Annotated in this window: 190 protein-coding genes and 10 pseudogenes (2 of these 200 only partly in view); 99 read left to right on the top strand and 101 right to left on the bottom strand. The window is 55.2% G+C overall.

Going from position 1 to position 230686, the window contains the following annotated elements:
- The 4 genes from V5N13_RS16175 to V5N13_RS16160 form a co-directional block, all read right to left on the bottom strand.
- Nucleotides 1-636: the 5' portion of an ABC transporter ATP-binding protein gene (locus V5N13_RS16175; protein WP_332900177.1), read on the bottom strand. The gene continues 405 nt to the left of window position 1, outside the view; only the first 636 of its 1041 coding nucleotides appear in the window; it begins with the start codon at nucleotides 634-636; its stop codon lies beyond the left edge, outside the window.
- Nucleotides 626-1624, bottom strand: a complete 999-nt coding sequence (locus V5N13_RS16170) for an ABC transporter permease (RefSeq protein ID WP_442904988.1) — start codon at nucleotides 1622-1624, stop codon at nucleotides 626-628. Before V5N13_RS16170 ends, V5N13_RS16175 begins: the two co-directional genes overlap by 11 nt.
- Nucleotide 1625: 1 nt before the next feature.
- Nucleotides 1626-2588, bottom strand: coding sequence for an ABC transporter permease (locus V5N13_RS16165; protein WP_442904989.1), 963 nt, complete (start codon nucleotides 2586-2588; stop codon nucleotides 1626-1628).
- A gap of 111 nt (nucleotides 2589-2699) precedes the next feature.
- Nucleotides 2700-4421, bottom strand: coding sequence for an ABC transporter substrate-binding protein (locus V5N13_RS16160; protein ID WP_336361652.1), 1722 nt, complete (start codon nucleotides 4419-4421; stop codon nucleotides 2700-2702).
- Nucleotides 4422-4806: 385 nt separating this feature from the next.
- Here V5N13_RS16160 and V5N13_RS16155 point away from each other — a divergent pair, with 385 nt between their 5' ends.
- Both V5N13_RS16155 and V5N13_RS16150 read left to right on the top strand, forming a co-directional pair.
- On the top strand, nucleotides 4807-5592 hold the full coding sequence (locus V5N13_RS16155; RefSeq protein ID WP_332900181.1) for a creatininase family protein: 786 nt from the start codon (nucleotides 4807-4809) through the stop codon (nucleotides 5590-5592).
- Nucleotides 5593-5912: 320 nt separating this feature from the next.
- Nucleotides 5913-6674 carry an IclR family transcriptional regulator gene (locus V5N13_RS16150; protein ID WP_336361651.1) on the top strand — a complete coding sequence of 254 codons (762 nt, stop codon included), beginning with the start codon at nucleotides 5913-5915 and terminating at the stop codon, nucleotides 6672-6674.
- A gap of 780 nt (nucleotides 6675-7454) precedes the next feature.
- Here V5N13_RS16150 and V5N13_RS16145 read toward each other — a convergent pair.
- Nucleotides 7455-8222 (bottom strand): IclR family transcriptional regulator, encoded by a 768-nt coding sequence (locus V5N13_RS16145; RefSeq protein WP_336361650.1) that lies wholly within the window; start codon nucleotides 8220-8222, stop codon nucleotides 7455-7457.
- A gap of 418 nt (nucleotides 8223-8640) precedes the next feature.
- Entirely contained in the window at nucleotides 8641-9489 is an 849-nt protein-coding gene (locus tag V5N13_RS16140) for a 3-keto-5-aminohexanoate cleavage protein (RefSeq protein WP_336361649.1), read from the bottom strand.
- Between the two features lie 103 nt (nucleotides 9490-9592).
- On the opposite strand from V5N13_RS16140, the gene V5N13_RS16135 reads away from it, so the two are divergent.
- The 8 genes from V5N13_RS16135 to V5N13_RS16100 all read left to right on the top strand — a co-directional run bounded on the left by V5N13_RS16135 (nucleotide 9593) and on the right by V5N13_RS16100 (nucleotide 18898).
- A complete protein-coding gene (locus V5N13_RS16135) occupies nucleotides 9593-10369 on the top strand; it encodes an SDR family NAD(P)-dependent oxidoreductase (RefSeq protein ID WP_336361648.1) in 777 nt (258 codons plus the stop codon).
- 153 nt (nucleotides 10370-10522) lie between these two features.
- Entirely contained in the window at nucleotides 10523-11641 is a 1119-nt protein-coding gene (locus V5N13_RS16130) for an ABC transporter ATP-binding protein (RefSeq protein ID WP_336361647.1), read from the top strand.
- Between the two features lie 470 nt (nucleotides 11642-12111).
- Nucleotides 12112-13533 carry an ABC transporter substrate-binding protein gene (locus V5N13_RS16125; RefSeq protein WP_336361646.1) on the top strand — a complete coding sequence of 474 codons (1422 nt, stop codon included), beginning with the start codon at nucleotides 12112-12114 and terminating at the stop codon, nucleotides 13531-13533.
- Between the two features lie 66 nt (nucleotides 13534-13599).
- Nucleotides 13600-14553, top strand: a complete 954-nt coding sequence (locus V5N13_RS16120; protein WP_336361645.1) for a carbohydrate ABC transporter permease — start codon at nucleotides 13600-13602, stop codon at nucleotides 14551-14553.
- The gene (locus V5N13_RS16115) at nucleotides 14543-15442 is read left to right on the top strand and encodes a carbohydrate ABC transporter permease (RefSeq protein ID WP_336361644.1); all 900 of its coding nucleotides are present in this window, start codon (nucleotides 14543-14545) and stop codon (nucleotides 15440-15442) included. Before V5N13_RS16120 ends, V5N13_RS16115 begins: the two co-directional genes overlap by 11 nt.
- Nucleotides 15443-15597: 155 nt before the next feature.
- Nucleotides 15598-16122: a gamma carbonic anhydrase family protein gene (locus tag V5N13_RS16110; RefSeq protein ID WP_336361643.1), complete on the top strand. Its 525-nt coding sequence runs from the start codon at nucleotides 15598-15600 to the stop codon at nucleotides 16120-16122.
- A gap of 53 nt (nucleotides 16123-16175) precedes the next feature.
- Nucleotides 16176-17156, top strand: coding sequence for a 3-hydroxyacyl-CoA dehydrogenase family protein (locus tag V5N13_RS16105; RefSeq protein WP_336361642.1), 981 nt, complete (start codon nucleotides 16176-16178; stop codon nucleotides 17154-17156).
- Nucleotides 17157-17323: 167 nt separating this feature from the next.
- Nucleotides 17324-18898 carry a TCP-1/cpn60 chaperonin family protein gene (locus V5N13_RS16100; RefSeq protein WP_336361641.1) on the top strand — a complete coding sequence of 525 codons (1575 nt, stop codon included), beginning with the start codon at nucleotides 17324-17326 and terminating at the stop codon, nucleotides 18896-18898.
- Nucleotides 18899-18974: 76 nt separating this feature from the next.
- On the opposite strand, the gene V5N13_RS16095 is transcribed toward V5N13_RS16100, so the two are convergent.
- The 5 genes and pseudogenes from V5N13_RS16095 to proC all read right to left on the bottom strand — a co-directional run bounded on the left by V5N13_RS16095 (nucleotide 18975) and on the right by proC (nucleotide 24314).
- Nucleotides 18975-19814: an ABC transporter permease gene (locus V5N13_RS16095; RefSeq protein WP_336361640.1), complete on the bottom strand. Its 840-nt coding sequence runs from the start codon at nucleotides 19812-19814 to the stop codon at nucleotides 18975-18977.
- A 431-nt stretch (nucleotides 19815-20245) separates the two neighbouring features.
- Nucleotides 20246-20662: pseudogene (locus tag V5N13_RS16090) on the bottom strand (helix-turn-helix domain-containing protein); the annotation flags it as partial.
- Nucleotides 20663-21369: 707 nt separating this feature from the next.
- Nucleotides 21370-22701, bottom strand: coding sequence for a glutamate-5-semialdehyde dehydrogenase (locus V5N13_RS16085; protein ID WP_336361639.1), 1332 nt, complete (start codon nucleotides 22699-22701; stop codon nucleotides 21370-21372).
- A complete protein-coding gene (gene proB, locus V5N13_RS16080) occupies nucleotides 22694-23545 on the bottom strand; it encodes a glutamate 5-kinase (protein ID WP_336361638.1) in 852 nt (283 codons plus the stop codon). Before proB ends, V5N13_RS16085 begins: the two co-directional genes overlap by 8 nt.
- Entirely contained in the window at nucleotides 23538-24314 is a 777-nt protein-coding gene (proC, locus tag V5N13_RS16075) for a pyrroline-5-carboxylate reductase (protein WP_336361637.1), read from the bottom strand. Before proC ends, proB begins: the two co-directional genes overlap by 8 nt.
- 385 nt (nucleotides 24315-24699) lie before the next feature.
- Here proC and V5N13_RS16070 point away from each other — a divergent pair, with 385 nt between their 5' ends.
- On the top strand, nucleotides 24700-24855 hold the full coding sequence (locus tag V5N13_RS16070) for a hypothetical protein (protein ID WP_336361636.1): 156 nt from the start codon (nucleotides 24700-24702) through the stop codon (nucleotides 24853-24855).
- Nucleotides 24856-24952: 97 nt separating this feature from the next.
- Nucleotides 24953-26995 carry a PA domain-containing protein gene (locus tag V5N13_RS16065; protein WP_336361635.1) on the top strand — a complete coding sequence of 681 codons (2043 nt, stop codon included), beginning with the start codon at nucleotides 24953-24955 and terminating at the stop codon, nucleotides 26993-26995.
- Between the two features lie 53 nt (nucleotides 26996-27048).
- On the opposite strand, the gene V5N13_RS16060 is transcribed toward V5N13_RS16065, so the two are convergent.
- Together V5N13_RS16060 and V5N13_RS16055 are read right to left on the bottom strand one after the other, a co-directional pair.
- Entirely contained in the window at nucleotides 27049-27261 is a 213-nt protein-coding gene (locus V5N13_RS16060) for a hypothetical protein (protein ID WP_336361634.1), read from the bottom strand.
- Between the two features lie 621 nt (nucleotides 27262-27882).
- A complete protein-coding gene (locus V5N13_RS16055; RefSeq protein ID WP_336361633.1) occupies nucleotides 27883-29691 on the bottom strand; it encodes a flavin-containing monooxygenase in 1809 nt (602 codons plus the stop codon).
- Here V5N13_RS16055 and V5N13_RS16050 point away from each other — a divergent pair.
- Complete coding sequence (locus V5N13_RS16050; protein ID WP_336361632.1) at nucleotides 29668-30267, top strand: hypothetical protein; 600 nt, start codon at nucleotides 29668-29670, stop codon at nucleotides 30265-30267. The genes V5N13_RS16055 and V5N13_RS16050 overlap by 24 nt on opposite strands.
- Nucleotides 30268-30615: 348 nt before the next feature.
- Nucleotides 30616-30735, top strand: a pseudogene (locus V5N13_RS16045) (Tfx family DNA-binding protein); the annotation flags it as partial.
- Between the two features lie 178 nt (nucleotides 30736-30913).
- Here the strand turns inward: V5N13_RS16045 and V5N13_RS16040 are convergent.
- Entirely contained in the window at nucleotides 30914-31519 is a 606-nt protein-coding gene (locus V5N13_RS16040; RefSeq protein ID WP_336361631.1) for an MBL fold metallo-hydrolase, read from the bottom strand.
- A 58-nt stretch (nucleotides 31520-31577) separates the two neighbouring features.
- Here V5N13_RS16040 and V5N13_RS16035 point away from each other — a divergent pair, with 58 nt between their 5' ends.
- From V5N13_RS16035 to V5N13_RS16025, 3 genes are all read left to right on the top strand, one after another.
- Nucleotides 31578-32036, top strand: a complete 459-nt coding sequence (locus tag V5N13_RS16035) for a hypothetical protein (RefSeq protein WP_336361630.1) — start codon at nucleotides 31578-31580, stop codon at nucleotides 32034-32036.
- A 210-nt stretch (nucleotides 32037-32246) separates the two neighbouring features.
- Nucleotides 32247-33059 carry a helix-turn-helix transcriptional regulator gene (locus tag V5N13_RS16030; protein WP_336361629.1) on the top strand — a complete coding sequence of 271 codons (813 nt, stop codon included), beginning with the start codon at nucleotides 32247-32249 and terminating at the stop codon, nucleotides 33057-33059.
- 155 nt (nucleotides 33060-33214) lie between these two features.
- The gene (locus V5N13_RS16025) at nucleotides 33215-34384 is read left to right on the top strand and encodes a flavin-containing monooxygenase (protein WP_336361628.1); all 1170 of its coding nucleotides are present in this window, start codon (nucleotides 33215-33217) and stop codon (nucleotides 34382-34384) included.
- A gap of 84 nt (nucleotides 34385-34468) precedes the next feature.
- Here the strand turns inward: V5N13_RS16025 and V5N13_RS16020 are convergent, their stop codons facing one another.
- A complete protein-coding gene (locus V5N13_RS16020; protein WP_336361627.1) occupies nucleotides 34469-34879 on the bottom strand; it encodes a DUF5518 domain-containing protein in 411 nt (136 codons plus the stop codon).
- 673 nt (nucleotides 34880-35552) lie between these two features.
- Entirely contained in the window at nucleotides 35553-35936 is a 384-nt protein-coding gene (locus V5N13_RS16015; protein ID WP_336361626.1) for a DUF7522 family protein, read from the bottom strand.
- A gap of 162 nt (nucleotides 35937-36098) precedes the next feature.
- On the opposite strand from V5N13_RS16015, the gene V5N13_RS16010 reads away from it, so the two are divergent.
- From V5N13_RS16010 to V5N13_RS15995, 4 genes are all read left to right on the top strand, one after another.
- Complete coding sequence (locus V5N13_RS16010) at nucleotides 36099-36608, top strand: DoxX family protein (RefSeq protein WP_336361625.1); 510 nt, start codon at nucleotides 36099-36101, stop codon at nucleotides 36606-36608.
- 1131 nt (nucleotides 36609-37739) lie between these two features.
- A complete protein-coding gene (locus V5N13_RS16005) occupies nucleotides 37740-38993 on the top strand; it encodes an RNA-guided endonuclease InsQ/TnpB family protein (RefSeq protein WP_336361624.1) in 1254 nt (417 codons plus the stop codon).
- Between the two features lie 99 nt (nucleotides 38994-39092).
- Nucleotides 39093-40253 (top strand): hypothetical protein, encoded by a 1161-nt coding sequence (locus V5N13_RS16000; RefSeq protein WP_336361623.1) that lies wholly within the window; start codon nucleotides 39093-39095, stop codon nucleotides 40251-40253.
- A 556-nt stretch (nucleotides 40254-40809) separates the two neighbouring features.
- A complete protein-coding gene (locus V5N13_RS15995; protein WP_276275295.1) occupies nucleotides 40810-42111 on the top strand; it encodes a hypothetical protein in 1302 nt (433 codons plus the stop codon).
- Between the two features lie 473 nt (nucleotides 42112-42584).
- Here V5N13_RS15995 and V5N13_RS15990 read toward each other — a convergent pair whose 3' ends face one another.
- Entirely contained in the window at nucleotides 42585-43151 is a 567-nt protein-coding gene (locus V5N13_RS15990) for a hypothetical protein (RefSeq protein WP_336361622.1), read from the bottom strand.
- Between the two features lie 286 nt (nucleotides 43152-43437).
- Between V5N13_RS15990 and V5N13_RS15985 the strand changes: the two genes are divergently transcribed.
- A complete protein-coding gene (locus V5N13_RS15985) occupies nucleotides 43438-44424 on the top strand; it encodes a winged helix-turn-helix domain-containing protein (RefSeq protein ID WP_336361621.1) in 987 nt (328 codons plus the stop codon).
- A 341-nt stretch (nucleotides 44425-44765) separates the two neighbouring features.
- On the opposite strand, the gene V5N13_RS15980 is transcribed toward V5N13_RS15985, so the two are convergent.
- The 6 genes from V5N13_RS15980 to V5N13_RS15955 form a co-directional block, all read right to left on the bottom strand.
- The gene (locus tag V5N13_RS15980) at nucleotides 44766-46772 is read right to left on the bottom strand and encodes a VirB4 family type IV secretion system protein (RefSeq protein WP_336361620.1); all 2007 of its coding nucleotides are present in this window, start codon (nucleotides 46770-46772) and stop codon (nucleotides 44766-44768) included.
- Nucleotides 46769-47785 (bottom strand): hypothetical protein, encoded by a 1017-nt coding sequence (locus tag V5N13_RS15975; protein ID WP_336361619.1) that lies wholly within the window; start codon nucleotides 47783-47785, stop codon nucleotides 46769-46771. Before V5N13_RS15975 ends, V5N13_RS15980 begins: the two co-directional genes overlap by 4 nt.
- On the bottom strand, nucleotides 47782-49089 hold the full coding sequence (locus V5N13_RS15970) for a hypothetical protein (RefSeq protein ID WP_336361618.1): 1308 nt from the start codon (nucleotides 49087-49089) through the stop codon (nucleotides 47782-47784). The genes V5N13_RS15975 and V5N13_RS15970 overlap by 4 nt, the downstream gene beginning before the upstream one ends.
- Nucleotides 49082-49810, bottom strand: a complete 729-nt coding sequence (locus V5N13_RS15965; RefSeq protein WP_336361617.1) for a hypothetical protein — start codon at nucleotides 49808-49810, stop codon at nucleotides 49082-49084. The genes V5N13_RS15970 and V5N13_RS15965 overlap by 8 nt, the downstream gene beginning before the upstream one ends.
- Nucleotides 49811-49938: 128 nt before the next feature.
- Nucleotides 49939-51618, bottom strand: coding sequence for a hypothetical protein (locus tag V5N13_RS15960; protein WP_336361616.1), 1680 nt, complete (start codon nucleotides 51616-51618; stop codon nucleotides 49939-49941).
- Complete coding sequence (locus V5N13_RS15955) at nucleotides 51606-52028, bottom strand: hypothetical protein (RefSeq protein ID WP_336361615.1); 423 nt, start codon at nucleotides 52026-52028, stop codon at nucleotides 51606-51608. Before V5N13_RS15955 ends, V5N13_RS15960 begins: the two co-directional genes overlap by 13 nt.
- A 499-nt stretch (nucleotides 52029-52527) precedes the next feature.
- Between V5N13_RS15955 and V5N13_RS15950 the strand changes: the two genes are divergently transcribed.
- The gene (locus V5N13_RS15950) at nucleotides 52528-52920 is read left to right on the top strand and encodes a winged helix-turn-helix domain-containing protein (RefSeq protein ID WP_336361614.1); all 393 of its coding nucleotides are present in this window, start codon (nucleotides 52528-52530) and stop codon (nucleotides 52918-52920) included.
- Between the two features lie 468 nt (nucleotides 52921-53388).
- Here V5N13_RS15950 and V5N13_RS15945 read toward each other — a convergent pair whose 3' ends face one another.
- The 6 genes from V5N13_RS15945 to V5N13_RS15920 form a co-directional block, all read right to left on the bottom strand.
- A complete protein-coding gene (locus tag V5N13_RS15945) occupies nucleotides 53389-53937 on the bottom strand; it encodes a DUF7342 family protein (protein ID WP_336361613.1) in 549 nt (182 codons plus the stop codon).
- Nucleotides 53938-54214: 277 nt separating this feature from the next.
- Nucleotides 54215-55150, bottom strand: coding sequence for an ArdC-like ssDNA-binding domain-containing protein (locus V5N13_RS15940; RefSeq protein ID WP_336361612.1), 936 nt, complete (start codon nucleotides 55148-55150; stop codon nucleotides 54215-54217).
- A 62-nt stretch (nucleotides 55151-55212) separates the two neighbouring features.
- The gene (locus V5N13_RS15935) at nucleotides 55213-55707 is read right to left on the bottom strand and encodes a hypothetical protein (protein WP_336361611.1); all 495 of its coding nucleotides are present in this window, start codon (nucleotides 55705-55707) and stop codon (nucleotides 55213-55215) included.
- Nucleotides 55704-56210: a DUF7342 family protein gene (locus V5N13_RS15930; protein WP_336361610.1), complete on the bottom strand. Its 507-nt coding sequence runs from the start codon at nucleotides 56208-56210 to the stop codon at nucleotides 55704-55706. The genes V5N13_RS15935 and V5N13_RS15930 overlap by 4 nt, the downstream gene beginning before the upstream one ends.
- A 128-nt stretch (nucleotides 56211-56338) precedes the next feature.
- On the bottom strand, nucleotides 56339-57244 hold the full coding sequence (locus V5N13_RS15925) for an isocitrate lyase/PEP mutase family protein (protein ID WP_336361609.1): 906 nt from the start codon (nucleotides 57242-57244) through the stop codon (nucleotides 56339-56341).
- A gap of 47 nt (nucleotides 57245-57291) precedes the next feature.
- Nucleotides 57292-57696 (bottom strand): SWIM zinc finger family protein, encoded by a 405-nt coding sequence (locus V5N13_RS15920; protein ID WP_336361608.1) that lies wholly within the window; start codon nucleotides 57694-57696, stop codon nucleotides 57292-57294.
- A gap of 480 nt (nucleotides 57697-58176) precedes the next feature.
- Between V5N13_RS15920 and V5N13_RS15915 the strand changes: the two genes are divergently transcribed.
- Nucleotides 58177-60825 (top strand): lamin tail domain-containing protein, encoded by a 2649-nt coding sequence (locus V5N13_RS15915; protein WP_336361607.1) that lies wholly within the window; start codon nucleotides 58177-58179, stop codon nucleotides 60823-60825.
- A gap of 209 nt (nucleotides 60826-61034) precedes the next feature.
- Here V5N13_RS15915 and V5N13_RS15910 read toward each other — a convergent pair whose 3' ends face one another.
- Nucleotides 61035-61955: a transcription initiation factor IIB gene (locus V5N13_RS15910; RefSeq protein ID WP_336361606.1), complete on the bottom strand. Its 921-nt coding sequence runs from the start codon at nucleotides 61953-61955 to the stop codon at nucleotides 61035-61037.
- Between the two features lie 441 nt (nucleotides 61956-62396).
- On the opposite strand from V5N13_RS15910, the gene V5N13_RS15905 reads away from it, so the two are divergent.
- The 5 genes from V5N13_RS15905 to V5N13_RS15885 all read left to right on the top strand — a co-directional run bounded on the left by V5N13_RS15905 (nucleotide 62397) and on the right by V5N13_RS15885 (nucleotide 69033).
- Nucleotides 62397-65411, top strand: a complete 3015-nt coding sequence (locus V5N13_RS15905) for a queuine tRNA-ribosyltransferase tRNA-guanine transglycosylase (RefSeq protein ID WP_336361605.1) — start codon at nucleotides 62397-62399, stop codon at nucleotides 65409-65411.
- An 88-nt stretch (nucleotides 65412-65499) separates the two neighbouring features.
- Nucleotides 65500-66534: a tRNA-guanine transglycosylase gene (locus tag V5N13_RS15900; protein WP_336361604.1), complete on the top strand. Its 1035-nt coding sequence runs from the start codon at nucleotides 65500-65502 to the stop codon at nucleotides 66532-66534.
- Nucleotides 66531-67424: a hypothetical protein gene (locus tag V5N13_RS15895; RefSeq protein ID WP_336361603.1), complete on the top strand. Its 894-nt coding sequence runs from the start codon at nucleotides 66531-66533 to the stop codon at nucleotides 67422-67424. Before V5N13_RS15900 ends, V5N13_RS15895 begins: the two co-directional genes overlap by 4 nt.
- On the top strand, nucleotides 67417-68571 hold the full coding sequence (locus V5N13_RS15890; protein ID WP_336361602.1) for a BREX system ATP-binding domain-containing protein: 1155 nt from the start codon (nucleotides 67417-67419) through the stop codon (nucleotides 68569-68571). Before V5N13_RS15895 ends, V5N13_RS15890 begins: the two co-directional genes overlap by 8 nt.
- A 198-nt stretch (nucleotides 68572-68769) precedes the next feature.
- Nucleotides 68770-69033 (top strand): cold shock domain-containing protein, encoded by a 264-nt coding sequence (locus V5N13_RS15885; RefSeq protein ID WP_336361601.1) that lies wholly within the window; start codon nucleotides 68770-68772, stop codon nucleotides 69031-69033.
- Nucleotides 69034-69094: 61 nt separating this feature from the next.
- Here the strand turns inward: V5N13_RS15885 and V5N13_RS15880 are convergent, their stop codons facing one another.
- The gene (locus V5N13_RS15880; RefSeq protein WP_336361600.1) at nucleotides 69095-70285 is read right to left on the bottom strand and encodes a hypothetical protein; all 1191 of its coding nucleotides are present in this window, start codon (nucleotides 70283-70285) and stop codon (nucleotides 69095-69097) included.
- Nucleotides 70286-70393: 108 nt separating this feature from the next.
- Between V5N13_RS15880 and V5N13_RS15875 the strand changes: the two genes are divergently transcribed.
- Nucleotides 70394-71305: an ADP-ribosylglycohydrolase family protein gene (locus V5N13_RS15875; RefSeq protein ID WP_336361599.1), complete on the top strand. Its 912-nt coding sequence runs from the start codon at nucleotides 70394-70396 to the stop codon at nucleotides 71303-71305.
- Nucleotides 71306-71398: 93 nt separating this feature from the next.
- On the opposite strand, the gene V5N13_RS15870 is transcribed toward V5N13_RS15875, so the two are convergent.
- Both V5N13_RS15870 and V5N13_RS15865 read right to left on the bottom strand, forming a co-directional pair.
- Complete coding sequence (locus tag V5N13_RS15870) at nucleotides 71399-73183, bottom strand: phospholipase D-like domain-containing protein (protein ID WP_336361598.1); 1785 nt, start codon at nucleotides 73181-73183, stop codon at nucleotides 71399-71401.
- Nucleotides 73184-73370: 187 nt separating this feature from the next.
- Entirely contained in the window at nucleotides 73371-76502 is a 3132-nt protein-coding gene (locus V5N13_RS15865; RefSeq protein WP_336361737.1) for a helicase-related protein, read from the bottom strand.
- Between the two features lie 1032 nt (nucleotides 76503-77534).
- Between V5N13_RS15865 and V5N13_RS15860 the strand changes: the two genes are divergently transcribed.
- Complete coding sequence (locus tag V5N13_RS15860; protein WP_336361740.1) at nucleotides 77535-78020, top strand: hypothetical protein; 486 nt, start codon at nucleotides 77535-77537, stop codon at nucleotides 78018-78020.
- 285 nt (nucleotides 78021-78305) lie between these two features.
- Here V5N13_RS15860 and V5N13_RS15855 read toward each other — a convergent pair.
- The 6 genes and pseudogenes from V5N13_RS15855 to V5N13_RS15830 all read right to left on the bottom strand — a co-directional run.
- Nucleotides 78306-78791: pseudogene (locus V5N13_RS15855) on the bottom strand (DEAD/DEAH box helicase); the annotation flags it as partial.
- Between the two features lie 52 nt (nucleotides 78792-78843).
- Nucleotides 78844-84360, bottom strand: coding sequence for a DEAD/DEAH box helicase (locus V5N13_RS15850; protein ID WP_336361597.1), 5517 nt, complete (start codon nucleotides 84358-84360; stop codon nucleotides 78844-78846).
- Between the two features lie 2 nt (nucleotides 84361-84362).
- Nucleotides 84363-85184: a hypothetical protein gene (locus V5N13_RS15845; protein WP_336361596.1), complete on the bottom strand. Its 822-nt coding sequence runs from the start codon at nucleotides 85182-85184 to the stop codon at nucleotides 84363-84365.
- The gene (locus V5N13_RS15840) at nucleotides 85185-88235 is read right to left on the bottom strand and encodes a hypothetical protein (RefSeq protein WP_336361595.1); all 3051 of its coding nucleotides are present in this window, start codon (nucleotides 88233-88235) and stop codon (nucleotides 85185-85187) included. It abuts the gene before it with no gap.
- A complete protein-coding gene (locus V5N13_RS15835; protein ID WP_336361594.1) occupies nucleotides 88232-89152 on the bottom strand; it encodes a hypothetical protein in 921 nt (306 codons plus the stop codon). Before V5N13_RS15835 ends, V5N13_RS15840 begins: the two co-directional genes overlap by 4 nt.
- Nucleotides 89149-90018 (bottom strand): hypothetical protein, encoded by an 870-nt coding sequence (locus V5N13_RS15830; RefSeq protein ID WP_336361593.1) that lies wholly within the window; start codon nucleotides 90016-90018, stop codon nucleotides 89149-89151. Before V5N13_RS15830 ends, V5N13_RS15835 begins: the two co-directional genes overlap by 4 nt.
- Nucleotides 90019-90457: 439 nt before the next feature.
- Between V5N13_RS15830 and csa3 the strand changes: the two genes are divergently transcribed.
- The 3 genes from csa3 (at nucleotide 90458) to V5N13_RS15815 (ending at nucleotide 92676) form a co-directional block, all read left to right on the top strand.
- Complete coding sequence (gene csa3 / locus V5N13_RS15825) at nucleotides 90458-91117, top strand: CRISPR-associated CARF protein Csa3 (RefSeq protein WP_336361592.1); 660 nt, start codon at nucleotides 90458-90460, stop codon at nucleotides 91115-91117.
- A gap of 111 nt (nucleotides 91118-91228) precedes the next feature.
- Nucleotides 91229-92269 carry a HEAT repeat domain-containing protein gene (locus tag V5N13_RS15820; protein WP_336361591.1) on the top strand — a complete coding sequence of 347 codons (1041 nt, stop codon included), beginning with the start codon at nucleotides 91229-91231 and terminating at the stop codon, nucleotides 92267-92269.
- Nucleotides 92270-92340: 71 nt separating this feature from the next.
- Entirely contained in the window at nucleotides 92341-92676 is a 336-nt protein-coding gene (locus tag V5N13_RS15815) for a hypothetical protein (RefSeq protein WP_336361590.1), read from the top strand.
- A gap of 262 nt (nucleotides 92677-92938) precedes the next feature.
- Here V5N13_RS15815 and V5N13_RS15810 read toward each other — a convergent pair whose 3' ends face one another.
- From V5N13_RS15810 to V5N13_RS15800, 3 genes are all read right to left on the bottom strand, one after another.
- On the bottom strand, nucleotides 92939-93442 hold the full coding sequence (locus tag V5N13_RS15810; RefSeq protein WP_336361589.1) for a hypothetical protein: 504 nt from the start codon (nucleotides 93440-93442) through the stop codon (nucleotides 92939-92941).
- 82 nt (nucleotides 93443-93524) lie between these two features.
- Nucleotides 93525-93857 carry a hypothetical protein gene (locus V5N13_RS15805; RefSeq protein WP_336361588.1) on the bottom strand — a complete coding sequence of 111 codons (333 nt, stop codon included), beginning with the start codon at nucleotides 93855-93857 and terminating at the stop codon, nucleotides 93525-93527.
- Nucleotides 93858-93993: 136 nt separating this feature from the next.
- Complete coding sequence (locus V5N13_RS15800) at nucleotides 93994-94488, bottom strand: hypothetical protein (protein WP_336361587.1); 495 nt, start codon at nucleotides 94486-94488, stop codon at nucleotides 93994-93996.
- Between the two features lie 382 nt (nucleotides 94489-94870).
- Between V5N13_RS15800 and V5N13_RS15795 the strand changes: the two genes are divergently transcribed.
- On the top strand, nucleotides 94871-96058 hold the full coding sequence (locus V5N13_RS15795; RefSeq protein ID WP_336361586.1) for a DUF7226 domain-containing protein: 1188 nt from the start codon (nucleotides 94871-94873) through the stop codon (nucleotides 96056-96058).
- A 79-nt stretch (nucleotides 96059-96137) separates the two neighbouring features.
- Here the strand turns inward: V5N13_RS15795 and V5N13_RS15790 are convergent, their stop codons facing one another.
- Nucleotides 96138-96566 (bottom strand): SNF2-related protein, encoded by a 429-nt coding sequence (locus tag V5N13_RS15790; RefSeq protein WP_336361585.1) that lies wholly within the window; start codon nucleotides 96564-96566, stop codon nucleotides 96138-96140.
- A 454-nt stretch (nucleotides 96567-97020) separates the two neighbouring features.
- Between V5N13_RS15790 and V5N13_RS15785 the strand changes: the two genes are divergently transcribed.
- The 3 genes from V5N13_RS15785 to V5N13_RS15775 all read left to right on the top strand — a co-directional run bounded on the left by V5N13_RS15785 (nucleotide 97021) and on the right by V5N13_RS15775 (nucleotide 103492).
- Entirely contained in the window at nucleotides 97021-97935 is a 915-nt protein-coding gene (locus V5N13_RS15785; protein ID WP_336361584.1) for a hypothetical protein, read from the top strand.
- A 147-nt stretch (nucleotides 97936-98082) separates the two neighbouring features.
- The gene (locus V5N13_RS15780; RefSeq protein ID WP_336361583.1) at nucleotides 98083-100656 is read left to right on the top strand and encodes a PD-(D/E)XK nuclease family protein; all 2574 of its coding nucleotides are present in this window, start codon (nucleotides 98083-98085) and stop codon (nucleotides 100654-100656) included.
- Nucleotides 100649-103492, top strand: coding sequence for a UvrD-helicase domain-containing protein (locus V5N13_RS15775; RefSeq protein ID WP_336361582.1), 2844 nt, complete (start codon nucleotides 100649-100651; stop codon nucleotides 103490-103492). Before V5N13_RS15780 ends, V5N13_RS15775 begins: the two co-directional genes overlap by 8 nt.
- Before the next feature lie 25 nt (nucleotides 103493-103517).
- On the opposite strand, the gene V5N13_RS15770 is transcribed toward V5N13_RS15775, so the two are convergent.
- Entirely contained in the window at nucleotides 103518-104441 is a 924-nt protein-coding gene (locus tag V5N13_RS15770) for a DNA adenine methylase (protein WP_336361581.1), read from the bottom strand.
- A 128-nt stretch (nucleotides 104442-104569) separates the two neighbouring features.
- On the opposite strand from V5N13_RS15770, the gene V5N13_RS15765 reads away from it, so the two are divergent.
- From V5N13_RS15765 to V5N13_RS15685, 16 genes and pseudogenes are all read left to right on the top strand, one after another.
- Entirely contained in the window at nucleotides 104570-105502 is a 933-nt protein-coding gene (locus tag V5N13_RS15765; protein ID WP_336361580.1) for a DNA adenine methylase, read from the top strand.
- Between the two features lie 483 nt (nucleotides 105503-105985).
- Complete coding sequence (locus V5N13_RS15760; RefSeq protein WP_336361579.1) at nucleotides 105986-106348, top strand: hypothetical protein; 363 nt, start codon at nucleotides 105986-105988, stop codon at nucleotides 106346-106348.
- A 398-nt stretch (nucleotides 106349-106746) separates the two neighbouring features.
- Entirely contained in the window at nucleotides 106747-109851 is a 3105-nt protein-coding gene (locus V5N13_RS15755; RefSeq protein ID WP_336361578.1) for a hypothetical protein, read from the top strand.
- Nucleotides 109848-111260, top strand: a complete 1413-nt coding sequence (locus tag V5N13_RS15750) for a hypothetical protein (protein ID WP_336361577.1) — start codon at nucleotides 109848-109850, stop codon at nucleotides 111258-111260. Before V5N13_RS15755 ends, V5N13_RS15750 begins: the two co-directional genes overlap by 4 nt.
- Nucleotides 111253-111981: a hypothetical protein gene (locus tag V5N13_RS15745; protein ID WP_336361576.1), complete on the top strand. Its 729-nt coding sequence runs from the start codon at nucleotides 111253-111255 to the stop codon at nucleotides 111979-111981. Before V5N13_RS15750 ends, V5N13_RS15745 begins: the two co-directional genes overlap by 8 nt.
- A gap of 304 nt (nucleotides 111982-112285) precedes the next feature.
- Nucleotides 112286-113707, top strand: a complete 1422-nt coding sequence (locus tag V5N13_RS15740; protein WP_336361575.1) for a DEAD/DEAH box helicase family protein — start codon at nucleotides 112286-112288, stop codon at nucleotides 113705-113707.
- A 63-nt stretch (nucleotides 113708-113770) separates the two neighbouring features.
- Entirely contained in the window at nucleotides 113771-113950 is a 180-nt protein-coding gene (locus V5N13_RS15735) for a hypothetical protein (protein ID WP_336361574.1), read from the top strand.
- The gene (locus tag V5N13_RS15730) at nucleotides 113950-115989 is read left to right on the top strand and encodes an AAA family ATPase (RefSeq protein ID WP_336361573.1); all 2040 of its coding nucleotides are present in this window, start codon (nucleotides 113950-113952) and stop codon (nucleotides 115987-115989) included. The genes V5N13_RS15735 and V5N13_RS15730 overlap by 1 nt, the downstream gene beginning before the upstream one ends.
- A gap of 2 nt (nucleotides 115990-115991) precedes the next feature.
- A complete protein-coding gene (locus V5N13_RS15725) occupies nucleotides 115992-116462 on the top strand; it encodes a hypothetical protein (RefSeq protein WP_336361572.1) in 471 nt (156 codons plus the stop codon).
- Between the two features lie 190 nt (nucleotides 116463-116652).
- Nucleotides 116653-117612 (top strand): hypothetical protein, encoded by a 960-nt coding sequence (locus V5N13_RS15720; protein ID WP_336361571.1) that lies wholly within the window; start codon nucleotides 116653-116655, stop codon nucleotides 117610-117612.
- 196 nt (nucleotides 117613-117808) lie between these two features.
- Nucleotides 117809-118504: a hypothetical protein gene (locus V5N13_RS15715; protein ID WP_336361570.1), complete on the top strand. Its 696-nt coding sequence runs from the start codon at nucleotides 117809-117811 to the stop codon at nucleotides 118502-118504.
- A gap of 207 nt (nucleotides 118505-118711) precedes the next feature.
- Nucleotides 118712-121456 (top strand): DEAD/DEAH box helicase, encoded by a 2745-nt coding sequence (locus V5N13_RS15710; RefSeq protein ID WP_336361569.1) that lies wholly within the window; start codon nucleotides 118712-118714, stop codon nucleotides 121454-121456.
- Between the two features lie 626 nt (nucleotides 121457-122082).
- A pseudogene (locus tag V5N13_RS17200) lies at nucleotides 122083-123008 on the top strand (ADP-ribosylglycohydrolase family protein).
- Between the two features lie 361 nt (nucleotides 123009-123369).
- Nucleotides 123370-123705 (top strand): annotated as a pseudogene (locus tag V5N13_RS15695) (BrxA family protein); the annotation flags it as partial.
- A gap of 229 nt (nucleotides 123706-123934) precedes the next feature.
- Nucleotides 123935-124672, top strand: a complete 738-nt coding sequence (locus tag V5N13_RS15690; protein WP_336361565.1) for an HNH endonuclease signature motif containing protein — start codon at nucleotides 123935-123937, stop codon at nucleotides 124670-124672.
- Nucleotides 124673-124812: 140 nt separating this feature from the next.
- Nucleotides 124813-125145: a GTP pyrophosphokinase gene (locus tag V5N13_RS15685; protein WP_442905106.1), complete on the top strand. Its 333-nt coding sequence runs from the start codon at nucleotides 124813-124815 to the stop codon at nucleotides 125143-125145.
- 24 nt (nucleotides 125146-125169) lie between these two features.
- Here the strand turns inward: V5N13_RS15685 and V5N13_RS15680 are convergent, their stop codons facing one another.
- Nucleotides 125170-126327, bottom strand: coding sequence for a hypothetical protein (locus V5N13_RS15680; protein ID WP_336361564.1), 1158 nt, complete (start codon nucleotides 126325-126327; stop codon nucleotides 125170-125172).
- A gap of 269 nt (nucleotides 126328-126596) precedes the next feature.
- Nucleotides 126597-126725: a hypothetical protein gene (locus tag V5N13_RS15675; RefSeq protein ID WP_336361563.1), complete on the bottom strand. Its 129-nt coding sequence runs from the start codon at nucleotides 126723-126725 to the stop codon at nucleotides 126597-126599.
- A gap of 402 nt (nucleotides 126726-127127) precedes the next feature.
- Here V5N13_RS15675 and V5N13_RS15670 point away from each other — a divergent pair, with 402 nt between their 5' ends.
- Nucleotides 127128-127631, top strand: coding sequence for a hypothetical protein (locus V5N13_RS15670; RefSeq protein WP_336361562.1), 504 nt, complete (start codon nucleotides 127128-127130; stop codon nucleotides 127629-127631).
- Nucleotides 127632-127683: 52 nt separating this feature from the next.
- Here V5N13_RS15670 and V5N13_RS15665 read toward each other — a convergent pair whose 3' ends face one another.
- Nucleotides 127684-128556 (bottom strand): DNA-binding protein, encoded by an 873-nt coding sequence (locus tag V5N13_RS15665; RefSeq protein WP_336361561.1) that lies wholly within the window; start codon nucleotides 128554-128556, stop codon nucleotides 127684-127686.
- Nucleotides 128557-129099: 543 nt separating this feature from the next.
- Nucleotides 129100-129324: a hypothetical protein gene (locus V5N13_RS15660; protein WP_336361560.1), complete on the bottom strand. Its 225-nt coding sequence runs from the start codon at nucleotides 129322-129324 to the stop codon at nucleotides 129100-129102.
- Between the two features lie 388 nt (nucleotides 129325-129712).
- On the opposite strand from V5N13_RS15660, the gene V5N13_RS15655 reads away from it, so the two are divergent.
- The 10 genes and pseudogenes from V5N13_RS15655 (at nucleotide 129713) to V5N13_RS15610 (ending at nucleotide 139738) form a co-directional block, all read left to right on the top strand.
- On the top strand, nucleotides 129713-130669 hold the full coding sequence (locus V5N13_RS15655; protein ID WP_336361559.1) for an AAA family ATPase: 957 nt from the start codon (nucleotides 129713-129715) through the stop codon (nucleotides 130667-130669).
- A 2-nt stretch (nucleotides 130670-130671) separates the two neighbouring features.
- Nucleotides 130672-131988 (top strand): vWA domain-containing protein, encoded by a 1317-nt coding sequence (locus V5N13_RS15650; RefSeq protein WP_336361558.1) that lies wholly within the window; start codon nucleotides 130672-130674, stop codon nucleotides 131986-131988.
- A gap of 262 nt (nucleotides 131989-132250) precedes the next feature.
- A pseudogene (locus V5N13_RS15645) lies at nucleotides 132251-132476 on the top strand (transposase); the annotation flags it as partial.
- 169 nt (nucleotides 132477-132645) lie between these two features.
- A complete protein-coding gene (locus V5N13_RS15640; protein ID WP_332900215.1) occupies nucleotides 132646-133119 on the top strand; it encodes a (2Fe-2S)-binding protein in 474 nt (157 codons plus the stop codon).
- Nucleotides 133116-135485 (top strand): xanthine dehydrogenase family protein molybdopterin-binding subunit, encoded by a 2370-nt coding sequence (locus V5N13_RS15635; protein ID WP_336361557.1) that lies wholly within the window; start codon nucleotides 133116-133118, stop codon nucleotides 135483-135485. Before V5N13_RS15640 ends, V5N13_RS15635 begins: the two co-directional genes overlap by 4 nt.
- On the top strand, nucleotides 135485-136351 hold the full coding sequence (locus V5N13_RS15630; protein WP_336361556.1) for an FAD binding domain-containing protein: 867 nt from the start codon (nucleotides 135485-135487) through the stop codon (nucleotides 136349-136351). Before V5N13_RS15635 ends, V5N13_RS15630 begins: the two co-directional genes overlap by 1 nt.
- 594 nt (nucleotides 136352-136945) lie before the next feature.
- Complete coding sequence (locus V5N13_RS15625; RefSeq protein WP_336361555.1) at nucleotides 136946-137479, top strand: DUF7342 family protein; 534 nt, start codon at nucleotides 136946-136948, stop codon at nucleotides 137477-137479.
- 940 nt (nucleotides 137480-138419) lie between these two features.
- Entirely contained in the window at nucleotides 138420-138641 is a 222-nt protein-coding gene (locus V5N13_RS15620) for a hypothetical protein (protein ID WP_336361554.1), read from the top strand.
- 129 nt (nucleotides 138642-138770) lie between these two features.
- Nucleotides 138771-139139: an SHOCT domain-containing protein gene (locus tag V5N13_RS15615; protein WP_336361553.1), complete on the top strand. Its 369-nt coding sequence runs from the start codon at nucleotides 138771-138773 to the stop codon at nucleotides 139137-139139.
- An 8-nt stretch (nucleotides 139140-139147) separates the two neighbouring features.
- A complete protein-coding gene (locus V5N13_RS15610) occupies nucleotides 139148-139738 on the top strand; it encodes a hypothetical protein (RefSeq protein WP_336361552.1) in 591 nt (196 codons plus the stop codon).
- A gap of 56 nt (nucleotides 139739-139794) precedes the next feature.
- On the opposite strand, the gene V5N13_RS15605 is transcribed toward V5N13_RS15610, so the two are convergent.
- The 4 genes from V5N13_RS15605 to V5N13_RS15590 form a co-directional block, all read right to left on the bottom strand.
- Entirely contained in the window at nucleotides 139795-139968 is a 174-nt protein-coding gene (locus V5N13_RS15605; RefSeq protein WP_336361551.1) for a DUF4332 domain-containing protein, read from the bottom strand.
- 392 nt (nucleotides 139969-140360) lie between these two features.
- Nucleotides 140361-141506, bottom strand: a complete 1146-nt coding sequence (locus V5N13_RS15600; protein ID WP_336361550.1) for a Fic family protein — start codon at nucleotides 141504-141506, stop codon at nucleotides 140361-140363.
- Between the two features lie 335 nt (nucleotides 141507-141841).
- Nucleotides 141842-142354 carry a hypothetical protein gene (locus tag V5N13_RS15595; protein WP_336361549.1) on the bottom strand — a complete coding sequence of 171 codons (513 nt, stop codon included), beginning with the start codon at nucleotides 142352-142354 and terminating at the stop codon, nucleotides 141842-141844.
- Complete coding sequence (locus V5N13_RS15590) at nucleotides 142355-142657, bottom strand: hypothetical protein (RefSeq protein WP_336361548.1); 303 nt, start codon at nucleotides 142655-142657, stop codon at nucleotides 142355-142357.
- A 49-nt stretch (nucleotides 142658-142706) separates the two neighbouring features.
- On the opposite strand from V5N13_RS15590, the gene V5N13_RS15585 reads away from it, so the two are divergent.
- Nucleotides 142707-143024, top strand: a complete 318-nt coding sequence (locus tag V5N13_RS15585) for a hypothetical protein (protein WP_336361547.1) — start codon at nucleotides 142707-142709, stop codon at nucleotides 143022-143024.
- 112 nt (nucleotides 143025-143136) lie between these two features.
- Here the strand turns inward: V5N13_RS15585 and V5N13_RS15580 are convergent, their stop codons facing one another.
- The 6 genes from V5N13_RS15580 to V5N13_RS15555 form a co-directional block, all read right to left on the bottom strand.
- Nucleotides 143137-144321 carry an outer membrane protein assembly factor BamB family protein gene (locus V5N13_RS15580; RefSeq protein WP_336361546.1) on the bottom strand — a complete coding sequence of 395 codons (1185 nt, stop codon included), beginning with the start codon at nucleotides 144319-144321 and terminating at the stop codon, nucleotides 143137-143139.
- 447 nt (nucleotides 144322-144768) lie between these two features.
- Nucleotides 144769-145509: a hypothetical protein gene (locus V5N13_RS15575; protein WP_336361545.1), complete on the bottom strand. Its 741-nt coding sequence runs from the start codon at nucleotides 145507-145509 to the stop codon at nucleotides 144769-144771.
- 103 nt (nucleotides 145510-145612) lie between these two features.
- The gene (locus V5N13_RS15570; protein WP_336361544.1) at nucleotides 145613-147709 is read right to left on the bottom strand and encodes a type B DNA-directed DNA polymerase; all 2097 of its coding nucleotides are present in this window, start codon (nucleotides 147707-147709) and stop codon (nucleotides 145613-145615) included.
- 6 nt (nucleotides 147710-147715) lie between these two features.
- Nucleotides 147716-147976, bottom strand: a complete 261-nt coding sequence (locus V5N13_RS15565) for a hypothetical protein (RefSeq protein ID WP_336361543.1) — start codon at nucleotides 147974-147976, stop codon at nucleotides 147716-147718.
- A complete protein-coding gene (locus V5N13_RS15560) occupies nucleotides 147963-148637 on the bottom strand; it encodes a hypothetical protein (RefSeq protein ID WP_336361542.1) in 675 nt (224 codons plus the stop codon). Before V5N13_RS15560 ends, V5N13_RS15565 begins: the two co-directional genes overlap by 14 nt.
- A gap of 68 nt (nucleotides 148638-148705) precedes the next feature.
- Nucleotides 148706-149707, bottom strand: a complete 1002-nt coding sequence (locus V5N13_RS15555; RefSeq protein ID WP_336361541.1) for a Cdc6/Cdc18 family protein — start codon at nucleotides 149705-149707, stop codon at nucleotides 148706-148708.
- A 60-nt stretch (nucleotides 149708-149767) separates the two neighbouring features.
- Here V5N13_RS15555 and V5N13_RS15550 point away from each other — a divergent pair, with 60 nt between their 5' ends.
- Entirely contained in the window at nucleotides 149768-150874 is a 1107-nt protein-coding gene (locus V5N13_RS15550; RefSeq protein ID WP_336361540.1) for a hypothetical protein, read from the top strand.
- 180 nt (nucleotides 150875-151054) lie between these two features.
- On the opposite strand, the gene V5N13_RS15545 is transcribed toward V5N13_RS15550, so the two are convergent.
- The 3 genes from V5N13_RS15545 to V5N13_RS15535 all read right to left on the bottom strand — a co-directional run bounded on the left by V5N13_RS15545 (nucleotide 151055) and on the right by V5N13_RS15535 (nucleotide 152686).
- The gene (locus V5N13_RS15545; RefSeq protein WP_336361539.1) at nucleotides 151055-151996 is read right to left on the bottom strand and encodes a DUF4268 domain-containing protein; all 942 of its coding nucleotides are present in this window, start codon (nucleotides 151994-151996) and stop codon (nucleotides 151055-151057) included.
- Nucleotides 151997-152057: 61 nt separating this feature from the next.
- Nucleotides 152058-152444, bottom strand: a complete 387-nt coding sequence (locus V5N13_RS15540; protein WP_336361538.1) for a PIN domain-containing protein — start codon at nucleotides 152442-152444, stop codon at nucleotides 152058-152060.
- Entirely contained in the window at nucleotides 152441-152686 is a 246-nt protein-coding gene (locus V5N13_RS15535) for an AbrB/MazE/SpoVT family DNA-binding domain-containing protein (protein ID WP_336361537.1), read from the bottom strand. The genes V5N13_RS15540 and V5N13_RS15535 overlap by 4 nt, the downstream gene beginning before the upstream one ends.
- 605 nt (nucleotides 152687-153291) lie before the next feature.
- On the opposite strand from V5N13_RS15535, the gene V5N13_RS15530 reads away from it, so the two are divergent.
- Nucleotides 153292-154317 (top strand): hypothetical protein, encoded by a 1026-nt coding sequence (locus tag V5N13_RS15530; RefSeq protein WP_336361536.1) that lies wholly within the window; start codon nucleotides 153292-153294, stop codon nucleotides 154315-154317.
- Nucleotides 154318-155124: 807 nt separating this feature from the next.
- Complete coding sequence (locus V5N13_RS15525) at nucleotides 155125-156156, top strand: DHH family phosphoesterase (RefSeq protein ID WP_336361535.1); 1032 nt, start codon at nucleotides 155125-155127, stop codon at nucleotides 156154-156156.
- An 11-nt stretch (nucleotides 156157-156167) separates the two neighbouring features.
- Here V5N13_RS15525 and V5N13_RS15520 read toward each other — a convergent pair whose 3' ends face one another.
- The gene (locus tag V5N13_RS15520; RefSeq protein WP_336361534.1) at nucleotides 156168-156437 is read right to left on the bottom strand and encodes a zinc ribbon domain-containing protein; all 270 of its coding nucleotides are present in this window, start codon (nucleotides 156435-156437) and stop codon (nucleotides 156168-156170) included.
- A gap of 66 nt (nucleotides 156438-156503) precedes the next feature.
- Nucleotides 156504-157061, bottom strand: a complete 558-nt coding sequence (locus V5N13_RS15515; RefSeq protein WP_336361533.1) for an NUDIX hydrolase — start codon at nucleotides 157059-157061, stop codon at nucleotides 156504-156506.
- A 698-nt stretch (nucleotides 157062-157759) separates the two neighbouring features.
- On the opposite strand from V5N13_RS15515, the gene V5N13_RS15510 reads away from it, so the two are divergent.
- Nucleotides 157760-158446, top strand: a complete 687-nt coding sequence (locus V5N13_RS15510; RefSeq protein WP_336361532.1) for a DUF998 domain-containing protein — start codon at nucleotides 157760-157762, stop codon at nucleotides 158444-158446.
- Nucleotides 158447-158573: 127 nt separating this feature from the next.
- Nucleotides 158574-158996, top strand: coding sequence for a CoA-binding protein (locus V5N13_RS15505; RefSeq protein WP_336361531.1), 423 nt, complete (start codon nucleotides 158574-158576; stop codon nucleotides 158994-158996).
- Between the two features lie 259 nt (nucleotides 158997-159255).
- Here the strand turns inward: V5N13_RS15505 and V5N13_RS15500 are convergent, their stop codons facing one another.
- Nucleotides 159256-159519 carry a hypothetical protein gene (locus V5N13_RS15500; RefSeq protein ID WP_336361530.1) on the bottom strand — a complete coding sequence of 88 codons (264 nt, stop codon included), beginning with the start codon at nucleotides 159517-159519 and terminating at the stop codon, nucleotides 159256-159258.
- Between the two features lie 238 nt (nucleotides 159520-159757).
- Between V5N13_RS15500 and V5N13_RS15495 the strand changes: the two genes are divergently transcribed.
- The 4 genes from V5N13_RS15495 (at nucleotide 159758) to V5N13_RS15480 (ending at nucleotide 168065) form a co-directional block, all read left to right on the top strand.
- Nucleotides 159758-160339, top strand: a complete 582-nt coding sequence (locus V5N13_RS15495; protein WP_336361529.1) for a DUF7342 family protein — start codon at nucleotides 159758-159760, stop codon at nucleotides 160337-160339.
- Between the two features lie 463 nt (nucleotides 160340-160802).
- Entirely contained in the window at nucleotides 160803-164366 is a 3564-nt protein-coding gene (locus V5N13_RS15490) for a type IV secretory system conjugative DNA transfer family protein (protein ID WP_336361528.1), read from the top strand.
- 83 nt (nucleotides 164367-164449) lie between these two features.
- Nucleotides 164450-165529 carry a thermonuclease family protein gene (locus V5N13_RS15485; protein WP_336361527.1) on the top strand — a complete coding sequence of 360 codons (1080 nt, stop codon included), beginning with the start codon at nucleotides 164450-164452 and terminating at the stop codon, nucleotides 165527-165529.
- A gap of 1117 nt (nucleotides 165530-166646) precedes the next feature.
- Nucleotides 166647-168065 carry a dihydroorotase gene (locus tag V5N13_RS15480; RefSeq protein WP_336361526.1) on the top strand — a complete coding sequence of 473 codons (1419 nt, stop codon included), beginning with the start codon at nucleotides 166647-166649 and terminating at the stop codon, nucleotides 168063-168065.
- A gap of 291 nt (nucleotides 168066-168356) precedes the next feature.
- Here V5N13_RS15480 and V5N13_RS15475 read toward each other — a convergent pair whose 3' ends face one another.
- On the bottom strand, nucleotides 168357-168809 hold the full coding sequence (locus V5N13_RS15475) for an SRPBCC family protein (RefSeq protein WP_336361525.1): 453 nt from the start codon (nucleotides 168807-168809) through the stop codon (nucleotides 168357-168359).
- Between the two features lie 605 nt (nucleotides 168810-169414).
- Between V5N13_RS15475 and V5N13_RS15470 the strand changes: the two are divergent.
- The 3 genes and pseudogenes from V5N13_RS15470 to V5N13_RS15465 form a co-directional block, all read left to right on the top strand.
- Nucleotides 169415-169777: pseudogene (locus V5N13_RS15470) on the top strand (winged helix-turn-helix domain-containing protein); the annotation flags it as partial.
- A 39-nt stretch (nucleotides 169778-169816) separates the two neighbouring features.
- Nucleotides 169817-169954 (top strand): annotated as a pseudogene (locus V5N13_RS17195) (IS630 family transposase); the annotation flags it as partial.
- Nucleotides 169955-170440: 486 nt separating this feature from the next.
- Entirely contained in the window at nucleotides 170441-170755 is a 315-nt protein-coding gene (locus V5N13_RS15465) for a hypothetical protein (RefSeq protein WP_336361524.1), read from the top strand.
- Nucleotides 170756-171097: 342 nt separating this feature from the next.
- Here the strand turns inward: V5N13_RS15465 and V5N13_RS15460 are convergent, their stop codons facing one another.
- Nucleotides 171098-171880, bottom strand: coding sequence for an IclR family transcriptional regulator (locus V5N13_RS15460; protein ID WP_336361523.1), 783 nt, complete (start codon nucleotides 171878-171880; stop codon nucleotides 171098-171100).
- Between the two features lie 582 nt (nucleotides 171881-172462).
- On the opposite strand from V5N13_RS15460, the gene V5N13_RS15455 reads away from it, so the two are divergent.
- From V5N13_RS15455 to V5N13_RS15420, 8 genes and pseudogenes are all read left to right on the top strand, one after another.
- Nucleotides 172463-173629: a thiolase C-terminal domain-containing protein gene (locus V5N13_RS15455; protein ID WP_336361522.1), complete on the top strand. Its 1167-nt coding sequence runs from the start codon at nucleotides 172463-172465 to the stop codon at nucleotides 173627-173629.
- Between the two features lie 2 nt (nucleotides 173630-173631).
- Nucleotides 173632-173811: pseudogene (locus V5N13_RS15450) on the top strand (zinc ribbon domain-containing protein); the annotation flags it as partial.
- A 27-nt stretch (nucleotides 173812-173838) separates the two neighbouring features.
- Nucleotides 173839-174093, top strand: a complete 255-nt coding sequence (locus tag V5N13_RS15445; protein ID WP_336361736.1) for a Zn-ribbon domain-containing OB-fold protein — start codon at nucleotides 173839-173841, stop codon at nucleotides 174091-174093.
- A 128-nt stretch (nucleotides 174094-174221) separates the two neighbouring features.
- A complete protein-coding gene (locus V5N13_RS15440; protein ID WP_336361521.1) occupies nucleotides 174222-176207 on the top strand; it encodes an AMP-binding protein in 1986 nt (661 codons plus the stop codon).
- 30 nt (nucleotides 176208-176237) lie between these two features.
- Nucleotides 176238-176690, top strand: a complete 453-nt coding sequence (locus V5N13_RS15435; RefSeq protein WP_336361520.1) for a MaoC family dehydratase — start codon at nucleotides 176238-176240, stop codon at nucleotides 176688-176690.
- Between the two features lie 123 nt (nucleotides 176691-176813).
- Nucleotides 176814-178028, top strand: a complete 1215-nt coding sequence (locus V5N13_RS15430) for an MFS transporter (RefSeq protein WP_442905110.1) — start codon at nucleotides 176814-176816, stop codon at nucleotides 178026-178028.
- 306 nt (nucleotides 178029-178334) lie between these two features.
- Complete coding sequence (locus V5N13_RS15425) at nucleotides 178335-179525, top strand: tyrosine-type recombinase/integrase (RefSeq protein ID WP_336361518.1); 1191 nt, start codon at nucleotides 178335-178337, stop codon at nucleotides 179523-179525.
- A 72-nt stretch (nucleotides 179526-179597) separates the two neighbouring features.
- A complete protein-coding gene (locus tag V5N13_RS15420; protein ID WP_336361517.1) occupies nucleotides 179598-180830 on the top strand; it encodes an ABC transporter substrate-binding protein in 1233 nt (410 codons plus the stop codon).
- Nucleotides 180831-181248: 418 nt separating this feature from the next.
- Here the strand turns inward: V5N13_RS15420 and V5N13_RS15415 are convergent, their stop codons facing one another.
- The 4 genes from V5N13_RS15415 to V5N13_RS15400 form a co-directional block, all read right to left on the bottom strand.
- Nucleotides 181249-182814, bottom strand: a complete 1566-nt coding sequence (locus V5N13_RS15415; protein WP_332900226.1) for a tripartite tricarboxylate transporter permease — start codon at nucleotides 182812-182814, stop codon at nucleotides 181249-181251.
- An 80-nt stretch (nucleotides 182815-182894) separates the two neighbouring features.
- Nucleotides 182895-183908 (bottom strand): Bug family tripartite tricarboxylate transporter substrate binding protein, encoded by a 1014-nt coding sequence (locus V5N13_RS15410; RefSeq protein ID WP_332900227.1) that lies wholly within the window; start codon nucleotides 183906-183908, stop codon nucleotides 182895-182897.
- 149 nt (nucleotides 183909-184057) lie between these two features.
- Nucleotides 184058-184570: a tripartite tricarboxylate transporter TctB family protein gene (locus V5N13_RS15405; RefSeq protein ID WP_336361516.1), complete on the bottom strand. Its 513-nt coding sequence runs from the start codon at nucleotides 184568-184570 to the stop codon at nucleotides 184058-184060.
- Nucleotides 184571-184670: 100 nt separating this feature from the next.
- On the bottom strand, nucleotides 184671-185291 hold the full coding sequence (locus V5N13_RS15400; protein ID WP_336361515.1) for a class I SAM-dependent methyltransferase: 621 nt from the start codon (nucleotides 185289-185291) through the stop codon (nucleotides 184671-184673).
- Nucleotides 185292-185431: 140 nt separating this feature from the next.
- On the opposite strand from V5N13_RS15400, the gene V5N13_RS15395 reads away from it, so the two are divergent.
- Nucleotides 185432-187039: a UbiD family decarboxylase gene (locus V5N13_RS15395; protein ID WP_332900230.1), complete on the top strand. Its 1608-nt coding sequence runs from the start codon at nucleotides 185432-185434 to the stop codon at nucleotides 187037-187039.
- Nucleotides 187040-187144: 105 nt separating this feature from the next.
- Here the strand turns inward: V5N13_RS15395 and V5N13_RS15390 are convergent, their stop codons facing one another.
- From V5N13_RS15390 to V5N13_RS15370, 5 genes are all read right to left on the bottom strand, one after another.
- Nucleotides 187145-188698 carry a class I adenylate-forming enzyme family protein gene (locus tag V5N13_RS15390; RefSeq protein ID WP_336361514.1) on the bottom strand — a complete coding sequence of 518 codons (1554 nt, stop codon included), beginning with the start codon at nucleotides 188696-188698 and terminating at the stop codon, nucleotides 187145-187147.
- 112 nt (nucleotides 188699-188810) lie between these two features.
- Nucleotides 188811-191300, bottom strand: a complete 2490-nt coding sequence (locus V5N13_RS15385) for a xanthine dehydrogenase family protein molybdopterin-binding subunit (protein WP_336361513.1) — start codon at nucleotides 191298-191300, stop codon at nucleotides 188811-188813.
- Entirely contained in the window at nucleotides 191293-191844 is a 552-nt protein-coding gene (locus V5N13_RS15380; RefSeq protein ID WP_332900233.1) for a (2Fe-2S)-binding protein, read from the bottom strand. Before V5N13_RS15380 ends, V5N13_RS15385 begins: the two co-directional genes overlap by 8 nt.
- Before the next feature lie 105 nt (nucleotides 191845-191949).
- Complete coding sequence (locus tag V5N13_RS15375; protein ID WP_336361512.1) at nucleotides 191950-192696, bottom strand: polysaccharide deacetylase family protein; 747 nt, start codon at nucleotides 192694-192696, stop codon at nucleotides 191950-191952.
- A gap of 83 nt (nucleotides 192697-192779) precedes the next feature.
- Nucleotides 192780-193664, bottom strand: coding sequence for an FAD binding domain-containing protein (locus tag V5N13_RS15370; protein WP_336361511.1), 885 nt, complete (start codon nucleotides 193662-193664; stop codon nucleotides 192780-192782).
- Between the two features lie 259 nt (nucleotides 193665-193923).
- On the opposite strand from V5N13_RS15370, the gene rdfA reads away from it, so the two are divergent.
- The 3 genes from rdfA (at nucleotide 193924) to V5N13_RS15355 (ending at nucleotide 197531) form a co-directional block, all read left to right on the top strand.
- Nucleotides 193924-194553, top strand: a complete 630-nt coding sequence (gene rdfA / locus V5N13_RS15365) for a rod-determining factor RdfA (RefSeq protein WP_336361510.1) — start codon at nucleotides 193924-193926, stop codon at nucleotides 194551-194553.
- A gap of 96 nt (nucleotides 194554-194649) precedes the next feature.
- On the top strand, nucleotides 194650-196572 hold the full coding sequence (locus V5N13_RS15360) for an archaea-specific SMC-related protein (RefSeq protein ID WP_336361509.1): 1923 nt from the start codon (nucleotides 194650-194652) through the stop codon (nucleotides 196570-196572).
- 98 nt (nucleotides 196573-196670) lie between these two features.
- Complete coding sequence (locus V5N13_RS15355) at nucleotides 196671-197531, top strand: amidohydrolase family protein (RefSeq protein ID WP_332900238.1); 861 nt, start codon at nucleotides 196671-196673, stop codon at nucleotides 197529-197531.
- Nucleotides 197532-197553: 22 nt separating this feature from the next.
- Here V5N13_RS15355 and V5N13_RS15350 read toward each other — a convergent pair whose 3' ends face one another.
- Together V5N13_RS15350 and V5N13_RS15345 are read right to left on the bottom strand one after the other, a co-directional pair.
- Nucleotides 197554-198015 carry a CoxG family protein gene (locus V5N13_RS15350; protein ID WP_332900239.1) on the bottom strand — a complete coding sequence of 154 codons (462 nt, stop codon included), beginning with the start codon at nucleotides 198013-198015 and terminating at the stop codon, nucleotides 197554-197556.
- 60 nt (nucleotides 198016-198075) lie between these two features.
- On the bottom strand, nucleotides 198076-198843 hold the full coding sequence (locus V5N13_RS15345; RefSeq protein WP_332900240.1) for an MBL fold metallo-hydrolase: 768 nt from the start codon (nucleotides 198841-198843) through the stop codon (nucleotides 198076-198078).
- Nucleotides 198844-199019: 176 nt separating this feature from the next.
- Between V5N13_RS15345 and V5N13_RS15340 the strand changes: the two genes are divergently transcribed.
- Complete coding sequence (locus tag V5N13_RS15340) at nucleotides 199020-200609, top strand: class I adenylate-forming enzyme family protein (RefSeq protein ID WP_336361508.1); 1590 nt, start codon at nucleotides 199020-199022, stop codon at nucleotides 200607-200609.
- Nucleotides 200610-200616: 7 nt separating this feature from the next.
- On the opposite strand, the gene V5N13_RS15335 is transcribed toward V5N13_RS15340, so the two are convergent.
- On the bottom strand, nucleotides 200617-202197 hold the full coding sequence (locus tag V5N13_RS15335; protein WP_336361507.1) for a class I adenylate-forming enzyme family protein: 1581 nt from the start codon (nucleotides 202195-202197) through the stop codon (nucleotides 200617-200619).
- Between the two features lie 819 nt (nucleotides 202198-203016).
- Between V5N13_RS15335 and dpsA the strand changes: the two genes are divergently transcribed.
- Complete coding sequence (dpsA, locus tag V5N13_RS15330; protein ID WP_336361506.1) at nucleotides 203017-203562, top strand: DNA starvation/stationary phase protection protein DpsA; 546 nt, start codon at nucleotides 203017-203019, stop codon at nucleotides 203560-203562.
- A 1-nt stretch (nucleotide 203563) separates the two neighbouring features.
- Here the strand turns inward: dpsA and V5N13_RS15325 are convergent, their stop codons facing one another.
- The 10 genes from V5N13_RS15325 to V5N13_RS15280 form a co-directional block, all read right to left on the bottom strand.
- Nucleotides 203564-203860, bottom strand: coding sequence for an amphi-Trp domain-containing protein (locus tag V5N13_RS15325; RefSeq protein WP_336361505.1), 297 nt, complete (start codon nucleotides 203858-203860; stop codon nucleotides 203564-203566).
- 3 nt (nucleotides 203861-203863) lie between these two features.
- Entirely contained in the window at nucleotides 203864-204025 is a 162-nt protein-coding gene (locus V5N13_RS15320; RefSeq protein ID WP_336361504.1) for a hypothetical protein, read from the bottom strand.
- A gap of 79 nt (nucleotides 204026-204104) precedes the next feature.
- Entirely contained in the window at nucleotides 204105-204482 is a 378-nt protein-coding gene (locus V5N13_RS15315) for a metal-dependent transcriptional regulator (protein WP_442905105.1), read from the bottom strand.
- On the bottom strand, nucleotides 204479-204646 hold the full coding sequence (locus V5N13_RS15310) for a hypothetical protein (RefSeq protein WP_336361502.1): 168 nt from the start codon (nucleotides 204644-204646) through the stop codon (nucleotides 204479-204481). The genes V5N13_RS15315 and V5N13_RS15310 overlap by 4 nt, the downstream gene beginning before the upstream one ends.
- Before the next feature lie 12 nt (nucleotides 204647-204658).
- Complete coding sequence (locus V5N13_RS15305; RefSeq protein WP_336361501.1) at nucleotides 204659-205579, bottom strand: NAD(P)/FAD-dependent oxidoreductase; 921 nt, start codon at nucleotides 205577-205579, stop codon at nucleotides 204659-204661.
- A gap of 2 nt (nucleotides 205580-205581) precedes the next feature.
- Nucleotides 205582-206757 carry an ABC transporter substrate-binding protein gene (locus V5N13_RS15300; protein WP_336361500.1) on the bottom strand — a complete coding sequence of 392 codons (1176 nt, stop codon included), beginning with the start codon at nucleotides 206755-206757 and terminating at the stop codon, nucleotides 205582-205584.
- A 304-nt stretch (nucleotides 206758-207061) separates the two neighbouring features.
- Nucleotides 207062-208417: an FAD-dependent oxidoreductase gene (locus V5N13_RS15295; protein ID WP_336361499.1), complete on the bottom strand. Its 1356-nt coding sequence runs from the start codon at nucleotides 208415-208417 to the stop codon at nucleotides 207062-207064.
- Nucleotides 208418-208503: 86 nt separating this feature from the next.
- The gene (locus V5N13_RS15290; protein WP_336361498.1) at nucleotides 208504-209760 is read right to left on the bottom strand and encodes a M20 family metallopeptidase; all 1257 of its coding nucleotides are present in this window, start codon (nucleotides 209758-209760) and stop codon (nucleotides 208504-208506) included.
- Nucleotides 209761-209906: 146 nt separating this feature from the next.
- Nucleotides 209907-210281, bottom strand: coding sequence for a hypothetical protein (locus V5N13_RS15285; protein ID WP_336361497.1), 375 nt, complete (start codon nucleotides 210279-210281; stop codon nucleotides 209907-209909).
- On the bottom strand, nucleotides 210278-211072 hold the full coding sequence (locus V5N13_RS15280; protein ID WP_336361496.1) for a ParA family protein: 795 nt from the start codon (nucleotides 211070-211072) through the stop codon (nucleotides 210278-210280). The genes V5N13_RS15285 and V5N13_RS15280 overlap by 4 nt, the downstream gene beginning before the upstream one ends.
- Nucleotides 211073-211445: 373 nt before the next feature.
- Between V5N13_RS15280 and V5N13_RS15275 the strand changes: the two genes are divergently transcribed.
- Nucleotides 211446-211790: a DUF6788 family protein gene (locus tag V5N13_RS15275; protein WP_336361495.1), complete on the top strand. Its 345-nt coding sequence runs from the start codon at nucleotides 211446-211448 to the stop codon at nucleotides 211788-211790.
- A gap of 326 nt (nucleotides 211791-212116) precedes the next feature.
- Here the strand turns inward: V5N13_RS15275 and V5N13_RS15270 are convergent.
- A pseudogene (locus V5N13_RS15270) lies at nucleotides 212117-212326 on the bottom strand (transposase); the annotation flags it as partial.
- On the opposite strand from V5N13_RS15270, the gene V5N13_RS15265 reads away from it, so the two are divergent.
- Nucleotides 212280-212483, top strand: a complete 204-nt coding sequence (locus V5N13_RS15265) for a hypothetical protein (protein WP_336361494.1) — start codon at nucleotides 212280-212282, stop codon at nucleotides 212481-212483. The pseudogene V5N13_RS15270 and the gene V5N13_RS15265 overlap by 47 nt on opposite strands.
- A gap of 34 nt (nucleotides 212484-212517) precedes the next feature.
- Nucleotides 212518-212757 carry a hypothetical protein gene (locus V5N13_RS15260; protein ID WP_332900251.1) on the top strand — a complete coding sequence of 80 codons (240 nt, stop codon included), beginning with the start codon at nucleotides 212518-212520 and terminating at the stop codon, nucleotides 212755-212757.
- A 155-nt stretch (nucleotides 212758-212912) separates the two neighbouring features.
- On the opposite strand, the gene V5N13_RS15255 is transcribed toward V5N13_RS15260, so the two are convergent.
- The 3 genes from V5N13_RS15255 to V5N13_RS15245 are packed head-to-tail and all read right to left on the bottom strand — an operon-like array spanning nucleotide 212913 to nucleotide 215844.
- On the bottom strand, nucleotides 212913-213881 hold the full coding sequence (locus tag V5N13_RS15255; protein WP_336361493.1) for a hypothetical protein: 969 nt from the start codon (nucleotides 213879-213881) through the stop codon (nucleotides 212913-212915).
- A complete protein-coding gene (locus V5N13_RS15250; RefSeq protein ID WP_336361492.1) occupies nucleotides 213881-214882 on the bottom strand; it encodes a hypothetical protein in 1002 nt (333 codons plus the stop codon). Before V5N13_RS15250 ends, V5N13_RS15255 begins: the two co-directional genes overlap by 1 nt.
- Nucleotides 214879-215844, bottom strand: a complete 966-nt coding sequence (locus tag V5N13_RS15245) for a hypothetical protein (protein WP_336361491.1) — start codon at nucleotides 215842-215844, stop codon at nucleotides 214879-214881. Before V5N13_RS15245 ends, V5N13_RS15250 begins: the two co-directional genes overlap by 4 nt.
- Nucleotides 215845-217443: 1599 nt before the next feature.
- Between V5N13_RS15245 and V5N13_RS15240 the strand changes: the two genes are divergently transcribed.
- Nucleotides 217444-218718, top strand: coding sequence for an orc1/cdc6 family replication initiation protein (locus V5N13_RS15240; RefSeq protein ID WP_442905104.1), 1275 nt, complete (start codon nucleotides 217444-217446; stop codon nucleotides 218716-218718).
- A gap of 647 nt (nucleotides 218719-219365) precedes the next feature.
- On the opposite strand, the gene V5N13_RS15235 is transcribed toward V5N13_RS15240, so the two are convergent.
- Nucleotides 219366-219788: an NUDIX hydrolase gene (locus V5N13_RS15235; protein ID WP_332900258.1), complete on the bottom strand. Its 423-nt coding sequence runs from the start codon at nucleotides 219786-219788 to the stop codon at nucleotides 219366-219368.
- A 510-nt stretch (nucleotides 219789-220298) separates the two neighbouring features.
- Here V5N13_RS15235 and V5N13_RS15230 point away from each other — a divergent pair.
- Nucleotides 220299-220538, top strand: coding sequence for a helix-turn-helix transcriptional regulator (locus tag V5N13_RS15230; protein WP_336361489.1), 240 nt, complete (start codon nucleotides 220299-220301; stop codon nucleotides 220536-220538).
- Nucleotides 220539-221458: 920 nt separating this feature from the next.
- Here V5N13_RS15230 and V5N13_RS15225 read toward each other — a convergent pair.
- Both V5N13_RS15225 and V5N13_RS15220 read right to left on the bottom strand, forming a co-directional pair.
- On the bottom strand, nucleotides 221459-222178 hold the full coding sequence (locus V5N13_RS15225; protein WP_336361488.1) for an SDR family NAD(P)-dependent oxidoreductase: 720 nt from the start codon (nucleotides 222176-222178) through the stop codon (nucleotides 221459-221461).
- Between the two features lie 39 nt (nucleotides 222179-222217).
- Nucleotides 222218-223087, bottom strand: coding sequence for an amidohydrolase family protein (locus V5N13_RS15220; protein WP_336361487.1), 870 nt, complete (start codon nucleotides 223085-223087; stop codon nucleotides 222218-222220).
- Between the two features lie 88 nt (nucleotides 223088-223175).
- On the opposite strand from V5N13_RS15220, the gene V5N13_RS15215 reads away from it, so the two are divergent.
- Complete coding sequence (locus tag V5N13_RS15215; protein WP_336361486.1) at nucleotides 223176-224054, top strand: NAD(P)-dependent oxidoreductase; 879 nt, start codon at nucleotides 223176-223178, stop codon at nucleotides 224052-224054.
- 6 nt (nucleotides 224055-224060) lie between these two features.
- Here the strand turns inward: V5N13_RS15215 and V5N13_RS15210 are convergent, their stop codons facing one another.
- From V5N13_RS15210 to V5N13_RS15200, 3 genes are all read right to left on the bottom strand, one after another.
- The gene (locus V5N13_RS15210; protein WP_336361485.1) at nucleotides 224061-224948 is read right to left on the bottom strand and encodes an HpcH/HpaI aldolase/citrate lyase family protein; all 888 of its coding nucleotides are present in this window, start codon (nucleotides 224946-224948) and stop codon (nucleotides 224061-224063) included.
- Nucleotides 224949-225039: 91 nt separating this feature from the next.
- A complete protein-coding gene (locus V5N13_RS15205) occupies nucleotides 225040-225810 on the bottom strand; it encodes an SDR family NAD(P)-dependent oxidoreductase (protein WP_336361484.1) in 771 nt (256 codons plus the stop codon).
- A 106-nt stretch (nucleotides 225811-225916) separates the two neighbouring features.
- Entirely contained in the window at nucleotides 225917-227047 is a 1131-nt protein-coding gene (locus V5N13_RS15200) for an acyl-CoA dehydrogenase family protein (RefSeq protein WP_336361483.1), read from the bottom strand.
- A 214-nt stretch (nucleotides 227048-227261) separates the two neighbouring features.
- On the opposite strand from V5N13_RS15200, the gene V5N13_RS15195 reads away from it, so the two are divergent.
- Complete coding sequence (locus V5N13_RS15195) at nucleotides 227262-228947, top strand: acyl-CoA synthetase (RefSeq protein WP_336361482.1); 1686 nt, start codon at nucleotides 227262-227264, stop codon at nucleotides 228945-228947.
- 6 nt (nucleotides 228948-228953) lie between these two features.
- Here the strand turns inward: V5N13_RS15195 and V5N13_RS15190 are convergent, their stop codons facing one another.
- The 3 genes in view from V5N13_RS15190 to V5N13_RS15180 are tightly spaced (at most 54 nt apart) and all read right to left on the bottom strand, a layout consistent with a single transcriptional unit that may run on beyond the window.
- Complete coding sequence (locus tag V5N13_RS15190; protein WP_336361481.1) at nucleotides 228954-229751, bottom strand: enoyl-CoA hydratase/isomerase family protein; 798 nt, start codon at nucleotides 229749-229751, stop codon at nucleotides 228954-228956.
- A gap of 54 nt (nucleotides 229752-229805) precedes the next feature.
- The gene (locus V5N13_RS15185; RefSeq protein ID WP_336361480.1) at nucleotides 229806-230603 is read right to left on the bottom strand and encodes a carboxymuconolactone decarboxylase family protein; all 798 of its coding nucleotides are present in this window, start codon (nucleotides 230601-230603) and stop codon (nucleotides 229806-229808) included.
- A gap of 49 nt (nucleotides 230604-230652) precedes the next feature.
- Nucleotides 230653-230686 carry the end of a CaiB/BaiF CoA transferase family protein gene (locus V5N13_RS15180; RefSeq protein ID WP_336361479.1) on the bottom strand. The gene runs 1109 nt beyond the window's last position, so the window shows 34 of its 1143 coding nt (coding positions 1110-1143); its start codon lies beyond the right edge, outside the window — the gene reads right to left on this strand; the stop codon is at nucleotides 230653-230655.

Here is a 230686-nt window from a genome sequence, read left to right as displayed (position 1 = left end):
GAGAATGACACTCATCCCGTACTTTTCCTGAAGTCGGTCGATGAGGTCGAATATCTGTGCCTCAATGGTGACGTCGAGTGCCGTCGTCGGTTCGTCGGCGATGAGAATATCCGGGTCACAGGAGATGGCCATCGCGAGGAGAACTCGCTGGCGCATTCCACCAGAGAATTGGTGTGGATAGTCATCGACGCGGGCCGCAGGTTCGGGAATCCCAACGTCACTGAGGAGTTCAATTGTCCGCTCTCGAGCCGTCGCTTTCGTTGCGTCTGTGTGTTTGCGAATGACCCGAGAGATCTGACTTCCGATCGTGTAGACGGGGTTCAGCGATGTCATCGGGTCTTGGAACATCATTGCGATGTCGTTGCCGCGAATCTGTCGCATCTCCGCCTTACTCTTCGTTAGCAAATCCTCTCCTTTGTACCGGACGGTTCCTTCCTTGATGTATCCCGGTTCGTCGATGAGTCGCATGACCGACATCGCGGTGACACTCTTTCCAGAGCCGGATTCACCGACGATACCCAGTACTTCCCCCTTATGTAGGGTGAAGGAGTTGCCGTCAACCGCTTTGACGACTCCTTCCTCTGTGTGGAACTGGGTGACCAAATTCTCGACTTCGAGTATCGGTTTACTGGTCATTGGAACCCTCCTGAGAATACCGTGGGTCGAGGGCGTCACGCAGTCCGTCACCGAGTAGGTTGAACCCAAGGATGATGATCATGAGCGCCAATCCCGGGAAGACTGGGTACCACCACTGGCCGCTGTAGACGAAGCTCCGCGCGTTCGACAACATCAGTCCGAGGCTCGCGGTCGGTGGCTGTAAGCCGAGTCCAAGGAATGACAGCCCCGCACTTGCCAACACTGCAGTCGCCATGTAGAGCGTCGCTTGGACGACGACAATTGGGATGGTATTGACGAGGATGTCACGAGTGAGGATATGTGAATTGCTCGCACCGAGTGACTTTGCCGCGTCCACGTAGTCTTCTTCCATCTCTTTGAGCACCGCACTCCGCATCACCCGTGCGAATCTCGGAATGTACGCGAACCCGATGACGAAGATTATTTTCGCGAGGTTTGGAACGACAACCCATCCGTAATCTGTCTTGCCCGCGCCGAGGATACCGATAATCGCGATGGCTAAGATCAGACTCGGGAACGAGAGGATGATATCCATCGCTCGCATGATGGTCTCGTCTACCCAAGAATTACCCAGGTAACCCGCAATCGCACCCAGAGTGATGCCAACGGTCATCGCGACCAGATTGACGCCAATCGAGATCATCATGAGCGTCCGAAGCCCGAAGATCATCCTCGAAAGGAGATCGCGACCGTGATTGTCCGTCCCCAGATACGCTGTAATCTCTGCGTTCGATTCACCCTCGACGAGCAATGTAGAGCCCGGTGGGAGCGGATTATGCTCTCCGTCGGGGGCATCGAACTGGGTGGCAGGGTCGTGTGGTGCGATGACCGGCGCGAAAATCGCAGCAAAGAGGGTAAGACCGATGATTACCGCGCCGACTATCGAAAGACGGTTCTTCCGGAACTCCCGCCAAAACTGTTCGAACTGGCTCCGGTGTTCACTGGTCTTCGGTTCTTGCTCCATCGTGCGTGTCTCTTTTGTAGCCATTTCAGTTCCCTCCATCTTCGCGGATTTTCGGATTGAGGTACGCATAGAGGACGTCCACGCTCAGGTTTGCGAAGACGAACACACACGTGATGAACAATACCAGTGCACGGATAACCTCGAAGTCCCGGCGGGCAATCGCTGTGATAAACAACTTTCCAAGTCCGGGAAGATTGAACACTGTCTCTGTCAGAACTGCACCATTCAGCAATCCACCGATTCCAATTCCAATAACGGTTACAACGGGGATGAGTGCGTTTTTCGTCGCGTCTTTCAGCACAACTTCGACTTCGCCAATTCCCATAGCTCGGGCCGTCCGAACGTAGTCTTGATTGAGCGTTTCGAGCATCTCAGACCGAGTCATACGCTGGATAATCGCTGCCCGAGCAGTTCCGAGCGCGATGACTGGGAGGAGGAGATGCTGAAGGTTTGCAATCGGATCTTCGAACGGTGATATCCAGCCGCCCGTCCCCCAATCGAAGTTGAAGGTGACGCCGAACACCATGATCAGGACGATGCCTAACCAGAAATTCGGAATCGAGATGCCCGAAAGCGCCCCGATACGAGACAGGTGGTCTGCGGGTTTATTCTGTCGAACCGCACCGATGATTCCTGCCGGGATTCCAATGAGTACGGCGAGAAATTGGGCGAGGAGAGCGAGTTCGAACGTGAGCAAAAGGCGGCTTTTGATCAACGTCACGACAGGCGTCCCCTGCTGGACAGTCCACGAGGTACCAAGGTCACCTTGAATCGCGCTGCTTGCCCACAGCCAGTACTGGATGTAAAACGGCTGGTTCAGTCCGAGCTGTTGGCGTACCTGTTGAATGATCTGTTCGTTCTGGAGCGGCCCCAGCATGACCGCTGCCGGACCCCCCGGTGCGATGTGGAGCAAGCCGAATACGCTCACACTCACACCGAACAGTACCGGTATGATCAACAATAATCGTTTGAGGATAAATCGTCCGATGCTCATAGGTTCAATGTATGAAACAAAATGTTGGTAATGATTTCCATGGTTGTGACGTCAATCGCTTGCAGATGATTGATAATGACTCTTTTTGTGGATTACCCTGGATTATCAGTCTTTTGTCACGGGACGGAGGTCAGACGAGAACGACCCCATCTCGTATCCGGACGCCGCATCACTCCATGCAGCAAGCCGACTCGAGTAAGCGATGTCGAGCTGGATCGCATTTTCGACGAGGTACTCCTGCAGCCGGTAGACAATCTCTTTTTGTTCTTGTTCATCAACCGTCCGTTGGGCTTTCTTCACCGTTTGGACGTACCAGTCGTGTCCGTTAGAGAAGTCACCTTCGGCGTCTTCCGGCGCTGGCGGTCCACTTGGTGCGTATCGGTCTGGCAGGTCGGGAGACGCGTGGTGCCAGTTGTTGTGGTTACGGTCGTTTGGAACGAACCCAGTGCTGAGCCAGTAAGTTACGACAGGGACGGCGTTCGTCCAGTTCTCCAAGGCTGCGTGCCACGTCGTCGTGTTGTACACCTGGTCGAACAGTGCGGACTTCTCGAGCGTGGTTATTTCGACGTCGATGCCAATCTTCGAGAGCTGGTTCTGGATGACGACACCCTGGTCTTTGAGATGAGAGCCCTTCGTGACGAGCATCTCGAAGGTGAACCCGTCGGGGTTGCCGGCCTTCTCAAGTTCTTGCCGGGCCTTGTCGGGGTCGTACATCTCCATCTCCTTCAGCTTGGGCGACGTCCACTCGCTGTCCGGGTACCAGAGCCCATGCTGGGCAACACCTCTCCCGTAGAATATCTCGTCTAAGATTTCTTCTGCGTCAATGCCCCACTGGACTGCCCGGCGGTTGTTGACGTTGGACATCGGGTTTCCGTCCGCTTCCATGAGGTTCATGTAGAGCACTTCGGTCGTGTTCCCCGGGACTGCTCCCGTTTTGATGTTTGGGTCGTTTTGCAGCGACTCGAAGTCCTTGTCTGGAATCGAGGTCGTCAGGTCGGTGGTTCCAGATCGGAGATTTGCCAACCTCGTCGAATCCTCCGGCATGATCTGGAAGTTGATCTCGTCGACCTTCGGAATGCCGTCCTTCCAGTAATTCTCGTTCTTTTTCAGTAGCACGTTCTCGTTTGTGTTCCACTCGACGAATTCGAAGGGGCCAGTGCCGGCACCACTCGGGTCGGTCGTGAGGTTCGTTGCGATTCCTGTCGGCCCTTCTCGTTCACTGGCAGAGCCACGAGACCCCTTCTGGACGATTCCTTCGAGTCCCCGAGTCAGCCACCAGTTGAGGGTGGAGAACTCGGTCGTCAGATTCATCCGGAGCGTCCGGTCATCCACGATCTCTGTCCCTTCAACGTTCGGAATCCGGCGTCGAATCGGGGAGTTGTTGTCGGGATTCAGAATCCAGTCGACGGAATATTTGAAATCCTCGACGGTCACGTCGTCTCCGTTGTGGAACTGCAAGCCATCACGGAGCGTGTAGTCGAACGCAAGTCCGTCGTTTGTCGGCTTCGGTACCTCTTTGACGAGTCCTGGTGCGAGCTCCGAGTCGGGAGTTAGCTCGATCACTTCGTCGTAGATCAGACTCCCAATCGCACTCGAGCCCGTGTCAGCCCACAACGCCGGGTCGAAGTTCCACGGCTCTGAGGCAATTGCAACGTTTAGCCGAACTGTCCCACCTGCGGAGCCAGAACCACTGCCATTGTCACTTCCTTCGCCACCGTTGCCTCCCGAATCACCCGCGCACCCAGCAAGCGATGCACCCGTGAGTGCACTGGTCATTGCAAGGAACTGTCGTCGATTGATGTCGTACTCGATGATGTCTCTAGCCATGTGTATGCTTACCTATTGCCAACGTTTGACAATCCATCCAAAGGACCACCATCATTTAAATCTATTCATTATTGTCAATATTGTCAATGTTCCTTATAGCCTTTGGAAAACGATGGAGACGAGTGTTTCAGGTGTCTAATCCTCTGGTTCTTGTTGGAACTGGCTGGAAACTATCTGTCGTACTTGCCCAAAGTGCACAATCGTTCACAGGAACGTTCGATTTTCATCTGACAATATCGCCGCTTGTACAAAGATATAAATAGTAGATACACTTGGCTACTCGTAGACTTTCGATGTTAGCCATTAACACAGAGTCTTCGACTCAAGGAGAAGTAGTAGCGGCATTGTCACCACATTTCGGTGGACGAAAAAACGAGGTGGCAGTATGACCGTCTCGCTTAGCTACGACAGCTACGACCTCGGGAGCATGACGTGGGAAGACGCCGAAGAGGCCATTGAGGATGCGGATTTCCTCGTCTTACCAACCGGTGCAATCGAGCAACATTCGATCCACCTCCCAGTTTCGGTCGATACTCTCCGGGCGGAGAACCTAACCCGGATACTCGTCGAAACCGCAGCAGACCGTGATCTCTCAATGATCCGCCTGCCCACGCTTCCATTCGGATACTCGGAACATCACATGACCCGGGCAGGGACCCTGACACTGATGCCAGATACGTATCAGAAAGTCATCGAAGAGCTCGGGGCCTCGATTTCACAACACGGGGCCAAGCGATTGCTTATTGTCAACTGTCACGGTGGCAATAACCCACCACTGAAGCTCGCGGGGGATCGGCTCCAGCGAGAGCACGATATCGAAGTGTATCTCGTAAACTGGACCTCGTTCGCTCGAGATCAACTGGAGACTCGCTTCGGAGAAGATTGGAGCCATGCAGGCGAACACGAGACGAGCGTCACTGAACTGTTCCACCCAGAGCTAGTTCGGACAGAGAAAAAGGAGAAACAAGAGCGTAAGGCCAAATTCAAAGCAAGACAATACACGTGGTACACCGACATCGCAGTCCAAGGTGGCCGTGGAGACCCCAGAAATTCAGACGCCGAGTTCATGAAAAAGGTAGTTGCCGACACGACCGACCGCATCCTAGATGCACTGGAGGGGGATCTTGCACAGACGACTGACGGTGTCAATACACTCGAACAAACCTCATAGTCACTGAACGAAGTTCTCGATATACTCCGATAGCGTCGTGGTTGGCGTTTCTATTGCAGTGTTTTTTCCGCAATTTGCCTTCGACCAACAGTCCTGACTTGATTTATTCCGGATGATGGAGTGGAGGCGCAACAATTCCGCGATGCTACGAGACACCTCCTTCGAGAAACCACATTATGACACTGAACAGAGTTGTCTGAGACTGTTGGACAGGATATGGAACCTCCAACAGCCTCGAACTCCCTTGATTCGCGGACATTGTCAACGAGATAGCGACTATTGGAGGAACATATATGTGTGTACAGTTCACACGGTAACTCATGTCTGGTGCAAAAACTAAGCCACTCAAATCGCTACGGTCAGCCTTTGAAGTCATCGACTTCCTACAGCGGTCGGGTGGGTCAGGAGTCACAGATGTCGCAAACGAGCTCTCGATTCCGAAGAGTACCGCACACGTGTATCTATCCTCACTCGAGGAAGTCGGGTACGCAGTGAACGATGATGGGACGTACCGAATTGGAATGCGATTCCTCGAGATTGGCGAGAACGCCAGATCACAAAACCGGCTCTACGAACTCGGCTGCGAGGAGGTGGACCGGCTAGCAGAGGAGACAGGTGAGTTAGCGAGCATGATGATACCCGAACACGGATATGGTGTATACCTTTACCGAAAGCGGGGAGACCAAGCGATGCCTGTGAAATCCCACATCGGAAAGCACGTCGATCTCCACTGTCGGGCATCGGGAAAAGCCATCCTCTCAGCACTACCGAGAGATGAAGTCGAACAAATAATAGACGAAAGAGGGTTGGTTCGCAGAACGGACAAAACGATTACAAGCCGAGACGAACTCTGGGCAGAACTTGAGAAAATTTCGAAGCAGGGTTACGCCGTGAACGACGGAGAACTTCGAAAGGGGCTTCGCTGTATCGGTGCTCCAATTACTCGTGACGGTCAGGTTGTTGGTGCAGTGAGTGTTTCGGGGCCTGTTGGCCGAATACACGGCAAGCGGTTCGAAGAGGAGATTCCGAAACTGGTCAAGAACGCCGCGAATATTGTCGAGATTACCGTCTCATATTCTTGATTCCGGACGTGTCCAACAGTGTTGGACGGGGTGCGATGTTGTTGAAATCTTGTTGAAAATTCGGTTTATCAAACGGTGTGCTGTGTGGGATGACCGAGTTGATGATGCGCCTTTCGTGGTGAGGAAATGAGTTTGTGGATGCACAGTAGAGGCACAGTCCCGCCAAATTACCCCATCTGTTATCGATACAGCGTACTGCGGGTAGTGTCTCTCGCGAACACGTCATCGATGATTGAACAATCAATATCGATCTACAGTTTAATCCTCCGGACAGTCTCTATCAGCAGGATTCAACCTCGCATCAGTAACGTATCCGTTGTGCTAATCATACTACGATAATGTACGTTCCATCAATTTTGGACGGGCAGACAGCTATTCAATCAGAGATAGTTTCCCGTCGGGAGCGTCCATAGGGGGGCTCAAATCCTGAAATCCAGTGGTGAAGACAAACCCCAACCATAACAAGGGTACTATCGTTATGGCAGTACTGCTTGAGTCCTTGACTTGGGCGATTGAAGGGGAATAAACGTAGAAGTTCAATCGACGGCCACAGTCGATTCCATCCGAAACTGTGTCAATCGGGATTACGTTGAAATCTGTTTCTCAGCGAAAACTAGTTCTTGAAGGTTAGCATCCCAAAATCTGATAAATGAGGTTTACTCGCGCACTTTTATTGAGACGTTGAACAACGGAAAGCCATATCCATCACAAAGGTACTTCTGTTATCTTCAGGGGTGGCCCCCCTGCGTTGGGCGGAAAACAAAGCCAAGCAAAGAAAATTCAAGAAAGCGAGATCTCCAGTTCGAATTCGTTCGCGATTCCGAGCAGAATTTTCGGGAGTTCGGTCTCGAACCGGTCTGGCGTCATACGGTTCGCTGGGCTTGCCACACTAAAGGCCCCGATAATTCGTCCATCCCGACCCTTCACAGGGACACCAACTGCTTTCACACCATCGAGTTGTTCTTCGTAATTGTACGACACGCCTTCCGATTTGATAGCGTCGAGTTGGTCTACGAGCACGTCAACGTCAGTGATCGTGTTTTCAGTTGCCGCTGGCAATCCGTGAGTTGTGACGATTTCATGAACGCGGCTCCGTGGGAGTTGCGAAAGAATCGCCTTTCCGGCAGCCGTCTGATGGAGATAAAATTTCTGCCCTACATTTGAGTACTTCCAGACGGCATGCTTCCCGGATTCGGTGTACATATAGACGCCACGTCCGTTCTCCTCGACAGCAAAGATGGCACGGCAATCGGTCTCTTCGGCCATCTGTTTCGTGTATGAATTAGCAATTTGATAACTCTTCAGACGGTTTTGGACGTAGTTACCGAGATTGAGGAACTGCAGACTAAGATAGTAGATATCGCCAAATTTAACGACGTAATCTCGCTCGTGAAGCGTTGTTAGATGGCTGTGAACCGTACTGGGAGCGAGATCCAAATCCGCTGCAAGCTCTGTTACTCGTCCACCATCCTTCTCTTTGAGTAGCTCTATCACGTCCAGTGTCGTTTCGGTGGTTTGCAACGTTCGGCGCGGTTTGTGCGTGGTCATAACCACTGGTTCACACCCACAACATATAAAATTCGGCTCTCACGAAAACCCTATTTGATTCTGAGAATTTCGAAGGGAATTATTGAATGCCATGGATTCCCAGTTCGGTTTGCGTTATAAAATACGCCAGTGTCGAATTTGTCTAACCGACACGCAATATACATTACGGATGGAATGTCCGTTTCCAAGCGTTATGAGGGCTCTATAGCGCAACGTCGAAATTCGATATAGGACATAGATACTCTTGAAAACGCCACCAATTTTCCCCCTTGAATTTCGATGTGACGAATCACACAGTTTCAAATGTGTGGTCAGCAGTCGATGAGTCCCCTACTATCGAGCGAGGTCGAACACCGACAGATGTCGGTCACCTACCAATCGGCCACGAAAAACGTTGTTTACGTAGATTCTCCGCCAGTTAGAGCCCGAGAATCTCGCGGGTCTCGGCCGGTGACGCGACGGGACGCTCTAATTCTCCTGCAATTCGAACGGCTCTGGCTACGAGCTGGGCGTTGCTCTCTGCGAGGTCGCCTTTGCGATAGTAGACGTTATCTTCGAGCCCAACTCGGACGTGCCCACCCATTGCCATCGCCATCGTAGTCAGTGGCAGCTGGTGTTTACCGACTGCGAGGCACTGCCATTCAGCCCCGTCGGGGAGATTATCGACGAGATTAAGCAGGTTTCGCGGATTCGGAATCGTCCCCGTCTGCATCCCAAGAATGAGCGTACACCAGTATGGCTCGTCGAGATAGCCTTCTTTGATGAGGTGGTTCACTTCGGTAAAATGGCCGGGGTGGAACAGTTCCATCTCTGGTTTCACACCGTGTTCTGCCATCTGGGTTGCGAACTCTTCGTTTTGCTCTCGGCAGTATTTCCGAACCGTTCGCGGCCCGAAATTGAGTGGACCTAAATCAATCGTCGCAACATCGGGACTCGGATCAGTCTCTAAGACAGGGCGGATACGGTCTTCGCGAGACTGGCCACCTCCGGTGGTGAAGTTGATGATAATATCCTCACACCGTTCGTCGATTGCGTCGCGAATCGCCTGGAATCGTTCGACGGACTTGGTGTCAGACCCATCAGGATTTCGAGCGTGTAAATGGACAATCGAAGCACCCAGTTTCTCACATTCGCGGACGTCTTCTGCAATCTCGTCTGGTTGCGTTGGAAGGTTCGGATTCGCTTCTTCTCCGTGAAGTCCACCAGTCGTGGCGACGCTGATGATGACTTTCTTATCGAAGTAGTCTTGGTAGCCACTGTATACCATACCAGTAGAATGGTGGGAAGCTACTACTTATACTTTTGGCGAGGCGCAGAGTGCCACTCCCGCCGTCAATATGCTTATATATTAGATAGTCACATCGTAACATGTGAGCCTGAATAGCACAGCCGTCGTTACCGGCGGCGGTCGTGGAATCGGCCAAGCAATCTGTCTCGAACTCGCACGAAGTGGGTCCGACGTTGTAATCGCCGACATCAACGAAGAAGCGATGGAGGAGACAAAACAGCTCGTCGAAGACGAAGGGCAACGAGCCCTTACCGTGGAAACAGACTTGCAGCAACTTTCAGACGTAAAACACACCGTTGACCAGGCGCTCGAAGCGTTCGACTCAATCGAGATTCTGGTGAACAATGCGGGAATCGCCGGTCCGACTCGATATTGCGAGGAGATAACGCAGGACGAATGGGAGCAGACGATGAACGTCAACCTTCGAGGTCCGTTCTACATGTGTCGGGAGGTTCTCCCGATAATGAAAGACCAGTCCTATGGCAGAATCGTTAACATCGCGTCCGTAAGCGGGAAGCGGCCACTCGAACAACGACTCCCCTATGCGACGACAAAGATGGGACTAATCGGCTTTACTCGAACGCTCGCTGCTGAAGTCGGCGAACACGATATCAACGTAAATGCCATCTGTCCCGGTTCCGTCGACGGCCCTCGAATCACAAAGGTGTTCGAGGAGAAGGCGAATGCGACTGGACAGAAGTACGCTGATGTTCGAGCGGCAGCAGAGGAGGCAAGCCCACGTGGCGAATTGGTCTCACGAGAAGATGTCGCCAAAGTCGCTGTGTTCCTCAGTTCGAGTGGGTCAGACCGAATTACTGGTCAAGACATCAACGTCTCGGCTGGCAAGGTCATGTACTGAGACAGAGGACAGCCCGCATCGCCAGGAGCCTAAACGACCCGTCCGACATAATCCGCCTCGTAGGTGTGGAAAGAGCAGTGGCTGAGCAATAATATGTCTCCAGCCACCCCTAACACATGATTTATGTAATAGAGTGGTATACTGGTTGTTACCATGGCCAGAGTTAGCATTGAAAATTTGACGAAAGTCTACGGTAAAGACGTCGTCGCGGTGGATGACGTCTCCATAGATATCCAAGATGGTGAGTTTGTCACACTGGTTGGCCCCAGTGGCAGTGGAAAATCGACGATTCTACGCATGCTCGCCGGCATCGTTTCCGCAACCGACGGTACAATCTCGTTTGGATCACACGACGTCACCGACACTCCCCCACAGCAACGTGACATTGCGATGGTGTTCCAGAACTATGCCCTGTACCCGAACATGACCGTCAGAGGGAACATGGAATTCGGGTTGAAGATGCAGGGGATGGCAAAACAGAAACGAGCGGAGGCCGTCGAGGAAGCGGCCGCGATGCTTCAGATTCAAGATCTGCTCGACCGAGAGATCCAGGCGCTCTCTGGGGGACAACAACAGCGTGTGGCTCTCGGTCGGAGCCTCGTGCGAGACCCTGAGGTATTCTTGCTCGACGAGCCACTCGCGAACCTCGATGCGAAGTTGCGCGTGGACATGCGTGCAACCCTCGTTGAACTTCAGCGGAAGCTCGGTGTGACGACCGTGTACGTCACGCACAACCAGATCGAAGCAATGACCATGAGTGACCGGGTCGCTGTCGTCCATCAGGGAGAGATACAACAACTGGCAGCACCACAGGAATTGTTCAACAACCCCACCAACCAGTTCGTGGCGGACTTCATCGGAACGCCGAGTATGAATTTCCTCGATTGTGAGGTGACCCACGAGAGTGATTCGGTGATTCTCGATACAGGAATACACCAAATTACGCTCCCTACAGGTGAAGAATCGGTGGTATCGATGCAAGAGAAAACGACCAATGGAGCCAACTATACTCTCGGTGTCAGGCCACAACACTTCAACGTTAACGCGGAAGGAGGGGCAACAGGCGAGACGTCGCGCACGGCTCGAATGGAGGTTATCATGGTCGAAACAGCTGGTGACGAGTATATCTTACATCTCGAGAAAAACGGTGAACGGGTGATTGTTGTCGTGGATGAGGGAACGGAGGTCGCGCGCGGCGACACCATCGAAATCGAATTTATCCCTGAGCGGATGCACCTCTTTGACGCTGCAGACGGTCGGGCTGTGGTCTGAAAGAGACGGGTTGACTTTTCACCACCACAAACGCCCACGTCGGAGTCCATCTGCGAACAACACCAACCCAGCAATAAGCAAGACGAGCACCGCACGGACACGCTCATCAAGCTCGGCACCCGTAAGCGCAAGTTCCCCGCTCGCAAGTTGAAAGAAGAGACTGAATGCGATCGCGGTAGCAAGTGACCCGAAGAGCACTTCGAGGAAAACGACAGCGCGTTTCAGCCGAGCATATCTTCGAGCCATACTATCTCCTGCATGCAACTCCTGTTAAAATTTCCTGTAGGGGGACCGCAACCACCACGATGAAACTGGAAGAATGAACGCACCGTTTCAGCTCTCGAAAATTGCGTTAAGAGCCACACTACGGTTGCAGACAGAGGTTAGTCGTTGTGACAATAATCCGTCTTGATTGTTACGGAAGTATGAGTAACATTAATGTAGTAGTGATTCAACGGTCAAGGTAGAGTATGGCTAGTCATACCAACACAGAGTCACCTAACGGTGATGAACAATGGAATCGCCGCATGTTTCTCACGGGCGCAGGGGCTGCCGGCGCTGCAGCGCTTGCTGGATGTCTTGGTGGGTCTGAGTCCGATTCAGGAGATGGCTCATCGGAAAGCTCGAAATTAAAACTGCTGACGACGTACACTTCATCAGCTTCGAAACGCTCCTACAACGAAGCGAACGATTCATTCAAAGCGAATCACGAAAACCTCGAGATTGAGATGGGGTACACGAGCTGGGAGAAAATTTACAACCGGCTGGTTCAGGCTGCGCGGACAGAAGATTGGCCAGACCTCGTGTTCTTCCTCGACAACGAATTGAATCTCCTGTTGAAAGACCAAGGGTTTATCGAAGATCCGAAACGGTTGATGGATGCTGCTGAGGAGTCTGCTGGGAAGATTGCCGCTGACGTCCCCGAGACTCATTATCTCGATAAAGACGGGTCGTTCTACACGATGCAGTCGAACAGTCAATCGAACACCACCTGGATGCGCACAGACGTGCTCGAAGCCATCGGTGAAGAGTACCCAGAGTCGTGGAACGACGAACTGCGAGTGCTCAAGAAGGCGCACGAATCGGACGAGTTCCCGAACCTCCACGGTACCGCCATCTCGACAGCGAAAAATGCCTACATGGCCACTGTGTTCTTCTCGCGTCTCCGTGGTGCTGGCGGAAACGCACTCGACCCCGAAAAGAACGTCGCGTTCGACTCTCAAGTGACGAGAGACACCTTAGAACACTGGAACGCGATGGCCGAATACGGCGCACCGGGCAAAGAGTCGTTCAGTTACGGCGACATCTACACCAACTTCGCAGCCGACAAGGTTGCATCGTGTCAGTACTGGGGTCGGACGTACATCAACGTCATCGAACAAACACCCGACATCGCGGACAAGGTGACGACATTTTCACACGCCCAACCAGACAACGACAAGGCGAGTCCCGACGAGAAATCGCTCATGTCGGGTGACGGTGGCCAGCTCATCAAAGGAGGTGAAAACAAGGAGGCAGCCGTCGAATGGTGGAAGAATTACGTGAAGCCAGAATTCTTCGTCGATAAGTTCATGAAAGGAACGCCCGGAAACACCGTTCCGATGTACGAAGGACACCAGGACGCATGGGATGAGTTCGACGTGTGGACTGACTACGAACACGGAACGGAGATCCGTGATAATCTCGTGGCTGACACCCGGAAAGCGCACCCGAAGTGCCGTGCTGGCCCCGAGTTCGAGGCGTTCCCGGAACTGGCAAACATCATCAAGAAACCGGTGATGAGCGGGCCTGGTTCCAGCTACTTTGCGGGCAACATCAGCGTCGACGAAGCGGCGAAAGAAATGGCAAAGAAAGCAGAACAGGAGGTTGCCAACTATGGCAGCGGAAACTGATGTGGCAGAGTTGGCGTGAATCAGAACAAGGTACTGACCGCTATGAGTTCGTAGGAACCACTACAGATGAGCATAATGGAACGTAACAAACGGAGTTGGCAATCCATCAGAGGATTTGCCTCCCGAGTGGTGCGAAGAGACATCACTGAAAGCGAGTTGGGCGTTTCGTTAATCGTCCCCACATTACTCGTTTTCGCAGTGATCGTCATCTTCCCACTCTTGTTCGCCATCTACCTGGGTTTCCATTCTTCGTCAGGGTTCAGTATGACGCTCGAATGGGCTGGTTTGAGTAATTACACCAGACTCTTTTCGACAAACGACTTCTGGGTGTCGTTGAAGAACAACGTGGTCTGGGCGTTTGGAACCATGTTCTTACAGCTGGTTCTCGGCGTTGCAATCGCGCTATTGCTACACCGCGAATTCAAGGGACGGAAGCTCTTCCGTGGAGCAGTTCTGTTCCCGTATATGGTGCCAACCATCGTCGCGGTGTTCAACTTCCGGTGGATATTCAACGCGACGTATGGGGTGTTCAACTACCTCATCGTCACGGCAGGATTGGTCGAAGAACCAATCGTGTTTTTCGGGTACGAACACGCAATGACGACGGCCATCTTGCTTGGTGTCTGGCGGTTTACCCCATTCGTGGTGATCACCGTGCTCGCCCGCCTCCAGACGATTCCACCAAGCCTCTACGAAGCGGCTGAGCTAGATGGCGCGTACAAATTCGCAAAGTTCCGATACGTTACACTCCCGCAACTGTACAACATCCTCGTGATTGTTGTGTTGCTTCGGAGTGTGTGGATGTTCAAGAAGTTCGCACCCATCTATCTGCTCACCGGCGGGGGGCCAGGAATCTCGACCCAGATTCTCCCCATCTACGCATACATAGAGGCCTACCAGGGGCTCAACTTCGGCTACGCAGCCGCGATAGCGAACGTGATGTTCGTCATCATGATGGTTGCTGGCTTCTTGTATCTACAAAAATTCTACAAGCAAGGAGGAACGAAAAATGAAGCTTAATTCAGTCAATCCGTCAGCCGGCGTCGAGAAGTGGCTACAACAACACGTCCCAAAGCGGATTCGAGATCGGAGCGATCGCATCTTGTTGTACCTGCTCGCGTCAATCGCTGTCGTTTACTCGCTGTTTCCGCTGCTGTGGATGGGTATTACGTCACTCCAGCCAGAACAACTGTTGTTCTCTTGGCCCCCACAGATTAGTCCGGAACTGTGGACGTTGACCCACTACGCGGATCTGATCGAGACGAACTCTGAGTTCTTCCTCTACTACCGCAACAGCGTCATCACCTCCACCTTTGCGACGGTGATGACGATTACGCTCGGGACGCTTGGCGCGTATAGCATCTCTCGGTTCGAGTACATGGGTAGGGAGTTCATCGACAGCTCGATTCTGTTGATTTACATGTTCCCCGCGATCGTGCTCGTTATTCCACTCAGCGTGCTGATGAACGATATGGGGCTGGACAACTCCTGGTTTGGCCTGTCATTGGTCTATCTGACGTTCTCCCTGCCGTTTAGCATCTGGGTGCTCAGGGAGTTCTTCAACGGGATCCCCTACTCATTAGAGGAGGCTGCGATGATCGACGGCGCCTCGCGGATGCAGGCGTTCTACCACGTCGTGTTACCGAACGCACTTCCCGGAATCATCGCAACGTCCATCTTCACGTGGTCGCTCGCCTGGAACGACTATCTGTGGGCGTCGGTCATCATGACGTCGAGTCAGATGCAGACGCTTCCGGTGGGATTGAGTCAGATGCTCACCTCTGCGAACCCACCATGGGGGCAGTTCATGGCCGCAACGACGCTTGTGACCCTACCAGTGTTGATTCTGTACATCTTCGTCCAGGATCACCTCGTGAAGGGATTCGGTGCCGGAGGTGTGAAAGGATAGTCACGCCACATCGGCCCTTTCTGCACCCGAATGTCTGTCCTCTCTTTTCCCGACTCGAATCCGATACGTCAGCAGCATTGGCGACTGCTAAACCCTCGTTGCCAGATATCGCGTAGACCACAACACCTACCACAGCAGTCTGCGTGCATCGAATCATGAGTCAGAATCAGTCATTCCTCTCTCCTGAACCGCTCTTTGGCGCGAAACCACAGGTTGCTGAGTCAGCGTTCGTCTCGAAGATGGCATACCTGATAGGGGATGTTCTCGTCGGTGAGCGAGCGAGCCTCTGGCCGTTTGTCTGTCTACGCGGTGACGGCGGCGAAACAGTCGTTGGAAACGAAACGAACGTCCAAGAGTTTTCCATGCTCCACGGTGCGCTTCTTGGAGACGCGGTCACCATTGGCCACAACGTCGTCGTCGACTACGCAACGGTCGAGGACCATTCGCTCATCGGGATGCAAAGTACAGTTCTCAAAGGGGCCACTGTCGAATCGAACTGCATCGTCGCCGCCGGAAGCGTCGTGCTTCAGGACCAGACAATCCCAGAAGGCCATCTTGCCTACGGGGCACCCGCAAAAACCAAACCGCTTACTGAGGGACAACGAGCTGAAATCGAGCGAGTTCACGAACACTACGTTGAACTCGGCAGCCAGTACAAGGAGACCGGTCGATTTGAATAGGGTGTCTTCTGACAAGGGCAACGTTCTTTCGTGTTGCCTGTGACCACAGTGCTATGGGAGCAGAATTAGCGAGTAGTGAGACCGAGATAGCGCGGGTTGCAGTTGTCGGTGCGGGAACGATGGGCTACGGAATCGCACTCACCTTCGCACTTGGAGGGAAATCCGTCGTCCTGTTCGATATTGATGAAACAGCGTTGAAAACGGCAGCCGAGAATATCCACGAGACCGTTGAGACACTCCACGCGCACGGAGAGCTGACGCAGGATGAGACGGAGGTGGTCGAAGCACGAATCTCATACGAGTCATCGCTCGAAACGGCAGTCCAGGATGCAGACCTCGTGACAGAGGCCGTCTCTGAAGACATGGAATTGAAACAGACCGTGTTCGACAAACTCGGTACACACGCTCCCGAGGAAGCCATTTTGGCAACGAACACGTCCGGACTGTCGATTACCGAGATTGCATCCGTCGTCGATAATCAATCGCGAGTGGTCGGTACCCACTACTTCAACCCTCCGTACATCGTGCCCGTTGTCGAACTCGTAAAAGGCACCGAAACTGCCGATTCGACTGTCACTACGCTCGCTGCGCTGTTCGAAACAATCGATAAGACGCCGGTCGTCGTCGAGCGTGATATCCCCGGATTTATCGTAAATCGTATCCAGACTGCGATGGCGTACGAGGCAGAATCGTTGCTTAACAGCGGGGTTGCGAGTGCCGAAGACATCGACCGAGCAGTGAAAGGGAGCCTCGGATTCCGCTTGCCGATACTCGGCATCTTCGAAAAGTCCGACCACTCTGGACTCGATGTCCACCACGACGTAATCTCGCATCTCCTCCCCCACCTCGACCGGGGCACTGAGCCCCACGAGTTTCTCACTGAGTTAGTCACAGCGGGAAACTACGGCGTGAAAACCGGACAAGGGGTTTACAACTGGGAGGGAAAAGATATGGACAGCGTATATGCAGCGCGCGATGAATCGTTGTTCGCCCAGCTGGCGGTGTACCGTGATTCGCTCACGGAAACGAAGTAGCCGAGCTACTGCTGTCAATACACCCGACTGTATAGACAGCCCACCGGAAGATTAAGGGAGGCATGCACCATTCGTGTGGTATGGCTTCACGCAGTGAGACGAGCAGTAGTTCTCTTAGGCAAAGAGAGCAGGCGGATTCTCAAGAGTCGGCCGGTGGTTCTGGTGACGTGCTATCACAAAATATCACTGGGGCGAAAATCGTTGGCGATTTCATTGCCACGACGTTGGGACCGCGAGGGATGGACAAACTCCTGTACGATACCGACGATGCAGACGATGGCCTTGGCAACTATTTCGAAGTGACGAATAACGGAGCGTACTTGCTCAAACGCCTCCCATTTCAATCGCCCGGAGGCAGGGTTATCGCCCGCGTGGCAGCTGCACAAGAGGAGCGATGCGGCGACGGCACAACGACAACGGCGATTTATGCAAGCGAGATACTCCGAGCTGTCGAACCACTCATCGAACAGGGACTCCATCCGACGACTATCGCTAGTGGAATCAAGGAGGCGGTCACCATTGCGACCGAAACTATCCACGCCGAATCACGGCCGGTGACGCTGTCCGATGACGAACTGCTCACAGCAGTTGCCCAAACAACCCTCCAAGGGAAAACGGCAGAGCCGATTCTCGACACCCTGAGCCAGTGGTCGGTCGAAGCCGTCCGAACGCTCGCACAGGAACATGAGAGTGAGGTTCGGGTGAACACAGACCTCGTACAAATCGAATCGCTTCGCTCTGGGACAATCACCGATACGGAACTCGTCGACGGGATGGTTTTGAAAAAATCATTCGCCGGAAACTACGAGCCAACCAACTTGGACAATCCCAACATCGCGGTCGTTACCCAAGGATTCGCCAGAGCAGAGGCAATTCGCCACCGGCTCAGTAGCGATAGTCATTCGAGCACCCAAACGGTGACCTACGAGCTCTCCGATCCGGATAGCGTCGATGCCTTCGCTGACTTCGAAGTCGAACACGTTACAGAACTGCTCGAACCACTCATCGCTGCAGACGTAGACGTGGTGCTTGTCGGGGATCGCGTTGAAGACGAGTTACTCCCATACTTCGATGCCGCAGAGATTGCCGTCGTACGAAACGCACGAACAGACCGAATGCAGAAGGTTGCCCGCGCCACTGGCGCGACCATCAACACCCATCTCCGCGACTTCGACAGCACCGATACCGGGAAAACGGCCCGACTTGAGCGACGGCGGTACCCAGGAATCGAACAGAATGCACTCCTGTTTTGGGGTGGCGCTGGTGAACAGGTCGTCTCAGTATTGGCCCATGGCAGTACATGGATGTCCGGGTGGGAACTCGAACGAAACATCATGAATGCCATTCGGTCTGTCAGCGCTGCAGTCGAGAGCGGGCAGGTCGTTCCCGGTGGTGGTGCCATTGAAATCACCGTCGCTCGACAGCTTAGAGAGTCCGCACCAGCAGTTGGTGGCCGAGAGTCGCTTGTCATCGAGGCGGTTGCAGATGCCCTCGAAGGCATCCCAAAGACACTCGCTCGTAACGCCGGAATGGACCTAGTCAATACGCTCACCACGCTACGAGCGGCCCACTGGAATAGCCGGAAGGCGACCGGCGTTCTCGGACAGGACCGGGTTGTCGGTAACGTCGTCGAACACGGTATTCTCGAACCAGCGACGAGCAAGCGCTATGCACTCGAAGCCGCAGCGAGCGTCGCGACGACAATCCTCCGAATTGACGACGTTCTTCCAGCAAGTTCGTAAGAAATTTCCCACCCCGCATGACGTGTATTTCGAACATGAGGGTGTAGATTATGTAGGGTGGTAGACACCACGCAGTTTACTCAATGTCCGCTGCCTGGAACCGACGATAGCCGTACCCAAGTGAGAGAACAAGCCACGCCGTGAGAATGGCGAACCCAGCCCACTTCGGTGGGTAGAACGAGGCTGAGACCGGATACGACATTATCTCGTCGAACGTGGGGATAATCGTACGCGTTGCATAGCCGACTGCCGCTGTTGGATTGAGCGCGTGAGCGACGATTAACCAGGGAGGAACACCGGACTCTGGGGGAACGTACCCAACGGTAATCGTCTGCAGAATTGCCGTCACCAAGTCCCATCCTAACTGGAACAAGACGAAGAGACTCGTCGCACCGATAAACGCCCTATGTTGAGACGTCATCGCCGAAGAGAACCCAATCCCGATTGCGACATAGACCGTCCCGTAGAAAACCGTTAGCATGGTAAATAGGATGAATTTGACAGCTGCGAACGACTCGTATGTGACCAGAGCGATGCCAGCGACGACCGCATAGCCACTAAGAATGGCGGTAGACAGAACAGCAGCCCGTCCGATAAACTTCCCGAGAACGATGTCACTCCGCGAGTTAGGCAGACTGAGTGCTAGTTTGAGACTCCCGCTATCCCGCTCGCGGGAAATAGCACCGTAGGATATTTGCAATCCCAGCAGCGGGACGAAGAAGGCCATCGGCTGACCCATGCTATTGAGCAGTGCCAACGTGCTCGTCGGGGTAGTCGTATCAGAATACATCTGAGGAATGTGCTTCATCGCCGCCCAGAACCCGGCGACGAGGGCGAACAACAGCGTGATAGCGATGAACGATCCCGACCGAATAGAGTCGTGAACGTCTTTTCTGACAATCGCGACGAGGGACATTTGTTGAATATTCAACCAGACGCAGTGATAAATATTGAGGAGCCGATGCTCCCGTTTCGTCCGCCATCATAAGTTCTCACTCAACGCCTTCTGTATCCCACTACCAACGATGTGAAACAGATGCAACCCGTTGGCTGCATACAGAGGGTGTATGCACAGAGCGTGGAATTCAGTTCTGAGGACAACGTTTTTTCTCAGTTTAGGTTTCAGTTCTCGACCAGCCTCTGTGTGGGTCAAAGCAATCGAGTTTCAGCTGAAAGATTCATCCGAGAACCACGCGTGGGTAAAATGAATCTCTTTTGAAACGCGAACCGAACCGGTTTCCGAACGACGTCGCTAACTGATAGCTCTTGATCAATCAATAAGGAACCCAGTAGTCAAAATCAATTACTCGAATGTACGAATCAAACAGGTAACGCGAATTGTGGTCACAGACCAGCCTCATTCATCAGCCGTCTGCAGCTTGGAATCGAATACGACACGTCAAACGCGTCGAGGATATAGGTTCTAACGAGGGATGGTGTCCATTCTCGTTCAGCGTATCCCGATTTGTGCGGCGGTTGGTGAAGGGTTTCGTTCAACGTCATTCGTTGTTCGTCAGTAAGTTTTCGTGGCCTTCCAGAGCGATGATTATCGTGGACAGCTTCGACCAGTGGCTCCTGCTCTAGGCGCTTGAGCCACGAATAAATCGTGCGACGCTCAACTCCGTACCAGTCTGCGAGTTCAGTCTGTGTGATACCGTTCTTGTACGCGATTGCCGCGATGAGTCTTTGAGTGGGCTTCTTACCCTCCACTTCCGCTAAGGCCGACTGGAGATCCGTGACAGAAATATCCGTGAGGTGATCCATGAATTGTGTAGAGATGGTATGGGTAAATAGTTTTAATGGAAACTCGCCGTTTCAATAGCGATAGCCCTGTCAGTTTTGGCTTGCTACTTCCCACGCTTGCCGGCCCACTCTACAAACAGTAATGCCAATGTTCGATGATCGATACGATTGTTGAACTGGAATCTACCCTCAGCGCATGAGAGTTCTTTAGGGAAAGACTACTCAAGAAATTGCGTGAGCCCGCCAAGTGTCTCGGCGTCAAAGAGGCGAGTAGACTCAATTCAATTTGTGTATCAAGCAGCTTCGATACGAATGAAAACGGTGGAGAGAACAGCGGAGAAATGGATTATTGAGCTGATGCCGTCAATGTAATCGATTTGAGATAGTCCAGCAGGCCAACTATTTAAGGCTTGTCGAACATCTCTCGAACCTCGGCGCTCCTGGGAGCGGCTCAGGTGAACTGCTGCTCGAAGCAAATCCTCGATTCCGAGAAGGAGTCGCCAAAATGTCCAAACTTGACAAACCATACAAACTAGCAAAACCATTTCTACCAGCCAAACTGGCCAACAGAGGAAAAGAGGAGCGCAAGAATTCCGTCGAAGGCATTCCAGATTACTGGGGACGAAACGGACTATTTCGCTCAATGGCGGTATCGTACTACCGTTCAAACGCCATCAGAAACCGGTATCTTACGGAAGAAAATTGAGTATTTGAGTACTGGATATTGGTTACTGATTGGAAAGCGAGCCGGGATGCCATGAACCGTCGAAGTCCTCGTGGACAAACGGTTTCGCATCGGCCCCCGCGTACGTCCCGACGACCTGCCCATCGCCTTCGAGGTAGTACTGATACGTGGTGAGCCCTTCGAGGCCGACGGGGCCGCGCGCGTGGATTTTTCCAGTGCTGATGCCGACTTCGGCACCGAGTCCATAGCGGAAGCCATCAGCAAAACGCGTTGAGGCGTTGTGGAACACGCTTGCCGAGTCGAGACTCCGCATGAAAATACCGGCGCGATCGGAGTCGTCGGTCACGATAGCGTCCGTGTGCTTCGAGCCGTAGGTTGTGATGTGCTCGGTTGCCTCGGCGAGCGAATCGACGATTTTGACGGCGATGATGAGGTCGCCGTATTCGGTCTCCCAGTCCAGTTCGCTGGCCGCCTCCATCGACACGATTTCTCGTGCTGCGTCGTCACCGCGCATTTCAACTCCGGCGTCCGTGTACTTCGCAGCGATTTTCGGCAAGAAATCCGCCGCGACACGTTCGTGAACCAAGAGAGTTTCAACCGCGTTGCACACCGCGGGGTACTGCACCTTTGCGTCATACGCGATATCGGTGGCCATCGAGAGGTCTGCCTCTTTGTCGACGTAGACGTGGCAGACGCCCTCTGTGTGGCCGAGCACCGGAATGCTCGTGTTGTTCTGGATGTAGGACACGAATTCCGAACTGCCTCGTGGCATGACGAGGTCGATCGCCTCGTCCATCTCGAGGACGGTGTCTACGTCCGCTCGCGCTTCGATGAGTTGTGCCCATCCGTCGGGAACGTCGGCCGTCGCGTCCTGAATCAACTCGAAGAGAACGCGGTTCGAATGGCTCGCCTCGCTGCCGCCCTTCAGGATAACGGCGTTCCCAGAGCGCAAGCAAAGCGACGCAATCTGGACGAGTGCATCGGGTCTAGATTCGAAAATCGTCCCCACAACACCGATTGGTACGGTGCATTTGTAGAGTTCCAACCCATCGTCAAGCCTTCGGGCGGTCTGCGTCTTTCCGAGCGGGTCGGCTTGCGCGGCAACGCTCCTGACCATCTCCGTAATACTCTCGAGTTTCGATGGGGAGAGCTTGAGGCGGTCGACGAGCGCCTGGCTGTAGTCTCCTGCTTCGAGGAGTTGCTCTGCCTCGCGAACGTCCGTCTCGTTGGCCGCTAGGATTTCCTCGTGGCTCGCATCGATAGCGTCTGCAATCGAGTGCAACGCATCGGCGCGTGCTTCGTCGGACAATCCCGCGATTCTGAGCGCTGCGGTCTGTGCCTCTGCAACTTTCGTTTGGGTCGTTTTCTCAGTCATCGTCGTCTCCGTTCGTCGGGATGAATATCGTCCCCACCGGTTCTGCGGCACTGATTTTGGCCAACACATCGTCCGCGGTGGATTTGGCGATGATGGCCGGAATGCCGTGTTCGCTCACCGCACGCGCGCCAGCGACTTTCGTCTGAATTCCACCAAATCCGTGCGTCGAACTCGCGTCGACCAACTTCTGTACCGCGGCATAGTTACTGCCGATAGCTTCGATGCGGGTCGCGGTCGAATCTTTCTTTGGGTTTCCGGTATAGACGCCGCCGACATCGGTGAGCGTGACCAAAAGTTGCGCACCGATACCGATTGCGACCGACGAGGAGAGCATGTCGTTGTCACCGATGCGGAGTTCTTCGGTTGCGACGGCGTCGTTCTCGTTGATAATCGGGACGATATCCCACTGGAGGAGTGTTTCGACGGTGTTCGTGAAGTTGGTGAACCGGTCTGGGTCCTCTAAGTCGTTCTCCGTCAAGAGAATCTGCGCGACGGTCTGGTCGAACTGCTCGAAGTACTCGGTGTACCGTCGCATGAGTTGTGATTGCCCCACCGTCGAAAGTGCCTGCGACTCTTCGACTGTCTCGTCTGTGAGGCCAAGGAGACCCTTTCCAGCCCCGACCGCACCGGAGGACACGAGCAACACCTGTTTTCCCTGCCGGCGGAGATCCATCACGTCCGTTACAAGCTTGTTGACTTTCGCGTCGTCGAGGTTGGAGTGTTCGTCGGTCAACGAGTTCGTCCCCGCTTTGACGACGACCAGGTTGGCATCCGCCGCGAGCTGTCGTGCGTGCTGGGCTTCGTCTGCCTCGACAGACCCGAGTAGCTCTGACGGTTCACTCATCGTCAGTCCCTCGTGCTAATTCCACAGACCGCCGTTCTGCAGCCGCCACTGCGTCTGAAACCGCTTTCTCGGCGGTGCTCTCTCGAAGGACCTCCATCCCTTCGATGGTCGTCCCCTTCGGTGAACAGACATCGTCGATGAGTTCGTCGATAGATTTCTCAGAGGCGAGGACGGTCTCTGCAGCACCCTTGAACGTTTGGGCAGCGAGGATTTCAGCGTCCGCGGGGTCTAAGCCACCGTCGACGCCCGCTTGTTTCATCGCATTCAGCAGATAGAAGACGAATGCGGGGCCGCTCCCATTGACCGCCGTCGAGATGTGCATCTGTGCCTCATCAACTTCGACGAACACGCCGACGTCGCTGAGAAGTTCGGCCACGTCGTCGGGGAGTTGTGCCCCGGAGACGGCTGCTGCCATGTCACCAGTCGCAGCCGCGAGGTTCGGCATGACTCGAATAACGTCGGCGTCCGTCTTCGCTTCGAGCACCGACGTCGAAACACCTGCAGCGATAGAGACGAGCGTTTGGTCTGGCGAGAGGTCGAGTTCGGAGACGATATCCGCGGTGAGGGCGGGTTTGACGACGACGAAAACGATCGGCGCTTCGGCTGCGATTGCGAGGTCGGTGGTCGTCGTTTCGCAGTACGCTTCGACCGAGGCAAGCGCCTGCGGGTCGACGTCACAGGCTGTTATCGTATGGGTTCCAGTCTTGGAGAGACCCCGCACGAGGGCGCTCCCCATATTTCCGCATCCAATGACGCTGACGTGTACCATCTTACTGAGCTATGGGCTTCTGAGACACAAAGCGGCTGTGTTGTCACCGAAATATTACCGTCTCTTTTTTGACCGAAATGCAGAAAAGGCCCTGTGGCAGGTTTTGACTACAAGGGGGTGGAGAACGAATCTCCTCGTAACGTCGAATAGTCGAATTCGAAGACGAGGACGAAATCATCCGAACCTGAGTCGGTGATCAGTTCGACGCATACAAAGATAGAGCAACGATACTAACTGTGTACGACCTGCCAATCAAATGTCCTTATAGCCCGTAATAGAGACGAACTGCGCCACTATATCAACACCCCATCCATTGGATGATGTCGCGTTTCGCTCCCAGTCAGCCTACCGTTTGGGAGTGCTCGAACTTCTCGCCGACGGCCCCATGACTCGCCTCGATCTTCACGACGAGACCAGTATCCATCTTCTCGCGGACGATTTCGGTGAGCTATTGGCGACCGTCGAGAGCATCGGGTGTCTCGGTGACGTGATCCAGCAACTCCCAACCGACTTGGTTCGAGTCGTGAGGCTCGGTCGGTGAACAATCGGGGAATATCCATATGACATAATTAATGTAAATAAAGCTATATTGTCATGCAACAAATGTTACCGAGCCATTGGACACAGATGGCGTGATTATGAAGCCAAACTTTACAACTCGACAACGGTCGTCTGACTCCCGACTCACCGTCTCACGGCGAACGATGCTCGCGTCCCTCGGTCTCCTCAGCCTCGGCGGCGTTACCGGAGTCGCCTCGGCACACCCGGATGGCGCCATCACGGACGAACCCGGCGAGGATGACGTTCATGTAGGGGAATTGCACGGGCACGGCGCGCCGGATCCCAGCCTGCCGCTGATGGAACACGACGTCGCAACCTCCAGCGAGATCGTCAGCGAAGGTCCCTCGGCGAAAGTCACGAAGAACCTCGCCGTCGCGGGTCGTGGCGAGCGACTACTCCCCCAAGGAACCACCGACGTGTGGGCCCACGAGGGCTACGCCTACATCGGGACGTTCAACACCCCCTGCGGGACGGGTGTCGGCTTCGGCAGCGGTGAACTGGTCGACAACCTGGTCGGACCGGGAATCGCCGTCTTCGACGTCCGCAACAACAACAATCCAGAGTACGTCGGCAGCATCCCTTCTGTTGCGGGCAGCCGCACGAACGACGTCAAGGTGGCAACGATGAACGCGGGGACGATTCTCGCCCACACCAACGAACCGTGTGACGGTGGCCCAGGTGGATTCGAACTCTACAACGTCGACGATCCACTCGCACCCGAACACCTCGCGTCGGTGCAGACCGACGACATCAACGAACTCCTGAGAGATGCCTTCGGCTTCGTCGACTTCGGTGTCCACAATACGTGGCTCTTCACCCAGGGTTCGAAGGACTACGTCGCCGCCGTGGTCGAAAGCGAGTTGGGCAACTTCCAAATCTTCGACATCACCGACCCGACGAATCCGACTCTCGTAGGCGCGTGGGGGGCAGAGAGCCTGTTCGACTCCAGTATAAACTGGTTCACCACTACCGACTTTGGTCAGATCCTTCAGGCGGACGCCTACCTGTTCGACGGCTTCGGTTCCTCCCAAAACCGCTTCCTGCACGACATCACCATCAGCGATGACGGAACCCACGCGTACCTCGCCAACTGGGACGCCGGACTGGTCCTCCTTGACATCAGCGACCCGACGAATCCGCAATTCGTCTCGCAGGCCATCGACCCGAGCGCGGGCGACGGCGAGGTCAACAGTCACCAGGCGTGGCCAACAGCCGACGGAAGCGTCGTGGTCGAGACCGAGGAGGACTTCGACCCGTACTCGCTTACGTTCGAGATTGCTGAGGGCCCCAACGCCGGCGAGTACCCCGCAGCGGAAGGAGCGATTACGTCACCGATCGCTAACCGTCCCGGCGGCGTACTGAGCGGAACTACCACGTACGTGGGTCTGGCATGTAACGGCGATCCGATTCCGCCAGCACCCACCACGAACGGAACGCACATCGCAGTCATCCAGCGTGGCGTCTGCGCGTTCACCGAAAAGATTGACAACGCGGAGGCGGCCGGATACGACGGCGCCGTTGTCTTCAACGACGAGGCACGCGGTGATGGCCTTGTGACGATGGGAGGCGACCCGGTCAACCTTCCCGGCGTGTTCGTCGGCCACTCGACCGGCCTCGCCATCTTCGGCGTCGCCGACGACAGCGAACTCGTGGTCGGTGCGTCCGGTGTGGGTCTCGAGATTGTCTCCGGCTTCGGTCGCTGGGGCAACATCCGCATCTGGGACTACGCCAACGAGGCGAACCCGGTGCTCGCCAGCCAGTTCGATACGGTATGCAGCGCCAACCCCGGCGACGAAAGCTGTGACGAACGTGGTACCTACTCGGTTCACAACGTCATCGTCGAGGGTGACAAGGTGTACGTCTCCTGGTACTCGAACGGCGTCTTGGTCCTCGACATCAGCGATCCGTACAACCCGGTCGAAGTTGCGCGGTACAACGAGACGGGACCGGAGTTCGAGACGGAGAACGGTGGTATCCAGGACGTCTGGGGCATCTACAAAGTGCCCAACGCACCCTGGATATACGCCTCCGACCGAAACGGCGGCCTCTACGTCCTCAAGGAACTCGGCTCCGGGTCTGGCAACCAGGGACGAGACGGCGACGATCGCGGCCAGTCGTAGTCAGCGGTCGTCAAAAGGGGTAGATACTCGACGCAATCGCTGCGCGATGTCGCCTACCCTGCTAGCACTGTTTTTCCGTTGCCCTTGCCCTGCCTCTCCTTACCTGGAGGATTGCGGAGGAACGGCTTGACCGTGGCATTCCCAATAACATCTCTACGACCGTCCTCATCAGCGTCCTGATTGAACGTTGCTTCCTCAGGACCGTCCACACTTCCCCACCAGTTGTTTTTTGCGTCGATCACTGGATAGGTCTCGACTCCCGTCATCAGTACCGTTTTTATTATTGAGACCGACCGCGACGAGGAACTTGTTCGCCTGGAACGTCAGGCCACTCCCGTCTCCGTCGATCTTAACGGCTTCCGACAGGATCGTCTCGGCGCTGGAGATATCCTCGATCACGTTGTGGTTGATCACGGTATTCGCCGTGGCCAGCTCGGTGAGATGGAACCGCTCGTCGAGGCCCTTGGGGTGATCCCAAAGTAATCGACACGGCGCGACGGTTCGTCGATGAGACCGCCGACGGTGATTGAGGCGGTCATTCCGCCGCCTCCAGTTTCTCGGCGCGGTCTAGTTCGCGACGAACACGTTCGAGTTCGGGGTCGCTGCCGAACTCGACGAGCGGGGCTAAGGCGAGCGCTCGAACGAACGGATCGGTGCCGATGCGTGTGTGAGCTGGGCCGCCCGTGAGGAGCTGATCTCACTGGCGGCCCGCCTCGAGGTGGAAATGAATCTGGTCGGGGCGCACGTGCTTGCGATGGACACACCACCTGCGGCGCAGTTCGGCCGGTGAGTGCGGACGGCGAGCACCACTTGAGGTGATGCCGACCAGCCATCCGATCTCCGAAGGGGTATCGCCTGTCAGGCGACAATCCTTGGGAGAGCGGCCGCTAGATCCCCTCGTGGTGGACTTCCTGCCTGCCGTACACCGGCGTGGGGATCTCCTCATAACGTGCCTTCAGCTGCAGCGCCAGATACAGCGAGTAGTGGCGTGACTGGTGCAGGTTGCCACCGTGGAACCACAGTTGTTCCACCTGCGTCGGCTTCCACATGTTGCGCTGCTCGCCCTCCCACGGTCCGGGGTCTTTGGGCGTGTCTGAGCCGAGCCCCCAGACCTTCCCCGCCTGCCGCGCCGTCTCCTCATCCATCAGACCGGCCACCCAGCCGTTCATCGAGCCGTACCCCGTGGCGTACACGACAAGGTCGGCGGGGAGTTCGGTGCCATCCTCCAGCAGGATCGCATCCTCGGTGAACTCGGTCACCTGCCCACGGGCCACCGCGACCTCACCGTCGATAATGAGCTGACTGGCGCCGGTGTCGATGTAGTAGCCCGAGCCACGGCGGAGGTACTTCATGAACAGCCCCGAGTCGTCGGGACCAAAGTCGATCATGAATCCGGCGTCCTCTAGCGCCTCGTAAAAGTCGGCGTCGATCTCCCTGATCGTGTCATACTTGGGTTTTTCGAACTCATGCATGATGCGGTACGGGACGGATGCGAAGATCATGTCCGCCCGGTGGGTGTTGATGCCGTTCTCGACGGCCTGCTCGGAGTACAGATCACCGAGTGCGTGCTCCAGCACTGAGTCCGTCTTGACGACGTGCGTCGATGACCGCTGCACCATCGTCACATCCGCGCCGACCTCCCAGAGCCCCTCACAGATGTCGTGGGCTGAGTTGTTCGAGCCCACCACTACCACGGACTTGCCCTCATACTCCTCGTCGGGGCCGGGGTGCTCGGATGAGTGGTGTACCTCGCCGCTGAAGCGCTCCTCACCGGAGAGGTCGGGTACGTTGGGCTTGCCGCTCATGCCCGTCGCCATCACGAGCTCTTGTGGGCGCAGCACGAGCTCCTCACCGTCGCGGTTGACCTCGACCTCCCAGGTGCCCGTCTCCTCGTCGTACTGTGCACTGGTGGCCTCGGTCTTCGACCAGTAGTTCAGCTCCATCACCTGCGTGTACATTTCCAGCCAATCGCCGAGCTTGTCCTTCGGTGAGAACACCGGCCAGTTGTCGGGGAACTTGATATACGGGAGGTGGTCGTACCAGACGGGGTCGTGCAGCGCGAGCCCCTTGTACCGGTTGCGCCAGGAGTCGCCCGGCCGGTCGTTCTTCTCGACGATGATCGTGGGCACGCCGAGCTGGCGGAGCCGTGCACCGAGTGCGATGCCGCCCTGTCCCCCACCGATGATCACGGTGTGCGGCTGTTCGGTGTACCCCAGGTTCTCCAGCTCCTCCTCACGGCGCTCTGTCCACGTTTTGCGGTCTGGGTCCGCAACCGGCTCTGCGCCTATCGGTCGGTCTCTGCCCTTGGGCTCCTCATGCCCCTTCAGCTCCGTCAGTGCGGTCAGGAAGGTCCACGCACCGCCATCTTTCAGCCGGACGACACCCTCACCACGACCCACCTCGGTCTCGAAGGTGAACCAGGCGGTGATGATCCCATCTTCCTCCTCCGCCGGCTCGCTAAGCTCGAAGTCCGACGGACCGATGTGCGTGAGTGTCTCCTCGAGCATGTCCTCGACGCCACTGGGATTCTCCACCGTCTTGATGTTCCAGGTAAACGCGACCAGGTCGCGCCAGTAGCTCGACTCACAGAACATCTCCGCCGCAGCGGCGGCATCCTCCCGGCGCATCGCATCCTCGAGCTCCTCCAGGTACGCCTGTGCCGTCTCGGTCGCATGGTCGATGTCGCCATCGGACATCTGCTCTGGCGAGCTCATCGGCCCAATTCCTCCGCTGCGGTGGTCGCTACAGCGGGTGTCGGTACCGATTGCAGTTCAGGTTGGTCAGTTTGGTCATTAGAGAACATCCTCTTTCTGAGGTGTCGCCTCTTACTTAATGATTATTTTAAAGATTTGTCATCCATACCGGCTCAGTTGCAAGGTTTGGATTGTGACGGTGGAGATCGTTACGAAATTCAAATTCATCATATCTTCCCGCGAGCCCAATTAGAACGGGCAGGATACGATTCGGGGAACAACCACCACGACAGGAAGCGTGTGAATGAAATCGCGAACCGTGTCCCGCTCACCCAATCGGGAAACCTCGACATATTCGATTCACGACCGACTGAGTATCTCCCAAACGTCCGTGAGAATCATTTAGGTGCGCTGGAACCCGCGTTTATTCCGCTAGGTGAACGGCTCTGGAAAGTTGAGAACTACGAGGAGTTCCTCGCCAAGCGACGGCAACTCATCGCGGAGGGCATCAACGACTATCTGGACGGACTCGTGGAGGACTCATTTCTTCGTCCTAGCACGGACCAGTCCATGATTTAGTGGGTGGTCGTGGTTACAACCCTTATTGATTGATCGCTCTTGGTTCAGCCCCGTTCGGCATCCGGAAAGTAGCGTCCACGCTCATCTATCAATTCGTCAGTCTTAGGGACTTCAGCTCGCTGTTGTCGGTGTACACGGCTAGAATATTCGATGTGACCGAATGCCCCGATGGTAGTGCACTAGTCCAGATTACCGGTGTCGTATTCGATACTGTATAGACCCTCTAAGTTCAGCACGCACCTTCTGACAGGGATTGGTGAGATTTTTGCAACCGTGCTGAATAGAAGGCGCGTATTCAGCAGATACGCCATTCGATCCGGGATGTGCAGTGAGCGACGTGAGTCGAGGACCGCCCTCTACGACGTGCCACAGATGGTCTACGCCGCCTGCGGCGACGCGGGGGTGAAGGTGAACCGGACCGCTCCGGAGCTGATGAAACTCGTCAGCGACGAGGCCGGCGACGCCATCCCCGTCGACGGTGGGTGGATGCGGTCGGTCTGAGCGTGGCGCTCCCCGACGATGGCATCGACCGTGACCCGCTCACGGCCGCCGACGCGCACGACCTCTAATGTGTCGGCGACTGGGTCGCCGGCGAGGAAGGGGTCCACGCGGCGCTCCGCTCGAGACTCGACGTGGCCGAGCGCGTTCAGTAGACGTACGCCGCGATGCGGTCGCTCGCGCCTTCCAGTACCGAGGAGCCGTGGAACACCAGCCCGACCTCGAACTCGTAGTCGAGTAACTTCTCGAGGGACTCCTCCGCGAGGTTCAGGTCGTCGGTGAACTGCCCCGGGGGGAGGTGGAAGTAGCCCGCGGGGAGCCCCCGCTGGTCCGATCCAAAGAGCGCGTCCGCGAGGACGGCTATCCCCGCCTCCTCGTCTATCAAGACGTGGTGGTGATCGCTGTGGCCGGGCATGTGGACGGCCTCGAACGGCCCGACGGTGTCGCCGTCGCCGTAGTAGTGATCGACCTCACCCGCGACATCGGGGTCCGCGCCCACCGGGAGGAACACCTTGGGATCGTGCGTCTCGATGACGGCATCGAGGCCGCCGACGTGGTCACGATCGGCGTGCGTGATGGCGACCCGTTCGACCTCGACACCCGTCTGCACGATGCCGTCGAGCAGGGCGTCGGTAGTGTCCGCGAGGCCGGTATCGACCAGTGTTCCGTCGGCGAAGAGGAACGCGCGAAAGCGAGATTGTCCAGTTCCGGCGCAGGTGATGTCGAACACGCCGTCGAGTATCTCCTCGGGCATATCGGAAGGCTCGCGGTCCGAGAGGGTAAGTATTCAGGCCCCATCTGCCTGCCGTCGTGTGGGTGGTGACCAGCTTACTCCTCCGACGGAGCGTACTGTCTCGGGGAGCGACAACTCCTTCACGGAGATTCTGGAACGCGACCTCCGTATCGACCGCTCTGGGGAGCCTTCTGATCGCCTCAGCCAGCGAGATGACCGTCTCGGGCTCGTCGGCTGGAACCGAGCGACGGTGAGCGATTCGGAAGCAGGCGGCCGGGGCACCGGCTCTGAGTTTGTCGGCGGGCTCGTCGGCCGCAATGACGAAACGGTGTGTAGGTCGAAGGCACGTGGTTCAGTCTCGGGCGACACCAATGTCGGCGACGTTGTCTGTGGGGGCAACCCGGCGCAGGAGTCCTACCCGGCGAGAGCGGCACCGACCGTCGCACCGCACTCGACCCCCCTCCACGTGTTCGGGGCGTGCAGCCGGCGTGCTGGACACACCCTCTGTATGTTGCACATCGCTGGTGGCAGCGATTGAGGAAGTCTCTGTGGTCGTGCTTGAATATCGTGCGATTGTGGCAATGGTGACTTCCACGTTACACTGCGACGAGGTGCGTCGCGACCATCAGGGAGGGCTGGGAAGCAGGCGGCGGACACACCACTCGATCCTCCCGAGGACCTCGAATAGCGAGTCGCCTGTCCCTCCCCACGGTAGAAACGCTAAGCCACTCGCCCCCCTACATTGCTTATGACTGCGGGAATCGACAACATCCAGTTCCTGGCCACGTCGGCCCACCGCGTCGGCGTCCTCGAAACGTTGCGCGACGGACCGGCCAACCGTCGAGAGCTATGTGAAGCCACCAACGCCTCCTCGCCGACCGTCGGACGGGTGCTCGCCGACTTCGGAGAGCGGAGGTGGATCGTCAGGAACGGCCCAACGTACGGGCTGACCCCCCTCGGCGAGTACGTCGCCGACAGGTTCCTCACTCTCCGGGACGCGATGGAGGTCGAGGAGAAGCTTCGCGACGTCTGGCAGTGGCTGCCGGTCGAGATGCCGGGCTTCTCCGTCGACCTCTTCGCCGACGCGGTCGTCTCCTACCCCGGGCCAGGGTATCCCTACGAACCCGTCGAGCGCCTCGGCCAGCTCATTCGGTCGACCTCGACGTTGCGCGGGTTCGACAACATCGTCTACAAGTCGAGCAACCTCGAGACGGCCTGTGGCGCAGTCCTCGACGGAATGACCTTCGAGTACGTGTTCACGCCCGAGGCCCTGGAGGGGATGTTTGCCTGGAATCCCGACCGGATACTGGAGGTCGCCGCCTGCGAGAACGCGACCATCCTCGTCCACGATCACCTCCCCGACGGCGACCGCTGCGGCCTCGGTATCGTGGACGATCGGGCCGGCATCTGCTGTCATGACGCCAAGACTGGGGCACTCGTGGCGGTCATCGACACCGACGCCCCGGAGGCCCGTGACTGGGCCATCTCGGTCTTCGAGCAGGTTCGCGCGGAGGCGACCCCGGTAGACCCTACCGCCTTCGAGTCCCGCGTGCCATCGTAACGCCACTGGGAACGACCGCCGCTATCGGACAACCCGGCCAGCCGGGAGTCTCTGACGTCCCAAGGATCCAGCCTCCCCGAGATTTCAGGGCGTGAAATCTTGCACGCGGCACCATCACGTCCCTCCGGCGCGTACGCTTATCGAGGAACGAACACATGAGCGAACGATACGAGACCGTCGTTATCGGCGGTGGTCAGGCCGGACTGGTGACCGGGTACTACCTGCAGCGACACCACCAGGACTTCGTCATCCTCGACGCGAGCGACCGCGTTGGCGACGCATGGCGGGCCCGTTGGGACTCACTCCGGGTGTTCACGCCCGCCCGCTTCTCGAGCTTGCCGGGAATGGATTTTCCGGGCTCACCATACGCCTTCCCCACGAAGGATGAGGTAGCCGACTACTTGGAGACCTATGCCGAGCGGTTCGACCTCCCCGTTGAACTCGGCGTCCGCGTGGATGGGCTGGAACGGAGCGGCGATAGCTTCCTCATTACCGCGGGCGACCGGCGGATCGAGGCGGACAACGTCGTGGTGGCGATGGCGAGCTACCAGGCCCCGAAGGTTCCGGATTTTGCGTCCAAGCTCTCCGACGATGTCGTCCAGCTGCATTCGAGCGACTACCGCAACCCCGATCAGCTACAGGACGGGGGCGTGCTCGTCGTCGGTGCGGGTAACTCGGGAGCAGAGATCGCCCTCGACGTTGTCGACGAACACGAGACGTGGCTGTCGGGCCGCGACGTCGGTCACGTGCCATTCCACATCGACTCGTGGGTCGGTCGTCACCTGGGGGCCCCGTTCGTGATGCGGGTGCTCTTTCACAGGATCCTCACGACGGAGACGCCGATTGGGCGCCGAAAGCGCCCGAAGATGCTGTCCCAGGGCATCCAGCTGGTCCGAATCAAACCACGTGAGTTAGCCGCCGCTGGCATCGAGCGAGTGCCTCGCACGACTAGCGTCCACGACGGTCGGCCCGTCGTCGGGGACGATGCCGTCCTCGACGTCAAGAACGTCATCTGGTGCACTGGCTTCCGCCCTGACTTTTCGTGGATTGACCTCCCAATCTTCGACGGGACAGAACAACCCACGGAGCCCGTTCACGTGCGCGGTGTCGTCCCGGACGAACCAGGACTGTACTTCGTCGGCCTGTTCTTCCTGTACGCGATGACGTCGGGGCTGTTCACCGGCGTCGGCAGGGATGCGGAGTACGTCGTCGACCACCTGACGTCGAGGGCGCGCCAGCAGCAGCCTCGTCCGAGCTATCGTTCCTTAAACCGCCACACTGGATTTCCGGACGGTCCCCGACCACGTAGCATCCGAAGATTCTGAAGGAAGGCCAGCGTGGGGAAGCCGACGAACGATCTCAACAAAACGGGAAAATGAACCGGAGTTTCGTATCCACGACGACCCCGGCTACGCCGACGGAGTGGTGGTCCGAGACTCAGTGAGGGTGACGGCGATATAGCCGCCGAGAGCACCAAGACCGATGGTGTACAGACCGACCAGCAGAAGCGAGACGAGCCCTATGAGGAGGAAGCCGAGGGAGGGGAAAATCGTACTCCCCCCCGAGCTGGTGACGAAGGGGGTCAAGAACGCAACTCCGAACATGATCACTGCGACGACAGGGACGACAGCAAACAGCCCAGCAAGTGCCCCAACTTTCATCCCCTCACTCTTGTGGAGATAGCCGGCGACGGCTCCGCCCAGAACGGGCGATAACGGGATAATCGTGAGGACCAACATCACTACCGCGCCGATGAAGGCGTGCAGGAGGAGTCCATTACTTCCCCGTGAAGATGTCTGGACGTGAGTGGTACCTGCCATAGTACATACTGTAGGTCTGCTGAAACAATAATCCTGGCGGCCCTCACGTACCTACGCCGAAACCACACCTGCGAAGCCTCGAGGTGGACTTCCTGCACCGCGTGTGCCTGCAGTGGGTGTTTCCGACTGCTCTGTGCTAGGGCCCGTCGTCGGCAGTATCCCCATCGGCACTGTTCGTGTTGGCGAATGCGAATCGTTTGGCGGTTCCAGATCACGCACACAGTGTGGAAGTGGGCGATTTCACCAGTTCGAAGCCCGAGTCAGCCCGCGATACGACAGATGAGTCGTACTTCGAAATCGTGTGGAGCTGGAGGGCCCGCGCATGCGCCCAGAGGAGCTTCGAGAGCTGCTTGAGAGACTCTTCGTCGAGGAGAGTACGGGGAATTGAAAGGAGGCGATTACCTGTCTCGACTGCTATGAGACTCGTGCTGACTACACCCTCTGCGTCGGTCACGACGGTCCTGACACAATCCGAGTAGTTCGAATAGTTCGTGCTGCATAGAGGGCGCGAGTCGGGCACGAGAACTCCCCTGTGTACCTGCGCCATCGGAATTGACCGCGTGTGTCCTAAGGAGGCGATTCCGCACACTCGGGACAAACAATATGAAAACCCCTCAAACGCCGATCGAATCGTCAGGATGGCAGGTGAACTCACCGGGGAGTAGCCCAGAACCTACTGCGCGAGGAGGGTTTTGAGAGCCGTCGCTGCTTCCTTGAAATCGCCGAGCGTAATCCCGTCGGTCGTCAGAAAGATACCTTCATCGGGCGTCGTAACCCGTAACAGGAACCCGTGTTCGAAGACCCGGATGGTGCAATCGTACTCGCCGAGTTCCGACCCATGGTAGGCAGTATGCGCATCGAAACCCAGGGATTCGTGCTCGACGAACCCTGTCAGATCCGCCTCAGCCGAAAGGTCCGATCGGAGATAGAGCTGTTCGAAACCGTCGTCTCTGAAGTACGTCAGCGACCGGAGTTGATCTCCGACCGTCGCCCGGCAAGCATCGACGAACTCTTGCCCCCGGGTGCGATCCACAACCACTGAGTCTCTCGTGGACAATCTTACATCACCAGATGATAAGACGGCGGGTGTCACGTTATCTACGATGACGAATCTCAATAATTGAGAACAATACACATGGTTGATAGTGGCATATCGCTAACTATACACCGCAGGTGATGACATATGTGGCAACCAATCGCTGAGAGTAACCGGGAACGTATGCTCGAAGAGTGGGGCCCGACGGCCCTTCGCGTCGGAATCGGGTTCGCGATGATGGTCAACGGTGCCGGAAAGTTGTTCAACTGGGGGCCGCGCGCAGTGACCATCGACGCTTTCGCAGGGTTCCTGGCCTCGCTGAGCGTCCCGTTCCCCGTGGCGTTCGCGTGGCTGGCGGCGCTCGCTGAGTTCGGTGGCGGGCTCCTGATTCTCCTCGGCTTGTTCACCCGCATCGCGGCCGTGTTCACTGGCATCACGATGCTGGTAGCGATGCTACTCGTCAACTTCCCGGGTGGGTTCCCCACCCAGAGCGTCGGGACGGCCTACACGATCGGCGAGTACAACTTCGTCCTCATCGCCGCATCCGTGGCGCTGATCCTCCTCGGGGGCGGGCGACTCGCGCTAGAACGTGCCCTCTTCGGCCGTGAACTCGTGCCGAAGTGGCTGCGGACTGATTCGCCGCCAAACGCGACCGATGTCGATACTCAACAGAAGCGGCAACGGCCCTCGTAGACGCTCGGAAAAGAGGTGGAAACAGCGGGGGGAGTATTTCGGAGCAGGAATGCGAACCGGTCCCGACATCCAACAGAATGACTAGCTGCCTCTTGCTGCAGACACCCTCTAAGTTCAGCACGCACCTTCTGACAGGGATTGGTGAGATTTCTACAACCGTGCTGAATAGAAGGCGCGTATGTTGCAGACGGTTCTACCTAATTCCCAGAAAAACTAACAAGATTGGTTTTGATGAACTACCATGGCACGATTTTGGTCTCGTCGTGAGGCCCTCCAATTGGCTGGTTCAGGGATTGTATTCCTAAGTGGCTGTAATACAGTCAGTCCACAGCAGTCAGCCGGACAAACGGTTACTCCTGCCCCACCAGCGTCAGCAAAAGAAATCGAGGATTACGACTGTCCTCCATACGGGGACCAAAACAACATTATCTGTTCGCATACGGTTGAGACCGATTCTGCCTCAGTGTATCTATTGCCCTCACAGACAGTTGGTAAATCTCCTGAGTCGCTTACGTTGACCTTCTATAACAACTCTGTGACAGAACTAAATTTCAATCCGTTCTCGTGGACAATACGATTCAAAGATTCGTCTGGGTGGACTGAGATTGAACAGAAATCTTCCGGCAGCGGAAAGGTAACAGTCGCGCCCGGAGATACGGTGGCGTGGTCGTTTGAAGAGGCCGTGGGATACATCAACGAAGCAGTGGCCATCGGTTCAGGAACGTACACTGCAGAGATTAACGTTCCCGATCCAAGTACTGATGACTGGATAACCTGTCTCGCTCTGTTTAGTATTCAGTGAGCCGCCCAGACTTACCAGCGTCTCGATGGTCTCAGTGATGACCGATGCACCCTCTGAATCGGTCTCGTTGATACTGTCAGAACTCGCGTGATTGGGTCGATCGGGGGAGCATTTTATCCAACGGAGACCAAATAATGCTGTTGTTGGTACATGAACGCCCAGCAACCGATGCACGGCTTATGGAAGTTACAAGGCTAAAACCCCGCCCTTCAGAGCGGGGATACAGCCGACAACCCCTACACAATCCACGTCGATAGCAAGGCCGGATATTCCACGCCAACCGACACTATTAACAAAACGGCGTTCATAACCAGTTATGAAGCCAGAAAATGAGTCGAACCATCCGAACCTTCGAGGCCACAATACCGAACCAGCGACAGGTTCGTGACGACCTCGACCAACTCGGATGGGCCGCCTCAAAACTCTGGAACGTCGGTCGCTACTACGCACAAGAACAATGGGACGAAACGGACGAGATTCCTGATGACGGGGAACTCAAAGCCGAACTCAAAAGCCACGAACGCTACACGGACTTACATTCTCAATCCAGTCAGCGCGTTCTCGAAGAACTCGCTGAGGCGTTCAACGGCTGGTTCGGCAAACGTCGGAACGACGAGGGTCGTGCCCGACCGCCCGGCTACCGCAAACACGGAGATTCCCACCCACGTTCAACTGTGTCGTTCAAAGCGGCTGGCTTCAAGCACGACGCACAGTTCACCCGCGTTCGCCTCTCGAAAGGCCGCAACCTCAAAGAGCACCGTTCGGACTTCATTCTGTGTGAGTACGAGATTCGCCCGGATGTTGACCTGACCGAGTGGGACATTCAACAGGTTCGCGCCGTCTACCAGCGTGATGAGTGGCGGCTTCAGTTCGTCTGTCGCACCACTATCAACCCGGAACCTCCGGATGACGAAGTAGCTGGTGTTGACCTCGGGATTTGCAACTTCGCCGCTGTCTCGTTCGGCGGTGAATCGGTGTTGTATCCCGGTGGCGCACTCAAAGAAGACGAATACTACTTCACGAAGAAGAAAGCCAAGTGCGACGATTCCTCGTCCCGTGAGGCCACTCGGCTTGACCGGACGCGAACTGGTCGCCGGACGCACTTCTTGCACGCACTCTCGAAAGCAATCGTAGAGGAGTGTGTCGAACGAGGTGTTGGTACGCTTGTCGTGGGTGACCTTGGCGGCATCCGAGAAAACGACGAGAACGGCGAGTCTCGGAATTGGGGCGACCACGGTAATCTCGACTTGCACGGGTGGGCGTTCGACCGCTTCACGACGCTTCTCGACTACAAGGCGGAAGCAGAAGGCATCAACGTTGAGTTGGTGTCGGAACGCAATACGTCGAAGTCGTGTTCAGCGTGCGGCCACACGGACGACAGCCAGCGTGTTGAACGTGGGCTGTACGTCTGTGAGAAGTGTGGTACGGTGGCGAATGCGGACGTGAACGGTGCGGAGAATATTCGGCAAAAGGTACTCCCGAGTCTCGCCACGGATGGTGGCGATAGGGATAACGGCTGGTTGGCACAGCCAGCGGTTCGTCTGTTCGACCACAGTGAAGGCGTTTTCGCCCCACGAGAATAGGTTGCTAACCGTGAACCCTAATATCCCAACGCGGTTGGGAATCCTCGCCCTTCAGGGCGGGGAGGATGTCAATTCAGCACCCCAGCGGGAGGTAAGTCAATGACCGACGCGTTCGCAGACAGGACCCTCGCCGAGCACCGGCGTGTTTTCGAGAAGATATGGTGGCAGAACCCCGAGCGACAGAACGGGACGTCCTCGTCCTGGTGGTTCTTTCTCCTGTTCCCAGAGGGCGAGGAGGGGTACGGGCCGAAACAGCTCATGTTCTCGATAGCTGCCTGTGTGGGTGACCAGTCCCGTGTGAACGACCTTCCGCCCCGGGGAATGGACGCTGACCGACCCGTCGTCGACGGCGTGGACAGATTCGACGTGACGACGGTCGGCTGGACCGGCGACGGGGACGTGGTCCACGACCACGTCGTCAGGCAACCAGCCGAAGCGGTGCTCTCTCGAGAGGACCAGCGTCTCGAAGCCTGGGCAGACCGCGAGGACGGCACCAGACGCGGAAGCGAGATCACAGCGCTCTCGAACCGCCCCCTCGGTCTGAAAGTTCACGTCATCGGTGACGACGCCGAGGCGGAGTTCGAGGCGTGGGGCGACCTGAACTCGAAGATGACCTCACCACACCACTCACTGGATATCGACACACCGCTTGGTGGCGCCGAGGTCGTCGCTTGGCGCTGGATGGAGTTCGAAGGGGATTTTGATCTGCCCGACGGCCCCGAGACGCTGTCCGGATCATGTTACTTCCAGCGCGTGTGTTTCGACATGCCGCTGTTACCCTGGAAGTGGGTATGGGCAATCTTCCCAGACGGGACCTCGTTTTCCGTATTGATTCCGTTTATCGGGCCACAACTCTTCCGACGGGGCTACAAATTCTTCTCCTCGGACAGACTCGAACGCCTGACGATACCCCTTCGACAATCTGGGTTCTGGAACTGGGGTTCAAAAGATGGGCATGTCGAGTTCGATACGGTTACTGTCGAGCCAATACTGGGCACTGGCGAGCACCCTGACTTCAACGTTCGCGTCGAGAACGAGGAGGGCGATTACGTGCGGTTCGTTGCCCGGACCTATGGCCATGCGCGAAACTGGCTCGACCGTTCGAGACTCGGTGGTCGGCTTGCGTTTCACTGGAGTTACAACGAGTTCATGTTCCGGATGACCGGACTCACCGGAAACGTCGGCGGCACGTCAATCAACGACGAGTCAATGGGTACCGGATTCGGAACGTTGGAATATAGTACCGGTCTGGGTCTGTGAGTCACCGATTGTTCCACCAGTTCGACAAGAGGTTTTGATATCCGTGCACGATATAGCGCGCAAGTGCAGCAGTTCTGTTTTCGAGTCTCACTCGGTTGCGTTCATTTTCACGCTACCAAGGTCGGCACTCCGATAGAGCCGAATCACCCATACCCAAGCGAGGAGGGAGATGAGTGAAAGAACCACAATCTGGCCGAGCGACTATGTTACTGTCCCCGTGAACACTTGGACGAGAAGAATAAGGGGGTACAACAGCATGATGAACGCGACGAGGAATGCAATCCCTTTGACATAGGTGAACAGCGTCTGTTCCATACTGGGGCTATTCCCGATGCGGGTATGTTTCTTGTGGGGTGAGAGATACACGCTCTGTATGTTGCACGGCACTATTGACAGGGATTGGTGAGATTTCTACGACCGTGCTGAATAGCAGGCGCATATTCAGCAAGAGGTTCTACTCGTTGGACGGAGTTCACTCAGTCACTCGTAACACGACATCTACGTGAACGTGCGGCATATTCACATGGTTTCCTCGCGTAGTCTTTAGTGTTTCACAATGTCTATACCCACAGAATCGCTTACCGATTTGCTCGAGTACCCACTGCTCCAGGCCATTTTCGGGCGGCGTGCCCGCCGCTTCGGTCTCGGGATGGAGATTCCGTCCGGTCCATTGGCCTTCGAATCTGACGCTGATCCGCACCCCCTCAGTGACCTCGAACAATCCGTCCTCGTTGCGGCGGGCACAGGGGTCACGGGTTGGAGTTTCGGCCTTCCATTCGGACCAGCCCGGCCTGATGAGCATGCGGATTATACGGTGCGGTTTACAGGTCGTACTGCACCGACAGCAGCCGGTATCGGGACACCAGTGTTGTTCTATACGGACGACGACGGCACGTACGTGACCAACACTCGGGACGTAAATCCCGACCGAGCCCGCGAGTTGAACGATATCGACAACGATGCCGAACAGATCATCGCGGTGTCCCGGGAGCAGACCGAGCAGCTGTCGGATTCGAGACTAGACCTCCCCGCCGCTCCCGGACATATTTTAGAGCCCAATCACTGGTGGGCTAATAGCCCGGGGTCGACACTGTTTATGCCAGTGGCCGACGCCAGCGAGCAAATGCTCGGCTTACTTTCCCTGTTTGTTGAAAATGGCTATCTCATCGCCGACGATGATGTCGGCGAACCCGCGGGAGACTTAGCGCCGTTTATCCGGTCCGGATTGCTTGAAGAGGACAAGGTCTTCCCCTTGTCCTTCCTCGAACGGTTCACGTACTCGTCGAACTGCGCGGAAGTTGCGTTTATCGGGCACAATATCGTCCTGACGTTGCAGGCGATGGGCCTCGGTGGCTTGTTCTTCACTGGACTCAGCGATTTGAGCGTCCTCGGGTCACCAACCGCTAAAGGCATCGAGGGGCTCGGATTCACCTTCGTCGAGGACGAGGACTGGACCGCTCCCAATCCAGTCGGACTCGATGGCGTCTTTGAGGGGCTTTGTCCGCCGTATTATCCTAATATGCGTGCAGCGGTCGAGGAGTTCGTAGAGCGGAAGTTCGGCCCCGAAGGCGCCTACGATCCGCGAACAGGGGGTCCTTGGAAAGAGAGTGACAAGGTCAAACAGACCGTTTCTCCGTATAGTGATGAGATGGTGGACTGTCTGACCGAAATCGTCCAATATGTATACGACAAACACGGGAAGTTCCCGGGAACGATTCCGACGATGGTACTCCCCGGTTACGTTCAGGCCCACCATCTCGATACGAAGTTTTACGACTCACATTACCAACCGGGGGCCTACCTCGATACCCACGCTGATCACATGCGGCGGTGGCATGTAGAGGATACCCTGTCGTGACCGATCCTTGCATCCAGAAGGTCTGATGATACAAATCTGCCGCCTGCATCCTCTGTATTCAGCAGGCTTCGATAAACTCACCAACAAGCTGTCAAACTGGCCGTGCTGAATACAGCCTCTGAGTGTTGCACGCCGCTTCTGACAGTGTCCGGGTAGGTTTCTGTGGTAGTGCTGAATAGAGGGCGCGTCTCGGTCACGGGCAAGTGGTCGCAATCTGCGGATTTTATCGTTAGATACAGAGATGCGAGATCCCGTACCGAAGCGTGTAGTACCTGCACTCTGTCGGTATCGGCGTGCGAAATACAGAGGATGGGCCTTGTTTAGACGCGGAGTGACGCGCTCAGGTGAAGACAATGACCGATACGGGCTGGCGTCGGTAGCGCAACTCACGTTCAGACGAACGGTTCGCGGTGCTACCCCCATCGAATTTAGGATTCGCAAAAAACCGTCTGTCCCGCCAAGGGAGCGGTCCGTTATTCGTCTTTGGCGGGTAACAGTGGGCACCGGAAGAAGTCCGGCGTGTCGTCAGGTGCCCCCTCCGTAATCTCGATATGTCCCAAGTTCTCGTGGAAGAGGATTGAAGTGGGATCGTCCACCGGTCCGTACCGGGTGAGGAGCGGCACGGAGCCGCCGTGGTCGTGAATCCCCTGATGCGTCCACGTCGCCGTATGCGTCCACCAGCGACCACCGTTGTACGCTGGATTCCCCGGTGCGGCCTCGGAAACGGGGAGCTGTCCGCCCGGGAGCGGGTGAGGGTGGTGATCCTGATGCTGATGCTGGTGATCGGGCGGATGCTCGTGATCAGTCGTGAGAACGAACAGTTTGTCGAGATTGTGTTTCTTTTCCGGTTCCTCGAACGTCCCCGTGGCTTTGGTGCCCCACTGCTCACCATCGCCCCACACTCGGGGACTGAACTCCGGTTTACCGGGACTGGCAGCTGCACTTCCAGACGAGGCGAGACCGAGCACACCTGCGCCTGCGAGCACGGCACCGTGTCTGAGTACTGTTCGCCGAGAATGTTGGCTAAAATTGGGTTTCATGGATACTGATGACCTCCCTTACAGGGAGGGCCTCTTGTGACAAAGAGGTATGCATCTTCAAGGAGAGTCGCACCTCGACTGCTTCCGAATATTCCGGCACAACCAGCAAGTCCTGCAAGACCAATCGAACTGAATCCGCCAAGGAAGGCACGCCGCTTCTGACAGCATCTGGGTGGGTTTCAGCGGGCGTGCTGCATACAGGGCGCGAGTCTTGCAGACGTCACCGCGATTTGGCTGTTGTTTTTGAGTGACACGTGTTTATGCTACTACCCGTCCTGTAGTGGCCATGGACACGGAGCAGAGAACAGCCGTGGACTCGGCCGCCATACGCAAGCGAGCGAGTACAGCGTTCTCTATACTCGGGAACGAAACACGTCTCGCCATCCTCTATGAATTATGGGAGAGTCAGGATCGTTATGATTCAGGATCATATGCGTCCTCTCGCGTGACGTTCTCGGAACTCCGAGAGCGGGTGGGTATGCGTGACTCCGGACAGTTCAGTTACCACCTGGAACAGCTTGTCGGGGAGTTCGTGCGGAAGGGAGACGCCGGGTACACGATTACGGGGGCCGGAAGCGAGATCATCCGGGCTGTCGTCGGTACCGTCGGCGTCGAGAACCCAGCCCCGAATCCGGTCGCAGTTCCAAACTCCTGTTGGATCTGCGACGGAACGGCTGAACTCCGATACGATGATGGGAAACTCTTCCATTGTTGTACCGAGTGTTCGGGCGCCTTTCACCAGAACGAGTCCCAACCGCCTGGGCTCCTTTCCTATTCGGATACCACCCGTTCAGCGTTCGCCGGCCGTGACCTGGTTGAGGTGGCTGATGCGGTCAGGACACGACAAAAGACTAAACAGGAGTGTCTCATTCAGGGGGTTTGTTCCACGTGCCTCGGTGTCGTGGCTCGGTCGCTGGTCATCTGTGACGATCACGATTCGGAGGGGGTCTGTGATAATTGTGGGACGCGGTTTGAGGCGTATCTACATCTGGAATGTGTCGTCTGCAAGCACTGGATTGGGGGGCCGGTGAGTTATCTGATGAGTCTTCATCCGGCCGTCAGTTCAATATATATCGAGCGTGGCGTTCCGTTCACCTACGAGCCGGAGACGAAGATGATGCGGCGACCAGGGCTCTGGCCTGTTGGGAAACTGACCCAATCGGTTGTCTCAGTAGACCCCCCGGCTGTCCGCGTGACACTCACGTATGAGGGTGGAGAACTCAGCTACGTTATCGACGAGAACTTGGAACTCACGGAGGTAACGGCTGCGTAGGACGGCGCGCTGTCCATGTCGATTTCCAACGCGCCGGCCGGGAGCGCAGTTCGTCCACCGTCCGCCGACTGGTCGGGAGATGCTGTCCCGACCTCCTCTTCTCGGCTACTCACCACTGAAATCTGGGACGCAGCCACTACTCAATCAATGGGGCGTTCAGAACGACTGCCCAACCCTTCTACTCGGGCACCAACCGGACTGCTGAGCGTCGCTGTGACGCCCGCTTCACCTCGTGGATGTATCGTGAGCCGGTGCTGCATACACCCTCTACATACAGCAAGCCATTTCTGTCAATTTGTGAGTGATTCAACAGCGCCTTTGAATGTAGTTCTCCCGTTGGCTCATCCCGACCCATCCGTCCGCGCCTGAGAGGACATTGAATGGACGTGGTCGAATCCGACCACGGACTCCTTCGATGAGTCTTGGTTGGTTTTGCCATCAACGACCGCAGCCTCGAACCCACTCGCTCGAACGCGAATCGGAAACCATCCTTCTTCGGCTACACCAAGCAGTGCTTCTGAGAACCCATCTTCTTCGTTGCCCGCTTTCGCCGTGCGCACCCAGTTCACCTCGCGTTCGCTCAACCCAAACCACGACGCGAGTTTCTCAGCCTCTTCTTGCACCCGATGAATCATCGTCACCGAACACAGGTTAGCGATGGTCTTCGCCGCAGGCGTGAGCGAAAACTCTCCGCCAGTCTGCGAGATGAAATGCAACGACAGGTCGTAGTGACGACTGTGTCTTACCGCGGTCTCAAGGAAGTCCAATGAACTTGCGTCGTTCATCAGATAATGCGACTCGTCGATGACGAACTGCACCTTCTTTTCCGTCTGTTTCGCCCGTTCATAGACGGCGTTAAACAACACTTGCATCATCAAGCTCGTCTCCATTCGCCCATGGGTTCCCTCGTCTTGCTGTAAATCCAGATATATGACCTTCGAATCCAAGTCAAACTCCGTTGGCAAGGTAAGATTCGCAAGGTCGCCATCCGCACGGAACGAAGGACGCAAATCCTTCAACAACGATTGGACATCGCCTCGCACGCTCTCTTGCTCACCGCGCGTCACGTACCCGAACGACTCGGGGTCGGAGAGGAGTGCTTCGAGGACAGTAATAACATCCGGAATCGTCGGAGATGGCTTGTTGTGCGTCTGTGGGTCGCGCGTGATTCCTGCCCGGGCGTAGGCTTCCTGTACCGCCCGCCGCAGGGTCTGTTTGCGGTCGCCGAGCGGATTGGTCGCGATGTGCGTGAAGAACGTCTCAAAGAACGTGAGCACCCATCCGATCTGTTCGGCCCATGGGTCGATGTCCGGCACCGCTCCGAGGACGTGTTCGGGCGTGGCTCTAAGTTCGAGCGGATTGAACGCCCGCGTTCCACCAACCGTGACACGCTCACCGCCCAGTGCCGCGTTCACGCCTGCAAACCCACCGAGCGGGTCGAGCATGACGAGAATGGTATCCTCGTCGTACATCGCCCGGCGAACGAGCTGCAGTTTCGTCGAGAACGACTTGCCCGCACCCAACTGCCCAATCGTCATCATGCAGTAGCCAGTCTCTCTATTGAACCGGTCGAAGATGATCGGACTCTCATTGAGTGCGTAGGTTCCGTACTCGATGCCGGGTTCTGCGAACGCGCCTGCGAGGAAGGGAAACATCGCCCCGAGTGCGCCACCCAGCATGGGCGTCGTCGCATCGAGGGAGTGGTTGAGTCGGTCAACACCAACCGGACTCCCCGAGACGAGCGCATCGAGTTGTGCCCATCGTGGCGTAACAGGTGTCAGATTCGCGGGTGACTGGCGTGCTGTGTTGGAAACGGCATCCACATCGTTCGAAAGGGTGTCTGTATCCTCCCCTCGAACAGTGAGGTACATCGAGACGTCGAATGCCCGCATCGACGTGTTCCTGAGCACGTCGTACAACTCCTGGTAGTCTTCCAAATCTTTCCTGACGCCCCGAGCGCCCGCTCGTCGCTTGTCGGCAAGATACTCGTAATCGGCTTCGAGATCCTCGATTCGATTCTCCAAGGAATCCAGCGTCGAATGCGTGTTCCGTGGGTCGATGTGCAAACTAATGTCCGTCCGCCGTGACTCAGGGGCCGAATACAGCCGTTCAAAGATACCATCAACCGGCGCATCTGGATACTCACCCACCCACAACGTCTGTGCCCACTGGTTGCCCGTCTTGATGGCGTTGGGCGTGCGTTCAATACTCGACGGCGACACCACCGACTGGTGAATATCTGGAATCGAATCGAGGTCGGCGTCGCCGTGGCCACCACCGTTTCCGGTGTCTTCAGATGGCTCGTTCGAGTCACTGTTGCCGACGAATGGAAGCCAGTCACGAATCATTCACCGACACCTCCAACGAGCGGTCGCGTGCGGAGAACCCGAGACATATCGCCATACTCGCGCGAGCCACCAGCCCAGAACTCCCCAATGAGTCGGGTGGCATCTTCTGCAGAGATCCGTCGTGCGCCACAGCCTTCGATTCCCCGCAGTCCGGTTTCCACACGCCGCAATCGCTCATCCAACGTGTCGAACATCGCCTCACGTTGTTCTTCAACGCGTGGCGCGAACGCGGCACGTACGAACAGGCCAAGCAGTGGAAGCGCGGCGAGTTTTTGCGTCAAACTCTCGCGTTCGAACTGCACATCGGTCGGTGCGACCGTGACGATGAGGTAGTGGTCACGAATCGTCATCCGGCGCTGGTCAAGATCCTGTCTGTACCAGTCGATGTAGTTCTCAATGAGTTCTCCCAGCCGAGAATTGGCTTTCACGTCCGGGTCAGTGAGGCGTGCTTCATACCGTCCGAGGTACTCCTCGATCGGAAACGCCTGTGTCGTCGAGAAAATCTGGATTGGGAACTCGACGGTCGTGTTCAGGAAATCCTGGAACGACTCGGCCTTCTGTCGCCATTCGTCGTCCGTTGCGAGTGCCATCGAGGGTGGGTCAACCTGCACCATCCCGATGACCGTTCCATCCGTTCGCTCGATAGCTCCGGCGCGTGGATGCACGCGTTCGAGTTGCGTGTACTCTTTTGCCTCGTCGTGGGTGAGTGCTTTCTCGCTTCGTTGGTAGCCAATGAACGTCCCTATCCAGTCAAGACTCGTCGTGTACGTCGGCGTGAGATAGACGAATATCACACCGACGGCAATTGCGACGGCTGCAAGTGGGAGCGTGAACGTCTCAATGGAATAGCCGAACACGGAGAAGCTCGATGGGGCGAGCACCTGCGTCAACAGGATGACGACCACACCCGGGAACAGGGCGACCGCGAGGTCAGTCAGCGTGTAGGTTCCGAACAGTTTCGCGTCTGTACCGAGGGATTTTGGAATGCGTTTGGTGGGGTCGTGTGTACTCATTTTTCGTCCTCCGCGTGGTCATCGGTCGATGCATTTTCACGTACTGTCCGAGAGGAGCGGTCTCGACGCCCAGTCCGAAGCCGTGTCTCAAGATTCTCAAAATTCGAATTGCGAGCGTCTGGCTTCGTGAGGCCACCGCCATCGGTTCTGAAAGAACGCTTTGATGACGTGGAAGATGGCGTAAGTCTGTGCCCGAGACGGTGGGCTCTCGACCCACCCGAATCGAGGAGTGTCTGCCCGTCACGTCGAATGGCTGGCTTCCCGCGAACACCACGGAGGAAGTTTCGACTCCCGTGGCGTGCGTCACTGCCCCGCTGTTGAACCCTCTGGACTCGGGCCTGTGCCTGATTTGTGGACACATGATGAGACGTGCGCTCTGCCATGACGAACAGCGCCCCCGCTTGCCAGAACAACACCAGCGGCGACATCACCGCGATAATCGGGATGACGAGTGCGGTGAGCCAGAGGCCAATGCCACCCATCGAGAGTTCGAAGCTGTTGCCAAGGATGCCGCCAAGACGGAACAATAGCGCCACGGGCACGGTCATGAACAAGAACGGGACGAAAAAGCCCGCCAAACGCTTCATGAACCGAGAGGCGAGCGTGAATGGGCCAACACCTGGTATCCAGAACACGATGAGCAACGGCATCAACAACACGAACAGATAGAGCGCGATCTGGCGCGTGAAGTAGATGAGCGCAATGAGGATGAACAGTACAAAATCGACCGCCAGTGAGACGACCAGTCCAAGTACACCCATCGAACCGAACGATAGCGTCTCGAACAGCGATATCTCAGCCAGATTCGGCACGAGAAAGCCCGTCAGTCCGTGAACGAACTGGAGGGAAAGGGCTGCAATCCACCACCACGAAAGAATGCCCAGCAAGCCCGCGAAGGCGCGTTTCTTGAGCTTCGACCGGTGGTAGTTACTGAACAAATAGCTCGTCGATTCGAGGAAGATGACCAGCCCAATTGAGAGTGCCCAGAGTATCAACACGAGTGGGACCATCGTCTCCCAATAGTAGTCATAGAGATTGGGCCAGACGCCATTCGTCGGTCGAGTGAACACCGCGTTCGGATGTGGAGTTCCGACGACGATTTCGACTAATGAGTTTGCATTCTTCTCAATAACTCGTGTTACAGGTTGGAACAGAATTCGAAGTAGCTCTTGAAGAGCAGAAACGATAATATCGCCAAGGGCACTCGATTCGGGTTCTCCCTCAGGCGTCCCTGCTTGGGCTATCATACTCTGCACGAAGCTAACTAAGAAGTCAATCGAGAAGGTGGAACCAAACCTATCCATTGGATCCGTCCCCTCCTAGAATCTCAACCGAGACTTTGCTGCATGTGTACTCGCCAGTGAGTCCTGCAGAAGTGACCTCACCGTCTACTGTAGCTCGGATTTCTTGTTTCAGCGGTTCCCCAAGTGCTTGTCCAATGATGAGAGTAAACTCGTACTCGCCCCCACATTCTGGGTTCTCTTGGTCGGAGAACAGAAGTGCAGCTGAAGAACTAACAAATGTTTGTGTTCCATTTGGCTCGATGATTAAACTCGAAGATTCTGTGGGGTGTCTAAGTTGAATCACACCAGGACTGGAACCAATGTCTTGGTGTGCGCCGAAATTTGGAGCATTTTCGTATACAATCTCATAGACCCACGTCGGCCCGCTCCCCGTATTGCGGACTGTCACTGCTAATTTCCCAAGGTCGCTTGGTTCAGTTCCGTCCGTGTACTGTGCAATCTCCTCAATCTGGAGTTCCGGTTGCAGTTCGAGTTCCCGTGAGAACGACTCGTTTCCAGTGTCAGCAACGAGCGTGTAGCTCCCGGGCTCGTAATGCTCGTAATCACTCCCTTCGGGTTTGATATCCAACAACCGAAGTTTCACTCGCGTCTCACCTGTGGCAACACTCGTCTGCGTGTAGAGACTGCCCTCGGGGTCGATGAGGTTGACCTGCGAAACCCCGTGGTCTGCGACCAACTCCACGACCAAGTACGGCCCGTCGAAGGTGAGGTTCTCGAACACGGTGTCGCCTTCCTCACCCGTTGGCTGCTCTGACTGTGGGTCTCCACTCGTACAGCCTGCGAATAGCGAGAGACCAGTGGCTCCAGTGAGCAAGAAGGCACGTCTGGATGGGTGTGGTGACGGCATCCTCACAGCCTCCTCCACGGTGGCCAGATACGCCATCCAGTGAATCGGTCGATAATGAACACGCCAAACAGCAACGTGGAGACGGGCACGCCAATCCGGAACAGGGTATCGAGGAATGCGAGTGGGCCACCACCGACGTACACCACCGCGGCATCAGTGGTGTAGCCGGAACCATCGACCCACCACCGTCCTGGTTCGAATCTGGCTGATACACTCCCTGTATTGCGAGAAAACGTGTGCGTTACCGTGCCGTCGTCGCTCGTGTTCACCCGCTCGCCTGCAATGACGAGGAAGCCTTCTCGCTCTGTGGTTGCAATCGGCTCATTCGTCTTCGCATCGCGGAGGGTTGCTTCGGCGGTGACCGTCTCCTCCGTCGTGTTCACCACCGACAGCGAGAGGTTGCTCTCGTGAATCGGGATGTCGATGAACGTCCCCTCTTCGAGAGGAGTCTCGACGCCCCTCACGAGTCCGTGTGCAGTAACGTTCCCGAGACTGTGGTCAGCTGTGTTGGTTCGGGTAGTGAGCGCGTAACTCGCTGTGTAAGGTTCGGTGAGCACGTCGAGATGCACATTTGCGGGGAGCACAGGTGGCGTCGTTTCTGCTCCATACACACCCTGAATCGTGACGATATCACGAGGAGCCGCGGTCGGCCCCGTCTCCATTGGGTAGGCGTTCACCTGCAATGGCTGGAGCGACGAGTTCTGGACGAGATCGTCCTCTGCCGTACTCGAAACGAGCGTATCCCACTCGCTATTGCGGGCTGAGTAAAACCGCCACACGCCGTTCACCTCTCCGCCCGGTACCGAATAGCCTAACCACGGGTGGTTCTTTCCGACGTACAGCCCGAGATCACCGTTCGGATACACACCGCGATAGCCAGCTACGGTGAGGTCGTACTCCGTGACCGCGAGGTCGTCTCGAACAGTGAGCGTCTCCGTCCGAACACTACACGACCCCTCAGCGCAGGAATCCGATTGGGGAGCGAGTTCGACGGCGATGTCCGCTTCGACAGTGAGCGTGTGCTCCTCTCCGGGGTAGTCAGATAGCGACTCATAGGAGAGTGTAGCCGCATGGTTTCCTTCTTCGGTCGTCTCAACTTCTCCATCAACGAGCAAGCGTGTCTCGACGATTCGATGGTCGAGCAACCGAGCGTCCGTCCGCTCGCCGCTCGCCTCGTCAAGCATCGTACGCTGAACCCGATAGTCGATGGTTGCGAGGACGCTCCCGTTCGGCGCAACGTACAGTGGCTGGTCGTCCGGTGCGAGACGGGCGCGTGTTGACGGCTGAACGGCGAAAATCTCGACGTAGGCGTCCTTGATGAACACGCCATCTGAGAGGGTGGCGTTCGGTGGGTGAATCGACGTATCTGCATCGGTCTCGGGGAAGTCCTGAAGGTCGCCTCGATTCCATTGGTCGACCGCCTTCGGTGGGGAGTTGAACGGAATGTCCGTCACTGCGGCCAACTCCCGCATCTCCGGGGCGTCGCCAGGCAGATTCTGGACCGTACTCGCGTTCGTCGCATCGACGTCTCCCGACCAGAGCGTGTGAAAGGTCGCTTCACTCAGGCCGTGGTCGGTCTCGTTTGCGGGCGCTCCGACTGAGAGCGTCGTGGTGAGCGACGTGGCGAACACGGCAACCAAGACGATGAGGAGGCGACCTGTGGGCGTCCTTAGAACGCGCAACTTGCGCCACCTGCAACGACGTTGTTGAGCAGGAACTGCACGATTGCCGTCCCCAGTGGCGCAACAACGATTCCCCAGATGACCGCCTGATTGCGCGCCTCTTTGAGCTCGCGTTTATAATCTGACCGGCGAATCGTCGGGACAGCTACCGTCGCCCCAAGCGCGATGACGCCACCGATGAGTGGGCCACCGAATTGGATGACGGTAAAGACGTTTTTGATGGTCTCGGCCATGCTGGTCGTGCAAAAGGCTTCACCCGTTGTTTGGGCGAGTACGGGTGAGACAGCGAAGACACTCAAGAGTGCGAGTGAGAGGGCGGTGATACGGCCAACGGCAGTGAGCGAAACGGTGCGACTGGTCTGTGGGTGGGCCCGATTGGTGGCCCTGGTGTTTTCTGCAGTCATTGTCATCACTAAAGCCACCTGCAAACGGCCTCAATCCAGCAATCAAGAGACGGCAAACCCGGCGACTGTGTTACAGTCTACCATCGGCTGTTCTCACATATTAAGTTACGGAGCTACCAGCTTCCAGAATAATTCGGATATTATTTGTGAATTAATCTACAAACATCTAGAATTTAACGACATACGTTATTTTTGGCTAACAACTTCGAGCGCACAGGTATCCGTCTGACCCGTGTTCCTCGATGAATGTGGCGAATTCTGTCTTCCGGTCGTAGAAGGTCAGTATATAGATTATGATTATTGCGATAATGACTTCGTGATGCCGTTGGGAGAGAAACTTCGACTTCGATTGCAGCAGAATGCAGTAGACCGACAATGGAGCCCACTTCAATCGAGCTATCGAATTCCTCGTTCTCTTTGTGGATATGAAACTGGGTGCATACTCAACCAATTAGCAGGATACGACTAAGTGCGAGGCACAATACGTTTCATCCGGAGGCTATCTATGGCCGAACGCGACCGCCGCCCAAGAGACGGGATTCGAAAACCGGAACCACCGCTCCCAGAGGAGAGTGGATTGATGGTTGAGGAATACCTCGACATGCAACAGGCGATTGGCCATCCAACGCTGTTTCGCATCCTACGCACGCTCATTGCAAATGATGAACTGAGTGCCACCGACCTCAAATCCGCGCTTGACGTTGCATCCCACAACTTCCACTACCATCTCGTCGAATTAGTCGAGGTCGGGCTTGTTGACAAGCGCCAGCGACGAACCGCCGACAGTCAGGGCTTTTACACCTACTATCGCCCGACTCGAATGGGACGCGATATTCTCGAACACGGCGTCGAAGAGCTGATGCGCCGCGAACGCGAATTCAACGACGCCTACTCGTGACTCTCTAAACCAGTGACTCTCACTCGGTCGTTTTCTGGAGTGCATCGGGAAGCCGAGTCAGGCAGCTCTCAAGAAAACTCAACGGTGCTTCGACCTCAATGTCCCCCGGTTCATGGACACCTTCCTCACCGACCTCGAACTGAAAATGTGTTGTCCCAAGCTCTGGATGGTCATCGTCCTTGTGCCAACCAAGGCTCACCACATCGTCAGCCCAGTGTACACGCTGTACGTCAGTCCCTTCTCGCGGCCGCCATAGCACTTCAACCTTCCCCACTGACCGTGGAAACGATGTCCCCAGAAACATCTCGATATCGACGTCCGCGACAACAGTCCGCGGACGAAGGCGAGACGGCTCATACCGAACATGGGTGAACCCTGGAACCATCTCCATACGTTCTTTGAGCCGACGAAGTCCTTCGCGTCGGGTGAACCCTCGACCACCAGCAAGAAAAATCACCATCGCCGCAACTATCCTTCCTGAGGGAGTGTCTTCGAACCACCCGAACGTGACTCCGCACCCAGTGTCGTCAGCGAACTCTGGAGATTGATCGCGAGTTGAATCGATTCACGCACCTCGATGTTGTACTCCCATTCGTCGATGACGTCGAGGCGTTCCCGGCGCTCTGCACCCGTGAGATCCTCACGTCCGATACTCTGACGCAATTCCGCCAGTGAGTCGACCTCGTAGGTCGCTTTCCACGCGTCAAGTTCGTCACCGATTGCGTTGAGTTCTTGCGTCAAGTCGTCGACTGAGTGCGATTCGGCTAACTGGCGGACTTCACGGAGGAACTGTGTGACACTATCGGGCTTGTAGCTCGTTCCGTCGTTCGTTTCAATACGTTCCAGGTCTCCCTGATCGACCATCCGCTCAAGATACTTGACTGCTGTATCGCGTGAGACAGCGGCTTCGTCAGCGATCCACCCTGCATTGCGTGGTTCTGTCCGTGTTATCGCAACGTGGCGGACGCGCTCTGCGGCATCCGTCTTGTCGGGCCAGGTCGGTTCTTTTTCACTCATTGGTGGTTTCTTCGCGCTAACAGCACTAATATTTTCGTACTAGAACCAATTATTTCTCATCAGAGTGGGTGCCCAGGAGAATACTTCTACACCAACCAAATCTGAGAGGTCAACGACAGCCACTACAGCTGAAAGTCCTCCCGCCTCTCAAGTAGACGCTCCTTTCCCCCGAGACATGGTGATTGGACTACTGGCCTTGGTAGCTATCCGAGGTGGAGCATTCTTTATTGTTGGAAGAAGACGCTGAAAATCCCGATTCGTAACTGGACCGTCTCCATCAATCGGTCATTGGTCGTTCAAGCGCATCGATCAGTCGCACTACAGTGTCTCGGATACGGTTCAATCGCACCATAAGTTCCGCTGCCTCCTCGCGTTGCCAACTCGCCAAATAGAACGCCGCATTGTCCGCATCCAACCCACAATAGCGACTGACGATGTAGGCCACGCTCTCAGCTTCGACTTCTCGCTTTGCTTCTTCTCTCGAATCGAATTCATCGGTGTGAATGAGCGCATGAGCAAATTCGTGAACCAGTGTGTGGGAAACGGCTGCTTCATTCGACTGCTGTTTGATGTAGACGTGAGGTTGTTCTCGCTGTTCTCCTCTCGGCAAACACACGCCCTGTGCTCGTCCGTGAGACCACTCGTCCGGTGAAACGAGGTTAGCGTCAATTTCGAGCGTGTCAGCGGCATCAAGGAGTGACGAAAGGAGGGTTGCCCCGTCACCAGTTACTTCGGTATCGAGGTGAGGCAGTGGGTCACCCTCCGTCTGAGAGATGTCGAACACGGGTACGGGCCTGAAGCCAACAATGTCTCGTTTCCACTCTTCGACTGGTTTTTCGTCATACTCGCACCCAATCTTCTTGTGGTAACTCGGCGCGTTCCCACACTCCGGACACCTCCTCGCTATCGATGGAGCCCAAATCCAGATCGCCGATTCACCTTTGCACACTTGTCTGTCGAACTCCGATTGCCACGTTCGATACCCAGCCACTTTCGTCGCATTCGGACACTGGTGCTTGATGAGCAGCGTGTTGTTCACCGAATACTCGTGGAATCGACTCTGGATGTTGAGCCACGCTTTGAACTCGTCGCTGGCTCGCGCCTCGTCAGTGAGTTCCTGGAGGTCGGAAAGCCACGTTTCGATGGTACGATGCATCTCGTCTGCGCGGGTGTCGGCTTCGCTGAACGACACCACTGATTCGGTAGAATTCATTGGTCATTCGCGGCCACTTACCTGAGTGGTTCCGCACCCCTGGGGAACCCAAAAGCTGGCAGTTACGACACGTCGGTTAGTCGTTCTTCGAGAAGGTCAAGCAGTTCCCAAAGCGCACTCACAGGCGAGCGAGCATCAAGACGAGACGGCTCATACTCGTACTCCGTATCCGGTGAATCTCGTTCCTGGAAATGAAACCAGCCCTCAACGTGTGGATTCGGTTCGATGTAAAACCCACAGTCGTAGCCACTTGATTCGCTGTAATGGAGTTTGAACATCGCCTCAAAATGTGTTCGTGGATTTTCAATCCACCCGTCCCCGTGAGCGTCAGACTCATCCTCAGTGTAGGTTGGAGCGGGATACCAAACAAGGCGAAGTGTTGCCGTCTCAGTCTCGCGTCCGAAGAAAGACGGATTCACCGACGCCACGACTTCAGCGTACGAACCTTCAGGCTCACCCCACGCTGCTTCGACTGCAGGATGCTGTTCGAGTTGTTGGCGAAGTTCTCGAAGAATTCGATGGCGCTCAGCACCCGACTCAGAACCCACGTCAGTCATGCAGACGCAGGACGCGAAGAACTGTACATATCGTAATGTTCGAGGGCATCACGAACCACTGACAGCCGGTACCGCGCATACTCCCAGTTCGAGACCGCTTCCAGGCGCTCACGTGCCTCCTCTGGCGAGAGAGTGTCTGTTGCGATAGACGTACGAAGTGCAGCTGGCGAATCAACCCCATACGAGGCAGTGAACTCAGCAAGTTCCTCTTGGAGATCCACGGCTTTTGCAGCGAGCTGGTCTGCGGTATTTCCCTGGATGAGTTCACGAATATCTTGGGAGCGAGTATAGATGGCGTCAGGAGCGTAGCCAGTTCCAGCGTCAGTGGGGGACGTGGTGAGGATGCCGAGGTCTGTGAGTCGAATAAGGTGGCTGCGAGCGGTGTTTTCTGACACCTGGGCTTCCGTTGCGATCCACGCTGCAGTCCGCGGAGTTGAGACAGTGAGGGCGACGCTCTTCACTCGGTCAAACGCCGACGTGTTCTGAATCCATCTTTCGCTCATATACAGTAATTTGAGTTTAGCATAAATAATTCTATCCATAGGTCAATTTTTGGAGTGGCTACTCAGGCAGTTCCTTCTTTCCGGTTCGATAGCACCGCCACCATGGGAGGTCTGTCAAGCACTCTTCCTCAGGTTTGACTGTCCTGTTCGAGCGACTTCACACCGTCTCGGTGAGCTGTCTCGAACGCTTCGTACTCTGGCGCACCCAGATATTCGGTCAACTGATTCAATGGCAGCATCTCGATATCACGATTGTCCTGCTGTTCGCCCATCGCATCCAAATACGCCTGCATGTGATGAACCGCTACTTGGAGCAGAGCCGTCACGTCAGAAACCAACGCCACACCTGCCTCTTCATACGCCGAAACAGGGTGTGCGGGAGGGAACGCCTCGTGTTCCATCCGAACCATGAGGGCGTACACAGGGAGGTCAACCACCGAACAGATGGTCTCCAAATCTGTGAGGGGGACGACTTCACCAAGGAATAGGGCATCTGCACCCGCCTCAGTGTAAATATCCGCTCGGTCGATGACGGCTTCGACGCCGTGGTCTGCATACGAGTCAGTTCGAGCCATGATGACGAAATCTTCGTCACGCCGACTATCACACGCTGCGCTAACTTTTGCAGCCATCTCACCCGGCTCAATGAGTTGCTTTCCTTCCATGAGTCCGCACTTTTTCGGGGTGGCTTGGTCTTCGATGAACAACCCTGCAGCACCCGTATTTTCGAGTTCACTCACTGTCCGCGTGAGATTTGCAATGCCCCCGAAACCGGTGTCTGCATCGACGACGACCGGGGTCTCATCTGCAACCCGAACCATGTTCCGGACGGTCGCAACCGTCTCGGTGAGAGAGGTGAAATCAAGGTCAGGTAGGCCGAGTAAGCTAGCTGCTGTGCCGTAGCCAGAGTGTTGCAGCCCTTCAACGCTCGGGTGGTCGGCAGCGAGTTTGGCGCTCAGCGCGTCATGGACACCCGGGAAGAACCCGATCTCTTCGCGCGTGAGAATCGACCGGAGCGTCTGTCTGCGAGTCATAGTCTAGCAGATTCGAATGGCACACTAATCTCTTTCCGTCAAACGAACTATTCAGGTAGTTCCTTCTTTCCGGTTCGATAGCACTCCCAACACGGAATTTCCTCAAGGCACATCTCACACTCGACTTCTGCTTCAGATTCGAGTGATTCAACAGCCCCACCATCGGCCATGATTCGATTGGCTTTCTGTGCTGCCTGCAAGATGGGTGTTCGAATTGCCACGGCGAGTCGGTGCTTACACGCCCCCTCGAAGCGCGCGTTTGCAGGGCATTCACAGTCCGTTGGAACCCCGTTTCTGACCGTGACGAGGTACTCGTGATTCTCGGGATCGGCGTAACTCCCGTTCCGAACGAGGACGCCGCGGTCGGTGAGCGAGAATTCGAAGGCTTCGTACTGGGCGCGTTTCAGCGAGCGATTCGTGTATTGTAATCGGTTCAGAATGTGTTCTGACATGGGGATACAGCGAGGCCTGTGAGTGGCCCCGCACCCCTTGGGGGCAGATAAACTCGGCGTAGAGAAAGAGCACTGAGTGGCCTGCGTAGCGATTACCCCCAGCGTCAGCCAACGGAGTACTCAGCTTACGTAGCTAACGACTACAGACTCACAGAGTTTGCATTGAAAGTAGGCACCCTCCCCTTGGTGGCCAAGATACAGTCGGTGTTCTCGGGGATGGACGCACTCGACTCCCCTTCCAATGCGGTACGTTTTGCGCGTGCCTGTCGAATGCACCGATTGTTCCTTCGACATTACACAGATACAGAGGTTCTCTGTGGCAAAACCACTATTTGAAATCCTGCAAGCAGAATCAGCTCAACCGTGAGCGACTCCTCAACCCGATTTTGATTGTGAGCGGGATCTCTAGGTGAGATTGGTTCTCATGGGAGGGATATTATACACATTAATTATAGTTCGTTTAATTGGTTGTGTCGTAGAATGCAACGACGCAACTACCTGAAATTACTGGGCAGTGCAGTAGGCGGCGTCTCTCTTGGAACATCCGTGGCAACCGCGGCTGACACGCAGCTCGAACCAGGAACGTGGTACGACGCGACCGTCGAGAAAACCATCGACGGCGACACATTCGACGTTAAACTCACGAGCGACGGCACGGTCTACAACGTCCGCGTCCTCGGCATCGACACCCCCGAGAAATCGGGGAACACACGCTACGATAAACTCGAAGAATGGGAGGGCATCGAAGACTCGGCATATCTCGAAACGTGGGGGAACAACGCCTCTGACTTCGCCAAGGGAGAACTCCCTGTTGGAACGAACTGCCAGATTGCCGTTGACTCTGAATCAGAAGAGCTCGATATCTACGGCCGATTGCTCGCAAAGATTCGCTACGACCGAACCGCCGATGGGTCGATGAACACGGTCTATAACAAGTACACCATCGAGCAGGGATACGCGCGTGTGTACTCCGCGAGTATGACCAACACCGACGCGTACTGGGATGCCGAAAACGCAGCGCGTGCGAGTGGTCTGAATGTCTGGAGCCAAAGTGATCCGTCATCAACTCCCGAAGTCCGAGACAACGACGTGGGTCAGACGTTCCACCCGAACACGACGAGCATCAAGACCACGGCTGGCCAGTTGGCCGACTCTCGAACGCCAATCTGGGCTGAATCAACCGCAACTCAGTCACAGAGTTCGGGTGCAGTCACCTACAGCAGTAATATCCCGCTCGTGGGAGTTGATGCGGCAAACAACCTCGCCATGCTCGGTGGACAACCCATTCAAGAAGACCACGACAGCGTATCCGACCACCTCGAACACTTTGTCTTCGTAACGAACCTCATCGACTCACTCACCGAAGGAACCCGCTCTGGGATGGTGCTCGTCGATGGTGGCCATCACCAATTCGGCGCAGACCACTCCTGTTCTGCAGAGGATACGGTTTTCTATCAACGCTATCTCGAAGGGCAGGGCATCGAACTCGCAGGCATCAATACCCTCGGAGATTCGACTGGCCCCTCGCTCTCGAATGCGCGTGCAATCATCATCACGAGTCCGGAAGATACCGTTTCGAGTGCCGACGTCTCTGCAATCACTTCCTTCATCGATAACGGTGGCGCGGTCATCTTGATGGGGAGTGCCGCCTCAACCTCCGCTCAGCAGTCGAACTTGAACAGTTTGGCCGCCGACCTCGGGACGGATCTGCGGCTGAACGAGGATGAGATCACCGACAGCGAGAACAACGTCGGGTCGGACACTCTCGTGACGAGTGCACATCTGAACACGACCGACTTCTCGCTCTGGAGTGCCTACTCCGGAAGCGGGGCGTCGCCGTCCTACCTCCTCTCAATCGATGACGTTGTCCGAAACGTAGATTCGTTGAATGAGGAGACTGTCGTCCTCAGCAACGACGGGTCGAACGCCATCGATATGTCCGGGTGGACAATGACCAACGGCGACGGGGATACCTACTCCTTCCCGAGCGGGTTCACCCTCGCCGCTGGTGACTCAGTCACAGTTCACACCGGGAGCGGGAGCGACACTGCGACCGACCTCTACTGGGGTGCGTCAATGTTCCGATGGGATGTCTCAGCAGACACCTGTACCGTGTACGACGCAGACGGCGACATCGCCCAAGACACCTCGTGGTCGGTGCCGAATCTCACCATCCCAACCATCAGTGAGGATGGTGCGACGCTCAACGACGAGTACGTTGAGGTGAGAAACGAGAACGGTGGGAGTGTCGATCTCTCTGGGTTCGAACTCGCAGATGCCGTCGACACGACCTACACCTTCCCGAGTGGCGTTACGCTCGCTGATGGCGCGACCGTCCGCGTCCACACGGGGAGTGGGAGTGATTCCTCGACCGACCTCTATTGGGGGCGTGGCTCTGCAGTGTGGAACAACGGTGGCGATACGGCGACCCTTACGACGGCTGGTGGCGACGTCGTCCGCGAACACACCTACCCAGCACCGTACAGTCTCTCGATTCCAACCATCAATGAGGATGGCGACGAGACGACCGAATACGTCGATATTCGAAACGACGGCAGTAGTATTCTCGACTGTTCCGGGTTCACCCTCGAAGATGCTGCGGGGAATGACTACACCTTCCCTGATTCGTTCGCCCTCGATGCCGGTGCAACGGTTCGCGTCCACACCGGGAGCGGCACCGACTCGACAACTGACCTCTACTGGGGTCGGGGTGGTGGTGTCTGGAACAATGGGGGAGACTCCGCGTACGTCTACGACGATAATGGACGCCTCGCCGTCTCACAATCGACGTCTGGAGATGGCTGTTCGTCGAAAATTTGTATTCAGGAGATTCAGGCCGATGGTGCAACCCTCAACGACGAATACGTTGACTTCACGAACACCGGATCAACCGACCAGGACATGACCGGGTGGACCGTCGAAGACGAGGTTGGGAAGACCTACTCATTCCCAAGTGGCTATACGATTACGAGCGACGGAAGCTGCCGACTCCACACAGGAAGTGGCACGGATTCGAGCCAGGACGGCGACCTGTACTGGGGTCGTGGCTCTCCAGTCTGGAACAACAGCGGTGACACAGTCCACCTGTACGAGGCCGATGGTTCGCTGCACACCCAAGATTCGTACTGAAGTGGGTGTCAGATACCGAGTGGGATAACACTCCGTCTCTCGAGGACGGTTTGTCCTTTCATCTGAGGTCGTAGACAGCGATCTCACTGAGCCCACAATACGGACACACCGATTCGGTTTGTTCGACGGACGTCCCGCACCGCCGACACTCATAGACGATCTCGGGTGTCGGCTCGTTCCCAATCAGCCACAAGAGAGGACGAACCATCTCACAGCACCTCGCTGAGCGCGTCACGATTCTTCCGAATGGTCACCGCCGTCACACCCGACACCTCTGCCAATTCACACTGCAGCACCCGAACTCCGGTCTCTCTGCCAGCGAGTTCGAGACACGCCGCAGCCACCCCAGCCGGATTACATCCGTTGCCCAAGTCCGTCGATTGGGCTTGCTCTGTCAGTTCGACTGCTCGCCGACGAACCACTGGAGTGACGTTGAGTGCAGAGGCAAACTGCGGGACGTACAGCCGAGGAATCCGAGGTGGGGTTGGTAAGCCGAGTTCCCTGTTCAACACGCTGTAGGCGTGGAGAACTGATTCTTCGTCACAGTGTGCGTATCGAGCTATTTCAGAGACTGCACGCGGGAGGTTACTGCACCGACACACCGCATACACACACCCTGCGGCAATCGATTCGAGTGACCGACCCAGAAGCAAGTCTTCGTTTTGGGCCGTTCTGAACAGCGCACACGTCTGGTCGCGGATGCTTGTTCCGAGGTCGAGCCCGCTGATGATGCGTCGAATCTCGTAGAATCCCCGCACCTGGTTCTGCTCGCGTTTGGATGACCGACGAGCGCGACCGTGTTCACGGCGTAGGCGCCTGAGTTGGCGTTGTTTGTTCCGCGAGAGGGTGCGACCCTTGCCGTCTCGATACTCGCCAATCGAAGTGGAGAGTCCGTGGTCATGGAGAGAGGGCGTGAGTGGCTCGCCCGTCCGCTCGGAGTTCGTTTCGTCGTCAGGGAACGACCGCCATTCGGGGCCAAGGTCGATGGCTTGGTCAGAAAGGAGGAGTCCACAATCGTCGCACACCGTTTCATGTGAGTTTGTGGTGATTCGCCCATCGCATTCAGGGCAGGAGTTCGTTGGCTGTACGTCTTCGTCGAACGTTTTTTCGTAGATGTCTCTGGTCGCCATTCTGTATCATGAGGAACTCTGCAAAGCCCCTCGCCCCTCAGGGGCAGATAAACTGGCGTGACGTACGACCTGCCAAGGATTTACGGGAGGTGAAAAATTGGATTAATGTCAGTCTCTCCCATTACCGTCACCGAAACTCCAATGGGCAAACGGATAGCTCGGTAGGCACAGGGATTGTGAGAAAGTACAAATGTCGATTCAAGCAGTTCTCAATGTAATCAGTTGAAGCAGTACATAGAGAAAAAATTCGTTTGTCATGTTTGATGAAGCGGATTAGCAATGAAAATCCTCGAATATTTTTCTGAAGATATACATTAGAGTGAACTCACGAATCAGTCACTCGCGTGGTATTGGTTCCCCACTCGCGTAAAGGCAAACAACAGTATCTTATTGCAGAGCGAAGAACCTGCTGTAAGGTGAAGTAGATCTGTGCGATTCTATGTGCCAGAGTGGGAGGACCGGGTAGACAAAGATTACGATTTTATCCACGATGAGCACTCGACTCACGACGTAGAAAACCGTCCTCACCAATATATCTGGAATACCTACAGCCCGGAAGAATGGCCGATCGACGGTCTCCTCATCTCACGGGAGCAGGTCGAAGAATCCCCTTCCAAGGCGGAGAAAATCCGTAAAAGTGGCATATACAATGATGACTTCCTGAAGCTCCCGAAGCAGCTCCCAACCATCTGCGACTGTGGCGCGTGGGGGTACAAAGACCTCCCCTTCCCGCCGTACGACAACGAGGAGATGCTCGAATTCTACGAAGACATGAATGTGACGACGGCCGTCACCATCGACCATCTCGTCCTCGGGTCTGGCCACACAGCGCGCCTCTACCTCGATGAACGGGCGTTCACGGGCAAGATTTCGAAAAAGAAGGACTTACCGGACGAATTGCGAGACGCCGTCGACATCATGGTCGACGAGTGGCCCTCCCCCTCGGATAAGGATCGAGCTTGGCCGGAGTACGTCAAAGACGAGGAACCCTCCATCTACGGCGTTGAGACTGTCGAACCTTTCACAGAAGCAGATTTCGAAGGGTCGGCTGAAGACATTATCGATCGACTTAGCGACGACCCACGCGCCGTATACCGCGAGGACGACATGCAGTATCGCTACGACCTCACGCTTCGCAACGCCCGCGAGATGTACGACCTCTATCAGAAGGGCTACGAAGAAGATGGCGAACGGAAAGCCTACTCGTTTCGCCTGATGTCGGCAGTTCAGGGCTGGAGTCCAGAATCGTACGCAGACGCTGTCGGTGACGTACTCGAAATGGGCTTCCAGTACATCGGAATCGGCGGGGTCGCCGGTAGTTCAGAAAAGAAAGTAAAGGCCATCGTCTCTAACGTTGGCCGGCGAATCAAACGCTTCGAGCGCGAGAACAACACTCGCATCGATACGCACGTTTTCGGCTTCGCGAAAACGGGCGCGTTCGAAACTGTGGGCCGAAGCGGCATGACGAGTTTCGACAGCGCAAGCATGCTTCGTGCTGCGTGGACCGGTGGCAGCAACTACCACCTGAGCAGCGATGAGCGATACGACGCCCTCCGCGTTCGATACGCGTCGAATCGAGACACGGAGAAGGTCGGGATTCAAAAGGCTCTTCGTGGGCAGGAGATGCTCTATGCACTTCGCGCATTCGACAAAAATGAGTCGATCGCAAAGGCGTTACAAACTTGGCACGAGAAAGCGTGCCAGTCACTTGATGGGATTGAAGAATTTCTGAGTGATTCCCGTCATGACGACTGTTTTGATGTGAAGTATTTGAACGTCACTGAATCTTCTTTCCTTGGCAAATATATATACGAGGACGGAAAACGCACAAAACTAAAATACGGTGAAGGGTACGAATATGGTAACGAATTTATTGCAAATTTCGGTGGGCCAATCACAAGAAAAATAGTAAAAAAACTCCGGGCAGACAGCGCAGAAGACCCGCTCCCGTTCAAGGAATACGAAGAGATTCTCCATCCTGTGTACGAGATTTTCGAAGAGTGGGAACCAACGCTCATCGACGAAATCGAGCAACTCGAAAAGGAAGATGACGAGTACGGAAAAGTCGATCACATCTGGCCGCTCGTCGAAGCCTACGCGACGTGGGAAGCGATCGACGACAGTCGCCTCCTCGCGAAGTACCGTGAACTATTACAAGAACGGCCTTGGGAGCGTTGTAACTGCAATATTTGTGAGGGCATTACCGCCGGTGACTCAGAACAGAGATATGATGGCATCGAGGTGGCAATCTTCCGAGGCAACAACCGAAACCGTCGTCGTGGGTTCCACAACACAAAACGGTTCTACAACGAGTTCGCCGATGCGCTCCCAAAAACGCTCGTCGTAACCAAGGGCTCGTCCGAGCTGTCCAACTACGACACCATCGAAGCCTACCTCAAAGCAGAACGGCCAGGGTTCTGGGAAGCAACTCACGACCTTCCGGTCGCCGAAATCGGGGTCGTCACGGCGACCGGTTTCCACGAGTGGTGGGAGAAAACACCGTCGAGCGTCTCCCTCGATCCAGATGTGATGGGTGAAACGCTCACAGAACGCTGTGGTCGGTATCAGCACCTGTACGTTGATGGCGATGCATGGGCGATGGAAAAAGAGCTGACAGAGACCATCGGCTGCCCCGTGTCCGTACATAGTTCGTCCACAGAACTCCGACAAGAGGTAATCGGCACACTTGGGTACGAACCCTGGTTCACACCACCGGTCATCGACGACCGACGTGATGGAACGGACGAACCATTGCGAATCCTCATCATCGACCAGTGCTCGAAGGCGAAGAATACACCCGACGAAACTGACGAACTCACTGCAGAAGAACTCGCATCGACATCGCTTGATGCGATTCATGCTGATGGTGGACATCAACTCACTCCCGCGCGAGACCTCTATGCAGGCAGACAACAGCGCTACATCACAGAAGCGGTAAACAAACTCCGTACACACGGTGACGAAGTCACACGAGAGTTCATCAGCGCAGGGTTCGGCCTCGTCGAAGAAACCGAGGAACTGCCACCGTACAACGTTACATTCGCGAATCAGAAGGCGGCTGAAATCGATGCTTCAGCAGAGCGCCTGCAAATCCAGAAGGACGTCCTAAAGCGAGCGACAAGCGAGTTCCACGATATCGTGTTCTTCCCGCTCGGGACCGACTATTATCGGAGTATGGGGCTTGAAACCGTACTCGACCGCATTCCAGAGAGTACGCTAGTCGTCGTGTTCAACAACGAGGAACTCGCAGCACAGTTCCCGAACGTCGTCTCAATTTCCGCGCGAACTCCAGACGCCAAAAAACACGGGTCGATCGTCGTCTCATTGAAAGGAACCTATCTGCAAAACTTCGCTGACCATCGGAAAAGTGAGAAAGCGGTCACTTCACTCGACGACATCGTCGAGTTCTGTACCAGTGAATTCCTGAAGCAAACTGGACTCGAGCAGTACAAGTAAATCAGCCTCAGTACCCTGGTTTAGTTAATATTTTTTATATTTCTGCCTAAATTTAAATAGGAGCCCGAGCTATCTGAGCGCGGCGGAGATGCTCTACAGACACCGAACACTCGACACACCACGGGGGCCGTTGTCTACACCCGTCCTCTTTCCGGTTCGGAACATCGGGAAACGGTCGACCGACAACACCCCTGAGTACGCAGACAGTATACCAGACCTCCCCACCGCGATGGTCAATGCACGGGCCATTAGACGACGAAAACCGCAGTGGGAACGCCTTCAACATGAGGCCACCCTCCGCGAGGAGATGAACGTCCCCGAGGAGACCATCGTCTTCGCCGACAGCGGTGGGTTCGATTTTCACAGTGAAAAACTGGATACCACCCCAACTGAGACGCTCGAAACCCAGCAGCAGATTGGCGCAGATATCCTAGGAACGGTTGACCTTCCTCTCAACCGAGAGTACCGGACAGAGAAAAAACAGCGCAGAATCCAACGAAGCATCGAGTACGCGTTGACAGCGAGCGATTCACATGACGGCGATGAACTGCTATTCGCGAGCGTCCACGGTTACGACCCAGAAACGATACGCAACACTATCCGATATCTCGACCGAAACGGGTCGTTCGACGGATTTGCCATCGGTAGCCTTGTTCCTATCAGAACGGACTACAAGAAAACGACAAAATTGATACTCGCTGCGCGACAAGCGACCGAGAAACACCTCCACGTCTACGGGTTAGGCGGGATTGTGTATCAACCACTCCTTTTATACCTAGGTGTTGATAGCTTTGATTCGTCGTCGTTCATTAGAAGTGCGGGGAATCGAAATTATTTGCTCCCAGGCTTCGGTGGTCGAGAGCTCGGGAAAATCGAGGAATTAGACCGACTCCCATGTTCGTGTCCGGTGTGTGGTTCCCGAACGTTCGAGGAAGTGCGTGCCGATCGAGGACTGCTCACGATTCATAATCTATGGGCGTTAGCAATTGAACTGCGGCGATTTCGCTACATGGTGGCCGCTGGTGAGGATATCGAAGCATATCTGGACCTTCGATTTAGAGGGAATGAAGTCACCCATCGTGCGTACTTGACCGCGAAACAGCAAGTACGGAGGCTCACATGAGCGAGCGAGCGACAGTCCGCCCAGTCACTCTCGGACGATTAGTCGAGGTGACGCACGTCTGTTCAACGGGTCGCGTTTCGACCGAATCAGTCGAAACCAAACTGGACGTTTCAACCAGGCGCGCACGTGAGACGATTCTTGAAGCGGCGCGAATCGGACTAATCGACGAAGACGAAACAACTGAATTCCCTACCTACGAAACCTCAGTCATTGGAGCTAGTTTTCTCAACGCAGTAAAAGCTGAGAACTGGTCGCAAGTGAGCGACATTCTCGAACAAAACAGCCCTCACTACCGGGCGTTCCTTGAGACTGTTGAGACTGCAGGACCGTCATCACTCGACGAACTTCTCGAGTCGCTCGAAGACGCCGAGTCAGGCTCAGAAAGAACGTACAATCAAACGAGCGTCGATATCTTGAGCGATTGGGGTGAGCGGCTGGGAGCTTTACAGCGGAATGCGTTCACTGGAACGTATTACGTGACAAACCGTTCAACCGTACCAGAAGCATTCGCTGACCACTTGCTACAAACCTATGATGATCTTGAGCAAACCGCGGGAGTGAATCTTCGCCAGCGCTACCTCTCCATTCCGAAACTCAGAGAGGCGTTCTGTGAACGGACAGGATGTCCACGCCCGGCTTTCGACGAGGCACTCCTCAACCTTGCCCAAGAGACGAAAAACATCGGCAAACTCGAGCTCTCAGGAGCGCCCATCGACACAGGCGCGAAAGAGTCGTTACTCGGCATCAAAGAGATCTCGTTGGGGGACGCGGGAGGGCTCGTTTCGACAACGCAATCGACCGACCCAGTGATGGCCGGTGTTGAACAGTTTGGCAAACAATTCTATTACCTCGCAGTGTACGACCGAGACTTAACCGATACCCATGAGTGACAACCCATTCACCATTACCGACGAACAGCGCGACTACTCACAGTTCGACCTGACCGAAAATCCGTTCCCGTACAGTCCAGTTCCCGACGAGAACCCTGAGATATACTGCGGCCAGCAACATGCGACTCGCATAATCAGCGACACCGTTTCGACAGTGCTCGGGACGGGGAAATCGAAGCACCTCGTTATCACCGCGAAGTATGGGAACGGCAAATCACACACGCTCAAGTACACTCGTTCGCTCGTTCGCGACCGCTCTGACGTGATTGTCGGGTACGTCGCCCAACCCGGTGATGGCTTCCGCGACATCTACCACGAGTTCATGTATGACCTCGGGTTCAGCCGTGTCCAGGAACTTGCCTACGAGTATCTCGCGATGGTCGCGCGCGAGACACAGGATATCGACGTGGATGGACCTGATGAGATGAAAGCCCTCATCGACGACGGAGAAATCCTACTTTCTGAGCTCATTCCAGAAGCGATTCAGCGCCTAAACCAAATTACGAAGTTCGCCGATTTCGCTCGCGCAATCGTTCACATGGTGTACGAGGACACAAATCTCTACGCGTGGCAGTGGCTCACCGCAGAGGGGATTCGCTACGAGCAGCGCAAACAGATGGAAATTCACAGCGCACTCGACGACGACACCACCAGTGTCCGGGCGTTCACGGCGCTCAAGAACATGATTCTCGAACTAGGTTACACCAGTGTGTTCGTCTTCATCGACGAGTTCGAGAGTATCTCCAGGCTCAATTCGAAGAATAAGCAGGCCACGCTCAACAGTATTCGTCACCTGATGGATCAGAACAGTCACGGCCTGTGTGTCCTTTTCGGGTGTGCACCTGAGGTCTGGCAGGATGTGATGAGTGAGTATCACGCCTTCTCTGAGCGTATCGGTCAAGAAGTCGCGCTCCGTCCGCTCACAGACGACCACCTACGCGACCTTATCGAGAGTTACCTGAGTAACGCGCGTGAGGGAGATACTGAGTCAATTGAACCGTTCACCGAGGATGGAATCGACGTGGTCTTACAACGGTCGCAGGGGAATATCCGACAAGCGCTTGCAATCTGTAGTCGAGCGCTCGACGATACAACTGATACTGATGCCGGTCAAATCGACGCTGAAACGATCCAGCAGGCAATCTGATATCAAAGGAGTAAACAGCTAGTCGTGGTTGTAGCCCGGAATTTTCGGTTTCCGTTCGAATGTCGAAAATATCCAAAATCCGTGGACAATTTTCCGTAGTCGGAATGTAATCGTTCTCTCAGTGTAGAGTTTGAATCCCACATCCGACAGAATATTTAACTATTGTTGAATGGAATTCGACAGTATTGGTGTGCAAGCATGAGTCCCAAGGAAAAGAGATCAATGGGTCAGATCAAGTTTTACAGTCATACGAAAAAGTACGGATTTATCAAAGTTTTTAGGCCAACTGGTATGGAAGATGTATTCTTCCATATCTCAGACTACAAGGCAGACGAGATCTACAAAGATTGGTGGGTAGAATTTACCATCGAAGCCTCAGAAAAAGGGAAGCAAGCAGTAAATCTTCGGAGGGTCTCACAACCACCCGAATCCAAGTTATTTGGTACCGATTTCGTCTACTAACAGTGTTTGATTCCTTCTATAGAGGATTACTCCCAAAATATACAAGAGATATCTGTATTGACTATCCGAGTTGGAAATCTCCGGGGTACCAATAATGGTTCTCTGGATCTAATGCACCCTTCGGTTCGATTACGGGGCTTCGATTATCGAGGATACCTAAGCTGCGAAATTGGCTGGCTGTATTCGAGATGAACTGACTGTGGATAATGTCTTTAAGGTACTCTGGATTCTCGTAAATCTCGTATCCGCGACCTTGTTCGATGAGTGTGGCAGCTTCTTGACTTCCTGACGGGTCAGTGTACACCAAGTTGAGGAAGGTACTCGGATAGTTGTCGATTAATATTTGGCAGAGCTCTTTGATTGAGATGGGAGCACCCCCTTGGCTCAACAGAACTTCAAAGAGCGTCCTGAAATCGGGAGCAGAAGCAAACCGATTTCGGAGATACGTCGCAATCGGTGGATGGTTCGCCTTCACTGAACCACCTCCCTTGAGGTTCATCAAATCAGGGACATCTGCAACGTTGTATCCTTTCAAGAGTGTCAGGCCCACCTCACCCTGCTCAGTTAGTTCGAAACTGTTGTCTACCTCTCGAATCATCCCAAGATACTGGGCAAGCCGAATCATCCGGTTGTACTCTCGTTTGTACGGATAATTGGTGTCTGAAACGAGTTGTCCAATCTCCGACTTGGTAGTTTTCGAATGTGCTCCAACCGCGAGAACGGGCATCAACTGATTTAATGGATCGGCATACTTCGGGAGAATGAGGGAAACCTGGGTGCCCGTTACTTGGGCGTTTTCTAGCTGATGGCGAGTGTTGTAGAGTAAGTCTTTCATATCTACCGAATAGGGATTGCACTCGGTGACTTCGTGTGTCTTCGAATCGACACCGAGAACCCCAATACCTTTAGACAGGGAGAGATCACGGATGCGAGAAATGTTCGAAGCATCAGCTGCAAGATGGGCGCGGTCTACTCCACGCTGATAGCTTATCGCTTGTCCAAGGCCCTTCCTCAAATTTGTCGTGCCTTTTACTTCGATAGCAAACACTCGGTTTGCAGGCGTGATTCCTAAGACATCGGGCTTGTATGGTCCGATGGAGATTGTGTGAGAGGGGTAGGATTGTAGCACTTGCTTATATCCCTGAATCTGGTGGTGGCTTTTCGGGATGTGAACATAGAATTGGTAATCACGAGAGTCGAGCCAATTTGCAAGAGATAAGAAGACGTCTGCCTCGGCGGAAGAATCACTCATACACGAGATAGGTAGAGGGGGTTCTTGAAATTTCACCAACCATTGGGTTAGGTTCAGAGTATGCCACTCCATACTCAATTATTTATAACTGGTTGACAGTATTTTCGTATGGACGAGGATTGTGCGGAGGGGGTGTTGTTGGGTCTCGCGTGTGGGGATGCCCTTGGACGGCCGGTAGAATTCAAATCAGCAAGTGCCATCGAGGACAAGTACGGCCGCTTGACCGAGATGGAGGGGTACGGAACGTGGAATCAACCCGCAGGAACGCTCACTGACGATACCGACCAAGCCCTCTGTATCGCGCGAAGTCTTGTTGAGTGTGGCCATTTTAACCCAGCAGATGTTGCCGACCGCTTCGTCAGATGGGCAGAACAAGGTCCATTTGATATGGGGAGAATGACGAAAAGGTCAATATCGAAGTTGCAGCAGGGCAGTTCGTGGGACGAGGCTGGTCGAGAAGTCTGGGAGTCGACTCAAGAAGGAGGCAATGCTGGTAACGGGAGTGTGATGCGGTGTGCGCCTCTTGCCATTGCCTATAGTGAAGACGATGAATCACTTGCAGAGGTCAGTCGTCAATCTTCACTAATCACCCATGCTGACCCTCGTTGTCAGGAAGGGTGTGTTGTGCTGAACCTCACGATCGCAGGTATTTTGCGGGGTGACGACGCTCCCCTTTCTCATGCACTCGAATTTGTTGAAAATGAGGCTCCAGAAGAACTGCTCAATGCTCTGTCGCCTATTGCGAACGGAGAGATACCAGATTCCCTCAGGACATCTGGATATGTGATTTACACATTGCAGACCGCGCTTCACGATGCATTGACTGCTGAAAATGCAGAGGAAGCGATAATTACAACCGTTAATCGTGGTGGGGACACAGACACGATCGGTGCCGTCACAGGAGCACTTGCTGGAGCGCGGTTTGGAGCGAGTGCGTTACCTCACAGATGGTTAGTAGAGATTGAGGAACGGACAGAAATTGGTAAACTCGCATTGAAACTTCAAAAGATAGAACTCTAATGGTCGGTGCTGAAAATCACCCCAACAGAAAATAATTCACGAAGAAATGGGCGACAGAGAGATTTTGGAATGAAACCATAGAAACGAGCTATTTCAACTATAGTGTGTCGGCACCAATTGACGGTTGGGAATCTCTTGAAGACGCTCAATATCCAATTCATCTGCTTCAGAGAGAGTCCACACGATATCGAAGAATTCGATAGCGGCCTCAACAAACTGAGTTCGCTCAGTGTAGACCCCGCATTCAGGATTCCAGTTGTAGCTGTTCTCCATGAAGTTCGCAGACCCCAGTAGGGCAGCTCCTTCATCGGCATGTCCTATCGTGTAAACCTTCCCATGAATCCCGAATTCGCCTAGATTGCGGAACTCCATATCTGGGGTCACTCGCTGGTGCTCTTTGAACCGAGAATACGTCCGGACGGTGAGACGGTCGCGGTGGTCTTTGATTTCGCTGAATAGGTTTTCCTGAAGCCGTTCCCACTCCCAGGGTTGTTTCGTATGCCGCGTTAACAATCGAACTTCGAACCCGTGTTCGAGAAGGCGACGAATCTGGGCGACGTACTCGTTGAAGGTGTCGTCATCGAACGGCGTCATTATTCGCAAGACCTTATTCTCGAAGTCGCGCTCCAAACCGAGGCTGAATAGTCGATCGGTCATTGACGTGTAAGATCGAAGTCCCGACGGACGGTGTTCGTGCCACCGACGCAGATGGGCACGTTCCTGGCCCAATCCACGCGAATCGCCCACATACGCATTCATTCGTTTCTCACCCAATGCTTCAGGATTGATGAGCGTGTACGTGAAATAGGTTGGTGCAACGTCACCATCGCGCAGTTTGGCAAACTCCTGTGCAACCATCCGTTCAGCAACGCCAGCAGGCGGTTCGACTTCGATCGTCACATCTGTGAGTGCATCGAGACGCTGTTTAACCGTCGAACACCTATCGATAAGATGTGCCATGTACTCGTCTCGGAGGTCTTCACCCACGATTGAGTCGGGAAGCGAAGTGAACTCTACTAATCCGTTCGGGGAGACTGTACACTCAACTCCGGGAATCGAGTTCAGTGCCTGGTGAATTTCGTACTCCGTCGCAGAGAGACGTCGAGTGATGAACACGAGATCGAATCTGGAATGTTCGGGATATTTATCAACGGTCGCGAGCACGTTTACGAGGAGCTCGCTCGCTGCTTCATTGAGATCATCATCGTCGAGAACCGCAGTTTTTTCAATTGAGGTATCTACCTCAGCGCGGGTGAGAGTTTGAGTATCGGAACCAACGAGAAGTGACCGAAGTTCGTCGTAGTGCGTTGAATAGTGTTCGCGCTGCTCAACGATTGCCTTCTCAAGGCCCTCTGAGTCGATGACAGTTTCGGATTCGCTTGCGAGTCCCGCTGCCACCGCTTCCACAGGAAAGTCTGTACTAGGAGTCTCGCCGACAACTCGTTTTGCGACATCAAGTAAACATCGTTCGTCCTCCACATTCAACAAGTGAGGGAGGACGTGGCCGTACGCATCTCGAACTGCCTGCATCGAAGATTTCTCGCGCTGTGCGGTAAGGGCAGACTCGATTCGTTCAAGGTTCGATTCGACGCTGTCGGAATAGATGGTGACGAATCCGAGTGCGCTGAGAACAGGAGTGAGAACGAGTGTATCCCACTCATCTGCGAGGAGGCTGTCGAATTCACGACGGCGGAGACTCTCCTCAATGTCGCTGCACGACCGAAGCACAACCTCGGCGTTATCGAGTCGAGTGACCGCGGTTGCCCGGATAAGCGGTTCAGGGTGTGCTGAAGTGAGAACCAACGTACCGAGAAGGGTGAGAGTGTTCCCAGAAACGAGCCCGAGTTCTTCGAGTAACCACTCGTGAAAGGCGGCCACATCCGCTGGCTCACGCTCGTCGTTCGTGTGCAACAGCTCTGCTCGAATGTGGGGTGAAAGGCGGTCGGAAACGCTGTCGGTAGCTGTGGTTGCGGCCAGTGCAGTATAGATACTCTGGGGTGAAAGCCCCCAAATACGCATTGGAGACCTCGTACTGAGGCGTTCACAAAGGGTAGTGATGTCTGTCTTAGTCATCGGTTCGTGATTCGAGGTGGAGATCGTTGGCTAGCAATTCTAGCAGTTCGTCTTTCTCGAATGATTCAGGGTCGTTCTGTTCGACACAGCCATACTGGTAGATACAGAACGGACACCCATTTTCACAGTTACACTTCGACCCTCCCGACAAGAAGGCGTCGCGCATGATGCGAATCGCTTGCTCGAATTTTTTACCGTCGTCCTGCGTCAGGAGGACGGTGATTCCGCTGCCGCCCTCGTCGGAATCGTACACCAACGTTCCGTCGTCTTCGATGGATTCCGGCACTTGCCGGACGCTCACGCCGCCGATGTACTGAAGGGCCACTCGGAGTCCGTGAGCGAACCCGTGCTCCAATTCCTTGTTATCGAACTGGACGCGAACTGCTTTGGTATTGAACCTTGTCGCGGGACGGACCGCGATGCTCTCCCTAGTCGGATGCTCGGGGTTGTTGGTGCAGCACGCAGAATCGCCAACTGTCGCGACGACGCCACTACAGCCTTCGACACCACACATCTCGAAAACGTTCGGTAGTGGGTCTGTTCCGCCGTCTTTGTAGGTGGCCAAGAATTTGGTCGTGGAGGCATGAATGGTGACATCTCCATATTCGAATCGTCCGTGGACGGTACCTTCCTCGTCAACGATGTCGTACGAGACAGATGGGTCGAAGGAGTCGCCTGCATCCGTCACCACGGGCGCGTACGTTCCTTGTACCTCCTGCGAACTCTGGTAGATGCTTGCTGGTTGCAATTGCTGGGCGTTCGGCGTCGACCCAAGTGGGAGGTCATGCTGATAAGCAATTATTCGCTCGGGCACTTTTGTCACTAATCGTTTCAGCCGCGTGCCACACGCAGTACAGTGAGAGGTGTCCGTATCGTATTCTTCAGCACACGTAGGACAGATGGCAGTATCTTCAACCGCCTCACTGAGACGAGCTGATTCAAGTGGTTCCCAGTATACGCGTGTTACGACGTAGGTTTCCCCGTCGTGTAGATAGGCGCTACCAGGATGGAGTTCCGAAAGGGCGATACGTCGATCTCGAGTCCCGTCATTGACGGTCTCGAAATCCTCGCCAATGAGTTGGTAATCAACTACATCGCCCACAGAGCGCAGACCAAATGCCGAGGGACTTTCCCGGCTCAGATACTTGCCGAAGTCCATCCCTTCGAGGCGCGTGAGGTAGTCGGATAACAGATTAATCCGGCGTCGAATCTGCTGTTTCTGCTCTTCCAATTCCTTTTTTTGCTTGAGGTCCCTCGATCGGCGAGTTTCACGACGGATGTCTGACCGTTCATCTTCTAATTCTATGAGGTCACTGTCAATGGCCGCCCACTGCGTGTCGTAGAGGTCGATAATGGTCTCTTCGAGACTCTTGTGGTCTGGTGTACCCGTCAGGACGCTTGCGATCACGTCATCGAACATGTCGAGAACGGGTTCGACTGTACCACTGCACTCAGGTCTGTTACACGAACCGTTGTAACCTTGGGCGTGTTTGCGACCACAAACGGAACACGACCCGAATGCAAGAATATCCGTCAACCACTGCTCGACGCTGCTGGGATTATCGTCAATGACTGAACGAAGTGCTTCGAGTGGTGCCTCCTCACCTGTATGTTGGACTTGTGTGTTAGAAGATGCCAACAATCCAGTGAAAGGCAGTACATCGTTGGGGCGTGGGTCGGTGCGTGGCGTTGGCGGTTCTTTACACACGACATAGTCGTCGAGACCCGTCTGGTCACGACGCCAAGGGAGCCAGTATGTCGAGGTGACCCAATCCAGGATAGCCCAGGTGAGCGATTGATGAAGGACTTCCCGGTTGACCTCGTTGAGAGGAACCTGTTGTGGGTCAGAAGCAATGAGTTCCTCAGGGTGTTCGTAGTAGTAGTAATCGATGGGATTTCGCTGACTCACTGAATGAATTAACGAATTTCCAGACGCACGACCCGCTCGACCTATCCGCTGGAGATAAGAGTTCGCGTTCGGTGGTGTCCCGTACAGGAGGAGAGTGTTGAGGTCACCGATGTCGACGCCGAGTTCCATTGCTGGACCGGAAGAAAGGAAGTGGGGGTAGCGACCCTGTCTGAATTGGTACTCCAACTTTCTGCGTTCCTCACGGTCGGTCTGACCGTAGTAGGCTCTCGCAAGCAACATCATCGGGTCACCTGTTGTCACCTGTTGTGCACGAAGAGAAAAATGTGGATGGGAGAAAATTGCCCGTTGCTTAAGGGGAATGGTGAACTCCACAACATCATTCGGGGCTTCGATCAGATCCATCGAGAGTGAAGTGATGAACACAGATTCACTTGGACTGTAATGGGCTGGCGTCTCGTCACCAACGACGGCACACTCGACTTTCTCCTCGTTTACGAGAACGTAACGACTCCCGTCGTCCTCGGTGCGGTTGACATACCCTTTTTCTATCAACAATTCAATATGATTCTGACCACCCTCGACTTCCTCGATGAGAGATGGTTCGTAGCGGTGATTTTGCGAGATGAGAGCCGAGAGAATCTCGCGTTCGCCGTCTGAAAGAGCACCGATATCATCGGTCAAACGGATGTCTACGAGTCCCTCATCCAGTAGTGGAGTACCCCGATATCGCTCACTATACTTACCTGGGAGAACCCTCGACACCATTTCCTCAACCAGGTATTCGTTTTCAGACTGATCATAACCAAGTAGGTTTTCGAAAATCTTTGGGGGGCGACCCGAGTCGCCAGCGAGATCTGCTTCGTACTGCCTAGCAGCCGATTTCCCACGTTCGATGACAGCTGAAAGCGGCGCCCATCCCGAATTATCGACTTCAGACCGCACGCTTTCAACAAACAACTGGTCGAAGAAGAATGATTCCTCGGGTTCGCGGAAGTTGCGTTCCAATTGTTTCATGTCAGCTTGGCTGTCAGCAAATGAGAGCAACTTGGTCTCTTCGAACGTCTCTGGATCACTTGGGTCGGCAAGGGAGCGTAACAAGTAACGGGCCGTCGTCACAGCTACGTTTGCTGGACTGCGGAGCATCGAGTCGTATCGCTTGCTCTTTGAGTACGTTTCTCGCCGATTCTCGTGGAAGCAGGGGAGTCCGCCAGGGAAATCGCTCGCATTTCTGATACGGCCGTTATCATCGACCATACTGAAATTCCTTGAGCCGTGTGCTCGAGTAGTCGTCTCCGTGTTTTCACACCCACAATCGTGTTGGCCGTGTGGAAGGAACCGTTGCTCACAGGAATCACATTCGGCTACCATTCGAATGTCGAAGAGAGCTGACCGCACGAACCGTCGGTTTCCACAACTACACGTCGCCGGTGGCCGGCCGAAGAAAACCTCGTCGCAAGATGTGTCGCTACAAACCCAGCCGAGAAACCGCTTTGGTGTCAGGTCTCCTTCACAGCCGTTAGCCGTGCACTCTTGCCCTTCAGGGTCTTCGTAAACGCTACCACACTCGGTGCAATACTGCACGTGGTCGTCTGATAAGGGTTCGAGCGCCGGTTCATGACACGACCGACACGTCGGTTCTTGAGCGTCAGATAGATTGATAGACTCACCGCACTCGGGATTCGAGCAAACGTGAGCGTCCATGGCATTATTGAGCACGAGCTGTGCGTCACAAGTGGGGCAATCGTGGACGTGGTCGAGCTTCTGTCGATGCCCACAGTCAGTACACTCGTAGAACGGCCGCCAGAAAACGCGCACCATCTCTGGGGTTTCACCTTCGATAGTCTCACACAAACATTCTTTTCGTTGGAAATACTCGAATCGGCCTTCCTCCGAGGTGACAGTATGAGGAGCGAGTCGCTCACAGTGAGGACAGAACCACGACTCCAGTGACTCTTCCCCACACAGGTTACACAAAGAGAGTTTCGTGACGAAGTGGTGATTGCACTCTGCACACGTCGATTGTGGTGTGTCGTACACCGTTCCACAGTTGATGCAGGTGTAGTACCCATCGAGTGGCCAACTGAACAGATGCGCGCGCCGTTCAAGGATGCCAGAAACCTCCCCTATCGTGATGAAGTTCGAGACGACAATTTCTGCCTGCGCTTCGGTCAGATTCGCCACTTCGATAAGTCGGTGCTGTAATTCGTCCGGCCGGAGTGGTTTCTCGCGCAACGCAGCGTAAATGCCGCGGACAAATTCTAGCGGGCCACCCGTTTCTTCGACAAGATGCTCGTAAAGCGCCTCGCTGATTACGTCATCATCTTCGCTTTCGACACCGGCAGCCTCGAGCGCTTGCGTGCCTCCCTCGTGTTCACCGTTGAAAACCGCTCTGCGAGTAAGTTTTTCATCCGTGTAAACCGAGGGGATGTCGAGGGGGAACGCAGCCTCAATCGTCCGCGCTTCTTCTTCGACCACGGCGATGTTTGGGTCGATGAACGGGTTGATGCGCTGGAAAACAGAGAGTTTATTCTCAACCGTCGCACTCGCTCCGACAATTGTGAGGTCGTCGTCACCCTCGCTTTCGTAGCCATTGAGTTCCTGTCGCTCTCGGATGTACCGACGCATCAAGGTGGACGTGAACGACCCGAAGAGTTCAGAGTACTCGTGGATCTCGTCAAACACGAAGTACTTCGGTTCGGCGACGAACCGTTGTTGCTCCTGGTCTTCGTTGATGTTGAACAGTCGGTAGTTGATCGTATCCGGATTGGTTAGCAGGATGTCCGCTGGTGACTCAATGATTGCCTCACGCGTGACTTTGATGAACTCGAACGAGAGGTCTGTGTCGTGGTCTTCGAGTGGTTCAACGACGAGCGAACCATCTGAGCGCTGTCGAACCGTCAGTGAAGAGTCGCACTCGCCACACGGACAGTCGAAGTATTGGAAGGTCGTCTGGAGATACGACAGTTCATCAGGGTCTCTTCGCTTGGTATCACCATCGAAGATTCCGACAGTGACATGATCGGCTGGTGGACGGTCATGGTTGAGCGTAAAGAGGTAGTCGATAAGGCGTTTCAACTGGTCTTGGGCGAGCGCCTTCGTTGGATACGTCAAGATACACTTGACACTGTTCGGGGGGTGCGCAGCGTGCTGTCCGGCTTTCGCCTCTAGGATGAACTGAAGGATGGGTATAAGCCACCCCTCGGTCTTCCCCCGTCCCGTACTCGCCGTCAATAATGTGTGGTGGTCTTCGAGAATGTTCTCTATCGAATCTTCCTGAAATTCGAACAGCGATCGAAAGCCCGCTTCCGTGAACGTCTCGATGATATCTTCGTGAAGATCGTGTGCTTTGGCATAGTCCTCCCACGATGTGTCACTCACTCGTGGCAGGTCAAGGACCTGTAGATAGGGGCCCTTGGTGCGGATGAATTCTGGAAGGTCGGCTTCCAACGATTCACCACTGGCACCGTGATACCGTGAGATGAGGTTCTTAGTAGCCCAGTGGGGTTGGGAACCTGCGTAGGTTTCGGCGTACGATTCTCGCATCGTGTTGGCGACGTCAAGTGGGTCGAATTCCATGATAAATTAGTGATTGTGATTATTCTGTTTGCTGTGATTCAGGGTCGTCCAGTTCGACGGGTGCTAACACCAAGTCATGTTGTTGTAAGAGTTCTCTGAGACCATCACGATTGAACGACCGTTGGTCATTGCGGACGTTACAACCGTATTGGTAGAGACACGACGGGCACCCGCTTTCACACTCACAGTCGAACTGGTCACGCATGAGTGAGATTGCTCGGTGGAACGAGCGATAGTCACTTCCAGACCGTTCGAAGAGTAGTCTCGCGACATCAGACCCGCCTTCTTCTGATTCAAAGATGTCGATGTCGTGCTCACCAACGTGTTCTGCGAGTTCTCGAATACTGACGCCCCCGAGATACTGTAGTGCGACTCGGATACCGTGAGCCAATGTGTGTGACAGTTTTTCGTCATTTAGACGAATGCGGATTCCCTGAGTATCGAATTGATAGCCAAGGCGAACGAGGACAGAGTCTGCACCTCGGCCATCGGGGAAGTGATCTGAGTCTGCGCTACACCGTCGCTGTTCGTCGGTATCGCGGTATATGACTCCCTGACAGTTTTCCTCGCCACAAACTTCGAACGGAGTGTCCCGAGCGTCGACTTCTCCGGATTTATACTTCATTCGGTATCTGGAGGTGTGGAGCAGTACCGAATAATCTCCAAGTGCAATCGTTCCAAGGGAGTTACCATTCGCAGTATTGACCTCGAACGTTCTGAGGGGGTCAAACGAGAGAATTGAGGTCTCTCGCTCCGCGTACGTATTCTGGACCTCTTGGTTTGGTTCACTATGCAGGTATCGTGCCTCGTCACCCTCGGCCGTCAGCTGGAGGTTATCGTGATATGCGTCGACCGTATCTAATACCGCGAGTTGGCGGCGTTTCAGGGGCGCCTCAGTTCCACAGTCACACTCGGTCGTTTCAAGGTTGTACGTGGAGAGACACGAGGGGCAGACAAGTTCATCTGCGAGGTGTCCTTCATCCATTGAGGCACTCACCAACTCACGGAGGTCGGACCCAGCTTTTTCGTCCAACCGGACGCGAGCAACGGTGTAGGTTTCTCCTGCGTGGAGATACGCTGCTCCTGGATGAAGTTCAGTGATTGCCATCTGCATCGCTCGGCCACTCCCACTGTCGCCAACCCGTTTGCGTTTGTATCCCTCTTCGACAAGAGTGAGTCCTGCGCTAGTTGCGACACTCCGCATCGAGAAGTCGTACTTACTCGCTCGAGATTCTCGAAGGAAATCGAAGTACGTCGTCCGCCCCAGCGTCGTGAGATACTCATCGAGCACCTGGATTCGCTCTTTAAGTCCACGGCGGTGGCTGATGAGACTTCCTCGGTCTTTTGACGATGCGGTTCGTTGTTCTCGACTCAATTGACGATCTTCCAGCCGTAACTGCTCTAAGTCCTCTTCGAGATCGTACCGGTAGTTACGATAGTGAGTGATGTACCGATTGGCAAACTGGTCGATCGCCTCGTCGACCAGGTGACCAAACTGCACAGCGGCGACTAATATATTCCCATCACAGTTTACTGACTCACACTGCTCTCGTTCGTCTGCAAGACCGTATCGGCGTTCACACTCCCTGCAATACCGGTATTCGAGCAGCGATTGCAGGTAATTTTCCAATTCTAATTCGTGGTCTGAAACCACCTCAGCGAGAACGGAAAGGCTCGAGTGGTCAAACTCGAGTGAGAGTGTCTCCGCCGAGAGCGACATCACGTGGGTGAGTTTACTGGCACCTGCACGTTCGCTCTCATGGCGACTGTGGAGGCGATGATATGTGTCTCCACCCTCGATGGACCGTGCTCGTCCATGGTGGCTGACCGACCATGGAATCGAGAAGTTCGCCGCGATGAAATCAAATATCGCCCACGAGAGCGACACACGCAGCACTTCTTCGTTATGTTCGTTGAGGGGGACTGGCGTTGGTTCTGCGGCGATGAGTTCGTCTGGGTGATCGTAGTAGTAGTAATCGATCGGGTTGCGCTGGCTCACCGAATGAACCATCGACGAGTGCGAACTCCGACCTGCTCGACCTACCCGCTGGAGGTAGGCGTTCATGTTCGGTGGCGTCCCGTACAGTAAAAGCGCATCGAGTGCTCCGATGTCGACACCGAGTTCCATCGTCGGTCCAGACGAAAGGTGGTGTGGGTAGTTCTCTTCGCGGAAGAGGAATTCCAGTTCACGGCGTTTGCGCTTATCGGTCGTTCCGAGATACTCCTCTGAGATGAGAATGCGCAACTGTGAGTATGCAACCCGGTGAGCACGCTGTGTGAACCGTGGGTGAGTAACTGCCGCGAGTTCTGCTATCGACGCATTCGACGGGACAGCACCGTTACTATCGAGGCCGAATTGATGGTGGAGCGTTGTGTAATACCGCTCGGTCGTCGGGTCGAATCGAATACTATCATCCGTTCCAGCTACGGTGACTTCCAGCGCTGCTGGGGCGAACGAGACGTAGTCTTCTGTGTTTCCGTAGGTGAGGAATCCGCGGTTGACGAGGGATTCGATAACGGTCGGTGCTGTCCGATCTGGACTCGGGTCGGTTAAGTTTTCGATGCGGTAGTCGTTCCCGTCCGCTACGAGTTGGCGAACGATGTCCCGTTCGTCAGGTGCCAATTCGTCGAGCCCCGGTGTAAACCGAACGTCGAGGAGTCCAACGGCAGAGAGGGGCGCATCTCGCTCGCCTAGACGTTGATTGTACGTGTGGGAAAGCGCCCGACGGATCAATCGGTCTCGGATGGCATCATTGTCATCCCATCGTTTTCGAGGTTGGTTCTTCAGCCGAGATTTCAACGAGAATTCGACGTTGCGAGCTACCCGTGGTGGCTCGAGTGTGTCATTGAGTGCTTCGATTGAGGCATCCGCATTCTCAAGTACGGCCTCGAAAGAGACCCAAGACTCGTCATCGATAGAGGTGGCGCCTGTTATCAGTAACTGGTCAAGGAGCGTTTCGACCTCTGGTTCCGAGAAGTCTCGACTGAGTTCCTTCATGTCGCGATGTGAATCTGCGAATGAGAGGAGTTTGGCTGCTTTGTGTCCCTCCTCATCGGCGACCGCACGCAAAAGATACTGGGAAGTGGTGACAGCGAGGTTGTTCGGACTCCGCATCAGTTCATCGAACCGACGGCCGATTTCGTAGCGTGCGTAGCGGTGACGGCACGCCACCGCCGTAGGTTGTGAACGCAACGAGTGGATCCATCCACGCGAGTCGAGTGTTTTGTACGCCTGATGCGATCCCGTTCGTGGACGCACGTTGGGGTCAACGCAGTCACATCCGCTGTCCCCAACAAATGCGGTGTCACATTCAAGGCAGTGGGAGTCGGTGATGATTTCGAAGAACCCACGCTGCACGAACGTCGATATCCCGCAATCACATTGGCGCGGAGTGGAGTTGAAATGTATTCGCTCGCATGAGTCATTCGTACAGACCCACGGAACGTACCGCGTCGACGAAAGCGAGGCAGAGCATTCAGTGCAGGTATCTGGGACATCATTGTTGTACGTCGCCCCGCATTCGATACAGTCTATCGGCCCTGAAGTAGTTGCTACGTCGAGAGCAGGGCTCTCACACCGACCGCAGATTTGTTCTGCTCGATGAGTCTTTTCACAGGTTGGGTTTATGCACGTAAACTCTGCGCTGGCCGTTCTGACCGTTCTCGATCCACAGTCGAGACACTCGTGGATCGTTGTGCGTTCTGTGTGGTGGCCACAGTCACGGCATTCGAAATACGGCTTGAACGTCACCCGAATCATCTGGGTCGTTTCATTGCGGGCGGTCTCACAGCGACGGCAGACGTGTTCCTCGTCGTGGCCAACCGACCCATGTTCAGTCGGGGTATATGGTTCGAGTTGGTGGCACGACGGACAGGACCAAGCCACTAGATACTCATCACTGCAATGGCGACAGTACGTCGACCGTGTCACGAACGAGAAACCACATGTTCGACACGAGTCCTGTGGTGACCGGTACACTGTCTCACAGGCTGCGCACGCGTAGAACCCATCGATTGGCCAAGAGAACACGTGGCTTCGATTCTCCAATAGCCCAGAGAACTCTCCGAGTGTACGCACGTTGGCGATGAGTCGGTCGGTTTTCTCGTCGTCGAGTTCGAACCTCTTCGACAGGCGGTTTTTGAGGTCCTTTCGAGTGCATGGTTCGTCGTAGAGTAACTGATGGACAAGCTGTACCACCTGAACTCCTTCGTCATCGGTTTCTCCTGTAAGGTGGTCGAACAATGCGTCGCTGACGAGCGTTTCGCGCCGATCTCGATCGAAACTCGTCGCGTCTGCCAACGTATAATCGAATGCATCCAACCCCGGTACGCTGTCATCTAAGGTAGCGGTCGCTTCCAGAATGCGATCGACAGAGATCGACTCCGTCGTGAACGCTGCCGGGACACGGGAAGGGGTGACAGCTGTGAGTTTCCGGGGTGATTCGCTCACTTGCGTGACGTCGACAGCACCACTGACCTTCTGGAACAGTTCGAGGTCGTTTTCAACGGTCGCACTGCTTGCAATGAGTTGAAGGTCGCTTGTTCCCCGGGAGTTCCGGAGCGATTGGATGCGCTTCATCAGCGTTGACGTGTAACTACCAAACAATCCATCGTAGGTGTGGACTTCGTCGAATACGAGAAATTCGGGTTCGTAAATGAATCGCTGATGTTCGTCTTCTGCGTTAATGTTGATGAGTCGGTAGTTGATTGTATCCGGGTTAGTCAGTATGATATCGACGCCGTTTTCGAGGATATCGTATTTCGTCAGTCGAAGGAAGTCCAGTGGAACGTCGTACGGCGTGTCATCCTCACAGCTCGCTTTTTCGGGGATGAGTTTGAAGCGGTCGACGGTGTTTCTGATACGGACGCCACCACCACAATCCTGGCATTTGCTAAGTTCGGGATTGAATCCAGGACATGCGAAATGTCGAAACGTAGCGTTGAGGTACCCCTCCGAGCCTGACTCGCCGACGTTTCGAGGCGTATCGCCGTCGTAGATGCCGACGGTAATGCGGTCTTGTGAGGGGAGTTGCTTGTTGATGAGGTAGAGATACTGCAAGAGACGTTTCAGTTGGTCTTGGGCAAGCGCCTTCGTTGGGTAAATGAGCGTAGCTTTGACACTCGTGTCGTCCCTGTTTTCTGCCTCTTTCAGTTCGAGAATGCGGTTGAGGATGGGGATGAGCCATGCTTCTGTTTTACCCCGACCCGTCGCAGCTGTGATGACTGTGTTGTCGCCAGAGAGGATGGCCTCAACACTGCGTTCCTGGAAGTCGTAGAGTCGCTCGAACCCGATTTTCGAAAATGCAATTCGTATACGGGGGTCGAGGCGTGTCGATTTGGCGAATTCCTCCCAGGATCGGCCACTCCAATTCGGAATGTCAAGCGCCTGGAGGTACGGACCGCGGATACCAGTGATGTCGTCTTCACCCTCTGCGAGGCGATTGGCGACACTCCTGGCTGCCCGGCCGCCACGACCAATGAAGTAGTCGTGGTAGGCAGCTTGCATTTGTTCTGCGCGAAAGACGGGGTCTTGCATGATTAGAGGCTCAGTTCAACGGCAGATTCGAGTTCGGGGACGTTCTTCATCTCGGTGAGCGAGTCAAGGGAAACGTCAGCAAGGGTAAGTCGCTTGGATTTGCTGAGTTTTTTGATATCTTCGATGGTGGATTTAGAGAGATTGTGTTTCGCCTGGAAGTCGTCGAAGCTCTGGAGTGATTGGTACTCCTCCCAGTTGCTGGTCGCGTTCCCCCACTGGTCGACGAAATTCGACGCGCTCCCACTTGGGTCCAGCAACTGGTTGCGGAGGAGCTTTTGCAAGTGTGTTAGGGTGCGGGCGAAGTCGGTGTTCTTCCCTCCGATGATTTTCTGCAGTTCCTCTGCAGCCGTGACCTTCGTCTTCCAACTCTTCGCCTCTTTCTCGAGTTGGTCTACGATAGTGTTCGTGACATCATCTACCTGCGTCTTCGCCGACTGAATCTTCGAAATCTGCGTCTTGACTTCTGGAGTTAATTCATCGGAATCGTACCCATCATCAGACGGGAGGGCTGCTTCCTCGGCGAACTCGCCGCTTTGTAAGTTCGTCAAGAGAGTGTCCTGGGTTACGGCTACTGCCTTCTTTGCCTGGGTAACCGCGGTCCGCACCATGGTTGGTGCAGACTCGTCGAACGCACCTTCGAGAACCGCGGTGTAGTACTGCAGGTCACTGAGCGAGGTGGCGAGGCTATCCAGTTCTCGATTGAGTTCGCGAATGTTTGTCCGTGCGACAGACACGTGAAATTGCGTGTTTTGTGCTTGCTTGTGCTCGCGTGCTTTGGTTTCGAGCGCTTCGATGGTTGTCGGTAGTGATTGGTTACTTGACATTTAAATGTCCTTTGTGATGGAGAGGATAGACTGGCGTTTCTTCTCGTACTCACTGAATTCAGAGAGTTGTTTGATACGGTGGTCGAGGTTTACTCCTTCTGCGTGGTCTTGATCTTGCAACTCGCAAATGAGCGAGTCGAACGCTTCGTAAATCTTCCAGGCCTCCTGTTCGTGCCGACTTCGAGCGTAGTCGTGGAGGTGGGAGACAAGTTCCACACCGGATGCATCTTCCATTTCTTGGAAGGTTTCGAGATCGGAGCGGAAGTCTGTAAGACGGACTTTTTCTGGGGATTCAGTAAGGATGTTGTAGGCTTCCTCGCAGCTCGCGCTGATGGGTACATCCATTGCCCCCGCACAGGTTCGTAGCGTCTCGAACCACTCGGCGAGTTGATCGACACGATGACTACTATCGAACCACCGCTCGACCGGCTTGAGGGCTGACTGGATGTGTGCGGCGTCTTCCTCGACCGTCAGACGGTCAAGTTCCTTCGCGTAGTCTGAGACCGCCTTCAACAACGTCGAGACTTTCGTTCTTGCCTGATTCCGTGTGGTTCCAATTTTGTAGGCGTCGGCTAGGTCACCGATGTCAATCATCATCGCGGCGTCGACGTACGCGACGTAGTTAGCTGCTACTTCCTGGCGTGCCGCAGATAAACGGTTGAAGTCGACGACGTTCGACTTGAGGAGGAAGAAACCCTCGATGAGGTCGGCGATATCGCTGGATCGCGTCGACAGATTGGTGAAGGCATGTCCGAACGCACTGTCTTTATTGAAGTGTTCGACAATCGGTTTCCCGTACGGTTGATTACTGTCGTACTCCTCGAACACGAGCTCCGAAGATAGCGTTTCATTTTCGATTTCCGCGCCCCGCCCCGCGTTGATGAGGAAGAATTGGGCGAGGATGAGCGTCTTCTCGATGGTGAGGTCACCAGGGAGGCACGATTCTACCTCCGCTCGCATGTCGTGCTTGAACTGAGCGACGTTTGTGTCTGCCCACGCGCGAAGTTGATCGAAGTTCGTCGTCTCCGGGTCGAACATGCCGAAAAGCCCATACTCGAGCATCGGGGTGTAGAGGTCTGCGTGGTCTGTGCCGTACTCGAGTTCGACATCGATAGTCGACTGTCGCTGTTGGTCTCCCTGGATGGACACTGGAATGGTGTTACCCTTGGCGTGGTAGATAGCGCCAGCAGACCGAGTTGACGCATTCGGATTGCTGAGACGTGTCGGGTCATGCCATCGCTCCAGTGCCGCAACAGCGCCAGCGTGGAGCGTGTCAGAGCTCGGGTAAGCCTCCCCACTTGTCACCCAGTCCTGGAACTCCTGGACCTTTCGCTGTTGCTCTCGCTGCTCCTCAGTGAGTTCTGTTTCGTCCACGACGACGACCTCCTCTTCATCGTCTTCGATCTCATCGTCAACCTCAACCTGCTCCTCTTCCTCGTTGAGGTCATAGTTGGGAGTCGGTGGATTCTTGATTTTGTCGATGATGTTGGTTCCTTTGCCCTTTTTAAATACCACGTAGTCTCCTTTGACATGAGCGACGCTGCTGTCGGGAAGGTCGATCCCGAACGTTTCGAAGATACCGACTTTGACCCCGATGCCACCATCGGTCGCACCGTCTTCGACAGGGACACCGTACCATCTACTGATGTCCTGATAGATTTGATCGTACTTCATGTCGATGGCGAAGGTTGGCGTGTCAACGAACGGATTTGTCTTCATCGCCTCGTACGGCAATAACGACGATTTGAGGCAGTGTTTCACCACACGGAGCAAGAGCAACCGAGGCGTTTTCCGTCCACCCTCATCGTTGAGTTGCCGGTACGCAACGTGGATGAAGTGTTCGTTGAATGGATAAAGGCCATCGAACGCTGCTTCCACTTCCTCTGGGACGCCACTCCCGCTAGAGTTGCGCTTTATCGCATCGAGATACGAGCGAGCGAGGGCAACCGACACGTCGTCGTCGAGGAAGTACGCTTCACCCTTTTCGTCGGTCATCGTGAGATACCCCTCACAGCGCCCACGCATGTACGTGGCAGCGTCTTCACGTGCGAACGCGTCGTTCAGGTTGTCCTGCTCCCAGCCAATCGTCCACCCGAGGACGATATCGAAGTTGCTGCTGCTAAGTTCGAAGATATGGTCTAAGAGTTGCTCCTTTAGAACACTGAACGTCGTGAGATCCTCACAGATGAGCACCGGGCGAATGCCACGTTCCAGGTACTTCTCAGAGTACTCCTGGAGTTGTTCTTTGAAGTTCCCGACAAGATTATCTGAGAGGTATTCGTGAGCCTGATTCTTCAGGGAAGGAAAGATGAGGTCTTGATTCTCCCGTAGCTTGTCGCCAAAACTCAATGTGAGGCGAAGTTCACGGTAGTCGTGTTTCGTCAGCAGTTGGAAATCGGGATTTTCATCGCGAGAGTCGAGTGCTCGTTGGTACTCCTCGATGTTCTTGGCGAAAATCTCCCGTAAATCTGTGTGGTCATCGCGCTTTTCGGTTAGTTCATGGAGTTCTTCGTCAGAGAGAAGGTCTGTAGGCCAGTACCCACGGAGGAGACCCACGATAGGGTCTGCCAAGTCGTGTGGGTTGCTCCCCTGGATGTTGCGGACGTTCTTGTCGATTCCCAGTGGTTCGGTGAGAATTTTGATGATCTGGTCGATCTGGGTTTGGCTTCGAGAAACGTGGAGGGCCTCGTAGTTCTCGACGCCGTCGTCTTCGTCCCCATAGCCGTTGATGCGGTATCGAAGCCACTCACAGAGTTGGCTCTTACCGGCGCCTGGTTCACCGCGGACGATGAAAATCCGGTTCGGATCATTCAGATTTGACCGAGTGATTGACTCTAATACGTGTTCCTGGGTGACGAAATCGCCAGAAACACCAATTGGCGTCAAGTTATCTGCGTAGATTCGGTCGATGTCGACGTGTGTTTCCTTGAACTGCTCTGGCGTCTTGTTCTTTGCGTGTGCTTCCGAGGTGATGAAGTGGTCGACTAACTCATCGTCCCAGTAGCGCGGTAAATCGTTGTCTGTCCGTGTATCGGATGCTGGTTGGCTCATTTGTGAATCACGACCTGATCAAGTGGATACTGGTATGCCGTTTCAGACGGGCGAGAATCAAGCGAGAAGTGTGTGACACTTTGTCGGTTCCCGCGGACGTTTTTCGAGAGGTCGGTTGGTGGCAACTTCACCTCGTTGCGTGCGTCACCGGGAGCAGAAAGTGTGAGCACACCGTCTGCTTCCATGTTGCGAAGTACGTCGGCGATAGCGGGATGAACTAGCGGCGTGCCTGTTCGTGCTTGGAAGACCGTGAACAGATTGTCGTTGACCCAGTTGAGTGCTCTGTAAAACTCACCGTCTTCGACTGATTCGCTGTAACTCGGTGTTTCATCTTCTTGCCTGGGCGCTACGAGGAGTGCATCGTGCAACAAAGCTCTGCAGGGGCTCAAGAGAATTCCATCATCGGTCTCTGAGATGAGACCCAGTTGTTCACACAGAGTGACCCACATGTTGATTTTCTCATCAGTCCACTCAAACTCGAATGGTGTCTCACGTTTCAGGAGGGTGCGAACCTCGTCGCGGTCGGAATCAATTACGCGCGTACCTGCACTCATCAGTGCTCGGTAGATCCCAGCAAAATGTGACTGCCGTCCCTCCTGTTGATTGCAATTGTAGAGAAGACGTGCTTCAAAGGGGAGATCATCGAACAGCTCGTCGTTAATCCGTTCGACAGTGTCTGTGACGTCACCGGTCGGGCTGTCGACGAGGTCTACCGCGCTCAGAAACCGAAGTGTGTCCTCGATGTGGTCTCTTTCCACCCCCTTGATCGACGGTCGGCCGAATTTCTTCGCCACCTCGGAAACGCTCGTCGTCTCCTGAAGTGAGTGGTAAATGTGTTTCAGTTCTGGTGCTCTCACCGAGATGTACCCAGTGAGGAGTTTGTCAGGCTTACTTTGCGATCGTGTGTATGTGCTCATTGGTGCTCTTCGTGACGGTAGCGGTACTGTTCTAGTCGGTCTGGCTCGAATTCCACCAGCTCTAACATATCTAACATGCGGTTGGCTACGCTCTGGGTGGGCCCACGCTCGGTCCACGAGCGAAGTGCTTCTCGGATGCGTTGTGAGAATCCCTCCAGCACGTTGTCGGCGTCCTCGCGGATGAGGTACTCAAGTGGATCCCATGCTGGACTGTCGGCAGGGATCTGTGTATAGTCGAACAACTCTGGGATGGACCCTGCTGGCAAACCAGCCTGTTTGTGATGGGCAGATACCTGGTGGTAATACAGATTCTGTGTCGTCGACAGCGGTAATCCTGTGTCGACGTGTTCTTCTAGAAATCCCTTCAAGAGACCCTCATAGTCAATGACTGTACTCTCGAACTCGTCGATGAACGACTTGCCTGGATTCCTTGTAATCCTGGGCATCTGTGGCCCATACGTGTCGGTGACGAGAACGTAGAGTGCCCCCTCGGGACGTTCTTGTAGCAATCGGCGAATGACATCTTGGTCGTCATACGGGCGAGACGTATCTTGGAGGTCACCAGTCAGCATCTCCTGACTGACGTAGTGCACTAGCGGAAAGTCGACGTTCGCCACACCGTGTTCTCGGAGATTCTCGTTGGTGACGAGATCGTAATCGACGAGTCGGAGTCCATTATCGTAGATTTCTGGATGCGCGACCCTTTCAAGGCCGAATGCTGCGAGAAGTGGCAATGACCGCAGTTGTGCGCGTGCTTGGGTGCCACCCTTTGCTAATTGTGGATCTCTGATTACGAGAAACGTATCTCTCGTGCCGCCGAAGTTTGGTAGTGTCGCCGTTCCCCCTTTCGTGGTGTCCGAGTTCATCCTGATTCGTATTCCTCCTTTCTTGGGGTGGGTTCGTCGCCCGCAGCATTCGCAAGTCCATAGCCTTCGCTGTGCTCAAATCGACCACCCTGGCAGATGAGCGCCGAATGCGACTGGTTAACAATTCCATTGTAACCGATATAAACTTGTTGGAAGGTTAACACATGCATAGATGTGGCTATCCGTTCCATGGTGCTGGCCACCTGGAAGCGGTTGATGCGAACATGAACCACTTCTCAGTCTACCACCATAAATTTGTCTCGTATGCAACACTTCTGTGTGTGTTGCATGAAAATGAAACAGAGAGGATCGCGGTTAGAACGAATGGGGTATTTTTTCAGAGAATTTTGGTCGTAATTGTCCCATTCGAGTGCGAAGATTGTAGTGACTGTTGCATGATTCCGGAACAGTAACGGTTCGTGGTCCCGTCTAAAGATGCATGCGCACCTACCTCGCCCCACTCGGGTTCGACAGTCGACGGGTTGTCAAACCTGTCTTGAGTCAGGGATTAGATGATAACGACCGAGTCATTCTACTTCAACCGATAGATGGGAGTGACCGCGGTCATGACGCCTTTTCCGACGTCAGAGATGTCCTGACACAAGTAGTACCAAGTCTCCAGTTAGAAACAGAGTATCTACCGTATACTGATTTTGTTGAAACAACACTCCATTGTGTAGATTTGATAAATGACGCAGAGGGCGAACTGATTGTTATTTTAGGTGGAGGTGCACGAGAACTACTCTTACCCCTGACAGTCGCAACGTTCAGTAATGACAACGAAGTCGATACAATCCTCCAAGTCGGAGATATCGATGGAAGTGTACGCCAGATTGCACGCCTGAATCTTAGAGGAAATGTCTCTCCTGCAGAAGAGATTCTTCTCGTGGATCTCGTCAATCTACCCACTCCGCTCTCTATCAGTGGGATTGCCAACGAGCTTGACAAGTCAAAGAGTACGATTGCACGCCACGTCAACAATTTAGAGAACGAGGGGTTTGTGAAGTCTAAGCAGGAAGGGAGAGAGAAAACTATCGAGATCACCGATAGCGGACGAGTCTATTTGCGGGGGAAAAAGAACACCAATTCTAATAACTGAAATGCATTTTTATATATATTTATATTACTAGAGGTAGTAATATCTGTGTGTCTGAGTTGACAAATTACACTCGCGAGCATCTATCCCAGAGATTCACCAGAGGTGGTGTGAATGTCTAACGACCCCCATCCAGATGTAACTCGTGTCGAAAATATGCGAACCCATCTCAAGTTTGACCCGTCAGTGTTCGATCTCGAAATCGCCTTACAGGTGCTGTCAAGTCCATCAGTCGATGCCCGAGTCGACATCCTCCAACTCCTCGCTGACGTCTCATCAAGCAACCCGTGGGATGTCATTGAAGCAGTCCCAACGTTGGAGATACTGTTAGAGGATGAGCCCGTAATCGTTCGTACAACCGTACTCAAGGTGCTGGCTGAACTCGCTGATTCATACCCGGGTGCGGTCGCACCGGCTACTCAATCGATTGCTCGCCATCTCGATCTTCATCTTGGCGACGACACCAATGGCGTGGCTGTGAAGTGTCTTGCCCGTATCGCGTCTGAGTGTCCAGATCAGGTGGCGGAAACCGTTCCGAAACTCGCCGTACTCCTCGATACTGCTGACAGCCAAGTTCAGCGAAATATCATCATCGCGCTGGTTCGAGTTGCGCGAACCCATCCCGAAGAAGTGAAACCGCTCGTTCCGACGTTCAGTGATCTCATCAACAGTGACGACGATGAACTAACAATCGGTGCGACGGCAGCACTCGGTGCCGTTGCAGCTTCGTACCCGAATGTTGGGCGAGATATTATTCCGAACCTCACAGCGCTTCTTGATGATGAGAACAACCGTGTCCGGAACAACGTCGCTGCACTGCTTAGTGAAATCTCCCAGAATCATCACGAGGAGATTGTCGGAGAAACACCTCGATTTATCCAACTCCTTGAAGACGATGACCCGCAGGTTCGATACAACGCAACATCCGTTCTGGCTCGGCTCGCGAAACATCATCCAGAAGCTGTGCGTCCGGCTGTTGGGCCGTTGATTAGCGTTCTCGGTGAAGAGTTCGAGTACACTCGGTCGAACGCATGTTGGGCACTCGGCTATCTCAAAGCAAACGCTGCGCGAAGTCATCTTGAATCGGTTGTTGAGCACGATTCAAGTGCAGAAGTCAGAGCGGGTGCAACATGGGCGCTCAAACAGGTGGAGTGAAGGGTTCGCCATCGATTGCCATCACGCCAGGCAGCCAACTAATTGGGTACCACAATAACCAATGAGAGTACATGATTGACGACGAGTTAGGAGACACTACCACGCTGAACGATCTCGAGTTCCCCGCCCCTCACGACCAATGTGTGGCTGCTGTGCTCGCCACAAGAGAGTACATCCACACACACGATGGGGCAACCAAAGCTGAGATACTGCAAGCGTTCGAACCCGAACAGAACCACCCACTCGGCCACAATGGCCTCAGCGCACGGCTAACGGGTCTCGTTCCGGAATTTCGAGACTGGTGGTGGCAAAAAACTGTAACGCAGGGATTGAACGTACTTCCAGACATCGAAGCGCCGCACGATGAGAATGGAGTATGGCGTCCAATCACTGAAGACGAAAGTTGATTCGAAAAACTAAAGCAATCATTTTCCATCCAAAATCCTCCAGTTTATTGGTTTCGCGAAAACAGTAAATCCGAATTCATTACGTCCGAAGAAATCACAAATTACGCCTTCTGTTGGGTCTCATAGAAAGCATCGAACCAGTCATAATCGTGGGCATCTATATAGGAAATCCAACCGTCAATCCAATATCGCCGCCAACTCTACCGTCTGGCAATAACATAGATTTTCGGATAGCCATGCCACATCGCAATTATAGCAAATATTATTTCTTTTGGTCACTCCACTCCCGCTCAGCTTCCGTTAGCGGGTATTTTCGCTCTGCTCCCTCTGCAACCGCCGCTTTCCCGTGCTTCGGACAGAGGTACCGCCCATCCTTCAGGTTGAACATTCTCGCGCCCTCACCGAAATCCTTTCTCGTCAGACCACATCCCTCGTGCTGGCACGCAAACATGCCTGGTTCGAACTCGACGGTGAATAGGTCGGGGCGTTCGAGCATCTCCAACTCGTCTCTCACCCGTTCCTCGTGAGCTTCGTACCACGGGAACACGTCTTCAGGCTCCACTTCCCCGGCGACGACGCGTTCTGCACGGGACGCGATACTTTCGTCGTAAGTCACTTCACCGCACGCCGAGCAGTCGTACTTGGTGAAACGACCGTCCTCGAACGTAGGGTCGTACCCTTCTTCGTCAAGGTATTCGCCACAGTTCGGGCATCGAGGCGTCCAGTTTTCTCCCATCTCTTTGACCAGGTTGGTTGATTCGTCCATACACCTCATTTGCCGGGGTGTATAATAAATGTCAATCAATCATATTTTGGTAGTGACATCGGATACGTCACTAATTTCTAATTCACGCGGAAACGTTGTAGGCAACGGCGTTTTCTACCTCCCATAGGTCAGCCGCCACAGACTCTTCATTCACTTCGTGACACACGAGAACGTAGAGTTCCGCCCAATTATCCAGCACTGATTTCAAGACGCGATACTGGCGCTCCTCAGCAAACCTGAGTTCACCGTTCGCTTCCGAGCGTATGAAGGTTCCTTGAACCTCGATCCCCCGATAGGCAGTCGCTCTGAACACCTCCGTATCTTCAATGGAGCCATCGTTCGACCCGGGTTGGATGATATGCCACGTATTCTCGCCCGCTGGGCGATACAGGAAAAGAACTGGCTGGCCCTCCATGCGGTGGGATCGTATTTCTGGACGTTCTGGTGATTCCGACCAAACCCTCCGTATTACCGAATGGTTGAAGAGTGCAGGTTCGTCTGCAATCGAATGTGGGTGTATCAAGAATCGCTTTACCACTGGGTCGAACGCTTCAGATGATCCACGTGCCTGTGTGATGGTGAGGTGGGTCTGACTCCGATGAACTGAAAATTGCCATGGCATCGACACGAATCTGTTCCCGTGGCGTGCCGTAGAAACGCTCAAAATCGACCCTGAAAAGGCTGCATTTAGACAGAAGGGCCGACCACCAATCAACGGGTTCGTCCTCGCGAGCGGTGTACAGGACGAACTCGAGATGTATTGTAAACACGATGGCGTTGGACCACTCGTAGACGCATTTGGGCCGGAGTTCGAGCGGCTCGCAAACCAGCTGGCTGGCCCGAATCGGCAGGGGACGCTGGGGCTCAACGAATTCAGACGAATCCGTGACCACAGGTATACGGACACCCTCGATTGTGACCGCGGAGATGGAAGCATTATCGAGGCCTACAGCGACTACGACGTTTCGAACCGAAAGCGAGTGATGCTCTTCAGTAACGATACCGGATTCATAGAGCGAGCACGAGACGCCGATCTGCTCGCCCATCACGTGGCCTTCCCATACGACTTACCTGAAACAACCGTTGGGTCGTGGCAAGCGTTCGAAAACACACTCTACGTGCTATCAGTCATTTTTGGTGTGATCAAACTGCCTGGGATGACGGTATTTGGGGTGTGGAATGGCAAGCAGAGTGGCCACTGGGAGTCAGAACAGGTCGTCGTCGAGTGTCAAAGTGAGAAGTTGGAAGCGCTCATCGAACGACATTTGAAGATACTCGAACGATACCAAGCCCTACAATAATTACACCACTTTCGGACCAATAACAACACTTCCAATAGCAGGGCAAAGGCCACGAAGGAGTTACCAAAATCATGTCCAAATTGAACCATCCAATGGAACTATCAGTCTGTGAATAAAAATAGAACGTATGCCAAACTTTCGATCAAATGCTGATCGAGATCGAGCTATTGCGGAATTGAGAGCGGCTGCGGTATGTCTCACCCCTCAACAGTTTGATCAACTCGCTATTTACCTAATAGAGGAGTTAGACCATGGTGCCATTGTCAGTTTTCTATCCGAAAGTGATAATTGTAGTTGTGATATCAAAGTAAAAACCCCACATCCATTTATTTCAATCTCTTATGGCGTATTTTTAGAGCATATCGCTCCAAGTGAGGCACTATCTTCAGACACAATTAAGAGTGTACGCGAATGTATTTCCCAGCGAAACCTTGAATCAGCTCTCCTTATCACGACCGGTTCTATTACACCAAGCGCACAAGAAATTGCGACAAAAAATGGGTTCAGTCTTATAGCTGGAGACGATCTTGCAAAGCTCCTCCTTGAGCATGAAATTGGAGTGATAAAGCGTGGTGATACTGTGATCCCTGATTCCGACTTTTGGGAATTGTTCCAGGAGCCCGAACGAGAAACGACCATTCCAAGCATAGAGATTCCACAGGCTGATTCACTCGAAAGCCTCCACAAAGTGCTTCTAGCAATAGATGCTGGCAATCATCTTAAATCCGAGATTGCGGAGGCAGTTACGGAACTCGCTGAGGATACATTTGACCCTCGCCAAGCAGATTATTACGGAAATGCAGGATGGCTTCTCGGACTTGTACACAAAGAACGAGGTGCTTCTCGATGGGGGCTCACACGTATTGGACATACCTATCTTAATTATCTCAATACAGGAGAAGAGGAAAACGCTCGCCAGTTGCTCGCCCATCAGATACGGCAGATGGAGGTACTTCGACGTATACTCAGAGTTGTCCGAGCAGAACGATCAGTCACACGCGAGAAGGTGATTGAATTACTGCGAGTAGAGACTGAGCTGAGTGGAACAACGGTCCCACGCCGAACCCGGACTTTGATAAAGTGGCTGGACCGTCTCCCCGAAATTTCAGTTTCAGGTCGGGGAGATTCTCAGCGGATCCAGTACTGCGGCGAACAAGAATCTTCGCAAAGCGATGAATGGGCTGATTCCAGGCCGACCACTCAATTGACCATCGACGAAGTCGTTCCACCCACTTCTAAAAACGAAGAACCAACAGCTGATGGTGGCATTCTCACTGATATCCTGTCATCAATAAACCGCACGACAGATAAGTAATCAAGTTGTAGAAATCACTTCACAAGAGTTGTAATTCTCATCTATCCCTCACTCCCACACATTTTCATACTGACCAACTTCAACGTAATAGCCTGAATCGTTCACCACGGGCTGTGGGACCAGCCCATCGTCGAACGAGCTGAGCAGGGGTGAGCACAAGAAATGACTCGTGTGTATCCCGCAGGTCCATTTCCTTGAGCACCATCCCAATCTCTATTGTTTTCCCTAACCCCACTTCGTCGGCAAACAAGGTACCTGTCCCCATCCCATTGATCGATTGATGGGCGGCAGAGAGCTGATGCTCTAAGAGTTTGATCCTGTCTTGAATCTCCTCGAGTGCTATCAGTTCTTGTTGCCCTTGTTCGATAGCAAGTCGATGTCCAAGCAATGCCTGAAAGTGGGTGGGAGCCCTCTCATCGCCATCTATTCGATGTTCTTCGAGCGAGGGAGGTTCATCAATTGACCAGTTGATCGATGGGCCACCCTCCAATCGTTCCCGTGGTGACATTCCGATAATTCAGTCATTATACCAGTCAACTTAACAGTTGTTCCAAGTTGCTATGATGTGATTATTCCTATCATACTATGAGAATTCCGCAGTCTCTCGTATTATGAGGAAAAATACGATAAAATTTATCTGTATGGCTTGAAAATTTCATGACATATTGTCGCATTCAATAAGATGCCCGTTTCACCACTGTGAGATTTGCAGTGGACAGAGTGAATAGAGGCAGGTAGGACAAAGATATACACTCTCACAGAATGTATTTAATCTAACAAATTGTATCAGGGTTGGGGTGTGAAATGAAGGGAAATTCACTAATCAATGGACGAAGGCAGGTGAAAAGTTTAGATGGGGAATCACCAATATTCTGGGCCCCCATCGGGTCGCATATCGCGAGCATTGGATTGCTCGCAGGTAAATCACTAGAAAGCAAAGAATCAATCTGGGGGCTTTGAAGATGGCCATGACCACTTCCGTCCCTAAGCTCCTCTTTGAACCCACAATTGTACCGATTTCCGGGAACAAGGAGGTTCATATCGATCCTGGAATGCCGTGGCCCTCAACGTATCGTGGGTCACAGTATAGTATTGTCACCACTGGTGCAAACAAGGGGCATTTGCTCCAGTGGAGCCACTGTAATGAAATTCAGTTCTCGACTTCTCCACCAGAGGGGCTCGTCCAATCTCTACGAACGTTAGGGAAGTCAAACGGGGCTGGGACAGGTAGAATTCGCATTACTGCTGCTGGTGAAATCCTTACGAAAATTCATGCAGACCAGTATATTCACGCGCATCATGCTCAATTTGCAAACGGATACATCTCAGTGTATGTTGGAAAATTGAAGGGCACAATCGACTTTGCGGAAGTATCGACAAACCATATAAGTATTCACGAAGGGGAGATCGGAATCTGGGATCGGCTTCCTTTCAAACACGGGGAAACGTGGACTGTTAGTCCAGAAGGGTCATTATCCTGGAAATGGGGTCGGTTCCCGAATAAATTCGTATTTGAGTCTGCATTTGAGCATACAGAACTCATCGAAAAGTGCCTCGAATACCGACCCTCTGGTGGGCGTATTTATCTAACAGAGAATGGGCACGTGTGGTGTAATTTCTCTGCTACCAATGCCACTCCTCAAAAGCAAGCTGAAGTTGGCCGTCTACTGGGAGATTGGGACCGTTCAGCCTCACCGCTTCAACAACGCCTCGTGCTTCGTCGTCTCACTCATACAGCTTCCCAGGCTGAACCTGATGGATTGCTTCCAATCTATATTGGACATCTCAGCGATTTCGATGACGGGCTTGTCCCAAAACCCGTTGTCGATGACCCCACGTACTACTATTCAAGTTCACGTTCTGAAAGCGGCTGGTGAATTGCCATCCGGGTTTTGACGGTAAGACTGTACTATCTTAACTCTGGGCCACGGGTCTGAGCTTGATATTTTGACTTTCAACTCACCTTCAATTATTAAAAATCTGATACCCAAACGTTTGTTACATATCTCTCCAAATGTGAGCATGTGCCAGTCAGGCGTGCAAAATCAATCGACCGACTTTACGAGGAAATACGTGATTATGACCTCGTCCTTTCGACAGAAGCAGCGCTTACTCTCGCCTTAGACAGACGTCTCGACCATACACGTGTGGGTCGACTTGCTGCGACGCCCCGAAGCCATGCATCAGGTGAGCTAATTCCTGAAGATAGACGAAACCTCTTTTTCCACCTTCTTGAACACACAAACCTCTCATGGAAACAATCCAGCTACCTCCTTGAACAAGTGCTTCACAGTTGGGAGGAGACTGGAGATCCTGAATCAATCTCTGAGGAATCGCAATTTAGCAATCACCCCACAAAAGTCGTCGTTGATGAAGTCAGCTCTACCGATAGTAGCTACCGAGATCTGCATGAGTTTACACTGCCGGACAGTCTTGATGTCGTAGTAATAGGGAAGCAATTTTTGACAGAACTTGACAAGGGTATTCTGCCAGCAGAGTACGACACCATCTCTCCTTTCTCTGAAGAAATGATTCCACTCCCTGAATTCGAGGTCTTTCCATCAGCAACGGCGATTGTGGATACGCTCATCGAAAACATCGCACCAGACGAAGCAGAAGAGTTTGCAGTCGTCGTTGACCGGAGCAGTCCGTACTCCACGCTTATTGAATCCGCGTTTGATGCACACGACATCCCTTATTATGGAGGTCCCGGGTTCATCGATGAGCAATCTGTGCGAACATTCCTTCGTCTATTGAGATTTGGTTTTTCAAGATCCGGCCTTAGAGTCGCTGATATCCGACCAATTGCAACGGTACTTGGCTTTGAAATCGAAGCTACTCATGACGAAAAGCGAGTTCAAACGTTTGACCACACGGCAGTAAACGAATTCCAAAAATTCGTCGAATCGCTACCCGAGGGGACTTTCGAAACCGCCGTGAGTACTGTAGAAGACCGGTTAGGTCGGGGACTCCCAAAAATTAGGGCGGAGTTCCAACATCTCGACCTGCTCAAAGCGCAAGTCACACAAACTGCAATAAACAATCTTCAGTATTACCTCCAAAGTTTCGAAGTCCCTACGGAAGAAGGCGGAGAGGGAGTTCTTTTAGTCTCGGCCACAGCTGCGGCGTATGTCGATCGCCCAGTTGTTTTTTATATTGGATTGGGCCAAGGGTGGCAACACACTATCCCAAAAAAGCCCTGGGTTTCACGCCCAAATAAAGCCGCTGAAAACATCGAGAAATTCCAACTGCTCATTCAAAACGGAATTGAGCAACATTTCCTTGTCCAAGATACACGTGCGGGAGAGGAAGTGACGCCATGTCTCTACTTCCAAGAATTTGCCGATGAACCATTCGAATCATTTAGCGATCGACCACACACAGTCCGGGCAAGACCGAAATCTGAAGACTCGACTGGGTTTGAGTACCAACCCCTCGAAGAAGACATCGAACGAAAATCAATAGACTCGATTAGCCAATCAAAGCTTAATACGTTCGTCAACTGCCCGCGGGATTATTTATTCACACAACTTGTCGATGGTCCTCAATATTCCTATTTCCAAAAAGGCAATCTATTCCATGAGTTTGCTGAGTTCTATGTAAATCATCCATCGTTAGCAGAAAACAATCTCTGCGAAATCCGCAGCCACATTCTGGAGGAAATGAGGTTGTTCATCGACGAATATCGGTTACCCTTGATGGAAACCGAAATCGAGCATGGAACGCAAATCATAATCGACTATCTCAATGAAAATCCGCCCACGCAAGTTGAGTATCCCGGGTATATAAAACGCTTCAACGATAATCAGTTCGCCACAAAATATGATGTTGAGATCACCTCAACGATCACAGAACAGTGGTTTGAAAACGCTAGTTTAGGTGTCCATGGGATCGTCGATTTACTCGCTGAACCCCAGTGTCTTCTCGATTATAAAAGCGGCAAGTCAAAGACCCTCTCTTCTATTCTGAAAAACGCGCGCGTTGATGAAATAAGCGACACGCCAAACTTCCAGGTGGCATTATATCTAGCCAATCACCGCCAGCATTTCCCTGATGAGGAACTCTCCTTCTCATTCCTCTTTTTCCTCGGCACCCTCGATGATGCTGTCCGAGGGACCGTATCGATTGACGACATACTGGTAGATGTCCCGTATTATCCGGTTTCATTCTCAGAATTTGTTTCGAAGGACGAAGCGTACTCGAGCCTTGTTTCAGGAGTGAGTGAAACCAATGACCGGCGAAAAACGCTTGAGAAACTCGGTTATGGAGATTTTCAGCAATTCTTTTCCTCACGCCAGTTCCCTGACGTAGATAGTAAAGATGATCTTCTCGAAACCTCATTTGCAGCGGAATTCATAGCATTCTCACAAGCACGCGCCGGGGAGTACAAGTACGTCGAAAAGGGCTGCAACTCAGCGCTGAAAAAACTGTCTGATATCAAGTCACAAACACTTTTCAAACCCGACTTAGATGCCTTTGAATCGTTTTTGCAAACCCAACTGTCATCTCTCGAGGAGTACCGCGAAAGCCGATTCCCGGTCTGTGACCCAAATCCAGACCGCTTGAACAACCCAGATATGATCCTAACCAATGAGTGAAATATCGCCAAATCCACGACAGCAAGAACTGATAGATGCGACTGACGGTATCCATCTCGTCGACGCAGGCGCAGGAACTGGTAAAACATTCGCAATTACACATCGGTACGCGAATATTCTATCACAAGATAAGGTCGAACCCGCTGACGTGCTATTGTTCACGTTTACAAACAACGCAGCCGCTGAGATGAGAGAACGCATTGTCAACAACTGCGACTATAGTATGGCTGCGCTCCGAGACGCCCCGATTAGCACATTTCACGCCCACTGTCATCAGCTGTTGCTAGCACATGGATTCAATGCTCCGAATACACTGGGAATTGAGGACCATATTACGAGTTCTACACAACTTATCGAAGAAAGTGTGCTCGAGAAGAATCGCTTCCGCGAATTCATACAGCAATTCGCCGACAGTCATCCAGAATACCACGAACAGTTGCAAGTGCTCAACTCTCCTCTTTCGCTGTTAGACCTGATTGGTTCGCTCGCAGCGAAAGGAATCTATCCAGAACGTGAGGGCTGGTACCGACATGGAGAGGAGTATTTGGATGGGGATTTTGATGCTTTCCAGGAGCTGTTTATAGCTGCGAACGAGCCAAACCAAGGTGCGTCAGGGCCGACACAATCCGATCTTCGAGCCAAGCTCAGCGGTTGGGGAAAAAATTGCTATTTATCAGACGCACCAGCAGAATCCCAGGTTCGAGGAGATTGGGGGGACAAACAAATCGACGCAGAATTGGCAGAACAAGCATTTTTTGAGGACCGCAAAGCACTCAAGCAGTTCGTTCACGATGTCTACTTCCAATACATCGAATACGCTCTCAGCCAGAATTATCTCACTTTCTGGATGCTTTTGATGTTCACATATTCACTACTCTGTGAGGATCACACCCTCCGGGAGGATCTCCAACATGAGTACGTGATGATAGACGAGTTTCAAGACACCAACGAGATTCAATTCAAGCTGTCGTTGCTCTTTGCCAACCGGGACAATTTCTGTGTAGTTGGAGATTGGAAACAGAGCATTTACGGGTTCCAGTATGCCGCTGTCGAAAACATCCAGGAGTTTGAATCCAGGTTGACTCAGTACAAAGAGGAACTTAACAGTGATGCTGAGCGCATCTCTTTCCCAGTCACGCCTATCAATACGATCCCATTGAATCAAAATTATCGGTCATCACAATCTATCCTTGATTTCTCTGAACACGCCCTTACTCTTCCAGCATCGAGCGATGAGGATATTGGTGTGGCCGGAATTCAGGCAAAAATCACATCACTAGAGACAAATCTTTCATGGGATGAATCGTCAATTGAGGCGGTCACTTGTAGTGATGAGTTGGAGGGGGTACTCGAGAAAATTCAGTCGATCGTTGGAAACCCGGCGTATGCAGTGAAAGACGAAGGAGAGTGGAGGTCCCCAACATACCAGGACATCGCTGTTCTAACTCGAATTCGTCGCTTCGGAAGACAACTCCAGCACACGGCCACAGACTATAATATTCCAGTTGCGTATGAGGGTGGTCTCGAATTATTCGATACCGACCATGCCCTGCTACTCTTAGCCTGGTTACGCATTCTCGAAAGCCCAAACTCGAGGCGGGGATGGGCGGTTGTCCTCGAACAAACAGGCTATAACCTCGATGAAATTCGCCATATCCTCGATACCGAATCGTATCCTGATGTGATGATCGAATTTCGAGAGGACTTGTTGGAGACCGAGTCGATTGGCGGGCTCTGCCGTCGTGTATTCACGAAATACGGCCTTTCAGATGCCTACAGCGATACGTTGATCAGCGTCTTGGAGTCGATCAATTCGAGCACGTACCTCAATCGAGGTGAAATCATACACTTCATCGAACAAAGCCATGGAGAAGCAAGTACGCAAGAGGTCGATGATGACCCTGGTGGAAATAGTGTAACCGTCCAAACGATACACGCTGCGAAAGGCCTTGAACACCCTATTGTGATACTTGCAAATATCAATCAATCATCGTTCCCCCCTAGCGGTGGAGGTTCGGATTCGATTCGATTTGCTGAACCAATTGGGATTCGCCAATCAAAAATTGCATCCAGAGTACATGGCTCACCGCATGTCTACGGGAACTGGCGGTACGACATCCTCAATGGGTGCTTACAAACGGATTATGACGAAGAGCGCCGGTTGATGTACGTGGCAATGACCCGCGCAAAGTTCCATCTAATATTCTCAGCCAGCAAAAATCCAAGCCCCTTCTTCGAGAATTTGCCGGTTGACCCTGTAGAGATAACTGGAACGCCATCACCAATGGAGCCACCGGAAGAAGCATTCGAACCACTTTCAGTGACCATTCCAGAAACATCTCGGCCGGTCAGAAAGTCCGCTCATGATTTAATGGCTATGGTGAAGGGTGGTAGCAACGGGATGGGTCCAGAGTTTGGGACACAGGTACACGACTTTGCAGAAACCTTAGTGAAACACGGCAACGCAATCCCCACGAACTCTGATGAAGAACATGTCAAATCATTCCTCTATTCACTAACGGGTGAGCTTGTCGTCGAGAAACCCGTCTTCTTACCTGTTCACGTCAATGGAACAAGAGTAACGATCACAGGGACTGTAGATTTACTCCACATCCAGCAGGATTGTGTGGATATTATCGATTACAAAACAGACCGTGGGCGACACGCAGAAAATGAGTATAGAAAACAATTGAGTATCTACTATCACGTCATCAGTGATGTCTATCCTGAAAAAGAGATTACACCAACTATCTTCTACACAGAACTCGGTACTGAGGTGTCAATCGACCCACTCTCGAAATCAGAGATAGAAGCACTCGCCGCGAACACACTGTAACCTCGTCACCGATTTTGTTTTGAAATTATCTGTACCGATCCCATGATGCGTGAAGGTAGTTCCCACGTTTTTCACTAGGGTTGTTCGTCGCAACCACCTCGTTGACCTCACCACGATTTTCGCCATCGCTGTTGACCGAGCGGGTGGCCTTTACAATCTCAACATGGAATCCTTCGATTTCCTCGTATTTTTCCTTCATCGCCTCACTATTGCTGAGAATGACGTGTACGCCATTATTGTGCAGTTGCTCTGCAACCTCAATTACGCGTTCTTGTTCATCTTCTCCAAATTGACCCCCGCTGTAGGTTGTGAAGTATGCAGTATCACTCACCGGTGCATATGGAGGGTCAAAATACACGAGGTCCCCCTCAACTACTTCATCGAGAACATATGAGAAGTCTTCATTATGAATGGCTGAATCTGGTAATTGGTTTAATACTGTACTGGCACTTCGAATTTGTTCCGCTCGTACCCAGTCTGGATTCGATATATCGCCAATCGGGACATTGAACTCTCCTTTTTCGTTTTCTCGATACATCCCATTGAAGCAGGTTCGATTGAGATACAGAAGTAACGCCGCCTCTTCAAGCGTGTTTCGAGTCTCCTGTTGTTGCAGCCAATTAAACCGAGCCCGCTGCTGGTAAAAGTAATTCTTCTCATCACGAAATTCACCGTCGAGTTGATCATAGGTCGGACGCTTGAAATCCTTACATCGCTGAATCAACCGTTGGGGATTATTGCGAACTTGTCGATAGAAGTTCACAAGACTCCCGTTATAATCGTTTATTGTGCCACGGCGCGGTCTATGAGCGAAAAAAAGTGCCCCTCCGCCGAAAAATGGCTCGTGATAGGCATTGTTCTTTTTGTTGTAATCATTCGGAAATCGCGCATAGAGTTCGTCAATCAGTTGGCGTTTGCCTCCCGCCCATTTCAAAATTGGCTCCGCCATTGTCTATCCGTATATCGGTTCGTGGCCGGAGGTAAACTTTTCTGCGTAATATGTTCAATTTCATAGACGGTTCTCTTCACAAGAAAGGCTATTCTTTTAACCGAAGACGAGCAGAGTACACCAGTACGATGGTCGACCCCGTACTCAAATGGGCTGGTGGAAAACGACGCCTCCTCGATGAGATCTACGCTCACTTCCCTGAGGAGGATAGTTCTTCTGCGACTACCACGTATCATGAGCCCTTTTTCGGAGGTGGAGCCCTCTTTTTCGACTTAGAACCTACAGCAGCAACCATCAATGATACAAATTCTCGATTGATGAATTTCTATCGACAAATTCGTGATAATCCCGAGAAGGTCCTCAAACGCGCGTCTAAATTCAGAGACCCACATAAATCCCCTGACCCCGAGCGACCGTTCGCAGAGGAAGTCGAAGAAAAGCGGGATGCAAATTGGTACTACTATCAACAACGCCGGCTGTTCAATAACCCACCAGATGAGGAACCTTTCGATGAAATTGAGGAGGCTGCCATACTGTTGTACCTCAATCGAACCTGTTTCAATGGCCTTTATCGCGAAAATCGGGACGGTGAGTTTAATGTCCCAGTTGGAAGGTATTCCGAACCAAATTGGGAGCGAGCCGATTTGGTAAGAGAAGCAAGTAGAGTACTTCAGGAATCCACTGTCGAAATTTTTGATGAGAGTTTTGAATATGTCTTGGATGAAGCCACAGCGGGTGATCTCGTGTACTTTGACCCTCCGTACACACCAATGAGCACGACCGCAGAATTTACGGAGTATTCAAAGGAGGGCTTTGGCCAACGTGACCAAGCGACGCTGCTCTCCGTTGCACGTGAACTCCATGAGATGGATGCCTATGTTATTCTGAGCAATAGTGGAGTGATGGCTCCGCACTACGAAGATGAAGGGTTCACTGTCACAATCGAAGGTGCAAAGCGATACATCAATTCTGATGGCGAGAACCGGGGGGAAGTAGATGAGATTCTCGCCACGAACGTTCCTGAGATTGAAGCTCAACTTTCGCCATCATTGGCTCGATAATGCTTTCTGCCTTTGAGACAACCTCTTCCGAGAAATAGGCCCAGTCAGTGTTTTTTAGGTGGGTGCTGAAATTCTTCAGTCAGTCGGGCAGTGGGTGACGCTGCTGTCAGAAGAGTGGTGGTACACTGTGAGGATGGGGGCATGGCCACTCACGAATGCATATCAATGATGCAGTCCATAGAATTGCATACATGTCGAATCCACGAGTGAGTGCTTCCCTCTCTGAAGATGTCCAATTGTATCTTGACGGAGCAGTAGAGGCAGGAGTGTACACAAACACGGGTGACGTGATTCGCACTGCACTTCGGGAATACTTTGATTCACACTCAGATGTGGCAATGGAGAGTGCGATACAAATGTACACTGCTAAGCAAGCAGGTAATGAGGACGATGTTGACCTTATTCGTGCAGCAAGGTTGGCGAACTGTATGCCAGGGGAAATGCGTGACGAATTAGAACACCGTGATTTACTGAGGCCAGAAGATGCCTAGAACGTCAGCAGCGATACCCGAAGATCTGAATCGCCTATTGGAGGGGGCTGTCTTAACGAATAAATTCACGAGTAAAAGCAATGCGGTAGACCAAATATTAGATTCTCACTTTGCGACTAATGAGATGGTCCGCTTCGCTGCGGTGCTTGGTATCGCAACGCTTTCAGCGTCAGAGGAAACAGAAGTGACACTCTCGAAATCTGAATTAGTGCGGTTAGCCGACCTGAATGATCCGATTCTGCAAAAAGAATTGGCCGACCGACTTGGTGTTACATCGAAGCAAAGAGACGAAGCCGCTGAATCCGGCTCGATGTTGGGCGAGATTAGAAAATCTGTTTCGGATCTCCCAGAGTAGAGAATATTAGACCTTATAAGATAAGGTTGGGGCAATATAAGCATTTCCATCCCAATATGGAATGAGTGGGGAAACTATGTGCATATATTGTATGCAAAAATCCTGAAACGCCCGAATTCGGTGCTTCAGCGCCCCCTATGCACGAATCTAACCAAACTTTCAATTCGGTCGATGCCGAACAGACCCACCAATACATAGACTTTTAACCCCCAGAGTTGATGATTACTGTAAGGAGGTTTGCCCTCGACACGGCCCAAAACTGCGTATTTGGGCCGATTAGAACCATCTATGGTTTGGGTTGCTCAGGGCATACTCCGAATGCACGCATACTATGCAACAACTAATCCAGAACTTGGCGGCGGATACCTACTCTCCTTCAATGGACGAGGTACAGACACATGACTGACGACGATATCCCTGCCGACGCCGTCGAATTTGGGCTGCTCCCAACGCTAGGGCGACCGTTCCTTGCGCTCACGGATGAACACGAACAGCGGTTAGAGGCGATGACGAATGCCATCAAGATATTCGCAGCAGAGGAAGGTCAAGGTGGGTACCCACTCTACATGGTTTATGGGCCATACCGGGTCGGAAAATCTCAGTTTCTCTATGAGACATACAACCACGCGTGGGAAAAAGGGGTTCCTGCAGTCTTCATTGCACACCCTGGGCAAATGCTCGACCAATTCGACGCCGATGAGGAAGACTCACTGCCAATCTGGCTCGAAAAAGAGGGCCAAATTCAGTTAGAAGCAATGGTACGCCGGGACTTTGACACTCTCTCATGGGTCCCGGACGTTCCACAGAAAGAGCTCGAAGCATGGCTGAATGAGAATGTTCCAACCGAAGTCTCTGTCGTGGACATGGACCGCTGGGTCCTCATCATTGACGAAGTCGAACAGCATTTCCAGCGCCTCCGAAAAGCAGTCGGCGTCGAGGATGAAAACTCACTCCGCGTCATCAACGACAGCCTCACCGACGTCCTCTGCTTCTGGAGTTTCGGTCAACTGTCCGCATACGAATTCCAAGTGCAAGGAGATGCAGACCGAGGCCGCCAGGTGGACATCGAAATTCCACCAGTAACTGTTGAGGACGTTCGTAACCTCCTTCGAAAAGCAAGCCACGACGAATCGCTTGCATCGTTCATTTGGTGGGCAAGCCGCGGTCGTCCAGCTTGGGTTCACAAACTCATCACAGAACTCGACGGCGATGAGGCGAATGCACCCACGGAGTGGCTCGAGCGGTTGGCCCAAGACCCAATCGCTGAGGTAGACCTTGTCCGCCCTGTATGGACTGAAAACGTAGAAGCCTATGATGCGTCCATTCGCTCGGTGGCATTTCTACCGAATGGCTACCCAGACTGGGTCATCGCAGATGACACGGCAATCCCTGCTAAACGGATGGTGACGCTTCTGCATGAGCGCCTCCAGGATCTCGAGCCATTGGCGTCGAGCAACCCAGAAGCCCATGTGAAGATACAAGTGTGTCTCCGACGGGCAGTTCACGCTCTAGCAGATAGCAACGGACATCTCCCGTACTCGTGGTTACACGACCAGGAAGAGGCCATTGCCTTCCTCGAAATTGCCCAGAACATCTTGGCCTCTTTCGAGCCACACTCCAAGGAACGCACCATCGTCTTCGAAACGCTCGAAGTAGCCAAGAGCAAGCTGTCAAGCGCGTACGTGAGCGCCCTGCACAAGCTCGATGAGGATGATATTATCGAAACGGACGTGGAGGTAACGGCTCCTCGCATCGTCACTAACGCATTCCCACCGTTGGCGTTGAACCCACGTCGGCTCACCACCACCGATACAGACTCCCTTTATGAGTCGATGGGGCGCGGGCTTCGCGTTGAATCACACAACAGAGTTACCGTCGTCTTCTGCCCAACAAAAGCCGTCTTCGAAACGGAACTCGACATTCTTCGAAATGAACCAGATCTGGCCTCACCAAACGTGCTGTTCGTGCCCGAAGAAGTAGATGTCACCCTCGATGGCGTTCCGAAAGCCCTCTCGGATTTCGACGTGCTCAGTGTACGCCACCAGGACGCAGCGCGCTTATGGGATTTCGTCGTTCATCTTCAGGATTACGCCACGCAGAAAGGGCAAAACTCTGGCACTCTGGACGATAAAGCGATTTCTGCGCTTATAGAAGCAGAAAGTGACCACGAGATTGCAACAACCCTTCGCAGCCTCTACGAACAGCTAGCTGACCGGGTTGGAAAAGAAGCTGCTGAGGGTCTCTGGACGGACTATCACAGCCGGTTCGCCGGTCCAGCTGGCAACCAGCTAATTTGGGAACAAGACGCCATCACAACCGCTGAGTGGACAAACGCACCACTCCACGAACAACGGTTCATGACCGCATTCCTGTTCGCGTTCGGGGTGCTTCCCGACACAACACAGGAGTACAGTACAATCCCCAAGACTATCGAGGACGCGAAGACTGAATTCGATGAATTCAGCACATCGAATTTCTTGCACACGGAACTCGTTGGAAATGGGTTCAAAAATTCAGGAGACCTCTCAAAAGCACTGTCTCGACTCCATGGGCTGCATTACCGTGCTGACGGCTCCATTGCACCACCAGTCCAAAACGTTCTCAAATTCATGGCTGCCGTGGCCGATGCTTACGCAGATTCCACCGAGGCCCTCTTCGTAAAAGTAGACGATGACAATGCACGCGCTGGGAAGGGTGAGATTCCGATAATTCGGTCTGCCTCGGTCGAGTCAACAGAAGAGTTTTCCTGGCTACGTGCAGCTCTCGCCGCTACCTTAGTTCGAGACACTTCGTTCGTAAAAGAGAAATTGTCTGCAATCGCCACAAGTCTCGAAACTGACCGCAAAACGGTCGAAAAACAGATTCAGAGAATCGATGAGTTGAGTGCAGATCTGTCGCCCCCTGACGGTATTGAGGTTGGAACAGGTGTCGAGCTGACGCCTGCCTACCTCAATCGGATTGAGGAGAATCTACGTCAGATGCACGCTGCAGTTGAGAATGCTGCGATGCAGTGTGACGTCAATCCTGATTTCCGAGTGTCTGCGTATGGCTATCTCATCTTCGCACGGCGGTACGCCACTGTCATGGGCGAGGCAGTCGACAAACTCCCCTCGGCGCTGATCAAAGACGGTGATTTCACCGACATTCGAGGCCTGCGTGAAGCGTACAGCGACCTCGACAAGGCGGCCCGTTCCTTCGCAGACGTGAGTGAATACACCGACACACAAGCCGACCTCATCGAAGACGTTGAGGAGCTCGGGAAGTCGGTTCTCGATTTCGAAGGTACAGCAGGCACCGATAGAATCGCAATTCCGGATGATACAGGCGTCATCCCGGCCCTCACTGATAAGGCACGAAGTGACCGCCGTATCGTACAAAATTACCTCGACGACTTGGAGAACCTCATGACAGAACACCATGCGAAAGCCGAACAGAAAGCAGACCTCAAAAACGGGCTCGACGCGTTTATCGCTCGAGTCACCACACCGGAGGTGGAGCAATGAACACTGAGTACCCAGTGCTTGACTCGCTCGAGGACTATGCTGACGAAGCAAATGCTGATGGAAAGGAATATGATGCTCTTGCAGATCGTCTAGAGGACGTTATTCTGCAGTGGGAGGCCCTCGAAGCCGAGCCTCGTAATGCATTCATGAATGCCGTCTTTGGGATCAAAGTCGAAGCGGCGACAGCAACCAAACTCACGGACTACGAGCATATGGTTGGGAGTTTGGAAGTTGCGCTTGCAGATCCCGTTCGGGAAGCGGCCACTCAAGCTCTTAATGAGCTCTGCGGCACACTGAGCCTGTCGTTGACCAAAGACAACCGTCACACCATCGACAAGAACCTGAAAACCATGGAGGCAGACCAACTCCAAGAGGCCACTGCGACTTACAGTACCTGCGAAGAATCGCTTCGAAATAGCCCTGAAATCGTGCGTGAGTGCACGCGAGAGTATGTAAACGAGGCCTCAGCAAGTCGGGTCAGCAAATTACTTGAATACGAACAGTTGTCCACGCAGGTGAGCGAGTTGGTCGAGTGGTACGATACCATGTGTGCGCTCGAGAGTGCGTTCGACGATGTCGAGTGGGCACCTGCGGCGGCTTCGGGGATCAGCGAAACATATTCTTACTATAAGGGCTTCAACGCGAACTCATCAGAGGCGGACGCCGTACAGCTTCACGTCGAAACCATCGAGCAGAAACTAATGTCTATACCAACCGTCATTCATGCTGCTGCTGCTGTTCGCGAATCGCTTGCAGGTGCCTTCCAGGGGTCGATCGCGGAGCTGGAATCGGCCATCGGAGCGGTTGCGTCAAAATTAGGAGGAATCTCTGTTCCTCATTCTGCACTTGCTGGGGCACCCTCCCTCGAGTCGTTCAACGAGGAGCTACTTGCCGAATCAGAACAGCAGTCGTTGGTACTTGCGACGGATGGTTTGCCGTTCCGTGATGTAGTCGAGGCATACCTTGTTGGTACAGCGGTGGACGAGACGCGAACTGTCGACCAGTTAGGAGCAGAGCTTTCGACACTTGCCGATACCTACGACGAGTGGGTTGAGCAAACCTATGCACGCCTCTCACAGCACAAGAAAGCCGTCGAGACGGTCTCAGAGCAACTGACGGAAGCTCCTGCGTTCCACGAGAGCGAACCTGTCGATATGGGTAGTGTAGCAGACAACCCTGTCAGTGCATTAGACCAGCTGAAAGCGTTTGCTGAATGGGTCACTACCTTACAAGCAGCTCGTGGAGATTATGAGGACGACGCTGTGGGAGTTGTCGAAACATGGCTCCGCTTTGAGATGGGCGAACCCCTTTCGCTACGCAGACTACAATCTGACGGTCTCACTGACGAGTTCCTAGAGCTTGTGGGAGACATCACGTTCCAGAAGGAGGGGAAACTGGGTAATGTATAAGCCCGAGACACTCGCGCTGCGCGATACACTAGCAAATGCGGCAATCAAGCACGAGACGGAGCGACGTGGCTTCAATACTCGAAAAGGCGTCCCTGACGCCCTCGTATGGGTTGGTCCAGATATTGCGGGTGGCCACCACTGCGTCCCCGTGCTCTTCGAGCTCGAAAGCATCGGGGGGTATCATGCTGCGAAAGACGACGTCCAAAAATTTGCATCACGAAAAGACGACCAGAATCACCGATACCATCTCGCCTGGCCAACACAGACGCAATTCACAGGTGATCCGGTAACAATAAACATTCAGTATCAGATTCTGGCCGTTCCAAGCGCGAGTGTCACTGGCGAATATATTGCAACCGAGGAGTCGTTCTATGATGCAGTTGATACATGGGCGACCCGGCGGATGAAGGGTGCCAAGATACTGACGAGCATCAGCTCGTACTGTGGCATCGAGGTTATCTGGTGGCAATTGACGACTCGAGCCTTTGGGTTCAGCCTTGCCGTGTCAATTCCGATTATCTCGTCGAATGAAGCAAGCTTATCCTCGACAGAGGTAGCAAGGGTCATCGAGCAACGTGCACGCCCATCTGTAACGATGTTCGCCGTTATCGATGGTCGCCCGGTTCCGCGAGAAGAACTTCGAGTTTATCCTACAACTGTGAGATTCAATCAAATTCCGGGGAGTCACCAACTCTCCTGGACACCGACCCTAAAACAATGACCAATCAACAAGCCGTCATTCGAAGCTTACCAGGTACCCAATTCCAGAGAGGAAGTTCACTACACCTGGAATTCTCTCACAGTAAAGGTTGGATAGTCCTGAGAGATGGCTTCTATGCCGGTATGGTAAAGTGTCTAAAACACAGACAACAATACAGACGAAACTGCATGGGTCAATTCAGCTGTCAAACCCAGTTCTTGCACTCTCCACAGAGAACTCCCTTCAAAAAAGTGAGAGGTGCAGGCACTTGTGGTCCTCTGATGAGATTGTGGGAGCGAGAGCCGAATGAAGTTGGAGTTTGCCCATGACGTCCACTTTCAAGACACCTGCGTGGGTTGAACCGCGGGAGTATCAGCAAGAAGCAGTTCGTGCCTGGTTCAAACACAATGGCCAGGGCATGTACAACATGGCTACTGGTACGGGCAAGACGATCACCTCACTGTTGACCGCAGGGCAGGTAGCAGCGAACTTCGACCAGTTATTCCTCGTGATCGCTGTACCCTATCAACATCTGGTTGACCAATGGGCGGGCGATGTCCGCGAGTTTGGCGTTGAACCAGTTCTTGCGTATAAGTCTCGTCGCCAATGGCAGGGGACTCTGGAACGTCAGCTTGCTGCGTACCACGCTGGGGCACGAGATGCAGTCGTTGTTATTGTGACCCACGCAACGTTTGCGAGCAAGCCGTTCCAACGGCTGGTTGCGAGGATTCCGTCTCGGTCAGCAATGCTGATCGCTGATGAAGCGCATCATCTGGGTGCGCCTCATCTTCGTTCAGGATTGTCAGAGAGATTCAAGCAGCGATTGGCCCTCTCTGCCACCCCGGAACGGTGGTACGACGAAGAGGGAACAGAGGAACTGATGGAGTACTTTAGTGGAGTAGTCTATGAGTATGGCCTGCAGGCCGCAATCAAAAACGGTGCATTGTGTCCATACTACTATATCCCCCACATCGTTCAGCTGACGGCCGATGAAACGGAAGAATACCTCACACTGACGAGAACGATTGGTCGGCTCGCAAGTCGATTCAATGGAAATCTGTCCGATGCAGACCTGCAGGGAAACAGCTCGCTACAATTTGCGCTGTTCAAGCGGGCACGACTGGTGGGGACAGCAGAAAATAAACTCACTCGGCTGAACGAGCTTATCGACCAAATGGATTCAGTGGACCATACGCTCGTATACTGTGGGGATGGGTCTATCGGAAATGAAGAAACAGGCAAGATGAAACGCCACGTCGATGCAGCAGTCGATGAACTCCGAGCCAAAGGGTTGCGCGTAAATCGCTTCACTGCACGTGAAACCCAAGCCGACCGCGAAAAACTCCTTGAGGAGTTTCGACAAGGCGAATTGGAGGCATTAGTGGCGATTCGATGTTTAGACGAAGGTGTAGACGTGCCCGCCACCCGAACTGCGTTCATGCTCGCGAGTTCATCAAACCCACGTCAATTTGTCCAACGTCGTGGTCGGATTCTTCGCACCCATCCTGGGAAGGAGTTCGCCGTGATTCATGACTTTATCGCAGTGCCAGCTGGAGGTGGGAGCCTAACAGGCCTTGAAGGAGATGCATTCAACGCTGAGCGCTCACTTATCCGGAGCGAACTTGAGCGAGTTTCAACGTTCACCGAAGCGGCGATAAATCATCCCGATGCTGATGTTCCCGGAATTCCATCAGGCGAAGGCTCGTTGCGTGAACTCAAGCGGATGTATAATTTACGACACATGTGAGAACCGTTATCGGAATTCACTACAAATCAAATCCAACAACTCAACTTAAAAAAATCACCAACCATGACTGATACAATAGAAATCGATCCGAAAACTCGAACGCGAATTCGAGAGAAAATACTGGAGGCGGAAAAGAAGCAACTGCACCTCGATCGACCACACAATATCATCCCAGAGATAATGGAAATCATCGAAGCAGAAGTCGATGAAGTCGACTATGCATTCGATGGAGGGAGCGAATAATGGAGTTAATTTCCCTCCGGCTACAGAATTTCCGCCAATTTAAGGATGCGACTATCGACTTCTCGATTGAAGAGGGTAAGAGCGTCACGGTAATCCACGGCCCCAATGGCTCGGGGAAAACGACGCTATTGAATGCATTTCCGTGGATATTGTATGGTGCAATTGGCTTCGAGAATGGTATCGAGCATCTCCCAAATGAGGGTGTAGTCGCACAAACTGCGGTTGGAAACCGGATTCGAGTTGAGGGGACACTCTCGTTCACGCACGATGGGACTGAATTTCGAGCAACCCGGTGGGTAGAACTTCGCAAAGAAAAAGAAGGCGACCTGCACGGTGTGTTCGAAGACCAGGGGATTAGCTTGGCAGAAGAACAAGCGAATGGAGAGATGAGAGAGGTGAAGAACCCGGATACGCGTCTAAAGCAGATCCTCCCAGACCGGCTTCGAAGTCTCTTCTTCTTCGATGGAGAAGATATCGACGAGCTCGCTGGAGTAGACAACCAGGACCGAGTCCAGGAAGCAATTCAGAATATTATGGGCCTTACCATTCTTGAGCGGTCTATTCGTCATCTGCGAACCGTCGAGAGTGAATATGAGAGTCAAATGGAAGAGTTCGGGAGTGACGAGCTCAAGAAACTCCTTGCAGAAAAGCATGAATTAGAGGCCGATATCCGCGACCGGAAACGAGAGATCTCTGCAAAACGAGAGGCTAAAATCACGCTCGAGGGCGAAATTGGAGATATAAAGGCCCAACTCGAAGAGTTAGAGGAGAGTGCTGAACTCGAAGAGGACCGATCTGAGCTCGAAGCTCAGCGAGCGGAAATTGAGGAACAAATCGAGAAGATCAATGCCAATATTCGAGAAGAGATATCAGAATCTGCCTATCTTGAGTTTGGGATGCCGGCGATTCGGGCGACTGCCGAAGCAATTGATGAGCTTCGGGCGAAAGGAGATATCCCATCTGAGCTCAGCAATGAGTTTGTAGACCGGCTTCTCAACAAGGGAGAATGCATTTGTGACCGCCCGCTTGAGGCAGGTACAGACCCCTATACAGCAGTTGAAGGTTGGAAGTCTGAACTCAAAATAGAAGGCTTAGACCAAGCAGCAATTCACCTCATCTCCCAACTTGAACACATTGCTGTCGGTCGGTCGAAGCTGTTCGAAAAAATTGATACGCTAGTTGCAGAACGCGAAACACTAGAAGGGCAAGTTACGGAATTAACTGAGAAAATCGATGAGGTGAGCACAAAGCTTGAAGGGCTAGATGAAACCTCTGACAAAAATCGTGAAAGCCCAGCTGAGCTCGAGCGTACCCGTAAAGAGAAAGTAAAGCAGCTTGAGGATACGAAAGAGCAGATCATTCGACTCGACCAGCGTCTTCAAGATGATGAGGAGAAAATTGAGGATTTAGAAGCGGATATCGAAGCCGAAGAAGAGGAGAAAGGGAAGGCCCTTACGGCAAAACGCCGACGGGCCGCGGCAGTTGCTGTTAGAGAAGAGTTAGAGGCCAACTTCGTAGACCTGCAATCTACAGTTCGTGGATGGTCGGATAGACTGGTCAAAGAGACCTTTGCAGAGATCTCTCACAAGGATTTAGAAGCCGATATTTCAGAGGATTTCAAGCTCCTCATTCGGCAGAAAGTTGACGGGGCACTCGCTCCAGTTGACAAATCTACTGGTGAACGGCAAATTGCGAGTTTAGCCTTTATTGGAAGTCTTGTTTCAATTGCGCGTGAGCGCTATGAGACAAGCGATGATTCGCCGTATTTCAAAGGTGGCATTTACCCAGTGGTGATGGACTCACCTTTCGGGTCGTTAGACAAGACGCACCAAAAGCAGGTGGGTCGGTTGATGCCTCATCTGGCTGAGCAGGTGATTGTTTTCGCCACTGATTCTCAGTGGGATGGAGCGGTTGCCGAAGAGATGCAACCGTTCGTCGGCAAGCAGTATTGGTTGAATTATGATCGAGGACAAGGCGAGAAGAACTATCCACAGACGCATATTGAAAGTCAGCAGACTGCGGTTGCAGGTGGTGAATAAAAATGAGTGAATCAGCAAGTGCACGTGTAAATTACGAGAAGACACCGATCTATGAAACTCTCGTCGACGATTACGGGGTATTTGGGTCCTATGTGGACTTTTTCGTGTTCGCAGCAACACTTGGATTCAACAAGGGCAAAGTGGTGCGTGAAGGCTACGAAGGGGACAACGAGATGCTCTGGATGCACCTCCAGAAAAAAGACCTCTATCGTGTCGTCGCCGCATCGATTGCCTTCCAGGATACAAAGGACCCCGCAGCGCTTCTAAACCCGAAGAAGCAACTTCAGATTCTGGCTCAGTATGCAGCAGGTGGAGCACAGATCGCTGCTGAAGAGTTTGGGGATGTGACTGGTGACCCAACCGATGCGGTTGTCACCTACCTCCAGGCCAATCATCGAGATGAAGACCAAGAGGAAGATGAAACGATCCTCAGCGAGATCAAACTCGACTTCGAGAACAATAGTCCAGTCTAAGACAGAAAATTATGACGGTGACAATGGTCGCTACGTCACTCGATTGATACCATCATTCGAACAAAGAATCTGTGGGATATGTGCAATATATCAATACATATATGATGATATAGCATCAAGTCAATTCAAGCGATAGTCACATGGTACCACTTATCTAATCACCGAATCATACAGCGAAACTAACCTAACAATGACGCAAAACAAACTCTCTATCGGCGAAAAATGGTCTGAACACTATCGTGGCTTCCGATTACACGTCAACCAAAAAGAAGACGTTTGGTGGCAGGTCTACAATGGAACTGACCGACTCAAGTGCGAAGATTTCCCGAAGGAGATAGTTGAGGACTTGTTGGAAGTGCGGCCACTTGGCGGGCGAATCCATATAACAGAAACTGGACAGGTGCTCACCAAGCTCGAGGAGGAAGAATCTGACACTGAGGAATATACGGGTGTCTGGATTGGAGAGGTGGATCTGAGCGGGAAATTAGTCCCGGACGCTGACAAAAGCAAGGCAATCGAGATCCAACCAACTGGCCTCTCTGCTGGCGATTTATGGCCAAGCGTCTACGATGGGGCCCGATATTCATACAACGTGAACGGCCGCCTTTGGTGGCGTAATACTCAAACACGAAAGAACCATTCAGTCACCTCAACGCTCCCAGATAACATCTGGCGCCAGCTTCGGGTATACAAACCGGAGGGGGGGTCGTTCCGAGTAACACCCAATGGAGATGTGATCACGTTGATTCGCGACCCAGCACCACAACTCGTCCGCGAACAATTTGGGTCCCTTCCTCCAGTTGTCCGCAACATCATCAAACTTCGAAAAGAACGTGCCGACCTCTCAATGCTACCCGTATACATTGGTACGCTTGAGAACCCATCATTTAGCGTCGAAGAGCCACCCTCGCTCACCCGAGATCTTTCTCCAGAGGAGGAACAGGCACTCGAAGATTGGGCAGCAAGTCTAGGTTCAACAGACAAGACCTCCCCAGAGAACCACAAGGCAACACCAGATTCTGCCACGGAAGCGACAGACTCGCAAACAGAAGAGGAAGAACCCGCACCCGAATTTGATGATGACCCAATCGAATGGTTGCAGGAAGACCTCAAGAAAACCGAGGAGAGGATCACCGGTGGGGATAATTAATTTCGTCCCAACAGCAGTCCCACTGGCAAGCGGACAAGAAGTGACAATCGAGCCCGGAAAACCATGGCCATCTGCGTATCGAGGGTCAAAATACAGCCTTGATCAAAGTAGAAGGCATGGGCGTGGATACATTGTTCGGTGGTCCTATCGAGGCCTGAGGGCACACTGTGAGCCACCCCAGCATTTGGTAACAGCAATGCAGGCTGTTGGGAAAACCAATGGAACAGGAACCGGTGCGTTTCGCATTACTGCTGCGGGTGAAGTCTTAACAAAAGTCCACTCAGATGACTACGCTCACATTGAAGAGGCTCCGCATAAACGGGGTTGGATTCCGGTGTACATTGGCAAACTAGAGGGTCGGCTTGGGTTCAATAAAATTAACAATGACCCCGAGGTCCCACCAGCAGATGAAATTACTATCTGGGATGGGTTTACGTTCGGACACGGTGAGAGATGGGTAGTGAACGCCAATGGTGAGCTCATCTGGAAGCGCAAAAAGTACCGGTTCAAGTCCGCCTTTTCTCACGATGAACTAGTGGCACGGTACGAAGAGTATCGGCAGAGAGGAGGGCGATTATACATTAATGAGTACGGACATATCTTCGTGAATGCGCCTGCAGAAGAGGTCCCACCAGCAAAGCAAGATGAGGTACTTTCTACGTTCGAGACCTGGAAGAATCGTGCGAAGTCACAAGGAGATTCTACAGGCCTTCGGCTTGTGACGAGGCGTCTCAAAGCAACGTCTCCGAACAATGACCCAAAAAACGGTCATCTACCGCTATATATTGGCCATTTAGAGCAATTTGATGAGGGACTCATTCCTCGGCCGGTCGTGACTGATATGAATTATTACGTTGCTTGCAGCAAAAGTGCGAACAAGAGTGTTGCTTAATCAATTTCCATGACACGAAGATTTCCCCCTGGTGCTGTTGGATTACCCACGTATAAACCCCACTACGAGACGGTACTCTCTATTGTTAACGATGCAGAAACCCAGCTTACGTGGGATGAGTTTCGGGAACGGTGTCTTCAGGCTGTGACGAAGCCCAATTCTTCGGAACTCTATGGTGAGTCATGGAATCGACGGATGACCTCTGATATGGTAAGCTCAGGGTTCATCAGAAGAGAATCCCGAAAAACCGAAGGAGAAGACGGTGAACGAACTGAGCAATTCGTCTCGCTTTGGCCGACTGGATCTGCGTGGTTAGACGCTGAGCTTGACTTTGCGGATTTTATCTGGCAGTCACTGAAACGAGGGTGGGTCCTCGAAGCAAATGCGCCTGAAAAGATTGAGGCTATCGAACGGGTGCTTCATGCACTGATCCACGCCGAGAAACCATTAGGAAAATCAGATATCGAATACACGCTCCGTGAGGACTACAATTATTCCTTCAACAAGCTGGGTGTGCGAGGGTATCCTGAGTTGCTTGTTCTCCTTGGTGCAATAGAGAAGGATGATTCGACTGCCAAATACACTCCCACTGAAGCGGCTGAGACCTATCTCAACAAGTTCAGACAGGCAGACTTGTTCCGGATTTATGAACGCTGGATTCGGCGTGAAGGGGCAACAGGCGACCTCCCTAAGAGCTCGGTGAAACGTGACATGATGAAATACTACATGTACCGCGAGTCAGGTGGGATGGGAAAGCAGACAGCCTGGCTCAAACCCTTCTGGCGAGAATTTCTCTCAGCAGATGCACGGGAGGGCAATACAGTCCGACCTCAGCTCCAGCGCTCAGCTGATTATATGGAAGCCCGGACCAATCGTAAGGATCTCAGACGAGAGATAAAGCAGATCCATGGGATTGAAAGTCAGCTATTGAGTGGACTTTCAACAGACGTTCTGAAGCGAATTCGGGATGCCCCTGACCCAACTGAAGCGAACCGTATTAGAGTCTCCGCCGGGTCTGGGGTATCCCGTGCAGACCTTGAGACGCTTGTTGACGCTGGACGAGACCCTTACACGTTCCCTGATTCGTTCGAGTTGTTCGACTGGCAGGTTGAAGCAGTCTACCAGTGGTTCGCGAATTCGCGAACGCCGCCAACTCGGGGAATTGCGCAAGTTGTGACCGGGGCTGGAAAAACAGTCATGGCACTCGGAGCAATACGGGAGTGGTTAGTCTCTACTGAGGATGGCGTTGTGACGATAATTGTTCCGACGAAAGTATTGATGGACCAATGGCTCACAGAGCTCATTACGAAGCTCAATGTGCCAGTCGAGGACTTAGGGTGGGCCGGCGATGGAACTCGCGATGGATTCGAGAAGGGCCGCCGAATTGTTGTCAGTATCGTCAATACGGCAGTCAATGAAGACTACCTTGCAGAGTCGCTGAAGTCGGTGGGGGATCCCCCACATCTCTTGATCGCAGACGAATGTCATCGGTATACCGGTGATGTTTTCTCTAACATCTTTTCGTATCACCGAACTGCTTCGCTTGGCCTCTCGGCGACTCCAACATCAAATATTGGAATTGTCGAAAAAGATTGCTCTGAACAGTACTCTCCGGCGGATGAGCTGCTCATCAGTGAACTGGGAGACATCTACTATAATCTCACGTATGATGAAGCACTCAAACGGGGGCTGATTCCACCGTTCGAGGTGAATTATGTTGGGTTTGAACTTACCGACCGTGAGCGCCGGTTATACGACCAGTACACGAAGAAGATCTCGAATGCAATCAACGAGATCGACATGCTGTACGGAGATCGCCTCTACCAATTGAATGGAAATTTCCACCAGAAGCTCCAGACCTTGATGAACAGTGCTGATGGTCCAACGCCTGCTATTGCCGACTTCTTCGAATTCACTCAAGAGCGTCGGGACCTTGTTGCAGATTCTATCTACCGCCAATCGATTACGCTGAAATTGCTTCGAAATGCGGTCGAGTCCGGGAAGAAATCGATCGTGTTCCAAGAGCATATCGCGCAGTTAGAGCAATTGGTTGCGCCTCATGAGCGGCGAGACAGGAATCCTCGAACTGGAAAGCTAACTGAGGGGGCATCCGGTCGGCAAGAACAGTATGAGTTGTATGAAGACTTGAAACAGGTGGACTTAGCGATTGAAGAGCTGTTTAGCGAGTCTAAATTTTGGCCTGCAATGTATCACTCAGGTCATTCTCGAGATGCCTGGAACGATTATGCGATGGAGTGGTTCCGTGCAGACGGATTTGCAAACGTAATGCTCAGTGTCAAAGCTCTCGTCGAGGGAGTCGACGTCCCAAGTGCTGATGTGGGCATTATTCGGGTTTCGAACAGCAGCTTACGCCAGCGAATCCAAACGTTTGGCCGTGTGCTCCGTACAGGATCTGATGAGGGAAAGACGTCTCAATTGTACGTGCTCTATGCCCGTGATACCATAGATGAGCGGCTTTTCAAGGAGTATGACTGGGATGAACAGCTTGCGAACGCAGAAGTTCATCACTACTATTGGGATGCTGGAGACTCCATGTTGGAAGGAGAACTTGTTCTGACTGATGACCCACTGCCAACAAGCGATGACTTCGAGGTAACAATTCCAGACCCTACAGAGCTAGAGATGGGCGACCCCTATCCAGGGCCGCGTGAAGGTTATCAGTTCAGCGTGGATGCGCAAGGCCGCCCGTTCAAAGAGCGGCAAAATCGCCGGGAGTTCATTACCAACCCGGAGATCGTTTCAGTTGCCGAATTCGTGTTAGAGCAGAAAGGTGGGGGGACAATAATCATCAACGAGGCGAATCATATGTTGACGGTGACACAAGGTGGACCAGTATTCTTAGGCGTAACGGAGGGACCAGATTCATTTGAATTCGAAGAGCAAAGCGGGAGTCTAACCGATGATGCACCCACGGAGCTCGACTTCTTCTAATTTGAGCGATCACATTTTCTACCCGCAGAAATCCATTGCGATTAATCGAGATTCGAAACGCGAGTTGAGAAACTTTCGAGTGTAGTATCTTGAGGAATTTTGATTTTAGTTCCCCGACTATGTTTTGTATGGGAACGAGTGCGGTCTTTAGTGCCACAAGCCCATCTTCGCACGAAGTAGCAGATGCCATTAGATCTCTCGACCAGGTAGAACCAGAACGATATTTAGTCAAGTGGGAAGGAGTGAGTTGGAAATTCAGTTCCACAACCTATGAGGTGACCAAGATCGGTTTTGAAGCTGGTGGTCGGCCGACCCTTGAAATCAAGAAAGGAAGAGGGGGAACCTATATTATCGATTCAAATCCGATGGGAAACCAAAAGTCAAATACAAACCCCCAGCTGGTTCGCCAAGAGAGGAACGATTAGTCGAGATCATCATATATGATACGCGTTTCAAGTGGCGGAATACGATTCTCTACCGATTCCCGTTCTGAGTAAAGGAGTCAGTTCAGCATCCTGAATGGGCTCAGCTGAGTGTATTGTTTTGAAGTGAGTTCTATCGCTTCATAGTGCTGTACTTTGAAAATCATGCTGTCCGTTCTTATTATTTCTTGATTGATGTGTTGTATGAGCGATGAAGCTGCGAAAGGTGTTTTTATGGGACTCGCGTGTGGAGATGCGCTCGGACGACCAGTCGAATTCGAATCAACAGACGAAATAGAGAGCGAATATGGCCGCCTCTCAGAGATGGAGGGGTTCGGCAGGTGGGGAAAGTCTCCTGGAACTCTCACTGACGACACTGACCAAGCTCTTTGTATTGCTTGGAGTCTCGTCGAATGTGGAACATTTGATCCAGAGGATATTGCGAATCGATTTGTGGAGTGGTATGAAACCGGTCCATTCGATGTTGGTATTCTCACCCAACGAGCGATCAAAGCAATTGCGCGAGGGAGGCCTTGGGACGTTTCCGGGCAAGCCATATGGGAAAATCAAAAGAAGGGAGCAATGCAGGAAACGGGAGTATAATGCGATGTGCCCCACTCGCGATTACGTATCGAGATAATAAGGACCGACTTGCAGAAGTCAGTCGACAATCCTCACTCATTACTCATGCAGATCCTCGATGCCAGGAGGGCTGTGCAATCTTGAATCTCACAATTGCTGGACTCTTGCGGGAGGAGAACTCACCACTTGAGACAGCGCTAGCTCAGGTCGAAGAGTCTGCGCCAGAAGAACTTATAGCCGCCCTCGAACCGATCGCAAATGGGAGAGAACCAGAGTCGCTGGAAACGACTGGATATGTCGTGACGACCTTACAGACAGCGTTGCATGATGCCTTGACAGCAAGGAGTGCTGAGCAAGCGATTATCACCTCAGTGAATAGAGGGGGCGATACGGACACAATTGGAGCGGTAACGGGAGCTGTTGCAGGGGCTAGATTCGGTGGTGATTCATTACCTAATCGATGGGTAAGGGAGATCACCGAAAGTGCGGAGATTGCCGAGATAGCTTCAAAGTTACACAGCTTGGCTCCCCTCTCAGAGGGCGTGTGACACTTTCTCGAATTATCGCAATCTTTCAGTCCACTTAAAGAGGTTAGGATAGTGAACGGTTTGTGCGGGCAAGTCAATATCCCCGGTGATTAAGTTTACCCTCGATATCGAATGAGCAATTCTTCCGTTGTGAGGATCAAAATGTGCTCGTCGTATCAAATCTGCCCGATGACCTGGAATCTGTTTTCACTGGGTTTGAGATACAGAATATTTCATAGTGGCTACGGTCAGGGAAGCGCTCCCAAATAAACGAAAAATAAAGTGGGTTGGTTTTGTCTATCGAATAATGACTCTCTCATCCAATGGAGATGGGTACCCTCTCCCATCTCTGTCTCGCCAACTCTCTTCGGAAGAAGTCAATATGGATTTGACAATGTGTGGTCTTCTCATCGAGCGAGCAGAAGAGCTCGTTCGTCTCTATGCAGAGCACGGAAACTGGAACGATGTCAAAGATGCGTGGTTCGAGGAGCGACTATCAAATCGAAGTACACGAGGGAGCTCACAGAAGATTTATCGAGTTCTTACATCGCGATTCAAAAATGCTCCTACGTCCCTTCCAAATCCCAGCGATCTACCAGCGATATTTGACAAGTGCAAAACGACACGCGACAAAGCACAGATCCTCTACTTCTACCTGGTCGCAGACGATTCGCTTGTTCGATACGTTGTACACGAATACGTGGCTCGTCTATCAGAGGAGCGAATCGAGAAACGTCGCCGTGAACTGCAGCGGAAAGCTCAGGTAATCTCGTTGGCACCAGAGGTCGGAAACGTTTGCCTGACTCTTCCAATATAGCCACTCAATGATTGGCCGAACTCGGAAGAGATGGAGTTCCAATATCCGTAATAAGGTCAATCCGATAGCATAGAGTATTACAACATTGTCTGCGGTAAGATTTTTCCAGACTGATAGTCATTTTAGAAAAATGCAATTTAAAATCGGCAAACCCTACCATCGACGCGATGACCTAGCTGCCTTAGGGGGATCGTGGGGAATGGGGATTATCACGGCAAAAGCCAACCCCTACGTCTTCATCATCACGGGAGAACGAGGCGAAGAATTCGGATATGAAGATGAATTCTTGCCAGATGGAACGTTTGTATACTCCGGACAGGGAGTCGAGGGGGATATGGACTGGCGGTATGTGAATCGTGCACGCGACCACCACGAATTAGACAAAGAGCTACACCTGTTCGAGAAAGCTGAAGATAGCTACATGGTTCGGTATCGCGGCCAATACGAGTATGACTTTCATCGGTTCACCCAATCCCCCGATAGGAACGGGAAGCTACGAAGAGCGATTCTCTTTCATCTGATTCCAGCAGGTGGCAATACAGTCACTCTCCCACAGAAATTCGAGAACTTATCGCTCGAAGAACTCTATGAAGAGGCGGTAAAAAATGCCCCCCATCACCAGGAAGGCAGAGAACCAGAAACACGAACAAAAGCAATAGCTGGTGTTGAGTACAATCGCTCAGAAATACCGAAACAGTTTGCGCTACGTGCAGCGAGTGGAGTTTGCCAAGGCTGTGAGAACGAAGCGCCCTTTTTGACACCGACAGGGGAACCGTTCCGGGAAGTTCACCACATTGATTTTCTTAGCGATGGGGGCGCAGACCATCCAGATAACGTCATTGCTGTCTGTCACAATTGTCATCGGTGAGTGCTGAAACCTTCTAAGTGGCTGGCCTTTGTGTGGGGCGTATGAACAAATTGGAGTGCGCAATTGCGCTCGCAACATAGAAGCACGCTGGTGATACCGACAAGGCCGGGGAGACGTACATCTGCCATCCACTGCGGGTAATGACCGAAACGGAGTCAGAAACAGAACGCATCGTTGCCGTACTCCACGACGTAGTCGAAGACACCGACTATACAATCGAAGCAATCGAGGAGACGTTTGGTTCCATGGTGCGGGCTGCGGTCGACGCTCTCACGAAACGAATGGGTGAGAACTACACCGAGTTCATCGAGCGTGTCGCTGAGAACCCCATCGCTCGACGAGTGAAGATTGCAGATCTTGAAAACAACATGGATTTGACGAGGTTATCCGAGGTCAACGATTCGGTTGTCGAAAACCAACGCAAATACCACGACGCGTGGGTGAAACTCAACCGTAATAAGAATGCTTACTAAGTGATTCGAAAATGTCCCTGGACGTTACACAAAGGACTCGTCGGCTGCTTGCTCGCAAGCCTGGGCAAACTGTCGACAGGCAGCTTTGAACTGGCTTCGATTACTCTCATCAGTCAGAGCCACAATCTGTATCTTCTGTTGGGTGTCGAACTTCTCACGGTCAATTGATGGGTGATCGATTGCCCCGAGCGCGTCATACCACTCCTCGAGTTCAGTTTCGCCCCACTCTGCGCCGTCAGCATCTGGGCTGGGTTGCCAGAAATCGATATGCCCACCCGAATTCAGCGTGAACATACCTTTGCTGCCACCGAGAACCTCCCATCGTGCGGTCACACTAACGTTTGCACTCCCACCGAAATCGTAGGCATCAGCCTCAGTCTGGATGAAGTCATAGATATCGCGCACTGCGGCTGCTTCAGCAGCTGAGAGAACCCCTGACCGTTCTTTCTCTCGGAGGTCATTCAACAAGTCTTCCTCATCGTGGGTCGGACGCGCGGTTGACCGCTTTGCACTTCGGGCTTCCTCTGTCTGCCCATGCAAGCGCGGGACGAATGCCTTCAAATTATCCTGTTCGTCAACGTACTGGGTAACTTCCACCGCGAGAACTTCCGTAGACGACATCTGTTCATTCAAAAATTCGACGACCCGCTTGAGTTCACTTGGGATTGCATCGGCGACAAAGAGGAGACGGATATTCCCCGACCGCAGATTCGTTTGTACCTGCTCCCAGAAACCATCAGTTTCCTCATCACCAGTCAATTCGGAGAGGAGCTGTTCTGGGACGGTGCCACGTTCTTCGCACGTCTCGATGAATCGGTCTTGAAGGTCAGACCCATTCCAGTAAATGGATGCATGAGCGACGTAGTCAAGCATCTGCCCCACCACTTCGCGGCGGATCCGTGTATCGTCGCTTCGCTTCACCTCTACGATCGTTGGGACACCTGCTTGGTCGACGAACAAATGGTCAGCCGACCAGCGATCGCCGCCGCCTTCCTTGTCCGGAACCGCTGCCTCCCTCGCGACTAACGCCCACCGACGAGCGTCATCAGTGGTCATCTGGTCGCCAGCGAGTAACCGTGGAAAGTCTGCTAGACTTTCCTGAAGGATGCGTTCACTGTCGTATTGTTCTTCGGTCATCTCAATCAGCGAGTCGCCATCCATGAGATAGATCCCACCATCCATGGACACAGAATTCGTTGGATTGTTAATGAATCCCAATGGTTGAACTGTTCGAGTGAACACAGGGTGGGCATTCTATCCAATGGCTGGTTGTTGTGAGACCGAACTGGGTAACGAAATGCGAACTGTCATCCACCTATTTGTTCACGGCAGTCCAGAAGATGAGTTGACTCACCGGACTGGGAATATAATAAAGTTGCCAGAGAGTAATTGAAGAAGTATTGAATCGCACTGGGTAGACGATTAGTAAAGAACTGGGAACCAAGGTACATTTACAGGTGTTTGTTCCGTTTGTAGAGATAGTACGGCGAGAGGATGAGACTGAATAGCCCAAACGTGACGACGACAAGGATGCCCAGCCCGAGGTAATACCACTTGTTCGGATTCCACGATTGGCTCATGTGCCTCACGTATCGAGTGTCAAGGTAGAGACCAAATGGATACGCAAGGACAAGTGGGATTTGGATTAGCACGGACCGGAATCCAATGCCGACCACTGCAGTCAACGCTACGAGAAGGAAGTATGCTGGGAGTGCAACAACGAGGTGCCACCAATCATCTTTCATCGCTCGTCCATCCTCATTCGATATTGTTTTATTTGTGATTGAATTCACAAAATTCAGAACAGCATACAAGTATATAATTCAGATATATTGTATGATAACACTATACAAAATTCCAAACATCGAGTTACACCAGTAATGTCATAAGATACCGCCAAGTTATATCATAGATACTGTTTGTCAATATTACTTTAATATCTCTTGAATTTAACTTCAGACATGGCAACTCGGAGAAATTTCATGGCAATGACTTGGTTAGGAGTTGTTTTTGGGTTGACAGGCTGTACTAAATTAGCGACGAAAGGTGCGTTTAAAGGAGCAGCAAAAGGTTCTCAAGATCTGTTCGATGAGACACCAACACCGGCTCCAGAGCCACGACACGAGACAGTATTGATTTCAGAGTCATTTGAAACAGTGATTCCCCCACAATCCTCTCTTGGAATTAGTTTGATCAGAGAGGGCTCCTTTACCGACTCTGGATTCCAATCCCCAGAAACTACGAACGTTTCATATGAGTTTGAGGTAGTATCTGGCCCTTCAATTGATGTGATGCTTTTCGAAGACGAGGAACACCAGAGTTGGTTGGAAGGTTTCGATGCAAACTACAACAGAGAAGCGTCTGTCTTCAATCAAAAATCCGAGAAAGTTTTAGCGAGAGTGCCGAACACTGGATACATTCTTACATTTTACAATTCATCTGATGAATCTGTTCAAATTTCAGTTGTCCCCCCTTACGCGATTTGATGTAGGAGAATCGAAGAATGGCTGGCGACAAAAAGAAAGGACTTCCGTTAGTCTACTCCCACCACGCACCTCTGTCTGGGAACTCCGTGTTCGACCACCACGTCAACGCAATCGAACACCGCCCCTCGTACCAGTTCTTCTCCGCTGCCCTGAATCGCACCCGCTCACCCTCTTTGACCATCGCTTGGTTCGACTTCTTCCACACCGTGAACCGAATCCGACCTGTGTCGTCTTCAAGGAGGCCAACCTGCATTATCGCTGGATGTGATGGAACCCAAAGACGTTCGACCCGACCTTCAACCGTCACTTCCCCTCTCGGCACATCCCCAACCTTCGCAATGGGCACAATCCCACCCGGTCGCGTCCATTGCTTCTCGATGACTGCAACCGCTGCGCTCACCAACTCCTCGCCGCGCACCAACCGCTCGGCCAACTGTTTCGAGAGCACCGCCCGAGAGACACTACTTTTGACCATCCGATGGATGCGCGTCGCCTGCTGATTCACCGCCGCTAACTCCTCACGACTCAACCGCTCACGAGGATCAACCCGTCCCGGCTCCAACCGTCTATCGACGCTCGCCGCTCGCTTCTGGAACTCGACTCGCCGCGCTCTGCTCTGGTCGCTCACCATCCGCCGCGTCCGCGCCTCCCGGTCTGACTCCGGTCTATCATCCCACCGCGTCCGCGTCTTCGCAATCTCCCACTCTCTCGCCAACATGCGCTCCTCTGCTTCGAGCGTCAATCCCGACACCCCCGCATCCGGGTGGTTTGTATCCACCTTCGCCTGAATCTCCAACTCGACCGTGGGCCGCAGCTCAGGACGCTCCTCGACCACCTCGAAGCCATCCTCGTCAACCGCTGCAACGTCTAATTCATATGCCTGTTCGACCGAAGCTTCTTGTCCGAAAGTGCGTTTAGTACTCATTGGTTGCTCCAATTCTTGTTTGGTAGCCGCTCGAAGGCGCTCACTCGGCGTCTTCACTTTCACAGAACCACTGACTCTCCAGCCGTGGCTCTCAAAAGACACCTCAACCACCTGCGCGCTCGCTTCGCGCCTTCGCAAGCGACCATCGGGAGCGAAGCGAGCGCGCCTTTGAAACTACGCAACTAGCACCGCGCGCCAGCGTCACCCGGCGCAAGCGTCCAGTACGCAAGCCGCTTTCGCGTCCGTCGCGACGAGCGACCATAGGGAGCGAGCAAGACGCAACCGAAAGCGCGCTTGGTGCTGGCGGCAAACCAGACGCCCGGAACGGCCGTAGGCCGCACGCCCGGAATGGTCGGTGCCGAGCGACTCGGTGCGAACGGCGAAAGATGAGCCGTGAGCACGCGCAGGTGAAACGCGGCGAGCGGGGCGTACCGTAGAGAACCACCGTTCAACCACTCTCGACGCTCAGTGACACAGTCGATATCCTGTCGGACGTAGAACGGACGAGGCCGTCTCGGTCACGGGGAGACTGCGTCGTCCGAGCTAACGGGCGGCGACGCCGCCCGTGAACGGCCGATGGCTTTCAGGAATCGTCGCCACGTCGTGGGCCGGAACGTCGGTTTCGGCGACGATTGGGTCGGCGGGCGGACGCTCGCCGACCCTCGACAGCGGGACCTCCTCCGGTGGGCCGTCTCCGAGTAGCCGCGTTCGCTCGGCGTGCAGCCGGCGCGACGCCGCGGGACGGCGCGAGAGCTCGCGGTCGGTCACACGACGCCCTCCGTGGGATTGGAGGCCTGAGGCCTCGCAAATCCGCGGACCCGCTCGACCGACAATCGATTACATTCAGTTACATATACGGCGGGAGCGCAATTAATACCGGCTACATAACCCCCCTATATTTTATTATGTGAGCGTTCTTGGTCCCCAGCACAGTAGAATGTTAACTCGTACCATGTTGATAAGAAGCACGGAACAAACCGAGGTCGCCTGATCGTGGAGTTCGAGGGCACGTTCATGACCGAGAACGCCGTCGCGGCCGCAGCCGAGCGGGGGCTCGAACGGGCCGCCGAACGCGCCGGCGCGACCGTCACAACGTGACTCGGCCGACGCACCGCCGGCCGCCGGTAACACATGCCCTTCCCACGAGCCATCGACCATGACGGACGAACCGAGCCCGACGACGGATCGAGACGCGACGGAGTCGACCGGGTTCGACGACGTGAGCGAAGACGAGCTCCGGGCGGCGTTCGAGGCGACCGACTACGTGGCCGACGACGACATCGTGACGACGGTACTGCTGGCGCTCCGCCTCGGTCGCCCGCTGCTGGTCGAAGGCGATCCCGGCTCGGGCAAGACGGAACTCGCGAAGGTGCTCGCCGCCGGCTTCGACGCGGAGCTCATCAGGCTCCAGTGTTACGAGGGGCTGACGGCCGAGAACGCGCTGTACGAGTGGAACTACACGAAGCAGCTGCTGACAATTCAGGCCGACGAGGGCGGCGTCGATGAGAGGAACTCGGTGTTCACCGAGGAGTACTTACTCGAGCGGCCGCTCCTCCGGGCGCTCTCCGGAAGCGGCGACCGCCCGCCGGTGCTGCTCATCGACGAGGTAGACCGGGCCGACGAGGAGTTCGAAGCGCTCCTCCTCGAGGTGTTATCAGACTTTCAGGTTTCGATCCCGGAGCTCGGGACGGTGCGGGCGGAGACCCCGCCGGCCGTCGTCATCACCTCGAACCGGACGCGCGCGCTCAGTGACGCACTCAAGCGACGGTGCCTGTTCCTCCACGCCAAACCGCCGAGCTTCGAGAAGGAGAAGTCGATCGTCGAGCGCAAGGTCCCGGAGTTGGACGGCGCGATCGCGGCCGAGCTGTGCGCCGTCACCCAGCGGCTCCGGCAGGAACCGCTCCGGAAGCGGCCGGGCGTCGCGGAGACGCTGGACTGGGCGCGGGCGATCGCGCACCTCCGGGTCGACGGCGGTTCGGAGCCGCTCTCGACGGCGGAGATCGAACACACGATCGGCTGTCTCCTGAAAGAGGTCGACGACGTGGAGCGGATCGACGAAACGTTGCTAGAGACGCTCGCGGAGACCGCCGAGCGAGCGCAAAAGGACGAGTAACGATGTTCCCGACCGACGGTGACGACGTGTCCGACGCGACCGGGATCCGCGACGAGGTGCTCGAGGCGCTCGTGGCGTTCGTCCGCGGGCTCCGACGGGCCGGCGTCGATGTCTCCGCGAACGCCGGTGTCGTCGGGGCGCAGGCGCTGGTCGAAGTCGGCTTCAACGACGAGGACCGCGCCCGGGCCGCGCTCCGGGCCACGCTCGTCACCCGCGCTGAGGACCTCGAGACGTTCGACAGGCTGTTCGGGGAGTTCTGGCGGCGGCTCTACGCCAATCTCGACGGCGAGACGGCGGCCGAGCCGCCCGACGACGCCCTTGACGGCGCCCTCGCCCCGCTCGGCGAGACCGCCGAGGCGACCGCGGCTGAGACGCGGTCGGGAGACGACTCGCGCGACGGCGATCTGCCGCTCGTGCGGAGCGCGATCGAGCCCGGGGCGTCTGACGAGGGCGAGGCGGACGGAACGACCGCGACGTACAGCCCCGCGGGACGCCCGGAGACGGTCACCGTCGACGTGCGTGCGCTCGCGGACGACAACCTGGACGCCGCAGTCGACCGGCTCGTCGGGTCGCTCGCGTCGCTTCGGGGCCGTCGCTGGCAGCGCGCGGGGACCGGCGAACGGGTGGATCCGCGCCGTGCCCTCCGCCGGAGCGTCGCCACCGGCGGGGCGGTCGTCTCGTTGCCCGAACGAGCCCGCCGCGAGACCGCGGTGCGGGTGGTCGTCCTCGCGGACGTCTCACAGTCGGTGCTCGACGTCGTCGACCGCGGATTCTTGCTGCGGTTCCTCCGGACGCTCACGGCGCGGGTCCGCTGGAGTCGAGCCTTCTTCTTCGACAGCGACGTGCGCGACGTGACGGCGGCGTTCGACGAGCCAACGACCGCCGACGCCGTGCAGGCGCTGGAGCGGGCGGAGACGAGCTGGGGCGGCGGCACGCGGATCGGTCACGCCGTCGGAACCGTCAGGCGAGAGCACTCGGAGGCCGTCGACCGGCGGACCGTCGTGCTCGTCGTCAGCGACGGGTTGGAGATGGGCGACGTGACGGACCTAGAGCACGAAATGACGCGGCTCGCGAGCCGCGCGCGGGCCGTCCTGTGGCTCAATCCGCTCGCCGCCACCCCGGGATACGAGCCGACGCCGACGGGAATGGCGGCAGCGCTCCCGTCTGTCGACGGTCTCTTCGCGTTCGTCGACTCGGAAGACGTCAACGAGACGGCGCGGCAACTGGAACGGTACGGGGTCGGCGGCCGGATCGGCCTGGAGTTCGATCCGCGCCGAGGACGGGAAACCACCCGACGCGACACGGAGACAGAACCATGACTCAGCGATCAACGAACGACCGGATCGAACAGAACGGGAGGTACCCCGCATGACAGCCGGCGACTGGAGCGTTCCCGAGACGGAAGTGATGGACGCCCTCGCCGAGGGACTCGACGAACGGAATGCGGTGCTGGCGCCCGTCGTCTCCGAACCCGCCCACGCGTGCTCGTTCCGGACCTATGAGATGTCTCACAGTGCGTTCCCGTGCGACGCGTCCCGGCCGGGAATCGTTGACCGAACCGTGGAGCGAGCGAGAGTGGGAGTTGAGACTGACCGGAAGCTCCACCTCGGGAAGAACAAGTAGCAGGAGACGACGGTGATCTATCGCCGGAAAGAAATTCCGAGCATAACGATCACCGGCAGTACTCGGTGTTCATGACGAATCGGGGGAGCGGACACCGCACCGAGTACGGCTGTAGGTGGGAACTCAAGAGTGGCTATAAGCTGAGCAAGTGATGCATGCCGCCACGACGTCGAAGAATTTCGGATTCTCGCATAGACACCCTGAAATCGTCCGCCTCATCCTCTGCCGTAACGCGACCGAACGAAGTTCCCGAATCTTTTTGATTGGTAGGTCCATGGTATTTGTCAACGTGGTACTGACGCCATGACGAGCCACTCCCATCGCCGACGCGACTGGGGTGGAGGAACACAGCAATGCCAGACATCACACTGACAGTAAACGAGCAACGACATGAACTGACTGTAGAGCCGCGAACGTTACTCGTGACGGCGCTGCGCGAGGAACTCGGCTACAAGGGAGCCAACGTCGGCTGCGAGACGGGCCGTTGTGGTGCCTGCACCATCCGCGAAGATGGGGACGCCATCAAGTCCTGCACGCGGTTGGCAGTGCAGGCCGACGGCGCGACCATCGAGACGGTCGAGGGCCTGGACGACGACGGCGACCTTGCCCCCATCCAGGAGCAGTTCCAGAAGCACCACGGCCTGCAGTGTGGGTACTGCACGCCGGGCATGCTGATGACCGCGGACACGTTCCTCGCGGACGCCGACGACCCGTCCCGCGAGGAGATTCGGGACGCCATCGAGGGAAACCTCTGTCGGTGTACAGGCTACCACAACATCGTTGACGCCATCGAGGCGACAGCCGCCCAACTGGGTGACCTGAAATGAGCGACGCGGAGGACACCGCCGAGCGCATCTTCGGGTCGCCGGTCGCGCGCCGCGAGGACGTCCCGCTGCTGAAAGGCGAGGGCGAATACACGGACGACATCGAACTCGAGGGAATGACTCACCTCGCTGTGCGGCGGTCGGACCATGCGCACGCCCGCATCGTCGACGTCGACACCAGCGCCGCCGAGGCGATGGACGGCGTCGTCGCCGTATTCACAGGCCAGGACGTCGAGGACAGCGGCGTCCCGAACGCCATCCCGACGGCCTGGGATTTGCCGAACCTCGTCCAACCGCAATACCGGATGCTCGCGGTCGACAAGGTGCGCCACGAGGGCGACGGCGTCGCGGCGGTCGTCGCGGAGACGCGCCACGTCGCCAGGGACGCCGTCGAGCGCATCGAGGTCGAGTACGAGAAACTCGACCACGCCACAAACCCACGCGAGGCCGTCGAGCGCGATGTGCCGGAGGTCCACGAGGCGGCCGAGAACAACGTCGGCTTCGACTTCGAACTCGGCGACGCCGACGCCGTCGACCAGGCGTTCGCGGACGCCGACCACACCGCCAGTGTCGACCTCCGCCTGCCGCGCATCATTCCGAACGCGATGGAGCCGCGGGCGGCGGTCGCCGACTGGGACGCGACCACCGAGGAGATGCGAATCTGGATGACCAGCCAGAACCCCCACCTCCACCGGATGCTGATGGCGGCGGCGACGCTGGGCATCCCGGAGAACAAACTCCAGGTCATCGCACCGGAGGTCGGTGGCGGCTTCGGGAGCAAGATCTACCACTACCCGGACGAGGCCATCACTGGGTGGGCGTCGATGCAGGTCGAGCGCCCCGTGAAGTGGCAGGCGACCCGCTCGGAGAGCTACAAGACGGACTGCCACGGCCGCGACCACGACACCACCGCCGAAATCGCCGTGGACGAAGACGGCACGGTGCGCGGGCTCCGCGTGGAGACGTACGCCGGCCTCGGCGCGCACCTCTCGCAGTTCGGCTCCGCGACGCCGTCGTACCTCTACACGACGGTACTCTCGGGCCAGTACACGATTCCGGCCATCCACAGTCGCGTCGTCGGTGCGTTCACGAACACGACCCCCGTGGACGCCTACCGCGGCGCGGGCCGCGCGGAAGGCATCTACGTGATTGAGCGTGCGATGGACGTCGCGGCGCGTGAACTCGACATGGACCCCGTCGAACTCCGGAAGCAGAACCTCGTACCGCCCGAGGACTTCCCCTACGAGTCCGCGGCAGCGCTGGTCTACGACAGCGGCGAGTACGAGCGCGGCATGGACACCGCGCTCGACCACGTCGACTACCAGGCACTCAGGGAGCGACAGGCAGAGCTCCGCGAGGAGGGCCGGTACATCGGCATCGGCGTCGCGAACTTCGTGGAGTCCGCGGGCCTGTCGCCGTCGGAGGCCGCGGGCAACCTCGGCTCGCAGGCCGGCGGCTGGGAGAGCGCCATCGTGCGCTTCGACTCCACGGGCACGGTCACGCTGTTTGTCGGAACGGCCGACCAGGGACAGGGCCACCGCACGACGTACGCCCAGATTGCCGCCGAGGAACTCGGCGTCTCGATGGACGACATCGAGGTCGTGGAGGGCGACACCGACCGCATCCCACAGGGAATGGGGACGTACGGCAGTCGGAGCGCGTCGGTCGGCGGCGGCGCCGTCGCGCGCGGCGCCCGCGAGGTCCGCGAGAAGGCGCGCCGCATCGCCGCCCACCAACTCGAGGCCAGCGTCGACGACATCGAGTTCGACGACGGCGAGTTCCACGTCGCGGGCGCGCCAGACCGATCGATGCACATCCAGGGGGTCGCCCACCAGGCGTACCTCGGCCATAACATGCCAGAGGACATGGACCCCGGGCTGGAAGTGACGAACTTCTACGACCCGGCGAACTTCACATTCCCGTTCGGGACGCACGTCGCCGTGGTGGAAGTCGACCCGGACACGGGCGAAATAGACATCCAGCAGTACGTCGGAGTCGACGACTGCGGCGAAATCATCAACCCGATGGTCGTCGAGGGGCAGGTCCACGGCGGCATCGCGCAGGGCATCGGCGCGGCGCTGTTCGAGGGCGCGTCCTACGACGACGACGGCAAGCTGGAGACGCGGCGCATGGACGAGTACGCCGTGCCGCACGCGACCCAGTTACCGGACTTCGAGACGGACAACACCGTCACGCCCAGCCCGCACAACCCCATCGGCGTGAAGGGCGTCGGCGAGTCCGCGACCATCGCCGGAACGCCGACGATGGTGGCGGCAGTGACGGACGCGCTGGAGCCGTTCGGCGTCGACCACCTCGACATGCCGGTAACTCCTGAGAAAGTCTGGCGCGCAATCGGAGGTGCGAAGTGATGTACACCGAGAACTTCGACTACTACCGCGCCGACAGCGTCGAGGACGCAATCGAACTGCTCGGCGAGCACGACGGCAGCGAACTGCTCGCGGGTGCACAGGGCATCCTGACGCGCATGAAGACCGGCGACGAGTCGCCGCCCGCACTCGTCGACATCGGGAACCTCGACGGCTTGTCCGCAATCGAGGCCAGCGACGGTGCGCTCTCGGTTGGCGCACTCGCGACGCACGCCGAGGTCGCCGACTCGAAGACCGTCGCGGACCACGCGGCCGCGCTCTCGGACGCCGCGGGCGAGGTCGGCGACCTGCAGGTGCGCAACGCCGGCACCGTCGGCGGCAACCTCGCACACGGCGACCCGCGCTCGGACCCGCCTGCGGCGGTGCTGGCGCTGGACGGCAGCCTCGTCGTCCAGGGCCCGGACGGCGAGCGCGAAATCCCCGCCACGGACCTCTTCGACGGCTCCTTCGAGACGTCCGTCGGCGAACGGGAGGTCGTGACCCGCCTCGAACTGCCCGTCGACGGTGACGCCGGGAGCGCGTACCACAAGTACCGCAACCCCCTCTCGGGATACGCGCTGGTGGGGGTTGCCGCGAGCGTGCGGCTGGACGGCGACACCGTCAGGGAGGCGCGCGTCGCCGCCACGGGTATCACCGACTGTCCATTCCGCCTGGAGGACGTCGAGGACGTCCTCGAGGACGAACCGATGGACGACGAACTGCTCACGACCGCCGGTGACGCGGCAAAGGCGGCCGTCGACGCCGATGACCTGCACTCGGACCCGCAGGCCTCGAGCGAATTCCGCGCGCACCTGCTGGGGGTGTACACCGAGCGGGTGTTGGCGGACGCCGTCGAGCGAGCGGAGTGACGGTCGGGAACGCACCGCCGGCCAGCGCGTCCCAGGTTCGCCCCGGGACGCACCGATATTTTGGTCGAGAGCCCGCGTTTCGGACGGCAAGGCGTGCCGTCAACCACGTATTGGATACTGGTTGGCGAGGCGTGGTATGAGCATCACCGCGGAAGACGTCGACCTCGTCGGCCACGACACTGTCTCGCCGTTTTCACGTACGAACATCACACGAGTACCCTCATGCGCGGTTGTGAATTCCGGCGATTCTGTCCGCAGCCCATTTTTGACGACGATATGAGGGTGTTCAGCAAATAGGGTCGTCAATCGATTATACTCACTCTCGTTGACTTGCACCGTTGTGTGGCCGTCCTGTTTCGCTTCAGCAATCGCTATACAACCAGAGTAGAATCCTCAAAAAATCTTTAGTTTAAGAACCCTATCACCCATCTAGCCATACTCATTTACTCATGCTGACTACGATCTCTGAATTCAGAGAAAGCCGACTTTTATCAGTTGCAAAGCATTTCACCATGTCCGTGGAGTCTACCAGCCATCTCACGAAATATTTCTGTGCGAGACAAATATATTAGTCACGAGCCCAAATCACCCAATATGCCCGAGCCAGACACTAACCCAGTGGCGGAGTTCGACCTTGCCGCCGAGTTCGCGGCCGAGTTGGCCGCAGCGCCGACCGACGAGCGTGTCTACCGGGTCGCCCTCCAGCTCTACGAACCGACACGCGTCGCGGGAGTTGCTGAACGGGCTGAGTGCTCACCCGATACTGCACGCCGGCATCTCACCCGGCTCGTCGATATCGGCGTCCTCGACCAGGTCAGCGACTCACCCGCAACCTACCAGCGGAACGAATCGTACTTCGAGTGGCGGAAACGCAGCCGACTCGAACAACTCTCGACGGATCAGCTCCAAACTCGACTCACAGAGCTAACCGCTCGTGAGCGAAAGTTCCGCGACCAGTATGGCGTCGACCGACCGGACGATGTCGACGCGTTCGACCACGCTGACTTCGATCAGATCGAAGACGTATGGTTAGACCTCAGCGAGTGGGAAACCGTGCGGCGCCGCATTCGCCGACTGGAAGACGTTCGTCAGCAGCGAACGGGTGACTTCCCATCGGAGGCCGCCTGACTGTGGGCGAGCCGGGAGACAGACAGCGAACCATCGACGCGGCAACGCTTCGCTATCTGGCACGGGTTCTCGCACAGCAATCGGAAGTGAGTGGGACATCACTCTTCCCAGCGAACAAGCAGGAAAGCCTCATTGTGCATCTCAGTCGTGACTACTATCCAACGGCAATGGCTGCCGTCTGGTTGGAGCTTCGCGTCTATACGAACGGGGAATTCCACGTCTCATATTTCGAACGGTATCGTGGGGACCAGCGCCGGTGTCGGTGGGACCGTCACGACCAACCACACAACAGTCGTGATCATTTCCATCCATTCCCGACTGCGAGTACAACCGGCGCTGAAGATCGTGAGTTCCCCCCAGATCTCACGACGGTGCTTCAAACGGTCGTCCTCCCATGGATTGAGGACCGCCTTGGAGAGGTCTGGCAAGAGTAAGGCAGGTCTCGACTGGCGGAATCGCTCCGAGACTGACCACGCTGCCAGCTTACCAGACTCGGCGATGGTAGTACAACGGAGATATCGGCCAATATGTTGAAATTCCAATTTGGATTGAAAAAGTAATGTAGCAGGGTAAATATTAACTGCTTGACTTTGTAATGAATTACCACATGGAGACCTTCCCCATTGCAGGTCGGCGATATTGACGACGAGGAGTTTCGGCAACGACGGGAGCGGTTAGGAGAGGATCGGCGGGACTGAACACGTCTCATCTGCTGAGAGTGGCGAGCACAGCGATTCATGCCGGTTCCCACTGTACGTTCTAGCAACCATGGTTCGGTGCTACATCTGTGAGTCACAGTGTGCCAGCGATGACGAGGTGTTCGTCTGTGAGCACTGTGGAATCACTTGTCACCGACACTGTATGGCGGAATACGACACTGACGTCTGTCCGAAGTGTGTTGGTGAGCCGATGATCGGAGCAATCGAATTCTAATAGCGCGATGGCGACGACTGCCGAACGTCCCGAAGATGACGAGACGTGTGCCTACTGCGGGTCGAGAATCTACGATCACGATCCCATCTGTGTTCGAGACTGCACCGATGACTGCGGCTCTCCCGCGTACTTCTGTAACTATGCGTGCCTCTCCGTGTACATCGACGAACACGACCTGACGACGGGCGACGCGTGCGAGTGGTCACCCGACAATAACGACTGCTGCTGAGTGGATTCACCTCAATAAAGACACGGATCAACATCGTGTCTGTCTCCGACTTTCAGGCCATTCCCAGAGCAGTACTGCCAGCCGACCAACTTTATACCCGTCGTGGACGAACGTCTCTACTGGTAAACCATGTCGACAGAGCGCTCCTCCGACGGCCTGCTCCGCATCGTCCTGATCGTCCTCGCTGTAATCGTCCTGTTTCCGATGCTGATGATGGTCTTCGCCGCCCCGATGATGGGGATGATGGGCTGGTGGTGGGGCGGCGGCACGGCCGGGGGCCTCTCGCCGCTGTGGGGCATCGGGATGATGCTCGTCTGGCTCGTCGTCCTCGTCGGCATCGGCTATCTCCTCTATCGCGGCCTCGTCAGTGGTGTCGGGTCGTCTCTGACCACTGACAGGGCGCTCGAGGAACTCCGAGTCGCGTACGCACGCGGCGACCTCTCCGACGAGGAGTTCGAGGAGCGGCGGGCGAAACTCACCCGCGAGGAGTTACAATAGGTTCCAAGATGTCCCCGACAGTACGGCGACGTGAGTTCCTCACTGCGCTCGGAGCCGGCCTCGCGAGTCTCTCGGGCTGTGTCGGCAATCTTCCAGGGAGCAGCGGCGGCGTTGATCGAACGATCTACGTTGGGGCGTACCACTGGGGCTTCATCATCGTCGACGAATCCGGCGAGGAACAGGACCGCATCAGTCTGCAGCGGAACGATGTTCTCCGTGTGGTCGCATTCAACACGCTCGCGAGTCAAGCCGTCCAGTCCCTTCCAGCATCGGTCCAAGACGCCCTACCCGACCACGAGGCGCTCGAAGAACGAAACGCGGAACGCATCCCGGCCCCGTCAGATGGCGACTTCCACGAACTGCTGGAAGAAGCGAACGAGCAGTACCCAGATCATAGCCTGGCAATCATGCCCTCCGGACAGATTCACATGGGCGGTGGCATGATGATGCGCCCAGTTGCACTTCCGCAAAATGCCACCAGACCCATCGTTCGTCAGCTAGGAGCGACGCAACGGGGCGATTACACGCTGAGTTGTCTGACCTACTGTGGCTATGGACACCCATACATGGAAATCGACGGTGGCATCGTCGTCACATAGGGATCCGTCGTAGATGTCACCGGGGCAATTGTCCGGGAACCAGCACGGTGAGCGAACTAGCTGGAGAGCTGTTGGGCTTGCTCGACCCACGACAACACTCGTGAGTCGCTGATACCCAGTCGCTCGGCGAGCGCGGCCGGATCCGCGGCTGCGAGCTGGCTCACCGTAGAAATCCCGGCGTCGTGGAGACGTTCCTTGTACGTCGGTCCGATGCCGTCGAGTCTCTGCAACGACTGTTCCTGGTCGGGTCCCTCTGGAACATCGCTCCCGTCGTGTGTATCCGTTCCTTTGGCCGATCTCACCGAACAACACAACGTGACGACACCGTTGCACGACCCTGTGGCGAAGATCACTCGCCTTGCGTCAATCTCGTTCGATCTGGATACGAATCCCGCCGCTCTTCGTTGTCCCTCTACTCGCCCAGCGTTCCCCCGTCCAGAAACCTCGTCGTCGGGAACGTGGGTCGATTCACCAAGTGGTCGTAATTCCTCTAAATCAGCGTAGTGGTCAGTCATCTCTTGTGGATGGCTTCCTTCGTCATGGTATTTCAACTTCAGGAGGTCTGCAACTGATTCGACACCTGGAAAAATCCACAACCAGAGTGAACCCGAGGCACTGCCGCCTACTCCAGAATGTCAAACACCTCGACCGCCTTGTACTCCTTCCCACGTTCTTTCCCGGTCACTTCCTCAATGAGGCCATCCGATTCGAGGTCGTCGACGACCTTGTAGGCAGTCCGACGTGAGACGTCGAGATACTCCACGAGGTCAGGCGCCGTAAAGTACGGATATTGGAGCAACTGCCGAGCGAATTTGTCCGTATTCGTGCTGCCTGGGTACTCTTTCTCGTAGCGTGCTTGGAGCTCACGGAGTCGGTGCGTCCGGTCGTACGACGTTTCGGCTTGACTTCGGAGTCCTTCGAGGAAGAACGTGAGCCACTCGTCCCACGCACCGTCCTCACTCACCGCACGCATCCGCTCGACGTACTCGACTTTGTGCCGATTGAAGTACGCGCTCGGGTAGATGTATGGACTTTCGAGGTACCCTTCGCTCGCCAAATACAGAATGATAAGGAGTCGACCGAGTCGACCGTTCCCATCCGAGAAGGGGTGAACGGTCTCGAAGAAATAGTGGATGATGCCGGCGTCGACGAGCGGATGGTACTGCCCACCCATCTGAATGTACGACTCAAGTGAGTGCATGAGTCCAGTGAGTCCCTCCGGAGTCGGTGGGACGAACGGACGCTGTCCTGGCTGTGGGCTCGTGAGATGAACCATATGGTCGCGGAAGTCACCGACAACGTCACCCTCGTTTCGGACATCCTCGAGCAGCATCGAATGGAGTTCTTTGATCAGCGAGAGCGTTATCGACGCTCCGCTCTCGACTCTCTCGAGTCCGTATGTGAGTGCAGTCTCGTAATTGAGGGCCTCTTTCAGGTCTTTCCCGATTGTCGTGCCAGCCCCGCCTGCAGGATGCTTTGTGTGGTACGCTTCGACGTCTTGATACGCGACGTCTGCCCCTTCGATACGTGCTGACTCGACGGCCTCGATACGTATGAGAGAGGTGTAGAGAACTGCGGAGAAATCAACTGTCGAGCTGATACCGTCGACACGACCGATTTGATACGCTGCAGCGGTCACCAAATCGTGTGTCTGTTCGGAGAGTTCGAGCTTCGGCTCCACTGGGAGCGGCTCCGGTGAATAGTATGGATTCGGATGATACGGGACGTATTTCCCCGGCGCACTATCTGGAAGCTCTTTCGTGGGCATCTCGATGATACCACTATCTGCGTCTATTGGTATAGTTGTTTTTATAGTGGGTATACGGAGGGGCTGTGCGAGCTCTATCGTGGACAAATATGCCCGAATAGTATACGTGCGAACGCTGGCACGAACTTTATGTATAGTTGATATATGAATGGGTATACTAATACCGGGGCTTCAGGGCTACTGTGTCACGGGATACCGAGCGGTTGAAGGCCTTATTCGAGTTACCCGTACTCGACTTCCCTGTGGACAGCTAAATCTCGTTGCGAGATATCGAAGTGATATATAAATCAACTCGCACCTACGCAACACGGTACCGCTCGAAGAAGGGGTGTCGATCAGGAATCATCGAGCAACGAGCGTGTCCGCTGGACGTAGCTGTTCGCATCCCAACTCCGAGCGGTGCTGATGTCGTCGAGGAGGGTGCGTGCGTCGTCGGGTGTCAACCGGCCCATTCGAACGAACACCGAGAGTAGCGTTGGGGTCGTCACGAGTCGCGTATCGGCCAGTGAGGCATGAATGAGCCCAAGCGAATTGAATTCATCACAGAGGAAGAGTGTGGCGTCGATCTCGTTCGCGAGTGTGACGGCAGCGTTCTCCCCATCATCGAGTGGGAACGCAGCATCGAGCGCTACTGAGTGAACCGTCAGCTCGGCAGTTCGATCAAGGACTGCGGTTGCGGCCTGTCCATGCTTATCATCGTATGAGGCAATCTCTTCGAGTTCTTCGATGACCGCGTTTGGGACGAACACAGCATAGCCATCGAGACAGAGCGAGAGCGGACTCGGATCGGAGTCCGAGACGATACCGAGGCTCACCAGAGCTGAAGTATCTGCGACTAATCCCGCCATCTATAGCTCAGCGATCTCGTCGACGAAGCCCTCGTCCAACTGCTGTTTCAACACCCGGGTGTTTGCCGCCTCTTTCGCGCCGACGAGGGCTTTGAGTTGCGCAAAGGTGATTTCGTCGTCGTAATAGGCGGCAGCAATCTCCTGGATGAGTTTGTCGTCGTGAGCGGCGTCTTGGAGGTACTCCCGAAGCGCGGTCACGAGCACGTCGGTTCGGTCCTCCCCGAGGACCGCGGCCAGTGCGTCAGCCCGGTCGATGAGCCGATGTGGAGCTCGAAACTGCACGCGCTTCTTATCGGTGCTCATTATGTGTACATTGTGAGCCAACGAACTTAGTCGTTTTCGTGTGTACGATGTGAGCCCAACTCCCTCCACGCACCACCCGTTCGGCCAACTGCTTCGAGAGTACCGCCCGAGAGACACTGCTTTTGACCATCCGATGAATGCGCGTCGCCTGCTGATTCACCGCCGCCAACTCCTCCCGGCTCACCCGCTCACGAGGGTCTGCCCGACCCGGCTCCAATCTTCTATCCACGAGCGACCCCAAGGAGCGAGCAAGACGCAACCGAAAGCGCGCTTGGTGCTGGCGGCAAACCAGATGCCCGGAACGGCCGCAGGCCGCACGCCCGGAATGGTCGGTGCCGAGCGATTCGGTGTGAACGGCGAAGAATGAGCCGTGAGCACGCAGAGGATAGACGCGGCGAGCGGGGTGGGCCATCAATCAGAACGGGCGTACAAAATGCCACCTGAAGTACCCTGTTCAAACGTGTTTCGCTGAGACAATGCTAGCCAAGAGCAAGGATACCACCCAAGCGGATTCCGATGTACAAGTTCCGATTAACAACTGCTGGTGAACCAGTCAGTTCGCTACCTGTATCGTAGGCCCACTGTAACGTCCCAGTTTTTGCGTTTAATGCATAGATATTGTGGTCATAGCTGCCGAAATAAAGGCTGTTGCGTACGAGTGCAGGTGACGAGATTATCCCATCAAACCGTGCATCGCCAAGAGCAAAACGCCACTGTTCCTCACCACTTTTTCGCTCAACCGCATAGACGTAATTTCTGTTACTTCCAAAATAGACGAATCGATCACTTACTGTTGGTGAATTCGTGACCCAACCTGAATCGAATTGCCAGCGATTTGACCCATCAGCACTATCAAGCGCATAAAAGCCTCCTTGTCCCCCAACATAAATGGAACCATCAGAAACTGCAAACCCGCGAGGGCGATCACCGCCTGGAAGTGGACTCATCCACTTAATCGTTCCAGTACCGCCGTCAATCGCGTACATGTGTCTATCAGTGCTAGAGATATACACAGTTCCGTTGTGGTAGGCTGGTGAATGATCAATGATGCCGCCAGTTTCAACCCTCCAGTGTTCGTCCCCAGTGGTGGCGTTTACAGCATACAACACGCCTGTAAAACTCCCGAAGAATGCCATCCCGTTGGCTACTACAGCACCGCTCGATAGTTGGCCTTCACCAGTGTCAAACCGCCAAAGTAAGTCTCCGGTTTGGGCGTTAAATGCGTTTAGATAGCCCGCGATGTCTCCATCATACACAATTCCATTGGCAACCGATGGACGAGAAGGATCGAGACTCGCCTCGGCTTCGCTTGCCCACAGTACAGAACCATCATCCACATCGTAGGCGTATAGTTGATGATTTCTCGATCCATGGTATACAATTCCATCTACGACTGCTGGCGACGTACCCGACCCAAGATGAGTTGTTCGCCATAACTCACGGCTACTCTTGCGTGGACGTTTGGACCGCCGACTGTGGCTTGTTCGAGCAGTATCGTATTTGAACATCGGCCAATCATCTTGCTTCGAAGTACGTGTTGCTTGGACTGAAATTGGAAGAGTTGATAGCGCCCCTCCAATGATCGTTGCCCCTCCTAATCTCTTCAATGCGTCTCTGCGAGTAGTTTTCTGAGCGAACTGCTCACGCGCTTCTCCCCCGCCCATGGTAAATAGTAACACACAACTAGATATAAACATAATTATAGCCAATATTTTCCATTGACTATCGGACACCAGCGCTATATTTGGTTAAAAGTAGAATTGCATAGAACTCTGTGCTGCATACACACCAATTGTGAGATTGGAAGGGGTCGCACGTTCGGTTTTGCATGAGCGAGACAGATGGATCGCTGGACAATTGAGAACAGCGAGTCTATCAACATCAGTAGGTGACCGCGGAGCCGTGATCGACGCGAAGGCGCGGTCGATCGGGTATTCGAAACGTGACACTAACCACCCGCGATCCAAAGACCGCTACGCAGACCATAGGGTGGGATTGAACCGGGCCGGGCGCTCGCGCGTGTCAGCGTCACCTAAGTTTGGAATAGTCCCTGTCATAGCGGAGCAACAGATGCGGTCAACCCTTCATCGATAACGACCCCGTTCACAACCTCAAGTAGACGAGTGCGTCTGGAAACAGTCTCCGCAGATGTAGAAATACTCAGCTGGGTCAACACCCAGCTGCTTGCCAAGTATCGAGTTACCTGGATGCCGCTCGTTTTCGCTTGCTAGTCCGAGTGCCGTCCCACAGTCAGCACAAGATACCTCGACATCCTCAAAGCGAGATTGCTCCAATTCAGCACAGGACCCACACAGGGTGGCGTCGCCCCAGTCGGGGGTTGCATTGAATACAAACTCGTCTTGACCGGGAATGAGCTCGTTGCCGCACTTTGCACAGACCTCGGGGGTTGCGTGCCCGAGGAACTGCATAAGGACGTTGCCAGACAGGCCACACCGTTTACAACGAACGATGTTCAGGTAGATGTTCGAGGTGGGTTGCCCGTCGATAGAGCTGTACCACACCGAAGCGTCAGCCCACCCCAGTTGGTGAGGTAACGGATAGAAAGCGTGGTCATCCTCGTTACATGCGTGGTCGAGCGAGAGGCCGTGTTCGAGGGGAACGTAGTTGCTGTCGTCGATGCCGCCTTCAGACAGGTCCATCATGTATGCGACGTCCTCAGGCACGAGGTCTGGTCCTGGTGAATCGTCCCATCCAATGCCGTCGTCGTACTGGAGATACACGAAGGTTGAATCGACACCGACGACGGTGAATGACTCGTCGATGCCCTGATTATAGAAGCGTCTGCCGAGCAATCGTGACCGAAGGTCTTCGAGTGGTGAACTGTCACTCATTCAATAGAGAAGGTTGACTACAACGATAAATGTTAGAGTGCCAACTAGAACGGGGCGAGCGGTTCACCGATAACACGCCGATTACAAGAAGTCAATTAGGCCTTCAATACGCACTGAGCGACGCATCCACTCTTCCTGAAATATACGACGAAATCCTCGACTGTCGCCACCCGAGGGGAGAAATTACACTCTCCGCTGCCCGAAGTAAGAGGTCGCAATAGAACTCGACGTCGTACTCGCTCGGGTGTTCGCTCGCAAGGGCAACCCGGTCGATGTCTCGCAGTGAATCATCGACCACGACGTACTGGACTTTCTGCCCCGGACCACGAGGCCGTCCCAGTTTCGACGCTCGCTCCAGTGCGGCCACGTTCCGCGTCGATTGTGAATACTCCTCTAACGACTTCGAGACGCGATTCGTGATGACAAGATCAGACATCTCGACGTTCCCCGTCCTGAGTTTCTGTAACCAGAGCTGCAGTCGGTCACACACCATCTCGGGCGACCGATGTTTATCAAGCATCTCTATCAAATCCTTCTGCGCTTCTTTGACGAATGGAGGCGTACTCCGCTGGCGAACCTCAATCCCTCGGTACTTGTACTCGCCATTCTCCTTCTTCCCGAAGTACTTCGTGAGCGCCCCCGCGTTGCTCGACCGCATGGGCACGAACGCAATCCAGTCGTAGGCCGCCTCGTACTCCAAGCGAATCCCGACCTGCTCAGTGATTTCTTTGGCAAGTTCATCGAGCGGCGTCTGTTCTTCGCCCTCGACGGACGTCACCCACAGACTGTCCACGATGCCGTGGACGACACGCCATCCGTTTTCCTCGAACACGTCCTTCGCATCGAGGAGAATCTGCCGCGCGAAGGCGTTGATTGCCTCGTGGCACTCGATACGCCCGAACTTCGCATTCGAGAATCCCTGATACCCGAACGATGAAACGAGAATCCACTTCAGGGCGTTCGACCGACCTTCGAGCACGGCTTGTCGCTCTGAGTCGTCTGTCTCTGCGAGTTCGCGCTTGTACGCATCACGGTCTGCAATGATTGGTTCGAGCACATCAGGGAGATACCCGCGCTCGTCACAGATGCAGTAGCCAAGCCCGGGCACGTCTTCGCGGCCAGCGTGACAGTCACACCGAATCTTTTCGGGACTCACGTTCCGCGTCACGATGATGTTCGGATACAGCGAGGAGAAATCGAGTTCATGGACGTCCTCGTGGAGGCCGACATTTGGCGCGAACGTGAACCCGCCACGGTCGGCTTCGTGGAGTTGGCCCATCGTTTTGAACTGCTCGTGCCGCCACGAATGCCACGGGATGAGGACACCTCGACGACGCGCTTCCTTGATTTCGATTGCCGTCAGAATGTTCCCAATCGACGCCCACGCGAGTTCTTGAAGTGGTTTCCCAGATCGCTTCACGAGGTCAAGACAGCCATCGAGATTCGTCTGATTCCACATGAACGTGTTACTCCGGTCGATGATGACCCGACCCGGCAGGTTGTAGCGAGCAGGCGAGTGCCCCACGCAACCGTAGCTCGTGTACGTCGATTTCCCCGCGAGTTGCTCCCATCCGGGAAGCCGCCCGAGTTGGAACTCGTCGTCGCCAACCTGTCGTGCCTGCTCGTAGAGCGCGGGAACGAGTTCGCTCGTCGAGAGTAAGAACACGTCCGGGTCGTACTCGGTGAGGCGAGCGGAGAGAACATCCAGTATCTCTGTTGGTGTGCCTTCTACGACCTCCTCATCGAGTTCGAGCGTCGTGATACGCCCCCGGCTCAGATTCGATTCGGGCGTGGCGAGCGACAGGACGCGAAGCTCGCGCTCGGGCAGTGGCATGATGCCTTCTTCGAGGCAGTAGCGATACTCCCGCGAGAAATCCACGTTGTAGAGGCGATACGTCCCCGGTGACCCCCACGCGCTAATCGTGTGGGCGAGTGTCGTGACCGCATCGAGTGTGGTGACGCCGACTTCGAGGACGGATTCGGGGTCGTGGCGAAAGCTAATCCGCTCGCTCACCTCTCGAACGTGCGATACCGCGGGATGGTCACGAAGCACGGCCGAAACGTCCGAGAGAGCGCCATCCCCGTGCACTGAAACGTAGATGGTGGGCGTGAACGACTCATCGCGTTCGTACGTCGCACCCTCGTCGGTGAGCGACCACGCGAGCACGTCGCCGTCGCGGTAGTCGAATTTGAACGCCATCGAGCGTCACGACTCCTCCTCAAGGTCGCTCACGCGCTCGCGGAGCGCATCGAGTTCTTTCTGCTGTTCGAGCGCGACCGAGACGAGCATCGGCAACTCGACGAACTGGTGATTGAGGAACCCACCCGCGTCCGCGTGGGCGCGAGCGTGTTCGAACAGCTGGTCGAAATACGGCTGGTCGGCTCGCCGCAACGCCCGGCGATAATCACTCCACTGTGATTCGGTGGCGCGAACGAGGTCCCGGTAGGTTGGATTAGTACGACCCACTCGCCGTCACCTCCTGCGACGTTGGCGTGGCAATGGCTGGATGGCGTGCAGAGAGCACCTGACACCAGTAGGCGAGCGTCGTCTGGAGCATGCCGTACTCGACGGGGTAGACGAGCGTCTCGAACTCCTGGCCGGAGAAGCGCGGCCCGAACTTCGTGAGTGTGCATTCTAAGGGGGTGCTTACCTCAGCCAGCGAGTCGGTGAACCCGTCGGCTTCGTACGTGGTCACGAGGATGGGTACGTCGAACTCCTCTGCGATGGCTTCGAGCTGGGAGACTGCACTCTCGAACATTTTCGTGCCGAGCTTCGTGCGGACTTCGTCGCTCCGATAGAACCAATCGAGCGCGGGCAGGACGATGAGCGACGTGGAGTCGGTGATGGCCGCGGGCAAGTCCTGCAGCAGGCTGTAGTGTTGCCACGGCGTGAACCCCCGCGCGATATGGATTTGCTCTAAGGTTCGGGGACTCGGCGCGAGGCGTGAGAGCGGCTGGGTTGTTCCGTTGGCGCGACTATCGACCCACAGTGCCTCACCTTTGCTCATGAGGACGTGGTCGAGAACGAGCGATTGGAGTGCGCCAGTGATTCTCTCGTCGGCTTCCAGTCGGGTGATGCCCGGCCCAAGCGTCGGGAGCGTGGGCGGGTCACCAGTCGTCGGTTGCATACCTGAAAAGTCGCGAGGTGGTGGGATAACCCAAAGCGTGTGGCTTCCGGTCGTTCCGATACGCCAACTTATTGAGGACGATACGTTCGCCCGCGATTCGTCCCTTCCGCGATGACGAGCCCGTAATGGTCCATCTTGGTCAGATAGTTTCTGACCGTCCGCTTGGTCTTTGGATTCTCCACTTTCTCGGTATAGCGCTCGTACAAATCGCCCGGTGAGAGTTCGCCTTCGTCGCGGAGAATCTCGTAGAGGGCGTGCTGATGGGGATGGAGTTTATCGACGGCTTTGCGCTTGACTTCGGCCTTTCCTCGCGGGACGGACTCGTGGACCATCTCGAACGTGATGGTGTCTGCATTCTCCTGTTGAGCACGTCTCGCGGCGTTCCTGAGAATGCCGATTGCGACCCGTGCATCGCCCGCTGCAGCATCGGCAATCAGCGCCAATTGTTGCTTTCCGATAGCGCCTTCCGATAATCCCCACTGCGCTCTGTCTTCGAGGATGGTGACGAGTTCTTCTAAGTGATAGCGTTCGAAGCGAATGCGGACGCTACTCAGCAGGCGACTGCGCACCCGTTCTTCGAGTTCGGCAAACAGGTCGTCCTCCTCGTTTGCGATGAGCACCATATGGATGCGCGGTGTGTTGTAGAGGTCGTAGAGCACAGAGGTGTCTTCGAGCTGGTCTACCTCATCGAGGATGACGACGTAGGGTGGGCCGTCGTACGAGCGTACCCGCTCAAGGAGTTCGTCGAGTGGCGTCGATTGGCGATGCACATCGAGCGTCTGGCCGATGCCTTCGAGGATACGGTAGAGCGTGCGGTATCGGTTGTAGTCCTCCCAGCAGTTGATGTACTGGTGATTGACGTCGATGAGTTCCTCGCGGAGTCGGTCGACCGTGAATTTCGCAATACAGGTCTTTCCGACGCCCGATGGCCCGGAGAGGAAGGCTGTCTCGGGAATTTCGTCGCGCGTGAGGGCTGCGAGCGTGGTGGAGAGTTGGGTGACTTCTGCCTCTCTGTGTTGCACTTCTTGGGGCAGGAAGTCGTCCTGAAGCACTCTCGCATCCCGTATCATGTGGAGACAGTCTCCCGGAGATGTGATAAGCGGAATGGGGTGGGTTCCGATACTTCCGATATGTTAGAACGTTCGATAAAACTCGAAACAGGCACTCTGTATGTAGGGACAGTCTCGGACCTGTATGATGCTCACGTCAAAGGAATCTTGAGACATAGCTTTTCAAAAATCCCCAATAATTCTATTATATTGCCACCAGATGATAGTCATATGGAGGTTTATCGAATTGATGATGAGAATCTGTCTCAGCTTGAAGAACAGGAATTACCAACCGAGAAGAAGCTTGAGGAATATTTAATTCGCTCCGACGGAGCTCAAATCGGAGGGGTGAATGTTCTATACATTGGTCAGCAGGGTAGTCCGGGTGAAGGTGGAATCTTCGATATTCTAGGTGTTGATGAACAGGGCGATATCGTCATCATTGAATTAAAACGAGAAAGAACACCGCGGGATATTGTCGCACAAGCGCTTGAATATGCAGCAAGCATCCGTAGTGAAGAGTACCCCCAATTGGATGAACGGTACAGAGAGTTTGTTGATGATGAAGAAGCATCTCTACTGAGTAAACATACAGAGTACTTCTCAAGAGTAGATGACCCGCTTACTCAACGGGAATTTAATACCGACCAAAGGTTGCTTCTTGTAGGCACAGATTTCTCAGAGTTATCCTTAGACATGGCGGATTTTCTCCGTGAACACGGAATCGACGTGGTTTGTGTCACCTTTGGGTCATTCACCACTGACAACGGCGATTTAAAGTTACTCACAACGGAGGCAGTCCGACGCCCACTTTCAGCAGAACCAGCATCCGTTTCAGGGGGAAGAAGCTCATCTTCTCGAGAAACAACTATTGAAATTTGTGATGGTGACAAGGTAATCAAAACATTCGAGGAGAGAAATCAGAGTGACGCAATGGAGGTGGTTGTGAGTTATCTAATCGATGAACACAACCTACTTAATCAGATCCCCATTCCGTATCTCCCCGGAAGCGGTGACCGTGCACTCATCAATGATAGTCCAAATCACCCTGATGGAAATGAGATGCTGGCGTACAGGAAGCTCTCGAACGGGTATTATCTAATGACGAATTTGAGTGCAGACGCGAAACGTAGATACATTGAACAACTCACTGAATTGTGTGATTTGAGTGCCCGTATTGAAATGTGAAAATAGTAGCGTGGCATCGTTCATTGAGGATGTACTATTAGCCGAAACAGGACAATTTGACGAGTAGTGCCGCACATCAAGAAACTTAATCTTGAGCAAGAATTGAAGTTCGATTGGAATCGGTGGATGGGAGTTCAAGAAGTAGATACGGATCGTTTCTACGTGGGAGTGTGAGGACGGTTATAACTCTGAGATTCGATTCTCGAATTCATCTTGGAAAGCGTCCATTCGTGTGACGCCCCACTCAACGAGCTTGTTCTGTTCGACAGTCCCTAACTCTGTGATCTTCCCTGAGATATCCTGCGTTAGCTTGATTCTACACGCTCGTTTTTCTGGAAGATGCTGCCAGACCAACTCCTGGTCCAAACTGGCTTCGATCTCCCCTTGTTGGTTTTGTAGCGTTTGGAAGATAGCATCGTTCTCCTGTGGATCAGATGTGTCGATGTAGAGTTCAACACAAAATTCGGGACCTTTGTGGAACGCCCATACGAAGGCTAATCCACTCCTGCCCGCGCCAAAGGCCAGCCACGGCTGTGGCTGTGGAGTCAGTTTATACCAGTTAGGACGGTGTTCTGCGTACGCAGTCGCCAGCTGTCCGAAAAAGTCCTTATACGCTTGCTCAGTCTCGGACAACCCGTTCGTTAAGTCTCGTTCCCAATCGTTCGGTTCGACAAGAACCTCGAACTCGAATCCTTTAGAATCTGCCCCTTCGATACTCACAACCCTCGGTCGAATACCGAAGAATTTGATGTCCTTCGGGCCGCTTTCGTTGAGCCATTCAAGCACACTCCGATGTTCAGGACGGAAGTGTTCTGCGAGCCAAATGGTGAACTCTGCATTTTTGCCTGCTGAATACGTAAGCAGTTTTCCGAGATGGTCGTGGTCAGTTGGGCCATACTGATTCTCAATCACGACGATTCCGCCACTATTCATCTCCTTGCCCACGATATCTGCTGAGAAAGAACCAACAGCTTCCTCGGAGTTTGCCTCCTCAATCTCAAGTCCGAGTTCTGCCGCTAACACATCAATATTCGAGGTGAGCCACTTGGTGAAATCTCGCTCTTCATGCGGCCAGACACTCCGTAGCTCATGTTCCTCTATCCGGGCAATATCCTCGGTCATACTGTCCAATCAATGAAAGTCAACTCATATTCATGTTTGGGTGAGACGATTACCCACGCGCTTACTCCTCGTCAGTAGGTTCCAGTGGGAGTCTATTGACGTCTATGTCCTCGTAATCTTTCTCAGACGAGAGTACGTCAAGTCCCCGCGTTTCTGCGGTCGCAGCGTGGAATGCATCGAACGGCGTCATCCCTTCGTCGTAGTAGTTGACCCCTTTCAAAACGATTTGCTTTTCTTGCTCATTCTGGACGGGAACGAGCTCTAAAAGGTTCGCCACAAGGGGAACGAAATCAAACTCATAGCGTTCTCTGGCGAGTACGAGTTCAAGATACGAAAACGCCGATGTTTCCACTTCGTACGTATCGAGCGCTTCCTCCGCGGACCCTTGCAGCCAATCTGAATCCTTGGCGAGGGCGAGCAAGAAGTCGGTTTCAACGTATACAGTCATTTATCTGCATCTTTTCCGCGAGCATCAGCCTTTGCCTCTGCTTCGATATCCTCTCGAATTTTTGCTACTGACGTCTCACGGAGGTCGCCAGCTGCCTCACGAACTGCACCCAATGGATCGTCGGCTACTGGGATGAGCTCAATTCGATCATCATACGTCACAATATGGTACTTGTCTCCGTACTTCTCCCGCACTTCCTTTGGAATGTAAAGACGCCCCTGTTGGTCCGTCTGTGTTGACATAGATGAGAATACAATAGCATCGATAAAGAGTGTTACCACTATATTGAGTTTAGTGGTTTTACTTGTCGATAATGGTAGAAACGTCGTAGTTCACCAAGACCCCAGACGCTCGGAATTCGATACAATACGGTGAAAATCACGCTACGAAAGTACTCAAGCAAGCACTTTCTCTTCCCACAATAGTGTTAATTAACTAACCAAATAGGAATCTTCTTTATGTCAATGCGAGTTAAGGATTTATGAATCGGCGGACGTTCCTTGCAGCACTCCCGGCCGCGGTACTCGCAGGTTGTACCCAACTCACAGACGCTGAGGCAGTTTCAACAGACACTGACACAGCACAATCACCACAATCGACAGTCAAGCCAACGGTACAGACGACCACCCGACCAAAATTTGAGTTCCGGACTACGCAACGACCGCCTACAATCGAAGTCGTTTCAGAGTCGTTCAGTGCATCTACTCTCACCTTTGATGTGACCTTAGACGTTGAATTAAACGGAAGAACCAGCCTACGAGTGAGAGAAAACCCCTCACTTTCGTCACTGGGGAAGACCCACACTATCTCCAGGTCTGGACATACAACGCTGCGTGGATTGAGCCAGATGTCGATACTCGAATTTCCGGATTTCGTCCAATTAAATCACGTCGTCGGGTCGACTCGGCTCTCACTCGAATCCCAACCGCGATTCAAGAATGTAAGTACCTCTTCGATTCCAGCGATAGGTCCAGCTGCTGAATCGTACGATAGAGAGTACACGTACAAACTCTCTGATAGTCTGTTCGCCGGAAAACGGACATTCTCACTCTCGATCTCTAAAGCGGCCTACGAATACTGCACGAATCGACCACGAATTCGAGGGGAGTACGGGTTTTACGGCGCAGATCCACTAAATGATGCACTCGCCAAAGAGATCGCAGTGACGTTGGAAAAATCCCACGGAAGGGGGTCAAGGGACGCCGTGACCGCAGCGATTCGGTTCGTACAGTCGATGAAGTATACCTCCGATTCGGTCACAGCTCGTATGGATGAGTATCAGCGCTATCCCATCGAAACACTCGTCGAGGAAGGTGGTGACTGCGAAGACAGCGCCATTCTCTTGGGGAGCATCCTCAAACAGATGGGCTATGGCGTGAAGGGATTGCTCCTCCCTGGCCACATGGCTCTCGGAATCAAAGGTTCAGATGATATTTCTGGAACGTACTACAATTACAACGGGGACAGATACTACTACATCGAAACGACAGGGAGTGGATGGGGAGTCGGAGATATGCCAGATGAATACCGGTCGTCGAAGGCTCGACTCGTTGATTTGTACGGATATCCCGTGATGAATTATTCCGTCTCGTCGATGGCGCTCAGTGGCAGTGCACCAACCTACATGTATTCGATTGCGAACAATGGCGATGCAACTGCTCGAAACGTCGTCGTCACCACGACCTACCGTGACTCGAGCGGACAGATCATCAACGGGGAGCGAAACACGATTTCGACAATCTCTCTGGGAGGTGCGAAGTCCCTTGCCGTGTCGATGCTCTCGCCACCACGTTCGCAAGCCGTATCATTACACACAGAAGTTACAGTGGCAGGTAAGACCCAGGTTAGTCACGGTACGAGGCTTCTGTATTGAACTAATAGGCTGCCACTAATGTAGGAATTCGAAAGCAGAGCGAGAGTTCCACAAACATCTATCGGAAATTGAATGAGGCACATTCCCCACGCTCAAGAAACAGTCAAACTGTCTCTCTAGATTAAATCAGCAGTCGTTCTGGCAGATCGGAGCGCATCCAACGTGGTGTACTGCAGGCTCTCTGGATACCTCGTTTCAAACGGATCGGGTCTTCGAGTTCGTACAGTGAGTCGGGTTCGAAACGAATCACATGTTCGGTTTCGTCGAACGGAGCTATTGGAGGTCAGCCGTTAGACGTCCTCGAACGTCTCTCCCCACCGTGCCTGGATATCAAAGAGTCCCACACCAATGACGTCGAAAAAGTCAGCCGGGTATGGTAATCCAAGCACAGTCTGGCGGTGTGTCTGACGCGCCCAGGCAATCAATACGCAACCTCCGTTCGAACCACCGGAAGCACGCGATTGAGAAGATACATTCTGAATACCAATTGAATTTTGCACAGTCAGTTGCGTTGACCAGTGGCAAGTGGATTTTTCAGGATGGCGTGACATCCATTGCCATGATTATCAGATTTCGTCGAACGAAATCCGTGTCGAAGGGCAACTCGGTTACTGGGCTACTCAGCTGTGTCCACGGTCGCGGATGTACTGCTTCAGAAGCCTTCAGTTCTCGCCCATGAGGCCTGCATTTACCAGTCGCGTGAGCATCGAGACCCCGAATTCGACGCCGGACGTCACGATGGTAACCGTCAGATTGAACAGAACACCGTCGTCCTTGACCACCACTGTTCACGGTGGGGTGTAACTGATGACAGCCGACCTTCCCTCGGATGGGACTAAAACCGAGGCACTCGTCGAGTGTCTCCAGTCCACGGACACGTTATCGATTATTTGCCACGATAACCCCGACCCGGACACACTTGCGAGCGCGCTGGCTCTCGGGCGAGTCGGAGCCCACGCAGGGGTCGGGTCCATCCGAAAGTTGTACCGTGGGGACATCAGCCACCAGCAGAACCGTGTGTTTGTCAATCTCCTCGATATCGAGTTGGACACGTATGACGTCGACGATGTCGGTTCGATGGAGTGTGTTGCACTCGTCGACAGTGCGGGTCCCGGACGAAACAACGGTCTAGAGGACAACGCCACCGTGGATATCATCATCGACCACCACGTAGCCAACACGCCCGACGGACCGTTTCGAGATGTCAGAAGCGGGTATGCCAGCACAACGGAGATACTCGTCGAGCACCTCCGCGAACTCGAAATCAAACCGCATCCGCGGCTCGCGACTGCAATGCAGTTCGCGATTCGGCAGGATACTGATGATTATCTCCGGCAAGCCTCGTCGAACATGCACGAGAAGGCACAGTATCTCCACGAGTTCACGGATATGGAACTGCTCCAAAAGATGGCTAAGCCACCGGTCTCCGAGACCACACTCGCTGCCCTAGGCACGGCGATAAACACTCGGACCGTACGCTCGTCGTACTTAATCGCGAACGTTGGTCGCATTACCGAACGTGACGCTGTCCCGCAGGCCACCGACTACCTGCTCCAGCTCGAGGGCGTCGAAACCGTCATCGTGTTCGGAATCAATGGACGGAAAATTCACGTAAGCGCTCGGTCGAAAGATCCGCGCGTCCAGCTCGGAGAACTCCTAGACGAGATTTTCGGCGATGTTGGAAGCGCTGGCGGTCACGACGGTATGGCCGCGGCCCAACTACCACTTGGGATTTTCGGAGACGTATCAGATTATGAGGATGAACTAATCCTGATCGCTGATAATCTCATCGAGCAGCGTGTCTTTGAGGCTACGGGGCACGACAATCCCTACAGCTGAACTACCCCGCCCTACGCACTGCGTACGTTGAGGACGGGGCTTCCTGGTTCTACGACGAGGCTTGCAGACGCCACCGTAGCGTCCACAGCGGCACTCATCTCCACAGGCGTTAACGAGAGCAATGCTCTCGTTCGCCCATCAGAACCGCTATACGATTCTGAGGACGTTGATTCGGGCAGTCCCTGCCCTACTTCAGAAAACGCACGCTGAAGAATGTTATACGCCGCATTCAGGTCACGGTCACACTCGAACCCACACGATGGACACGATAATACTATCAAAGAAGTTCACATGCAACCAGTCGATAGTCGCATCATGCTGGAGCGAAAAGGATTCTCAGGCTGTTTCTACTCTTCAGACGGGGGTTCTTTCCGTGGAAGGTACCGGTGTGCTAAGGCTAGGACCGCGAGACCCCCGGTTGCGGCGCCAGCTGCCAACGATTTCCGTGACTTAATCGGGCCATCTATCAGGTGGCGAAGCCGTGAGAGTGCGTCCTCATTGTCTAGCTCCAGCAAGTCCTCGAAGGCTTCTCGGCTGATTGACCCGAACGAAACGTCGTCGGGAATTTCGTCCATCCAGCGTGTTTCCGCTATCTCGTCTACTGTTTCTACTTCTTGTGACCCACATGTGATGTGGTAGATGATTTGAGTGAGGATGCTGTCGGGAAACGCCCACACTAACACCATTACCGGCTCTGACTCCTCGACCGTACATCCAGTCTCTTCGAGGAACTCTCGATGCATCGCTCCCTCCAGGGTTTCCCCGTCTTCGACAGTGCCACTTGGTAACTCCCAGTCTCGGTCGGGTTTCGTGTTCTTCACGAAGAGGGTTTCCCCGTCGCGTTTCGCGATCCCTGTCACGATAATTTCGTTCTCCGGGAAGGCATGAGGTTCACTCAGCGTCATGATCTCCAACGGAACGTCGTGACTCGAGAGTAACTCGTGTGCGCGTTCAGGGAGACTCAACCGCATCACGTTGACACAACGTGACACCCAAGTAAATGCATTGTGACCATCTCTCTTCCATGTCGGTTCAAAAATTGCGGTGGAGTCAGCTAGTCAGCCGACCGTTGGAGGAGCGAACAGTGAGATGGCATATTACCCGCGAAGAGAACGATCTCGACGCTGGTGATGACAGCACAATCTGACTCGCGAGATTACAAGACAGGCACAGTAACGAATCCGATTCAACAAGCCACAGACTTCCGTTTCGAGGCGAGCGTAGAAGGACTATTTGAGGAAACCTACGAGGTCTCGTTTTCGACGAACGAATCTCATGGAGTTGAACTCTATATCCAGAACAATGGGCTGGAGTTTCGCGAAGTCGGCAGAAATTGGTTGTAGTCAAGGAAGCCAATAGGCGTGCGTCCCACTCTGCTGTTGCTCAGCTGTATCTTCGTGACACTAACGACAAAGCAGTTCTCGTGAACTCCTCACGAGTGACCGACTGTCGCTCCCGCTCCAGCCGCATAATTGGACGGTACCAGAACTGTCGTGCTGCAGGTAGAGGCCTATTCAGAATCCCAAATCCGCGTTGAGCCAGTCATTGCTCACCCGTAACCCTCACGATTATTATATATAATTGTGTCACGTACATTTCATTCATGTCCGGATCCAACCGACGATTACGTCGGTTCGCCCTCGCCGGTATGCTCGGGCCAATCGCGTGGTGGCTCCTTATCGTACTCAACGGGGCCATCACACCGGGCTACAGCCACGTGAGTGACTTCATCAGCACGCTTGGCTCGGTGGGGGCTCCGTACGCCTTCTTGCAGCAGCTCAACTTCGGTATCTTCGGAGGCTCCATCCTCGCACTGGCGGCCGGCATCCACTTCTGGTTCGATGATGGACGCAGACCCCGCGTTTCGACCGCGCTGCTCGGCGTCTTCGGGAGCGGCGTCCTCCTGGCCGCGGTGTTCCCCGAGAATCCCGCGGCGCCCGATTCAGTGACCGACACGCTGCACACCATCGTCAGCATCGTCGCGTTCCTGGCTGGCGTCTCGGCAGTGAGCCTCGTCACTCGCCGGCTCGGTGCCGAAGACCGATGGCCGACCTATCGGTACGAACCGGCAGTGACGCCAGTCGTCGTCCTCATGACGTTCGTCGTCTCGGTGTCCACCGTCATCATCGAATCACCACTCCTCGGGCTCACCCAACGGGTGTTCATCGGCGTGATGTCGCTGTGGGTGGCCGGGCAGTCGCGTAGACTGTATCGTTTGAGTGGTGAATCCGACCAGGTTGAACTTGATGAGGAATGGTCGAAATCCAGCGACTCGGAGACTGTTGGTTGACAGACACAACCGAGAAGTCTGAACACGGGTCGATTCGCTCGTCGAACAACTCGTTTGAAGCGCGGAGAGTGACGTGGTGCGGGCATCCCGGCAATAGGCTCATCTGTGTGCTCACAGTATCTTTGGTATGCCAATCGAGGACACCGACGGACTTCGCCGGATTCTCGGCTACAAGCGAGTCGCCGTCGTCGGGGCATCCACCTCCTTCGAGAAAGATGCCCACATCGTGCCCGCGTACCTCCAGCGCCACGGCTACGAAATCATCCCCGTCAACCCGACGACAGACGAGGTTTTCGGCGAACCCGCCTACGATTCACTCGCCGAGGTACCAGGGACGGTCGACGTGGTGCAGATTTTTCGCCCAGCCGAAGAAGTCCCCGAAATCGTCGAACAGGCAATCGCCCGCGGCGACGTGAAGGCAATCTGGATGCAACTCGGGATTCGTAACTACGAGGCGGCCAAGATGGCCGAAGACGCCGGATTGGAGGTCGTTCAGGACCATTGCATGAAAGTAGAACACGGACAGCTCATTCGCCACCCGATGGACTGATTGTTACTAATATCGAGACATGGGTCAACATCTGAAACAAGGCCACCGAATGATACTCTGAAGTATGATACTCTGAAATACGATTATTAAGTGGATGACCGCCCGGAACGGTCGGTTCCGAGAAATTTGACACGACCGAAGGAAGTGATTCGAAGTGGAGGAGAGCGAGCGAAGGGAAAACAGGGTCACGACTACTGAGTTGCGTGATTGCTTCGGTCCTGAAATCGCGATCGTTCAGCCAGGACCGTCACGAAATCGGCTACTCAGTGACTTCGAGACGCTCGACTTGCCCCAGATACGTTGTTCGACCCTGTGAACGAGAAAACACCGCGCCCGTGTCGTAGTTGATGAGCGTTACCCGACTGGTGGTGTCGGGTTCGACGAGAAAGCCCACGGTATGGTCGCTCGTGGTCACAGATTCCTTAGCGAGCTTCCCCGTACGGGAGACGACGGATTGGGAGCGCTCAGAGACATAGTGAACCGTCACGTCAGCGTCGACGGCAGGGGGATTTTCAATAGGCATACGCTCGTTCCGCCCTCCGGGGTGAAGAACATCTCGTTATTTGCCTAATTTTCCGCCATTTCCAAGAATTGGTGACATCGTCCGCCGCCGACGCTTTCACCGACGATCGGTCGACCGCTCTTAAACCTACCTACCTTCGAACTCGCCCAATAGATAGTCAACACGGGGCCGAACTCGTTCATGACGAGATTTCTGAACAGTTGGTAACTATTTCTCGCGGTTGTTCAAATATATGAGTATGGCTGGGAACCGAGACATCGACCGCATTCGAGATTCAATCGGGCACGACGGTCCCTCTGAGAAAGCACCAACCGATCGAAAGCCGCCCAAAGAGGAGTTCGGTTCATCGCTTCGTGAAAAGCGTGAGAACGAACCGACTGCAGACCGGGTGTACCGTGTTGCGCTTGCATTGTACGAGCCAACCCGCGTGAGCGATATCGCCGAGCGAGCAGCGTGTTCGAAAAACGGGGCACGAACGCACCTCGACCGGCTCGTCGAATTGGGAGTCTTGACGAAGGCAAGCGAGAACCCCGACCGCTACGAACGAAACGAGTCCTACTTCGAATGGCGTCGCCGACACGAACTTGCGCAGTTGAGCGACCGGGAACGACGTGACAGAATCGCTGCATTGCTTCGCCGTCACGCAGAATTTAACGAGTTGTTCGGTGCTGACACGCCCGACGAAGTAGACCCACTTGCGTTGCCGACAGATGATGTCGAAGCTCGCTGGCTTGCACTCACGAAATGGGAAAGCGTTCGTCGCGAAGTTCGCAAGTTGCGCTCGATTTCTCGTGATGTGCCTGACGAGGGTGTGGTGTGAGGGGCGGTGACCGAACGAAACGGACGCCAAACCCAGAAGTGCTCCGCAACCTGGCTGCATTTCTCACAGACGAAGTGTGGATATCGCGGATCCTCACATTTCCACCCGCTCACGAGATCATTTTCATCGGCCACCGGCAGCTCGACACAGGGATGGGGAGGACCAATCGTTTCCGCCCGACCTGCTCGATGTCGTGATAGAAGTGGTTGCGCCATTCATCAACGCTCGCGTTGGAGACCTCTGGGAAGCGTTCGAATAAGCAGTCGAGATACGCATCTGCCTCTCGGGCGGCCTATTGGCGAAGGTAGCAGAGTGTCTCGTCGAAGGCTTCGTTGCTACGGTTCTGTGGAACCACGCTGGTGAGACGACACGCAAACCCCTTGTCAGACAATCATGTCGCTTGCTATCACTATGCGCACTATTATACTGGCGGACATCCCGAGAATGAACACTGCAGATTTCGATGCCTGCCACAGACGCGCCTCCTGACGACCGGTCGACAGCCCACTCCGAACACTCCTTCATTCGCGTCCGCCCGACAGCCACCGCGCCGAACCCGCGAACGGTAACAAAACAGTTCCAACGCCTGCATGGCCTTGGCCCAGACACGACCACGAGTCTCATCTCTCGACTCGTCAGGCGAACCCCCGACCCGACAACCATCGAATTTCGCCTCGTCTCTGACGGCACAACCGAAACGACCATCGACTATTACGTCGGCATCGACAGCGAATCGGTCGACGTCCTTGAACGCATTCTCAATGGGATGTTTCCGAACACGTACGAACTCACTCGCGTGACTGTCGATACGCTGAGGGTGGATGAGACACCCGACGCTGCGGTCGAATTCCTTAGCAATCTAGAACGGCGCCGAGACTGGCAAACCCAGCTTACCGCGTTCGAACAGTTCCACGAAACTGACCACACCCGATTGCCACTCTCAGACGTCATCGAGACGATGGCAACGAGTTCGGTGCCGATTGTCTTCCAGACGCTCGTCCAACCGAAGCCTGACTGGTCGCGCCAGGCAGAAGACCGTCGCATCGACATCGAAGCCGGCCTCGACACCTTCGGTGGAGCGCTTTCGAACGCCATCTGGGGACCACCGCCGAAAGACGAGCATATCCTGTCTGCGAGTGATGAAGCCCGCCTCGACGAACTCGCAGCAAGGCTGACACGCCGCTCGTTCGAGGTGAACGCCCGCGCCGTCACACTCGAGGCAGACACCGACCAGTCCACCTCGATTCGCGAACTCGCAACCGCCTTCGACAGCGTGAGCCACACCTGCTATGAGATATCGAGTGCGGTGTACACCGACGACGACGTCGACCGCGTCTACGAGGACATCCACACACAGAGATTCTATGCGGCCGATTTCGACCGATTGACCAACAGACTCCCGTGGGGGAAACACACGGGCAGAGGGATCGTCGCAGATGCCCGGGAAGCCCCGAACTTCTGCATCCTCACCGGCGAGTCGCTTACCTCGGCTGGCAAGCGAGCAGTCGCGCCCACCCCAGGCGAGCGCACCTCGATTCCTCGCCCACCCGCAGCCCAGTTGCGTGCGTACACTGATGGCCTCCTCGTTGGCCATCCACTCACCCAGGATGGAACGGCAAGCGCCCGTGGCCTCTCGTTGCCACCATCACTCCAGCCGTTGCACGTCGCGTGGTTCGGGAAGACCGGGTCGGGGAAGTCCACAGCGCTCGTGAACGCCATCCTTGAAAATCAGGAAGCGACGGAGGGTGCGAACATCCTCATCGACCCGAAAGGTGATGGGATGGGCGAAGCCTACTGTCGCGCGCATTTTGCGAAATACGGAACGCTCGACAACGTGCTCTATTTCGACTGTGCGGAAGTCCTTCCAGCATTCTCGTTTTTCGATATTCGTGATGAACTCGACGCGGGGGTTGCACGAACCACGGCCGTCGAAGATACCGTCGACCACTACATCGAGATTCTCACCCAAATCATGGGCAAGCAGCGTTTCGAGCAAGCGGTGCGCTCGCCCGACATCATCCGCTATCTCGTGAAAGCACTGTTCGACCCGGTGAATGGGGATGATGCCTTCTCGCACCGAGAACTCCACGACGCGGCCCGCAGGATGCACGAGCGACAGACTGCACCCGCCGTGTCTGATGACGAACTCGAACGCATGCTCGGGGGCGTGGTCGCCAATCGTGCCCGCTCGTTTGACGAAATCATGCAGGGCGTAGCGAATCGGATTGAGAAGATTCCCGTTGACAAGCGACTGGCGCGGATGTTCAATCACGTTGCCGACAGAGATGGTGAGGAAACGAAGGGGCCGCACTTCGACCTCGCTGACTCCCTCGACGAGAATGCGGTGATTATCTTCGATACGGGCGGCCTCCGGAGTGGTGCCCAGCGCGTACTCACGCTCGTCATTCTCTCGAACCTCTGGACGGCGTTGCGAAGACGGACACAGAAAGGTGAGGAGGACGACCATCCGCTCGTGAATCTCTACATCGAGGAGGCCGCGAGCGTTGCAGTCACGGATTTGCTCACGGAGTTCCTCGCCAAGTCGCGGAGTTTTGGGTGTTCGGTGACCCTCGCAATGCAATTCCCCGGCCAGCTCAGAGAGGCGAGCGAACGGGCGTACAACGAGGTTCTCAATAACGTCTCGACATTCGTGACGGGGAACGTGCCCATCGACCGCGAGCTGGCTGCTCGGCTCGCGACCGACGAGATGGATGCGACGGAGGTTGGAAATCGCCTCCGGGCGTTGCGTCGTGGCCAGTGGTTCGTGAAGCTGCCTGCCGCGTTCGATACGGCTGAGCCTCGCCCGTTCCTCGTGCGGTCTGCGCCGTTGCCACCCGGCGACCCTGCGGGAGCGCGCCCGCTTACGGAGAGTGAGCAAGTGCGGTTTGAAGAGACGATGGCTGAGTTGTCCAAGCGGACGCGTGACGAAATGGGGGTTACGCTCCACACGTCGAGTGAGGCGGATGAAAACGGAGATGAACCAACCCCTTCGCTTCGAGTGGACACAGCGCTTGCGCACACCAAACGCATGCCTGAGACGGTGGAGTACGATGGGGAAATTCACGCCCTGCGTTGTGTGAACTGTGACAACCGCTACGACCGCTCCATCGGGGGCATGAAGCGTGCGATTGCGTGTTGTTCCTCGCTTGACGCGGTTGACCGCGATGATATTCCGGTCTGTTCGGTTGGGCTCAAGCTCACCGAAGAAGAACGAGAACTGTCCGACTGGACTGACCCTCAGTTGCTCTTCTTGCAGGTGGTGTACAACGCCCAGCGATTGCGCTATGACGAACTGGAGTACGACATCCTCCGCGATTCGATGATTCGCCTCCAAGAGTACGTCGGCATCGAGAGCGGGGCGATTCAGGATTTACTGGACGGGGACTTGCTTCGCCACGATACCGACCACCCACATCGGTTGTTTACGGTGACCCCCGAAGGTCGAAAAGAGATTGGCGAGAGCTACCGCCAAGGCGTCGATTACGGCCACGGAAAGGGTGATTTGGAGGAATCGAGTCAGCACATCGTCGCCGTTGAGATACTTCGACAGTACATCGTGACTGAGTTCGCAGAGAATCCTGAGTCGGAGGTCGTCGAGGTGGTTCCGTACTACGAGATTCGTGAAGGCGAGTTGCCTGCGGCTGGCTTTATGGGTGGCTCAGACGACGCTGCGGCTGCGACAGATGGGTTTGAACAACATCGCCTCGACTGTGTGGGGTTGGATGCTGAAGGCGATGTCGTGGTTGCAGGAGAGGCAGAGCGAATCAATCACGATTACCGGAAAGCCGTTCCCGAAGATTTCGATAAGATGGCTGCGTGTGAGCCAGCAGAATCGATTTGGGTGGTGATGTCGCAATCAGATGGGCACAAGGTGTTGTCGGCGTTGAACAACTCGAACGGAGGCGAGCCGCGTGTGGAGAAGACCTACGCTGAGACAACGCCACCCCAGCATTTCAACATCGACACACCCGGGTTGACGGCGATGTATCCTGCGGCGTGGTTGCGTGACCGGTATTTGGAGCGGTGAATGAATGTGCGCTGCCCTATTGTGCTGAGATGAACATTTTGTAAGCACGAATTTACTATCCCAATTTCAGTCGAATCTGAAACATGATTCGCGGCAGAACGCTCATTGTCTATCTTTTGGCGTGCTTCGTCATCCTCTCTGGGTGTGTCGAATCGCCCCAAACAGGGCAGACGACTGAGTTCTCGACGGCAGAGCAAGGCGAGCAGACAGACGCTATCGAGAGCGAAACAGAACGGGAGCGACCAACCACGAGCGAGACACCGACGTCACAAACACAGGTTGAACCCACGGTGGTGACAACGCCACAACGAACCCCTACCCCAACACAGCAGACCACGATTGTCTCCACGACTGTTGTGACGACAACCCGCATCGTGACGACGACAACTCCACGGCCAACGACGACAACAGCGAGGACTACGGCAGTCACGACGACTACTCGAACGCCAACACCGACACCGACACCGACACCAGCGCCAACCACCGTTGCACCATCCGGACCGAACGAGGGCACCGAGTGGACGGTGACGATTACCCGCGTCATTGACGGTGATACTGTCGAGGCACGATTCCCGAATGGCGAAATCGACACCCTCCGACTCTTGGGCGTTGACACACCTGAAACGACGTATAGCCAAGTGAATCCCTCCGAATACGAGGGCATTCCAGACACGGTTGCAGGACGAGACCACCTCTTCGAGTGGGGTGAGCGAGCAGAAGCATTCGCAGTTCGAGAACTCGATGGCAAAACGGTACGCATCGCCGTTGACCCACAAGCAGACCGACGTGGCTACTATGGTCGGCTCCTCGTCTATGTCTACGTAGACGGAGACAACTTCAACAAGGAGTTGCTCACGCAGGGCTACGCCCGCTTCTACGACAGTTCATTCTCAAAGCGTACTGAGTTCAGAGCCGCTGAAGAAGACGCACGAGAGAATGAAGTTGGCCTCTGGGATGTGTCCGATATTCCAACGCCAACGCCCACACCGACCGAATCGAACACTGATGATGTAGACTTGCCACCCCTACCTGCGGATGGCGATTATGACTGTGGACACTTCGACACGCACGAGCAAGCCCAAACCGTCCTTGAGAACGATCCGTCTGACCCACACCGACTCGATGCAGATAATGACGGCATTGCCTGTGAAAGCCTCCAATGAGGATTCTAGCTGAAGGGAGTTTCTACAGCATTGAATTCCTGACCACTGTTCGGTGCTGGTTCTGTTGGAGCGTGCTCATAATCGCATATAGTTCTGTAGCATGAGTCAGCGGGAATCTAGGCGGTGCTACGCGAGTCGTTACATTTGCAAACTCGGGTATTTTGCCCGGAAGAGAGCGGTAGAGAAGACGATGTGTGGGACCTAGAGTGAATGTGGCGACCAAGCGAGCAACAAAGAGAGATGGTGAGAGCCAGAATATTCCCAAACCCGGGTACGTAACGCGATTTTGAAGAAACTGTTTTGACGTGACCGGCTCATTTTCAAAAACTCGAAACCGCAAGAAGGAAACCGATTATGAAACTCTGAGAGGCGGATTTGGAGTTACTGTGCAACATGCAAAAATCAACAAATCCATCGAATTCAAACATCTCACCCGCTCAAACGCCAGTTTCGCCTCCGCAAAAATTCCACACTAGTTCAAACACAGCCAGTCTCAACCAGCCTCTTCCGGGCAATGAACCCGATTATGAAGTCGAAATAACAGGCACAGAATCTCCTAGACACTCCAGAACCAACTCAAAGGCAGTAATTCTGATTATGACACCTCAGTAGATGTGCCGACTACGGCTCACTCCCTTCGATACAGGCCGTCTCAGCCACTTGGAGAGCTAATTCGGTGTAGAGTTAATTCGGTGAGACAGTAAAAACACAAGAGGAAAACCGATTATGAAACCCTCATGACGGGTAGAGCCGTCCTCGAAATTGGTATTCCGTACGGGGAATGGCTTGGAGTCGCAATTGGTGCTGTCGTCGTATTCTCGGTCTTTGTCGTTCTATACTGACGATGCAGTAACGCGAAACGCGACCGAATGTCGACTTCCGAGCCAGGGAGAATCGGTTTGTTTCGGCTACGACGCAACTGTGTATGTGTCTCCGTCCGCTCGCGCTCCCAAGATGCCTGATAGTCCGCCACTAACGACTCGCTGAGCAGGTCTACGAGCATTCTGACCAACGAACCCACCGACCTGCTTGTTCCTCACACTGGCGTAACGAGACAGTTCCCTGCCGGTAAAACAATCATGGTACTTATGTTTTAGACCGGAGATAGGACAGTCGCATGCCAGCAGACTTGAGGATTGTTAACAGCCGTGTCGTTACGCCGGCCGGAACGATACGCGGAGGCGTAGCGGTCGAAGACGGCAAGATCACCGCGGTGGGATCCAAGGAAACGCTCCCGGAGGCCGACGAAGAGATAGACGCGGAGCAGAACCACCTGATTCCGGGAATCATCTGCCCGCACAACCACATGGGGCTCTCGGCGGGTTACGAAAACGACTACCACACCCAGTTCGAGCTAGACATGGAAACCGAGACCCGCGCCTCCCTCAAGGGCGGCGTGACCTCATTCTTTACCTTCCTCCTTCAGGAGGAGCCGTACATGTCGGACATGGACTTCTTCGTCGACACCGGTGAGGAGCAGTCGTACATCGACTTCGGCTTCCACGCGATCATCCACCAGGACCACCATGTCGAGGAGATCGAGCAACTCGCGGACGACGCGGGAATTCGCTCGTTCAAGCTCTTCTTCAACATGTACAAGAAGTCTGCGCCGGAGCTGGGAATCGGCCACTCCGACGCCGGTCGAGTGTACGAAGTCTTCCGGAAGACGTCGGACATGGGCGGTGCAGTCGTGATGTTCCACGCGGAGAACGACGACCTGCTCCAGAAGACAATCCCCCAGGTCCGAGATGAGGAGGGGCGTGATAGCTTGCGGGCGTGGGCCGACAGCTCCCCGGGCATCGCGCAGGCAATGCAGGTTGAGCAGATTGGCATGCTGTGCGAAGAGACCGACGCCACTGCCTACGTCGTTCACAACAGCGCCAAAGAGACGATCCCCGTCCTCAAGAAATATCAGGATCGCGGGGTCCAACTCTACGGAGAGACGCTCCCCTCCTTCCTCGCGAACCACTGTGAGGACGAGGACGTCGGGCTGTGGGGGAAGATATCCCCCCCGATCCGGTACAAGGAAGACCAGGAGGCGCTGTGGGCGGGTCTCCGCACTGGCGCGCTCCAGCACGTCGGGACCGACCACTGCCCATATCCGCGAGAGTTCAAGGGCGAAAGGAACGGCAGCTTCTGGGAGGGCCCGCCGGGCGACCAGGGTTTGCAGACGTTCCTGCCCCTGCTGCTCCACGAAGGCGTCAACAAGAACCGCATCAGCATGGAGCGACTCGTCGAGACGTGTTCGACGAACACGGCGAAGCGCTTCGGACTGTACCCTCGGAAGGGCGCACTCGTCGAGGGTGCGGACGCGGACATGCTGATCGTCGACCTCGACAAGGAGGTTCACGTCGACTCCGAGTGGCTCGAGGGCCTGGGTAACGACTGGTGTTCGGCGTACGACCGAACCCTTCGGGGCTCGCCGAGCCACGTCATCACGAGCGGAAAAGTGGTCGTCGAAGACGACGAGATCCTCACGGAGAAGGGGATCGGCGAATACCTCCCTCGGGGGCCAAGCGGCGTCGACGCAGCGTAACTGACTCCTGTAAGGAAGGGGTCACCTCTGGTGTCCATCCAAGGTGCTGCAAACAGAGCGCATATCCGCCACGGAACGAAATCGTGAGATGTGATTGGTCGGGTAGACGCAAAGGGGCACTCTTCGAGAGAACGATTAACTGGCTCTAGTTAGAGGATTCTTCATGGACATCCGACGCAACGGACAACCGCCCAACTCTGGAACCCAGGTGTTTTCCCGTGCGAAAAAGATATCGAGTGTCCTAGCAATGATCTAAAGGACGGGACTTTCCATGAGTCGGGTAACCCCGCACTACTCTGCTGATTCGAGTAACTCCTTGATCGTCGCTGAGCTTCGTTCCATCATTTGACGAATCAGTGCCTCATCAATCGAATCTGGAACAGACGCCTGCTGGGTAATCCGCGTTTGAGACAATCCCAAGTCCTCAAAGGTGATTCGCCCCTGCATCTCGAAGCCACCCTCTCTGATAATCGAGCCCATCGCTTGGTTGCGTTCGAATTCTGTTATCTCCATCGTTCCCTCGACGGGTGTGTCATACCGTGTGTTCCGACGGCGAATGATGGTTCCAACTTCGATCGAACCATCCGACTCCTGTTCTAGTTCGATATCAGGATCCCATCGTGGGTGATTCTCGACATGTTGGTCGGCGATGAAATGGAACACGTCAGAAACCGGTCGGTCGATTATATTGGATACTGAAACAATCAATCCCCCACCGATACCCCTACTCGCTTTATTCGTCATTGTCCGTCACAATGAATACGTCTTGCAAAGAAATAGAGGCTCCGTGCGTGAACGCTCGTGGACCGATGAGCACGAATAGTTTACTTCTGAACGCCGATTTGAAGTCTATCTATAGTACATATATGAAGCCGTACACTACTCGTGAGGATTCGAAGGCTGCTATATCAGGATAGCACTGGACATCATCCAACCTGTCAAAACTATACAAACAAGCAAAAACGGTTTTGGCAGCCGAACTGGCCAACAGAGAAAACAGAACAAAGGATGAGCGAGAACCCCGTTGAACGCATCCTAGTAACTGAATAGAGGAGGAACTAAACGACGGGAAATACTGCTTCAAAAATATCGTGTTTCTCGCGGATTCCACGCAGAAAGGTAACACCGGAATGGTGCCATATCGTCCCAAAAACTGTACGTCAAGAATATTCTTTGTGATGAAGTCAATGCCAGACTAACTTAGCACCAAGAATGAACGGTCGGTCCTCTTCGAAATATGCAGCTGAAATAAGAGAACGTTAGAATTATTTGCTCACAAATTGGTGCAGTAGTGAGTGAACCATCTTGATGAAAATCCTGTCGAAGAGCTGTAAAGGGCTCTCGACAACGTGGAAGGAAAGAAGCTGACACAACGGCTCTTAGCTGCAATCGCGAACAAGCACTGTGTGAAGCAGACAGAGATGGCCGAGTGGAACGACCTTCAGCGCCGGATGACACCGATGAGAGGGTTCATCAAGGCGTTACTGACGGGATTCTAGGAGAACACGGAAGCCCTCAAACTCATGGTAAGAGAAATACAAAGGCGGTTTCTGGAGCCACCCGGACAAATCAGAATCGACACGCCGACGTGGACACTGGCGTTCGCTCAGCAATACCTCGGAGTCAGCTTCGATGTGGAGTATTCGATCCCGAGTTGCCGACGGTTGCTGAAGGAAGCGGGATTGAGCTATCAAAAATCTCACCGCTCAGCCGTCACGAGCTGTGACGGACTCCCCTTCGGACTCGTTGGTTTGAACTCAGTCAGTGAATGCAGGAGACAGCTCCAAGCAGCTCTCAGTAGCACCTTTTTCTCACTTGACGAGCTCACCACAGCGATTGATACCGCTCTCGACCAGCGTCTCCTCCAGAGTGTGAGTAATTACTTCTAGCGCTTACTGTGGTACTCGTGTTGTGGTTATGGAAATGAATAACAGCTGTGTTGTTATGTGGGTCAGCTGTAGCGCATGTAGCTGTCTTCAAGGTTCGCCTTGACGCCAGCTCTTCGCGCTACCGGAGCTCTCGGTGTAATCCGCCATTGGTCACAGCGGAACAAGACGTCTCTTTCGTGGGTAAGAGAACGGCCACGAACCGACGCCATGGTCGTATTCGGGGGGTACTGGATACCCTCAGAGGAGAAAAGCGCCACTTACTGAGGTGGGAGAAGGCAAAATTACACACATAGATAATATCAGAATATGTGGACTTTGAGAGAATTCTTCTGCCAATTCAAGCATGTGTGAAGGAATAAATTCTCCAACAATATTTACAGAAAATATTTATCATACCATTCCTTACCTTCCGAAAATCTCATGAATCGACGTACATTACTTGGGATCTCCACAGGCATTCTTACAGCATGGTCAGGATGTCTCTCTATGTTCGAATCATCAGACGTAGAAGCATACAAAAGGTTGGAAATATATAACAGGTCTGAGAAAATCCTCACAATATCTCTTGCTATAGCGGAGGTTGATTCCACTAAAAATAATATTGTTTTCGAGAAGCAAATAACACTTGAACCGGATCAGATGGAGGTGTTTGAAACCGACCTAGAGTTAGACAAGAAATATAATGTATCTGTAACTACCGACGGAGGTCCCAACGGTTCTGGGGAAGTTACAATGTGTGATTGTATTCTTGTCGTGAGAATTAATGAGGGGAATGTCGATATCAGTTTCTCGGCTTATTAATCATCATACCTGGCAACTCGAATAACAGACGTACTACTGTTATGGAAAGTTTCCAAACAAGGGACGCATTTTACTATGAGACGGGCTGAGGTGAGTCCCAGAGGAGCAGCTGGCCGTGCACGACCACTTTGACAGATACGAGTAAGATTGTAGGCACGACTGCTAAGGGGAATAATTCACGGTTTGATGCCCACAAGCACTGTACCACCGATACACTCTAACTGAATGTCCAATAATATCGCGGAATTACGTGAGGTAGCCTATTTTCAGTCAAATATACCAATTATATTCATGCTTAATCCTCACAAACCTGCAGGGTTGCAAACTTGCGGCCAGCAAATGTCATTCGCTTTGAACTCTGATATTCATTTCGATCGTGTGTGCCATTGCCACGATCTGTTTTGGCAGCTCCTCGGAGAGCCTTCTTCCACTCAGAACGCCAACCGGGGCTGAAGCCGATATCGCTCCCAGGATAGAACCATCTTCCTTCGTAACCGCTGCACCTACAGCACGCAATCGGGGGATATATTCTTCGTCGTTGACAGCGTATCCTTGGTCTGATATTTCCTTGAGTTCGGCAACGAGACGGTCGCGGTTCGTAATCGTGTTCTCGGTGTGTTCAGACAGTCCATGGCGCGAAATATGTTCGTCCAACTGGTCCTGATCGAACTCCGCCAACATCGCTTTGCCAGCTGCAATACAGTGGAGCGGGGTGCGGTAACCGACCTCATCTACAGGGGAGATGCTCCGCTTCCCACCCGCTATTCCAATACAAACCGCCCGCCCGAACTCTTCGATGTAGATTTGCATTCGGACGTTCGCCTCTTGAGCAAACTCATCAATTTCATCCATAGCGTGCTCAAAAAGGACATCGTTCCGTCGTCGAGTTTCACCGATGGTCAGAAATCGGTATCCGGTGTAATAATGGTCGTCTTGCTTGATTACTAGTTCTTGCTGCATCAGAGTCGCTAGGTGCGGGTACACTGTCCCTGGGGTCAAGTCGAGATGATCTGCGACTTCCGTGAGCGTTGCGCCGTTCATCTCATGGAGAGAGTCCACAATCGCACACGCTTTTTCGACTGCCGCTATCGTCCGCGGGCCGCCGTCTGGCGAATTTTGAACCATGTGCTAGGCATAGTCAAGCCTTGACTTCAATTTGCCCCTCTCAAAATATCAGAAAGTCGAATTGAAGATTGGTCCGTGCCCCTCACGCAAATTTTTCGGAAAAATACACCGTCAAGAGAAATATCCCCATGTTTTTGGAGTCCGTAGTAATAATAATTGTCCGAACTTTTGATTAATTCCCGCAATAGTGTGTTAGCTTCTCAAAATTACCCAAAATAAATATTGGAGAATATGTATTAGGTATTTTATATCACGGCACAAGCTGATTTGGCGGATGACAGCGAGACGCTCATACAACGCGCGGGCTACAAATTGACCGAGATCGTCGAGCGATGGTGCCTAATCCGTTCCTCTTCGTCTGAATCCTGAGCTACGTCACATTCGACCTCGGAATGGTCATCGAGAGGACTGGATCCATGGAGATGGGAATGCATTGTCTGACTCATTGTACTCCTGAAGGTCAATTTCGGGATAGACCCTACTAGAACTGATATCACCATCAAGGCTCGTGCTAGAAGTTATAGCAAATATATTATTAGTTGCAGTAGGTTTATGGCGGTGGGATAATGACATTGTTATGCAATGCCAGACCCTTGTATTATAGGCGTGGGTACATCACCCATTGGCAGGACCGATCTCACTGGCCGCGATCTGTTCGCAGTCGCAATGGAAGAGGCCTTTAGTGGCCTCCCAGATCCGGCATCATTCGTTGACGCGGTCTACGCCGGAAGCCAATCCGAGATGTACGAACACCAGATTATGATGGGGACCTTGCTGGCCGAGTGGGCCGGCCTCCGAAACGTCCCCGCCGAGCGAGTTGAGGCGTGTGCCGCCGCAGGTGGGCTCGCATTGAAGAATGCAATGCGGGACGTCAAAACCGGCACTCACGACGCAGTCCTTGCCTGTGGTGTAGAGAAGATGACTGCTGGCGGAACCTCCCACTCGATCGAATCCCTTTCGGGGGCGTTCGACCGAGCACTCGAACAACGGTCGGGGATCACTGCCCCAAGTCAATACGCGCTCATCGCACAGCGGTATCTCCACGAATCGGGGATTACCGAGGAGGAACTTGCGGAGATTTCGGTGAAGAACCATCATAATGCGTCCCAGAATCCACGCGCGCACTTCCAGAAGGAAGTAGACATTGACGATGTAATGGAGTCTGACTACATCGCACCCCCGATCAAGCTCTACGATTGTGCGCCGGTCAGCGACGGAGCCGCAGCCGTAATCGTCGTGTCCGAAGACCTTGCTTCGGAACTAGTCTCTGACGAAGAACAGGTGAAAATCCTCGGGAGCAGCGTCACTTCGAACAACCTCTCGGTGGCCGACCGGAACCTTACCTCCATCGAGGGTGCCGAAGTGGCAGCTGAGCGAGCCTACGACGAAGCCGGAATGTCCGCCGAAGACATGGACGTGGCAGAAGTTCACGACGCATTCACCGCATGCGAGGCGCTCTTAGCAGAGGCTGCCGGGTTCGCACCCTGGGGAGAGGGTATCCAAACTGTCCGCGATCCTGCCGAACGGTCGGCCGACTGGACCGATGTCCACATCAATACCAGTGGCGGACTGAAGGCACGGGGCCATCCCACTGGTGCGACTGGCCTTTTACAGGCCGTCGAGGTGTACGAACAACTCACAGGTAATGCTACGGCTGGACGACAGATCGAGAACGCTAACGCCGGTCTGTTAATCAACGAAGGTGGTGTAGCTGATGCCTGTACCGTGGCACACGTTCTTTCAATCTAACAATGAGCAATAACGACCTACAGACAGTGACACACGAACAGCGTGAAATTACCTCAGAGAGTCCCCTAACACTGCCAGGGTTCTTCGAGGCAATGGCAAATGAACGCCTCCTAGCCGGAAAGTGTGCGGAATGTGAAAACCGCATGATTCCGCCGAGACCAGCCTGTTACGCGTGTGGCAGCCGTAACATCGAAATTGAAGAGCAACCAATGACCGGCGAGGTTATCAGCTACACGGAAGTTTACCGGCCGCCACCGGCGTTCGAAGCTCTCGCTCCATTCGCAATCGCGACTGTCGAACTGGACTCCGGTGCGCGATTAACCGGTCGAATGACGGTTCCATACGACGACGTGAATATCGGGATGCCAATTCAGCTTCGCATCAGACAGCCAGAAGAGATCGGTGCCGACACGGAGCTCCGTCAGGAGAAAGACTGGCCGCTTCACGTAATCGAACCCGCCTAAGTGATTCCGTCAGTCGATCAAGAAGCGGTGTAGCGGCTACAAATGTCGCCGCACCCAAACCATCGTCCCGCTGCGACAGGCAGGAAAACATTTTTCATGGTGGCTTACAATTGTGTGTATAGTTAGCAATGTCCTTGCCAAGCCTTGGCGATAAAGATGGGATTGTTCACGAACAGAACCACGACTCTGTCAGGCAGACGAACGCCTACGAGTTCATGGAGAAGTACGATATCCAAACGACTGACGAACTCGTAACTCGGACGACGAGAACGGTCGAGGGAATCGAAGCATCGGGCCTCGACTGGTTCTGGGATGAAGTCGTCGATTATCTCGACATTGAATTCTATGAGGACTACGATACCGTTCGGGATGACACGAACGGTCCGCAGTTCACGCATTGGTATCCTGGGGGGAAGTTCAATATCGCCCACAACGTGCTTGATCGGCACGCGGCGACTAACCCAGAGAAAACCGCGTGTCTCTGGGAGTCCGAACCAGGTGAGGTGTCCGAAACCAGTTTTCAGGAGCTTAACCGAGAAGCGAACCAGGTCGCGAACGCGCTTACCGAGTATGGCATCAAAGAGGGCGATAGAGTTGGGTTGTATATGCCGATGGTGCCGGAGGCAATTTCGATTCTCTATGGCTGTTTCAAGGTTGGCGCAGTTGTCGTCCCGATTTTCTCCGGATTTGGTGTCGAGGCGACTGCATCCCGCCTACAGGACGCCGGTTGTCGGATCATATTCACGGCAGACGGGTTCTACCGTCGTGGCTCCGAAGTAAATATGAAGACCACAGCAGATGCGGCCAGGAAACAGGCCGACAGCGTTGAGAGAACCATCGTCTTCGACCGGTTGGATGCTGACCCCGAATGGGATGATTCGGTGGATGAATGGTGGACGAATGCCGTCCTGTCCCAACCCACTGAATTCGAAACCCGAGAACTCGACGCCGACGCGGAAGCCATGTTATTGTACTCTTCCGGCACAACGGGGAAACCAAAGGGTATCGTCCAGACCCACGCTGGACTGCTCGTGAACTGTGCGACTGAGATGTACTTCCACTTCGACCTGAAGCCGGATGATCGCTTCTTCTGGTTGACTGATATCGGCTGGATGATGGGTCCGTGGGCGTTACTTGGGAACCACACCTTTGGAGGCACTGTGTTCCTGTACGAGGGTGCTCCGGACTATCCTGAACCAGACCGGTTGTGGGAAATGGTCGACAGACACGACTTAACGATTTTCGGTATATCACCGACCGCGGTTCGTGCCCTCATGAAATCAGGTGACGAGTGGGTACAAAGCCACGACCTGTCTTCACTTCGGTTGCTCGGGTCAGCTGGTGAACCATGGGATCCAGAGTCCTGGTACTGGTTCTACGAACAAATCGGCAACGGTGAGATACCCATCATGAACATTATCGGTGGAACCGAGATTTGTGGCTGTTTCCTCATGCCCTTCCCCTCGAATCCACAAAAGCCCTGTACAGTTGGGGGCCCAGCGGTGGGCAAAGCCGTCGACATCGTGAATGAGGCAGGCGAGTCCATCGCCGACACGAACGAACGAGGTTATCTGGTGGCGACTGACTCGTGTCCCTCGATGACCAAATCCCTTTGGAGTGGCGACAGTCGGTATCTTGAGGAATATTGGTCGAAGTTCGACGACCTCTGGGATCACGGCGACTGGGCGCAAAAGGACGAGGATGGCTTCTGGTTCCTTCATGGCCGCGCAGACGATGCGCTGAACGTTGCTGGCCGGAAAGTCGGGCCTGCAGAATTAGAAGGTGTCGCAATAGAACATGGCTGTATCAATCAGGCCGCAGCAGTCGGGGTTCCTGATGACACAACCGGTACTGCCGTCGTATTGTACGTCATTGTTGAACCCGGATGCGACGAAAGTGAGTTGTTCCGTGAAGAGATACGAGATCAAATCGCCCAGGAACACGGCAAACCGTTCAAACCGCGTGAGATCCTGTTCGTCGACGAGTTCCCGAAGACGCAATCCGGAAAAATTGTGCGTGGAATCATCAGCTCGCTCTACCAAGGCAAAGAGATTGAAGACACGTCCAGTATCGAGAATCCGGAGAGTTTAGCGAAGGTCAAAGACGCTCGATAGTAAATACGAAATCCAGTAACACATTCAACAATGAGTGACTCATCTACGGAAGTTTGGCCAGTCAGTCAGCCCGAAATTGGCGATACCGCCAAGAGGTCTCGAACAATTGAAGAAAAAGATATCGAACGGTTCTCCGCGATTAGCGGCGATTACAACCCACTACATTATGATGCTGAGGCAGCGGCGAACTCCCAATTCGGTGAAATCGTTGTGCAAGGGGGAATTACAAGTGCGATCCTTAATGCGGTCGTCGCCGAAGACCTTCCTGGCCCAGGCACCGTTTTTCTCTCAGTGAATTGGAACTTCAAGGCACCCGCACGCCCTGGCGACACTATCACAGGTTGTGTGAAGGTGACGGACGTTCGTGACGACAAACCCATCACGAACCTCGAGACGACCGTAACGCGAGACGATGGAACGGTCGTACTAGATGGAACCTCAGTCTGCTACACCATGGATATGGGATCGAAGGACAAGGACTAATGATATCATGCTCTGACAACGCCGGATACACGGCACGAACCAGATGACGGGAGACATTCAGCTCTGGGGAGAGTACGGATGAGTGAAATAGACAGTTGGAACAAACAGTGGGCGGTAGTGAATATGATAAGTGGGGGCGAACCGAAATGGCGAGTCTTGCTCCTCGTGGCCGTAGCTGAGTTATTCGTCATGACGCTGTGGTTCAGTGCGTCAGCTGTATCGTCATCATTCGTAACTGCCTGGAATCTATCCGGCACTGAGGCGGCTTGGCTGACTATTTCCGTACAACTGGGTTTCGTCGTGGGCGCGCTTCTTTCCTCTATCTTCACTATTTCAGATACGATCCGTCCACAGTACTTGTTCGCCAGCTCAGCGTTTGTCGGTGCTGCGGCAACCGTGCTTATTGCAGGGGTGGTTCAGTCGTTTCTTCCTGCTGTTGGCCTTCGGTTCGTGACCGGCGTAGCCATGGCTGGTGTGTACCCAATCGGCATGAAGATGATGGCAGAATGGTTTAAGGCGGGTCGAGGGCTTGCTATCGGCGTATTGGTTGGTGCACTCACTGTTGGGTCAGCTGCGCCCCACCTTCTTCGCGTATTCGGGGGTATCGGGCAACCGCGGCTCGTGCTCTATGGAGCGGCAGTCGTCGCCACGGCCGGAGGGCTCCTGATCTTGAAATATGAATCGGGACCGTATCAAGCGGATACGTCACCGTTTGACCCAACTGCAGTCTGGCGAATTCTACGCGACCGAGGAACGTTGCTCGCGAACGTTGGGTACTTTGGCCACATGTGGGAACTGTACGCTATCTGGACCTGGATTCCATTCTACATCGCAGCGAGTTTGCATGCGAACGGAAGCGGCGGGTCCGCGACGACATCGTTGCTTGCTTTCGGGACGATCGCCATCGGGGGCGTGGGTGCCTGGCTCGCAGGCAGTGCGGCAGATCGCGTGGGGCGGACGACCGTTACTAGCGCAAGCATGGTCATTAGCGGCCTCTCCTGTCTCGCTGCTGGGTTCGTCTTCGGCGAACCACTAGTCATCCTGGCCCCGTTCTGTCTGGTCTGGGGCTTCGTGATTGTCGCCGACTCCGCACAGTTCTCCGCCTGTGTCTCCGAACTCGCGGAGGACAACTACGTCGGGACGGCTCTCACCTTGCAAACTGCGATTGGATACATTATCACCACGGTCTCCATTCAGCTCGTACCAGTATTCGAGGGGTATTTAGGTTGGCAATGGGCGTTCGCCCCCTTGGCTATTGGCCCCGCTATCGGCACCGCAGCTATGCTCTATCTCCGGGTACTCCCAGAAGCGTCGAACCTGGCCGGTGGCAGAGGATGAGGCAATCATCTCGCCACTGTAATCCAAGATATCGAGGTATCATCTGATGGTATAACCCCAGCTAATCAGGTTTGAACCATTCAGATGGTCCGCTGCATGCTGGGGAAGTAAGAGCTGACCCGTCTATCGAAACTCTGGCTCGAACCACCCCCTCATTTTTGTATAGTAGTATAAAGTTTATAAATAGATAATCGCTCCGTAGTATAGCGATTTTTCGAAAATCCACCGCTTCCAAAGCCGGTGTTGACTAACCCAATAATCAACACCACAGTTTTGTACCCTGCTGCCGTCTGTGCGTCCAACGTCATGCCCAATCCAACGGACGATGATTCTCCGCCCCGAACCTCGACGCGCAACTCCGGGGGGACACGGCTCCAAGACGCGCTTCCACCATTCCTTGCGAGCAAGAGCAAGGGAGAAACCGGATCGGGTAACTACCAGCGCAACGCAGAACGAGTCGTTGGCCTGTGGATTGACTGGCTCGAAACGCGTGGAGTGGATACATTCGACGAGTTAGACGTCCGCTCGATGCGCGAGTACGCGCGATACCTGACCCAGCGGGTTCGTGCCGATGCCATCGTGGCCTCGACCGCGCACAACTACTACGCCGTCGTCCGGGCGTTCTTGACCTGGTGCGTGCGCGAAGAACTCATCGCGGACAACCCCGCGGCAAAACGCCGTGCAGAAGAGGAATTACCCGACAAATCGGCGGGTCGGAAAACCCAGCCAGAACAGTTCTGGTCGCCGACAGAACGCCGCAAAATCATGGCCTTCGTTAATAAGCGAGCCCACGACGCCATCGATGAACAGGGGTTCGACGCAATCGAAGAAACGCGTGACCGGGCGCTCGTCGCCCTCCTTGCCTACTCCGGAGTTCGGGGCGCAGAGGTGTTCAACGCACCCGGCGACAGTCGGCGTACTGGATTGACGTGGGCAGACGTTGATCTCGACGAGGGGATATTGGTCGTTCTCGGAAAATCCCAAGAGCGCGAGCCGGTACAGCTGCCACCACAAGCGTGTGAACCCCTGCGTCGGTACCGCGAACTGCTCGCTCCGCCAACTCCCGAGTGGCCGGTGTTTCCGACGCGAAGCGCGCCGACCCTCTATTCGACGGCGCGAGACGGGCTTCGGGCAGCAGGATATGTGGACAATGAAATCGATGAAATTCTCTCTGGAGCCAACACAGAAGCGGTGATTCGCGCGTACGAACTCGTCCCGCCGTCGGTGACAACGACGGGAGCCCGCGCCATCATGAAACGGCTCTGTGACGAGGCTGATTTCGAGGTCGCGGGTGACCGCGACTACCTGACGCTCCACGGTGCGCGCCGCGGCCTCGGTGAGACGCTGTATCGGGCCCACAGCCCCGCAGCCGCCCAGCGTGCGCTCAGGCACAAATCCCCGGAGACGACGGCTCGGGCATACGCTCACATCGAGGCGAGCGACCTCGCAGAACAGGTCGGTGGCGTGCTCGATGACGTGGATGGAGAGGGCGAATAACCCACAGTACATCCAGTTTTAGGCCCACCTAAATATCGAAACGCCCTTAAGGATTTAGGGTCGCCTAAAAGTATGAACGGTAAGTCGCAATCGAATCCGACCCGGCGGCGGTATCTCAAAGGTGGCGGTGCGCTCATCGCTGGTGGCCTGCTCGCCGGCTGTACGGGCACGAACGATGCAATCGGGCAGAGAACGGAAACGGGCGGTCAGACGACCGAACCACAAGACGGCTCGACCACCGAAAGCACAGAAGGACCGTACACGGTATCGATGTCACCGATGGGAAACGTGACGTTCGACGCCGTACCAGAGTCGGTGTTCACCGTCTTCTCGCAGTACGCAGATATGGCAGTCGCCCTCGGGCACGGCGACGCAGTGAATTCGGTGTACGTCCCCGAGATGTTCGGGACGACGCTCAACCACTACACCCACCACTTAGACGGGGTGTCGTTCGATTGGGAGGGCCTCTATGACCCCCTCATGGCAAGCTTTTCGAAAGAGAAACTGTACGAACTCGACAGCGACGTCCACTTTGCTGACCCAGCGTGGGCCTCGACCCAGAGCAACTGGTCGAAATCCGACGTAGAGGAAATCAGCGACCAATTGGCACCGTGGTTCGGGAACTTCTACAGCGGAACCAACGGCGCGCCGCCGAAGGGATACGAAAACTACGACTACTACACCCTCTGGGAACTGTTCGGGAAGGTCGCGGCCGTATTCCAAGAGCAAGCGCGCTACGAAGCGCTCGCTGCGGTGCACACGGACCTCGTCTCTACCATCCAAGACGCGCTGCCACCGAAAGCAGAGCGCCCGACGGTCGTTCGTGCGACACTCGCCGCAGACGGTGAGAAGTTCTACACGTACCACCTCAACAAGCCGGGCTACTGGCTCGCAGACACCCGTCCGCTGGACGCGAACGACGCTTTCGCGGACGAGGATTGGGGCGGACTCTGGGGCACCGTTGATTACGAAGCGATGCTCGAAGCCGACCCGGATATTATCCTCCACCTCTGGGGGATGACGCCGAGCTACAGCATGCAGAAGACGCGAAAGACGCTCGAAGAACACTCGGTGGGCAGTCAGCTTTCGGCTGTGAAGAACGACCGTGTGTTCGCCGCCGGAATGCGGTATCAAGGCCCGCTCATGAACCTGTTCCAAATCGAGATGGGCGCAAAACAGCTCTATCCAGACCTGTTTGGCGAGTGGCCTCGCTACCAAGATGGCGACCACTACCCGGACATCCCCGAAGACGAATGGTTGTTCGACCGGACTCGTGTTGCAGCAATCGTGAACCGCGAGTTTTAATCACCCAAGCGGCGGAAACACAGCTCGGCAGTGCTGGCAAAGAATCGGGCACCTGCCCAACCAGAATGCCAGCCCAATCTAACCAACCTCGACGAACCGTCAAATCCGGCCGTAAGAGCAAAACTAGCCAATCTATACAAACCATCCAAACTAGTTCGCCCCATGGAGTCAAAACCATACAAACTATAATAATGAAAGATATTTACTAAATTTTTCTAGTTGTCAATTGCACTCTATATAGGTTGAATCAGGCATTTATTGGTGAATAGAATAATATTGTCTGAGAGAGGGCCTATTTCAGACAGTAAAATATCTGAGTTTTTGAGTTTGGTACAATCTATCCAAACCATCCAAGATAGTGCTCGAAATCGGCGAGAAGCGAACCAAGTACGAGGAAAATTGCTGCCGAGGCAGACAGTTAGGAGAGTCGCTCTCTGAACTGGGCCTGGAGCACCGGCAGGAGCAGAATAACGACGGTCAGTACGATGATCACAGCCGAAATCGGTCGGGAGTAGAAGATGGCGAAATCGCCCTGTGAGTACTGCAGCGACCGGTGGAAGTTCGCCTCAGCGACCGGCCCCAGAATGAGCGCGATGATGAGAATAATCCGGGACATACCGAACTTTATCATCAGGTAGCCCAGCACGCCGAACGCACCGGCGATGGCGATGTCCCCGAAGTTGTTCCTGAACATGAATGCCCCGACGAAGGAGATGAACAACACAACTGGGGCAAGAACGACCGTCGGCGTTTGGGTCACCCGGACCAACCGGTTGGCCAGCAACACGCCAATCGTAGACGTGACAAAGTTCGAAAACAGGAGGGAAAACAGGATGATGAAGATGAGGTCTACGTGCTGGTCAAACAGCATCGGCCCGGGTTGAATCCCGTGAACCAAGAACGCACCGAGTAACACGGCGGTCGAAGCCGACCCCGGAATGCCGAGCGCGAGCGTCGGAAGCATCGTTCCGCCGTCTTTCGCGTCGTTCGCAGCTTCGCTGGCAATCACGCCCTTGATGTTCCCCTTCCCGAACGAATCTGGGTCGTTAGACCACTGCACCTCTTGGTAGTAGGCGACGAAGTTCGCCACCGTCCCACCAACGCCGGGAACGACGCCGATAAACCAGCCGATAATCGAACCACGGATGACGGTCCATTTGCTGTTAAAGACGGATTTAACCCCGTCCACGACGCCGCCGTGGACGCTCCCATCCTCTGCAATCTTCCGGCCTTCGCTCACTAGTTTAATCATCTCTGCGACGGCGAACAGGCCGATAATCACGGGGATGAGCGTAAAGCCGTCGAGCAGGTACGTCGTCCCCCAGGTGAATCGGGCGCTGCCGGTGACCGCGTTCAGGCCGTGGAAGGCCAACACGAGGCCGAACGCCCCGGCAATCAAATCGCTGAGGATGGAGCCTCTCGTGACGGTGGCGAGCACTGCGAGCCCAAACACCGCAAGCCAGAACAGTTCCGGTGACCAAAACGAGAGCACAATCGGCCGGACGAACGGGATGAGGATAACGAACAGGATAATCCCAATCGTCGCCCCGGTTGCAGAGCTCAGTGCGCTTGCGGTGACTGCCTCGCCGCCACGACCCTGCTTTGCGAGTGGGTAGCCGTCGAGCAGCGTCGCCGCGTTTGGCGCGTCGCCCGGGATATTGAGGAGAATCGCGGTGACAGACCCCCCAAAGGCAACGCCACCGAGCGTCGCGGCCATGATGATGAACGCATCTTCGGTTCTAAGATGGAACGTGAGCGGGATGAGCAGAGCAATCGCAACAGGGCCACCAAGCCCCGGAATCGCACCCATCACCAGCCCCAGTACCGCACCAAGGACGATTAACACGATACCAATCGGCGTGAGAACCGTATCGAGCGCCGTCAGCGCAACGTCAACCAGGTCGCCATCAGCAGCGGCTAACACGAGGCTCGAACAGAAGTCTTGGCCAACGGCGGTTACGACCGGTGAGAGTGCGTCCATCATGGTGTCGCAGTTGGGTTATCGCCCGGTTCGAAGCGAACGAGGCGAGGGGCGTTGTTCAGAGCACTGTGTACCATCGTCGATTAGAACATTTCCTCGATGATTCCTTTGAACGGCTCTTGGGACATGAGTTCAAACTGATTTCCGACAATCTCCTCGATGCGTTCGTGACCCGCCGGGTCGACGATGACCCGGTTTGCCTCCTCTGCGTCGGCCATGAATTCGTCGTCGGCTATCACCTGTTCGAAGGCATCACGGAGGGTGCTCAAGACGTCCTCATCCATGCCCGGCGGTCCGGCGTAGAATCGTGGGAACAGCGAAACGTCCATGATTCTGTCAATCCCGTCGGCGTCGATTTCTGAAGCGAAAATCTGGCCGCTCGAAATCCGGTCGCGCAGCGCGGCGTCCGCCCAGACGAACAGCAAGTCGACCGTGTCGTAGCCGAGTGCGACGTTGTGTCCGGACGTGGCGGTGAACGCCGCGAGGTCGGCCTCACCGCGCTCCATGCCCGTGATGCCCGCGCCCACGCCTTCGTAGTGGATGAAGTTGATTTCGTCTTGGCTGAACGCACCCGTCAACTCACCGATGACGATGGGGTGTAAGTGTCCGACCGACCCCTTCCCTTGCGTGGCGAAGGTGAGATCGTCGATTTGGTCGACTAAGTCTTGGAAACTCTCTATCTCTAAATCCGTAGAGCCCGTCAGGCCAATCGGGTCTTGGGAGATGACGCCGAGGTAGCTCATGTCCTGAACGGAGAAACCGGGGTCGCGCCCGATTTCGTGCGGGATGAGCTGGAACGAGTCGTTGGTCAACAACGTGTAGCCGTCTGCGTTCGCGCTGTAGGCCTGTTCTGTTCCGACCGTGCCACCACCACCGGTGACGTTTTTGATGACTAAGTTGTGCTCGCCGCCGAGCAAGTACTCCTCCCAGTAAGGTTTGCTCAGTCGAGCGATGTGGTCCATTCCGCCACCAGTGTCGAATGGAACGATGAGATCGACGTCATCCGAGGGGTATTCGCCGCCGCTGCCACCAGTACAACCAGCAAGGGAGAGCGTTGCGGCTGCTCCAATGCCCTTCAGCATGCTTCTTCGACGCATACCCCATCATTAATAGGGCAGATGTTATAGCTTTGGGTCGTGGCAGATATATTTTGTGGCTCCCGCAAACCGTTTGACTGAAGACCAATATCACCGAGAGACTGGTAGAGAAACGTTGTGTTCCGAGTTTATGCTACGGGACACACAGCCTACAACAGGCCGAAAATGACCCCGTCCCACAGCCGCGCAGAGAGCACATACACGAACGTGTTCAGTAAGACGACGATGACGATGAGGGTGTAAATTGCCATACGAAGATCACGTTCGTAGACGTACACGAACAGTGGAACCAGCAAGAACGACGAGAGGAAGCCGAACAACCAGATGACGAAGATGAACCCGACAATCCAGCCGACCATCTCGACTTCCCGGCGCACGTTGCGCTCTGCTGCTGCACGCGAAAGGACATCGTCTCCCTCAGTTGTTTTGGAGAACACGCCGTGAATCCGGAAGTGAAGCCGGTCTCCATAGCGATTGAAAAGCGCCTCAAGGAGAATCAACGCGATAAGCAAAACGTTCGCTATGAGCGGGAACATTCGCGCTTCGCGGCTGTAGGAGAACGACGTGTAAATCAAAAAGAGGGTGTACAGAGAAAGGGCGAGTAAGAATATCGCTCGGGAATGGCGTCTGACGGCGACTCGCAGGCTACGTTGCTCGGTCATCATACGTGAGAGGTATGCCAGACCTACTCAGATGAGGTATATATGTGCTTCGTTAACGCAGCTCTCGATTTACACGGCGGTCGCATGAACGTTCGGAGGGTCAGTCACCGCGTCGCGTTGCGACCACGACAAACGTCTCGCGGCGTTCCTGGGCGCGTTGAATGCGAAAGCCGTGGTCGAGTAACAGCGATTGTGCGGTTGCGAGGTCGAAACACATGTCGGCAGGTGGGCCTCGTTCAGTCTCACCGGCTCGCGTCGCAGACCAGTCGAACACGACGAGCCGCCCGCCCGGCCGCAGGACGCGGGCGAGTTCTGGAAGGGCTTCTGCGACGCCGTGGTGGAAAGTGCGCAGTGAGATGGCTCCGTCAAGTTCGCCGTCTGCAAACGGCGTGGCTGCAACGTCTGCAGTCACGAGGTCGACGTTCTCGGGGACGCCTCGTTCGCGGTACGCCTCGTGCATCCCGTCGTTCGTATCGAGCGCGTAGAGCGTGTCGACGACTGGCGCGAGTTCGTCCGTGAAGAGCCCGGTTCCACTCCCCAAGTCAGCGACCGTCCAGTCGGGTGCGGGGTCAAGTAGCTCTCTGAGTTCTTCAGCCGAGAGATAGCGAAATTGGATCGGGTCGTTCAACCGGTCGATACGGTCGGTGAAGTCGTTGTCGTGGTGGTCGTGGTCGTGAGAATGTTCGTGTGCGTGGTCTGCCGCGTCGTCGTGGTGGCCCATACGCTCGTATCTCGCTCGGGGAATATGGGCGTACCGGCGCGGGGAAACGCACTGCGGATTCCGCGGACGGCCCTCGAACTGAATCCCTGTGTGAGACACACATACACAAGTTTATCATGTATCTCTTCGAAGCATCTGGCATGGCGGACTACAAGCCACTATCGACGGGTACTGAAAAGGAAGTCCGGCCTGGCGACATCAACGTCGCGAGCCTCCGGACGACCATCGATGGGCTACACGAACGCGGTGAGCTACTCAGGACAGAAACGCCGGTCGACCCCGACCTCGAAATTGCGGGCATTCAAAAGAAGATGGACGGCGGCCCGACCTTGCTGTTCGAGAATCTCAAAGGGTGGGATCACGCGCGATTCGTCGTCAATCTCTTTGCAAACCGCGAGCGCATCGACAACCTGTTTGGCTTCGAAAACCGGCGCGACCGCACCCAGCGAATCGCGGATGCAATCAGCAACCCGATTCCGCCGAAAGTGGTCTCTCGAGAGGAAGCGCCGGTACAGGAAACCGTCGTCACCGAAGACATCAACGTAGACGACATCATCGTCCCAATTCGACACACCGAAGAAGAAGACGAACTCACCACAGGCTCCGGCGTGAGCGTCATTTACGGCGGCTGGTTCGACGGCGGCAGCCACATTGGCTACAACCGCATGAACTTCCGGTGGGGCGACGTCTCGACGTTCCAAGCCGCACCGGGCGGCCACGTCTGGATGGTTATGTCCGAACACTACAACGACAGCGACGATCCGAAGATTCCGATTACGATGAACTTCGGCATCCCGCCGGCAGCCACGCTCGCGGCCGGATCTGGGTTCGATTACGTCGTGCTCCCGAAGGGCTGTGACGAACTCGGCGTCGCTGGCGGAATCCAGCAGGCACCCATCGAAGTGGTTGAGGCGGCAACCGTCGAGGGCGCGTACAGCATCGCCAACGCCGAGTACGCCATCGAAGGCTACCTGAAACCGAAAGACCGCCGGTGGGAGACCGATGAGTCAGAGGAGACCGAAGAACAGGGCAAACACCCGTTCCACCCCGAGTGGGCCGGCTACATGGGACGGGCGTACAAGGCTCCGACCTTCCACGTTGAAGCCGTCACTCACCGCGACCTTGACGCAAAACCGCTCATCCAACCAATCATCGTCCACAGCGCAGAGGAGAACAACATCCAGACGACCGTGCGCGAGGGTGCGCTCTACGAGACGGTTGACAGAATCGAACCCGGCATCATCCACGACGTGAACATCCCGTACGCGATGACCGACTGGGGCGGAGCCATCTTCCAGGTGGACAAGTCGAACCCGGTGGACGAAGGCTACCACCGCAACTTCATGGTGACCGCACTCGGCACCTCCCGTGGGATGCGGATAGCCGTGGCCGTTGACACGGACATTGACATCTACTCGATGGACGACGTGATGTGGGCGATTACGACCCGGACGAACCCGCAAAAAGACTTCCTCAACCCGGTTCCCGGCGGCGCAGGCCAGACGTTCCAGCCAAGCGAGCGCGCCGGAGCACGTGGCGAGGTCAAGCAGTCGAACACCAACTTCGAAGGCGGCCTCGCCATCGACGCGACGGTCCCGTACGGCGAACTCGACGTGACATTCGACCGGCCGGAGTATCCCATTGATCTCGTCACGCTCTCGGATTGGTTCTCTTCCGAGCAGCTCGACTACGCAGAAGAAGACCGCGAACGCGGCTGGACGGAACTGCTGTCGAAGACCGGGCGCTAAGCGCGACTCACTGACGATTTTTTCTTGTGTTTTCACTCAGCGTTGCTGAGCAGTGGGTCTGCGAGAGTGGGTTGAGATGGGTGAAAAAGAATCAAGACGTCGAACTTAGTTCTCGTACGGCACGTCGCGGTACTCGTCGGTGAGGTCGGGTCGCCGGATGGACTTCGTCGGCGTCTTCGGGAGTGAGTCGCGGAAGAAAATCTGTTTTGGCGCTTCGAAATCGGAGATATCGTCCGACTGTTTGCAAAACTGGATGAGTTCGGCTTCGGTCACCGACGCACCGTCTTTGAGGACGACGGCCGCACAGACGCGTTCGCCCCAGTGGGCGTCTGGAATCGGGAACACGGCGGTCTCTTTGACGGCGTCGTGGCTGCTGATGACGCGCTCTACGCCACGCGGATAGACGTTCTCACCGCCGGTGACGATCATGCTGTCTGCCCGGCGGAGGTGGAAGATGTAGCCGTCTTCGTCGACGCGAACCACGTCTCCGGACTGGTACCAGCCGTCTTCGGTGAACGCTTCTTTAGTCTTCTCGGGTTTGTTGATGTACTTCTCGAACAGCGTATCGCCGCGAACCTGCATTTCGCCTTCGCCAACCTCGACGACCTCGCCCGTGTTCAAATCGACCACGCGTACGTCCACCTCTTGGACGACCGGCCTGCCACACGATCCGGGCACGCGCCCAGGAACCTCATCGCGCGGGGAGAACTCGCCGGTTTTGCCGACTGGGTAGGTGAGGATGATGCCCGCCTCGGTCATGCCGAGGCGCTCTGAGACGCGCACGTCGTACATCTCTTCTACGGTATCGTAATCTTTGGAATCCATCGGCGCGCCGCCCGCGAACACCTGCTTCAGCGAACTCACGTCGTAGCGCTCTGGGGTTTCGTACTCCAGCATATCGAGGAGCATCGACCCCGCGATGTACGCGCTGTCGGCTTTGTACTGTTCGACTTCAGCGAGGAAGCGGTCGATGTCCCACTTGTGGAGGACAACGGTGCCCCCGGCAGCGAGCACGGGCAGTGACGACGACTCGAACCCGGAGGTGTGGTACAACGGCCCGGCACAGAGCCACGTCTGGTCTGACGTGATTTTCCAGACGTGTCGCATTGCCTTGGTGTGCACCGACACGCTTCGGTGGGATTTGTAGACGCCTTTCGGGTTGCCGGTCGTCCCGCTCGTGTACATGAGGCCGAACAGGTCGTCGTCGCGCTGGGGCACCGTCTCGGTGTAGTTCGAGTGGGTAGTGAGAATTTCGTCGAGCGTGATGGTGCCGTATTCTGATTCGCCGATGGTGACGACGTGTTCGACGCCCGCGTCTTTGGCCGCTGAGGCGACCATTTCTGCGTCATCGGGGAACGTCATCACTGCGTCCGCGTCGGCGTCGTCGAGGACGTATTCGATGATGTTGCGACCGAACATGTAGTTTATCGGCGCGGGCGCGCCGCCGGCTTTCATCGCGCCGAACGCGGCGAAATAGACTTCTGGGGTGTTCGGGACGTACATGCACACGCGCTTGCCGCCGAAGGATTTGAGCCAGTTTGCGAACGAATTGGCGTGCCAGTTGAGTTCGTTGTACGTGTAGCTTGTGCCCTCGCTGATGACCGCGGTCTTTCGACCACGCTCGTGGACCTGATTCTCCAGATTCACTACCCAGTTCATACTCACTCAACTTGTGAGATAGATAATGTAGTTTTCTATCATGGCACATGATAGCCGTTTCTTCCACCGATAATGGCGGTAAATTGCGTCGAAAAACGTGAGAGCTCGCGGTTCAGTCGTCCGTCTCGGACGGGTGGAGGAGTTCCCAGACGCGGTCTGGCGTAATCGGCAGCGTGTCTAAGTCGACATCCGCCTGGATGAGCGCGTTGCGCACCGCGTTCGAGAGCGCGGGCACGGTTGCCTGCGTCCCCGCCTCGCCGGTGCCTTTTGACCCGATTTCGGTGAACGGCGACGGCGTCTCGACGTGTTCGTGACGCATCTTCAGGCGCTCTTTGATGGTCGGCATCGCGTAGTCCATGAGCGAGTCTGTCTGGAGCGTGCCCGTCTCGTCGTACTCGTGGAACTCGTAGAACGTGCTCGCGTAGCCGTGGAAGGTGCCGCCTTCGATTTGCCCGCGAACGATGAGCGGGTTCACGACGGTGCCGGGGTCGTGGACGGTGACGTAGTCTCTGATGTTAACGACGCCGGTTCGTTTGTTCACTTCGACAACGGCGAAGTGCGCGCCGAAGGCGTAGGTCATCGAGGAGTTCACCTTGTCGTCGTCGGTGACGGCCGTCGCCTGATTCATGCCCATGACCGAGAGTGCAGCCAGCTTCGGCTCGACACCCTCGGGCAACTGCTGTGGGTCCCAGTAGGTCGTTCCGGCGATGCGGCGAAGCGAGACAGCGTCGCCCTCGTCGCTCACGACGGCTTCGTCTCTGAGTTCGACGCGGTCTACAGAGACGCCGAGCAGGTGTGCACCGATGGTCAGGATCTGGTCGCGCACTTTTCCGGCGGCCTTCGCGACGGCGGCGTGGCCAATCGTCCCGAAGCGCGAGGAGTAGGTGCCAGAGGATATGGCCCACGAGTCTGCACTCGTGTCGATACCCGTGTTCACCTTCACCGCGTCGAACGGGACGCCGAGTTCGTCGGCGACGATTTGGCTCACCGTCGTCTCGTGCCCCTGTCCCTGTGGCGAGTCGGTGAGGTCAACCTTGACCGTCGCGTCCGGACCGACGATGACGGTAATCGCCTCTAAGGCACCTGACTTGGTGTTTTTGCGCATCTCCTTCGGGAGCGCCACGTCGAGGTAACCCATGTTCGACGCTTGTGGGTCGACCACCGCGGCCATCCCGATGCCGACGAGCGTGTCCTCGTCGTCGCTCTCGGTCGTGAGGTTCTCGTAGTCGATGGCTTCGAGGCCCATCCGCATTGCCTTCTCGTACTGACCGCTGTCGTAGAGGCCGCCAGTGAGCGACTCGAACGGGAACGCATCGTCTTCGATGAAGTTGCGAAGGCGCAACTCGGCCGGGTCCATGTCGATGGTCTCCGCCATCCGGTCGACCAGCCCTTCGAGCGCGAAGTAGTGCAGGTGACAGCCATAGCCGCGGTTCGGGCCGGTCGGACACTTGTTCGTCCTGACGGCGAAAAGCTCCGCCCCGAGGGCGTTCATGGTGTACGGCCCCTGCCAATTCGCAATCGGGCGGTAGGTCGCCCCCGGTTCTGGGGGTCTGACGTACCCACCGTAATCGTCGTACTGCCGGAAGCGAATTGCGCGGATGTTACCGTCGTCGTCAACTGCGCCTTCGAGGTACTGGACGCGGTTTGCGTGCATCGAACTCGCGAGCAGGTGCTCTTGGCGGGACTCGACCCACTTCACGGGGACGCCCGCTTCCATGGATACCGCAGAGAGCAGCACCATGTACGGATAGAGCGAACACTTCACGCCGAAGCCGCCGCCTTGATCCGAGGGGACGCGAAGGGTGATGCGATTTTCGGGAAGGGGCAACACGGCCGTCGTCACGGCATGCAGCGAGAACGGCCCCTGAAAGTTTGCCCAGATGTCGAGCGTGTCCTGTCCGTCGTCGTAGTCCGCGATGACGCCGTAGGTTTCGAGCGGCGGGTACGCCGTGCGCGGGTACTCGAATCGCTCTTCGACGATGTGGTCTGCGGCGTCGAACTCCGCCTCCACGTCGCCGTATTCGAGGACGCGGTGGTTTGCGACGTTGCCGCCCTCGTGAACTTGCGGCGCGTCGTCTTCGACGGCTTCCTCCGGGTCGAGAATCGGGTCGAGACGGTCGTAGGAGACGCGAATGTGTTCGAGCGCGTCGTGTGCCCGGTAGCGGTCGTCTGCGACGACGACGGCGACGGGCTCGCCGTAGTAGCGAACCTTGTCCACCGCAATCGGATAGTAGGCGTTAGACGGATTCTGGACGGCGGCCGGGAACGGTTTGACGCGGGCTGCAACGTCCTGCCCGGTGACGACAGCCTTGACACCGGGCAGTTCGAGCGCGGCGCTCGCGTCGATACTCTCAATGTTCGCGTGGGCGAGCGGCGAGCGCAGGACGGCAATGTAGTGGAGATTCGGGACGGGTTCTAAGTCCTCAATATAGCGCCCGCGACCGGTCGTGAGTCGGTTGTCCTCCTTTCGCTTTAGCGGCTGGCCGACGTTCTTTTCTCGCGCAGGTTGTTCCTCCGCTTCGACGGCTTTGACCGCCGCCGCACCACCGTCGGTTCTGGCGGTGTCAGAACAGGTGTCTTCAGACCGGGCGTCGTCAGTCATCGGCCGCCCCCGTGTCGGCGCGGATGGCTTTCAGTTCTTCTGCGGCCCATTCGATGCTGTCTACGATGCTGTTGTAGCCCGTACAGCGGCAGATGTTCCCCGAGACGGCAGCGTCGATGTCGGCTTCAGAGGGTGAGTCGTTTTCTGAAAGGAGACCGTAGGTAGAGAGCACAAAGCCGGGCGTACAATAGCCACACTGGAGACCGTGATTCTCCTTGAAGCCCTTCTGAATCGGGTGGAGCATGTCGCCGTCGTCCTCGAGCGCGACGCCTTCTTCCTCTGCTTTTGGCCCCAACCCGCGTGCGGTCATGATTTCTTTCCCGTTGGCTTGCGCGCTGTACATCATACAGGACTTCATCGGCGTCCCGTCCACGACGACCGTACACGCCCCGCACTTCCCCACGACGCATCCCTGGTGGACGCCGGTACAGCCGGCGTCCTCGCGGAGGAAGTGGACGAGGAGCTTCCGGTCTGGAACCTCGTGTGTTTCCTCGTCACCGTTCACGGTTACGGTGACGGTACTGGTGTATTGCTCGGCTGTCATTGAAACGTATTCACGTACCGAACCATGGTTATTAAGCATTACTGACGGTGAAGAATCGGGTGTTGGCCCCTGAAACAGGGAAAATCCAGCCTGCCGTGTACCCGGTTACTCGATTCTGAGCGGGCGGAGGCAGTCGAGGACGACGCCAACGCCCCCGTCTTCGACTTGCTCGCCCACCGACACTGGGCCGACGGCTTCGATCCACTCTGCGAACTCGTCGTTCGCGTCGTAGTAGTCGAGCAGGTTCGGGTGGAACAGGAACGTCTCGCCGTCTGCGGCGGCGTCAGTTAACTGCTCGAACGTGTCTGCGGGCGAGGTGCCGCCTTCGAGCAGGCGAGAGTCGTGGGGATACACGGAGTCGATGAGTTCGACCTCGGCAGGGACGGTTGCCCCCTCATCGGGTTTCCCGAGTACCCACCCGAGGTCGAGTTCGGCGGCGGCTTTGAGCGTCCCCTCGCTCACGGCCTTGAACGGCGCGAAAAAACCAGTCGGCGTGACCGACGCGGCGTCTTCGATGGCGGCCATTCCCTGTGAGAGGTCGTCGTGTGCCGTTTCGTAGGAGAGGCCGCCGAACTTGACGTGGCGATGCCCGTGCAACACGACCTCGTGGCCGCGGTCTGCTACCATCTCGATGGAGGGCGCTTGGTCGTCCACGTCGCGCCCGAGGAATGCGAACCCGGCGGTCGCCCCAACATCGGTAAACAGGTCTGAGACGCGCTCAAAGTCCTCCTGTTCGTACGTCGCGAGGATGTGATAGGACCGTGCTTTGACCGCGCGTTCCGTTTCTGCGCCTGCTACGAAAGAGAGAAACGCCTCGACTTCGCGGCGCTTCATGTCGCTAATATCGTCCATTGGTCGGTGTGACTTTCTACCATGGTCTAATAAAACCACCTTTCCGCAAAAAGAGAAAACCCGTCGTGAGTTTCGGGGACTGTTTACTGGCTGTCTGCGAGCGCGCGTTCGTAGGCCGTACGCAGCGCCTGCTGCGTGAACTCACCGGCCATCGCGCGTTTGTACGCGCCGAGTCGTCCCTCTTGGTCGGGCATGACCTCGGCTTCGACGGCGTCTGCGGCCGCTTCAAGTGAGGCCTCGTCGAGTTTCGTGCCGACGACGGCGTCTGCGGCACCTTCTGACGTGAGCAATGGGCCGACGCTCCCGATGGTGACGCGGGCGTCGATAATCGACCCGTCGTCATCGACGTGGACGAGCGCGGCGACCCCGACGATGGCGTAGTCACCCGAACGGTTCACGTGTTTCTTGTACGTGCTACCAACGCCTGCGGCCTCGGGGAGGAGGGGAAGTTTCGGCAGGCGAACCTCGGTGAGGAGTTCGTCTTCTTCGATATCGACGGTGAACATCCCGATGTAGAACTCAGAGAAGGGGATGACGCGCTCGCCGTCTGGGCCGGTCACGACTACGTCGGGGTTGAGCAGTTTCATCACCGGCATGTAGTCGCCGTCGGGGTCGGCTTCGACGACAGTGCCGCCGACCGTGCCGCGATTGCGGACGAGGCGGTCTGCGATTTTCGAGATACATTCGCTGAAGATGAAAACGTGTTCGCGAACCAGTTCAGATTCTTCGGCCGTCGTGTGCGTCGTGACCGCGCCGAGGCGGATTTCGTCTGCGGTCTCTTCGATATAGTCGAGTTCCGCGATTTCGGAGATGTCGATGACGTAGTCGGGCATGGCGAGTCGCTCTTTTTGCAACGGGATGAGACTCTGCCCGCCCGCGAGAATTTCAGCGAACTCGTGGTCGGCTATCAGCGTGAGCGCGTCGTCTACAGACTCGGCGGCGAGATATTTAAACTCAGACGGGTACATCGTACTACTCGGATTCGAGGGGATGGTAATAATTCTTCCCCGGTGGTCGGAGGCGTGAGAATGGCTGCGGTTGCCCAAATGGGCTCACGGACCGTGTGTTCCAAGAATTGTTACAGCCATACAACTGTAACAAATTGCTGTTACACGGGTGGTCTCGCAATCGCGGCCACGGCGAGAACGCTCGTGAGGACGGCCGTACCGACGTGACGGTCGGTAGAACGAGCGTAACACGTAACACCCCCCGGTGAGTGCGACAGGTATGGAGGATACGGACGGAGACGTCCCTCGATGTGAGTGCAAGGTCGGTCGGCTCGTCTCGCGGTATCGCATGGAGAGCGTAAACGAAGAACTCGAAGCGCGCTGGCGCGGCGACGGCTTCGAAAAACAGAGCGTTCGGGAGCTCGCAGACCTGTTCAATCGCACGATTCTCGCTCGCACACTGTCGACTGCGGGCCACAGCGCGGTGAAAAGCGAAGTCGAGAGTCTCTATCACCTGCTCACGGGAGATGTCAGCAAAGGGATGACCGCAGAGGCACACGGGCGACTCGAAAACTACGGCGTGGACGTGAGCACGCTTCGCTCTGAGTTCATCTCCCATCAGACGATGTACCGTCACCTGCGAAACTGCCTGCACGTCTCGAAGACGAAGACGGAAGTGACGGTCGACGGCGAACTCGACCGCATCAACCGACTCCAGAGTCGGGCCGAAGCCGTCCTCGGCGATACCGTAACGCGCCTCAGCAACGCAGACGCGCTCGCAGACGACAACTATCGCCCAATCGTGAGCTTTCGCGTCATGTGCAAACGCTGTGGAACCATCACCGACTTCGCAGACATCGCGTCCCACGGCGGCTGTCAGTGCCAACGTGACGGCGACACAGCGACGTAAGCGGTAATCGAGCGACCGTGTGAACGTGGAGATGCCGAACCAGCGAAGAGGTACGACAACACATAGTATTTTGACCTATCGCTCAGTAACGCTGGTATGAAACAGTCTCAGGAAGCACACTCGATTGCCCACGTTGGCGTGCGAAATATTGGGGGCATCGAGGACGCAGAGCTTTCGTTCGAACCGGGGGTGACGATTCTCGAAGGGAGGAATGCGACGAATCGAACCTCGTTCTTGCGAGCGCTCGCGGGCGCACTCGGGGGCGACGAAGCGAACCTCAAGGGAGATGCGACCGAGGGCGACGTGACGCTCGAACTGGACGGCGACTCCTTTCGACGAACCTACGAACGGGCGAATCGAACCGTCATCACGGACGGGAATCCGTACACTGACGACGCCGAAGTCGCCTCGTTGTTCGCCTTCTTATTCGAGACCAACGAAGCCCGCCAGACCGCAACCCGAAACGAGGACCTCCACGAACTCATCATGCGGCCCGTGGACACCGACGCCATCGACCGCGAAATTCGAGAAGTACAAGCCGAGAAACAACGGCTCAGCGAGACGATTAGCTCGCTCGAAGCGAAAAAACAGGAGTTGCCGAAACTCGAAGAGCGCCGCCATACACTCACGGAAACAATCGAGGAACAGAAACGAGCAGTCGACGCGAAAACCGCCAAACTCGAGGAACAGAACCTGAACGTCGAACAGTCCAAATCCCGCCAGAGCGAACAGGAGCAACTCCTCTCAGAACTTCACGACGCGCAAGCCAAACTCGAGACCGTTCGCGGGCGCATCACCACCGAGCGCGACAGCATCGACGCCCTCGAAACAGAGCGCGACGAACTGACCGAAACGCTCGCAGAGCTTCCGGCGTCGGTGCGAACCATCAGCGACCTCGGGGAGCGTCTTGGAACCTACCAAGAGCGAAAGCGGAACCTCGATTCGGTCATCGAACGCCTCCAAGGTGTCATCGAGTTCAACAGGCAGATGCTCGAAGACGACACCGAAGTGCGCGAGCTGTTCGCAGACGAGTCAGAGCGAAGCCACATCATGGAGCAACTGCTCGCGGATGTCGAGTCTGTCATCTGTTGGACCTGTGGAAGCCAGGTCGAGCGAGCCGACATCGAAGCCATCATCGAGGAACTCGATGCGCTGCGGGCAGACAAGGTCAACGAGCGAATGGAGGTCGTTGGAGAGATAGAGGCGGTCAAAGCAGAGCGCACCGAAATCGAGCGCAAGCAACAAGAGCGTGACCAGACAGAACACCGCCTGTCGCGGGCAACTCAAGAACTGAAACGTCGCCGCGAGACCGTTGCCGACCTCGAAGCAACCCGCGAGGACGTCGAAGAGACCGTCGAGACGTACAAAGCGCAGGTCGCAGAGCTCGAACGAGAAGACCGCGACGAGGTGCTGGCGCTCCACCAAGCAGCTATCGAAGCCGAATTCGAACTGGAGACCGCACAGTCCGACCTCGAAGCCGTCGAAGCGAAAATAGAAGACATCGAGGAGGCAATCGAGCGTATCCCGACGCTCGAACGCGAGCGAGCGGAGTGTCAAAGCCGGTTGGAAGCGCTTCGAAGCCGGATTGACGACATCGAGCGAGAGGCGGTCGAGACGTTCAACGAGGAGATGGAACGGGTGATTCGCATCCTCGATTACGAGAACATCGACCGCATCTGGATCGAACGGCTCACCAACACGCGCGGTGAGAGCAGTTTCGAGTTGCACATCGTCCGCCAGACGGCATCGGGAACGGTGTACGAAGACACGGTTTCCCACCTGAGCGAGAGCGAACGTGAGGTGATGGGCCTCGTCTTCGCGCTCGCGGGCTACCTCACCCACGACGTCCACGAAGCCGTGCCGTTCATGCTGCTCGACTCGCTCGAAGCGCTCGACGCAAACCGGATTGCGAAACTGGTGGCGTATTTCGAGGAACACGTCCCGTATCTCGTCATCGCGTTGCTCCCCGAAGACTCGCAGGTGCTCGCAGACGACTACCGGCGTATCACCGCGTTCTGAGCTACGTTCTCGGTTTCCTGTCGCCCTTTCGTGTTGCGATTTTGGCAGACCACGTCAACCCATACCATATTTATAATATGGGGAAGAAGGGACAGACGATGCTGATCGATTGCCACGTACACATGAATCCGTTCTGGCTCGCAAAGCAGGGAGCCATCGACAAATTCCGGAACCTCCAGCGGCGCTTCGACGAGGCGTGGGAGATGGCGGAGAATCCGGAACTGTTCCTCGAATATCTCGACACACAGGGGTTCGACGGTGCCGTCGCGATCAACTACGTCTCGAAGGATATCGTGGGCTACCCACCCGAGGTAAACGAGTTCGCCGCCGAGTTCCGCGACGCCGCCCCAGACCGGCTCCGGTCGGTCGCCGGTATCGACTTAGACGGCACCGTAGACGACGTGCACGCGCGGATGGACCGCATCATCGACGACCTCGATTTGGATGGTGTGAAACTCCACCCACCCCACCAAGACGTGCGCCCGAACGCCTACCGCGACCCACCGGTCGGCAATAACAACGAGCGCCTCGAAGTGCTGTACCAGCGGTGTGCAGACGCAGACATTCCCGTCGTCATCCACACGGGGACTAGCTTCTTCCCCGGCGCGCGCAACATCCACACAGACCCGATGTACGTCGATGACGTGTGCATGGACTTCGACGTTGACGTGGTGATGTGTCACGGTGGCCGCCCGCTCTACTACGACGAGGCGTTCTATCTCTACCGCCGTCACGACAACATCTACTTCGATATCTCCTCTATCCCGCCGACGAACCTGCTCGACGCGTTCCCGAAACTCGAATCCATCGCCCACAAAACGATGTTCGGTTCCGACTGGCCTGCGCCGATGATTCCGGACATCAAGGACAACGCAGACGACGTGCGCGACCTCGGCCTCTCACAGGAGGCGACGGACGCGATAATGGGTGGAAACGCAGAAGAAGTGTTCGGGTTCTAATTCCAGCAACCGACCCGGCTGCTTATTCTGAAATCGCGCTTTCCGATTCGACCTGTTCTTGCAAACTGTCGAAAAACGAAGAGAGGTCTTTGTTGATTTGCCGCTTGATGAGCCGACTGCCCAGCGAGGCGAGGCGCCCGGTGAACTCTAAATCGGCTTCGTAGCTGAGGACAGACCCGTCGTCGCTTTCGCTGGCATCGATGGCGATGTCGCCCGCCGCCGTACTGTTCGTCCGGTTGTCAGTCCCCTCCATTTCGATGGTGACGTCGTCCGGTCGGTTGTCTTCGACCACGTCAAAGGTTAGTTCCATCGTCACGGAGATGCTCGCCAGCCCACGGCGAACGACGGCGCTAAATTCGGTGTCCGAGGTGCGTTCGACCGACTGTGCGCCCGGAATACAGGCTTCGAGAATGTCGGGACGAAACGAGGTGTCCCAGACGGTAGCCACTGGCGTATTGAATGCTTGCTCACCTTCAAGGTGCATGGTAACGCGTTTCACTCGAATAGGTCTTAAAAGGCTCGGTTCACCACCCCCGGAGCCCGCTCAGTGGAACTCTTGGCGGGCGGTCGCGTCGTTGACGCCGTCTGGGAGTTCGCGCGTCACCGACCGGTTGCTCGAAATTTCGGTCGTGGTTGCAGAGGCGGGCGAGAACTGAAGGTTCACGCCCCAATCGACGTCCACGGTGGCGATTGGCTCGCCGTCTTCGATGTAAAACGGCGTGTCGTGGCCCGGAATGACGAAGTCGAGGCGCTCTGCCATGCGCTCTAAGGTGTCGATGGCTGCCTCTTTGCTGTAGAGCACCATCGGATTCATCGTCGCGAGTTCGCGCGTGTTCTTCACGGCGTCGCCGGTGAAGCCGTAGGTGAGGTCGTCGTCTTCGAGGATGAACGCGACGTGGTGTTCGGTGTGGCCCGGTGCCGGGACGACTTCCATGCCGTTGATGACGTCGCCGGTGTCGAAGAGGTTCACGTCGTGGTTATCGAACATCGCCTCTGCCGAAATCGGCGTTGCCCAGTCTAAGTCGCCGTCTTTGAGCCGCTGCATCTCCGGGCCGTAGACGTGAATTGTGGCGTTCGGGAACAGGTCGATGTTGTCACAGTGGTCAAAGTGGACGTGTGTGAGAAGGACGTCCTCTACGTCTTCGGGTTCGACGTCGACGTTTTCGAACGATTTTTCGAGCACTGGTCGCCGCCCGATGGAACCGACATCGACCATCGACTTCTCGTTTACGAGCACTGCGGAGGCCTGTCCGAGATAGCCGTGACTCGAACGCCCGGGGATACCGTGCAGTAGAATGTCTATCTGAGTCATACAGGCGTAGGGTTTCTGCAGGATTACTATAAAGGTTTCATAGTCGGCAGTCGCGACCCGCAATAATTGCGGTTGTACCGGCTCTGCAGGCGGTTTTCGGGATAGACTGGTCGCGTGTCTACGCCGTATCAAACACCGGCGGCACCTATTTACTCCTCGCCAGTATGACTCTACTAATGACCGACGCGACGGCCAATATGGGGAACGTTTTCGCGCGGACGGTGGCCCGCGCACCCGACCACGTCGGCCTCGTCGATGCGGACACCGGTGCGCAATACACCTACGGTGAATGGGGAGCGAAGGTGGAATCGCTCTCGTCTGCGCTCTCTTCGTTGGGCATCGGGCCCGGCGACCGAGTCGGCGCGATAATGCGCAATCGTGCGGAGTTGGCGACGCTTTATTGGGCGACCCAGTACGTCGGCGCCGTGTTCGTCCCGCTCAACTACCGTGCGGCCCCAGAGGAGTTTCACCATCTGATGGAGACGGCAGAACCGAGACTGCTCTTTTTCTCAGGCGAAAGTCGAGACGTGGTCGAACAAACGCGCGGAGAACTGGACATAGAGACGTTCATCTACGTCGATGCTGACACGCCGGGGTTTGCGATTCCCTACGACGTGTTCGTGAAAATCGCAACCGACGAGTTCGAACCGACGTGGGTACCCGCCGATGCAGACAGCATCATCCTTCACACGAGCGGGACGACGGGCGACCCAAAGGGCGTCCGTCGGTCGCACTTTAACACCTACGCGGCCTCGGTCGCCCAAGCCTACGAGTTGGGATGGCGCGACGGTGAATCAGTACTCGGCTTGATGTCGCTGTTTCACACCATGGGCTTTCACACGCTGACGACGGCCGTGTTGCTCAACATGACGTGGGTGGCCCAAGGCTCGTTCTCTCCAAAGGAGACGCTCGATGCCGTGACCGAGGAGGGTATCGAGAACCTCCACATGGTTCCCTCGGTGTATCACGACCTGTTCATGTCAGACATAATCGACGAGTTCGACCTCGACTGCGTGCGGCGGGTGTCCTACGGCGGGATGGTTATGCGCGACCCGATTCAAGAACACATCAAAGCAAAGATCGACCCCGAGTCGTTCGTGAATCACTACGGCAGTACGGAGGTGTACACCCACAGCGTCTGCCGACACAGCGGCCACGACCGATGTGCGGGAAAGCCCGGAATCAACACCGACGTTCGAATCGTCCACCTCCGCCAGAACGGCGACCATGACCCCGACGACGAAGTGCCGGAGGGCGACCTCGGGGAGGTAATCGTAGATGCAAGCTCCCCGGAGACGATGGTCGGCTATCTCGGCGGGGCGAAACCGGCGATTCACGACGGGTGGTTTTTCACCGGCGACCTCGGCTACATCTCGGCGCGCGGGCGAATCCACGTCGTCGGCCGCGTCGACGACATGATTCTGAGCGGTGGCGAGAACATCTACCCCGTCGAAGTCGAATCGACGCTCGGGCGGCATCCAAAAGTCCACGAAGTCGCAGTGGTTGGCTTAGAACACGAGAAGTGGAATCAGGCAATCGCGGCGTTCGTGTACGTCGCAGAACCGCCCAAGTCGGTCGATTTCGAGGCGCTTGCGATGGAACTCGACACCCACTGTCTCGAAAGCGATTCGCTCGCGGATTTCAAGCGCCCACAGAAGTACGTGTTCGTCGATGAGATCTCGAAGAGCAACGTCGGCAAACTGCTCCGCAGAGAACTCAGAAAGCCCAACATCGACGTGACGGTGTTCGCGGAAGTGACGCTGTAGCTGCCGGTTACTGTTCTGCCTGTGTCGAATATTCCTCGGTGAGCACGCGACGGCGAATCGAGTTGGTCGGCGTTTTCGGGATCGTCTCGCGGACGTACACGCGCTTTGGGACTTCGTAGTCTGCGAGCGCGTCCGACGCCTTACAAAAGTCGATGATGGCAGCTTCCGTGAGGTCTGCAGATTTTTTGGGGACGACGGCGACACAGATTTGGGTGCCCCATCGCTCGTGTGGGAGGCCAAACACCGCCGATTCGTGAACCGATGGGTGGGTGTTCACGACGGGTTCGATAGCCCGCGGGTAGACGTTCTCGCCGCCCGTGACGAGCATGTTGTCGGCTCGGTCCTGATAGTAGACGTAGCCCGCTTCGTCCACGCTGACGACGTCGCCCGTTCGGTACCACCCGTCCTCGGTGAACGCGTTGGCTGTCTGTTCTGGTTTCCGGTAGTACTTCTCGAAAACGGACTCGCCGCGCAGTTGGAGTTCGCCGCGTCCCGGCGTGGTCTCGCCGTCTGGCTGGATAACCGTCACGACCTCGTCGGTGTCGGGGTCACAGAGTCGCACCTCGACCTGATTGAACAGCGGTCTGCCACACGAGTCGGGGACTTTCATCGAGGTGTGACTCGTGGGTTCGTACGCGCCAAGCATCCCGATGGGGTAGGTAAACGAGATGCCCGCTTCGGTGAAGCCAAGAAATTCGGAGGCGGCAACGTCGTATTTCTCCGCGACGGCGTCGTAATCTGCCTGCCCGATTGGCGCACCGCCACAGAAGACGTTGCGAAGTGACGAGGTGTCGAAGCGCTCAGGGTCGTCGTATTTTGCGAGGTCGATGAGCATCGAGCCGACGATGTAGGCGCTCGACGCTTGATGGCGTTCGGTGAGTTCGAGGAATCGTGCTACATCCCACTGCATCAAGACGACCGTCGCGCCGGCTTGTAAGAGCGGGAGCGTACTCGATTCGAGGCCCGCGGTGTGATAGAGCGGGCCGGCGTTTATCCACGTCTGGTCGGGGCCGAGTTTCCAGACGTGTTCCATGTTCGTGATGTGGGCGCTCATATTGCGGTGGGTTTTGTAGACGCCCTTTGGGTCGCCCGTCGTCCCGCTCGTGTAGTTCAGGTTGAAAAGGTCCCCATCGCGCTTTGGTGCCGCCGTCAGCATCGGGGATTCGGACGCGAGGATGGCGTCTAGCGTCTGGTCGCTGTGGGGGGAGTCGCCAATCGTGACGACGGTTTCGACGACGGTGTCGTCTACCACCTCAGCGACGAGCGCGGCATCCGTCGCCTGTGTGAGCACCACGTCGGCTTCCGCGTCGGTGAGGACGTACCCGATGGTCTCCTGGCCGAACATGTAGTTGACCGGCACGACCGGAACTCCGGCTTTGAGCGCCCCGAGTTGGGCAACGAGAAACTCGTACATGCTCGGCAAAAAGAGGGCGACCTTCTCGAACCCGCGTCGATTCACCCAGTTGCCGAACGCCCCCGCATCGCGGTTCAGCTCGTCGTACGTTTTCGACCGACCGTCGTGGACAATCGCAACGGCGTGCCCTCGATTGTGCACCTGTGTCTCGAAATTGAGCACCCAGTTTGTCATTCTCAATACTGAGGTTTCGCAGAATGTATAGGTGTATCCCTCACCGAGAGTGGGCCAGTCGTTTGAGCGAGACGCTGTCGAAGGTCACCGAGAAGCAGGATATGTCGGCAGTAGCTGACTAAAAGGTTTGATTAAAATATTATTGTCATAAATGAGTTATCTTGTTCTGTGAATTCAAACAAACTATTAGGGAATATGGCCAATACCGACTCAATAGGGGGCGTTCAATAGTCTTTGGGGTGGCGAATTGCGTGGTTTTCGGAGGTACAGAACAATTTTCGAGATTAGAAAAAGTGTTTGGGCAGCTATTACAAGAGAGCCAATAATAATTCAAAAAATATGAGGACTTCGTCGTTTCAATGAAGGTTATTCAACGTTCGGGAGTCGTAACAAGAATATGCAAATAATCCGTCTAATTGACAGGGACGTATTATTTTTGATGTTACTGAGTCGGTGGTGTTCACGACTCGTTCCGGATTGGCCAGCCAACACAGCCAAATCGTCCAAAATAGACAAACTAGTTTGGACAGATCGTGTGGGGAGATACACACTGGCTCACCGTGTGTGGTGCTCGTATTTTTCCAACAATTCTAGAGGTTCCGGTCGGGCACAGCCGATTTCTCGTGGGGGTGGTCGCAGCAAGTGGATTTCGATTGTGGTGGGGAGCCCCTATATTAGATAAAATTTCAGTCAGTTTTGGGTGAGGCGCATTTACTGACATCTCTGACGTAGTACACAAACAGCGAGTTTTAGGTGGCACGAAAAATTGTTTGTTTGTTGAAAAGTTATAAGAGGCTCCCGCCCCAATTGGAGGGTGTAATGAGTACACAAAAGACCATCCGTCAGAAGGCAGGCACCGTCGAATCGAACCCCGTCCGCCTCGACCAAGACAAGGCAGCGCAGATCATCGACGCGCTGAACTCGGACCTCGCAGATGCGTACGTGCTGTATCACCAGCTCCACAAGCACCACTGGAACGTCGAAGGCGCAGAGCATCTCAATATCCACCGCTTCCTCCAAGAGGCCTACGAGGAAGTCGAACTGGCCGCAGACGCCATCGCAGAGCGCGCCCAAGCCATCGGTGGCGTCCCACACGCGAGCATGCAGGCGCTCTCAGAGGCCGCGACCGTCGAGCCGGAAGACGAAGATGTCTACGACATTCGCACGTCGCTTGCGAACGACCTCGAGATGTACGGTGACATCATCGAGAGCTACCGCGAGCACATCGAACTCGCAGAAAGGCTCGGGGACTACGCGACGGCGCACATGCTCCGCGAGCAAATTGAAGATGTCGAAGAACACGCCCACGTCATCGCCCACTACTTAGAAGACGACACGCTCGTCCTCGATTCCGCAACGAAGTAAACTACTCGACGTTTGGCGCTTTTTCGTCCGTTCGCCCGGGCAGTTCGATTTCGATTTCGAGCTCTGGCTCGCCAACGCCTTCGAAATCGATTTCGACTTCGACTGGCTCTCCAAACGCGAACGGCAGTTCCCACTCGTCGGTGGAGATGGTGAGTTCGTCGCTGTCGCGGAGCTGTTTGCCGAGTTCGATGAGGAACTTCCCGGCCTCTTTTGCGTCGAGACGGAACTCCTGTTCGAAGTCCCGGCCGGTCCGGATAATCGTACGGTCTGAGTTTTCAGTGGAGTGTGTGTCAGTCATGAGTTATTGCGTGACATTCATCGTTACATCGCTAGAAATCCAGCCGTCGGTGTTGCCTGCTTCGAGAAAGATTGAACGACCGGGGCAGGTCTCACAGACCACGATTTCGGGGGTCTGATCTCCGTCGGGGTGTTTTTCAGCGTGCGAGTGAGTGCTGACGGCCATTATCATTGTTTAGGCAGACCTAAAACAAAAAGGATGCGATTCGAGACGGCCCACAGCCCCGAGATGAGTGACCCACTCGTTAGGGTGGCGCGGGGCTACTCTCGGACACAAGCAACGTGGCAGCGAGTCGCTCTGCGACGGACTTGCTGATGGTTCCGGCGAGTTGCATCGCCTCCGCGTCGTAGGCTTCGAGGCCGAGCACATCCCGGAAAAACTGTGAGAGGATACGGTACGTTTCGTACACGTCGTGGGCGGTGTCGCGGCCGAATTCGGTGAGCGTTGCACCTTCGTAGGGTTCGTAGGCGATAAGCCCACGGGCGTCGAGACGTTGGAGCATCTCCGTGGTCGCAGACGGTGACCGCCCGAGGCGGGCTGCCACGTCACCGGGCGCGACGGGTGCGCCTTCGCGTTGCTCTGCGATGTAGAGAACTAGCAGATATTCGGCGGTTCCCATCATCGTTCTACAGCCGAACTATTGGTGTCAACCGCCGTTTCGCGGGCTGGGTGTGCTGGGTCGTTGCCCGAAGCCGACACCTCGTCAGTGGTGCTGTCTACGTTGAAAATCGTGGCGTAGATCCACGCCCACAACCGCCCGCGTTTGTGACGAGTTTCTCGGTTCATTGGAGACTGATTTCAAGTACCCGTCTCGTCCGCCTCTCGTGCGGCCTCGATTTTCCGCGCGGCGTCGAGGATGCAGTCGTCGTCCACGTGTTCGAGCAATCGCGCGTGGCCACGCTGTTTGCGGCGCGCTACCTCCTCGTCGGAGATGTACGTCGCAAGCCGCCGGTCGATTTCTTCCTCGCGAACGGCTTCGAGACGGGCGTCATTTACGGGGTAGTCGGCTGGAATCCGGTCGTGGAACCACTCGCGCCACGTTTCACGGTCGCCCCACTCACCCTGCAAGGTGCTATCGCCGCGAACCCAGTCCCAGTGCCCGGCTACCGCGGGGGGAAAGCCACGCTCACAGCGGACGTCCGTGAGGAGGGTGCGTGCGACGCGCGCGCCGTGACCCGCAGAGATGAGCGCCTGTGGTTCGACCGCTTCTACGGGTGAGGCGACGTACAACCCGGCGACCGAGGTACTGCCATCGACAGCCGGGTAGGTGCGGTCGAACGTCTGTCCCTCCAGACCGTCGACGTCGTACGCCTCGAACATCTCCTCGACATCGAGCGATTCTAAGAACGCCGCGTCGTAGCGCGCTGCAGCCACGACTCGGCGCGCTGTGACGGCCCGCCCGTCTTGGGTTTCAAGCAGAAAGCCCTCTGCTATCTGCGTGACCGCTTCGACGTGGTCTGGGATGAGCGTACAACCGGCTTCTTCTGCGTGGTCGTGAATCAACTCGTAGAACGTCCCCACGTCGATACCGGCGGGAAAGCCGAGGAAGTTTGCTAAGTGCGCACACTGGCGAAGCGAGGAGTTTCCTCGGTCGAAGATTGCGGTATCGAGCCCGTAGCGGGCGGTGAGCACGCCCACAGAACACCCGGCTGGGCCGCCGCCGACGATAGCCACGTCGTAATCGTGGTCGGTGTTTCGCGTGGGGTCGCGTGCGGACATGGTCAGAGATTACCGTTCACGATGTCTGCGACGCGCTGGCGGTCGAACAGGTCGTCTTCGATACCGTAGAGTTGGCTGGCCGTGCGCTCGGTCAACACGAGGTTGGTGATTGGGCCTTGGTACAGGCCACCCGCGCGGTACACGTCGCCGTTTTCGACGGCGGTGAGTGCGCTTGCCGTCTCGTGGTTTTCGAGCGACGCGACGACCGAACTCTCGAACTCGGCCTGGGTCTTTGCCTCGTAGCCACGAAGCATGAGCACTTCAGGGTCGACTTCGAGGAGCGTCTCTAAGTCGATGGCTGCGCGACTCCCGTGGAAGTCTTTCACGTCGGAGTCCGCGAGCGCATCGCCCACCTGCAAGTCGTTCAGGTGCTTGAACCCGGTTCCCTCACCGATGATGTACGGATAGAACTCCTCGGGTGCGTCACCGACACCCCAGAGTACGGCGACTTCCGGGCGCTCGCTTTCGCCTGGGACGAGCGGTTCGAGGGTCGATTGGAACTCCTCATGCACCGAGACGAACGCTTCGTAGCGGTCGGTGCGCTGGAACACCTGGGCGAGTTTCTCGAAGCCTTCGTAGAGACTGTAGTAGCCATACGAGTCGTGCCATGGGTAGTGCTGGGCGTAGATACAGTTGCCAAAGAACGGGCCGACGTTCTCTTCGATTTCATCGACGTCGGCCTGCTCCCAGCCCTTGAAACGGTTCAGCAAGAAGTTTGGGTCGATGACGTGCACGTCGGCATCGAGTTCGTAGAACAACTCCTTGCTCACGCCGTCGTTGTAGAGGTTGATCATCCCGCTCTTGTCGACCGAAACGCCCGGAATGTCGTCGTAGTACTGGGTGTGATACCGACTCGTGAGCCAGACGCCCTTCGGTGGTTCGAGGCCGAGCGCGATGCCCATGTCCGCCCAGCTTCCGTTGTTCGCCACCCACGTCTCGGGGACACTTTCGAACTGGACTTCGCCGACAGGCTCCATCGAGACCGTGTAGGCTTTCATCTCTGCCTCGGTCGTCTCTCCGCCGGATTCAGTCATCGACTCGGTTCCCTGTTCGGTCGTCTCGTCACTGTCGCTGGTACCCGTACATCCGGCGACGAACCCGCTTGCGAGGAGCGCCCCGCCATATTTCAGATAGTCGCGCCGCGTTGCTCGCTTGTCCTTCGAATTCTCCTTCGCCATAGGTTTTAGGCTCGCCTAAATAATTAAAGGCGTTTCGATTTTTAGGTGGGCCTAAACGTAGTGGTGGTTGAGTTTGGAGCGGTTGCATCTCCGAGATAGTTGGCACAAAAAGACAACCAAAGACGGCGCAGGCTCACCTCTCCCCCCGACCCAAAAGCAAACTTGAATGAATTGGGTAGTTTGGCCGATGTGTCCAGGTAGTCTAGTTTGGATAGAGTACCTGGAGAACGGAGTTCGGGCAATTAGGAATTGACTCCCGGTTCGACTAGCTGAACTCGTAAGGGAGAGTGGGTACGTGTCGCCGCTATCCGGATTTTTCAATCGAACCGGAGAGCACCCTGGCGGCGGACAAAATCGGATCCCATACGGGACTGAACGGTGGCGCATACGCGAGGTCAAGTTGCTGCAGTTCGGCGACAGTCAGTTCTGCGTGGACGGCGGTGGCGACCGTGTCAATTCGCTTTACCCCTTCGCGTCCAACGACACTCCCACCGAGAACGCGCCCAGACTGTTTGTCTGCGACGAGAGTGACGGTGAGGTCTTCTGCACCGGGGTAGTAGTGAGCGCGCGAGGGAGCCGTAATCTCGACCGATACTGGGTCGAATCCGGCGGTTCGGGCGACTGTCTCGTCGAGTATTCCTGTCCGCGCGGCGCCAAGGTCGAATGCCTTCACGATGGCCGTGCCGGCGGTGGTGCCAATTTTTGTTGGCGTGCCGGCAATCGTCTGGCCAATCGCCCGTCCCACGCGGTTCGCCGTCAGCGCGAGCGGGACGTAATCTGGAGCGGCGGTGACGACATTCGTCGTTTCCGCGCAGTCGCCTGCCGCGAAAATCTCGTCGTAGTTCGTTCGCCCGTACTCGTCGGTGGCGATGGCACCAGTTTCACCGAGTTCGATTCCCGCCGCGTCGGCGAGTTCGACATTCGGCGTGACGCCGACACCGACGATGACGATATCAGCCGGCACCATCTCCGCTTCGAGTTCTACGGACTCGACGATTTCGTCGCCCACAAATCCCGAGACGGGAGTGTCGAGGTGGAGTTCAACACCCTTCGATTCGAGATGAGACTCAATGATGGGTGAAACAGACTCTCCAAACGGCTGGAGGACGTGTGACAACATTTCAAACAGGTGGACTGAGAGACCGCGGGTCGCAAGCGCTTCTGCCATTTCGATGCCCACGTAACCGCCGCCGACAATTGCCGCCGTCGCTGTGTCGGTTTGCTCCACATAATCGTGGATGGCGTCTGCTGCGTTTAGGTCGTGGATGGTGAACACGCCGTCGAGGTCCATTCCATCGAACGGTGGTTCGATTGCACGCGCACCCGTACCGATGAGGAGGTAATCGTACGATTGCTCAAACTGCTTGCCAGACGCTGAAACGCTAACCGTTTTCGAATCAGGATTGATACCGACAACCTCGTGGCCGGTTCTGAGGTCAATGTCACGCTCTGTTCTAAATTCCTCTGCGGTGACCTGGACGAGGTCACTGAGCGAGGGTATCACACCTTTGACGTAATAAGGCATCCCACAGGCGGCGTACGAAACCCACTCTCCTTTCTCGAAGACGATGACTGTAATGTCGGGGTTGTCGCGTTTCGCCTTGCTTGCCGCACTCATCCCGGCAGCATCGCCGCCGATGACTACGAATGTAGCTCCCATACCAGTACGACGTGGAATACGGGTTTAGAATAGGCGTGTCGTTCGTAGTACTGTAGAATGACCGAATAGCTTACTCGTACCGCCAGTCAATCTGTGAGGGTGGCGTAGACCTGTGGAATGCGTGCGTAAGCTATTGCATTATTCACCAGTGCAGCGACGGTCGTGTACTCGTCTACGGCGTGAACGGTATCAGTTCCAAGCGCGAACTCCACAGTCGGAATCCCAGCGTGCCTGAGTTTCTTCGCGTCGCCCCCACCAGTCGCACTCCTGCGGTACACTCGTTCACCGGTAATCGCTTCTGCAACCGTCGACACCGCCTCGACGAGCGGGCTGTCAAGTGGCTCTGCAGAGCCGAGGCTCCAAGACACGTCAGCGAGCGTCACGCCGTCACACTCGTCGATACAGGTCCGAATGTCCGAGAGAACCGCGGGCGTGTCCACGCTCGCCGTCAGTCGAATGTCTATTCTCGCCTCTGCAGATTGCGGGACGCCGTTAATTGACTCGCCGCCTTCGAACGTTCCGAGATTTATCGTCGGGTATTCGAACATCTCACGAGCCGTCGCCTCTCCCATTATCGGTTCATAGTAGGCGGTGGACTCATCGATAATCGGAAGTATCGCAGGGTCGATGGTCAACGCTCGACGCCCGAACTGTTCTCGCAGTTGTGTGACAGCATCGTACAGCAGGTCGATTGCGTTCACGCCGAGCATCGGCCGCGAACCGTGTGCCGCCTTTCCATGAGCAGAGAGGGTGAGCCAGATACTCCCCCGGTCTGCGACGGTAACCGAGTGACGACCATCCTGACAGGTCGATTCGCCGATAACACAGGCGTCTGCCTGGAAGTGATCCGTCTTAAGGAGCGCAGGGAGTCCAGCGTCGCCGCCCACCTCCTCGTCGCTGACTAAGGCAAACTGGAGTGTGACCGGCGGCGTTGTCTCGGTTTCGACGTACGCTTTGGCCATCGCAAGCATCGAAGCGACGGCCCCTTTCATGTCGGTTGCCCCCCGTCCGTAGAGTCGATCTCCAATGCGCTCCCCAAGCGGATCGTAGGTCCATTCGCCTGCGTCGAAGGGGACTGTGTCGAGGTGGCCGTTGAAACAAAGGATGCGCTCGCTCGCCCCCGGCAACGTCACGAGCAAGTTCGGTTTCGCTGGGTCGACGGCGAACTGCTCCGTCGTGAGACCGAGCGCTTCGAACTGCTCGTCCAGCCAGTCGATACTCTCTTCGGTTCGGCCAGGTGGGTTCTGCGTATCGAACGAGAGGAGGGTCTCTGCGATGGTAACCGGAAGCGAACGTCGTTCACGCAGGTACTCGTCTACGGATTGGGGGGCCGAAGGACTCATGGAAACTCGTAACTAACATAACACTTGCTTCTTTCAAAGGTTTCTCGGTGAGAGTAGTCCGCAAGCGAGCAATGCGTGAAATCGTAGAAACCGTATCGAACCAACGAAAATACCGACGAGAGAGGACGTCCTGCGTCCCTCAGTGTTCAGAGGTCGTCAAGGAGGTCGTTGATTTCCTCGGCCGACGCGCCATCGAGCGTCTCGATACCGTACTGGATGAGCAGGGGGAAGAAGTGTCGGTTTTTCTCGAAATCCTCGTCGAACTCGTATTCGTACTGCGCTTTCGCGACGGTGTAGACGCGTTCGAGTTCCTTTTTCTGACTCTGTGGGAGGTACATGTACGTCCCAACTTGTTCTTCTTTGACCGACCCAGATGTGGATTCGTCTTCGAGTTTGGACGGTTCGGCTGGTTGTGAGTTATCGGCCGGTTCGGTCTCTTCGTCCGGATCGACCGTCTGAACGCGCTCTTTTGCTGCCCGACGCCGACTGCGCAGGCGGTTGGCTCGGCTTTCGTCACTCATGCATTAACCTCCGCGAATCCGAACTCAGCATCGAGCCCCTCTGCGACCGCGAGGAAGGCGTCGAACATGTCGCTCTCAGGGTTGTATTCGAGCAACGAGACACCGGCTTCAAGCGCCTTCTGGACGTCCGCGCGTTCGCGAACCTCGTACACTGGAATGTCGGGGAACGCCGCGTTTATCCACTCGACCATCTCGTTTGCCTGATTTTTCCGGACGTCGATGCGGTTGATGATGACCCCACGCTCTTTGATGTCGATTTCGTAATCCAGTTCGAGCGCCTCGACGTGGTCAAAGAGGAGTTCGAACGCCCGCTTGCTCGTGGACTCTGCGAGCGCTGGGATGAGGACGTTCTGGGTCGCGTACAGCGCGTTGTCCATCAGGTTACCGAGGTTTGGCGGACAGTCAACGATGATGTAATCGTAGTCTTTTTCGACGGTTTTGAGCAAGAGGTCAAGCTGTTCGCCGCTGCGCCGTGAAAGCGTCAGTTCCGGCTCTGCGGCGGTCATGTCGATGTTCGACGGAATAACGTCCATCTCTGGGTGCTCGCGGATGATGTCGTTTATCACCTCGCGTTGCTCGGGATTGGTGAGACAATCGAAAAGCGTGGGCGGTTCGTCTTCGTAGGCTTCCATCAATCCAAGATTCTCCGTCGCGTTGCCCTGGGGGTCGAGGTCGACGAAGAGCACGTCGTGCCCGCGATGGTTCAAGGCTCCCGCGACGTTGATTGCGACGGTTGTCTTGCCAACACCGCCTTTCTGATTCGAGACGCAGAGTTTTGCCGGGTCTCTCATACAAACCAGTTTGTACGTCCAAATGGTATAAAGCTATGTCAGACATTTTTATTCGTGTCGACGGCCGAGCCTTCGAATTTCGGGGTTTGAAAGTCTCTATCAGCATAAATCAGTTATTTTCCAGCTAACAGTTCTTGCGAAGGAACGGGTGGTCGCACAGCTATCAAAACTATCACAACCATACAAATTATCCAAACCAGTATTGCCAGTTCGGCAGTTTTGTCGAGTAGAGACGTACAACGGCGCACAACGGGCAAAGCGAGCAGAACACGAAAAGAGCGACGAACGCGCCAAACGCGTTGGTTTGGCACAACCGGTTGAAGTCCAGTCTTACCAAACAATTACGAGGGTAGTGTTCGAAATGTTTGGTAAGATGGACGAATCACCGGCACCACCGGAAACGATACCAAACTACATCCGCGAAGGGCTCGACCGACAGGGAACAGACACACTCGAAGCCATCATCGGGTACTGCGAGGCGCGAATCGAGTGGCTAAGCGAACGTCCAGTCACCGATGAAGCCGAGTTACATGGCGACGACGAGCAGCTCGTGGAGGTAGAACACAGTGAGTCAGGCACGGTCGTTATCAAGAAAGTCACCTGCGGCAAGTCGGGCTGTCGGTGTGCGCGCGGCCATCTGCACGGGCCATACAAGTACGTGGTCACTCGGGAGGGTGAGTCGCTCAAGTGGGAGTACAAGGGCCGAGTCCAGGAGTAAACAGCGGAAATGGTGGTGTCAATGAGGCCGCTGTGGAGTGGTTTTCGAGGTTACTGTGGTCGAGATTTGGTTGCCTCAAGAGACGGAACGAGAGTTATATAAACCAAATATTGCGATATATAAAGGTGGGGCCGGAAGTTGAGACTACACGGGCAATAGCACCGTCAGGATGCACGGTTTCAGACGAACCACCGAACTAGACGTGCTTCAAACCCGGGTCAGGACGCCTGCTCGAGTTAGCAATCCAACTCGAATCGGTTATTTCAAGAATTTAGGTCAACGGTGCTGCTCACCAGCACTCGGTCTCTGTCGTCTCAGCCCTCCGATCACCCAATTCCAGTTACCTTCTTCAACAGCGTGAGCGTATTGTCCGCAGTCACAATCGGAGAGTGCTCGTACTCACCCGTCAACTCGACCTGAACCAGAAGATCCACCGCCTACCATATCGAGTACAACAAGCACGCGAACGCGAAGTAGAAGAACCGCAGGATGAAGTTCTTGGAGGTCTTCGCCGCCATGAACCGCTTAATCGACCTTCTCGCCGCGAAGATGATTCAACGTGCACACTGCGAAACAGTGGCTATCGATGGAACCGATCCAGAGAACATCCCCACCGCTGTCCGAACCGGCAAATTCGAGGGGACGAGAATCATCTCAAACGGGGCTGATGACATGACTCCCGCTGAAACATGATGGTTGTTAACCCCGTGGAGAGCTATATCTGAGTATGTCGCGATACGTGGCTTCCTTCGATATTGACTCACAAACGGATTCGTATGCCGCTCGGCGCATCCTGGAGCGAGTATACGATACGATTCGAGAAGAGTCATCGAGCGGCCGGGAGGACTCTGACGACACAAGCGAACTCCTCGAATCGTTCAAAACGCTCCGAGATGCAGCGAAACGTCCCACCACAGGCAAACTGACGATTACCTACGAACAATACGACGACGAATTCGAGAACTGAGCTCACAGAACAGCCGTTACCAAGAGCCGTGCATCTCAGTCGGCAATCCGCCAGCGTCCCCCAAATCCCTCACGTTCATAATCGTCGACTCGGTGTGAGGTACACCGCCGCCACTGACACACCCACCATCCGTAGACGTAGCTGATTTTAGATAATTAGTTGCGGTCGTTGACAGCACGTAGGCGTTCTTCGATGGCTGTACGGGCATCGCTCCGGTTGCGTGAGGCACGCTCGATTGCGTGAATGAGACGAAGTTCGCTCGGCCGATCGACGTGCGCTAGTTCGCGTTTGAGGCGGTCGACAGAGTGCTTTCGCGGGTCGACGCTCGGGCGGCCAGCGCGAGTACGCGCACCCCGCGGAGGCCGGTCGCCCGACACCTCGGCCGTGGCGCGCTTGTGAGGTTCACGGAGAGTGACTGTCACCCTCGCTTTGGTTTCGATGTCGACGACGAGCCCCTGTGCCGGGGCGAGCGTGATGCCATCAGGTGAAAAGCCGCGCTCGGTGCATGTGACGCGAACCGGTTCGCCGGGACGTTCTCCGTCTGGATAGGACACTTCGACGGTCACTTCGTGCTCGGTGAGTTCGTTTCGCAGTGCGTACGTCCCGGGACGGAACAACGTCACAGAGACGGTGTCGTACTCGGTGAGTGTCGCGCTGTCGAACTCGTGGCCGTCGCTTTTGTTGCGTTTGGTGCGTGTGTCGCGTTTGTCGCCTTTGGTGCGTTTGTCGCCTTTGGTGCGTTTGTCGCCTTTGGTGCGTTTGTCACCTTGGTCGCCTTTGTCGTCTGTGAGCGAAGAGATGGTGACCGCATAGCCACCTCGCCCGCGCGAGACGTGGAAGATAGCGTAGCCATCAGGGCGAATACAGTCGAACGTTTCTGGCTCACACGAGCACGCTGTGTCACCACTCCCCTCCGCGATGCTCGCGAGGTCGATGACCGCGCGGGTCGAGTGGTACTGTGCATCGACGACGATGAGCCGTTGACCAACAGGTTTTCCCGCGCGGCTGACCGCGACGAGATACTCGCCGGGACTGGTAAATCGGTGGATGAGCGTTCCGAGGACGGTCAGTGCACCGCTGTCGGTTTTCGTTTCGGTGAATAGGTGTTTGTTGAGTCGGAGCATCAGTTGCCCACCTCCATGGTGATGACGAGTTCGGTGTCTGCGAGGTCGATAGCAAGGTTCTCGATAGGCACTTTGACTGGGATGAGCCGGGTCTCGCCAGGTGGCACGGGTTCGCCAAGCGGTGGACTCCAGTCAAGCACCGGGAACGGGTCTTCGATGCTGAAGACTGGATAGTCGAAGAGGAACTCATCAAGCACTTCGATGAGGAACCCCTCGAAGTCGAGGCTCACGCCGATGAGGTCAGAGAGCCACTCTCCGAGGTCGTCGGGCAAGTCGAGTGCCGCCCGAACGATGTCGACAAACGAGCCGAAGATGCCATGGAGTACGTCCCTCGCCCAGCCTGGAAGCCACCCGAGAAGATCGTCGATGAGGAATTCGATGGCACTTTCGAGCAGGTCGCCAACGATGTCGGCCACGTCGAGCAGGTCGATATCGAGCGTGTCGGGGTAAAACGACACGTCCCAACTGTTGACCACGGGTGGGTCGAGCGGGCCGGTCTCACCGGCCGGGCGCGCCGCAAGTTGGTTGTGTTCTTCGACCTGCGCCGTCAGGTAGTCCATCGTCCCACGGTTGTGGGCATAGTCGACGGTGAGCGCAACGAGCGCCGATACCTCAGAACGAACGATTCCCCCGAGCGACAGGGGGATGTGGAGGTCGGGGTCGGCCTCGAACAGGCAGATTTCAGGCGCGCGAACGGCACAGCCGTTGAACCACGGAATGATGCAGAATCCGCCGATACAGATTTCGTCGATATCGACGTCGAGATAGAGATCGAGCACGTCGTAGACCACGTCGAGTTCGTCGATTTTGATGCGGTCTGGCGTGTCGCGAAAATCGATGGCGTCGAGTTCGAAGTGTGCCTCTACGTCGATGCCTGCGGTGAGCGCGCCTGAGATTTCGGCTTCCTTCTCGTAGTCGATGGTCGTCACGCGTTCGTCGAGCAACACGTCGAGTACGTTGTTGAACATCGCCTCTGAGACGGCCATCGTCAGGTGGCTCATGGGCTGCCTCCGGGGCTAGTGAGCGTCACGTCAGTATAGACTTTAAGTTGATCATCCTCAATGGCGGGGTTGTTCGGAATCGCCCCCGACGTTGGGAACGAGATTCTGAGGGTTGCCCCGCTCAAATCGAACGCGAGGAATCCTTCGGTGGGGAGGTCGATGACGATGCGTTCAAGTGCAGCTTCAAGCGCCGGAATGAGCGAGAACTCGACGAACGAGCGCAGATAGCAGGTCATGCTCGCGGTCAATCCCTCCGGGAAGGTGAAACGGTCACCGTCTGGTTCGAAGAGAGTTACGTCGTCGACTCTGAGTTGTGGGGTTCCCGCAATCTCGATGCTGAGGCCGGTCTCTGCATCCTCCTCGGTGACGACAGTCCCATCGGCACCCGGCCCGCGCATGCTAACCGACCCGATGACGGTCACACCGAGACAGAAACACGAGAGTCCCTCTGCGGATGGAATCAGGGGCAAGCCAAGTTCTGTGCGGAAGTCCGCGTCAGTAAGTCGGTCGCCCCACTCCGCGCGGAGGTCTGCGAGTTCGTCGCGAATCTGTGCGAACGCTTCTTCCTCCGGACAGGCAAGGCCTGCACAAACCACGACGCGTGCGGCGAACTGTTGGTCCCCAACGTCAGCAGGGGGGTCGTCAGGCGAGAAGTCGATGTCGAGATTAGTTACTTGAAAGCAGTAGTCGAGCGCGACGAGATCGTCAGTCCCGAGCACCGGGAACGGGTCTTCAACGCTCATCAAAGGATTGTCCCACAAGACAACCTCAGGCGCGTAGTTGATTCGGGCACAAAGGCCGCTAAACTGTCGGAATCGTCGCATGAGTGCGGCGGAGTTCACCACATTCTCGGTGCCGTAATGAAAGAGCGACGGCCGCTTTTGCATGGTGTGCCGGATGACTTGGTTGATGCCGTCTTCGTGGAGCGACGTGTACACGTCGCTATTGTCTGTGAATGTCACTTGCTTCCTCCTGTCGACGGACGCAGTCGAACAGTCAATATTCGGCAAGTCACAGCTTAAATATATCCTGATTGGTAATTTAGTTAATAGAATATAAATTATAGAAACTATTGAGTTGCAAGAGACACTGGCGTGTTTTGTCGGAGTAGAAACTGGCTATCAGGGCACTACTAGGCATAAATGTAAAAATTTTTGAATATGTCGGCGTGGCTGCTGAGCCGGGCGTCTGTTGTGATGAAATAAATCAGTATGCGAACCTAACCTACGCTGTGAAACCCAACGCACTCCGTGAATGACTGAGTGTGAGGAGTTAGAAACAGCACAGAAACAGGGTGTGGCACGTCTACGGGTCGTGGAGGGGATGGTAGCATTTGTGAGGAGGTCGGATTACGCCGTTTGGACTTGCTTACTCGCGTCATCACCAGGAATGTAGATGGTTACGCTAGACCCGTCCTCAGTTCCTGAAAAGTACGATCCCTACCGAGTTCGCGAACAATCCAGATTACGAGCCACGGCCAGACGCTCGACTCGCACAGAAGAGACAGCTCCCCTCGATTGAGCAGTGGTAGGACAGCGGAAAAAGTGGTGTCAGACACACCCGAGACAACGGAAACAGTGGTGTTACCATGGTGTTGAGACGATTTGGAGAGGCGGAGAATATAACGAATGATGATGGAGGTGGGGTGGAGATATTCAGAAGGTTGCCCACCACCCACCATCGTTTCCGCTGTTGTATGGAGAGGGATTGATCGAGATAATGAGAAGGTGTTGGGTGGACACACCCACCCCATTGTTTCCGCTGTCTTTGAGCGAGAGGAGGAGGGAGTGTGAGGAGTGCCTGTTGAAGTGGGTAGGAAAGCAGACCGATTCGATGAAGAAGCGAATAATATGATAGATGAATTACAAAACAAACAACTAGTGTAGAGATTTAATTAGTTGTTAGTTCTCCACTACGGTTTTGGTTGTACGACTTTTGTAATAAAGCTATCGCTTATCTAGGTCACGCGCTCTCTAACCCCCTCCCACCTGTTTTTCTAAACAGCGGAAATAGTGGGGTGGGACTGTCTTTATTACAATCGAGACAACGGAAACCGCGGCCTCCCACTCGTTTATATCAAACCTAACAACGGAAACAACGGAAACGCCATCCTCTGGCTTCTCTCTTCACCGTTTTTTCAGCACACCCTTTTTCTCTCAATCCTCCTTGGCTATCGCACTCAACTGCTCGAAACCCCTCACTTCGATCGCCAGTTCCCGTGGGTTGGCCAATTTGATCTCCTCAGTCAGAGCGCTCTACTCCCGACGGTATCTTACCAAACATTTCAAACCGGCTCTCGCTATTGTTTGGTAAGATACGACCTTAATTACTTCATCTCCAGCTGGAGTCGCCATCTCGAAATCATCGCATCTCGCAGGATGCTGAAACAGCGGAAATAGTGGTGTACATTCCCAAAGCTGACGTTATCTTCGGGAAAATTGGCTGAGTAACAACGGAAATGGTGGTCCTTCTTCTTATATAACGTAGGGAGCTTCGGAAACCACGGTGCCCAAGTAGTTATATACAATTCAAACAACGGAAACAACGGACGCCCTAGTTTTATGTACGCTGTGAGCGAATCGAGTGGCAACGTGACATCCTTCAGTTTCGAGCGGGACGATTCTCTTTACAAAAATCGCGATGCGCTCCTCGAAGAGTACACACCAGATGAGCTCGTCGGTCGCGATGAGGAGCTAGAAGAGTTCCACGCCGCCCTCCAGCCGGTCATCAACGGCGAAGCCCCATCGAACATCTTTCTGTACGGCAAAAGTGGGGTTGGGAAGACGGCAGCGACTCGATTTTTACTCTCACAGCTGCGGGCTGACGTCGAACGATACGACGATGTGACGCTCAACGTCATCGAGGTCAACTGCGACGGACTCAACTCCAGCTACCAAGTCGCGATTCGGCTCGTGAACACGCTTCGCGACCCGGCCAATCACATCAGCAACACTGGCTATCCCCAAGCGCAGGTCTACAGCTATCTCTGGGACGAACTCGACAGCCTCGGGGGAACAATTTTGCTCGTCTTAGACGAGGTGGACCACATCAAGGACAACTCCATTCTCTACCAAATTCCTCGCGCGCGCTCGAACGGCTATCTCACGAACTCCAGAATTGGCATTATCGGCATCAGCAACGACCTTTCGTTCCGGGATTCGCTCTCTGCGAAAGTGCGCTCGTCGCTCTGTGAAAAGGAGGTTTCGTTCCCGCCCTATGACGCAAGCGAGTTACAGTCGGTGCTTCGCCAGCGCGAACAGGTCGCGTTCCACCCTGAAGTGCTCTCCTCGGATGTCATCCCGCTTTGTGCGGCCTACGGCGCACAGGACGCGGGTGACGCACGCCAGGCACTCGACCTCCTGCTTGAAGCGGGCGACCTCGCGCGCAAAGACGGCGCGGAGAAAATCACCGTCCAACACGTCAAAGACGCACGCGAAAAGCTCGAACGCGACCGCATCGTCGATGGGGTCTCAGAACTCACCCAACACGCTCGACTCGTTCTCTACGCGCTTGCGACCCTTGATGCTGCGGGAGAGACGCCGGTTCGCTCTCGACAACTCCGGCCGCGCTACGAGCAGTTTTGCAAGCAGATCAACTCAGAGCCGCTCACCAGTCGGCGGATGCGCGACCACCTCGCAGACCTCTCAATGCTCGGTATCGTCACTTCTATCGAGAAAAACGAGGGTATGTCGGGTGGGAAGTATCGCGAGCACTCGCTCAAACAGGATTTACAGGTCGTGCTCTCTGCGCTTTCTGACACTATTGAGTACGTTGGCACCCACGAGAGCATCAAACGCTACCACCAGCCCACGCTCGACGAGGCGTTTCGAAAGTAGCCCTAGCCGTCTCGTCTCAGAACTCACTTCTCACTCGCGCTGTCGGCTCCTTCGTGAGAGACCGATGACCAACACGGTGAGCATGAGGCTTGCACCGACAATCACCATGACACTGTTGGAACTCCATTCGGCGACCATGTACTCGTAGGAAAGCCCCACCGCCCCCAGAAAAAACACCGCTCAAAACAAGATAGCGCCGGTCTGAAAATTTCGTCCCACCAGACGGAGTCATACCATAGGCACTGGTAGCAATCGAAAAACATGTTCCGATGACAGGCGTCACTCTTTCAATTCCCTCGAAGCCGCCTTCAGTCTGTGAAGTAACACCACAATTTCCGCTGTTATCGATGGAATATGTTGGGGATGTTTCGTTGACCATTAGGTCGATCGGGTGTCTTGTCCAATTTACTCACTCCCTTCTCTGAACAATATTTTCAAACTGTACAATCTATCCAAACTCTCAAAATGCGCATGTGGCATACTAACTCCGTCCTCCGGCCATGTGGCTGTACACCACTATTTCCGCTGTCTTGAGCCGTGTGATGTGTGGGTTCACTCCCGGCCGCGCTCGCGCGTCGAAGCGTACAAACTCGTTTGGCTAGCCAAACGACCCAAACTGGTTTGTACCACCCTAGTTAGCTGTCGCGTTACAGCAGGTCGACGTAGTCGTCGAGCGAGAGGGCGAAATCGCTGTTCGCCGGGAGTTCAACCCACGAAAATTCGAATTCAGCGCCGCTTTCTTCGCCGTCCCCGGTTACGGTGTGCGTCCAGCGGTCGCGGGGCTCGTGGACAGTCGTGTGGAAGAAGTGGCGGATGTAGCGCCGTGGCGGTGAGTTGCGCCGCGTCCAAACGTCGGTCGTCAGATGGCGCGTTTCGCTGATGGCGCCAAGCCCGCTTTCCTCGATGATTTCACGTAACACCGCCGTCCGCGGATTCTCGCCGGGTTCAATCGTCCCCTTTGGGATCTGTAACCCCTCGTGGCCAGGCCCCTCGAACACGAGCAACTCGTGGTCTCCCCGCGTGATGTATGCGCACGCCTTTTGGACGTATGACGGTTTTTGTACGCTCATTCTACAAAAACGACGCGCGTATCCCACAAAAAGGTTTTCTGAAAGGGGTCTAGTGGCGTATTAGGTATGCAATCGTCTTGTATCGTGGTCGGACGTGGCTGTCCGCCACACGAAGGATTCACACGGAAGCTCTCTTCACCTCCCCGGCGGTGTCGATGGCCCACATGAACGCGTTGGCCTTGACCGGGACGGTTCACTCGCTGTCCGACCGCCACTGAGTTGCCTCGCGACGCGGGCCAGAAACCCAAACCCTTGGGGTGGAGGAGTATTACGTCGAGCAATACAATACTTACTTGGATGCGTCTTACACCCGCAGTGATTCTTGCGTGCCTGCGGGAGTTCCCATTGAAATTTTGCGCTCTCTTCGAATCGAAAACAGAATCATGCAACGCAGAGGAGTCACCCGCTTCACCCTCCTCCGCCACGGAGCCCTCCGAACGATTCGGTTCTACGGACGTTTCCACTCAGTTTCAGCCCATTGATCCAGCGGCGCTCGAATCGCTTGCAGACGTGGTGACGCACGCGGGGTTGACGCCCGCTGAGTTCGTCACCAGCATCCTCGCTGATCACGATGGCGAGCTACAACAGCAGGCGTTTGCCGACATGACGGCCTGGTCGTGTTCGACGGATAGCCGTCTGCTCCAACAACTCGAAGACGACGAAATTATCGTCCGCGTCCAAATTGGCAGAGAGAAGACGATGTATCTTCCAGAGGCCGCGCCGCGTGATGCGATGTCGTGGGGCCAATAGCTCGTTGCTAAGCTAACAAAAAGGGGGTAGCTCACCCTTGCGTCGTCAACAGCCATTCCGACGCGTTTTTATTTCGATCTTGACTCGTCTAGTCGAATCTCAGTCGTATCTTCAGCTCTTTTTTTGACAGTGACAGTGCCAATCCAACAAGTTATTTTCAATACATTTTGAGACCCTACCCTGCGTCGGTGTTGCTTTTGCTCAAAGATGTGCACTCAACCCAGTCAAACAAACTTAAATATTGGAATTCTGGCTATTCTATAAATTTAATACCTTCTCCGAACGGCTAGCATTTCTTCCTTTGGGACGTGATATTTTGGTAGTTTACTATCCCCCTTCGAAACTCTGTTTGATGTGTCAATATAGGCTTTTCTTTACACAACTACCTCGATATTTGTTCTATTTTCGAATTTACTTTTCATATTGATTCGTTTAACTCCACTCAAATGACTCCCTGCCATTCTATCAACCTCTCACAAGCAGCTCGATCAACTACCCGCTACGTATATTATCGAATTTTTATATTATTGCATAACTAATTTAAGCTAGACATATTTCCACTCGAGGAAACAACCTCGATCCACTACAATCAAATTCGGCATAACCGAACGATATTTGCGCGTTTTCGGAGTTCCGTCCGCGCCACAACCAGTAGACGGCCCGACAACTCGTCTTCCATTACACACATACAATTGTAATGGTTTGGCTGTGGACATCCACCATTCTTCCTGTGCTCTCCCACGATAGTTGTTAACACACCCTTCGTCCCAGAACGTTCGGGATATCCGAATCTCATTCTGATGTATTTTCCGTTGTGACCGTTTCACTGGAGAGTGCGGTCGACGGGCGTGGGATAACCGGAAGCACGCTCAATGGGTGACAGGGTGAAAGGAGAAGCAATCGCCAGACAGTTTTCAGATTCAGAGCAGCTTTCCTTGGTCGATTTCGATGACTTCGCCCGAGATGCTCGTCGTGTTTGAGAGGAACACAACAGCTTCTGCGACCTCCTCGGGCTGGACGAGTCGCTTGAGCGGATACCCTTTTTTCACGCCCTCAACCCACTCGTCGGGGAACATGTCGGTTTCCACCGCACCCGGGGCGACGGTGTTCGAGAAGATGTTTTGTTTGGTGTAGACGCTCGCGAGCGACTGCGTGAACGAGACTTGTCCGCCTTTCGAGGCGGCGTACACCGGGTCGCCGTAGCTGCCGTGGGTGCCCGCCGTCGATGAGACGTTGATGATGTGGCCCGTCTCCGATTCGACCATCGCAGGCAATGCCGCTCGCGTGCACAGAATAGTTCCGACGAGATTAATCGAAATGAGTTGGTCGATACTCGCCGCAGAAATCTCTTCGAGGCTTTGGCCTTTCATGATGCCCGCGCTGTTTACGAGAATGTCGAGTGACCCAAATTCGGCGGTCACGGCAGCGACCAGTTCCTCTACGTCAGCTTCGTCGGTCACGTTCGCGCGAAGGGCGAGGACGTTCTCATGGCCCGCAGCTTCGAGGTCTGCGACGAGTGCATTCGCGGCTTCTTCGTTCGAATAATACTGGAACGCGACGTTGCACTCTGGAGCGAGCGCCCGCACACACGCAGAACCGATTCCGCCGCTGCCACCCGTGACTAGTGCCGTTCTAACCATGCACATAGTGGTCTGGGTGGCGTGATAAATGTGCTGTTGTCAGACATCGCCAAACTGGCTGAACACCCGCTCTGCGTTCTTGTAGTAGACTTTTTCGAGCACTTCGTCGTCGAGCCCCATCGCTTCCCAATCTGCGCGCAGGGTTTTGTAGTCGAGAAGTGGGTAGTCGCCGCCGAACAGTACCTTGTTCTTCAGCCGCCGGCTGATGTCGTAGGTGAGTTCTTCAGGATAGTACTTTGGTCGCCAGCCGTGGAGTTCGTTGCCCACGATGTTCGCTTTGTGGAGGAGCGAGGCGATTGCCTGTCCCTGCCACGGCCACGCAGGCCGCCCGAGAACTATCTGGAGGTCTGGATAGTTCGCAGCCACTCTGTCAGCTGTTTTGGGGTGGCAGTGCTCGACGAGGTGGCCGCCACCGCCGGGCTGGCCAGCGCCGAGCCCCGAGTAGCCGACGTTGATGAGGACGGGTGCGTTGTGTTCGAGACACAGTTCGTAGATGGGGTCGTACCGGTCGTCGTCAGCCGGGACGTTCGTGGTCGAGCCGTTGATGGTGAACCCCGTGATACCCATGTCGAGGCTGGTGAGACAGCGCTCAAACTCGCCTGCTGTGTCGTCGTCGCGAGGGTCGAGTTGCACCCAGAGGCCGAGGAACGCATCCGGGTTCTCACCGTACATCTCCGCGAAATAGTCGTGTTTTCCCGCGGCTTCGGCGGTCGGAATCGTCGCCGTAAACCCGAAGTCGAGCATCGGCTTTACGTTCGCCGCTTTGAGGTCTTCGACCATCTCCGCTTCAGTTCGCATCTCGAAGTTCTCACCGAACGTGTCTGAATCGCCGGGATTCTGAAACACGAACCCCTCTTCGGTCGAGAAATGTGAATGTACGTCTAATATCTGGATGTCGCTAGTTCCCATGGCTCACTGTCTCAGTTTGCGGCCGCCGTAATTATAGATTTGGGTGCCACACAAAGAGTTATTGTTGCTAACACACCTCATACAGTGTATGTCACGGATAGGCTTCATTGGGCTTGGGAACTTCGGGAAACCAATCGCAGAACACCTCTTGGCGGCTGGGTGGGAGTTGACGGTGTACGACATCCGCGAGGGCGCGATGACTTCGCTGGTCGAAGACGGTGCGCAGGCCGCAGCCTCGCCAGCAGCCGTTGGTCGCAACGCAGACGTAGTGTTCACCGTGTTGGTTGACCCAGAGCAGGTCGAAGGCGTCGTCACGGGCGAAGAAGGCCTGCTCGAAACGCTCGACCCGGGCGCAACGATTATCGACGTGACGACGGGGTTGCCACGCGCCACAGATGCCCTCGAAGCACTGCTCGCAGAACACGACATCAACCTCCTCGGCGCACCCGCGAGCGGCGACCAGCGTGCAGGCGAACTGACCGCCATGGTCGGCGGCCCAAAGGCCCTGTTCGAGGAACACAAGCAAATTTTCGAGCCCTTTTGCAGTAACATCTTCCACGTCGGCGAGCAGCCGAGTGACGGCAACAAAGTAAAACTCCTCAATAACTACCTGACGTACAACAACCTGTACGCCGCCTGCGAGGCGGTGGTCGCCGCAGACAAAGCGGGTATCGACCGCGAAAAACTCCTCGAAGTCATCAATCACAGCGCCGGTAGCTCTACGGCCACGCGCTACATCATCCCGGTTCACGTCCTCGAAGGTCGCTACGACATTCAGGGGAGCATCGGCATCGCCGACAAAGACCTGCGCCTGGCCGCCCAGTTCCTCGAGGACAATCACACCCCCGGAATGCTCGCGGCGAACGTCAGACACCTGTATAAATTCGCCAAGACAGACTACGGCGGAGAAACCGATTTGAGCCGCGTTTACGACTTTGTCGAGGAGAAAATCGCGACCGAGAAATAACCTCCGTCAGTCGAGGACGCCGTACAGTTTCGCCCGTTCGAGTTTCTGTTTTGCTGTGGTGAAATGGGCTCGGTCGATCATCTCCCCGCGCCACCTGATGATGCTCTTTCCTTCGCTGAACGCCGACTCGATTTCGGTGACCATCTCTTGGAGCTCTCTGGCTTCTTGTTCGTCTGGCGTGAACACTTCGTTTACCACTTCCGCGTGGCTCGGGTGAATGATTTCGTAGCCCATGTACCCGAGCTGTTTGGCGAAGGTCGCGTGCTTGCGCAGCCCCTCTAAATCCTCGATGTCCGTCCACACCCCTGAGATAATCTGCTTGAGACCCGCCGCTTTCGCCCCTGCGAGCACGTTCGAGCGCGCGAACAGCGATTCTAAGCCTTCCGGCGTAAACTCGTAGTCAAGCGCCCGATTGAAATCACCGTCTCTGGTCGTCCCACCCGTGATGGACGCGACGCGGTCACTCGCGCTACAGATTTCGTAGGGGTTGTAAAGGCCGTAGGCCGATTCCGGCAGGAGATAGATGTCGATATTCTTCTCGATGCCCTTTCGTCGCTCGGCGAACGTCAGGGCGTTGTCGGCGTACCGAACATACTCCTCGGAATCGACTTTCGGGAGGACGATGGCGTCCAGATTCGGATGGAGAATCTCTGCAATATCGTCTTCGAAATAGCCCGTCTCGGGTGGGTTCACCCGGACAGTAATGCTCTTTTCTGTCTCACCCAACTCGGGTAACGTCTCACGGATGTGCTCTCTCGCCGCCGGTTTATCCTCGGGCAACGTTCCATCTTCTAAGTCGAAGATGATGCCGTCTGCCTCAGTCGTGTGCGGCGTGTTTTCTACCCAATCCTGATTGTACGCTGGCACGTACAGTAGCGAACGCGCTGGATACATGGTTCGACTGACACGCAGTATCCAGTTATACTTATTGGTGCATGTTATCACCACGCAGGTGACTGAACCCCGAAATCCACTTTCTCGAAGCTTACGAGTACCCGCCGTTCACGCTGAGGATTTGGCCGGTAATCCAGTCTGCGGCATCGCTCGCGAGAAACACGGCGGCGTTCGCAGAGTCGGTTGGCCGTCCGAGTCGGTTGAGGGCGTACTTTTTCAACATTCGATCGCCGTATTTGCCAATCAGTTCTTCAGTAGCTGGCGTCAGTGTCGCCGCCGGAGAAATCCCGTTGACTCTGATGTTGTGTTGACCGACCTCGTTTGAGAGCGCCTTCGTGAATCCAGCGACGCCAGCTTTCGAGGCTGCATACAGCTTGTTGTCGCCGCGCTCTTGGCCCTTGTGCGCCTCGGAGATGAAGTTCACAATCGCGCCGCGCTCTTGTTCCATCATGTGCTTGACCGCGACGTGTGAGGTGTTGATTGCGCCGCCGAAGGTCACGTCGAATTGAATCTGCCAGTCTTCGGGCGTCGTCTGATAGAACGGTTTGTTGTCGTCGTGTTCGCGCAGGCCGCCCGCCGCGACGTTCACGAGCACATCGAGACTCCCGAACTCGTCTACGACACCGTTGATGGTCTCCTCACACGAGCCGTAGTCGCCCACGTCGAGTTGTCTGAATACGACGGTCGCGTCGTATTTCTCGTCTAAGGTCGCTGCTGTCTCGGTTCCCACCTCTGGGGAGATGTCGGTGACGACGGTCGTCGCGCCCTCTTTTGCAAACTCTTCTGCAACCGCGCTTCCGATGCCGCCTGCAGCCCCCGTCACGAGGACGACATCGCCACTGAAATCTATCTGCTCTTTCATCTCCAGAAACGACCCTTCCGACGGCTAAATAAGTTTCCCCGCGAGCGGCGCTATCTGGAGACAACAGTCAGTCTCGCGCCCGAAAACCGCAAAAAACCACCCGACCTTACATGTATTCGCGCCCGAACGTCTCGCGCGCGATGATGAGTTTCAGAATCTGTGGGGTGCCGTCCGCGATGACGTTGCCCATGATGTCGGAGAACCGTTGGCCAATCCCTGACTCCTGTGAGTAGCCGTAGTGGCCGTGAAGCACGGTGCACTCTTTGACGACTTGAAAGCTCACTTCCGCCGAGTACCACTTCGACATGGCCGCGTCTTTCGTGTGGTCCATGCCGTTTTCTAACCGCCAGCACACCTCGTCACACTTCAGGCGGGCCACGTCGAGTTTCGTGAGCATCTCCGCAACTTGGAACTGTGGGCCTTGGTTCGTCGCCACCGGTTTGCCAAAGGTTTCGCGCTCTTTGATGTACTCGATGGTCTGTTCGACCGTCTTTTGCGCACAGCCGATACAGAGATACCCAATCCACGGCCGCGTGTAGTCGAACGTCTCCATCGCAATCTTGAACGCGTCCTTCTCAGAGACCATGTTCTCCTCTGGGACGCGCACGTCGTCGAAGAAAATCTGGCCCCAGCCGTCGATTGCGGTGCCGATTGCGTGATACGGCAGCACCTCGACGCCCGGTGCGTCGAGTGGGACGAGGAACGCCCGGAAATCCTTCGAGTCGCCCAGTCGGCAGAAGGTGATGTTGTAGTCTGCGTACTGCGAGGAGGTAATCGCAATCTTCTCGCCGTTTATCACCCACTCGTCGCCGTCTTTTTCCGCGTAGGTTTCGATTGCCCGTGCGTCGGAACCGTGGTCTGGCTCGGTCAACCCAAAGGACAGCTTGTTCTCGCCGCGAGCGTTCGCCGCGGCAATCTCCTTGTGCATCTCGTTGCCGTGTTCGCTCAGTGTGACGTTCCCGAGAATTTGGTTGTGGACGACGTTTGCGAGGCCCACGTCACCGCGGCCGAGTTCCTCCATGATGATGCCGCCGGTGTGAATCCCGAAGCCTTGGCCGTCCAGTTCCTCGGGGAGCAGGGTGCCGATAATGCCCATCTTCACCAAGTCCTGATAGACCTTCTCGGGGAAGTTCTCACCAGAATCCCAGTTTTCCGTCTCGCCAACGACGTTTTCGTCGATATATTCCCGAAGTTGTGCACTGACCATCCGCTGTGTGTCCGTCTTGCTGAAATCCATATGTTTTGACCTGTCTGAAAGACGTTACTTCTAGGGCGCAACACGTCGTTTCCGCCTAGACTATTGTTAACAACCGTACCACGAGCTATTAAATATTTGGTTGAGCGAGCTAATGCCTCCTCTTCCGAACCGTTCGGGAGCTGCAGACCGTTTGCAGCCCCTATCCATGCTACCATGCGACAATACTATGCTGGTGTGTCGCGCAGTTCTCGGTATGCCTTCGGTTCCAGATATTGGCGCGTACACCTTCTATAGACAGGAGTGGGAGAGCTACGACCAGCTTGTAGACTCGTTCGAACACGAGGTGCCAGAGAGATTCAACCTCGCCACTTACTTGTGCGACCGGTGGGCGACGGACACCGGCAGGGTTGCCATTTTCGCAGACGGCACCACCGACACCCCGCGGACGTTCACTTACTGGCAGGTGCGAAACAGCGCAAACCGGCTTGCGAACTATTTGCGCGACCAGGGCGTCGAACGCGGCGACCGCGTCGGCGTCTGTCTTCCGCAGAAACCAGAGACGACGATTGCACACGTCGCCGCGTGGAAACTCGGCGCGATATCGATTCCCCTCAGCACGCTGTTTGGCCCCGACGCGCTTGGCTACCGGCTCGCTGATGGCGGCGCGAAAGCCTGCATCGTAGACAGCGAGTGCATCGACACGCTGCGAGAGGTGAAATCTGACCTTTCGGCTCTCGATACAATACTCACCGTGGGAGACGTGGCACACGAAGCCGACGAACACGACTTTTGGAGCGTTCAAGAGACAGCGTCTCACGAGTTCGAAACCGTCGAAACCAACGCCGAAGACACCGCCTCCATCATCTATACGAGTGGGACGACCGGCGACCCAAAAGGCGTCGTCCACGCCCACCGCTTGGTGCTCGGCTTGCTCCCCGACTACATCGCGAGCTACTGCGATTTCGACATCAAACAGTCGGACGTGGTCTGGTCGCCTGCCGCGTGGGCATGGGTCGCAGGCCTCTACTCGACGATGGCGACGACCCTCTATCACGGCCGCCCGCTCGTCGCCTACAATGCGGTTGGCCAGTTCGACCCCATCGAGACGTTCGACCTCATCGAGCGCTACGGTATCTCTGTGTCTTTCATTCCACCAACGGCCCTCCGCATGATGATGCACGAGACGGAGGCAGCCACCGCGTACGACCTCTCGTCCATGCGAAGCATCTGGTCTGGGGGTGAGTCGCTCGGTGACGATATCAGCGAGTGGGCGGAAGCCACCTTCGACGGCGCGGTCGTCCACGAGGTGTACGGCCAGACGGAGGCGGTGAACATCGTAAATGAGATTTCGAAACTCTATCCGAAACGCGAGGGCTCGCTCGGCAAACCGTCGCTCGGGAGGCTCGGCGTCGCGCTGTTCGACCCGATAGACCGCACCACCCCCACCGAGGTCGGCGAAGTGGGTGAAATCGCCGTTAAGTACGACGGTGATCCGGAGTGTTTCAAAGAGTACTGGAACAAGCCCGAAAAGACGGCTGAAACCTTCAACAATGGCTGGCTGTTCACGAATGACCTCGCCAAACTGGACGACGACGGCTACTACTACTTCGTCGGGCGCAAAGACGACGTCATCATCTCCGCGGGCTACCGTATCGGGCCGAAGGAAATCGAGAACGTGCTCGCCGGACATCCCGCGGTCATCAACGTCGGCGTCATCGGCGTACCGGACGACGTTCGCGGCCAGATTCCAAAGGCGTACGTGGAACTCGCATCTGGTTACGCCCCCTCCGACGCACTCGCAGAAGAACTCAAACAACACTCCAAAAACCGGCTGGCAAAATACGAGTACCCGCGCGAAATCGAGTTTGTCGAGGCACTCCCGCTCACCGTCACGGGCAAGGTGCGGCGAACTGACCTCAGAGACCTTGACACCGACTAATCACTCTTACTCTCTGTCCATGAACTCAGCGAGGCCTTCCTGTGCGGCCGACGAGAGCAGATGGACGTTCGCCATCTCCTGTTCGAGTTTCAAGCTCGGTTCGAGTGCCATCTCAACACTCTGATTGGCGAGGTGTTTTTGGCGTCTAAGCGCGAGCGGATGGTGGCTCGCCACGTCTTTTGCGAGAGCCATGGTCGCCTCGGCGAGATCGTCGTCTTCGCCGATAACCTCGTTTACGAGGCCCCACTCGCGGGCGGTTTCTGCTGAAATCATTTTCTCAGTGAGCAACAGTTCTTTCGCTCGTCTGAGGCCGACGAGGCGCGGGAGGCGTTGGGTCGAGCCACCACCACCGATGAGGTTGTACTTGACGTGGTGGTCGCCAAAGCGCGCGCTGGGGGCGGCGACCACGAGGTCACAGACGAGGAGCAGTTCGAACCCACCGGCGAGCGCCATTCCGGAGACGCCAGCGATGATGGGGATGGCCGATTGCTCGATGCGACGGTACGCCGCGTGCCAGTTCGCGTTAAACTCGCTCACCCCGTCCGAGTCGTCTTCTTCGATTAAGGGCAGCACGCTGTTTAGGTCTGCACCCGTCGAGAAAAAGCGGTCGCCAGTCGAGCGTATCACGAGGGCGTTGATGCCGTCTGTGTCCTCCGCGTACTCGCGTGCGGCGTCGATTTCGTCGATCGTCTCTGGTCTGAGGGTGTTGCCTTTCTCCGGTCGGTCGAGTACGATTTCCGCGACGTTCCCGTCCGTGGTGAATACGATATCCGTGAACTGCGCTGCTGGCCCATCGCTAGTCATGGTTCAGTTAAACGTCGCCTGCAATTCGTATAAACATTCCGTGGGGGGTGTCCGTCAGTGGTCTTTGAGCGCTTCGGGGAGTGCGTCGCGTTGTTTCGCTTCTTCGAGCAAAAGCGGCAAGCCGTCTGAGACGGCGTGAATTCCGGTGGCGCTCGCGAGTTGGATAACCTCCAAGATCTCCTCGGGCGTCGCCCCAACCATGAGCGCGTTTCTGACGTGGACGCGGAGGCCGGCGGTGTAGAGATGCGACGTGCCGATATCGATAGCGATGTAGATGAACTCCATGACTTTCGGAGGGAGCACGCGGTCGCCGTAGGGGTGGCGCAAGAACGCATACAGGTGTTGCCAGTACGTCGGGTCGTTTTCGATAATTGCAAGCACGTCGTCCCACACGGCGGAGAAAAACGGCTTGTGCGCTTCGAGATCTTCGAGCAACGTCGCCACCAACTCGGGGTCACCCTCCCCTGCGAGGTCTGTTTCTTCTACAACGACTGGGTAGCCTTCCGTCGCTGAGTGCATTCCGAGGATACTCGTGAGTTCGAGCACTTCGAGCACCTCCTTGAACGTCGCACCACGGTCGAGCGCCCGGCCGATGTGTTCGCGCGTCGCGGTGGCGTTGAACGACGTGGTCGCACTGCTGAGCGAAATCAGGATAAACTCCTTTACTTTCGGGTCGAGCGGGCCGGTTTTCCACGGATGTTCTGCGAGATTCAGGTACGCTTCAAAAAATGTCGGGTCTATCTCTCGCAACGCCGTTAGATGATTGCCGAGGTAGCCGTTCGTCTCCTCTACGTGCTCTGCGAGCCGCGCACGCCGCTCCTCTGCACCCTCCTCTCTGTCGTCTGTTCCCATACCTCAAAGAACGAGGTTTGACTGATAAAGATTCCGCGCTTGCCAGCTCCTACGGCTCGTCTCGATGCGTGATGACGCCGCTT

This window comes from Haladaptatus sp. ZSTT2 (assembly GCF_037081775.1).
Lineage (GTDB): Archaea > Halobacteriota > Halobacteria > Halobacteriales > Halococcaceae > QDMS2.
The sequence above is the reverse complement of the archived record's forward strand: the minus strand, read 5'-3'. Positions and strand labels throughout refer to the sequence as shown.

What these genes read in the sequence shown, in the direction of transcription:
- V5N13_RS15415 (WP_332900226.1), bottom strand. Translation starts at nt 182,814, where the DNA reads ATGATGGACGCACTCTCACCGGTCGTAACCGCCGTTGGCCAAGACTTC.
- V5N13_RS15765 (WP_336361580.1), top strand. Translation starts at nt 104,570, where the DNA reads ATGGTCGACCCCGTACTCAAATGGGCTGGTGGAAAACGACGCCTCCTC.
- V5N13_RS15595 (WP_336361549.1), bottom strand. Translation starts at nt 142,354, where the DNA reads ATGGCGGGATTAGTCGCAGATACTTCAGCTCTGGTGAGCCTCGGTATC.
- V5N13_RS15530 (WP_336361536.1), top strand. Translation starts at nt 153,292, where the DNA reads ATGTCGATACTCGAATTTCCGGATTTCGTCCAATTAAATCACGTCGTC.
- V5N13_RS16020 (WP_336361627.1), bottom strand. Translation starts at nt 34,879, where the DNA reads ATGGCAGGTACCACTCACGTCCAGACATCTTCACGGGGAAGTAATGGA.
- V5N13_RS15995 (WP_276275295.1), top strand. Translation starts at nt 40,810, where the DNA reads ATGTCTATACCCACAGAATCGCTTACCGATTTGCTCGAGTACCCACTG.
- V5N13_RS15570 (WP_336361544.1), bottom strand. Translation starts at nt 147,709, where the DNA reads ATGGCGTTCAAATTCGACTACCGCGACGGCGACGTGCTCGCGTGGTCG.
- V5N13_RS15680 (WP_336361564.1), bottom strand. Translation starts at nt 126,327, where the DNA reads ATGGATGGTGGGATCTATCTCATGGATGGCGACTCGCTGATTGAGATG.
- V5N13_RS15615 (WP_336361553.1), top strand. Translation starts at nt 138,771, where the DNA reads ATGTCGACAGAGCGCTCCTCCGACGGCCTGCTCCGCATCGTCCTGATC.
- V5N13_RS15500 (WP_336361530.1), bottom strand. Translation starts at nt 159,519, where the DNA reads ATGCCTATTGAAAATCCCCCTGCCGTCGACGCTGACGTGACGGTTCAC.
- V5N13_RS15945 (WP_336361613.1), bottom strand. Translation starts at nt 53,937, where the DNA reads ATGAGTGAAAAAGAACCGACCTGGCCCGACAAGACGGATGCCGCAGAG.
- V5N13_RS15540 (WP_336361538.1), bottom strand. Translation starts at nt 152,444, where the DNA reads ATGACTGTATACGTTGAAACCGACTTCTTGCTCGCCCTCGCCAAGGAT.
- V5N13_RS15650 (WP_336361558.1), top strand. Translation starts at nt 130,672, where the DNA reads ATGTTCCCGACCGACGGTGACGACGTGTCCGACGCGACCGGGATCCGC.
- V5N13_RS15720 (WP_336361571.1), top strand. Translation starts at nt 116,653, where the DNA reads ATGACGCAAAACAAACTCTCTATCGGCGAAAAATGGTCTGAACACTAT.
- V5N13_RS15980 (WP_336361620.1), bottom strand. Translation starts at nt 46,772, where the DNA reads ATGATTCGTGACTGGCTTCCATTCGTCGGCAACAGTGACTCGAACGAG.
- V5N13_RS15580 (WP_336361546.1), bottom strand. Translation starts at nt 144,321, where the DNA reads ATGGGCGGGGGAGAAGCGCGTGAGCAGTTCGCTCAGAAAACTACTCGC.
- V5N13_RS15710 (WP_336361569.1), top strand. Translation starts at nt 118,712, where the DNA reads ATGGTAAGCTCAGGGTTCATCAGAAGAGAATCCCGAAAAACCGAAGGA.
- V5N13_RS15560 (WP_336361542.1), bottom strand. Translation starts at nt 148,637, where the DNA reads ATGCAACCGACGACTGGTGACCCGCCCACGCTCCCGACGCTTGGGCCG.
- V5N13_RS15405 (WP_336361516.1), bottom strand. Translation starts at nt 184,570, where the DNA reads ATGACCGAGCAACGTAGCCTGCGAGTCGCCGTCAGACGCCATTCCCGA.
- V5N13_RS15265 (WP_336361494.1), top strand. Translation starts at nt 212,280, where the DNA reads ATGAAGTTCTTGGAGGTCTTCGCCGCCATGAACCGCTTAATCGACCTT.
- V5N13_RS16070 (WP_336361636.1), top strand. Translation starts at nt 24,700, where the DNA reads ATGACTCGCCTCGATCTTCACGACGAGACCAGTATCCATCTTCTCGCG.
- V5N13_RS15975 (WP_336361619.1), bottom strand. Translation starts at nt 47,785, where the DNA reads ATGAGTACACACGACCCCACCAAACGCATTCCAAAATCCCTCGGTACA.
- V5N13_RS15770 (WP_336361581.1), bottom strand. Translation starts at nt 104,441, where the DNA reads ATGGCGGAGCCAATTTTGAAATGGGCGGGAGGCAAACGCCAACTGATT.
- V5N13_RS15275 (WP_336361495.1), top strand. Translation starts at nt 211,446, where the DNA reads ATGGACGAATCACCGGCACCACCGGAAACGATACCAAACTACATCCGC.
- V5N13_RS15430 (WP_442905110.1), top strand. Translation starts at nt 176,814, where the DNA reads ATGATAAGTGGGGGCGAACCGAAATGGCGAGTCTTGCTCCTCGTGGCC.
- V5N13_RS16150 (WP_336361651.1), top strand. Translation starts at nt 5,913, where the DNA reads ATGTCTGGTGCAAAAACTAAGCCACTCAAATCGCTACGGTCAGCCTTT.
- V5N13_RS15490 (WP_336361528.1), top strand. Translation starts at nt 160,803, where the DNA reads ATGCCTGCCACAGACGCGCCTCCTGACGACCGGTCGACAGCCCACTCC.
- V5N13_RS15950 (WP_336361614.1), top strand. Translation starts at nt 52,528, where the DNA reads ATGGCCGAACGCGACCGCCGCCCAAGAGACGGGATTCGAAAACCGGAA.
- V5N13_RS15190 (WP_336361481.1), bottom strand. Translation starts at nt 229,751, where the DNA reads ATGACTAGCGATGGGCCAGCAGCGCAGTTCACGGATATCGTATTCACC.
- V5N13_RS15670 (WP_336361562.1), top strand. Translation starts at nt 127,128, where the DNA reads ATGGCAATGACTTGGTTAGGAGTTGTTTTTGGGTTGACAGGCTGTACT.
- V5N13_RS15810 (WP_336361589.1), bottom strand. Translation starts at nt 93,442, where the DNA reads ATGGACGAATCAACCAACCTGGTCAAAGAGATGGGAGAAAACTGGACG.
- V5N13_RS15795 (WP_336361586.1), top strand. Translation starts at nt 94,871, where the DNA reads ATGCCAAACTTTCGATCAAATGCTGATCGAGATCGAGCTATTGCGGAA.
- V5N13_RS15935 (WP_336361611.1), bottom strand. Translation starts at nt 55,707, where the DNA reads ATGACTGACGTGGGTTCTGAGTCGGGTGCTGAGCGCCATCGAATTCTT.
- V5N13_RS15920 (WP_336361608.1), bottom strand. Translation starts at nt 57,696, where the DNA reads ATGTCAGAACACATTCTGAACCGATTACAATACACGAATCGCTCGCTG.
- V5N13_RS16065 (WP_336361635.1), top strand. Translation starts at nt 24,953, where the DNA reads ATGAAGCCAAACTTTACAACTCGACAACGGTCGTCTGACTCCCGACTC.
- V5N13_RS15715 (WP_336361570.1), top strand. Translation starts at nt 117,809, where the DNA reads ATGCAGGCTGTTGGGAAAACCAATGGAACAGGAACCGGTGCGTTTCGC.
- V5N13_RS15315 (WP_442905105.1), bottom strand. Translation starts at nt 204,482, where the DNA reads ATGATGGGAACCGCCGAATATCTGCTAGTTCTCTACATCGCAGAGCAA.
- V5N13_RS15635 (WP_336361557.1), top strand. Translation starts at nt 133,116, where the DNA reads ATGAGCGACGCGGAGGACACCGCCGAGCGCATCTTCGGGTCGCCGGTC.
- V5N13_RS15815 (WP_336361590.1), top strand. Translation starts at nt 92,341, where the DNA reads ATGATTGACGACGAGTTAGGAGACACTACCACGCTGAACGATCTCGAG.
- V5N13_RS16040 (WP_336361631.1), bottom strand. Translation starts at nt 31,519, where the DNA reads ATGCCCGAGGAGATACTCGACGGCGTGTTCGACATCACCTGCGCCGGA.
- csa3 (WP_336361592.1), top strand. Translation starts at nt 90,458, where the DNA reads ATGCGCACCTACCTCGCCCCACTCGGGTTCGACAGTCGACGGGTTGTC.
- V5N13_RS15425 (WP_336361518.1), top strand. Translation starts at nt 178,335, where the DNA reads ATGCCCAATCCAACGGACGATGATTCTCCGCCCCGAACCTCGACGCGC.
- V5N13_RS15735 (WP_336361574.1), top strand. Translation starts at nt 113,771, where the DNA reads ATGACTGATACAATAGAAATCGATCCGAAAACTCGAACGCGAATTCGA.
- V5N13_RS16025 (WP_336361628.1), top strand. Translation starts at nt 33,215, where the DNA reads ATGAGCGAACGATACGAGACCGTCGTTATCGGCGGTGGTCAGGCCGGA.
- V5N13_RS16000 (WP_336361623.1), top strand. Translation starts at nt 39,093, where the DNA reads ATGACCGACGCGTTCGCAGACAGGACCCTCGCCGAGCACCGGCGTGTT.
- V5N13_RS15620 (WP_336361554.1), top strand. Translation starts at nt 138,420, where the DNA reads ATGGCGACGACTGCCGAACGTCCCGAAGATGACGAGACGTGTGCCTAC.
- V5N13_RS15895 (WP_336361603.1), top strand. Translation starts at nt 66,531, where the DNA reads ATGAGCGAGCGAGCGACAGTCCGCCCAGTCACTCTCGGACGATTAGTC.
- V5N13_RS15600 (WP_336361550.1), bottom strand. Translation starts at nt 141,506, where the DNA reads ATGCCCACGAAAGAGCTTCCAGATAGTGCGCCGGGGAAATACGTCCCG.
- V5N13_RS15610 (WP_336361552.1), top strand. Translation starts at nt 139,148, where the DNA reads ATGTCCCCGACAGTACGGCGACGTGAGTTCCTCACTGCGCTCGGAGCC.
- V5N13_RS15360 (WP_336361509.1), top strand. Translation starts at nt 194,650, where the DNA reads ATGAAACAGTCTCAGGAAGCACACTCGATTGCCCACGTTGGCGTGCGA.
- V5N13_RS15625 (WP_336361555.1), top strand. Translation starts at nt 136,946, where the DNA reads ATGCCCGAGCCAGACACTAACCCAGTGGCGGAGTTCGACCTTGCCGCC.
- V5N13_RS15300 (WP_336361500.1), bottom strand. Translation starts at nt 206,757, where the DNA reads ATGGCGAAGGAGAATTCGAAGGACAAGCGAGCAACGCGGCGCGACTAT.
- V5N13_RS15750 (WP_336361577.1), top strand. Translation starts at nt 109,848, where the DNA reads ATGAACACTGAGTACCCAGTGCTTGACTCGCTCGAGGACTATGCTGAC.
- V5N13_RS15400 (WP_336361515.1), bottom strand. Translation starts at nt 185,291, where the DNA reads ATGGGCCACCACGACGACGCGGCAGACCACGCACACGAACATTCTCAC.
- V5N13_RS15655 (WP_336361559.1), top strand. Translation starts at nt 129,713, where the DNA reads ATGACGGACGAACCGAGCCCGACGACGGATCGAGACGCGACGGAGTCG.
- V5N13_RS15420 (WP_336361517.1), top strand. Translation starts at nt 179,598, where the DNA reads ATGAACGGTAAGTCGCAATCGAATCCGACCCGGCGGCGGTATCTCAAA.
- V5N13_RS15985 (WP_336361621.1), top strand. Translation starts at nt 43,438, where the DNA reads ATGGACACGGAGCAGAGAACAGCCGTGGACTCGGCCGCCATACGCAAG.
- V5N13_RS15970 (WP_336361618.1), bottom strand. Translation starts at nt 49,089, where the DNA reads ATGGATAGGTTTGGTTCCACCTTCTCGATTGACTTCTTAGTTAGCTTC.
- V5N13_RS15460 (WP_336361523.1), bottom strand. Translation starts at nt 171,880, where the DNA reads ATGGTTCAAAATTCGCCAGACGGCGGCCCGCGGACGATAGCGGCAGTC.
- V5N13_RS15435 (WP_336361520.1), top strand. Translation starts at nt 176,238, where the DNA reads ATGAGTGACTCATCTACGGAAGTTTGGCCAGTCAGTCAGCCCGAAATT.
- V5N13_RS15350 (WP_332900239.1), bottom strand. Translation starts at nt 198,015, where the DNA reads ATGCACCTTGAAGGTGAGCAAGCATTCAATACGCCAGTGGCTACCGTC.
- V5N13_RS15465 (WP_336361524.1), top strand. Translation starts at nt 170,441, where the DNA reads ATGTTCGAATCATCAGACGTAGAAGCATACAAAAGGTTGGAAATATAT.
- V5N13_RS16145 (WP_336361650.1), bottom strand. Translation starts at nt 8,222, where the DNA reads ATGACCACGCACAAACCGCGCCGAACGTTGCAAACCACCGAAACGACA.
- V5N13_RS16085 (WP_336361639.1), bottom strand. Translation starts at nt 22,701, where the DNA reads ATGACTGAGAAAACGACCCAAACGAAAGTTGCAGAGGCACAGACCGCA.
- V5N13_RS15630 (WP_336361556.1), top strand. Translation starts at nt 135,485, where the DNA reads ATGTACACCGAGAACTTCGACTACTACCGCGCCGACAGCGTCGAGGAC.
- V5N13_RS15220 (WP_336361487.1), bottom strand. Translation starts at nt 223,087, where the DNA reads ATGGGAACTAGCGACATCCAGATATTAGACGTACATTCACATTTCTCG.
- V5N13_RS15740 (WP_336361575.1), top strand. Translation starts at nt 112,286, where the DNA reads ATGACGTCCACTTTCAAGACACCTGCGTGGGTTGAACCGCGGGAGTAT.
- V5N13_RS15925 (WP_336361609.1), bottom strand. Translation starts at nt 57,244, where the DNA reads ATGACTCGCAGACAGACGCTCCGGTCGATTCTCACGCGCGAAGAGATC.
- V5N13_RS15480 (WP_336361526.1), top strand. Translation starts at nt 166,647, where the DNA reads ATGCCAGCAGACTTGAGGATTGTTAACAGCCGTGTCGTTACGCCGGCC.
- V5N13_RS15215 (WP_336361486.1), top strand. Translation starts at nt 223,176, where the DNA reads ATGTCACGGATAGGCTTCATTGGGCTTGGGAACTTCGGGAAACCAATC.
- V5N13_RS16110 (WP_336361643.1), top strand. Translation starts at nt 15,598, where the DNA reads ATGAGTCAGAATCAGTCATTCCTCTCTCCTGAACCGCTCTTTGGCGCG.
- V5N13_RS15355 (WP_332900238.1), top strand. Translation starts at nt 196,671, where the DNA reads ATGCTGATCGATTGCCACGTACACATGAATCCGTTCTGGCTCGCAAAG.
- V5N13_RS15505 (WP_336361531.1), top strand. Translation starts at nt 158,574, where the DNA reads ATGCCAATCGAGGACACCGACGGACTTCGCCGGATTCTCGGCTACAAG.
- V5N13_RS15550 (WP_336361540.1), top strand. Translation starts at nt 149,768, where the DNA reads ATGTTAGAACGTTCGATAAAACTCGAAACAGGCACTCTGTATGTAGGG.
- V5N13_RS15790 (WP_336361585.1), bottom strand. Translation starts at nt 96,566, where the DNA reads ATGTCACCACGGGAACGATTGGAGGGTGGCCCATCGATCAACTGGTCA.
- V5N13_RS15865 (WP_336361737.1), bottom strand. Translation starts at nt 76,502, where the DNA reads ATGGTCGATGATAACGGCCGTATCAGAAATGCGAGCGATTTCCCTGGC.
- V5N13_RS15255 (WP_336361493.1), bottom strand. Translation starts at nt 213,881, where the DNA reads ATGCTCCGACTCAACAAACACCTATTCACCGAAACGAAAACCGACAGC.
- V5N13_RS15515 (WP_336361533.1), bottom strand. Translation starts at nt 157,061, where the DNA reads ATGACGCTGAGTGAACCTCATGCCTTCCCGGAGAACGAAATTATCGTG.
- V5N13_RS15305 (WP_336361501.1), bottom strand. Translation starts at nt 205,579, where the DNA reads ATGTCCGCACGCGACCCCACGCGAAACACCGACCACGATTACGACGTG.
- V5N13_RS15340 (WP_336361508.1), top strand. Translation starts at nt 199,020, where the DNA reads ATGACCGACGCGACGGCCAATATGGGGAACGTTTTCGCGCGGACGGTG.
- V5N13_RS16125 (WP_336361646.1), top strand. Translation starts at nt 12,112, where the DNA reads ATGGCTAGTCATACCAACACAGAGTCACCTAACGGTGATGAACAATGG.
- V5N13_RS15990 (WP_336361622.1), bottom strand. Translation starts at nt 43,151, where the DNA reads ATGAAACCCAATTTTAGCCAACATTCTCGGCGAACAGTACTCAGACAC.
- V5N13_RS15375 (WP_336361512.1), bottom strand. Translation starts at nt 192,696, where the DNA reads ATGGACGATATTAGCGACATGAAGCGCCGCGAAGTCGAGGCGTTTCTC.
- V5N13_RS15525 (WP_336361535.1), top strand. Translation starts at nt 155,125, where the DNA reads ATGACAGCCGACCTTCCCTCGGATGGGACTAAAACCGAGGCACTCGTC.
- V5N13_RS15640 (WP_332900215.1), top strand. Translation starts at nt 132,646, where the DNA reads ATGCCAGACATCACACTGACAGTAAACGAGCAACGACATGAACTGACT.
- V5N13_RS16130 (WP_336361647.1), top strand. Translation starts at nt 10,523, where the DNA reads ATGGCCAGAGTTAGCATTGAAAATTTGACGAAAGTCTACGGTAAAGAC.
- V5N13_RS15915 (WP_336361607.1), top strand. Translation starts at nt 58,177, where the DNA reads ATGCAACGACGCAACTACCTGAAATTACTGGGCAGTGCAGTAGGCGGC.
- V5N13_RS15475 (WP_336361525.1), bottom strand. Translation starts at nt 168,809, where the DNA reads ATGACGAATAAAGCGAGTAGGGGTATCGGTGGGGGATTGATTGTTTCA.
- V5N13_RS16010 (WP_336361625.1), top strand. Translation starts at nt 36,099, where the DNA reads ATGCTCGAAGAGTGGGGCCCGACGGCCCTTCGCGTCGGAATCGGGTTC.
- V5N13_RS15665 (WP_336361561.1), bottom strand. Translation starts at nt 128,556, where the DNA reads ATGAGTACTAAACGCACTTTCGGACAAGAAGCTTCGGTCGAACAGGCA.
- V5N13_RS15320 (WP_336361504.1), bottom strand. Translation starts at nt 204,025, where the DNA reads ATGGCCGTCAGCACTCACTCGCACGCTGAAAAACACCCCGACGGAGAT.
- V5N13_RS15675 (WP_336361563.1), bottom strand. Translation starts at nt 126,725, where the DNA reads ATGAGCCAATCGTGGAATCCGAACAAGTGGTATTACCTCGGGCTGGGC.
- V5N13_RS15370 (WP_336361511.1), bottom strand. Translation starts at nt 193,664, where the DNA reads ATGTACCCGTCTGAGTTTAAATATCTCGCCGCCGAGTCTGTAGACGAC.
- V5N13_RS15285 (WP_336361497.1), bottom strand. Translation starts at nt 210,281, where the DNA reads ATGAGTGACGAAAGCCGAGCCAACCGCCTGCGCAGTCGGCGTCGGGCA.
- V5N13_RS15440 (WP_336361521.1), top strand. Translation starts at nt 174,222, where the DNA reads ATGTCCTTGCCAAGCCTTGGCGATAAAGATGGGATTGTTCACGAACAG.
- rdfA (WP_336361510.1), top strand. Translation starts at nt 193,924, where the DNA reads ATGGAGGATACGGACGGAGACGTCCCTCGATGTGAGTGCAAGGTCGGT.
- V5N13_RS15445 (WP_336361736.1), top strand. Translation starts at nt 173,839, where the DNA reads ATGACCGGCGAGGTTATCAGCTACACGGAAGTTTACCGGCCGCCACCG.
- V5N13_RS16055 (WP_336361633.1), bottom strand. Translation starts at nt 29,691, where the DNA reads ATGTCCGATGGCGACATCGACCATGCGACCGAGACGGCACAGGCGTAC.
- V5N13_RS15590 (WP_336361548.1), bottom strand. Translation starts at nt 142,657, where the DNA reads ATGAGCACCGATAAGAAGCGCGTGCAGTTTCGAGCTCCACATCGGCTC.
- V5N13_RS16050 (WP_336361632.1), top strand. Translation starts at nt 29,668, where the DNA reads ATGGTCGATGTCGCCATCGGACATCTGCTCTGGCGAGCTCATCGGCCC.
- V5N13_RS15495 (WP_336361529.1), top strand. Translation starts at nt 159,758, where the DNA reads ATGGCTGGGAACCGAGACATCGACCGCATTCGAGATTCAATCGGGCAC.
- V5N13_RS15910 (WP_336361606.1), bottom strand. Translation starts at nt 61,955, where the DNA reads ATGGCGACCAGAGACATCTACGAAAAAACGTTCGACGAAGACGTACAG.
- V5N13_RS15195 (WP_336361482.1), top strand. Translation starts at nt 227,262, where the DNA reads ATGCCTTCGGTTCCAGATATTGGCGCGTACACCTTCTATAGACAGGAG.
- V5N13_RS15900 (WP_336361604.1), top strand. Translation starts at nt 65,500, where the DNA reads ATGCTCTACAGACACCGAACACTCGACACACCACGGGGGCCGTTGTCT.
- V5N13_RS15235 (WP_332900258.1), bottom strand. Translation starts at nt 219,788, where the DNA reads ATGAGCGTACAAAAACCGTCATACGTCCAAAAGGCGTGCGCATACATC.
- proC (WP_336361637.1), bottom strand. Translation starts at nt 24,314, where the DNA reads ATGGTACACGTCAGCGTCATTGGATGCGGAAATATGGGGAGCGCCCTC.
- V5N13_RS15880 (WP_336361600.1), bottom strand. Translation starts at nt 70,285, where the DNA reads ATGAGTGATTCTTCCGCCGAGGCAGACGTCTTCTTATCTCTTGCAAAT.
- V5N13_RS15210 (WP_336361485.1), bottom strand. Translation starts at nt 224,948, where the DNA reads ATGTATCCAGCGCGTTCGCTACTGTACGTGCCAGCGTACAATCAGGAT.
- V5N13_RS16060 (WP_336361634.1), bottom strand. Translation starts at nt 27,261, where the DNA reads ATGACGGGAGTCGAGACCTATCCAGTGATCGACGCAAAAAACAACTGG.
- V5N13_RS15240 (WP_442905104.1), top strand. Translation starts at nt 217,444, where the DNA reads ATGTACGCTGTGAGCGAATCGAGTGGCAACGTGACATCCTTCAGTTTC.
- V5N13_RS15805 (WP_336361588.1), bottom strand. Translation starts at nt 93,857, where the DNA reads ATGGAGGGCCAGCCAGTTCTTTTCCTGTATCGCCCAGCGGGCGAGAAT.
- V5N13_RS15250 (WP_336361492.1), bottom strand. Translation starts at nt 214,882, where the DNA reads ATGAGCCACCTGACGATGGCCGTCTCAGAGGCGATGTTCAACAACGTA.
- V5N13_RS15380 (WP_332900233.1), bottom strand. Translation starts at nt 191,844, where the DNA reads ATGACAGCCGAGCAATACACCAGTACCGTCACCGTAACCGTGAACGGT.
- V5N13_RS15885 (WP_336361601.1), top strand. Translation starts at nt 68,770, where the DNA reads ATGAGTCCCAAGGAAAAGAGATCAATGGGTCAGATCAAGTTTTACAGT.
- V5N13_RS15840 (WP_336361595.1), bottom strand. Translation starts at nt 88,235, where the DNA reads ATGAGCCAACCAGCATCCGATACACGGACAGACAACGATTTACCGCGC.
- V5N13_RS16115 (WP_336361644.1), top strand. Translation starts at nt 14,543, where the DNA reads ATGAAGCTTAATTCAGTCAATCCGTCAGCCGGCGTCGAGAAGTGGCTA.
- V5N13_RS16140 (WP_336361649.1), bottom strand. Translation starts at nt 9,489, where the DNA reads ATGGTATACAGTGGCTACCAAGACTACTTCGATAAGAAAGTCATCATC.
- V5N13_RS15955 (WP_336361615.1), bottom strand. Translation starts at nt 52,028, where the DNA reads ATGACAATGACTGCAGAAAACACCAGGGCCACCAATCGGGCCCACCCA.
- V5N13_RS15725 (WP_336361572.1), top strand. Translation starts at nt 115,992, where the DNA reads ATGAGTGAATCAGCAAGTGCACGTGTAAATTACGAGAAGACACCGATC.
- V5N13_RS15930 (WP_336361610.1), bottom strand. Translation starts at nt 56,210, where the DNA reads ATGAGCGAAAGATGGATTCAGAACACGTCGGCGTTTGACCGAGTGAAG.
- V5N13_RS16155 (WP_332900181.1), top strand. Translation starts at nt 4,807, where the DNA reads ATGACCGTCTCGCTTAGCTACGACAGCTACGACCTCGGGAGCATGACG.
- V5N13_RS15485 (WP_336361527.1), top strand. Translation starts at nt 164,450, where the DNA reads ATGATTCGCGGCAGAACGCTCATTGTCTATCTTTTGGCGTGCTTCGTC.
- V5N13_RS15510 (WP_336361532.1), top strand. Translation starts at nt 157,760, where the DNA reads ATGTCCGGATCCAACCGACGATTACGTCGGTTCGCCCTCGCCGGTATG.
- V5N13_RS15890 (WP_336361602.1), top strand. Translation starts at nt 67,417, where the DNA reads ATGAGTGACAACCCATTCACCATTACCGACGAACAGCGCGACTACTCA.
- V5N13_RS15830 (WP_336361593.1), bottom strand. Translation starts at nt 90,018, where the DNA reads ATGAACTCGGACACCACGAAAGGGGGAACGGCGACACTACCAAACTTC.
- V5N13_RS16030 (WP_336361629.1), top strand. Translation starts at nt 32,247, where the DNA reads ATGACTGCGGGAATCGACAACATCCAGTTCCTGGCCACGTCGGCCCAC.
- V5N13_RS15875 (WP_336361599.1), top strand. Translation starts at nt 70,394, where the DNA reads ATGGACGAGGATTGTGCGGAGGGGGTGTTGTTGGGTCTCGCGTGTGGG.
- V5N13_RS16170 (WP_442904988.1), bottom strand. Translation starts at nt 1,624, where the DNA reads ATGGCTACAAAAGAGACACGCACGATGGAGCAAGAACCGAAGACCAGT.
- V5N13_RS15755 (WP_336361578.1), top strand. Translation starts at nt 106,747, where the DNA reads ATGACTGACGACGATATCCCTGCCGACGCCGTCGAATTTGGGCTGCTC.
- V5N13_RS15310 (WP_336361502.1), bottom strand. Translation starts at nt 204,646, where the DNA reads ATGAACCGAGAAACTCGTCACAAACGCGGGCGGTTGTGGGCGTGGATC.
- V5N13_RS15730 (WP_336361573.1), top strand. Translation starts at nt 113,950, where the DNA reads ATGGAGTTAATTTCCCTCCGGCTACAGAATTTCCGCCAATTTAAGGAT.
- V5N13_RS15225 (WP_336361488.1), bottom strand. Translation starts at nt 222,178, where the DNA reads ATGGTTAGAACGGCACTAGTCACGGGTGGCAGCGGCGGAATCGGTTCT.
- V5N13_RS15820 (WP_336361591.1), top strand. Translation starts at nt 91,229, where the DNA reads ATGTCTAACGACCCCCATCCAGATGTAACTCGTGTCGAAAATATGCGA.
- V5N13_RS16120 (WP_336361645.1), top strand. Translation starts at nt 13,600, where the DNA reads ATGAGCATAATGGAACGTAACAAACGGAGTTGGCAATCCATCAGAGGA.
- V5N13_RS15940 (WP_336361612.1), bottom strand. Translation starts at nt 55,150, where the DNA reads ATGAATTCTACCGAATCAGTGGTGTCGTTCAGCGAAGCCGACACCCGC.
- V5N13_RS15295 (WP_336361499.1), bottom strand. Translation starts at nt 208,417, where the DNA reads ATGGGAGCTACATTCGTAGTCATCGGCGGCGATGCTGCCGGGATGAGT.
- V5N13_RS15685 (WP_442905106.1), top strand. Translation starts at nt 124,813, where the DNA reads ATGACCGAAACGGAGTCAGAAACAGAACGCATCGTTGCCGTACTCCAC.
- V5N13_RS15260 (WP_332900251.1), top strand. Translation starts at nt 212,518, where the DNA reads ATGTCGCGATACGTGGCTTCCTTCGATATTGACTCACAAACGGATTCG.
- V5N13_RS15745 (WP_336361576.1), top strand. Translation starts at nt 111,253, where the DNA reads ATGTATAAGCCCGAGACACTCGCGCTGCGCGATACACTAGCAAATGCG.
- V5N13_RS16105 (WP_336361642.1), top strand. Translation starts at nt 16,176, where the DNA reads ATGGGAGCAGAATTAGCGAGTAGTGAGACCGAGATAGCGCGGGTTGCA.
- V5N13_RS15385 (WP_336361513.1), bottom strand. Translation starts at nt 191,300, where the DNA reads ATGACTGACGACGCCCGGTCTGAAGACACCTGTTCTGACACCGCCAGA.
- V5N13_RS15205 (WP_336361484.1), bottom strand. Translation starts at nt 225,810, where the DNA reads ATGAAAGAGCAGATAGATTTCAGTGGCGATGTCGTCCTCGTGACGGGG.
- V5N13_RS15775 (WP_336361582.1), top strand. Translation starts at nt 100,649, where the DNA reads ATGAGTGAAATATCGCCAAATCCACGACAGCAAGAACTGATAGATGCG.
- V5N13_RS15850 (WP_336361597.1), bottom strand. Translation starts at nt 84,360, where the DNA reads ATGCAAGACCCCGTCTTTCGCGCAGAACAAATGCAAGCTGCCTACCAC.
- V5N13_RS15455 (WP_336361522.1), top strand. Translation starts at nt 172,463, where the DNA reads ATGCCAGACCCTTGTATTATAGGCGTGGGTACATCACCCATTGGCAGG.
- V5N13_RS15800 (WP_336361587.1), bottom strand. Translation starts at nt 94,488, where the DNA reads ATGGGCGAGCAGATCGGCGTCTCGTGCTCGCTCTATGAATCCGGTATC.
- V5N13_RS15410 (WP_332900227.1), bottom strand. Translation starts at nt 183,908, where the DNA reads ATGCGTCGAAGAAGCATGCTGAAGGGCATTGGAGCAGCCGCAACGCTC.
- V5N13_RS16005 (WP_336361624.1), top strand. Translation starts at nt 37,740, where the DNA reads ATGAGTCGAACCATCCGAACCTTCGAGGCCACAATACCGAACCAGCGA.
- proB (WP_336361638.1), bottom strand. Translation starts at nt 23,545, where the DNA reads ATGAGTGAACCGTCAGAGCTACTCGGGTCTGTCGAGGCAGACGAAGCC.
- V5N13_RS15185 (WP_336361480.1), bottom strand. Translation starts at nt 230,603, where the DNA reads ATGGGAACAGACGACAGAGAGGAGGGTGCAGAGGAGCGGCGTGCGCGG.
- dpsA (WP_336361506.1), top strand. Translation starts at nt 203,017, where the DNA reads ATGAGTACACAAAAGACCATCCGTCAGAAGGCAGGCACCGTCGAATCG.
- V5N13_RS16095 (WP_336361640.1), bottom strand. Translation starts at nt 19,814, where the DNA reads ATGTCCCTCGTCGCGATTGTCAGAAAAGACGTTCACGACTCTATTCGG.
- V5N13_RS15860 (WP_336361740.1), top strand. Translation starts at nt 77,535, where the DNA reads ATGCTCGTAAAGCGCCTCGCTGATTACGTCATCATCTTCGCTTTCGAC.
- V5N13_RS15785 (WP_336361584.1), top strand. Translation starts at nt 97,021, where the DNA reads ATGGCCATGACCACTTCCGTCCCTAAGCTCCTCTTTGAACCCACAATT.
- V5N13_RS15200 (WP_336361483.1), bottom strand. Translation starts at nt 227,047, where the DNA reads ATGGATTTCAGCAAGACGGACACACAGCGGATGGTCAGTGCACAACTT.
- V5N13_RS15760 (WP_336361579.1), top strand. Translation starts at nt 105,986, where the DNA reads ATGCCTAGAACGTCAGCAGCGATACCCGAAGATCTGAATCGCCTATTG.
- V5N13_RS15690 (WP_336361565.1), top strand. Translation starts at nt 123,935, where the DNA reads ATGCAATTTAAAATCGGCAAACCCTACCATCGACGCGATGACCTAGCT.
- V5N13_RS16160 (WP_336361652.1), bottom strand. Translation starts at nt 4,421, where the DNA reads ATGGCTAGAGACATCATCGAGTACGACATCAATCGACGACAGTTCCTT.
- V5N13_RS15545 (WP_336361539.1), bottom strand. Translation starts at nt 151,996, where the DNA reads ATGACCGAGGATATTGCCCGGATAGAGGAACATGAGCTACGGAGTGTC.
- V5N13_RS15845 (WP_336361596.1), bottom strand. Translation starts at nt 85,184, where the DNA reads ATGTCAAGTAACCAATCACTACCGACAACCATCGAAGCGCTCGAAACC.
- V5N13_RS15280 (WP_336361496.1), bottom strand. Translation starts at nt 211,072, where the DNA reads ATGAGAGACCCGGCAAAACTCTGCGTCTCGAATCAGAAAGGCGGTGTT.
- V5N13_RS15395 (WP_332900230.1), top strand. Translation starts at nt 185,432, where the DNA reads ATGGCGGACTACAAGCCACTATCGACGGGTACTGAAAAGGAAGTCCGG.
- V5N13_RS15345 (WP_332900240.1), bottom strand. Translation starts at nt 198,843, where the DNA reads ATGACTCAGATAGACATTCTACTGCACGGTATCCCCGGGCGTTCGAGT.
- V5N13_RS15335 (WP_336361507.1), bottom strand. Translation starts at nt 202,197, where the DNA reads ATGACAAACTGGGTGCTCAATTTCGAGACACAGGTGCACAATCGAGGG.
- V5N13_RS15535 (WP_336361537.1), bottom strand. Translation starts at nt 152,686, where the DNA reads ATGTCAACACAGACGGACCAACAGGGGCGTCTTTACATTCCAAAGGAA.
- V5N13_RS15575 (WP_336361545.1), bottom strand. Translation starts at nt 145,509, where the DNA reads ATGAGTGACAGTTCACCACTCGAAGACCTTCGGTCACGATTGCTCGGC.
- V5N13_RS15835 (WP_336361594.1), bottom strand. Translation starts at nt 89,152, where the DNA reads ATGAGCACATACACACGATCGCAAAGTAAGCCTGACAAACTCCTCACT.
- V5N13_RS15290 (WP_336361498.1), bottom strand. Translation starts at nt 209,760, where the DNA reads ATGAGTCCTTCGGCCCCCCAATCCGTAGACGAGTACCTGCGTGAACGA.
- V5N13_RS15390 (WP_336361514.1), bottom strand. Translation starts at nt 188,698, where the DNA reads ATGAACTGGGTAGTGAATCTGGAGAATCAGGTCCACGAGCGTGGTCGA.
- V5N13_RS15555 (WP_336361541.1), bottom strand. Translation starts at nt 149,707, where the DNA reads ATGATACGGGATGCGAGAGTGCTTCAGGACGACTTCCTGCCCCAAGAA.
- V5N13_RS15325 (WP_336361505.1), bottom strand. Translation starts at nt 203,860, where the DNA reads ATGACTGACACACACTCCACTGAAAACTCAGACCGTACGATTATCCGG.